This window comes from Ramlibacter pallidus, from assembly GCF_015070875.1.
Lineage (GTDB): Bacteria > Pseudomonadota > Gammaproteobacteria > Burkholderiales > Burkholderiaceae_C > Ramlibacter > Ramlibacter pallidus.
On sequence record NZ_JADDIV010000002.1, the window covers coordinates 723,500 to 891,610 of the forward strand.

Sequence of the window (168,111 nt, forward strand, 5' to 3'; positions counted from 1 at the left end):
CGTGCTGGAGCTCGGGGGCAAGGCGCCGCTGGTGATCCTGGACGACGCCGACCTCGACGACGCGGTGAACGCGGCGGCCTTCGGCTGCTTCGCCAACAGCGGCCAGATCTGCATGAGCACCGAGCGCATCATCGTCGACGAAAAGGTGGCCGACGAGTTCGCGCGCAAGTTCGCGGCCAAGGCGAAGTCGCTGCCGGTGGGCGATCCGCGCAAGCCGGACCCCGTGGTCCTGGGCAGCGTGATCGGCATGCCGACCGTGGAGCACTGCAATGCACTGCTGGAGGATGCGTTGTCCAAGGGCGCCAAGCTGCTGTGCGGCGGCAAGTCGGAGAACACGCTGATGCCGGCCACCGTGCTGGACCACGTGACGCCCGCCATGCGCATCTACCACGAGGAGAGCTTCGGCCCGGTGAAGGGCATCGTCCGCGTGCGCGGGGTGGAGGAGGCGATCGCCTGTGCGAACGACAACGAGTACGGGTTGTCGTCGGCCGTGTTCGGGCGCGACATCGCGCGCGCCTTCAACGTCGCCCGCAAGATCGACTCGGGCATCTGCCACGTCAATGCGCCGACCGTGCACGACGAAGCGCAGATGCCCTTCGGCGGCGTCAAGGGTTCCGGCATCGGCCGCTTCGGGGGCCGCGCCGGCATCGCGGAGTTCACCGAGCTGCGCTGGATCACCGTGCAGACGACGCCGCGCCACTATCCCTTCTGAGCGGGGCGGCCGTCAGGCTCATCCGACGCCGCAAGCGCCGCCTGTCCTGCGCCGCTGGCGCGGCGGCGGTGCGAGCCTGAGCTTCCACACCAGCCAGGGGAGCAACATGGCATCCAGACGCAAGCCCGCGGGCACCGCCGATCCGTCCCGCGAGGGTGACGAGGCGCTGCGCGCGCGCCGGGCGGAAGAGGATTCGCAGATGTTCGCCAGCCCGACGTCGAACGGGCAGGCGGACAGCACGGTGAGCGACAAGGCCTCGCCGGAGCCGGCGGATGCGCCGCCCACCGTGGGCAAGACCAGCGGCCGCGGCGCGCGGGCCGAGCGGCCGTCGCCGGTGAGCGAGCGCCGCCAGGCCAGGGTGTCGCCGGTGGAGAGTTCGCGCACCGCCAAGCCGCCGGCCGAAACGCCCAAGGCGGCGGCCGGGCGGGGCAAGCCTAAGGCGTCGGGGTCGTAAGCCGTTCCAGCCGGTCGAGCCATTGCATGGCGTGTCCGGTGTCTGCTCCGCACATTTCCCTCGACGGTTGCAAGCCGCCGCAGAACGCGGGCCGCTCCGGCCGGCCGAACAGCCTGCAGCGGTTCCCGGCGTCGAGCTGCACGCAGCGGACGCCTGCGGGTTTGCCGTCCGGCATGCCGGGAATGGGCGAAGTGATCGAAGGCGCGATGCAGCAGACACCGCAGTTCGGGCGACAGTCCACGCTTACTTCGTCGCAAGGATCAGGGGGTGTGCAGGCGCGCGGCAGCGTGCAGCACCTGGTCGATCACGCCCTGGACCCGTGCGCGGGCCCGGTCGTCGACGAGCTTCCCGGCGGGATCGAAAGCGTCGCCTGCGCGGCCCAAGGCATAGGTCTGCGGCGCGACCCAGCAGTGCAGGTTGAAGAGCAGTGGGATCAAGTGGCTCTGCGAGCGAAGGCCGCCCAGTGCTCCCGGCGACGCGCTCAGCACGCCGACCACCTTGCCGCGGCTGAAGCGGAAGTCGTCGCTCCAGACCGGGTCGCCCCGCACCGGGCTGGACAGCCAGTCGAGCAGGTTCTTCAGCAGGGCGGGGTAGCTGGCGTTGTATTCGGGCGTGCAGACGATCCAGGCCGGGTGGTCGTGGAACACCTGCTTGAGCTTCATGACGTCCGGCGGCGTGGCGATCGCCTCGGCATCGGCGTTGTACATCGGCACGTCGAAGTCGCCGAGTTCGATGTGCGTGACTTCGGCGCCGGCAGCCCGTGCCATGGCCGCCGCCTCGCGGGCGAGCCGGCGGTTGAACGAGCCGGACCGCGTGCTGCCGGCGAAGACGAGGAGCTTCATGGGGACGGATTGCACCACAGGCGACAGCGCGGCGCCCCGCCCGTAAAATCGACCCCTTCCTGCGACACGGCCCTTCCGGCCCCCGCGCCCGGTTCGGCGCTTCCCCATGCTCTATCCAGAAGAATTCGACGTCATCGTCGTCGGCGGCGGCCACGCCGGCACCGAAGCAGCCCTCGCCGCGGCGCGGATGGGTTGCCGCACGCTGCTGCTCACCCACAACATCGAGACGCTGGGCCAGATGTCGTGCAACCCGTCGATCGGCGGGATCGGCAAGGGCCACCTGGTCAAGGAGGTCGATGCGCTGGGCGGCGCCATGGGCATCGCGACGGACGAGGCCGGGATCCAGTTCCGCATCCTCAACTCCAGCAAGGGACCGGCGGTCCGGGCGACGCGGGCGCAGGCGGACCGCATCCTCTACAAGGCGGCGATCCGGCGCCGGCTGGAGAACCAGCCGAACCTCACGCTGTTCCAGCAGGCCGTCGACGACCTGATGGTCGAGGGCGACCGGGTGGTGGGCGCCGTGACGCAGGTCGGCATCCGTTTCCGGGGCAGGGCGGTGGTGCTCACGGCCGGCACGTTCCTGGACGGCAAGATCCACGTCGGCTTGAACAACTATGCCGCCGGCCGCGCGGGCGACCCGCCGGCGGTGTCGCTCTCCGCACGGCTCAAGGAACTGAAGCTGCCGCAAGGCCGGCTGAAGACCGGCACGCCGCCGCGCATCGACGGCCGCACCATCGATTTCTCCAGGTGCGAGGAGCAGCCGGGGGACCTGGACCCGGTGCCCGTGTTCAGCTTCATGGGCGATGCCGCCATGCACCCGCGGCAGGTGCCTTGCTGGATCACGCACACCAACGAACGCACGCACGACATCATCCGCTCCGGTTTCGACCGCAGCCCGATGTTCACCGGCAAGATCGAAGGGGTCGGCCCGCGCTACTGCCCGAGCGTCGAGGACAAGATCAACCGCTTCGCCGACAAGTCCAGCCACCAGGTCTTCCTGGAACCGGAGGGGCTGACCACCAACGAGTTCTATCCCAACGGCATCTCGACCAGCCTGCCGTTCGACGTGCAGCTCGGCCTGGTCCGGACGCTGCCCGGCTTGGAGCGAGCGCACATCCTGCGCCCGGGCTATGCGATCGAGTACGACTACTTCGATCCGCGAGGGCTGAAGTCCAGCTTCGAAACCCGGGCGATCGCCGGGCTGTTCTTCGCCGGCCAGATCAACGGGACCACCGGCTATGAGGAGGCGGCGGCGCAGGGGCTGTTCGCCGGCATCAACGCGGCGCTCCAATGCCGGGGCGAAACCGCATGGCTGGCGGCGCGCGACCAGGCCTACCTGGGCGTGCTGGTCGATGACCTGATCACCAAGGGTGTGACCGAGCCGTACCGCATGTTCACCAGCCGGGCGGAGTTCCGGCTGCAGCTGCGCGAAGACAATGCCGACCTGCGCCTGACCGAAGCGGGCCGCCGGATGGGATTGGTGGACGATGCCCGCTGGGACGCGTTCTGCCGCAAGCGCGATGCTGTTTCACGTGAAACCGAGCGGTTGAAGACCACGTGGGTGAACCCCCGGATCGTGTCCGGCGCGGAGGCGCAGCGTGTCCTCGGCACCAGCATGGAACACGAGTACAACCTGGGTGACCTGCTCCGCCGGCCCGACGTGGGGTACGAGTCCTTGGTCAGCCTGGAGGGTGGGCGGTGGGCCAGCCCGGCTGTTTCACGTGAAACGCTGGGCCAGCTCTATGCGCCCGTGGTGGAGCAGATCGAGATTGCCGCGAAGTACTCCGGCTACATCGAACGGCAAAAGGACGAGGTGGAGCGCGCGGCGCATTACGAGAATCTCCGTCTACCGGCCGAGCTGGACTACATGCAGGTCTCGGCGCTGAGCATCGAAGTCCGCCAAAAGCTCAACAAGCATCGTCCGGAAACGCTGGGCCTCGCGTCGCGGATCTCCGGCGTGACGCCGGCCGCGATCTCGCTGCTGCTGGTGCATTTGCGCAAGAACAAGGTCAAGGGCTTCTCGGAAGCCGCGAACCAGTCCGGCCAAGCAGCGGCATGAGCAGCGAAGGAGACCGGGCGGACCGCCTGCGCGCGGCGGCGGCGGATCTGGGCCTGCAGCTCAGCGGGTCGCAACTGGAGCAGTTGCTGGCCTACCTCGGGCTCATCCAGAAATGGAACAAGGTCTACAACCTGACCGCCGTCCGCGGCGCGGACGAGATGCTGGTCCAGCACTTGTTCGACAGCCTGGCCGTGGTCGGACCGCTGCGGCGGCACACCCAAGGTCGGGCGATCCGGATGCTCGACGTCGGCTCCGGGGCCGGACTGCCGGGGGTCGTCGTGGCGATCTGCCAGCCGGAGATCCAGGTCGACTGCGTCGATACGGTCGGGAAGAAGGCGGCCTTCATCCAACAGTCTGCGGCCCAGCTCCAGCTGCTCAACCTGCGCGGCGTCCACGACCGGGTCGAGAACCTGGCCGGACCGTACGACGTGATCTGCTCCAGGGCCTTCGCCTCCCTCGCGGACTTCGTGAACTGGTCCGGTGGTGCGCTGGCGGAGCAGGGGGCCTGGCTGGCCATGAAGGGGAAGATGCCTGACGGCGAGATCGCCGAGTTGCCGCCGCAAGCCGAAGTGTTCCACGTGGAACAGCTGGCGGTCCCCGAACTGTCGGCGGAACGCTGCATCGTCTGGCTGCGCAAGCGCGCCGCCGAGGGTGCCGGACGCCCCGGACGTTAAACTCGGCCTTCACTTCGGAGGGGCCATGCTTGGCGTTGCTGACTACGGCGCGTTCGTCGCCGCGATCCTGATCTTCCTGGCCATCCCTGGCCCCGGCAACCTGGCCCTCATCACCTCCACCAGCAAAGGCGGCATCCGTGGCGGACTGGCCGCCACCTTCGGCGTGATCGCCGGCGACCAAGTGCTGATGTGGGCGGCGGTGGCCGGCGTCGCGGCGCTGCTGGTCGCCTATCCCGCCGCCTTCCGTGCGGTGCAGTGGCTGGGCGCTGCCTACCTCGCCTGGCTGGGCTTCCGCATGCTGGTCGCCAAGCCCGGTGCCAAGCCCGTCCTGAACATCCAGCCGCGCCACTATTTCCGCCAGGCCAGCCTGATCACCTTGCTGAACCCGAAGGCCATCGTGTTCTACATGGCCTTCTTCCCGCTTTTCGTCGACCCGGCCCGTCATCAAGGTATGGTGACCTTCGGCCTGATGGCCGCGACCATCGCGGCGCTCACCTTCGCCTATGGCTTGGCCGTGGTGCTGCTCACGCACTTCCTGGCCGAGCGCATGCGCGCCAACCCGATCGTCGGGCGCGTGCTGGAGAAGCTCGCGGGCGTGTTCCTCATCGGCTTCGGCGTGAAGCTGGCCGTCAGCAAATAAGAGAGCGGTCGGCAAACGATGGCCAAGATTTTCTGCGTCGCCAACCAGAAAGGTGGGGTTGGCAAGACGACCACGACGGTCAACCTTTCGGCGGGTCTGGCCAAGGTGGGCCAGCGCGTGCTGATGGTGGACCTGGACCCCCAGGGCAACGCCACCATGGGTTCCGGCGTCGACAAGCGCCAGCTGAAGCTGTCGGTCTACGACGTGCTGCTGGAATCGGCGTCGATCGCCGAGGCCCGCGTGCGCAGCGAGCGCCTGGTGGAAGCCGGCTGCAGCTACGACATCCTCGGCGCCAACCGCGACCTGGCCGGTGCCGAAGTGGAACTGGTGGATGTCGAGCGCCGCGAGAAGCGCCTGAAGGAAGCGATCGCCGCCGTCGACGCCGAGTACGACTTCGTGCTGATCGACTGCCCACCCTCCCTGTCGATGCTCACGCTCAACGGCCTGTGCGCCGCGCACGGCGTGATCGTGCCGATGCAGTGCGAGTACTTCGCGCTGGAGGGCCTGTCCGACCTGGTGAACACCATCAAGCAGGTGCACGCCAACCTGAACAAGGACCTCGAGATCATCGGCCTGCTGCGGGTGATGTTCGACCCGCGCATCACACTGCAGCAGCAGGTGAGCGACCAGCTCAAGGCGCACTTCGGCGACAAGGTGTTCAACACCGTGATCCCCCGCAACGTGCGCCTGGCCGAGGCGCCCAGCTACGGCCTGCCTGGTGTCGCCTTCGACCCGGCGGCGCGCGGCAGCCAGGCCTTCGTCGACTTCGCGAAGGAGATGGTCGACCGCCTCGGGACGCTCAAGCCGGCCGCCATGCCTCGCGCCGCCTGACATCCTTGCTCTTGAAACCATAGCAATGAAGCCGCGCAACGTGCTCCTGCTCCCGGGGTGGGAGAACAGCGGCCCGCGCCATTGGCAGTCGCTCTGGGAAGCGCGCTTCGGCTACCGGCGGGTGGAACAGCACGACTGGATGAAGCCGCTGCGCGGCGACTGGGTCGCGCGCCTGGAGGATGTGGTGCTCACCTGCGAGGAGCCCGCGGTGCTGGTGGCCCACAGCCTCGGCTGCATGCTGGTCGCCGCATGGGCCGCGCATTCGAAGAACACGCACCGCGTGAAGGCGGCGCTGCTGGTCGCCCCCGGCGACGTGGAAAAGCCGGAGTTGCGCGAGCAGATCCCCTCGTGGAGCCCGGTCGTGCTGGACGCGTTGCCTTTCCCGGCCGTGCTCGTCGCCAGCCGCAACGACCCCTACTGCGATTTCGGGCGGGCGCGCATGTTCGCCTCGGCGTGGAACGCGCAGTTCATCGACCACGGCGACAGCGGCCACATCAACGCGGATGCGGGGCTGGCGAGCTGGCCCGAAGGACACGTCCTCCTGCAGGACCTGATGAAAGATTGAACGGAAAAGCCATGGTGACGAAGAAACCCAAGGGCCTCGGCCGCGGCCTCGAAGCGCTGCTCGGACCCAAGGTCCACGAGAACGCGGCGGCCGGCAGCGACGGCAACGGCTCCAACGCGGGCACCCCGGCGTCGCTGATGCTCACGGACATGGTGCCCGGCATGTACCAGCCGCGCACGCGGATGGACGAGGGTGCGCTCTACGAGCTGGCCGAGTCGATCAAGGCGCAAGGCATCATGCAGCCGATCCTCGTGCGCAGGCTCGGCGAGGGCGAGCACGCGGGCAAGTACGAGATCATCGCCGGCGAGCGCCGCTTCCGCGCGGCCAGGCTCGCGGGCCTGGACAGCGTGCCGGTGCTGGTGCGGGACGTGCCGAACGAGGCCGCCGCGGCGATGGCGCTGATCGAGAACATCCAGCGCGAGGACCTGAATCCGCTGGAGGAGGCCCAGGGCCTGCAACGGCTGATCAAGGATTTCGGCCTGACGCATGAACAGGCCGCGCAGGCCGTGGGCCGCTCCCGCAGCGCCGCGTCCAATCTGCTGCGCCTGTTGAACCTGGCCGACCCGGTGCAGACCATGCTGATGGCGGGCGACATCGACATGGGGCATGCGCGCGCGCTACTGTCGCTGGAGCGCGCGGCGCAGATCACCGCCGCCAACCAGATCGCGCACAAGAAGCTGTCGGTGCGCGAGGCCGAGAGCCTGGTGAAGAAGATCGGCGCCGAGTTCAGCCTGGTCAGCCCCAAGCCGAAGAAGGAGAAGTCGCGCGACCTGCGGCGCATCGAGGAGGAGCTGTCGGACCTGCTCACCGCCGAAGTCGAAGTGCGCGTGAAGAAGCGCGTGAAGCGCCATGGACGGGTGGAGGAGCTCGGCGAGGTGAGCATCCAGTTCGGCTCGCTCGACGAACTCAATGGCCTGATCGAGCGGCTGCGCGGCGAAGGCTAGCGGCCGGGGCGACCGGAGCAGGGCGCCAGCGGCGCGTCGGTGCCGCCCCTCGTGCGCACGTTCCGTCAGTTCCGAGGTGCAGGAACGGCCGGACCGGCGTGTTCGAGGACGTTTGTCTCCTTTTGCGCTCGCTTAGTAGGCACTCACCCAGGACCGGCGGCGCGCTTCGGGCGATCGATGGTCGCCGTTAACGTCTTGAAGGAACTTGGCGGGAAGCCCGCACCTAGCATGGGCTGCATCGTGCTTGCCGGAGGAATCCGATGAAGATGCAGACGCTGTTCATGGTGCTGGCGCTGGCGCTCACGCCGGCCGCCTGGGCCGAGGAGGGGGACGAAGGACCCAAGCCTTCGCGCCGCAAGCGCGAGGTGCTGGAGATCACGGTGATGCTGGAGCGCTGCCGGGCGGCGCTGCCCGGGTTCGCGGAGCGCAGCGAGGAGGTCTACCGCGCCTGGCACGCGCGCCACGGCGCGACGCTGGCCGAGTTCCAGCGCTCGGTCGGCCCGCGGCTGAAGCAGGCCCGCCGCAGCACGATGCTCTCGCCGCACTGCACGGACGAGTGGCTCCAGGACATCGCGCCGATGGCGCAGGCGCCCGACCCGCGCTTCAGTTCCGTGGAGAAGACCTGGGCGGTGTTCGTCGAGGCGCTGAAGGCCGCCGACCGCGCGACGGCGATGAACTGCCTGACGGGGCGGGCCGAGGCGCAGTGGAAGACGCGGGTGGAGAAGCTTTCCAACGAGGACCTGCGCCGCATCGGCGTGGCGATCCGCAACCTGCGCATCCAGTGGGGCGACGACTACGAGAAGGAAGGCGTCGTCGAAGGCGACGACAAGAAGATGGGAACCATCGCCTTCCGCAATCGCAACGAGGAATGGAAGATCCAGGAGCTGTGAGGCTCCCGGGCGCCCGGATCAGATCGCGAAGATCTTGCCCGGGTTCATGATGTTCTTCGGGTCGAGGGCGCGCTTGATCGTGCGCATCATGTCGACCGCGCCGGCGCCGGCCTCGTCGACCAGGAAGCCCATCTTGTGCAGGCCCACGCCGTGTTCGCCGGTGCAGGTGCCGCCCAGCTGCAGGGCGCGCGAGACCAGCTTGTGGTTCAGGTCCTCGGCGACCGCGCGCTCCTTCGGGTCATCCGGGTCCAGCAGGTAGCCGAAGTGGAAGTTGCCGTCGCCGACGTGGCCGACCAGGAAGTACGGCAACCCGCTCGCGTCGGCTTCCGCCACCGAGTCCAGCAGGCAGTCTGCCAGCCGCGAGATCGGCACGCAGGTGTCGGTGGAGATCGCACGGCAGCCGGGCCGTGACTGCACCGCGGCGAAGTACGCGTTGTGGCGCGCCGTCCAGAGGCGCGTGCGCTCCTCCGGCGTCGCGGCCCATTCGAAGGCGTTGCCGCCGAAGTCCTTGGCGATCTCCTGGACGGTCTCCGCCTGCTCCTTCACGCCGGCCGGCGAGCCGTGGAATTCCATCAGCAGCATCGGCTCTTCGCGCAGCCCGAGCTTGCTGTGCGCGTTCACCATGCGCACGGTGTTGTGGTCGATCAGTTCGACGCGCGCGATCGGCACGCCCAGCTGGATCACCTGGATGGTCGCGCGCACCGCGGCTTCGATGCTGGGGAAGGAGCAGACCGCCGCGGAGATCGCTTCCGGCAGCGGGTACAGGCGCACGGTCACTTCGGTGATGACGCCCAGCGTGCCCTCGCTGCCGACGAACAGGCGCGTGAGGTCGTAGCCGGCGGACGACTTCTTGGCACGGGTGCCGGTGCGGATCACCTCGCCGCTGGCGGTGACCACTTCCAGCGCCAGCACGTTCTCGCGCATGGTGCCGTAGCGCACGGCGTTGGTCCCGGAGGCGCGGGTGGCGCTCATCCCGCCGATCGACGCATCGGCGCCGGGATCGATGGGGAAGAACAGGCCGCTGCTCTTGATCTCTTCGTTGAGCTGCTTGCGGGTGACGCCGGGCTGCACCGTCACCGTCAGGTCCTCCGCGTTGAGCGACAGGACCTTGTTCATGCGCGCGACGTCGATGCTGATGCCGCCCTGCACGGCCAGCAGGTGGCCTTCGAGCGAGGAGCCGACGCCGAACGGGATGACGGGTGTGTCGTGCGCCGCGGCCAGCCGGACGGCCTCGGCGACGTCCTCGGTGCTCTCTGCGAACACCACGGCCGCCGGAGGCGGCACCTGGAAGGAGGATTCGTCGCGGCCATGCTGCTCGCGCACCGCCATGGCGGTGGAGCAGCGGTCGCCGAACCGCGCCTTCAACGCCTGCAGCAACGCCGCGGGCACCTCCCGCTGCTGGACTTCGGGAACGAGGTGGGCAAGGGTGGCGGGTGCGTTCATGGCGTGCTCCGGGACAGGCCGCCAGTGTAGACGGCCTGCCCCCGGCGCACCCCCTGCGAACCCCTATGTCAGCGGGTCGCGTCCTGGTATTCGAAGCGCGTGATCACGCCGTCGAAGTTGCGGTCCATCTCCTCGAACGGCATGGTGCGGATGCTCAGGCGCGCGGCTTCCGCGCGGGTCAGTTCGCCGTCCTGGTTGGCGTCGGCGAAGAAGAACGAGCGGGCCTGGTCGGTGGCGTTGAAGCCGCCGGCGCCGCCGAGGTACTGGCTGGGGCCGGCCACCGTGGCGCCGGCACCCAGGACGTTGGTCGCGGGCGCGGCCGGCGGGCCGAGTTCCGGACGCACGCCCAGGCCGCCGCTGCCGCCGGTCACGGTGCCGTCGCCGGGCACCACGCTGGAGGGCACGGCGGGAGCGGTCGAAGCGGCGACCGGGTCCGTGGAGACCCGCGTGCCGCTGCCGGAACTGACGCCGGCAGGGAAGGGCGAGCTCAGGCCGGCCGGGTTGGGCAGCGCCTGCCGGGCCGGTGCCGAGGTCGTCGGCGCGGGCGATCGGGCGGGACTGAGGCGTTGCTGCTGGGCCTGCGCTGCAGAGGCAGCGGCGGCGGCGCACAGGCCGACGGCGAAAAGGCGGGTGAGGACATGCATGGCGGACTCCTGTTCAGGTCGCCGCCTCGGCACGGGCGGCCTGATCGCATGGTGGAGCCACCCGTGGAAATGGACGAGCCGACTCTGCCGTCAATCGCTGTAGGACCGCTGCCGGGCATGGCCGACAATGGCGGCACACAGGAGCAAAGACATGGGCAAGCGGCTGACCCAGATCGCCACGCGCACGGGCGACGACGGCACCACCGGGCTGGGCGACAACACGCGGGTGTCCAAGGACCACCTGCGGGTGCATGCAATGGGGGACGTCGACGAACTCAACTCCCACATCGGCCTGCTGCTGTGCGAGGACCTGCCGGACGATGCCCGCGTGCTGCTGGTGGAGATCCAGCACGAGCTGTTCAACCTGGGCGGCGAGCTGTCCATCCCCGGCTTCGAGCTGCTCAAGGCCGACGCGGTGGCGGCGCTGGATGCGGGGCTCGCGCACCACAACGCGCAGTTGCCGAAGCTGGAGGAGTTCATCCTGCCGGCCGGCAACCGCGCCGCGGCACAGGCGCACGTCTGCCGCACGGTGGCGCGTCGCGCCGAACGCGCCGTCGTTGCACTCGGTGTGCAGGACGCGCTGCGGGACACACCGCGCCAGTACCTGAACCGTCTCTCCGACCTGATGTTCGTGCTGGCGCGCGTCTTCAACCGCATGAACGGCGGTGACGACGTGTACTGGAAGAGCGAGAAGCTGCGGCGCGGCGCGGCGGTTTAGCGCGGCGCCAGCACCGCCATCGTCAGCCGCGAGACGCAGGTCAGTTCGCCGGCGTCGTTGCGCATCTCGATGTGCCACACCTGCGTGCTGCGACCGATGTGCACGGGCGTCGTCCTGCCCGTGACCCACCCCGCGGTCGCGCCGCGCAGGTGGTTGGCGTTGATGTCCAGGCCCACCACGCGATGGCCGGGCGGCGCGCAGTAGATCGCGCCGCAGGAGCCCAGCGTCTCGGCCAGCACCACGCTGATGCCGCCGTGCAGCAGGCCATAGGGCTGCCGCGTGCGGTGGTCCACCGGAACCCGCCCGACGATGAAGTCGTCACCGACCTCGAGGAACTCGAGGCCGATGTGCGCGGGCGCGGTGTCCTTGTGGATGGCGGCGAGGTCCTCGACGCTGATGGGGCGGGTCCAGATCGGCATGCCGCCAATGTTAGCGCGGGGTGCGCGGCGTCGACGCGGTCGGCGTCTCGACCATCGGCGCGTCGGCCACCGACACGCCGGGCGACGTGTCGCGGTTCAGCAGCGCGTACAGCAGGATGGCGCCGAAGGTCGCGGTGCCGATGCCGCCGAGGGCGAAGCCACCGAAGTTGAGCGTGAAGTCGCCGGTGCCCAGCACCAGGGTGATGGCGGCGACGATCAGGTTCTTGTTCAGCGAGAAGTCGACGCGGTTGTCGACCCAGATCTTGGCGCCGGCCACGGCGATGAGGCCGAACACCACGATGCTCACGCCGCCCATCACGGGCAGCGGGATCGCCTGGATCACGGCGCCGAACTTGGGCGAGAAGCCGAGCACGATCGCGATCGCGGCGGCGAACAGGAAGATCGCAGTGGAATAGATCTTGGTGGCGGCCATCACGCCGATGTTCTCCGCGTACGTCGTCACGCCGGTGCCGCCGGCGGCGCCGCTGACCACCGTCGCCACGCCGTCGCCGATGAAGGCGCGGCCCATGTACTGGTCGAGGTTGCGGCCGGTCATGGCGGTCACCGCCTTGATGTGGCCCAGGTTCTCGGCGACCAGGATGATGGCCACGGGTGCGATCAGCAGCATGGCGCGCCCGTCGAACACCGGCGCGGCGAAGCCGGGGGCGCCGAACCAGGCGGCGTTGGCGATGCCGGAGAAGTCCAGCGGCTTGCCGAGCCCGAGGCCATTGGCGAGGACGGCGTACACGATGCTGGCGACGATCAGGCCCACCAGGATCAGCAGGCGCTGCACCATGCCGCGCGTGAACACCGCGACCAAGCCGACGCTGACGAAGGTGACGACCTGCATCCACTTGTCGAAGTCGGTCGGCGCCATGTTCTTGATCGGGATGCCGGCCAGGTTGAGGCCGATCACCGCGACGACGGCGCCGGTCACCACCGGCGGCATGAAGCGCTCGATCCAGCCGGTGCCGACCGCGTGCACGACGGCGCCGATGATGGCGTACACCACGCCGCAGGCGATGATGCCGCCCAGCGCGACGCCGATGTTCGCGTTGGGCCCCTTGCCCGCGTAGGCGGTGGCGGCGATCACCACGCCGATGAAGGCGAAGCTGGAGCCGAGGTAGCTGGGCACCTTGCCGCCGGTCACCAGGAAGAAGATGAGCGTGCCGATGCCGCTCATGAGGATCGCGATGTTGGGGTCGAAGCCCATGAGGATGGGCGCCAGCACCGTGGCCCCGAACATCGCGATCACGTGCTGCACGCCCATGACCGCGGTCTGCGGCCAGGGCAGGCGCTCGTCGGGCGCGATCACGCCCCCTTGCTGCAGCACTGCGGCGGGCCGCTCCGTCCAGTCGAACATTCCCATTTCCTCGCTCCTTGTCTGTGGTGGCGGAGCGATGCTAGGTGCAATGTCCGTGCCGCGCAAGGCGACGGGACTCAGGCCGCGAAGAGCGTCAGCTTACCGATCACTTCGGCGTCCTTCAGCAGCTTGCGATGGCCGAGGCCTTCGGTGGCGACCAGCTGGGCGCCGGTGATGGCGTGGGCGAAGGCCTGGCCGTCGGCGAAGCGGTTCACGCCGTCGCCGCGGTCGTGCACCACCAGCGTCGGCACGCGGATGCGCGGTGCCACCGCGGGCGGTTCGAAGTGCTGCATCAGCATGCCTTCGCGCGACTCGATGTGCTTCTGCATGGCGGCGCGCGTGCCCTCGGTCAGGCCGAAGACCTCGGCGAAGTAGCGCGTGTAGCCTCGCGGGGATGCCGCCGGCGCCACGAGCACCAGCCGCTCGGCCGCGACGCCCCGGCTGGCCGCGTGGGCCGCCGCCGTGGCGCCCAGCGAATGGCCGACCAGCACGCCGATGCGGTGGCCCTCCTGCTGCAGGCGGCCGGCGACGTAGTCGATCGCGCGGGTGAATTGCGGCAGGCTGCTGCGGGTGCCCGCGCTGCGGCCATGCGCCGGGAGCTCCAGCAGCACCGGGCGGAAGCCGTGTTGCGCCAGCGCGGCGGCCAGCGGCAGCAGCTGTCCGGCGTGGCCGCCCCAGCCGTGCACCAGCAGGGCGACCGGGCCATGCGGCGCAGCCGGCTGGTCGTACACGGTGAGGCTGGCGTCCTCGAACCGCCAGGCCGCGATGCGCCAGCCGGCGTCCCAGCGGGTGCGCCGCTGCAGCCACTTGGGCGGCAGCGGCGTCATGAACAGGCGGGCCGCCGCGCGCACCGCGAAGGCGGGCCACAGTTTCTGGGCGGTGCCCAGCGACCAGCGGAACAGGCGCAGGCCGGCGCCCGGCTGGTAGTACCCGGGGCTGGCGGCGGCGGTGGGAGGCGTGCTCATGGCAGGGTCCTTCAGATGAACACGAGGTCGTTGTTGTTGCGGGGCAGCCCGCGCAGGCTGTCGTAGGCGGCGCGGCCGACGCGCCAGGTGCCGTAGAGGGCGGCGATGGAGAGGAGGGCGAACATGATCGGTTCCTTTCTCGCACGGTCGTGCGAAACATGGGCAAGCCAAACTGCGGCGGGTTGTCTCCGGCTTGTTCTCAGCTCAGGTAGGTGGAGCGCAGCCGTTCCCAGGTGCGCTGGGCACGCTCGGCGGCGCGCGGGTCGCGCAGGAAACGGGCGTCGTGCACGAGGCCCATGGCCAGGGCATAGACCTCGGCCACGAGCTGCTCGGGGTCGGTGTCGGCCTTCAGGTGGCCGGTGTCGATCGCCTGCAGCACGGTCCGGCGCAGCGCGGCGCGCCACCGGGTGACCTCGCCGTGCAGGTGTTCGCGCAAGGGGCCGTCGCGGTCATCGAGTTCGAAGGCGCCGGCCGTGAAGATGCAGCCCTGCTCGGCCTCGACGTCGCGCACGCGGATGATCCAGCGGCGCATGATCTCGTCCAGCCGCGGCAGGCCCTTGGGCTTCTGCATGGACGGCACGAACACGTCGGCGATGAAGCGGCGGCCGAACTCCTCGATCACCGCCATCTGCAGCGCCTCGCGCGAGCCCACCCGCGAGAAGACGCCGCTCTTGGACAAGCCGACGCGGTCGGCCACCGCCTGCAGGCTGATCGCCTCCAGGCCGTCGGCCGCGGCGAGGTCCAGCGCGGCGCCGACGATGGCGGCGCGCGTGAGCTCGGCTTTCTCGGTTTTGGCGTCCATGGCGCGAGATTAGCACGCGCGTGCGAAAAGGCAAAACCGTTCGTCGCCGCGCGGGGTCAGCCGCGGGCAGGCAGGACGGTGCCCCGGCATTCGCCGAAGCCGATGCACTCGCGGCCGGGTGCCTCGCACCAGCCGCGCAGGATCACCGTGTCGCCGTCTTCCAGGAAGGTGCGCGGCTCGCCGGTGCCCTGGAGCACGATCGGCTCGCGTCCCCCCTTGCTCAATTCCACGATCGCGCCGGCCTCCTGCGGCGTCGGCCCCGAGACGGTGCCGGTGCCCAGCAGGTCACCGGGCTGCAGGTTGCAGCCGCCGACCGTGTGCTGCGCCAGCATCTGGGCCGGCGTCCAGTACTGGTGGCGGAAGCTCGTGGCGGCGATGCGGCTGGGTTCCAGGCCGCGCGCATGGTGCCGCGGCGTGTCCAGCCGCACTTCCAGTTGCACGTCGACGCCACCATGTTCGCGGTTGGCGCGGCCATCCAGGTATGCGAGAGGCTGCGGGTCGGCCGCGGGTCGCGTGAACGGCACGCGGAACGGCGCCAGCGCCTCCATGCCCACCAGCCAGGGCGACACGGTGGTGCAGAAGTTCTTGCCGAGGAACGGGCCGAGCGGGTTCATCTCCCAGAACTGGTGGTCGCGCGCCGACCAGTCGTTCAGCAGCACCATGCCCACGATGTGGTCTTCCGCTGCGTCGAGGGGCACCGGCTCCCCGAGCCCGTTGCCCGGACCGATGTAGAAGCCCATCTCGAGTTCGAAGTCCAGCCGCGCGCACGGCCCGTAGGCAGGCTGCCTCGCGCCGGGCGGCATCGCCTGTCCCATGGGGCGCCGGAAGCCGAAGCCGGCCTGACCGACCCGCACGCTGGACGCCCGCCCGTGGTACGCGATCGGCAGCCACTGGAAGTTGGGCGTGAGCGGGTTGTCCGGGAAGATCAGGCGGCCGACGTTCAGCGCGTGGTGGATCGAGGTGTAGAAGTCGGTGTAGTCGCCGATGCGCGCGTGCAGGCCGTACTCCACCTCGGCCTGCGGGACGAGGCAGGACCGCACCTGCTGCTGCACGGCGGCTGCGGCGTCGCCGTGCAGCAAGGCGAACAAGCCGTGGCGCAGCGCGCGCCAGGCACCCGAGCCCATCGCCATGTAGTCGTTCAGCGCCGGTTGCGCGCAGGCAAGGCAAGCGGCCTGGGCATCGCCCTGCAGCAATCCCGAGGCGGCGAGCGCGGCGAGGTCCAGCACCTGGTCCCCGATGGCGGCACCGCCGCGGAAAGCCTCGTCGGCGGTCTGGCGCCGGAACACCGCCAGCGGCAGGTTCTGCAGCGGGAAGTCCGTGCCGTCGGTGTTGGCGGACGGCACCCAGCTGCGCGCGGCCGGGTCGTGCGTGGCGTTGAGCGCGATCGCCATCTCAGCGGGCCGACGCCATCAGCGCGTCGTCGAAGATCGCCACGGCGCGGGTCCAGCCGGCGGAGGCGCCGCGGATCTTGTGCGGGAAGCAGCTGATGTAGAAACCGTCGGCGGGCAGCGCTTCGAGGTTGTGCAGCTTCTCCAGGTGGCAGTAGCCGATGTCGCGGCCGGCCTTGTGGCCCTCCCAGATCAGGCCCGCATCGTGCGACTCCGCGTACTTCTTGGCGGTGTGCACGAAGGGCGCGTCCCAGCTCCAGGCGTCGGTGCCGGTCAGGCGCACCCCGCGCTCCAGCAGGTACATGGTGGCTTCGTAGCCCATGCCGGCGCCGGCGGCGACGTAATCGGGATGGCCGTAGCGCGAGCCCGCCCGCGTGTTCACCACCACGATCTCCAGCGGCTGCAGCGTGTGGCCGATGCGCTTGAGCTCCTCCTCCACGTCCCGCGCCTGCACGACGTAGCCGTCGGGCCGGTCGCGGAAGTCCAGCTTCACGCCGGGCTGGAAGCACCACTCCAGCGGCACCTCGTCGATGGCGATGGCGCGCTCCTTCTCCCCCAGCTTCTGGTTCATCGTGGAGTGGAAGTGGTAGGGCGCATCGAGGTGCGTGCCGTTGTGCGTGTTCAGCTGCACGAACTCCACCGCCCAGCCCTCGCCGTCGGGCAGGTCTTCCTTCTTCAGGCCGGGGAAGAAACCGGCGATCTGTTCGGTGGTGGTGTCGTGGCGCAGGTACTCGATCTTCGGCCCGAAGCCGGGCGGGTCGGACTGCACGTCGTTTTCGAGGTAGATCGAGAGGTCGACGAACTTGCGGGGCATGGCGGACTCCTGTGGGTGGGCCGGTTCACCAGTGAACCATGGGCAGGCCGGGGACCGGCGAGCGGAAGAACGGGATGCGGGTGCCGAGCAGGCTGCCCAGGTAGACGGTGCGCAGGTCGGGGCCGCCGAAGGTGACGCTCGCCATCCACGGCGCGATGGCGCCGTGCGCGCGCTGCATGTCTTCGGGGCGGACGGTGCCGGCGTCCATGCGCTGCAGCAGGTTGGCGCTGGCGGCGGGTTCGCCGTCGTCCAGCAGCAGGCGCTTGTCTCCCTGGGGCGTGAGCGCGATGAGCTGGTCGGTCATCACCAGCGTGCACCACAGGTTGCCATGGGCGTCGAAGGCGATGCCGTCCGGATAACCGCCCAGGTGCGAGGGGCCGAACACCTCGCGGTCGACCAGGCGCACGCGCCCGCCGGTTTCGTCCAGCCGCATGCGCGTGATGCAGGGCCCGGTGGTCTCCACGATGTAGAGCCACTCCTCGCGCGCGTCGAGGCGGACCTCGTTGGTGAAGTGGAAGCCGTCGGCCACCACGCGCAGCCCCTCCCCGTCGACGACCGCGATGAAGCCGTCGCGCACGCGGCTGGCGGCGGCAGTGGTCCACGGGTTCACGCGGGTGGAGACCGTCACCCAGATCCGGTCGCGCGTATCGCGCAGCACGAAGTTCACCTTGCCGATCGGCAGGCCGTCGATGCGGTCAACCAGCGTGCGCGTGGCGCCGTCGCGCGTCATCACCTCCAGCAGGTCGGTGCCGAAGTTCGAGATCAGGATGTCGCCGTTGGCGGCGAAGGCCAGGCCGTTCGGCAGCGTGCCCTGCGTGTACTTGGATTCGAAATCCTGCGCGCTCGCCGTGTCCGCCTTCGCGAAGCGGTCGTCGGCCCGCTGGCCGATGAAGCGCTGCGTGCCGTCCGGCGCGATGCGCGTCACGCCGCCGCGCGCGTCGGCGGCCCAGAGCGTCCCATCGCGTTCGGCCAGGATGCATTCGGGCCGTTGCAGGTCCGTGCCGACGTAGCCGATCGCCGCGCGGTCGACGGCGAAGCCGTCCAGGGGGTTGGGGTCGGTCATTTGAGCAGCACCAGGCTGAGCTGCGGGAACACCAGCAGCAGGCCGAGCACCACCAGCATGGTGAGCGTGAAGGGCGCCGTGCCGCGGAAGATGTCGCCCAGCGAGATGTCGACCGTCTTCCCGAGCGTGCTCTTGATCACGTACACGCTCAAGCCGAACGGTGGCGTCAGCAACCCTACCTCCACGGCCACCACGGTGATCACGCCGAACCAGATCAGGTTCAACCCGAACTGCTGCGCGATCGGCAACATCAGCGGCAGCACGATCAGCATGATGGAGCTGGAGTCAATGATGGTCCCCAGCAGCAGGATCAGCAGCACGTAGAGCAGCAGGAAGGCGGCGACGCCCAGTCCGGCGGCGGCCATCCACTCGACCAGCGCCTGCGGCGTGCCGCTCATGGCCAGCATGCGGGTGTAGATGCTGGCGCAGATGATCAGGAAGCTGACCGCCACGGTGACGTGGCCGGTTTCGGTGAGCACCTCCCAGAAGCTGCGCCACGTCAGCTTGCGCCGCAGCACCGCGATGACCAGTGCCAGCAGCGCACCGACCGCGCCGGCCTCGGTGGCGGTGAAGAAGCCGGCGTAGATGCCGCCCAGCACCATGCCGATCAACAGGACGATGGGGACCATCTTCCGCAGCATCTCGCCCACGGGCATCAGCGCCTCGTCGGCGATCGGCTGCACCTCGCCGTTGCGGTACACGAGCGACGGCCTGCCCCACGCCATCAGCACGATGGCGACCGAGAACGCGAAAGCCAGCAGCAGGCCGGGAACGATCCCCGCGGTGAACAGGTCGCCCACCGATTGCTCCGAGAGGAAGCCGTACAGGATCATCAGCAGGCTGGGCGGGATCAGCATGCCCAGCACCGACGACCCCGCCACCACGCCGACCGCGAACTTCGGCTGGTAGCCGAAGCGCAGCATCTGCGGCACGGCGACCCGGCTGAACACCGCGGCCGAGGCGATGGAGATGCCGGTGATCGCGGCGAACACCGCGTTGGCGGCCACGGTGGCGACGCCGAGCCCGCCGCGGATGCGGCGGAACGCCTGGTTGGCGACCTCGAATGCGTCCTTGCCGACGTCGGCCCGTGCCACCAGGAAGCCGGTGAGCACGAACAGCGGCACCACGCCGAAGATGTGGCTGGCGATGGCATCGCTGACCGCCTGCGCCAGCAGGTTGGCGGCGACGCCCGCATCGCCGCGGATCAACCAGACCCCGATGAAGCTCAGGAGCCCCAGCGTGATCGCCACGTGCAGGCCGGCGTAGATCAGCACCAGCATCAGCACCAGCGAGCCGAGCGCGATGGTGACGCTGCTCATGCCGCGGCCTCCCGGCGGCGCAGCATGCGGCGGATGTCCATGCCGGCCAGCAGTGCGAAGCACAGTGCCGTGGCGCACAGGCCCGCCAGCGTGATCAGGCGTACGGGCCACACCGGCGCCTGGAAATCGCCGACCGCGCCGACGTATTCGCGGATGCGCACGGCTTCCGCCAGGGGCGCCCAGCTGGCCAGCAGGATGACCACCATCAGCGCCAGCCCGACCAGGTGGAACAGCGCCTGCAGCGCATCACCCAGCGCGGGACGGGTGCGCTTCAGGCGGTCCAGCAGGATGTCGGCGCGGGTGAAGCGGCCGGTGCGCAGCGTGTCGGCCAGTTGCAGGAAGACGATGCCGACGATCGACAGCGACACCATCTCGGTGACGCCGCGCACCGGCGCCGCCAGCAGGTTGCGGCCGAACACGTCCAGGTTGATCAGCACCATCAGCGCCAGGATCCACAGCGTGCCCAGCACGTTCATCGCGCCGAACACGCGGTGCATCCCGAACGGGAGCGCGCGGTCGTACGAGTCGTGCACCGCCGCCGCTTCGCGGGGGGCTTCCCCCATCACTTCGTCCAGTCCCGCGGCATCTTGGTGCCGGCCTTGACCAGCGCGGCGCTGTAGGCATTGAGCACTTCGGAGCCGGGCAGGCCCTTGCCCTGCGCGTCGGCCGCCCAGGTCTTGCCGACCGGCGAGAGCGCGTCGGCCCAGCGCTTGCGTTCGGGCTCGCTCAGCTCGCTCACCTTGGCGCCGGCCTGCAGCATGTTCTGCATCAGCGTGGCGGCGGCCGCGGCCTGCGCCTTCGCGTACTGCGCGGTCCAGGCGTCGGCGGCGCCGCGGATGGCCGCCTGCACTTCCGGCGGCAGGCGGTCGAAGCGCGTCTTGTTCATCGCGATGCCGCCGGCGAACTGCGAGCCGATGTTCACCTTGGTGATGTAGGGCGCCACTTCGTGCAGCTTGGCGCCCCAGGCGCCCGTGACGAAGGTCAGCGCGCCGTCGGACACGCCGGACTTGATGTCCTCGTAGTAGGTGTTCAGGTTGCCCGCGACGGCGACCGCGCCGGTGCCGCGGATCCAGTTGGCGGAGGGACCGGGCGCGCTGATCTTCTTGCCCTGCAGGTCCTCCAGCTTCGTGAGCGGGAACTTGGTCCAGATGTGGTACGTGTCCAGCGACATGCCGCCCAGGTACACCAGGTTGTTCTTGGTCCAGGCGTCGGCCATCGCCGGCATGGTCCTCTGCAGGTCGGCCACGGTGCGCGACACCAGCTCCATGTCCTCGGTGCCGAAGGGCGTGTAGTACGAGACGTTCTGCAGCGGAAACTTGGGCGCCTCGAAGATCGTGCTGACGATGCCCATGTCGGCCACGCCGTCGGCGATGCCCTTCGACTCGCTGCCCAGCTTCACGAGCGTGCCGCCCCAGGCGCGCGTCCACTCTACCTTGTACTTGTTGCCGCCTGCGGCCAGGCGCTTGTCCAGCTCGGGGATGAAGGTGTCCTCGATGGTCTTGACCCAGAGGAAGGTCGGCGGGTGGCCGGCGGCGGCCGTGAGCTTGATCACCTGCTGCGCCTGCGCGCTGCCGCCGGCGAAGGCGAGGCCCAGGGCCGCGAGCAGCAGCGATTGGCGGAAAGTGCGACGGTTCATGCTTGTCTCCTCTTGGGGGTTCGGGTGGCAGTGGATGGGGCCGGCACCAGCACGGCGGCGGTGCCGGCGCTGATGAAGTCGACCAGCAGCGGGCCGGCGCCGGCATCGGCCGTGCGGTTCTGCCGGCGCGAAAGGCGTTCGACGCGGTCGTCGCTGATGTGGTGGAGCAGGGCGCCGACGGCGAACTGGTAGGCCCAGGCGGCGGCGGCGCGCGTGCTGCCGGGGCAGGCGGCATGCAGCGCGTCGATGAAGGCGTGCGCCATCGGGTCGAAGTGCTCCTCGAGCACCTGCGCCGCTTCGGGCGTGCGGTAGAACAGTTCGCGCGCCACCAGCTGGGCGTAGTACTCGCCCTCCTCGCTGGCGCGCAGGCGCAGCACCGGCGCGACGAAGGCTTCGACCACGCGCTTGAGCATCCGCGGCCCGGGCGTGCCTTCGCGCGCCACGGCCAGCAGGGCCAGGCGCTCGTCGACGGTGCTGCGCCAGTGGTCGAAGATGGCCTGGAAGAGTTCGTGCTTCTGGCCGTGGTAGTAGCTCACCAGCGCCAGCGGCACGCCCGCTTCCTCGGCGATCTGCCGGATCGACACCGCGCGGTAGCCGTGCTGCGCGAACAGCTTCTCGGCCGCCAGCAGGATGGCCTGCTGCCGGTCGGGCCGCTCGGAACGGTCGACGGCGCGGCGGGCGGTGCGGGGGCCGGGGTCCATGGCGCCGGATTGAACGCCTGTTCAAGAAAGTTGGACATGCATGCAAACCCTGAGACGCCCAGCCGGCCGCTGCAATAACCTCCGCGCATGACCCCGCCCTACGTCCCCCGGATCCGCCTGTACCAGGACTGGCTGCGCGACCATCGCGGCCTGCGGTTCGACAGCTACGAGGCGCTGCGGCAATGGTCCATCGACGACCTGCCGGGCTTCTGGCAGAGCATCTGGGATCACTTCGACCTGCAATCGCCGACGCCGCACACGGCCGTGCTGGCCGAGGAGAAGATGCCCGGCGCCCGCTGGTTCGAAGGCGCGCAGGTGAATTACGCGCAGCAGGTGCTGCGCCACGTGCAGCCGGCGCACGCCGCCGGCTTCCCGGCGATCATCAGTCGCAACGAGCTGGGGGAACACCGCGAGCTGTCCTGGCCCGAGCTGCGGCGGCAGGTCGCGTCGCTGGCGCTGCACCTGCAGGCGCAGGGCCTGCAGCCCGGCGACCGCGTGGCGGCCTACCTGCCGAACATCCCGGAGGCGATGGTTGCCTTCCTGGCCGTGGTCAGCCTCGGTGGCGTCTGGAGCATCTGCGCGCCGGACATGGGGACGCACGCGGTGCTCGATCGCTTCAAGCAGATCGCACCGAAGATGCTGATCGCCTGCGACGGCGTGCGCTACGGCGGCAAGGCGTTCGACCGCACTGCTGTGGTGGCGGAGCTGAAGGCGGCGTTGCCCAGCGTCCAGCACGTGCTGGTGCATCGCATCCTCGGCACCGACACGGCCGGGCTCCCGGCCTTCACGGACTGGAAGGACACGGTCACGCGCAGCGGCGCGGAGGTCGATGCCTTCGAGCCGCTGTGGCTGCCCTTCGACCACCCGCTGTGGATCGTCTATTCCAGCGGCACGACGGGCCTGCCGAAGCCGATCGTGCACGGGCATGGCGGCATCGTGCTGGTGATGATCGCCGACGGCGCCTTGCACAACGACGTGGGCTGCAGCTACGACGCCAACAGCTGGGGCGAGCGCTACCACTGGTACAGCTCCACCGGCTGGGTGATGTGGAACGCGCAGATGGCGGGACTGCTCAGCGGCACGACGTGCTGCATCTACGACGGCAACCCGGGCGGAAGCAAGGAGAAGCCGGACTGGGGCGTGCTCTGGCGCTTCGCATCGGACCTGGGGGTCACCTTCTTCGGCGCGGGCGCGGCGTTCTTCTCCAACTGCATGAAGGCCGGCGTCGACCTGTCGCAGTTCGCGAACCTGCGCCAGGTGCGTGCGCTGGGCACCACCGGCTCGCCCTTGTCCGAGGAGGTGCAGCGCTGGGGCACGCAGCAGTTCGAGCGCATCGGCGTGCGCGACATCTGGTGGTGCAACATCTCCGGCGGCACCGACTTCGCCGGCGCTTTCATCGGCGGCAACCGCGAACTGCCGCAGGTGCCGGGGCAGATGCAGTGCCGCGAACTCGGTTGTGCGGTGGAAGCCTGGAACGAGCAGGGCCAGCCGGTCAACGGCGAGGTCGGCGAGCTGGTGTGCACCAAGCCGATCCCGTCCATGCCGCTGTACTTCTGGAACGACGAGGGTGACAAGCGCTACCTCTCCAGCTACTTCGACATGTACCCCGGTGTCTGGCGGCACGGCGACTGGCTGAAGGTCACGCCGGAAGGCGGCTGCATCATCTACGGCCGCAGCGACGCCACGATCAACCGGCACGGGCTGCGCATGGGCACCAGCGAGCTGTACAGCGCCGTGGAGGCGTTGCCGGAGGTGCTCGACTCGATGGTCGTCGACCTCGAGTTCCTGGGGCGCGAGAGCTACATGCCGCTGTTCGTCGTGCTGCGGCCGGGCGTCGCTCTCGACGATGCGCTGAAGGCGAAGTTGAGCGGCGCGATCCGGCAGGCGCTCAGCCCGCGCTTCGTCCCCGACGCCATCGTGCAGGTGCCCGAGATCCCGCGCACGCTGTCGGGCAAGAAGCAGGAGCTGCCGATCAAGAAGCTGCTGCTCGGCCAGCCGCTGGAGAAGGTGGTCAACCGGGACGCGATGGCCAATCCGGGCTGCCTGGACTGGTACGTGCAGTTCGCCCGTTCGCGGCAGGCCTAGGCAGCGCTTGCTTGCTCTTCCAGGGCGTCGAGGAACGCGCGGGCCTTGGCGGGCACGTGGCGCCCCGGCAGCAGCGCGTGGATGCGCAGCGGCGAACAGCGCCACTGCGGCAGCACTTGCACCAGCTCGCCGCGCGCAACCGCTTCGGCACAGAACGTCGCGGTGATGCGCGCCACGCCCAGGCCGGTGATCGCGGCGAGGCGCCGAACCTCCGCGTTGCCGCTGCGCAGCCGCGGGTTGCGCATCTCCAGCTCCACCGGCTCCGTGGCGGCCTGCGTGAACGACCACGCCAGGTCCTCGGCACCAGCCAGCATCGGGAGGCCGGCGAGTTCTTGGGGATGCTGCAGCGGTGGACGGCCGGCCAGCAGCCGCGGCGCCGCGAACAGGCCGCGCTCCAGCGAGTAGACGCGCCGCGTGACCATCGTCGAGGGCGCGAGGCTGTGCTCGATCGCCGTGAACACGATGTCGTACTGCCGCTCGAACAGGCCCACGCGCGCGTGCTCCACGTCGAGCTGCACTTTCAGCTGCGCATGCTCGCGCATCAGCCGGCAGGCCACCGAGGCGAGGTGGTGGGCGCCGAATTCGTAGGGCGCCGCGATGCGCAGCGTGCCCTGGACCGTGCTGCCCTGCGCCAGGGCCTCGCCGGCCCGTTCGCGCAGTTGCGCCAGCGGCTTGGAGATGTCGCGATAGAGCGACTCGCCGGCTTCGGTGAGCCGCAGCGAGCGTGTCGTGCGCTCCAGCAGGCGGGAGCCCAGCCGCGCGACCGAGGCACTCAGGCTGGACTTCGGCGGTCGAGCGCCCGCGCGGCGGCGGTGAAGCCGCCGTGGTCCACCACCTGGCAGAAGGCGTCGAAATCATCCCAGTTCATCGTTCAGGATCCGGAACACAGCGGACAGCGCCGCCGGTTGATCGCAGCATGCCCTGTTCCTAGGATGGACGATGCACTGGAGAACCCCATGTTCCTGAAGAACTGCTGGTACGTCGCCGCCTGGGACCACGAACTGCTGGATGGCAGGATGCTCCCGCGGACGATCCTCGAGGAGGCCGTGCTCCTGTACAAGTCCGAGTCCGGCAAGGTCGTGGCGCTGCGCGACCGCTGCTGCCACCGCGGCGTGCCGCTGCACCTGGGCCGGCGCGAAGGCGATTGCGTGCGCTGCATGTACCACGGGCTCAAGTTCGATCCGACCGGCAAGTGCATCCAGATCCCGGGACAGGACGTGATCCCGCCGAAGCTGGGCGTCAGGAGCTACCCGGTGGTGGAGAAGGACCACCTGGTGTGGATCTGGATGGGCGACCCGGACAAGGCCGATCCGGGCCTGATCATCGACTTCCCCTACCTGCGGGACCCGCAGTGGAAGGGAATCCCCGACTACATGCATTACGACGCCAACTGGCTGCTGATCGTCGACAACCTCTCCGATTTCGCGCACCTCGCCTTCGTGCACACGAAGACGCTGGGCGGCTCGGAGGAGTACGCGTACGTCACGAAGCCGGTGGCGGTCGAAAGGCTGCCGCGCGGTTTCCGCGTGGAGCGCTGGCACATGAACGCGGCCCCGCCGCCGTTCCACCGCAAGGTGCTGCCCGCGGCGGAGAAGGACGTCAACGTGGACCGCCGCAACATCGGGCACATGCACATCCCGGGCATCTTCTTCCTCGAGTCGATGTTCTCGCCGGCCGGCAGCGGTTCGGAGCACGGCAATCGTGAAGGCACGCGCGAATACCGCAACTGCCAGTTCATGACGCCGGAGACGCGGCGACCTACCTGAACAACTGGGAAGGCGAGGACCACAACGTCTCGCGCTCGCTGCGGCAAAGCCTGGTCGAGGGCTTCCTGGAAGACAAGCATCTCATCGAAGCGCAGCAGAAGGTGATCGACGCCGACCCGGGCTTCGAACTGCAGGCGGTCGCGGCGGATGCGGCCTTGTCGCACTTCCGCTCGACCTTCGGGAAGCTCGTGGCGCAGGAGCAGGCCGGGCCAGGGGCGCAGCCGGCAGCGCCTGTGGCGGCGCGCAAGCCGCACCAGGTCGGCCTGGCCTGAGCGGAGCTCAGTGGTCGCGCAGGACGCCGTCCGCGCGCAGCCGGGCGAGCACGTGCCCCACCATGTCGTCGCAGCGCTGGCCGTCGAACCCGTGCAGCGCCGGCGCGAGCTCCGACCAGTCCGCCCGCAGGGCCGCCCGCAACATGGCGCGTGCGCGCAGGAAGCGGGTCTTCACCACGTCCTCGCTGACCTGCAGCGCGGCGGCGGTCTCGTCCACGGGCAGCCCTTCGACGGCCCGCAGCATGAACACGCTGCGGTAGATGGGGGGCAGGGTGTCGATCGCCTCGGAGAGCTGCCGGCGCAACTCGGCCCGCGCGGCTTCCTGTTCCGGCGAGGCGGCGGTCTCCTGCGGCACGGTGCTGCGGATGCGCATGTTGCTGTCCTCCGTGGCGGCGTCCTCGTTCCACGGCACGAGGCGCCCGAGCTTGCGCTGCTGCGCCAGCGCCTGGTGGATGGCGATGCGCGTGAGCCAGGTGGCCAGCGAGGACTCGCCGCGGAAGGCCTCCAGGCCCGTGAAGGCGCGCAGCCAGGTGTCCTGCACCACGTCCTGTGCCTCGGCGTCGTCCGCCACGATGCCGCGGGCGGCGCGGAACAGCTGCCGGTTGTGGCGCCGCATGAGCCGGGCGAAGGCCGCCGCATCCCGGCGGCGCAGCGCCGCCAGCAGTTCGGCGGCGTCCTCGGCCGGCGCGGAGGGGGAGGGGCTGGGCACCTGCATGTCGCGTTGGATGCGCCAGGACGCGGAAAGTGACGGCCGGCGCGACGGACGGCGGCGTCAGGCGCGTGCGGGGGCCTTCTTGCGGTTCACCAGCACAATGCCGATCGCCACGGCCGTGAGGGCCGCCACCAGCTGCACCGTGAGCTTCTCGTCGAGCAGCGCCACGCCGAACAGCAGCGCGAACAGCGGGGCCAGGAAGGTGAAGGAGGACAGCTGCGTGGCAGGATAGTGCCGCAGCATCCACATCCAGGCGAGGTAGCTCGCGAAGGCGCCGATCACCGTCTGCAGCCCCAGCGACAGCCAGGCGTAGCCCGAATAGTCCAGCGACCAGCGCTCGCCCATGCCCAGCGAGAGCAGCGGGGCGACGGCGGCCGTCACGGCCACCTGGTAGAAGAGGGTCTTCTCGGCGCTGGAGCTCGCCATCTTCGAGCTGCGGATCACCAGCGTGGTCAGGCCCCACAGGACGCCGGCCGCGAGGCCCAGCGCGTCCCCGCGCAGCTGGCGCGGCGTGCTCTGGCCGGTGAAGCCCTCGCTGAAGGCGACCGCCACGGCCGCGAATGCGATCACCAGGCCGACCCATTGCACCGTGCGCAACTTCTCGGAGGGCACCAGCCGCGGCAGCAGCAAGGCCACCACGAACGGCGAGGTGTAGAGGAACACGGTCAGCCGCGAGGCCGCGGTGTCGCGCAGCCCCAGGTAGATGCACGCGAACTCGCCCGCGAACAGCGCGCCCGCCAGCAGCCCCGGCCGCAGGGTGTCGTCGCGCTCGAACAGCTTGATCCCGCGCACGGCGCACCATATCCACAGCAGCACCGTCGCGCCCAGGAAGCGCAGCGCGGCCTGCCACAAGGGCGGCACCTCGGAGACGGTCGTCTTGATCAGGATCTGCTGGAAGCCCCAGAACAGGCAACAGGCCAGGAGCAGCGTGACGGCCAGTCCGTCGAGGTGTTCTTTTCTCTCGCGCATCGCGCGATGGTAGCCGTCAGGCGCGGCCGGCGAGCTTGGCCAGCAGCTTCTTCAGGCGCGCCTGCTCCGAGGCGGCCAGCGAGCTGAGCATTTCGTTCTCATGCGCGCGCGCCTTCTCCAGCAGCGGCCGCACCAGCCGCTTGCCGGCGGCGGTGACGCCGACCAGCGTGCGGCGCTGGTCGCTGGCATCGGCGAGCAGTTCCACCCAGCCCTGCTCCGTCATGCGCTGGACCAGCTTGGTCACCGTGGGTTGCTTGGCGAGCACCTCGTGCGCCAGCTGGCTCACCGTGACGGGTTCGCTGTCGTGCAGGGTGGCGAGCACGCGCCATTCGATCGAACTCAGGCCCGCGGCGCGCACATGGCTGTCGAAGTCCTTGTACAAGGCGTGGTTCGCCTGTCCCAGCAAGTAGCCGAGGTACCCGTCGACGAACCTTTCCGGGCTGCTCACAGCGGCAGCTCCGTGAAGTAGCGGCCGCCGTGGAACAGCAGCGGCATGGCGCCGGCCCGGTGCGTGCAGCGCTCCACCTCGCCGACGAAGATCACGTGGTCGCCTTCCTCGTAGCGGCTGCGGTTGAAGCACTCGAAAGTGGCCGCCGCCCCATGCAGCAGCGGCGCGCCACCCGCGCCCTCGTCGAAGGTGACGCCCCCCCAGCGGTCGGCGCCCTTCAGGGCGAAACGTTCGGCCAGCGACTTCTGGTCCGCCGCGAGCACGTTGATGGCGTAATGCGACCCCGCGCTGAACACCGGCATGGAAGCAGCTGCCCGCGACAGGCTCCACAGGACGAGCGGCGGGGAGAGCGACACCGAATTGAAGGAGTTCGCCGTCAGGCCGATCACCTGGCCGTCGCCGCTGCGCGCGGTGACGATGGTCACGCCGGTGGCGAACATGCCCAGCGCGGCCCGGAACTCCTGGGCGGAAAAGCTTGGCGGCTGGGCTTGGCGCGACGGGGTCATGGCGGGACCGATTGCATGAAATTTCATGTATTATGGACCACATCCCTTCAAGGCGCGTGAACGGCATGCTGCAGGAAACCATGGAGCCCGCGTGGCTGGACGCGTTCGAAGCGGTGCTGGGCCGCTGCGGCTTGCAGGCCGGCGACACCGTGGCGGTGCTGAGCGAAAGCCAGACGCGGCCCATCCTCCCGGAACTCGCGCGCCTGGCTGCCGCCCGCCGCGGCGCCCAGGTGTTCAGCCTGGTGCTGCCCTCCACCTTCGCGAAAGACACGCCCGTCGCGCGTTCGACGGGCGCTTCTCCCGTGTTGCGCCGGATCGCCCCGGTCGTCGCCGCGCTGGCCGGCAGCACGCTGGTGGTGGACTGCACGGTCGAAGGCCTGATGCACGCACCGGAGCTGCCGGCCATCCTGAAGGGCGGCGCTCGCGTGCTCTACGTCAGCAACGAGCATCCGGAAGCGCTCGCCCGCCTGGTGCCGGACGACCGCCTGGAACCCCTGGTCAAGGACCACGTGAAGCGCCTGCGCGGCGCGCGCGAGATGCGCGTCAGCTCGCCGGCCGGCACCGAACTCACGGTGTCCCTGCAGGGCGCGGTGTGCGGCGGCAACTGGGGCTACACCACCCGCCCGGGCACGATGACGCACTGGCCCGGCGGGTTGGCACTGGCCTTCCCGGCGGCGGGTAGCGTGAATGGCACCCTGGTGTTGGCCGAGGGCGACGTCAACCTGACCTTCAAGCGCTACCTCGAACGCGCGGTCACGCTGCGCATCGAGAACGACCACGTCACGCGCATCGACGGGACCGGCGTCGACGCCGACCTGATGCGCAGCTACATCGCCGCCTGGGGCGACCGGGAGGCGTATGCCGTCAGCCACGTCGGCTACGGGCTCAACGCCGCGGCCCGCTGGGACAGCATGGCGCTGTACGACAAGCGCGACTTCAACGGGACCGAGCTGCGCGCCTTCGCCGGCAACTTCCTCTACAGCACGGGCGCCAACGAGGTCGCCGGCCGCCACACGCTGGGCCACTTCGACCTGCCGCTGCGCCACTGCACCATCCGCCTCGACGGCGCGACCGTCGTCGAAGGCGGGCGACTGACCGCATGACTTCCATCCCCACGTTCACCACCCTGGGCGGCGGCCCCACCGTGCTGATGCTGCACGGCATCGGCGGCGGCCACCTGGCCTTCGCGCCGCAGGTGGAGACGCTCGCCAGCTCCGGCTACCGCGCCGTCGCCTGGGACATGCCGGGCTACGGCCACAGCGCGCCCATCGAGCCCTACACCTTCAAGGGGCTGGCGCAAAGCTGCATCCACCTGATCGAGGCGCTCCAGTGCGACAGCGTCGTGCTGCTCGGGCACAGCATGGGCGGCATGGTGGCGCAGGAGGTGGTGGCGCGGCGGCCCGAGCTGGTGAGCCGCCTGATCCTGTGCGGCACCTCGCCTTCCTTCGGCAAGCCGGACGGCGACTGGCAGCGCGCGTTCATCGCGCAACGCACGGCGCCGCTCGACGCGGGCCGCAGCATGGCCGAGCTCGCCGAGACGCTGGTCCCGCAGATGGTGGGCCCCGGTTCGCTGCCGGAAGGCGTGCGGCTGGCGACGCACTGCATGGCCGGCGTGCCGGCAGCGACGTACCGGCGCGCGCTGGAATGCATCCTCACCTTCGACCGGCGCGCCAACCTGCCCAACATCCTCGTGCCGACGCTGCTGGTCGCGGGCGAGCATGACCGCAATGCGCCGCCCGCCGTGATGAAGAAGATGGCCGGGGCGATCGCGGACAGCACCTACATCGAGATGAAGGGCATAGGCCACCTCCAGAACCTGGAGGCGCCGGAGGAGTTCGACGCCCTGGTGCTCAATTTCCTGTCCCTGCCGCAGCCGCTGCTGCACTGAACGCGCTTCGAGGAGCCCCGATGGACGCGCTGCCCCCGCTTTCCTTCACCCCCGCCGTCGGCGAGCACGCCTTCACGGCGAAGCAGAAGGCGTTGCTGGCCACCGCGCACGAACTCGGTCGCGACAAGTTCGCCGCGCGCGCGGCGCACTGGGACGAGGAGGCGAGCTTTCCTTTCGCCAACTACGACGACCTGCGCGCGGCCGGCCTGCTGAAGATCTGCGTGCCCGAAGCCGACGGCGGCCTCGGCGCGGACTACCCGACCTACATGATGGTGGCGGCGGAGATCGGCCGCTTCTGCGGCGCCACCGCGCTGACGTGGAACATGCACGTGTCGTCCACGATGTGGACGGGCGTGCTGGCCGACGGCATCCCGATGACCGAGTCGCAGCGCGCCGAGCACCTGCGCCGGCGCCAGCTGCACTTCCGGCGGGTGGTGCAGGACGGGGCGATCTACGCGCAACCCTTCTCCGAAGGCAGCGCCGCGGCCGCCGGCCGGGCACCTTTCGGCACCACCGCGCGCAAGGTGGACGGCGGCTGGCTGGTGAACGGCCGCAAGATCTTCGCTTCGCTGTCCGGCGCGGCCGACTACTATGGCGTGCTGTGCACCGAGGACAAGGGCGACGAGAAGCCCGACGCGAAGGACACGCTGTACCTGGCGGTGCCGGGCCGCAGCGCCGGCTTCTCCATCAGCGGCGACTGGAACCCGCTCGGCATGCGCGGCACCGTCAGCCGCAACCTCACCTTCAAGGACGTGTTCGTCAGCGACGACGAGCAGCTGATGCCGCGCGGCATCTACTACAAGGGCGCGCAGACCTGGCCGGCGATGTTCTTCACGCTGGCGCCCACCTACCTGGGCCTGGCGAACGCGGCCTACGACTTCACGGTGCAGTACCTGCGCGGCGAGGTGCCGGGCGAGCCGCCGGTCAAGCGCCGCATGTACCCGACCAAGCAGATCGCGGTGGCGCAGATGCGCATCCAGCTGGAGCAGATGCGCAGCCTGTTCCTGCGCGCCGTGCTGGAAGCGCGGCCCCACCCCAGCAAGGATGAGCGCATGCGCCTGTATGCTGCGCAGTATTCCGTGATGGAGGGCGCCAACGACATCGCCCGCCTGGCCATCCGCACCTGCGGCGGCCAGGGGATGATGAAGCACCTGCCGCTGGAGCGGATCTACCGCGACAGCCGCTGCGGCTCGTTGATGCTGCCGTGGACGGCCGAACTGGTGCTGGACCGGATGGGCCGCGAAACCTTGTACGAGGCAGGAGAGAAGGACGAGTGAAGAACCGGAGCGTCTGGGCGGGCGTGGCGCTGCTGGCGCTGGCGATGGGGGCGCAGGCGGCCGTGCAGGGCGCCTGCGACCGGTTCGTCGGCAAGCTGCCGAACGTGACACGCGCGTTGTGCGAGGACGCACGGCTCTCCGAAGGCGGCGCGCAATCGCTGCGCGGCACGCCCATCTACCTGCGCGACGTCGGCGCCGACACAGGCAAGCTGCGCGTGCTGGTGATCGGCGGCATCCACGGCGATGAACTCTCCTCCACCGCGGTCGCGCTGCACTGGATCCGGCTGGCGGCGAACGAACGGGTCGACATGCCGCAGCCGGTGCACTGGCGCTTCCTGCCGCTGGTGAACCCCGACGGCATGCTGGCGCGGCCGCCGCGGCGCACCAACGCCAGTGGCGTGGACCTCAACCGCAACTTCCCGACGCCGAACTGGGAGCGTGACGCCGCCGTGTACTGGCAGAAGCGCACCGGCAAGGACCCGCGCCGCTGGCCCGGCCCCAAGCCGCTGTCCGAGCCCGAGACGCGCTTCGTCCACCAGCAGATGCAGTCCTTCAAGCCGCACCTGATCGTCTCCATCCACGCGCCCTACGGCGTGCTGGACTTCGACGGCCCCTCGGTGCCGCCGTCCCGGCTGGGCCGGCTCTACCTCGACCAGGTCGGCATCTTCCCGGGCTCGCTGGGCAACTACGGCGGCGTCCACAAGGGCGTGCCGGTCGTCACCATCGAGCTGCCGAACTCCATCCGCACCCCGCTGGACGCCGAAACGCGGCAGATGTGGATGGACCTGCTGCGCTGGACGGCCGCCAAGATCACCGTCGACGGGCCCACCGCGCGCTAGCCGAAAAAAGGGCAGACTGCGGCCCATGACCACCGACACCGCAGACATCGTCACCCGCTTCGGCAGCGGCCGGGCCGTGCAACGCATCGAGGACGACGGCCTGCTCAAGGGCACCGGCCAGTACACCGACGACGTCGTGCCGCAAGGGCAGTTGCGGGTGGTGTTCGTCCGGTCGCCGTACCCGCACGCCCGGATCGCCGCCATCGACACCGCCAACGCGGCAGCCATCCCCGGGGTCGTGAAAGTGGTGACCGGCGCGGATCTTGTGGCCGCCGGCGTCAAGCCGATCCCGACGCTGCCGGCGCTGCCGGACGGCTCGAAGGTGCACACGGCCGCACGGCCGGTGCTGGCGCACGAACGTGTGCGCTACGTCGGCGAAGCGGTGGCGATGGTCATCGCCGAGACCCTGCAGCAGGCGCGCGATGCGGCCGAGGCGGTCTGGGTGGACTACGAGGAGTTGCCGCACGTCGTCGACCTGCTGGATGCGACCACGGAAGGCGGCGCCCGGGTGTTCGACGGTGCGGAACGGAACGTCGCGGCGCAGCTGCGCCATGGCGATGCGGCCAGGGCGGCGCAGGCCTTCGCGGAGGCCGCGCACGTGGTGCGGCTGGAGGTGGTCAACCAGCGCGTCGCCGCACTGTCGATCGAGCCGCGCTCCGTGCTCGCCTGGGTGGCGGACGACGGCCGCCTCACGCTGCGCATGAGCAGCCAGATGCCGTCCGGCGTGAAGAACTCGCTCTGCAACGACGTGCTGGGCCTGCCGCGGGACCAGGTGCGCGTGACGGTGGGCGACGTCGGCGGCGGCTTCGGCATGAAGACCGGCATCTATCCCGAAGACGCCGCGACGGCTTGGGCGGCGTGGACCTTGAAGCGCCCGGTGAAGTGGGTGCCGGACCGGAGCGAGGAATTCCTGTCGTCCACGCACGGCCGCGACCAGCGCGCGCACGCCGAGATGGCGCTCTCGGCCGAAGGCCGGATCCTCGGCCTGCGCCTGCGCACGCTGGCCAACGTCGGCGCGTACGCGACGGCGACCGGCATGCTGATCCCGCTGCTGATCGGGCCGTGGGTCTCCACCAGCGTCTACGACGTGCCGGTGATCGACTACCACTTCCAGGCCGTGCTCACGAACACCATGTGCACCGCGGCTTACCGCGGCGCCGGCCGGCCGGAGGCGATCTTCATCATGGAGCGCCTGATGGACGAGGCGGCGCGCCAGACCGGCATCGACCGCATCGCGCTGCGCCGCCGCAACTTCATCCGTCCCGGGCAGATGCCGTACCGCAACCCGATGGGCCAGGTCTACGACGTCGGCGCGTTCGAGAAGATCATGGACGAAGGCCTGGCCCTCGCCGACTGGAGCGGCTTCGAGGCGCGCGCGGCGCAGAGCCGGGCCGAGGGCAAGCTGCGCGGGCTCGGCATCGCCACCTTCCTCGAGTGGACCGGCGGCAACGTGTTGGAAGAACGCGTCACGGTCGAAGTGCAGGCCGACGGTGTCATCGAGGTGTTCTCGGCCGTCAACCAGATGGGGCAGGGCATCGCGACCACGCTGGCGCAACTGGTCGTCGACGTGTTCAAGGTGCCGCTGGAGAAGGTGCGCGTGGTGCTGGGCGACACCGACCGCGGCGACGGCTTCGGCAGCGCCGGGTCGCGGTCGCTGTTCACCGGCGGTTCGTCGCTGCACCTCGGTGCCGAGAAGACGCTGGACCAGGCGCGCGCGCTGGCCGGGCAGGCACTCGAAGCCTCGCCGCAGGACCTGGCGTACGAGGCGGCGCGCTTCACGGTGAAGGGCACCGACGTCGGCATCGACCTGTTCGAGCTGGCCGGCCGGCAACCGGAGCGCCGCATCTTCATCGACCACACCAGCACGGTCACCGGCCCCAGCTGGCCGAACGGCTGCCACATCAGCGAGGTGGAAATCGATCCGGCCACCGGGGTGGTGCAGGTGGTTCGCTATGCGAGCGTCAACGACATCGGCCGCGTGGTGAACCCGATGATCGTGCGCGGGCAGCTCGATGGCGGCGCCGTGCAGGGCATCGGCCAGGCCTTGTGCGAGCACATGGTCTACGACCGCGAAAGCGGCCAGCCGCTGACCGGCAGCCTGATGGACTATGCGGCGCCGCGCGCCGACGTCATCGCCTGCGACTTCGTCACCGAGATGAACGAGACGGTGCCCAGCACGAACAACCCACTGGGCGTCAAGGGCGTGGGCGAGCTCGGCACCATCGGTGCCGCGCCCACCGTGGTGAACGCGGTCGCCGATGCGCTCGCCCGCGCGGGCAAGGCCGAAGCGGCGCGCACGCTGCAGATGCCGCTGACGGCGCCAAAGGTCTGGGAGATCCTGAACGCTTGACGCGTCAGGTGTTCAGCGACAGGTCCGCTTCGGCATCGAAGGCCCGCTCGCGCCCTTCGTAGCCGTGGAAGTTGAAGGCCAGGCGCGGCATGCGGCCGGCGATCAGTTCCGCCATCGCCTTGCCGGAGCCGGCGCCGTGGGTCCAACCCAGCGTGCCGTGGCCCGCATTGACCCACAGCCCCTGCACGCGCGTGCGCCCGATGTACGGGATGTTGGTCGGGGTCGCCGGCCGCAGGCCGGTCCAGAACTTGGGGTCGCCGCCTTCTTCCGGCAGGCGCGTGTCGCACACGCCCGGCAGCACCTTCTCGATGCGCTGGGCCAGCATGCGGCAGCGCGCCTGGGCCAGGTCCGACGCCAGGGTCGCGTCGTAGCCCGACACCTCGATGGTGCCCGCCACGCGCAGTTCGTCGCCGAGCCGGCTCATCGCCACCTTCACTTCATCATCGATGCTGCTGACGTAGGGCGCCAGCTCCGGCTTCTTCAGCTTGAACGTGGCGCTGTAGCCCTTGCCCGGGTAGATCGGCAGGTCCTCGCCGACCTGGCGCAGCAGCGGCGCGGTGTACGACCCGCAGGCCACGACCACGTCGTCGGCGACCAGGCGCTGCACGACGCCGGTGTCCCGGTCGCGCACGCGCACCGCGGCGATGGCACCGCCGGCGGTTTCCAGCCGCTCGACGTCGCGCCCGAACAGGAATTGCACGCCACGCGCCGCGCACAGCTGGGCCAGCTTCTGCGTGAACACCCGTGCGTCGCCGCTCTCGTCGGTCGACGTGTAGGTGCCGCCCACGATCCGGTCGAAGTTGCGGAAGGCCGGTTCGATGGCGAGCAGCTCGCCGCGGCTCACCACCCGGCGGTCGACGCCGTAGCGCTGCATCAGCTCGGCGGCGACGGCGGCATCCTCGAAGGCCTTCTCGTCCGTGTAGAAGTGCGCGATGCCGCGTTCCAGCCGGTGGTAGTCGATGCCGGTCGCGCGCACCACGTCCTTCAGGGCCGCATGGCTGTACGCGCCCAGTGCCACCAGCTGCTGCACGTTGCGCTCGAACGCCGCATCGTTGCACTGCGAAAGGAACTGCAGGCCCCAGCGCCATTGCTGCCAATCCAGCCGCGGGCGGAACAGCAGCGGCGCGTCGTTGCGGAACATCCACTTGACGAGCTTGGCGGGCGCGTGCCGGTTGGCCCAGGGCTCGCAGTAGCTCACCGAGATCTGCGCGGCGTTGGCGAAGCTGGTCTCCAGCGCGGCGTCGCGCTGGCGGTCCACGACGATCACTTCATGGCCGCGTTCGACGAGATGCCAGGCGGTGCTGATGCCGATGATGCCGGCGCCGAGGACGAGCGTTTTCATCCGTCGAAGTTTGCGGCAGCAGCCCGGATTTCAAAAGCCAAATTAAACTTGCAGCGCCCGCATCAGAACTGCTTATGAACACCTTCGACCCGGCCGCCCTCGAATGCCTTGCAGCCATCGTGGAAGAAGGGGGCTTCGACCGCGCCGCGCAGCGGCTCCACATCACGCAGTCGGCCGTCTCGCAGCGGCTGCGCGCGCTTGAGGCCCAGGTGGGGACGGTCCTGATCGTGCGCAGCCGCCCGATCAAGCCGACCTCCGCCGGCAACCTGCTGCTCAAGCACACCCGCCAGATGCGGCTGCTGCGCGCGGACGTGGAGCGCGAGCTGCGTGAGCTGGCGCCGAACTCGACGCGCGGCGCCCGCGACGAGGAGCGCATCTCGCTGGCCGTCAACGCCGACAGCATCGCCACCTGGGCGCTGCCCGCGCTGGACGCGCTCGCGCGGCAGGGCGCGCCGCTGGAGCTGATCACCGACGACCAGGACTTCACCCAGGAATGGCTGCGCGAAGGCCAGGTGCTCGGTTGCGTCACCACCATGAAGCAGGCGCTGCGCGGCTGCAAGGTGGTGGGGCTCGGGGCGATGCGCTACGTGGCCGTGGCGCGCGCGGCGTACGCGCAGGAGCGCCTGCCCGGCGGGCTGACGGCGCACAACTTCCGCGACGTGGACTTCGTGGCCTTCAACCGCAAGGACGACCTGCAGGCGGAGTTCGTCGCCCGGGCCGCGGGCCTCAGGCACGTGGCGCTGCACCAGCTGTTCGTGCCGAGTTCCGAAGGCCAGGTGCGCGCGGTGCTGGCGGGTTGGGGCGTGAGCGTGGTGCCCGAACTGCTCGTGCGCGGGCTGGTCGCGCAGGGCGAGCTGGTGAACGTCGCGCCGGACACCAGCGTGCACGTGCAGCTGTACTGGCATTGCTGGAACCTGGAGTCGGCCGTGCTCGACCAGCTCACGGCCGCCCTGACGCAGGCGGCCTCGGAGGCGCTCAGCGCGGGCTGAGCGCCGCGCGCATCAGCGCGGGGCCGCGGAGCCGTGCGGGACGGAGTCGAGGTCGACGAGTGCGTCCGGGCCCGCGAGCGCGAACAGCACCGCCACCAGGATGGCCACGATCCAGGCGAGGGTCTGCGTCCACAGCGGCTTCATGTCGATCACTCCTGGGTCATCCATCCGTGCTGACGCGAGTGTGCGCGCGGAAAGCGCAAGACGCGCGTAGGGGATGTAAAGCCCCTGTCGCAGTTGTTCCCAAGCGAACGCTTTGGTAGCACCGCGCGCGTCACGCGCGCGCCGCAAGGTCGAGCACGAGCTGCGGCCGGAAGCCTTCCTGCTCGCCCTTGCTGCGATAGCCCAGCGTGTTCGCCACCACGCGGCATCCCGCTTCGACGTAGTCGTGCGGACAGTGCAGGTGGCCGTGCAGCCAGAACTGCGCTCTCTCCATCAGGGCTTGCAATGAATTGCAGAATCCGGCAGTGGCCGGCGTCACGCCGTAGCGCGGGTCCGCGCTGCGCAGGCTCGGCGCGAAATGCGTGACGACGACCGTCGTGCCGTCGAACGGCGTGTGCAGCGCCTCGCGCAGCCACTGCTGGCACACCAGCGACTGCTCGCGCCACCCTTCCGCCAGCATCGGCTCGCCATGGCGCATGGCGGCGGCCTTGCGCAGGTAGAAGTTGGCGGCGCGGAAGGCCTTCTCCCGCTGCTTCAACTGGTCCTGCAGCGTGGGCTCCGGCGCGCCGGGCTGCAGGACCAGAGCATCGAAGTCGGCCCACAGCGTGGTGCCGACGAAGCGCACGCCGCCGTACGTGACGGTCTCGCGTTCCAGCCAGGTGATGCCCAGGCGCTCGCAGGTCTCGCGCAGGCGCGCGTGCGTCGCGTCGAAATCCAGGGCGTCGTACTCGTGGTTGCCGGGCACGTACAGCACCGGCACCGGCCAGCCGGCGCGCGGCGAAAAGCGCGCCAGGCCGAAGTCGGCGTCGGCCAGGCGCGAGTTCGCCTGGTACGAGCCGACGTCGCCGGCCAGCACGAGGAGTTCCGCGCCCGGGGCGGGGTGCGGTTCGAAACCCGGAAAATTCTCCAGGTGCAGGTCGGACATCAGCTGGATCTTCACCCCGCCATTCTGGCCGGGCTCAGGAGGCGGCGGGTTGCGCCTCGCCTTGCTGCATCACGTCGGACAGCAGCCCGTAGGCGGCGGCCCAGGCGTCGCGCACTTCGGCGGTGAAGCCTTCGCCCAGCCCCTGCTCCAGCGTCCAGAGCAGCGCTGCGCCCACCGTCTCGTAGTGCTCGGGCTGCACACCATAGCCGGTGTGCCGGGCGCCGAGCTGCCGCACCACGGGGGTGAGGCGCGCCAGGTTGTCCAGGCCGGCGACGGCGGCGCCGATCATGGACATCAGCATCTGGCCCTGGCGGCTCATCTCGTCGCTGCGGAACAGGCTGCGCAGCGACGGGTCCATCGCGAAGAGGCGGTTGTAGAACAGCGTGGCGGCGAGGCTGGCGATGGGCTTCACCTGGGCGAAGCTTTGCTGGACGAGGTCGATCTGGCGCGGGGTCATCGGGGGCTCCGTTGGGAAAGGGATGCGGTGGCGGTGGCTTCGGTGTCGGGCACGTCGGCCGCGCAGGCGGTCAGTGCCAGGGCGGCCAGCAGCGGGATCGCGGCGATGGCGAGCTCGCGCAGGCAGTCGGCCAGCGAGAAGCGGTGTTCGGAAGCGGGTTGCATGGGGTCCTCCAGTGCCTCTGGAGGATCAATTCGCGTGCCAGGGCGCGCGCCCCATCAAATCAAGGACTTGCGCGCGGCGCCGGCGTGGAGGGTGTCTGTGTCCGCCGACAGGCGCGGCCGGCGCGGCCGGTCTTTCCCCGTGCGGACCAGGGCTGCAGCCTGTCGGTGGATCCCGACAGGTGCCGCCGTGCGGAAGTCACGAACCGGGCTTGAAGGCGCCGGGCTCGAGCTGGTGCCGCCCGAGCAGTGCGTAGAAGTCCGTGCGGTTGCGGCGCGCCAGCCGCGCCGCCTGGCTCACGTTGCCGGACGTCATCTTCAGCAGCTGCACGAGGTAGTCGCGCTCGAACTGCCGGCGTGCGTTGTCGAGGGGCTGCATGTCCGTCGCCTCGTTGGCCAGGGCGCGTTGCACCAGCGGCGCCGGGACGAGCGGCGTCGTCCCCAGCACCACGCACTTCTCCACCACGTTCTGCAGCTGGCGCACGTTGCCGGGCCAGGCGGCGGAAACCAGCAGCTCCAGCGCGCCCGGTGCGAAGCCCGTCGTGCGCTTGGCGTAGCGCTGCGCGAGGCTGGCCAGGAAGTGCTGCGCCAGCAGCGGGATGTCTTCCCGCCTTTGCGACAGCGCCGGCAGCTCGAGACCGACGACGTGCAGCCGGTAGAACAGGTCCTCGCGGAAGCGGCCCGCGGCCACTTCGTCCTGCAGGCGCCGGTGCGAGGCGGAGACCACGCGCACGTCGACGCGGACCGGCCGTTCGGCGCCCACGGCGCGGACCTCGCGCTCCTGCAGCACCCGCAGCAGCTTCACCTGCGCGGGCAGCGGCAGTTCCGCCACCTCGTCGAGGAACAGCGTGCCGCCGCGGGCTTCGACGAACAGGCCGGGACGGTCGCGGACCGCGCCGGTGAAGGCGCCCTTGACGTGTCCGAACAGCTCGGACTCCACCAGGTTCTCCGGGATCGCCCCGCAGTTCACCGCCACCAGCGGATGGCGCGAGCGCGGGCTGGCCGCGTGGAGGGCGCGGGCGAGCAGCTCCTTGCCGGAGCCGCTCGGTCCCTGGATCACGACGGAAGCTTCGCTGCCGGCGACGAGCCGCGCCTCCGCCAGCACCTGCTCCATGCGCGGGCTGCGCGTGAGGATGGCCTCGCGCCAGCTGTCGCCCGGCTCGTCGCCGGGGATGTCGGCGCCGAGCGCCTGCGACGCCGCCAGCGCGCGCCCGACCTCCTGCATCAGCTCGTGCGCCTCGAAGGGTTTGGGCAGGTAGCCGAACACGCCCTGGCGCAGCGCGCGCACGGCGTCCGGGATGGTGCCGTGCGCGGTGAGGATCAGCACCGGCAGCAGCGGGTGGCGCCGGTGCACGGCGTCGAACAGCTGCAGGCCGTCCATGCCGCCCATGCGCAGGTCGGTGATGACGAGCTGCGGCAGCGCCTGGTCCAGGCGGGCGAGCGCCGCCTCGCCGCTGGGCGCCTCGATCGGCTCGTGGCCTTCCTCGCGCAGCCGCAGCGACAGCAGCCGCAGCAGCGCGGGGTCGTCGTCGACGATGAGGATGCGCGCCATGTCAGGCCACCCGCGGCGCGTGCAGGTCGACGCGGAAGGTGGTGCCGCCGCCGGGCGTGCTCTCGACGGCGATGGCGCCCTGGTGCAGGTCGACGCACTGCTTCACCACGTGCAGGCCGATGCCGGTGCCCGGCACGTTGCCGACGTTGCCGCCGCGGTGGAAGCTCTGGAACAGGCGCGGCATGTCGTCCGCCGGGATGCCGATGCCCTGGTCGCGCACGTGCAGGTGCAGCCGGGTGCCGTCGCCCGTCGCCACGCAGTGCACCGGCCGGTCCTCCGGCGAATACTTCAACGCATTGCCCAGCAGGTTCACCAGGATGTGGCGCACCAGCGGCGCGTCGAGCAGGCGGGCGTCGTCGACGCCCTGGCAGTCGATGGCGATGCGCTGCGCCTGGCGGCTGGCCTGGTCCATCTCGGCGGCGACTTGCGCCAGCAGCTGCGGCACGGCCGTCGGCTGCGGCTGGAACACGAACTTGCCCGAGTCCAGCTTGCTGGTCATCAGCACCTGCTCGATCATGCCGTTCATGCGCAGCACCGAGGTCTTGATCAGGCCCAGGATCTCGCGCTGCTCCGCCGGCGGCAGCCGGTCGCCGTAGTCCTCGATCAGTTCCACCGAGGACAGGATCGCCGACAGCGGCGTGCGGAACTCGTGCGACGCGACCGCCACGAAGCGCGACTTCATCTCCGACAGCTCGCGTTCGCGCTGCAGCGCATGGCGCATGTCTTCCTCGGCCTGGCGGCGCTGCGTCACGTCGACGAGGAAGTTGAGGGTGGAGGGCGCGCCCTGCCAGTCGAACTGCACGGCGGAGATCTCCAGCCAGCGCGTGCTGCCGTCGCGGTGCACCACGCGGAACTGGTAGTGGTTCTCCACCGGCTCGCCGCGCATGCGCCGCAGGTGGTTGGCCAGCACGCGCTCGCGGTCCTCGGGGTGGATGAACTCGATGAAGGGCCGCGCCATCGCGGAGGCCTCGTCCTGCCCGGTCAGGGCCAGGGCGCGCGGGTTCGCGTAGAGGATGCGGCCGGCGGCGGTGACGAGGATGCCCTCGTTCACGTTCTCCACCACCTTGCGGTACTTCGCTTCCGAGGCGGCCAGCGCGGCGGCGGCGGCCTTGCGCTGCGAGATGTCGCGCACGAAGGAGCTGAAGGTCAGGCCGCCCGCGGTGTGCACGGGCCACACCGAGAGCTCCACGTCGAAGATCTCGCCGCTGCGGCGCTGCGCCTGCATCTCGACGCGGCGGTTCAGGATGCGCGGCTCGCCGCCGGCCAGGTAGCGCGCCATCCCGGCCGCATGCCGCTCGCGGTGCGAAGGCGGGACGATCAGTTCGGTCAGGCTGCGTCCCAGGGCCTCCTGGCGCGTGTAGCCGAACGCGCGTTCCGCCGCATGGTTCCAGTCGATCACCGCGCCGACGCTCGTGACGGTGACGACCGGATCGCTCGCCGTGGCCAGCAGCGCATGCAGGCGCGCATTGGCGTCGGCGAGGTTGCGTTCCGCGTCGGTGCGGCGGGCGATCTCCGCGCGCAGCTGTGCGTCGGCGGCGCCGGCCGGGTCGTTGGGGGGCAGCGCGCGCGCCATGCGCGAATGCTACAGGCTACGGCCGAGTTGGAGCGTTCAGGTTTGCGCGAAGGCCTTGCGTGCCGCCGCCGCCAGCGCGAGCCGCAGCCAGGCATGGTCGCTGCGCTGTCCCTGCCGCCGGTGCCAGAGCGCGTCGACGTGCACCGGCGGCACGTCGAACGGCAGCTCCCGCTGCACCAGTTCGTCGGCCCGCCCGGTCACGTCGATGAAGTGCCGCGGCAGCACGGTGAGCAGGTCCGAGCCGGCGACGACCCGGCCGGCGGTGAAGAACTGGTTGACCGTCAGGACGACGCGGCGCTTGCGCCCGAGCGAGGCCAGCGCCTCGTCGATGAAGCCGAAGGGCCGGCCGGAAAAGCTCACCAGCATGTGGCGTGCCTTGCAGAAGCGGTCCAGCGTCATCGGTCCGCGCGACAGGGGATGGTCCTTGCGCATCACGCACACGTACTGGCCGTCGTACAGGCGCTGGTGGTCGAAGGCCGCCATGCCGCCGGCTTGCGCCTGCGCCGTCAGGTCGGCCAGCACGGCGGGAAAGAAGCCGACGGCCACGTCCATCTGGCCCTCGTCCAGCAGGCGGCGGGGGTCGCGCGTGGTGAGCGGCACGCAACGCATCGACACGCCCGGCGCATCGCTTTCCATGATCTCCACCAGCCCGAGCATCAGTTCGGCGGCCGTCGCGTCCGCCATCGCCAGCGTGAACGAGGTCGTCGATTCGGAGGCCACGAAATCGCCCGGCGTGATGGAGGCTTCCAGCTGCCGCAGGGCATCGCTGATGGCCGGCCACAGGGCCAGCGCCCGCGGCGTGGGTTCCACGCCATACCCGCTGCGGCCGACCAGCCGGTCGCCGAGCGCGTCGCGCAAGCGGTTCAGCGCGTTGCTCACGGCCGGCTGGGTCATGTTGAGGTTGCGCGCGGCCCGGGTCAGGTTGCGCTCGGCCATGACCTGGTCGAAAACGCGCAGCAGGTTCAGGTCGAGGGTGCGGAAGTTTGGGGCAGCCATACGTTGTGTGAATGATATGCATCACTAATCAAAAGTGGCGGAATATCAGGGTTGACCCTAGGATTCGTCCCACGCACCCGGCAATCTCGCCACAAGCGTTTCGAAGGGGAAGTCCACATGGCACGATTCATCCAAGCCCAATATCCGGTCCAGCATGCCGGCCTCAACCGCGTCACCCGCGGCCTCGAGGTGCTCGGCAGCTTCAGTGCCGCCCGGACCGTCCTGAACGCCCTGTCGGTGATCGGTGCTCCCGTGACGCGCCTCTCCGCGAAGGTGAGCACCGGCTTCGCCGGCATGGCCGCCGCTCGCCGCCAGCGCCGCGAGGACGACAAGCTGTGGAACGTCGCCCTGTCCGACGCGCGCGTCATGGCCGACCTCAGCCGCGCCATGAGCCGTGACGCGCTGCGCGACACGCGCGGCTACTACTGAGACCGGGGCCTCCCATGGCTGCCGCCGCGCAACACTCGCTGATCAGCCAGGCCGTGCGCGCGCTTCCCGGGCCGCTGCTGTCGCTGCTGGACCACTGGTCCCATCGCGTGGCACAGCGCCGGGCCGCACAGCGCCAACGCCTCTGGCTGCAGGAAAAGGCGGGACCGCAGACCCCGGCGGCCACCCCGCCCTACCGCCTGCAGCCCTGGCGCGACTGACTCCCCTCGCGACGAACAAGAGCCACCTTGCGGTGGCTTTTTTCATGGTCCGTCCGACGGAGCGGTGGCGGGCGCGTTCCATTGCAGCCAGTGGCCCAAGCACTGTGCTTAATCACAGTATCATGGCCGGGTGAGAGCGCAGGTGTACCGGCAGTTCCAGCAAGGCCATGCGCTCGACCGGGACACCATCCTGCGCCGGGGGCCGGCGACCGGGGATCTCGCCTTGCGGATCCGCCTCATCGGCCGCAACGGCCCGAAATGGAACGTCTACCTCGCGACCCTGAGCCGGACGGCGGGCGGCGACTACGTCATCCCGTGCATGGACCGCGCGGTCCTCACCGAGATCAAGGGGCGCTGGCTGCATTTCGAGGGCTCGGAAGTCATCCCGCGCAGCACCAGCCAGAAGCGGCCCAATCCGGACTATTACCCGCAGGCTTGGTGGTGCCGGCTGGGCTGATCGCCGCGACCTGAAAAAAAGGCGGCCGCGGCCGCCTTTTTCCGTCCCGCCTGGCGCTCAGGCCGCCAGGCGCTTCTCGATCTTCGCCTTGGTCGTCTTCAGCTCCTGCGGCAGGCGGTGCTCCAGCTGCTGGAACAGCTCGTGGTGCAGCTCCAGTTCCTTTTCCCAGGCCGGCAGGTCGATGCTGGTGACCTGCTCGAACTGCTGCTGCGTGAAGGGCAGGCCTTCCCAGTTCAGTTCCTGGTAGGTCGGGCTGATGCCGAAGGCGTGGGTCTCGCCGGCCACCTTGCCCTCGATGCGGTCGATCATCCACTTGAGCACGCGCATGTTCTCGCCGTAGCCCGGCCAGATGAACTTGCCGTCCTCGCCCTTGCGGAACCAGTTGGTCGTGAAGATCTTGGGCAGCTTCGCGCCGGAGCCCTCCAGCTTCCGGCCCAGGTTCAGCCAGTGCTGGAAGTAGTCGCTCATGTTGTAGCCGGTGAAGGGCAGCATGGCGAAGGGGTCGCGGCGGACCACGCCCTGCGCGCCGATGATGGCGGCGGTCGTCTCCGAGCCCATGGTGGCGGCCATGTAGACGCCTTCCACCCAGTCGTTGGCTTCGGTCACCAGCGGCACGGTGGTCGAGCGGCGGCCGCCGAAGATGAACGCATCGATCGGCACGCCGGCCGGGTCGTCCCAGGCCGGGTCGAGGGCCGGGTTGTTGATTGCCGCCACGGTGAAGCGCGCGTTGGGGTGCGCGGCCTTGGCGCCGGTCTCCTTGGCGAGCTGCGGCGTCCAGTCCTTGCCCTGCCAGTCGATGGCGTGCGCCGGCGGCTCGCTCATGCCTTCCCACCACACGTCGCCGTCGTCGGTCAGCGCGACGTTGGTGAAGATGACGTTCTTGTCCAGGCTGGCCATGCAGTTCGGGTTGGTCAGCGTGTTGGTGCCGGGGGCGACGCCGAAGTAACCCGCTTCCGGGTTGATGGCGTACAGGCGGCCGTCGGCGCCCGGCTTGATCCAGGCGATGTCGTCGCCGATGGTGGTGACCCGCCAGCCCTCGAAGCCCTTGGGCGGGATCAGCATGGCGAAGTTGGTCTTGCCGCAGGCCGACGGGAAGGCCGCCGCCACGTGGTACTTCTTCCCCTCGGGCGAGGTCACGCCCAGGATCAGCATGTGCTCGGCCAGCCAGCCCTGGTCGCGGCCCATGGTGGACGCGATGCGCAGCGCGAAGCACTTCTTGCCCAGCAGCGCGTTGCCGCCGTAGCCGGAACCGTACGACCAGATCTCGCGCGTCTCGGGGTAGTGCACGATGTACTTGGTCTTGTTGCACGGCCAGGCGCTGTCCTTCTGGCCCGGCTCCAGCGGCGCGCCGACGGTGTGCAGGCAGGGCACGAAATCGCCGTTGACGCCCAGCACGTCGTACACCGCCTTGCCCATGCGCGTCATGATGCGCATGTTCACCGCCACGTACGGGCTGTCGGACAGCTCGATGCCGATGTGCGCGATGGGCGAGCCCAGCGGGCCCATGGAGAACGGCACCACGTACATCGTGCGGCCGCGCATGCAGCCGTCGAACAGGGGCTGCAGCGTCCTGCGCATCTCGTCGGGCGCCACCCAGTTGTTGGTGGGGCCGGCGTCTTCCTTCTTCTGCGAGCAGATGAAGGTGCGGTCCTCGACACGCGCGACGTCGCTCGGGTCCGAGCAGGCCAGGAAGGAGTTCGGGCGCTTGACGGGGTCGAGCTTCCTGAAGGTGCCGGCGTCCACCAGCTGCTGGCAGAGGCGGTCGTATTCCTCCTGGCTGCCGTCGCACCAGTAGACCTGGTCGGGCTTGCACAGCGCCACCATGTCGGCCACCCACGCCACCAGCCGGGCGTTCTTCACGTAGGCCGGGGTCTGCAGGTTCAGGCCCTGCATCACGGGAGAGTTCATCCTCGAAGCTCCTAAGTTGAAAACCGGTTTTCGCAAAGGAGGCAGCTGCGTCGCGCGCCCTTGTGAAAACAGGCTTGGCACACAGTCGGCTGCAGAGGGGGGATGAACCACCGCCGGGTCGGCTGGAGGGGCCATTTTAGGGAGCTGAGCCGCTCGCCATCGCCTCTCCAGCCGGCATTCCATGCAAAACATGCATGGCCTTATGTCGGTTCACATGAGCATCCAGCCCAGCAAGGCCGTCGCGCCCAGGCAGAGCAGCGACAGCGCCACCCAGAGAACCGCGAGGCTGCCGGGGTCGAGCATGGGCTTCACCGTCGGATCTCGAGCACGAGGTTGAACGGTGTCTCGGCGGCCCGGCGGACGTGGGTGAAGCCGGCCTTGCGGAAGACGGTCTCCAGCCGCGCCTGCCCCGCTTGTGCCCCCAGCACCATCTTGCCGCCCTCGCTGATGGCGTGCGCGCAGCAGATCAGGGCGGACCCCGCGTAATAGAGCTGGCCGACGGTGCCGAGGTTGTCCTCGATCCGGTCGTTCGCGAACGGCTCCACCAGCAGCACGGTCCCGCCGGGCGCCAGGGTGTCGGCCGCCCGACGCGCCGCCGCGACCGGGTCGCCCAGGTCGTGCAGCACGTCGAAGAAGCAGATCAGTCCGTAGCGGTGGTCCGGGTAGTCGACCGCGTTCGCCAGGGAGAACTGCACGCGGTCGGCCAGGCCCGCTTCCTCGGCGTTCCGGCGCGCCTGCACGATCGAAGCCGCATGCGTGTCGAAGCCGTGGAAGCGCGAGTTCGGGAAGGCCTGCGCCATGAGCAGGGTGGAATGGCCGTGGCCGCAACCGACGTCCGCCACCGCGATGCCCGCTTCCAGCTGCGCGACGACGCCGTCCAGCGCCGGCAGCCATTGGGGCACCAGGCTGGCCTTGTAGCCGTTGCGGTAGAAGGCCGCGACGCCGCAGGCCATGCCCTCGTGGTGCTCGCCCCAGGCCACGCCGCGGCCGGTGCGGAAGGCCTCGATCGCCTTCGGTTCGTCGAACCACATCGACGCGGGGACCTTCCAGGCGTGCGGGATGTACAGCGGGCTGTCCTCGTCGGCCAGCACGGCCACCTGTTCCGGCGCCATCTCGTAGGTGTCGCTGGCGGCGTGGTAGCCGATGTAGCCGGCGGCGGCCTGCGCGTTCAGCCACTCGCGCACGTAGCGCTCGGCGCAGCCGGCGAGGCGGGCGAGTTCGCAGGCGCTGGTGGGGCCGGCGTCGGCCAGCGCGCGGTACAGGCCCAGCCTGGCGCCCAGGCTGACCATCACGCCGATGTACCCGGCGGAGATGTCGGTGATGGTGCGCATGGCGAAGGCCATGAGCTTGTCCTGCTCGGAAGGGGTGGATGCGTCCATGGGAGTCCTCGAAGGTTGGAAGTGAGGACATGGATCGTCGTTTCGGCGGGCCGCGGCGCACAGAGCCGGATTCGCCCGGGACCGGTCCATTCGTGCCATGACCGGCGCGGCCGACGGCGCTAGAGTGGCGGCATGCGCGGCACCCTTGCGTCGACTCCCCCGCACGTCAGCCTCGTGGCCCTGCCCGAGGCTTCGGTGTCGACGCTCGCGGGCATCTTCGACGTGCTGAATGCGACCGCCTTGCTGGGGCTGGGCGACCGGCCGGGCCAGTCCGTGTTCCAGGTGGAGGTCGTCGGCGAGCGCAGCGGCCTGATGACGCTGGCCAGCGGCGTGCCCTTCCAGGTCAAGCGCGCGATCAGCGAGATCGAGGCCACCGACATCGTGATCGTGCCTTCGGTGGTGCTGCGGGAGGAGGGCTGGGTGCGCGACCGCTACCCGCGCCTGCTGCAGTGGCTGCAGCGCATGCACGCCGGCGGCGCGATGCTGTGCTCCGCGTGCTCCGGCATCTTCTTGCTGGCCGAGACGGGGCTGTTCGACGGCCGCGACGCGACGGTGCACTTCTGGTACCACCGAGAGTTCCAGGCGCTGTACCCGAAGGTGACGGTGCACCCCGAGCGCGTGCTGGTCATCTCCGGCCGGCGCGAGGAACTGGTGTGCTCCGGGGCCTCCACCACCTGGCACGACCTGGTGCTGTACCTCACCGCGCGGCACGCCGGCGCCACGGTGGCCCAGGAAGTCGCCCGCATGTTCGCGCTGCAATGGCACCAGGACAGCCTGGCGCCCTACATCGTGTTCGAGGGCCGCAACGACCATGGCGACGGCGAGATCCTGAGCGCGCAGCAGTGGCTGGACGCGCACTTCTCGGTGGCCAACCCGGTGGAGGAGATGATCCGGCGCTCCAAGCTGGCGGAGCGCACCTTCAAGCGCCGCTTCGCCGCGGCGACGGGGCTGACGCCGATCTCCTACGTGCAGCGGCTGCGCGTGGAGGACGCCAAGCGAAGGCTGGAGCGCACCGATGCGCCGGTGGACGAGGTCAGCTGGCGGGTGGGCTACGAGGATCCGGCGTTCTTCCGCCGGCTGTTCCGGCGGACCACCGGCATGGCGCCGGGGGCGTATCGCAAGCGGTTCCGGATCCCGGACTTCGCGCGCTAGCGCGTCAGGCCATGTAGATGGCGATGAAGGCGAGCAGGAACATCAGCGCGGCACCGACGATGGGCAGCACGATCGGGATCGCGGGAATGACGGCTTCCACCGGATCGTGCGGATCGATCGGGGCGTCGTTCTCGAGGGCGTTCTGGACGGGGTGCTGCGACGCGGACATGGTTGGCTCTGCTCCTTGACGGCCCGATTCTACCGCCCCCCTCCCGGGCGGCCGTCAGAGGAGGGCGTAGGTGGTCGTCGCCCGGCAGGCGCTCTTGCCGTCCTCGGCGCCGCGGATGTCGATCTCGCCGAAGGCCAGGGTCTTGCCCGCGCGCACGATCCGGGCCTGCACCAGCGCGTCCTGGCCCGACAGGGGCTTGAGGAAGTTGGTGTTCGTCTGCACCGTGGTGCAGGGGCGGAAGGCGCCGGACTGGTTGATGAGCGCCAGCACCATCGCCGTGTCGGCGGCGGCCATCATGGCCTGGCCGCACAGCATGTTGCCCACGCGGGAGAGCTGGTCGCTCTGCGGCAGGCGCAGCGTCACGCTGTCGGCATCGAAGGCCTCCACTTGGAGGCCCAGCGCCTGCACCCAGGGGGCGAAATAGTCGGGCAGCGCGCGCTGCAGGGTTTCCTTGTCCATCATTGCTCCTCGGCTTCGAATCCGGCGCCGCGCAGCGCCTGCAGCAGTGCCTGCACGTGGTCGCGCCCGCGGGTCTGGACGACCAGCTCGATCTCGACGTTCTGCGCGGCCAGCATCGTGAAGGTCCGCTGGTGGTGGACCTCGTCGATGTTGCCGCCGGCTTCGCTGACGATGGCCGTGATGCGGGCCAGCGAACCCGGCACGTCGCGGGCGCACACCCGCATCCGCGCCAGCCGTCCGGCGCGCACCATGCCGCGGTGGATGATGGCCGCCAGCAGCATCGGGTCGATGTTGCCGCCGCCCAGCACCATGCCGACCCGGCGGCCGGCGAACTGGCCGGGTTCCTTCAGCAGGGCGGCCAGCGGCGCCGCCCCGGCGCCTTCGACCAGCGTCTTCTCGATGTCCAGCAGCATGACGATGGCCTGCTCGACATCCCCCTCGTCGACCAGCACGATGTCGTCGACGTGGCGGCGCACCAGCGCCTCGGTGAAGGTGCCCGGCCGCCCGACCGCGATGCCCTCGGCGATGGTCGAGCCGCCCTGCGGCAGCGCGGCCTGCTTGACGGCGTTGTACATGTTGGGAAAACGCAGCGTCTGCACGCCGACCACGCGGATGGAGGGCTTGAGCGCCTTGGCCGCCGCCGCCATCCCGCCGATCAGGCCGCCGCCGCCGATGGCCACGACCAGGGTGTCCAGCTCCGGCACCGCTTCCAGCATCTCGAGGGCGACGGTGCCCTGGCCGGCGATGATGGCCTCGTCGTCGTAGGGATGCACGAACACCAGGTGCTGCTGCCGGGCGAGCTCCTGCGCGTGGTTGCGCGCCTCTTCCAGCGTGTCGCCGTGCAGCACGATCTCGGCGCCGAATCCGCTGGTGCGCTCCACCTTCACCATGGGGGTGAAGCGCGGCATCACGATCACGGCGCGGATCCCCAGCCGTTCCGCGTGGTAGGCCACGCCCTGGGCGTGGTTGCCGGCGCTCATCGCGATCACGCCGCGGGCCCGTTCCTCGCTGCTCAGCTGGGCCAGCTTGTTGCAGGCGCCCCGCTCCTTGAAGGAGGCGGTGAACTGCAGGTTCTCGAACTTCAGGAAGGTCTGGCAGCCGGTGACCTGGCCCAGCATGCGGGACTCCACGCAGGGCGTGTCGAGCACGTGCCCTTGCAGGCGGGCGGCGGCTTGGCGGATGTCTGGGAGGCCGATCATGGGCTGGATTGTGAAGGCCTGCACGTCGCGGCCGCGAAACGGCCCAACGTCATGATCCTTCCATGTAGCATGAAGTCGCGCTATCGTAAGCCGCCACTGTCCACGGAGGTCGATTGGCCAAGCGTTCGCTGGATCTGCAAGTGCTGCCCTCGCCGGGTCTCAAGGATGCCCCCGTCCTGGACCTGATGTGCTCGCACTTCGTGCTGACGCTGGCGGCCAAGCAGGGCGCCAAGTTCAACGTGCGGCGCGACCTGAACGGGCTTCTCTCGTTGGCCGGGCGCCACCTGGTGTGGCCGGCCCCCTCGCTCGACCGCCTGCGCGAATTCCTGGGCCGCCGCTGCAAGGACAACGAGTTCTGGCGCGGCCACGAACAGCTCGCTGCGCGCGAATTCCTCGACCGCCACGGCGTCTGGCGCGGTCCCTACGAAGAAGGCACGCTTTTCTTCTACCTCGACGAATACGCCAAGGACCAGCCCAAGGACCTGCTGTCGGTGCTGGCCGTCACCGGCGACTGGCTGACGCACGCGCTGAAGAAGCACTCCACGCTGGTCGAGAAGAACATCGACGCGCTGGCCAGCCTGTTGCAACTGAACAAGGCCGAGCGCGCCCTGCTGCTGTACGGCACCCTGGCGCGCTACCAGCGCGACCTGCGCAGCCTGCTGGTGGAATTCAAGGTGAACAACGCGCCGGAGGCCTACGCCGCCATCGCCGAAGTGGCGGGCGTGAACGCCGCCGAGGTCGGCGAGGCCCTGCGCGCGGGCTCGCGGCTGGAACGCATCGGCCTGGTCGAGAACCTGATCTCCGAGCACAACATCACGGACCTGGCCGACCTGATGAAGGTCAGCGAAAAGCTGCCGCCGGTGCTCATGCGCGAATACCGCGACCAGAGCGAGCTGATGGCGGTGTTCACCCGGCCGTCCGCCAAGAGCGAACTGTCGCTGGACGATTTCGACTTCGTGGCGGAGGACGCGCGCGTGCTCAAGGCATTGCTGCGCAACGCGGTGGAGCGCAAGGAAGCCGGCGTCAACGTGCTGCTGTACGGCCCGCCCGGCACCGGCAAGACCGAACTGGCCAAGGTGGTGGCGCAGGCCGCGGGGCTGGAACTGTTCGAGGTCGAGTATGCCGACCGCGACGGCAACTCGCTGTCGGGGCGCGACCGCTACCGGTCGCTGCAGATCGCGCAGGTCTTCCTCAAGGGCAGTTCGCAGGCGGCCCTGCTGTTCGACGAGGTCGAGGACGTGTTCCCGCCGATCTCCAGCGAGGCGGCACAGCTCATGGCGCGCGCCGAGCAGGTGGTGGCGCCGCCCTCTGGCAGCGTCAGCGGCAAGGCCTGGGTCAACCAGATCCTCGAATCCAACCCGGTGCCGACGATCTGGGTGACCAACCGCATCGAGCAGATCGATCCCGCGTTCCGGCGGCGCTTCGCCTACCACCTGGAACTCAAGTCGCCGCCGCCCGGCGCCCGCGAGGGCCTGGTGCGCAAGACGCTCGAAGGTGTCGAGGTGTCCGCCGCGTTCGTGGCAAAGCTGACCGAACGCAAGGGGCTCACGCCGGCGCAGATCCGCACCGCGGTGCGCTTCGCGGGCCTGGCGACGGAACAGGGCGTGCCGGTGGAAGACCTGATCGAGCGGCAGCTGCGCAATGCCGACCGCGCGCTCGGCACCCGCAGCGCCGGCGCCGGCGAGCGCCGCAGCGTCACCACGTACGACCTCGAGATGCTGAACGTGGAGTCGCGCTTCGAAGTGCCGCGCATCGTCGACGCGCTGAAGGCGCGTGGCCATGGCACGCTGTGCTTCTACGGCGCGCCCGGCACCGGCAAGACGGCGCTCGCCGAACACATCGCGCGCAGCCTCGACCGCCCCTTGCTGGTCAAGCAGGCCAGCGACCTCATGAGCAAGTTCGTCGGCGAGACCGAGCAGAACATGGCGGCGATGTTCCGGGAGGCCGAGAACGAAAAGGCCGTGCTGTTGCTGGACGAGGCCGACAGCTTCCTGCAGGACCGCCGCGGCGCGCAGCGCACCTACGAAGTGACCGAGGTCAACGAGATGCTGCAGGGCATGGAACGCTTTGCCGGCATCTTCATCTGCACGACCAACCTGATGGACCGCATCGACCAGGCGGCGCTGCGGCGCTTCGCCTTCAAGATCCGGTTCAAGCCGCTGACGGCGGCGCAGCGCGAACGCATGTTCGTCACCGAAGCGCTCGCCGGCGACGCCACGGCGCTGGGCGACGCGGCGGCGGCACGGCTGGCGAAACTCGACCAGCTCTGTCCCGGCGACTTCGCCGCCGTGAAACGGCAGGTCGAGATCCTCGCGGCGCAGCTCTCGCCCGAGGAGTTCCTCGAGCAGCTGGAGGCCGAGCACCGCATCAAGCCCGAGGTGCGCGAGGCGCGCGGCATCGGCTTCGTGCAGTAGCGCGCTTCAGTCCGGACCGATCAGCCCCTCCACCGTCTCCAGCAGCGTATCCAGCGTGAAGGGCTTGGGCAGCACCTTGTCCCAGCTGCCCTCCGGATGCTGCGACGGGTCGATCGCGCTCATGAGGACGGTCGGGATGTCCTTGCCATCGGGCAGCTTGCGGATCTCGCTGACCAGGTCGTAGCCCGACATGTACGGCATCATCACGTCGGTCAGCACCAGGTCGGGCCGCTCGGCCTCGATCATCTGCAGCGCGGCGCGACCGTTGCCGGCGGGCACCGGCTGGTAGCCGCCCAGCTCCAGCGTCGCGCAGATCGTCTGCAGCAGGTCGTATTCGTCGTCCACCACCAGGATCGTCTTCACGGCGGGCCTCCGCGCGTGCGGGGGAAGCCGGAGAGGATGGCTTCGGCGCTCTCGAACGATCCGCTCACCTCCACGCCGTGCTCGTTCATGGTGAACTCGCGGATCGAGGTGTCGTACACGCTTTCGCGCATCTTCATGATGGACAGCAGCCGGTGCAGCTGCGACTTGAGTTCCACGTAGCGCAGCAGGATCACCGTCTCGACCACGTGCGCGAGTTCGGGGTTGGGCAGTTCGACCTGCGTGCCGAACAGGGGCTGCTCCTCGGACATCACGGTGGTCACGTCCCAGGTGCGCAGCTGGTTGGTCAGCGCCGACAGGAAGCGCGGCATGCGGTCCTCGTACACGGCGGCGGCATTGAAGCCCTGCACGCCGTCGATGAACAGGCGCCGGCGTCCGTGCTGCTCGCTGCGCACCTTCTCCAGCAGCGACTCCGCCAGCGAATCCATGTAGTGTTCCAGCGGCGGCTGCCAGATCAGTTCGATCAGGCCGTCCTCGACGTAGCGCCGCAGGGGGATGCCCATGGCGCCCACGCGCTCCAGCAGCCGCGGCGGCGGCTCGTAGAAGCCGAAGTAGATGCCTTTCTGCCCGTGGCGCGCGCCTTCCACCAGGAAGCTCAGGCCCAGCGTCGTCTTGCCCGAGCCCGGGGCCCCCAGCAGGGCGAGGGTGGAACCGGAAAGCACGCCGCCGTTCATCATGCGATCGAGTTCGGGGATGCCGAAGGCCATGCGCTGGCGTTGCTCGGTGGCTTGCTGCGGCGGCTGGTCGAACTGGATCTCCGTGCGGGGGTGGATCTGCATCCCCTGGCTGGTGATTTCCACCTCGTGGCGGCCGCGCAGGTAGCCGCAGCCGCGGAACTTGTGCACCGTCAGTTCGCGCACGGCGCGGGGGCCGATCATCTGGTCCGACAGCTCGATCACGCCGTCGACCATCGCGTTCTCGTCGCGCCGCGACTGCTCGGGCTGCTCCACGGCGCACAACAGGGTCGTGGTGCCGGTGAGCGCGGTGGAGGCCTGCAGCTGGTTCAGGAACTCCTTGGCCTGCGCGCGCGGCCCGGCCGCCTGCTCGATCGACTCGAGGCCGTCGATCACGAAGATGCTCGGCTTCTCCTGCATCAGCGTCGTGCGGATCAGGGCGAGCAGGCCTTCGAGGCCTTCGTTCTTCAGCGTCTGGTAGCCGGCGATGTACTTCAGCTGCCGCCCCACCACGGTGGCGTCGAAGAAGCTCAGGCTGCCCAGGTGGCGCAGCATCTTGCCGTGCGATTCGGCCAGCACCGTCAGGTACACGCAGTGGCGCCCCGTCATCGCGATGTGGTTGAAGCACAGCTGGTTGGCGACGATCGTCTTGCCGGCGCCCGGCGGGCCGTACAGCGTGTAGGTGCCCCCTTCGAAGAAGCCGCCCTTGAGGATGAAGTCCAGCCGCGGGATGCCGCTTTCGATGCGGGCCGGGCCGGTGGGGGCCGACGACGGGCTCCGGGCGGCGATGCGCCCGGGGTCCTGGTGCCTGCTAGCCAAGTTGCGTTCCTCCCGGCGCTTTCATGGGCAGCGTGACGACGAAGGTCGCGCCACGGCCCGCCTGGCTGTCCACGGCGATCTGCCCGCCGTGCGCGCGCACGATCTCGCGCACGATGTAGAGGCCGAGGCCCGCGCCCTCCTCGGTGCCGCCGGAGTGCACGCGTTCGTAGGGCTCGAAGATGCGCTCGTGGTCCTCGGTGGCGATGCCGCGGCCGTTGTCGCGCACGACGATGCGCGCCTCTCCGGTTTCGTAGGTGTGCACTTCCACCTTGCCGCCGCCGTACTTGATGGCGTTGGTCAGGAGGTTGTGCACCACCTGCTCCAGGCGCAGGCGGTCCCAGACGCCCTTGACCGGATGGCAGTCGCTCAGGTCCAGTTCGGCGCCGGCCGCACGCGCCAGTTCGGACAGCCGGCCGGCGACGTCGTGCACCACGTCGCACAGGTCCATCGGTTGCGGGTTCAGCACCAGCCGGTCGTTCTCCACCTGGGCGCTGGTGAGCAGCAGGTCGACCATGCTGATCAGGCGGCGGAGTTGCCGCGAGGGCACTGCCAGCAGCTTCATCACCGTGCCGCTGTCCAGCGTGCCGCGCGAGCGCGCGGTGCGCTCCAGCAATTGCAGGTTCAGGAGGATGGACGAGATGGGGGTGCGCAGCTCGTGCGTGGCGACGGAGAGCTGGTGGTCGCGCGCCGCCAGCGCCTGCTGGACGCTCGGGCCCGGCTCAGAACGGCTGGCGAGTTCGGCCCGCGCTTCCGAGAAGATGGAGTGGACCGAACCCAGTGCGTCGCGCGTGAGGAGTCCCTGGTCCTGCAGGGCGGCCAGCGCCTCGAACTCCATGGCGTCCAGCGCGGGCACCATTTCCGAAGGCGGCGAATCCGCCGGCGGCAGCGCCTCCGTGACGCCGTCCCCGCCGCTCGTGCCGCGCTCCAGCCGGGCGCGCAGCTTGCGCAGCAGCCACTCGGGCAGCGGCGCGGGCAAGGCCGTGTCGGCGCGGTGCCGCCAGTGGTCGGCGAGCGCCTCCAGCAAGGGCTCCAGCCTGTCCTCGCGGGAGGGCAGGTCCTGGTTCGGCAGGGAAAAGGCTTCGTGGTTCAAGGTTTCTGGCGGAAAAGGCCGTCCCGCACGCACCCCGTGGCGCGTGGGTCGGATCCGTCCAGGCATCCGCAGGCATGGCAGGGAAGATAAGCCGGGCACCGTGGCTCATCTTGTAGGCTTGCGCCGATCGTCCTTGCCCGAGCCCGTCAACACGCCCGGTCCGGCGGGGGACGGTCCGCCCGTCGGTCAGTCGGCGACCGCCTGCAGTACGTCCAGCACGGCCGGCCCGTGGGTTTCCAGCTTCTTCGCGCCGATGCCGCTGACGCCTTCCAGCTCCCGCAGCGAGCGCGGGTCCAGCGCCGCGATGGCGGCGAGCGTCGCGTCGTGGAAGATCACGTAGGCCGGCAGGTTGTGGGCCTTGGCGACCTCCGCCCGCCAGGACTTGAGGGCGGCGAAGCGCTGTTGCCCGCCGGCATCCAGCGCCTGCGCCACCGCCGGTGTGGCGCGCGCCCCGCGCTCCCGGGTCCGGCTGCGCCCGGCCGGCTGCGACACCGACTCGCGCAGCAGCACCTGGCGTTCGCCCTTGAGCACGGCACGGGATTCGGCCGTGAGGTGCAGCGTGCTGTACGCCGAGGCGTCGACGGCCAGCGCGCCGGTGGCGATCAGCTGGCGCAGCACGCCGCGCAGCTGCTGCTCCGAGAAGTGCGCCCCGATGCCGAAGGTGGAGAGCCGCTCGTGGCCGAACTGCTTCACCTTGTCGGTCGCCTTGCCGCGCAGGATGTCCATCAGGTGGCCGGCGCCGAAGTGCAGGCCGTTGGCCTGCTGCACGCGGTAGATGGTGGACAGCAGCATGCGGGCCGCCTCGGTGCCGTCCCAGATCGGCGGCGGCGACAGGCAGTTGTCGCAGTTCCCGCAAGGTTGCGAGGCTTCGCCGAAGTAGGCCAGCAACCGCACGCGCCGGCAGTCCGTCGCCTCGGCCAGCGCCAGCAGCGCGTCGAGCTTGCCGCGCAGCACCTGCTTGAACTCTTCCGCGGCGGGGCTCTCATCGATCATGCGCCGCTGGTTCACCACGTCCTGCAGGCCGTAGGCCATCCAGGCGTCCGAGGGCAGGCCGTCGCGGCCGGCGCGGCCCGTCTCCTGGTAGTAGCCCTCGATGTTCTTCGGCAGGTCGAGGTGGGCGACGAAGCGCACATCGGGCTTGTCGATGCCCATGCCGAAGGCGATGGTGGCCGTCATCACCACGCCGTCCTCGCGCAGGAAGCGGTCCTGGTGGCGCTGGCGCACTTCCGCATCCAGCCCGGCGTGGTACGGCAGGGCGTCCATGCCTTCCTTGCACAGGAGCTCGGCGATCTCCTCCACCCGCTTGCGCGACTGGCAGTAGACGATGCCGGCCTCGCCGGCGTGCTCGCGCTCGATGAAGCGCAGCAGCTGCAGCGTGGCGTCCTTCTTCTCGGCGATCGTGTAGCGGATGTTCGGGCGGTCGAAGCTGCTGACGAACTGGCGTGCCTCTTCCAGCTGCAGGTGCTGCACGATGTCGGCCCGCGTCGTGTCGTCCGCCGTTGCCGTCAGCGCGATCCGCGGCACGCCCGGGAAGCGCTCGTGGAAGACGGCGAGGGCGCGGTACTCCGGGCGGAAGTCGTGGCCCCACTGGCTGACGCAATGCGCCTCGTCGATGGCGAACAGGCTCAGCTTGCGTTCGCGGTGCAGCGTGTCCAGCAGCGACAGGAAGCGGGGCGTGCTCACGCGCTCCGGCGCCGCGTACAGCAGGCTCAGCTCGCCCCGCAGCAGGCGCCGCTCGACGTCGTTGGCCTCCTCCATGCTCAGGGTGGAGTTCAGGAAAGCGGCCTGCACGCCCAGTTCGTGCAGCGCGCCGACCTGGTCGTGCATCAGCGCGATGAGGGGCGACACCACGATGGCGGTGCCGTGGCCGGCCTGCTGGCGCGCCAAGGCCGGCACCTGGTAGCACAGCGACTTGCCGCCGCCGGTGGGCATGAGCACCAGCGCGTCGCCGCCGGCGATGACGTGGTCGATGATCTCCGACTGCGCGCCGCGGAAGGCGTCGTAGCCGAAGGTTTCCTTGAGGATGGCGAGGGCGGAAGTCAAGATGGACCGATTGTCCCCGAGGCGCCTTCCCAACGCCGGGCGGACGTCCCGCGCCGACCGCGAAAGCTGTGAACTCTGCGCAGTGCGGCGCCGCTCAGGCCTGTCCCTGCATCTGGCCGGCGGCGGCGACGGCGGCCGTGCGCGTCTCCACCCCCAGCTTCTCGTAGATGTGTTCCAGGTGCTTGTTCACCGTGCGCGGGCTCAGGCCGAGGATGTCGCCGATGTCCCGGTTGGTCTTGCCCTTGGCCAGCCAGGACAGCACCTCGGCCTCGCGCGGCGTCAGCGAGGCGTTCAGGCCGCGCGGCGCCGGCGCCCCCGCCGCACCCACCCGCAGCAGCAGCATGGTCTCCGAGAACGAGCCGGCGCCCATGTGGCGCGCCACCAGGCGCTCGCCCACCGCGAGGGGCCGGGCCGCTTCGCTGCCGGTGCCGATCGACGCCAGCCACTCGGAAGCCTCGGCCAGCCCGCGTGCGCCGAACGCGGCCTCCAGCCAGCGGGTGGCCTGCGGCGAGCGCCAGGCGATGCGGCCCTGCACGTCCAGCACGACGGCGCCCATGCCGGCCACGTCCACGGCCTCGCGCGCCAGGCGGGCGGCGCGGGCGTTGCGCACGTGGGTCGCCACTCGCGCCAGCACCTCGGGGATGCGCAGCGGCTTCACGACGTAGTCGACCCCGCCGCTGGCGAAGCCTTCGAGGATCTGCGCCGTCTCCGACAGGCCCGTCATGAACACGATCGGCACGTGCGCCCAGGGCGGGGTGGCCTTGATCTCCCGGCACAGCGCGAAGCCATCGGTGCCCGGCATCACCGCGTCCAGCAGCACGGCATCGGGCACGGTGATCTCCAGCCGCTCGCGTGCCTCGCCGGCGTCGCGCGCCACCATGACCGTGTAGCCCTCGGCGTCCAGCGCGTCGCACAGCATGCGCAGCGTGTCGACGGCGTCGTCGACCACCAGCACCGTGCGGCCCGCGCCGCCCCCAACGTCGTTCTCAGGAGCGGGCGACATCCTCGTCCTCCTTCAGGCGGCCGGTGAGCGCGGCGAAGTCGAAGCGGTCGGCGGCGGCCTGCAGCCAGAGCAGCGCCTGGGCGTGTTCCGGCAGGGCGGCCTGCGCCGCCCGCAAGCGCTGCCTCAGCGCGGAAGCGTTGGCCTGGCGCGCCAGCCGCAGCAGGTCCTCGCGCAGGTCCGCCGGCAGGGCGTCGACCCCGGCCGCGGGCGAGGCGTCCAGCGTCGGGTAGAGCGGCGCCAGCGGCGTGTTGGAGCGCACCCATTCCAGCTGCAGCGCGCGCTCCAGCGCATCGAGCAGCTCGGACTCCAGCACCGGCTTGGCGACGAAGCCCTGGCATTGCAGTGCCTCGATGCGGTCCGGCCGGTGGTCGAACAGGTTGCCGGAGACGAACACGATCGGCAGTTCCTCCGGTGTCTTCATGCCGCGCAGCAGCGCCGCCGTCTGCCAGCCGTCGAGGTCGTCCATGGTGATGTCCAGCAGCACCGCGTCGACCGGCTGGCGCTCCACCACTTCCGCGCATTCGCGCCCGCTGGCGGCTTCCAGCACCGTGAAGCCGAGCGGAACCAGCAGCGCCGCGAGCAGTTGCCGCTGCAGCGCCTGGTCGTCGACCACCAGCAGCGTGCGGTGCGGCGCCAGGTAGCCGATCGCCGGCTTCAGGTTCTGCGCGGGCGGCAGCGGACGGGCCGGGTCGCTGGTGATCTCCGGCAGGTAGAGGCGCACGCTGAAGGTGCTGCCGCAATCGGGCGTGCTGGCCAGCGTGAGTTCGCCGCCCATCAGCTCGGTCAGCAGGTGCGTGATGGTCAGCCCCAGCCCCGTGCCGGTGTCGCTGACGCGGCGGCCCGCGCTGCCGCGCTCGAAGGGCAGGAAGATGCGCTCCTGGTCCTGCGGCGCGATGCCGATGCCGGTGTCCACGACGTCCAGCTGGGCCACGTGCCGGCGGAAGTCCAGCCGCAGGCGCACTTCGCCGCGGGTGGTGAAGCGCACCGCGTTGGCCAGCAGGTTGATGAGGATCTGCCGCAGGCGCTTGGCGTCGGCGCGGATCCACGCCGGCATGCGCCCGTACACCTCCACCGCGAAGTGCAGGCCCTTCGCGTTGGCCTGCTGCCGCATCATCCGGGCTACGTCGTCGACCAGCTCGCGCAGCGGCACCGGCGCAACGTCGAGCCGCAAGCGCCCGGCCTCGATGCGGGCCAGCTCCAGCGACCCGTCGATCAGCGCGTGCATGTGCTGGCCGCTGTGCTGCATGGTCGCCAGCGTCTCGCGCAGCCACCCCTCCACCTGCGGGTGCTTCAGCAGGATCTGCGTGTAGCCCAGGATGCTGTTCAGCGGCGAGCGCAGTTCGTGCGTCATTCCGGCGACGTAGCGCGTCTTGGCGAGGCTGGCGGATTCGGCCTGGTCCTTGGCCGCCTGCAGCGCCGCGTCGGTGCGGCGGTGCGCATCGATCTCCTGCAGCAGCAGCTGCGTCTGCCGCTCCGATTCGTCCTGCGCCAGCCGCCGGCTGTCGGTGGACAGCACGACCCACCAGGCGCACACCGCCGCCAGCAGCGCCAGCAGGGCGAAGGCCTTCAGGAAGGGCATGCGCAGCAACTCGGCGGGCGTGCCCAGGCTTTCCTGCACGTAGACCACCCCGAGCAGGAAGGCCGTCAGCCCGCACAGCGTGCACAGCACCATCAGGTAGTGGCCCACGCGGAAGTTGACGTGCGCGGCCCAGCCGCGCGGCAGCAGCGCCGCCGCCACGGCACGGATCTGGTCGGTGGCGCGGGAGTTCGTCTTGCAGCGGTCGTGGCAGCGCGTCTCCAGCGAGCAGCACAGCGAACAGATCGCGCCACCGTACGCCGGGCAACGCGCCATGTCTTCCGACTCGAACTGGTTCTCGCAGACCACGCAGCGCACCAGCTCCCCCGGTGCCCATTCGGTGCTGGGCGAGCGCGCGAGGTAGAAGCGGCCGCGCGTGGCCCACGCCAGCAGGGGCGCCAGCGCCATCGACAGCGCCAGCGCGATGAAGGGCGAGAAGGCCGCCGCCTCCTCGCCGAGCAGGCCTGCATAGGCGACGCAGGCCACCGTCGCCGCCAGCACCATCGCCCCCAGGCCGACCGGGTTGAAGTCGTAGAGGTGCGCGCGGCGGAACTCGATGTGCGGCGGGCTCAGGCCCAGCGGCTTGTTGATCACCAGGTCCGCCACCAGCGCCCCGACCCAGGCGATGGCCACGTTGCTGTAGATGGCGAGCACCTTCTCCAGCGCGCCGAACACGCCCAGCGTCATCAGCAGCGTGGCGATGCCGACGTTGAACACCAGCCACACGACGCGGCCTGGATGGCTGCGCGTGACGCGGGCGAAGAAGTTGGACCAGGCGAGCGAGCCGGCGTAGGCATTCGTGAGGTTGATCTTGATCTGCGACACGACGACGAACACCACCGTCATCGCCACGGCGAGTCCGGGCAGCCCGACCGCCTGCGTGAAGCCGGCCAGGAACATTTGCGTCGGCTCCGCGGCGCGGGCGACGTCGACTTCGAACTGCAGCGCGGCGAAGGCGAGGAAGGCGCCCCCCGCCATCTTCAGCATGCCCATGCCGATCCATCCGGGGCCCGCGACGAGCACGGCCGCCCACCAGCGGAAGCGGTTCTCCGCCGTGCGTTCGGGCAGGAAGCGCAGGAAGTCGACCTGCTCGCCGATCTGCACCACCAGCGAGAAGATCACCGCCGCGGCGGCGCCGAACAACAGGGGATCGAAGCCGCTGCTGCCGCTGGCCAGGCCGGACAGGGTGGTGAAGTCGCGGTACAGCTGCGGCTGCGCCAGCGCGATCCAGACGAAGGGCAGCACCAGCAGGAACAGCCACAGCGGCTGCGTCCAGGCCTGCAGCCGCGAGATGAGCGTGATGCCGCGCATGGCCAGCGGCAGGATCACCAGCGACGACACCACGTAGCACCACTCCAGCGGCCAGTCGACCACCATCTGCAGCGCCAGCGCCATGATGGCCGCCTCCAGCGCGAAGAAGATGAAGGTGAAGACGGCGTAGATCAGGGACGTGATCGTCGAGCCCAGGTAGCCGAAACCGGCGCCGCGGGTGAGCAGGTCCATGTCCAGGCCGTAGCGCGCGGCGTAGTACGCGATCGGCAGCCCGGTCAGGAAGATCACGAGGCCGACCACGAGGATCGCCCACATCGCGTTGCTGAAGCCGTAGTTCAGCGCGATCGCCCCGCCGATCGCCTCCAGCGCCAGGAAGGACAGCGAGCCGAAGGCGGTGTTCGCCACGCGGAACTCGCTCCAGCGCCGGAAGCTCTTGGGCGTGTAGCGCAGCGCGTAGTCCTCCATGCTCTCGTCGGCGACCCACGAGTTGTAGTCGCGCCGGAAGCGGAAGATCGTCTGGGGGGCGGCCGCGAGCTCGCCGCGCGTCGCATGCGATGCCATGCGCCTGTCCATGCAAGAACCAGTCCCGCACTCTGCGCGGCGTGTGCGCAGGCGCCACTACGTTATTTAACGTATGGGCGGGTTTTCCCTCGCTCCCTAGTCTTGGCACCAGCCCGGCGCAAACCCTGTCCCACGCCGGCTCCCAAGTTCAACCCGAAGCGAGGACCCGCCCCATGAAGAAACCTGCCACGCACCAAGACCAGTCCGTGCCCAGCACCGATATCGCCCGTCGGCGCCTGCTCCAGGCGATGGGGGCGGCCTCGGTCGCCGGCCTGCCGGCCTGGGCCGGCGCCCAGCCCACCGCGCAGGTCAACACGACCAAGCTCGCGGTGACCGACACCGAAGTCACGGTCGGCCAGCTGCATTCGTCCACCGGCACGATGGCCATCTCGGAGACCGGCTCCATCCAGGCGGAGCAGCTGGCCATCGACCAGATCAACGCCATGGGCGGCATCCTGGGGCGCAAGATCAAGGTGATCAAGGAGGACGGCGCGTCTGACTGGCCGACCTTCGCCGAGAAGTCGAAGAAGCTGCTGATCAACGACCGCTGCGCCGCGGTGTTCGGCTGCTGGACCTCCGCCTCGCGCAAGGCGGTGCTGCCGGTGTTCGAGAAGGAGAACGGCCTGCTGTACTACCCGACCTTCTACGAAGGCCTGGAGCAGTCCAAGAACGTGATCTACACCGGCCAGGAAGCGACGCAGCAGATCCTCTACAGCCTGGACTGGGCGCAGAAGGAGAAGAAGGCCAAGACCTTCTTCCTGATCGGCTCCGACTACATCTGGCCGCGCACCTCGATGAAGATCGCGCGCAAGCACATCGAGAACTTCCAGAAGGGCAAGGTCGTCGGCGAGGAGTACTACCCGCTGGGCAGCACGAACTTCGGGTCCCTGATGAACAAGATCAAGGTGCAGAAGCCCGACTGCATCTTCACCGCGGTGGTGGGCGGCTCCAACGTGGCCTTCTACAAGGCGCTCAAGGCGGCCGGCATCACCGGCGACAAGCAGCTGCTGGTGACGCTGTCGGTCACCGAGGACGAGATGACCGGCGTGGGCGGCGAGAACTTCGCCGGCTTCTACTCCTCCATGAAGTACTTCCAGTCGCTGGAGAACGAGAACAACAAGAAGTTCGTGACGGCTTTCAAGGCCAAGTACGGCAAGGACGCCGTCATCGGCGACGTCACCCAGGCCGGCTACCTCGGCCCGTGGCTGTGGAAGGCGGCGGTGGAGAAGGCCAAGAGCTTCGACGTCGACAAGGTGGTCGCGGCCTCGCGCACCGGCATCGAGCTGACCACGGCGCCGGAAGGCTACGTGAAGCTGGACCCGAACCACCACCTGTGGAGCAAGTCGCGCATCGCGATGGGCATGCCGGACGCCACCTTCAAGGTCGTCTCCGAGTCGCCCAACCTGATCAAGCCCGATCCGTTCCCCAAGGGCTACCAGTAACCCTGCCTTCCTCCCTCCCCCTCCGGGGGAGGGCCGGGGTGGGGGCTCTCCCCCGCCTTCCTTCTTCACTCCCCGGAGCACCCGCATGACGCTTTCGGAAATGATGAACATCGGCCTGATGCAGGGCTTCGCGGGCCTGAGCCTGTTCTCGGTGCTGCTGCTCATGGGCCTGGGCCTGGCCATCATCTTCGGCCAGATGGGCGTGATCAACATGGCGCATGGCGAGTTCATGACCATCGGCGCCTACACGATCTACCTCGGCTCCACGCTCGCTTCCTCCCTCTCGCCCGGCTGGGTGGCCTACTACTTCCCGCTGGCGATCGTCGCGGCCTTCCTCTTCGCCTTCATCGCCGGCTGGCTGGTGGAGTGGGCGCTGATCCGCCACCTGTACAAGCGCCCGCTCGACACGCTGCTGGCCACCTGGGGCATCAGCCTGGCCATCCAGCAGATGTTCCGCACCTTCATCGGCCCGAAGGAAGTCAGTCCCACGCTGCCCGACTGGCTGCTCGGGTCCTGGGCACCGTCGCCCGGCCTGGACATCCCGATCAACGGCTTGTTCGTGCTGGCGCTCACCACCGTCGTCACCGCCGGCGTGCTGGTCGCCCTGCACAAGAGCCGCTGGGGCCTGCGGGTGCGCGCCACCGTGAGCAACCGCGTGATGGCCAACGCGACCGGCATCGACACGAAGAAGACCGACCGCCTCACCTTCGCCATCGGCTGCGGCATCGCAGGGGTCGCCGGCGCGGCGTTCACCACCATCGGCTCCACCGGCCCGACGTCAGGCTCGCTCTACATCGTCGACGCCTTCCTGGTCGTCACCTTCGGCGGCGCGGCCAGCCTCCTGGGCACCGTGGTCTCCGCCTTCGGCATCGCCCAGACGCAGTCGATCACCGAGTTCTTCCTGGCCGGCTCGATGGCCAAGGTGATCACCCTGTCGCTGATCGTCCTGATCCTGATGGTGCGGCCGCAGGGCCTGTTCGCGATGAAGGTCCGGCGCTGAGCCGGCGCAGAAGGAGTCCCGATGAACGCAATCAAGACCTTCATCCACCGCTACCAGCTGGCCAGCCTGCTGCTGCTGGTGCTGCTGCTGGCGGTGGTGCTGCCGCTCACGCTCGACATCTTCCGGCTGAACCTGGTGGGCAAGTACCTCACCTACGCCTTCGTCGCCATCGGGCTGGTGATGGTGTGGGGCTACGGCGGCGTGCTGAGCCTCGGCCAGGGCGTGTTCTTCGGGCTGGGCGGCTATGCGATGGCGATGTTCCTGAAGCTGGAAGCATCCGACCCCGTCAGCACCAAGATCCAGAGCACGCCGGGCATCCCCGACTTCATGGACTGGAACCAGATCACCGCGCTGCCGGCCTTCTGGGTGCCGTTCAAGAGCTTCGGCTTCACGCTGTTCGCCGTCATCGCGGTGCCGACGCTGCTCGCCTGGATCATCAGCTTCGCGATGTTCAAGCGCCGCGTGGGCGGCGTGTACTTCGCCATCATCACGCAGGCGGTGGCGCTGATCCTCACGGTGCTGATCATCGGCCAGCAGGGCTACACCGGCGGCGTCAACGGCATGACCGACCTGAAGACGCTGATGGGGTGGGACACCCGCACGGACAGCGCCAAGGTGATCCTGTACTACGTGTGCGTCGCGTTGCTGGTGGCCACCATCCTCCTGTGCCGCTGGATCCAGACCAGCAAGTTCGGCACCCTGCTGCTGGCGATGCGCGACAAGGAGGACCGCGTGCGCTTCTCCGGCTACGACGTCGCCAACTTCAAGGTCTTCACCTTCTGCCTGGCGGCGGCGCTGTCCGGCATCGGCGGCGCGCTGTTCTCGCTGCAGGTCGGTTTCATGTCGCCCAGCTTCGTCGGCATCGTGCCTTCGATCGAGATGGTGATCTTCGCCGCGGTGGGCGGCCGCATGAGCCTGGTCGGCGCGGTCTACGGCGCGCTGCTGGTGAACGCGGGCAAGACCTTCTTCTCGGAGAGTTTCCCCGAGGCCTGGCTGTTCCTGATGGCGGCCCTCTTCATCGGCGTGACCATGGCCTTCCCGATGGGCCTGGCCGGCCTGTGGGAGAGCCACATCCGCCCCTGGTGGAACGGCCGGCGCGAGGCGCTGCGCGCGGCGCGGCCCAAGACCCCGCCGCCCGCCTTCGTCGCGCGCGCGCCGCAAGCGCCGGCGGCGCAGCCCGAAACGCCGGCGGCGCCCGACGGCATCCGCGGCCAGCACGCCTGAAGGAGCGGCCATGAGCAACACCGATTTCGCGCTGGCGGTCGAGGACCTGACCGTTTCCTTCGACGGCTTCAAGGCGATCGACAACCTGACGCTCTACATCGACCGCAACGAGCTGCGCGTGATCATCGGCCCGAACGGCGCCGGCAAGACCACGCTGCTGGACCTGATCTGCGGCAAGACGCGCGCCAGCGCCGGCAGCATCAAGTTCCGCAACACGGAGCTGACGCGGATGGCGGAGCACAAGCGCGTGCGCCTGGGCATCGGCAGGAAGTTCCAGACGCCTTCGATCTACGAGAACCTGAGCGTCTTCCAGAACCTGGAGGTCTCCTTCCCGCGCGGGCGCAACGTCTTCGGCGCGCTCGCCTTCCGGTGCGACGCCGAGGTGCGCGAACGCGTGCAGGCGGTGGCCGCGGACATCGGCCTGGCCGACAAGCTGGAACTCGAGGCCGGGCTCCTGAGCCACGGGCAGAAGCAGTGGCTGGAGATCGGGATGCTGCTGATGCAGGAGCCGGAGCTGCTGATGCTGGACGAGCCGATCGCCGGCATGAGCGCGCGCGAACGCGAGCTCACCGCCGAACTCCTGCAGCGCATCTGCCGCAACCGCGCCGTGATCGTGATCGAGCACGACATGGAATTCGTCAAGCAGATCGCCCACAAGGTGACGGTCATGCACCAGGGAAAGATCCTGGCCGAAGGGCCGATGGAGAAGGTGCAGGCCGACCCGAAGGTGATCGATGTCTACCTCGGCCACTGAAAGGACCCCTCCCATGCTGCAGGTCAAGGACCTCCACGTCGCCTACGGCCAGAGCGAGGCGCTGCACGGCATCTCCTTCGAGGGCCGCGAGAACGAAACCGTCGCCATCATGGGCCGCAACGGCATGGGCAAGACCACGCTGTTCAAGAGCCTGATGGGCGTGCTGCCGGTCAAGAGCGGGACCATCACCGTCGGCGGACAGGATGTGTCGAAGGAAGAGAGCTTCCGCCGCGTCGCCAAGGGCATCGCCTACGTGCCGCAGGGCCGCATGATCTTCCCGACGCTGAGCGTCGAGGAGAACATCCAGACCGGCATGGAGCACGCGCCCAGCCGCCGTGTGCCCGACGAGATCTACGCGCTGTTCCCCGTGTTGTGGGACATGCGCCGGCGCAAGGGGGGCAACCTCTCGGGCGGCCAGCAGCAGCAGCTGGCGATCGCCCGCGCGCTGGTGACCGACCCCAAGGTGCTGCTGCTCGACGAGCCGACCGAGGGCATCCAGCCTTCGATCATCAAGGACATCGCCAAGGCGCTGAACGAGATCCGCAAGCTGCGCCGCATCACCATCGTCGTGTCCGAGCAGGTGCTGTCCTTCGCGATGGACGTCGCCGACCGCCTGTTCGTCATCGAGGGCGGCCGCCTGGTCCACGAGACCACGCGCGCCGGCACCGACACGCAACGCATCAAGTCCTACCTCTCCGTCTGACCACAACCCAGGAGCACGCATGCCCGAAACCCTCATCAAGGTCGACCTCCAGCAGTCGCCGCTCGAGAACGAGAACATCCACAACCGGTGGCACCCGGACATCCCGATGGCCTGCTGGGTCAACCCGGGCGACGACTTCGTGCTCGAGACCTACGACTGGACGGGCGGCTTCATCAAGAACAACGACAGCGCGGACGACGTGCGCGACATCGACCTCACCACGGTGCACTACCTGTCCGGGCCGGTCGGGGTGAAGGGGGCCAAGCCGGGTGACCTGCTGGTGGTGGAACTGCTGGACATCGGCGCGAAGCAGGACAGCCTCTGGGGCTTCAACGGCTTCTTCAGCAAGAAGAACGGCGGCGGCTTCCTGACCGAGCACTTCCCGCTGGCGCAGAAGTCGATCTGGGACATCGAAGGCATGTTCACCCGTTCGCGCCACGTGCCGGGCGTGCGGTACGCCGGCCTGATCCACCCGGGCCTGATCGGCTGCCTGCCCGACCCGAAGATGCTGCAGACGTGGAACGCGCGCGAGCAGGAACTCATCGCGACCAACCCCACCGGCGGACTGGCGAACCCGCCCTTTGCCGGCACGGCCCACATGGGCAGGCTGACCGGGGATGCCAAGGCCAAGGCCGCGGCCGAAGGCGCGCGCACCGTGCCCGGCCGCGAGCACGGCGGCAACTGCGACATCAAGGACCTGTCGCGCGGTGCCAAGGTGTTCTTCCCGGTGTACGTCGACGGCGCCGGCCTGAGCGTGGGCGACCTGCACTTCAGCCAGGGCGACGGCGAGATCACGTTCTGCGGCGCCATCGAGATGGCGGGCTGGGTCCACATGCGCGTGACCGTCATCAAGGGCGGCATGGCGATGTACGGCATCAAGAACCCGATCTTCAAGCCGAGCCCGGTCGTGCCGACCTACAACGACTACCTGATCTTCGAGGGCGTCTCCGTCGACGAGGGCGGCAAGCAGCACTACCTGGACATCAACGTCGCCTACCGCCAGGCGTGCCTGAACGCCATCGAGTACCTCAAGAAGTTCGGCTATTCGGGCGCGCAGGCCTACTCGATCCTCGGCACGGCACCGGTCCAGGGCCACATCAGCGGGGTGGTGGACGTGCCGAACGCCTGCGCCACGCTGTGGGTGCCGACGCAGATCTTCGACTTCGACATCAACCCCAGCGCCGCGGGGCCGGTGAAGCACCTCGACGGCTCGGTGGCCATGCCGCTCTCGCAGGACAAGTAGCCCATGCCGACCTACGACTACGGCTGCGCGGGCTGCGGCGGCTTCGAGGCGATCCGCAGCATCTCCCGGCGCGACGAGCCCGCGGATTGCCCCGGGTGCGGCGCGGCGTCGCCGCGCGTGATGAGCGCGCCACCGCAACTGGCCTGCATGGACGCGGGCACGCGCAGCGCCCACGCCACCAACGAACGGGCCCAGCACGCGCCGCGCACGTCGCGCGACGGCAGCTACGGCCGCCTGCGCCATCCCTCGGGCTGCGGCTGCTGCAGCGGCGCCAGGCGCACCAGCACGGTCCGCGCACCCGACGGCAGCAAGGCCTTCCCGAGCAAGCGCCCCTGGATGATCAGCCACTGACGGCAAGGAGGAAGCAGCCATGATCCACGGAGACATCTCCAGCAGCAAGGACACCGTGGGCGTCGCGGTCGTCAACTACAAGATGCCGCGCCTGCACACCAAGGCGGAGGTCCTCGAGAACGCGCGCAGGATCGCCGACATGCTGGTCGGCATGAAGGCCGGCCTGCCGGGCATGGACCTGGTGATCTTCCCGGAGTACAGCACGCACGGGATCATGTACGACGCCAGGGAGATGTACGACACGGCCGCGGCCGTGCCGGGCGAGGAGACCGAGATCTTCGCCGCGGCCTGCCGCAAGGCCAAGGTGTGGGGCGTGTTCTCGCTGACCGGCGAACGCCACGAGGAGCACCCGTACAAGGCGCCGTACAACACGCTGATCCTGATGAACGACCAGGGCGAGATCGTCCAGAAGTACCGCAAGATCATGCCGTGGGTGCCGGTGGAAGGCTGGTACCCGGGCAACTGCACGTACGTGAGCGAAGGCCCCAAGGGCCTGAAGATCAGCCTGATCATCTGCGACGACGGCAACTACCCGGAGATCTGGCGCGACTGCGCCATGAACGGCGCCGAGCTGATCGTCCGCTGCCAGGGCTACATGTACCCCGCGAAAGAGCAGCAGATCCTGATCAGCAAGGCGATGGCCTTCGCCAACAACACCTACGTCGCGGTGGCGAATGCGTCGGGTTTCGACGGCGTCTACGGCTACTTCGGCCACTCCGCGATCATCGGCTTCGACGGACGCACGCTCGGCGAATGCGGCGAGGAGGAGTACGGCGTGCAGTACGCCGCGCTCTCCACCAGCCTGATCCGCGACTTCCGCAAGAACGGCCAGTCGGAGAACCACCTGTTCAAGCTGCTGCACCGCGGCTACACCGGCCTGATCAACTCGCGCGAGGGCGACAAGGGCGTGGCGGCCTGCCCCTACGGTTTCTATTCGCGCTGGATCAACGACCCCGAAGGCACGCGCAAGGCGGTCGAGGCCATCACGCGCCCGATGGTGGGCACCGAGGAGTGCCCGATCGAGGGCATCCCGAACCCGGCGGATGCCCTCCACCGTTGAAGGGGATCCGCTCGCCGGCTGGCGGCTCGCGCAGGCACCGTTCTACCGTCCCGTGGCGGGGGAGGTGCGGGCCTTCGAGGCCGCGGCGGCGGCGCGGCTGCCGGTCCTGCTGACGGGCCCGACGGGCTGCGGCAAGACGCGCTTCGTCGAACACATGGCGTGGCGGCTCGGGCGGCCGCTGGTCACGCTGGCCTGCCACGAGGACCTCACGGCCGGCGACCTTGCCGGCCGCTGGCTGCTGGATGCCGACGGCACGCGCTGGCAGGACGGCCCGTTGGCGCTGGCCGCTCGGCACGGCGCCATCTGCTACCTCGACGAGCTGGTGGAAGCGCGCAGCGATGCGCTGGTCGTGATCCATCCGCTGGCCGACAGCCGTCGCGTGCTGCCGCTGGAGCGGCGCGGCGAACTGCTGCAGGCGCACCCGGACTTCCTGCTGGTGGCGAGCTACAACCCCGGGTACCGCGGCCTGCACAAGGCGCTGAAGCCGTCGACGCGGCAGCGTTTCACGACACTCGCGTTCGGCTACCCCGATCCCGATACCGAGACGGCGATCGTCGCGGGCGAGAGTGGCGTCGACCCGCTGCTGGCCGGCCGCCTCGTCGCGCTCGGCCTGCGCACGCGCCGGCTGCAGGCCGACGGGCTGGAGGAGGGCGCGTCGACGCGCCTGCTGGTGCACGCCGCCCGCCTCGTGCAGGCCGGGCTGCCGGCACGCGCGGCGTGCCTCCAGGCGGTGGCCGCCCCGCTGGCCGACGACCCGGACCTGCAGGCCGTGCTGGCGGACCTGGTCCATGCCGCTTTCGAGTGAGCCGGGCGCGGCGTGGCTGCACGCGCTGTGGGGGCAGCGGGCGGCACTGGTGCCGCTGGAGAATGGGCCCCGCGCGATCCTTTCGGGACGCGATGGCGCGGACCGTGTCCTGCACCTGCCGCCGGCGATGACCGGGCGCGCCACGGTGCATGCGGCCGCCGCACATGCCGCCGCGCACTGGCGCTTCGGCGGGGGGCCGCAGGCGCGCGCCACGCTCAAGCCCGTGCAGCAAGCCTTGTTCGGCGTGCTGGAGGACGCGCGCATCGAAGCCCACGCCATGGCGGATCTGCCCGGCTTGCGTGCGTTGTGGCTGCCCTTTCACGCCGGACCGGACGCGCCCGCCGGCAATGGCTTCGACGCCCTGCTGGCGCGGCTGGCGCGCAGCCTGCTGGATCCCTCGCATGCCGATCCGCATCCCTGGGTCGTTCGCGCGCAGACGGCGTTCGGCAGGGCGGCGAGCGATTCCGCGGCGATACGGGAACTCGCTTCCCGCCTGGGCAACGAGATCGGCCAGATGCGCTTGCCGTTCAACCCCCGCACTTACGTCACGCACGCCGCGTACCGCGACGATGGCTCCTGGCTGTGGGAGCCCGATGCGGAGCTGCCCGCATCCGACACCCCGCTCGCGGCCGCCGGCGAGCCCCAGGGCGGCGCCGGCACCGAAGCGGTGGATGCGCCGCCGGAAGCCCCGCCCACGAACTACGCGGAATGGGACGCTCGCATCGGGCGCTACCGCGCGGACTGGTGCAGCGTCTACCTGGCTGCGCGGCCAGCGGCCGCCGTCACCCGTCGCTTGCCGACCGCGGCTCCAGCGCAGGTCGCGCGGGTCCTGCACAGCCTCCCGGCGGACGCACCGCGGCATGGCGGCCGCGCCGCCTGGGGCGACGAGTTCCACGCGATGGCGCTGGTCGATGCGCAGGTGCAAAGGCGCGCGCGGCAGGTGCCGGAGACGCGGGTGTACCGGCGCCGCGAAGCGCTGCCCGCGCGCTGGGCCGTGCAGGTGCTGCTGGACACTTCGGCCTCCACCGCCCAACGCACCGCCAGCGGCGGCGCCTGGCTGGACCACGCCGCGGCCCTGGCGCTGGCATGCGCCGACCAGCTGGAGGCGACCGGCCACGACTGTGCGCTGCTCGCCTTCCGTTCGCGCACGCGGCAGCGGGTCGAGCTGCAGCCCCTGAAGCATTGGGACGAGCCGGCGCGCCGCGGCGACATCGCACGTCGCGTGGCCGCGCTGCGCGGCGAAGGCTCCACCCGCACCGGCGGCGCCTTGCGCCACGCGGCGGCGCTGGCGCTGGACCGGGCGCGGAGCGCCGGCCGCCGCCCGGCCATCCTCCTTTTCAGCGACGGCGAGCCGCACGACCTGGACGTGCCGGATCCGGCTTACCTGCGGGCCGACCTGCGCCGGGCCATCGCCGAGGCGGAGGCGGCCGGCATCGCCGTACGGTGCGTAGGGGCAGCGCCCTTCCTACAATGGGGCGCATGAAACCTCCGGCCTACACCCGTGGCCAGGCCCTGCCGGGCCTACTGGCGCAGCGCATCCTGGTCCTCGACGGCGCGATGGGCACGATGATCCAGCGCTTCAGGCTGACGGAGGCCGACTACCGCGGCGAGCGCTTCCGCGACCACCCCAAGGACCTGAAGAACAACAGCGACCTGCTGGTGCTGACGCGGCCGGACGTGGTGCGCGACATCCACGAGGGCTACCTCGCCGCGGGCGCCGACATCATCGAGACCAACACCTTCGGCGCCAACGCGCCGGCGCAGGACGACTATGGCCTGGGCCACCTGGCCAGGGAGATGAACCTGGCGGCGGCGAAGCTCGCGCGCGAGGCGGCCGACAAGTTCTCCACGCCGGACAAGCCGCGCTTCGTCGCCGGCGCGCTCGGCCCGACGCCGCGTACCGCCAGCATCAGCCCCGACGTCAACGACCCGGGTGCGCGCAATGTGGACTTCGAAACGCTGCGCGCCGCGTACCACGAGCAGGTCGAGGGCCTGCTCGAAGGCGGCGTCGACCTGATCCTGGTCGAAACCATCTTCGACACGCTCAATGCGAAGGCGGCGCTGTTCGCCATCGACGAGGTGTTCGTGGAACGAGGCGAGCGCCTGCCCGTCATCATCAGCGGCACCGTGACGGACGCTTCCGGCCGCATCCTCAGCGGCCAGACCGTCACCGCCTTCTGGTACAGCGTGCGCCACGCGCAGCCGCTGGCCGTAGGCCTGAACTGTGCGCTGGGCGCGGCGCTGATGCGTCCGTACATCCAGGAGCTGGCGCGCGTCGCGCCGGACACCTTCATCAGCTGCTACCCGAACGCCGGCCTGCCCAACCCGATGGCCGAAACGGGCTTCGACGAGAAGCCGGAGGACACCTCGCGGCTGCTGCGCGAGTTCGCCGCCGACGGCCTGGTGAACATCGTGGGCGGCTGCTGCGGCACCACGCCCGAACACATCGCGGCGATCGGGCAGGCGGTGCACCCGCTGGCGGCGCGCAGTGTGCAGCGCGAGTTCTTCTACAAGGACGCCGCGTAAGCCGGGCACGACCGCTCAGGTGCCGGCCCGCTCCAGCATCACCTGCAGCAGCACGTTGCAGCCGGCCTCCAGGTGCGCCGGCTGGGCGTCTTCCACTTCGTTGTGGCTGATGCCGTCCTTGCACGGGATGAAGATCATGCCGGTCGGGGCCAGGCGCGCCGCGTAGACTGCGTCGTGGCCGGCGCCGGACACCGCCGGCATGTGCGGGTAGCCCAGGCGTTCCGCGGCGGCGGCGACCGACTGCACGCAGGCGGCGTCGAAACGCTGTGCCGGGTAGTTCGAGACCTCCTCGATGCGGATCGCCATGCCGTACTCCACGGCGAGGCGTTCGGCCAGCGCCTTCACCTCCGCGGCTTGCGCCTCCACCAGCGCGTCGGACGCATTGCGCAAGTCGATGGAGAACCTCACCCGGCCCGGGATCACGTTGCGGCTGTTGGGATGCACCTGCACCATGCCGACCGTGCCCCGGCCGTGCGGGCCGTGCCGCAGCGCCGAGGCCACCACCTCCTGCATCAGGCGGGTGGCCGGTTGCAGCGCGTCGCGGCGCAGTGCCATCGGCGTGGGTCCGGCGTGCGCCTCCATGCCTTCGACGGTGCAGTCGAACCAGCGGATTGCCAGCACGCCCTCGACGACGCCGATCGTCACGCCCGCATCCTCCAGCACGGGGCCCTGTTCGATGTGCGCCTCGAAGTACGCGCCGATGGGGTGCGCGCCCGGGACCTCTTCGCCGAGGTAGCCGATGCGCGCCAGTTCGTCGCGCACGCTCTTGCCGTCGGCGTCGCGCGCGGCGTAGGCGTGCTCCAGCGTGAAGGCGCCGGCGAAGACGCCCGACCCCATCATCACGGGCACGAAGCGCGAGCCCTCCTCGTTGGTCCAGAACGCGACTTCGATCGGCGCCTCCGTCTCGATGCCGTGGTCGTCGAGCGTGCGCACGACTTCCAGCGCCGCCAGCACGCCGTAGTTGCCGTCGAACTTGCCGCCGGTGGGCTGCGTGTCGATGTGGCTGCCGGCCATCACCGGCGGCAGCGCCGGGTTGCGCCCGGCACGCCGCATGAAGACGTTGCCGATGCGGTCGACCGTCACCGCGAGACCGGCTGCGCGGCCCCATTCCGTGACGAGGTCGCGGCCCTGGCGATCGAGGTCCGACAGGGCCAGCCGGCAGACGCCGCCCCTGGCCGTGGCACCCACCTGCGCCAGCGCCATGAGCGAATCCCACAGGCGGCGGCCATCGATGCGCAGCGATGTGACGGAGGGGGAAGACATCGTTCGTTGGCTCATGGTTCAATGCGATGCATGGCTCCCACCGTCCTGTCGCTGCGTCCGCTCACCGCGAACGACTTCGCGCCGTACGGCGAGGTGCTGGAGCTGGGGGAGGGACCGGCCCGCGCGATCAACGCCGGCACCAGCGCGCGGCGCGACCTGGCCGCGGCGCTCGACCTCACGCGCGAAGGCGGTGCGCCGGTGCTCGCGACCTTCGACGTGCAGGGCCAGGCCGTCGAGGGACCGTGGACGATGCTGGAGCGGCACCGCCTGGGCAGCCAGACCTTCGTGCCGCTCGCGGCCGCGGACTGGGTGGTGCTGGTCGGCCTGGGCCAGGCGGCGCCCGAACGGCGAACCTTCGCGGCCTTCGCGGCCACCGGCGCGCAGGGCATCACGCTGCATGCCGGCACCTGGCACCACCCGCTGATCGCGCTGGCGCCCGGCCGCTTCCTGGTGATCGAGCGCGGGGTGCCGGGCCAGAAAGACTGCGACGTGGTCACGCTGTCGCCGCCGGTGCGACTGGCGCCCTGAAAGCCGCGGCATCGCCTCAGGCCCAGGCCTGCGCGATGCGCTCGGCCAGCCGCACCAGGCTGCGGTCGCTGCCCGCCGGGCCCAGCAGGGAGATGCCGAGCGGGGCACCGTCGCGGCGCGCGAGCGGCAGCGTCAATTGTGGAAAGCCGGACAAGCCGGCGCTGCACAACAGGCGGATCGCCCGGTTGCGGTAGTCCTCGAGCCCAGCCTCCGATTCGTTCGCCAGCGGCGCGATGTCCGGCATGGTGGGCATCAGCAGCACGCCATCCGCCTCCAGCAGGTCCGCGAGCTGCGCGCGGAAACGTTCGCGGTAGGCGCGTGCTTCCAGCACCTGCGCGTCGGTGACTTCCGCGCTCCAGGCGAAACGTTGCGCCACGCCGGGCCCGAGCGGCGGCGCGAAGCGGCGCAGGAAGGGGCCGTCCGTCTGCCAGGACTCGTGCCCCTGCAGGTGGCGGAAGCGCCAGTACAGCGTGTCCAGGTCCTGCAGCACCACCTGCACCGGCCGCGCGGGGCCGAGGATGTCCTCGATCCGCCGGCGCACCGGCGCCAGCGCATCCGTCGCCGCCGGCGTCGCCAGCGGCCACAGGTCGGTGGGCGCCAGCAGGCGCACGTTGGCGGGCAGCGGTGCGGCGTCGTCCCCCAGCAGCACGTCGGCCACGCGCGCGAAGGTGGCGACATCCCGCGCGAACCAGCCGCACGTGTCGAGGCTCGGCGCGAGGTCCAGCACGTCGTGCAGGCTGATGCGGCCATGCGTGGGACGCAGTCCGACCAGGCCGCAATGGCTGGCCGGCGCGCGCACCGAACCGCCGGTGTCGGTGCCGAGCGCGAAGTCGCACAGGCGGTTCGACACCGCGGAGGCCGAGCCGGACGAGGAGCCGCCGCAGATGCGGTCCGGCGCGGCGCCGTTGACGGGAGAGCCGAAGTGCGCGTTCTGCCCGTTCATGGAAAAGGCGAGTTCGTCGGTGACGGTCTTGCCGGCAAAGCGGGCGCCCGCGTCCAGCAGCCTGCGCACGGTGGGCGCGGTCCGGTCCTGCACGCCCAGCAGCGCCAGCAGCAGCGGCTGCCCGCCGCTGGTGGGATAGCCGGCCACGTGGAACAGATCCTTCACGCCGAAGTCCAGCCCGGCCAGCGGCCCCGTGGCAGCGTGCGGCACCGGCGCCTTGGGGTAGGGCATGAAGGCGTGGGCGGGATCGTGCAGCACGTCGGTGTGCAGGTTCATGGGGCGACTCCTTGCAGCGCGGGCGCGGTGGTGTCGGTGCGCAGGCAGCGCACCGCGTGACCGGCGGTGGGCCAGTGGATGTCCGGCTGCGCTTCGCGGCACCCCGCGAACGCCAGCCCGCAGCGGTCGGCGAAGGCGCAGCCCGCCGGCAGTGCGGACAGGTCGGGCGGCGCCCCCGGAATGGTCTGCAGCCGCGTACCCTTGGCCAGCGCGCCGTCCGCGCGGCTTCGCAGCAGGGCCAGGGTGTACGGATGGCGCGGTGCCCGGATCAGCGTCGCGGCCGGTCCTTCCTCGACGATGCGGCCGGCGTACATCACCGCGATGCGGTCCGCCACCTCCACCGCCGCGCCGATGTCGTGCGTGACGAAGACCACGGACAGGCCCAGTTCGCGCTGCAGCTCGCGCAGCAGCAGCAGGATCTGGATCTGCACCGTGGCGTCGAGGGCCGTCGTGGGCTCGTCGGCCAGCAGCAGCTGCGGCCGGCAGGCCAGGGCCAGGGCGATCATCGCGCGCTGCCGCATGCCGCCGGACATCTCGTGCGGATAGGCCTGCAGCCGCCGTTCGGGGCTGGGGATGCGCACGCGCTCGAACAGCTGCAGCGCGCGCGCGTGGGCCTGCGCCTGGGTCACCGGCTCGTGGCGGCGGATGGCCTCCACGATCTGCGCACCGACGGAGTAGACCGGGTCCATCGCCAGCAGCGGCTCCTGGAAGATCATCGCGGCCACCTTGCCGCGGAAGTCCGAGAGCGCGCCCGGCGACAGCCCCAGCACGTCGACGCCCGCCACGCGGATCTCGCCCTCGATGCGGGTGCGTTTCGGCGGATGCAGGCGCAGCAGGCTGCGCAGCGTGACACTCTTGCCCGAGCCGGACTCGCCGATCAGCGCCACGGCCTCGCCGCGGCGGACCTGCAGGTCGACGCCGTTGACCGCGCGCACCTGCTTGCGGGCGTCGCCGAAGGTCACGCGCAGGCTGCGGATGTCGACGAAGGGCGCTTCGCTGGCGTTCATGCGGCCTCCCGCCAGGCCGTGGGCGCTTCGCTGTGGCCACTGGCCGGCACGTGCATCCAGCAGGCGACCGATTGCCCCGCGGTGGCCGGGCCGAGCTGGGGCTCGCGCGCGGAGCAGACCGCCTGTGCGTGGACGCAGCGCGTGTGGAAGCGGCAGCCCGGCGGCGGGTCGATGGGGTTGGGCGGGTCGCCCGCGAGCGGGGGCTGTTCGGTGCGGCGGTCCGGGTCCATCGAGGGGATGGACGACAGCAGCGCGCGCGTGTACGGATGCGCGGGGGCGTCGAACAGCGTCTCGCTGGCGCCGAGCTCGGCCACCTGCCCGAGGTACATCACCATCACGCGGTCGCTCATGTAGCGCACCACGTTCAGGTCGTGGCTGATGAAGATGTAGGTCAGGCCGAACTCCTCCTTCAGGTCCAGCAGCAGGTTCAGCACCTGCGCCTCCACCGACTTGTCCAGCGCGGAGACGGCCTCGTCGAGGATGACCAGGCGCGGCTGCAGCGCCAGCGCGCGCGCGATGTTCACGCGCTGCCGCTGGCCGCCGGAGAGCTCGTGCGGGTAACGCTCGGCGAAGCGCCGCGGCTCCAGCCCGACGCGCGCCAGCAGGTCGCGCGCCCGGGCGACCGCCTCCTTGCGCGGCAATCCGTGCACCTGCGGCGCGAAGGCGATGGAGTCCTCCATCGTCAGCCGCGGGTTGAGCGAGGCATAGCTGTCCTGGAACACCATCTGCGCCTGCCGGCGGAAGGCCTTCAGCGGCAGCGCGCGGCTGCCCACCGCCTCGCCGTCGAACACGACCTCGCCGCGGTCCGGCGCGATCAGCTGCATCAGCAGGCGCGCAGTGGTCGACTTGCCGCAGCCCGATTCGCCCACCACGCCCAGCGTCTCGCCCTTGCGCACGTCGAAGGCGATGCCGTCCACCGCGCGCACCACGCCGCCGCCGCGCCCGAGCACGTCCTTCTTCAGCGGGAAGTGCTTGACCAGCCCGCGCACGGACAGCAGCGGCTGCGCCGGACCGCCGACGTCGATGGCGTTCATTGCTTGATCTCCATGGCGCCGCGCAGGCCGTCCGCCAGCAGGTTGAAGGCGATCGAGGTCGCGAAGATCATCGCGCCGGGCAGCGCCGCGATCCACGGCTGCACGTAGATGGCCGTGCGCAGCGTGTTGAGCATCAGGCCCCACTCGGGCTCCGGCGGCTTGACGCCGAGGCCAAGGAAGCTCAGGCCCGAGGCCAGGATCATGGAGACGGCCACCAGGCTGGTGGCGTAGACGAAGATCGGCCCCAGCACGTTGCCCAGCACGTGCACGCGCACGATGGTGAAGGCGTTGGCCCCCGAGGCGCGGGCCGCCTCGACGAAATCCCGCGTGCGGATCTGCGTCGTCACGCTCTCGGCGACGCGCGCCAGCGGCGGGATGAAGACGATCGTGAGGGAGATCAGCGAGTTGGTCATGCCCGCACCCAGCGCGCCCGACAGGGCGATGGCGAGCAGCACCGACGGGAAGGCGTAGAAGACGTCGATCGTGCGCATGATGACGCTGTTGACGCGCCCGCCCGCGTAGCCGGCCGTGATGCCGATGACCGCGCCGAACACGAAGGCCAGCAGCACGGGCGTGATGCCCATGAACAGCGACAGGCGCGCACCGACCATCAGCCGCGACAGCATGTCGCGCCCGAGTTCGTCCGTGCCCAGGGGATGCCCTTCGAAGCCGATCGGCTTCAGCCGCTTGAGCATGGAGGACTGGTAGGGATCGGCCGGCACGATCCACGGCGCCAGCAGCGCCAGCAGCAGGAGCACCAGGATGACGAGCGCCGCGCCCACGGCGACGCGGTCGCGCAGGAAGCGTCGCGTGACGGTCTGCCAGTAGCCCGCGGAGCGCTGCGGCGCGGCGGGCAGCAGTTCGACCGGGGGTTCGACGGTGGCTTGCAGCATGGACTTTCCTCAGGCGCGCGCGATGCGCGGGTCCAGCAGCGTCTGCACGACGTCCACCAGCAGGTTGAGCACGACGAAGAAGGTGGCCAGCACCAGGATCGTGCCCTGCAGCAGCGGCAGGTCGCGCTGGAAGATCGCGGAGTTCAGCAGGAAACCGGTACCCGGCCACGAGAACACGGTCTCGATCAGGATCGAGCCGCCCAGCAGGTAGCCGAGCTGCAGGCCCATGACCGCCAGCGCGGTGGGCGCCGCGTTCTTGACCACGTGCAGGAAGATGCCGGTGTCGGTCAGGCCCTTCGCGCGCAGGCCCACGATGAATTCCTGGTTGAGGATCTCGGCGACCAGCGCCCGCACCGTGCGCGCGATGATGCCCATCGGGATCACGCTCATGGTCAGTGCGGGCAGCAGCATGTGCTTGAAGTGCTCCCAGTCCCAGGTCCAGTCCGCGGAGCCGCCGGGACCGGCGCCGCCCGGCGGCAGCCAGTTGAGGGTGGCGGAGAACACGATCACCATCACCATGCCCAGCCAGTAGTGCGGCACGCTCACGCCCAACACCGAGGTGAGCGACGCGGCCTTGTCGACCCACGAGCCCTGGAAGTAGCCCGCCACGAAGCCGAACAGGCTGCCCAGGAAGAAGCCGATCAGCGTGGCGAGCATCGCGATGCGCAGCGTGTTGCCCACGGCGCGCATCACTTCCTGGGCGACGGGCCGGCCGGACGCGATGGAGGTGCCGAGGTCGCCGTTGAGCGCGCGCCAGGTCCAGCTGGCGAACTGCTCCGGCAGCGTGCGGTTGAAGCCGTACAGCTCGCGCAGGCGCTGCTGCAGTTCCACCGACGCATCGGGCGGCAGGATGGAGACCAGCGGATCGCCCGGGGCGAGGTGCACGAGGGCGAAGCAGACCAGCGCCACGCCCACCATGATCGGCAGCGTGTAGGCCAGGCGGCGCATCAGATAACCGAGCATGGGCGGCCCCGGTGAAAGGCGAGGGGCACGGCCCGCGGGCGGGCCGTGCGGCGGACTTCAGTCCATCGTCATCGGCGCGATGTCGATGAACCAGCTGCGCGGCTGCACCACGCCCTTGACCTTGGCGCTGATCGCGCGCGGGCCGACGTCGTGGGCGATCCAGAGGAAGGGCGCCTCCTCCACGATGCGGGCGTGCAGCTTGGCCAGCGCGCCGTCGCGCGCCTTGTCGTCGAAGCTGTTGCGGGCGTCGGCAATCAGCTTGTCGAACTCGTCGTTGCCGAAGTAGCCCCAGTTGTTGGAAACCGGCGGGAAGGTCTTGGTGCTGGTGAAGCGCACCATGGCGAAGAACGGGTCCATCGCCGCGAAGCTGACGTTGATCGCATGCGCGCCGTTGGCAGAGGCGTGCTTGGCGCCCTGGCGCCAGTTGGTGAACAGCGTGTTCCACTCGATCACGTCGAACTGCACGTCGAAGAAGCACTGCTTGAGCGACTGCTGCACGAACTCGTTCATCGGCAGCGGCTGCATCTGGCCGGAGCCCGAGGCGGAGATCTGCACCTTGACCTTGACGGGCTTGGCGGCGGAGAAGCCGGCCTGCTGCATCAGGGCCTGCGCGCCCTTCACGTCGTACTTGATGTCGAACTTCGGGCTGCCCCACCAGGGGTGGCCGGGCGGCACGGTGCCCTTGGGCGGCGCCATCATCCCGTTCAGCATGGACTTCATGCCCTCGCGGTCCACGCACAGGTTGGCGGCCTGGCGCACGCGCTTGTCGAGGAAGGGCGAGCCCTCGGCGAAGGAGAACTGCCACGGCCACACGTGCGGCTGGGCGTTGCTGTAGATCTTGAAGCCGCGCTGCTGGATCTGCGGCATGGCGTCGGGCGCTGGCGCCTCGATCCAGTCCACCTGGCCGGAGAGCAGGGCCGCGGTGCGCGCGTTGGCCTCCGGCATGGGGATCATCACGACCTTGTCGATCTTCGGCGTGCGCTTGGGGTCCCAGTAGGCCTTGTTCGCGGCCAGCTCCAGGCGCTCGCGCGGCACGAAGCGGGTCATCCGGAAGGGGCCGGTGCCCGAGGCGTCGCCGGCGAAGGCGACCCACGCCTGCTTGGAGCGCTCGGCGGCGTCGGTGACGGAGGCGGGCACGGCCTTGAGCTTGGCTTCCCAGTGCGCGGGCGACGCCATAAACAGGTTGGTTAGGTTCAGCGGCAGGAAGGCATCCGGCTCGCTGGTGGTCAGCTCCACCGTCAGGTTGTCGATCTTGCGGGCGCTGCGCAGCGTGGGCATGCGCGAGGCGGTCACGCCGACCTGGCTGGCGTCGAAGTGCGGCGCCTCCTTGTCGAGGACCTTGCGCACGTTCCACACCACGGCGTCGGCGTTGAAGTCGGAGCCGTCGTGGAACTTGACGCCCGGGCGCAGCTTGAACACCCACTTGGTCTTGTCCTTCGCGTCGGCGGCCCAGGAGGTGGCGAGGCCCTGCACCAGCACGCTGGGCGCGTCGGCCTTCGACAGGTCCCAGTGCGTGAGCGCGTCGTACATCGGGATGCCGGTGAAGCGGTTGCCCTCGAAACCCTGGTCCGGCTGGCCGAGCGTGCGCGGGATGTCCGCGGCGGTCATGGCGATGCGCAGCACCTTCTCCTGCGCCAGCGCGGGAGCGGCGAAGGCGGAGAGCACGAGGGCGGCGGCCAGGCCGGCGGCCTGCGGCTTGCGGAAAGGGGAGGGGAACCGATGCATGGGGACTCCGGCAAGTGGAAGAAAGGGTGGCAGGGTTCGTGCGTGCAATCGCCGTGCCAAGCGCGGCGCATCGCCACGCACCAAAACCGGCCGCGTTCCGGCGGCCGCATGCACCATGAAGATCCTGCTGCTCAACCCGAACACCACCGCGTCGATGACGCAGGCCATCGCCGCCGCGGCCCGCGCGGTGGCCGCGCCGGGCACCGAGGTGCGCGCCACCCAACCAAGCTTCGGGCCGGTCTCGATCGAAAGCCACTACGACGAAGCGTTCGCCGCCGCGGGCGTCGCCGAACAGGTGCGGCTCGCGGCCGAGGATCCACCCGACGCCACGGTCATCGCCTGCTTCGGCGACCCCGGGCTGGACGCCGCGCGCGAGGTGCTGGACGGGCCGGTGCTCGGCATCGCGGAAGCGGCCTTCCACGTGGCGTCGATGCTGGCGACCGGCTTCTCGGTGGTCACGACGATGACTCGCACCTGCGTGATGGCCGAACGGCTGGTGCAGCGCTACGGCTTCGAGCGCAGTTGCCGCGGCATCCACGGCACGGACATCCCGGTGCTGGCCCTGGAGCAGGCGGGCGAGCCGATGCTGCGGCAGATCGAGGAAGCGGCGCGGACGGCGCTGGCGCGGGACGGCAGCGGCGCCATCGTGCTCGGCTGCGCGGGCATGGCGCCGCTCTGTGCGACGCTTTCCGACCGGCTCGGGGTGCCGGTGGTCGACGGCGTGGCCGCCGCGGTGAAGCTGGCCGAAGCGCTGGTGGGGCTCGGATTGCGCACGTCCAGGCGGGGCGACTACGCGCAACCCCTTGCCAAGCCCTTCACCGGGTGGGCACAGGGCCTGGCGTGGGAGGCAACCAGGGCGGCCGGCGGGCGGTAACCCGCCGGCTCCTCGTCCGGGGCGCTGGCGGGTAAGCCCCCGCCCCATGTCCCTGACTTTGCGCGCCGGCAGCCGGAAAGTCTTGCTGAACTTCTGCGGATCCCGGGCTTTCGCAGCAAATCCTTCTGTAGATCGGCCAATAGGTCGATAATCCGGCGACATGGATGCCATCGACCGGAAAATCCTCAAGGTCCTGCAGCAGGACGCCCGGGCCAGCCTGCAGCAGGTGGGCCAGGCGGTGGGGCTGAGCCCGTCGCCCTGTTGGGAGCGCATCAAGAAGATGGAACTCGCCGGCGTGATCGAGGGCTACACGGTCCGGCTGAACCCGCAGGCGCTGGACTTCAACGACACGGTGCTGGTGCACATCACGCTGGACAGCCACTCGGACAACACGCTGGAGAAGTTCGGCGAGACGCTGGCCGCCATCCCCGAGGTGATCGAGGCCTACCTGGTGTCCGGCGACTACGACTACCTGCTGCGGGTGGCGGTGAAGGACACGCGCGACTACGAACGGCTGCTGCGCGAGCGGCTCTACAAGATCAAGGGCATCCGGCACAGCAAATCCTCGTTCGTGCTGAGGACGCTGAAGAAGGCGGACCTGCCGCTGTAAAATCGCCGCAGCTCAAGGAGCGCTGCAGCCGTGCCGCCACGGTCAGGCTTGAGATGGATCCAACCGCGCTCACCTCTGTTCGACCACAGGTGAGTGCATGCAGCAGCAACCCGACGTTCCCCCCATGAAGCTCGCCGGCCTGGAGCCCGTCTCCATCGGCCGCGGCAGCCTGTTCGTCAACATCGGCGAACGCACCAACGTGACCGGCTCGAAGGCGTTCGCCCGCATGATCCTCGCCGGCGAGTTCGAGCAGGCCCTGGCGGTCGCGCGGCAGCAGGTCGAGAACGGCGCCCAGGTGATCGACGTCAACATGGACGAAGCCATGCTGGACAGCAAGGCGGCCATGGTGCGCTTCCTCAACCTGATCGCCAGCGAGCCGGACATCGCGCGCGTGCCGATCATGGTGGACTCGTCCAAGTGGGAGGTGATCGAGGCCGGCCTGCGCTGTATCCAGGGCAAGGGCATCGTCAACTCGATCTCCATGAAGGAAGGCGAGGCGGAGTTCAAGCGGCAGGCCACGCTGGTCAAGCGCTACGGCGCCGCCGCCGTCGTGATGGCCTTCGACGAGAAGGGCCAGGCCGACACCTACCAGCGCAAGATCGAGATCTGCGAGCGCGCCTACCGCATCCTGGTCGACGAGGTCGGCTTCCCGCCCGAGGACATCATCTTCGACCCGAACATCTTCGCGATCGCGACCGGCATCGAGGAACACAACAACTACGCGGTCGACTTCATCGAGGCGGTGAAGTGGATCAAGCAGAACCTGCCCGGCTCCAAGGTGAGCGGCGGCGTCTCCAACGTCAGCTTCTCCTTCCGCGGCAACGACCCGGTGCGCGAGGCCATCCACACCGTCTTCCTGTTCCACGCGATCCGCGCCGGCATGGACATGGGCATCGTCAACGCCGGCATGGTCGGCGTCTACGACGAGGTCGAGCCCGAACTGCGCGAGCGCGTGGAGGACGTGGTGCTGAACCGCCGTCCCGATGCCGGCGAGCGCCTCGTCGAGATCGCCGAGAGCGCCAAGGGCGCCGCCAAGGACGAGGGCAAGAAGAACGAGTGGCGCGCGCTGCCCGTGGAGCAGCGCCTGGCGCACGCGCTGGTGCACGGCATCACCGACCACATCGTCACCGACACGGAGGAGATGTACCGGCAGGTGCTGGCCAAGGGCGGCCGTCCGCTGCACGTCATCGAAGGGCCGCTCATGGACGGCATGAACATCGTCGGCGACCTGTTCGGCGCCGGCAAGATGTTCCTGCCGCAGGTGGTGAAGTCGGCGCGCGTGATGAAGCAGGCCGTCGCCCACCTCATCCCGTACATCGAGGAAGAGAAGAAGCAGCAGGAAGCCGCGGGCGAGGACGTGCGGGCCAAGGGCAAGATCGTCATCGCCACCGTCAAGGGCGACGTGCACGACATCGGCAAGAACATCGTGACGGTCGTGCTCCAGTGCAACAACTTCGAGGTGGTGAACATGGGCGTGATGGTCCCGTGCCACGAGATCCTGGCGCGCGCCAAGGTCGAGGGCGCGGACATCGTCGGCCTGTCGGGCCTGATCACGCCTTCGCTGGAGGAGATGCAGTACGTCGCCGGCGAGATGCAGAAGGACGAGCACTTCCGCATGAAGAAGATCCCGCTGCTGATCGGCGGCGCCACCTGCAGCCGCGTGCACACGGCGGTGAAGATCGCACCGCACTACGAAGGCCCCGTCGTCTACGTGCCGGATGCCTCGCGCAGCGTGAGCGTCGCGCAGAGCCTACTGTCCGACCAGGCGGCGAAGTACATCGCCGAGGTCAACGCCGACTACGAGAAGGTGCGGCAGCTGCACGCCAGCAAGAAGCAGGTGCCGCTGTGGCCGCTGGCCAAGGCGCGCGCCAACAAGACGCCGGTGGACTGGGCGAACTACTTGCCGCCGAAGCCCAAGTTCATCGGCCGGCGCGTCTTCAGGAACCACGACCTGGCGGAGCTGGCGCGCTACATCGACTGGGGCCCGTTCTTCCAGACCTGGGACCTGGCGGGCGCCTTCCCGGCCATCCTGAAGGACGAGATCGTGGGCGCCGAGGCCGTGCGCGTCATGTCCGACGGGCAGCGGATGCTCAAGCGCCTGATCGAGGGCCGCTGGCTCACCGCCAACGCCGTCATGGGCTTCTGGCCGGCGAACACCGTGAACGACGACGACATCCAGCTCTATGCCGACGAGGCCCGCACGCAACCGGTGCTGACCTGGTACGGCCTGCGGCAGCAGACGGAGAAGCAGGCGATCGACGGCGTGATGCGCCCGAGCCGCTGCCTGGCCGACTTCGTCGCGCCCAAGGGGGTGGCCGACGACTACGTCGGCGTGTTCGCGGTCACCGCCGGCCTCGGCGTCGACAAGAAGGAGCAGTACTTCCTGGCCGACCACGACGACTACTCCGCGATCATGCTCAAGGCCCTGGCCGACCGGCTGGCGGAAGCGCTGGCCGAGGCGCTGCACGAGCGCGTGCGCAAGGACCTCTGGGGGTATGCGTCGGACGAAACGCTGTCGAACGAAGACCTCATCGCCGAGAAGTACCGCGGCATCCGCCCGGCGCCCGGGTACCCGGCTTGCCCGGACCACAGCGTCAAGCGCGACATGTTCGCGCTGCTGCAGCCGCAGGAGATCGGGATGGAGCTGACCGAGAGCATGGCCATGGCGCCGGCGGCCAGCGTGAGCGGCTTCTACCTCGCGCATCCCGACAGCACGTACTTCAACGTGGGCCGCATCGGCGACGACCAGCTGCAGGACCAGGCCCGCCGGCGCGGCGCCGCGGTGGAGGAGCTGCAGCGCTTGCTGGCGCCCAACCTTTGAACCTGCGGCGGCGCCCGGCGGCCGTCTCGGCGTAATCGGCCTCCTACCCCAGCCGCAAAGGGGCGCCGATAGCGGCCGGGCTGCGCATCGGCCATGCTGCGGCATGCCCCTGACCGACCGCATCCCCGCCCGCCTGCAGCGCGCAGTGCGCCCGCTGCGCCCTTTCGCCCGGGCGCTGGACCTCTGGAGCGAGGCCGGCGGCATGCGCATGAGCGCGGCGATGTCCTTCTACGGCATCCTGAGCCTGGCGCCGCTGCTGCTGGCGATCGTCGGCATGCTGGGTTGGTGGCTGGACCGCGGCGCGCTGGAGAAGGGCCTGCTCGCCCAGCTCGGCGCGGTGATCGGCGAACAGGGCACGGCCGTCATCGCGCAGGCGCTGCAAAGCGCGCAGGAGCCGTCGGAAGGCATCACGGCCAGCGTGATCGGCTTCTCGGTGCTGCTGTTCGGCGCCACCGGCGTGTTCGGCGAACTGCAGAACGCATTCGAGCGCGTCTGGTCGCAGGGCCGCGGGCCGCAGCCCAAGCAGTCTTGGATGCACACGGCCAGCCTGCGGCTGCGCGGCATCGGCTACATCCTGGTGTTCGGCTTCCTGCTGCTGGTGTCGCTGGTGGTCTCCACCTTGCTGTCGATGTTCTCCGGCTGGGCGGGCAGCTGGGTGCCGATGGAGCTCGCCGTGCGCGTCCTCAACGAGGTCATCGGGCTCGGCGTCGGCACCCTGCTGTTCGTGGGGCTGATGCGGCTGTCGGGCGGCCCCAAGCCGCGCATGCGCTTCCTGCTGTTCGGCGCGGCCGCGGGTGCGCTGCTCTTCACCATCGGGCGCCAGCTGATGGCGCTGTACCTGGCGAACGCCGCGGTCGTTTCCGCCTACGGTGCCGCCGGTTCGCTGATCGTGCTGCTGATGTGGATCTACTTCTCGTCCGCCGTGCTGCTGCTCGGCGCCGCCACGGCGCGCGCAGTGGAGGAGCACGTTTCCGAACGGCATGGGGCGAAGGTGCAGGGCGCGCCCGGCACCGAACGGCGCAAGGGCGAGCGCCGTCGTTCCCCGCGCGGCGTGCCCGCGCACTGAGGCATCAGCGCGGCAGCAGGGAGCGCCGCTGCGCGAGCGCCAGGGCCAGCGCGGACAGCACGCCGACGACGAGCAGCACGCCGAGTCCCCAGCGGTAACCCGCGTCCTGCGTCCACAGCACGCCCAGCAGCGCCGGTGCGACCGCCCGCGCCACCGCCTGCGGCAGGCCGAGCGCGCCATTGAGCGAAGCCACGTGCTCGCGGCTGACGTACTGCGCGACGGCGGTGCCCTTGACGATGGTGAGCATGCCGTTGCCGATGCCGTAGAGGGCCACGAAGAGGATGCCGGCGGCCGGCGAGTGCGCGCCTGTGATGAGGGCGGCGAGCGCCAGCGGCAGCAGGAAAGGGATGACGCGGTTCGCCACGTGCAGGTCGAAGCGGTGCTCGAAGAAGTAGAGCAGGGCGCGCCCCACCACCTGCACGACACCGATGGTCGCGGGGATCGCGATGACCCAGGCTTCGCGCAGCCCGGCCTCCCGCAACAGGCTGATCAGGTGCGGCGGGATCGCCGCCGTGATCGCCATCATCCCGACCACGAACACGCCGATCAGCAGGAAGGGCGCGCTGCGCAGCAATGCACCCGACGACTGCGGCCCGGGTGCGGCGGCAGGCGTCGGCGGCGGGGCGTGGCGCAGGCACGCCGCATGGATCGGCACGCACACCAGCAGGTGGATGGCCGCGAGCACCAGCAGCGCCGTGCGCCAGCCCCAGGTGGCGATCAGCCACGCCGACAAGGGGATGAAGACGCTGCTGGCCAGCCCGCCGAGGAAGGTAAGGGTGATGATGGCCCTGCGGAAGTCCTGCGGGTGGCGCCGCGTGACGACGGCGAACACCGGCGAATAGAGCGTGGCCGCGAGCGCCGCGCCCAGCACCAGCCAGGTCGCATAGAACGCCTCGACCGAGCGCACCTGCGCATGGAAGGCCAATGCCGCCGCCACCAGCAGCGACCCTCCCGTCATCACGGCGCGCTCGTGGCCGCGGTCGATCCAGCGTCCCACGGGATAGGCGCACAGGCCCTCGGCGAGCAACGCCAGGCTGAACGCCAGCGACGACTGGGCGCGCGTCAGCCCCAGTTCGCGCTCCACGGGCTCCAGCAGCAGCGCGAAGGTATAGAAGACGCTGCCCCACGTGACCAGCTGGGCGAGGGAGAGCCAGACGACGCGCCGGCGGTCCGGACCGGGGTTCAACGGCGGCTGCCCGGTTGCACCGGAATGCGTCCTTTCGTGCGCTTTCCGCGCTGGAAAGCCTGGCCAGGAGTGCAGTTCTGCACAGCTTCTGACGTAATGGCGCGACGGGACGCACCAGCGACGTGCGAAAGCGCAGGCATGGGTGTCACAATTTATTGCAAGTGCGGGCCCGCAGATTCTGCCCTGCCGCCTGCAGAAGGAGAAGTCCCATGGGTCCTCAGGCCCTTCCGGTCACCGAGGTGATCGACGTCGCGGGCTCCGGGGTGCGGTCCCGCGAAACAAGCCACACGCTTGGAGCGCGGCTTGCCGTCGCGCTGGCTTGCATCATGGCGCTGCTGGTGGCGCTCACCGTCCTCGCGGCCGTTGCGACCACCGGCGTCATGCAGCTGGCCGCCCTGGCCCTCGGGGGTGCGGCTGCGGCCGCCACCCTGGTCACGGGCGCCTGGCTCGCGCGCAGCGTCGTGCGGCCCGGCGTGCGCGCGGCGACCGCGGCCCGCAGGCTGAGTGCCGGCGACCTCACGCGCCCGGTGGAAGTGGCCGGCGGCGGAGAGCTCGGCGTGCTGCTGGCGGCGCTGGAAGACGTGCGGCAGCGCATGTTCGGCGTCGTCGGGCAGGTCCGCACCGGCACCACCCACGTGGCGATGAACTCCTCGCAGATCACGCGCGACAACGAGGCGCTGGCGGGCCGCACCGCGCACCAGGCCGAGTCGCTGCAGCAGACGGCCGCGACCATGGAGGAACTGACCGCCGCCGTGCGCCAGAACGCCGACAGCGCGCAGCAGGCGAACATCGTCGTGCGCTCGGCCGCCGAGCGCGCGGAGCAGGGCGGCGTGGTGATGAACGAGGTGGTGGAGACCATGGGCTCCATCCGCGCCAGCTCGCAGAGCATCCGCGACATCATCGGCGTGATCGACGGCATCGCCTTCCAGACCAACATCCTGGCGCTGAATGCCGCGGTGGAAGCGGCGCGCGCCGGCGAGCAGGGCCGCGGCTTCGCCGTGGTGGCCGCCGAGGTGCGCACACTGGCGCAGCGCTGCGCCGCCGCGGCGCGCGAGATCCGGGGGCTGATCGGCACCTCGGTGGAGAAGGTGGAGATGGGCGGCAAGCGGGTCGACGAAGCGGGCCGGGCGATGGCGGAGCTCGTCGGTGCCGTCCGGCAGGTGGCGGACCTGATCGCGCAGATCGACGTGGCCAGCCGCGAGCAGAGCAGCGGCATCGAATCGATGAACGACGCCATCGCCAACATCGACCGCACCACGCAGGCCAACGCCCTGCTGGTGAAGGACGCCGCCCGGACGGCCTCCGCGCTGCAGGAGCGCGCCGTCTCGCTGATGAAGGGCGTGGCGGGGTTCCAGCTGGGCGACCGCGAGCACGGCAACGCCGACGAGGCGGTGCAGATGGTGCGCGACGGGGTCGCCTTCTGCCAGGCGCATGGCCGCGAGGCGCTGATCGCCGAGGTGAACAAGCTGGCGCAAGGCCGCTTCATCGACCGCGACCTGTACCTGATGGTGATCCGCGCCGACGACAGCGTCTTCCTGGCCCACGGCAACAACCCGCGCACGCTCGGCATGGGCCCGCAAAGCAAGGACGCCGACGGCAAGCGCTTCGTGCAGGAGATGACCGAGACCGCGCGCCGCCGCGGCGAAGGCTGGATCGACTACAAGTGGGCGCACCCGGTGACCAACGAGATCCTCACGAAGTCGACGTACGTGCACCGCGTGGGAGATCTCGTGGTGGCTTGCGGCATCTATCGCTGAGCCGAAACCGATTCTCATTCTGGACAAAGCGAGAGTTTTGTACATAATGAGAATCAAATGCCGGCTGCCGCCCCTGCCATTCCACCCGCCGACCGGGACCGCCTGATCCGGCTCGGGGCGCGGCTGCGACTGCGGCGCAAGGCCCAGAAAGTCAGCGCTGTGGCCGCTGCCGAGGCAGCCGGCATCTCCCGCGTGACCTTGCACCGCATCGAAAGCGGTGAGCCCGGCGTGGCGATCGGCCTCTGGGTCGCCGTCGCCGGCGCGCTCGGCCTGGCGCTGGAGCTCGGGGATCCTGCGTCTCCCGCCGCTGCGGCCCCGCTCCCCGAACGCATCGTGCTGGAGGAATATCCGCAGCTGCGTGCGCTCGCATGGCAGCTGGAAGGCGTCCAGGCGCTGACGCCGGCCGAGGCGCTCGCCCTTTACGAGCGCAACTGGAAGCACGTGGACCGCGCCGCCCTGTCGGCGAAGGAGGCTGCACTGGTGGAGGCGCTCTCGCAGGCCTTGGGCGCGGGGAGGTTGCTTGTTTGAACGGGCGCACCATCGCGACATCGCACTCGTGCTGCAGTCGCTCGACCCCGACGTCCTGGCGGCGCGACGCTGCTTCTTCGGCGGCGGGACGGCCATGGCACTCCTGTACGGCGAATACCGCGAGTCCGTCGACATCGACTTCCTGGTGTCGGATCGTGCCGGCTATCGCGAGTTGCGGGAGATGCTGGGTGGCGTGCACGGGTTGACCCCGCTCCTGCGCAGCGGCATGCGGCTGGAGTTGGCCCGCGAGGTGCGCACCGACCAGTACGGCATCCGGACGCACGTGCGGGCCGGTGCGTCCCTCATCAAGTTCGAGATCGTCTTCGAGGGCCGCATCGAACTGGCACCGCCTGAGGACGCCGACCGGGTCTGCGGAGTGACCTCCCTGTCGGCCGTGGACCTGTGTTGCGAGAAGCTCCTGGCCAACGCCGATCGCTGGCCGGACGACGCCGTGTTCAGCCGCGACCTGATCGACCTGGCCATGCAGCACGCGGACCGCGACGTACGGCTGGCGGCCTCCGACAAGGCCGAGGCCGCCTATGGCCAGTCGGTGCGACGCGCGCTGGCGGATGCGGTGCAGGCCTTGCGGAACCGGCCGCACCGGCTGGACGAATGCATGCAAGCCCTGCGCATGACGACCGTGAGCAGGGCGCAGTTGTGGCAAAGGATCCGCGCGCTGGCCGCAGCCCTGCCGGTGCGCGACCCTTGAGCATCACGCCGTTCCGCGAGAGATGATCTGGACGTCTGGCCGACCCAGGCCCTCCATCAACTCCACCAACCAATCGATGAACACCCGCAGCTTGGCACTCACGCGCCGGTTCTGCGGGTAGGCGACGTACATCGGCATCGGGGCGACCTGCCATCCGCCGAACAGCCGGACCAGCTCGCCGTTCGCCACATGCGGCTGCGCCATGTATTCCGGCAGCCAGAGCGCGCCCAGTCCTGCGAGCCCCGCGGCCAGGCTCGCATTGCCGTCATCGACAGCGACGATGTAGCGGGCGTGGACCTCGCATTCGACGCCGTCGCGAGTCAGGGCGAGCGGGATCATCCTGCCGGTGCGGGACGAGGTGAAGCCGACCACCGAGTGCTGCGCGGCTTCCAGGTCCGTCGGGTGCTCCGGCACGCCGGCGCGTGCGAGATAGGCCGGCGAGGCGAACACGCCCAGCGGCAAATCGCCGACGCGGCGCGCGATCAGGGACTCATGGGTGACCGCGCCACCGCGCAGCACGCAGTCGACGTTGTCGCGGATCAGGTCCACCATCCGGTCGCTCACGCCCAGGTCGATCTGGATGCCAGGGTACCGTGCATGGAAGGCCGGCAAGGCGGGGATCAGGACGGTCCGCGCGAACGAGCTGGGCACGTCGACCCGCAAGCGCCCGCGCGGCGAGCGGGCGGCGCTGGACAGGCTGGTCTCGGCGTCGTCGATCTCGGCCAGCACGCGGGCCGCATGTTCGTAGTAGACCGCGCCGTCCGCCGTGACGTTGACCTGCCGTGTCGTCCGGTTGAGCAACTTCACCTGCAGGCGCGCTTCGAGCTGCTGCACGAGCTGAGTGACGGTGGCATTGCCCAGGCCGAGCGACCGGGCGGCCTTCGTGAAGCTCCTCGCCTCGACCACCCGGACGAAAGCCTGCATCGCATCGAATCGGTCCACGGATTTCCTGCCAACGATTGTTCGGATTTGCCGAAAAGTGATTGTCGATCCTGGCTCTTTCTTCCCGCGGCCCGCATGCATAGAGTCCGGAACACGCGAGAGGACAACGCCTTCGCGATCCACCACCGAAGCACGAACCGATCCGAAAGACCCCGACATGCCGCAGCGCCAAGCCATCTTTCCCGCCAGCCGCCAGGACCTCTACGAGAAGCACCGCTACTCCGCCGCCATCCGATCGGGTGACCTGCTGTTCGTCTCCGGCCACGTCGGCAGCCGCGAGGACGGGACGCCGGAGCCCGACTTCGAGCGGCAGGTCCGGCGCGCATTCGACAACCTGCGTGCCACGTTGCGCGCGGCCGGGTGCGGGCTGGACGACCTCGTCGACGTCACGACCTTCCATACCGACCCCGAGCGCCAGTTCGAAACCATCCTTGCGGTCAAGGACGAGATCTTTCCGCAAGCTCCTTACCCCAACTGGACGGCGGTGGGCGTGAACTGGCTCGCCGGCTTCGACTTCGAGATCAAGGTCATCGCGCGGATACCGGGCTGACCGCGGAAGTCCGGTCGAAGCGGGACAAGGACGTCCGCGAGCAGAATGGCAGGCATCTTTAGCGGAGGAACCCGCCATGCCCGATGCGAACCGTCCGGAACTGCCGTGGGAAGGCGGCTGCCGATGCGGCCGCGTCCGTCTGCGGATCTCCCGTCCGCCGCTGCTGACGATGGCGTGTCACTGCCTCGGCTGCCAGCGCATGAGCGCCAGCGCGTTCTCGCTCAGCATGGCGGTCCCGTCCGGCGGCTTCGAGGTGCTCCAGGGCGAGCCGGCGATCGGGGGCCTGCATGGTGACCAGTCGCGGCACCACCATTGCGAGTGGTGCAAGGCGTGGCTGTTCACGCGCATCGAGCCCGACCCCGGGTTCGTGAACGTGCGACCCTCGGTGCTCGACGACCACCACTGGTTCGAGCCCTTCATCGAGACCCAGACCGCGGAGGGGCTGCCCTGGGCGCGGACGCCGGCCAGGCACAGTTTCGAACGTTTCCCGCCGATGGAGGAATACGCGCGTCTCGTGGAGGAGTTCGCGCGCGTCGCGAAGGAGAACACACGTCCTGCAAGCTGACCGTGCCAGCAGCTTGCAGGATGCGTCAAGGCCGGTCCAGGTCTCCACGCAGCACATGCGCGACCTCGCTGCGGCCGATGCCGAGGTCTTTCAGGTCGCGGTCGCTCATCGCGCGCAGTTCGTCGGCACCGGGCCCTTGGGGGCCGGCCGGGCGGGCCAGCCATCGGGCGCCATTCGCCGTGGCCGCAACGAGGGAGCGCACGACCCGACCCCATCCGGGCGGGGCCAGGGCGGCGGGGTGCAGGGTGGCGTTCGCGAGAGTGTCCATGCCGGCATGGTCGCCACTACACTCGCATCTGAAAAGTTGAGATTCCTGAAGCCTTCCATCAGGAACCCTGATGCGTGAACTGAACCTGGATCAACTGCGCACCCTGGTCACGGCGGTCGACCTGGGCACGCTGTCGGCGGCTTCGCAGGCGCTGCACCTCGCGCAGCCCACCGTCAGCCTGCACGTGAGCGAACTCGAATCGCGCTTGGGTGCGCAACTGCTGCTGCGCGGGCCGCGCCGCGTGCAGCCCACCCCCGCGGGGGAGACCCTGCTCGCGCACGCGCGCCGGCTGCTGCGGGAGGCGGACGACGCCGTGCAGGCGGTCCAGCGCCAGCAGCAGGGCGTGACCGGGCGCGTCCGCCTGGGCACGTCCACGGGCATGCTGGTCTACCTTCTGCCCGAACTGCTGCGCGAGATGGCCGCCGCGCACCCCGATGTCGACGCGGAGGTCAGCATCGTCGGCACCAACGACGGCCTGGCCCGGCTGCAGGCGGGCACGCTGGACGTGGTGCTCATCGCACCGCCGCAGGCGGCGGGCGACCTCGTGGTGAGCCGCTGGCGGCGCGACCCCATGATGGCTTTCCTGCCGCGGGACTGGAAGGCGCCCCGGCATGCGACGCCGCAGTGGCTCGCGGCGCGCCCGCTGATCGCCAACGACGCCAGCACGCGCCTCTACCGGCAGACCGTGGAGTGGTTCGCCACCGCCGGCATCGTGCCGCGCGCGCGCATCGAGCTGAACTACAACGAGGCGATGAAGAGCCTCGTGGCCGCGGGGTACGGCGCAGCCATCCTGCCGATGGAAGGCCCGGCCGAACGGCACACGGTGCTCGGCGTGCAGGTGGTGCCCCTGAAGCCCAGGCTCACCCGCGAGACAGTGATCGTGCACCGCGCCCTGCCGCTCCTGAGCGGCGCCGCGCGCGGGCTGCTGTCGATCCTGAAGGAACACGCCGGAGGCACCGCATGACCCGCTACGTCATCGGCCCCGACACGGCGCTGGAACTCGCGCGGCGGCGGGCGCGCATCCCAGTCCGGCATCGCCTGCTGGCGCCGACCCTCCTTCGCTCGCAGGTGATTGCGCGCTCGGCGACCGCGTCCTGCAGCTGCGATGGCGGTCCTGGGCCACATCTACACCGTCGGCAGGATGTGGCAGGACCACCTCACGGATGACCGCGCTCGCCAAGGAGTGACATGGACCGAAGAAGATTCCTGCAGGCCGGACCCGCGATCGGAGCGCTCTGCCTCGCCGAACGTCCGGGCGCGCGGGCCGTTACCCCGCCGCCGCCCAACCTCCTCGTGAGGCTGGACATCGGACCTGCGCCAGTGCTCATGGTCGCAACCCGGGGCATGCTCTACCTGAGCCGGGACGACGGTGCCACGTGGTCGACATGGCAGGTTCCCTTTGCGTGGGAAACGAGGGGGAGCGACGTTCCCGACACGTTCACGGCGACACCGGTATCCGGAAGCCGCGATGCCGATGTGCTGGCCTGGTGGGTGCCTGCGCCCGGCCCGTTGGCCTTCGATGCGTCCTCCAGGAAGCACTTCTCCTGCGTCTCGGATGCCGTGTATGTCAGCGACGACCGTGGCCGCCGCTGGACGCGCGCCGGTGTGCTGCCGCAGCGCAGCGACGGCTTGCGGGCAGACTGCCGGTCGCTGCAAGCAGCGCCGGGCGAGTTGCTCCATGCCGGGACCAGCACGGGCGTCCGCGTGAGCGCAGATGCCGGAAAGACATGGTCGTCCATTGACCACGCCGCGCTTCGTGGTGCCGCGGTGGACTTCATGGCCGGCGACGACAGCGGCGCGGTTTACCTCAATGCGAGGGCTACGCGCTGACGGCGCAGCAGGTCTACAAGTTCGATGCAGCTTCGGGGGCCTGGTCCGCGCTCGGCAGGAAGGGCATTCCCGAGCGTTGAGGCGCAACGGCTGCGCCAGACGCCGCGTTCCCGAGCCTGCAACTGCCGCTCACTGGAGCGCCGGCAACACCCGCCGGTATTGCACCGCCTCCGCCACGTGCAGCACTTCGACGTCCGCGGATGCCGCCAGGTCCGCAATCGTGCGCGCCACCTTCAGCACGCGGTGCGTCGAGCGTGCGCTCCATCCAAGCCGTCCCGCCGCCTGCCGCAGGAACGTGGCCGCTTCGGCCGACAGCGCTGCATGCCGGTCGATCTCCTCGCCTTGCAGCGCATGGTTGCACGCGCCCTGCCTTCGCAGGGCGACGGAGCGCGCAGCGACACAACGCGCCTGCACGCTGGCGGTGGCCTCGCCGGCCGGCGTATCCAGCAGTTCCGCCGGGCTGAGCGCAGGCACCTCCACGTGCAGGTCGATGCGGTCCAGCAGCGGGCCGCTCAAGCGGCCCTGGTAGCGCGCCACCTGGTCGGGCGAGCAGCGGCAGGCGCGCCCCGAGCCGAGCCAGCCGCAAGGGCAGGGGTTCATCGCCGCCACCAGCTGGAAGCGCGCCGGGAACTCGCTGCGCCGCGCCGCGCGCGCGATGGTGATGCGCCCGGTCTCCAGCGGTTCGCGCAAGGCCTCCAGCGCGGCCCGCGGGAACTCCGGCAGCTCGTCGAGGAACAGCACGCCGTGGTGCGCCAGCGAAATCTCGCCGGGCCGCGGGGGCGAACCGCCGCCCACGAGGGCCACCGCGCTGGCCGAATGGTGCGGCGCGCAGGTCGGACGCTGGGCCCACTGCCGCAACGCGAACCGTCCCGACAGGCTGGCGATGGCGGCGCTCTCCAGGGCTTCGCCGGTTTCCATCGGCGGCAGCAGCCCGGCAAAACGCTGCGCCAGCATCGACTTGCCCGAGCCGGGAGGACCGACCAGCAGCAAGGTAGGGCAAAATACACCCAATGGAAAAGCTCGCCTACTCATACATCAGATTTAGCAGTGCAGAGCAGGCTCAGGGTGACTCCGAGCGTCGTCAACTCGCCAAGTTCCAGGCGTACTGCAAGGCAGCGCAGCTGACCCCCGCAGAAGACAGCTTTGCGGACAAGGGGCGAAGTGGGTTCAAGGCCGAGCACTTGAACGACACCGGCGAGTTGCGGCGCTTCCTTGACTTGGCACGGGACGGGGAGATTCCGAAGCACTCGACGCTCGTTGTCGAGAACTTGGACCGGCTTGGGCGGCAGGAGGTCGAGGATGCCTTCGGCGTGTTTACCGGCATCCTTGGCGCCGGCATTCGGATCGTCACGCTACCTGACGGTCAAGCGCCCCAGGAATTTGTCAAGGGCAAGCTTGACCTTGTGAAGCTGGTCATGGTTCTTATGGACATGTCGCGTGCTCATGAGGAGAGTCGCCGAAAACAGGAGCTTGTGAGTGCGGCTTTTGCCAACAAGCAGGCGCTGGCGCGAGCGAGCTACAAGCCAATGGGCAACACTGCGCCGCTCTGGCTGCGTCGAAAGACCGGCTGGCGTAACTACGAGCAGGACGGTAGCGCTTACGAAGAGATTCCAGAACGCGCGGAGGTCGTGAGGCGAATATTCCAGCGGGCGATTGAAGGCTACGGCAAGGGAGTGATTGCTAAGAGGCTGAACGCGGAGGGTGTCAAAAGCTTCAAAGCCGAAAATCAGAAGCTGAAGGCGAGGGGCTTTGACGGCCAGTGGGGACCTTCCTCCGTGGACAAGGTTTTGAAGAGCCGGGCAGTTTTCGGTGAGTACCAGCCGACGACCAGAAGAGGAGGCAACGGCGGCAAGCCTACCAACGCAGGCGATCCGATCCCGGGGTACTTCCCAACGGTGGTGGATGTGGATACGTTTTACGCGGCTCAGGCAGCCGTTGATGGCAGGCGCACATCGAAAGCAACGAAGCAGAGCAAGAGCTTCAACGTCTTTCAGGGCATCGCCAAGTGTGAGAAGTGCTCCGCGAACCTTCACATGGTCAACAAGGGAACACCCCCGAAGGGAGGAACATATCTTCGATGCGCCAAGATCGGGAAGGGTGGTTGCAAGTGCAAATCTGTGCGCATCGAGCAAGCCGAAGCTGTGTTCAGAGGCATGCTGGTCCGACTCGATGCTCTTTCTTTGGTGCAGGATTCCAGCGCCAGCATCGAGAGGGAGATTCAGATCATCGACGGCCAGCTGGCTGAGGCCAAGCGAAGGCAAGCCATGTTCAGGAAGGCTCTGGACAAGGACAGCGAATCGGAGACCTTCCAAGATGCAGTGATCCGAGTCGATAGCGACATTCGGGCTTTGAACAAGAAGCGGCAGGCATTGAAGACGGACCTTGCTGCTGAGAGCGGTCTTGGGTGGGACGAGTTCTTGGAGCGGTTGGACCTCGTTTCGTATGAAGGCAGGGCCAAAGCAAATGCGTTGGTCAAACGGCTTGGCGTCATTGTCACAATCGGACCTTCGGGGTACTCCATCAGCCAGGACGGCGAGGAGCTCTTTGGGATGGACTATCGTGAAGGCGAGGCCGGGTACTTCATGCCCAGCTTCGGGAGGAAGCTGCCGCAGTTCTTCCCGGTAAGCAGCGTCCCGGGACTTGCGATAGCTGAAGAGGCCTACGACGCGCTGGAAGATGAAGGACACCCGGTCGGAGAATACTGAGTTGGTGCTTATCTTCGGGAGTACCCATGTCCCTTCTTCCTACTGATTGGTCCAGTTTCCTTTGGGGAGCAGCAGTGGGCCTATTCGCCGCATTTTTTACCGGCTTCTTCAAGAAGGCGGGTGAACATGCCTACGAAGCTTTCCGCGCGAAAGCTTTCCCTCCTTCGCCAGAGCCACTGGAGGTTGATAGGCGCTTTGCACCAGCGATCTTCAAGACAGGTGGCTGCTCGTGGGTAGACGAAGTTCGGGTCGCGGAGTTCGAGGACAAAGGCTTCACGCACTACCCGCACCAGAGCGGCGCTCCTAAGTGCTTTCGCACATCGTATGACGGGCGACGGTCCTTCAAGGAATTTCTGATGGTGTCGCCGGGCGCAGAGCTGGCGGAGTAATCCAGCTTTCTATTCGCAGGAGCCGGTGGACGGAAGCGCCCACGACCCGATTCGGAACTCTTGTGGGTCGAGCACGGTGCGGGTACGTCTCTCGGCCTCGAAAGGCTTCAAGGGTGCGTCGTCGTTCATGAACTTTCCCACTTGAGCGTAGAACGACTGCCAATCCTTCCAGATGCCTACATTCACGAAGTGGCGACATGTGCCCTGACTGTGCCCGGCACTCAGGTCGTCTACTGCAAACGGAAATCGGGGTGCGTCGGGCGGCTGACGAAGCGGGGCGCTCAGAAATTCTCCAGCCAATCCTTCCTTGACTTCGACCTTTGCAGTCTCGGTCCAAAAGCGGAAGAACTCAGACTCCGCCTCGTCGGTCGGTTTGATGCGCCAATGGATCAACACGATGATCAAAGTTGTCTCCGTTGGAAGGGAATGTTAAGACCAGGCGTATATTCCGCCCCCGCCAGTGGAGAACGGGGCGTCGGTATAGCCAAGGGCCGCATGCAGTTGCTCGATTAGCGCGACTGCGTCCGCGAAGTGGCTCTCGGCGTTCTCCAGAGTGATGAACTGCTGCCATTCTGCGCCAGGGAGTGCGCTCGCTATCGACTCCCCATGCGCTACTTCGACCTCGACCTGCTCTGTGACGGTTCGCCCGTGAGCCATCGAATCGCGAAAGTCAAAGAGACGGACCAAAGAACTGTAAGGGCGCTCTTCCATCGTTGGAGACAGTCGCGCCGCCTCCGCGAAGAGCATGTACTTTCGGCGCTTGGAATAGCGCCGCTCAATCCGTTCCCAGTTCTCATGCCGCAGTCGCCCCAAATGATTTAGGTACGCCTCCAGCATGAAGGCCGAGTAAATCAGCGCGGACATGCAGGTATACAACTGGCCATCCCGCGACTCCCTGGCAAGGCGCAGCATGTGGCCTGCGCCAATCCACATGTACACGAACGTCTTTGTAGTGGACCTGCCTCTGATCGACGACGACGCCATGGAACCCCCGGGAGTGGAGGAGTCATTATCCGCAGGGAGGGCAGCATGCCCGTAGGTTGCATTGCTGCAGGCCACGCGATGTTCAAAAAAAAATTTAGCCGTGCCGCCACCTGTGCGCCCAAGGTCGGACGACGCGCGAGTGCATGGCTTAGCCAGTGCAGAGACAGGGCCTTCGCGCTCGTTCAGCCGCTGAAATATCTACAAGGCCCGGGACGCACAATCGGGCAGTCGCCAGCTACCCGCCTTGCTCAGGCCGCTGTAGCGGCTTCCTTCAGACGCTGGGACAGGCGGGACAGCGTGGAGCGTGAACAGCCAGTCGCGTCCACGATGCTGTTCCAGCTTTGGCCCTTCTCCAGCATGCCCATGATGGCCTCGTTCCTCTTCGTGTCTTCCTTCCGGCCCTTGTAGCCGCCCTCTGCCTTCAGCTTCTGAATGCCTTGCTGCTGGCGACGGCGGCGGTCGGTGTAGTCCTTCCGGGCGATGGCAGCCAGCATGTCCAGCATCATCGCGTTCAGGGCGTCCATCATGCGGCCCGTCATCTCGTCGGCGGCAGTGACCATCATCCACGAGGTAGGCAGGTCCAATGCAACCACGCGCACCTTGCGGGACTGGAGTTCTGTCTTGAGCTTGCTCCAGTCCTCAGCACTGAGGCGGGAGAGTCGGTCCACCTGTTCGCACAGGAGCACATCGCCCTCTTGGCAGTCGGCCAGCAGGCGGAACAACTCGGGGCGCTGGAGGGATGCACCAGACTCGTTCTCCACGTAATACGCAGCAACCTTCAGACCGCGATCCTTTGCGAAGGCCGCGAGGTCTGCCTTGGCGCGGGTAGCGTCTTGCTCCTTGGTGCTGGCGCGGAGGTAGGCCCGGACAAACATGTTCTTCGCTTTGCAGTTCGTTTTGGATGGTTCGTATTATGAGGGTTCGATTTGGGTCGTGCAAGGGTTTTTATCGAACCAACAAAACGAACACCTTGGAAGGTTCGGCTGAGGCATACCTAAATCGAACTCGGTTGGAGGCTCAGCTTGCTCGGGTAAAGTCTTGGAATGACGTGCTTTCCAACGACGATGAACGTTAACGTGGCTACGTTGATCGTTTTGATGCTTGCGGCAGTTGGTGTTGGCGCTGGAGCTGCAATCCTTCGTCCTTGGCGCAAATGGCTAAACAACCCGGCAGTAGTTCATTGGCTCCAGGAGATTGCGGTGCATGGGGTCTTCTACGGCTTCGCAGCAGCGTTGCTCTTGGGGCTGGACAAGTGCGAACCAAGCTGGGCCTACCCGGTCTATATAGTGGTGTACATCCTCGTGCTGGGCGGAATGTCCCTGTGGTTGGCCATCCATCATCAACGACTCGCCAAACCAGGTCATCTTTAGGAGACCCCAATGCTGGCGCTCTTTCTATTTAGCCTGACTCTCCTGGGATTTTTCGCGGTGCTTGGGGTGAGGATGGCCATGTCGTCCACTGTCCCCGAGCAGCTTAGAGAACCTGAGATGCATGGCACAGGCTCTCAAGCGGCGGCAGACGTAGTCAACAAGCTGCGCGGCGGCGCAGTAGCAGACATAAAGGCTGAACTCGATAAGATCGACGAAGTCATGCGGTTGATGAAGGACCTGGAAAGGTCGGGGCAGACAGTCGAGGGGAAGCCGCTGGTTCTGCATAGTCCCCAATTCGCCGGTGGAGGTGAGCTATTCGAACGGACCCCGTGGATGCGTATGCTTTGGGGCCGGAGCGGAGATGAGTTGGCCGAGCTTAGATCGTTGGAAGAGAAAGCTAAGGGAACCCTGGCAGCAGCATCCGAAGCGAACTTTTTCCTCGCGGGCCGTGCCGAGAGTGTGGCTGATGGTTTGAAAGACCTCTCAGCCAAAATCAAGGAGATCGAGGCGAAGCTGGCCAGCGTAGAGAAAGAAAGAAAGGTCTAACGTCGCAGAGCAACCTCATGGCTCGCGCTTAGGTGACGCAGACACGTTGCCGGTGCACACCAGTTGGTGCTGGCGTCGCCGCCACCTCAGTTGGCTCTCGCGAAACAGAAACGCTACTTGCTGAACGCCTCTCCAAGCGAGGCGCTCTGGTCTGCGAGGCCGCGGAGTTCCACCGCACGGCAAGGTCATGCGGGAGCATCACTCGTTTTCGCGGACCACGCATTCATCAGATCACACCGCAAAGGTGTGTCTCATTACCAGTGCTTTACTGCACTGGAGTAAGCGACAAGCCTACGCGCCTCTTGCTTGCAGCGTAGAAGGTCCGCACACCATTGCGGAGACGGAACATCAGAATTCGAAGGTTGTTCTCTGTCCACTCGCGTCCACGGATGGTCTTGTATCCCTCCCTATTCAGGATGTGGCAAATTTCGGCATAGCGGAGGCTCTCCGACAGCAGCCCCTTGATTCGCCACAGGGCGAGGTCGGCTTCGGTATAGGTGAGTGCGGTGAGTTCGTGACGAGTCATTGTTGTTGTCTCCTTTGTGTCGTTGTTGTTGGGGCTATGGTCCCGAAATAGCGATGCACCAACCGCCTGCGCAGTTAGCGGGCTGCTGGAGAAGCTGTGAAGTGATTAGGTGGCTCGACTTGAGCCGATGAAGAGCGCGTCTATGCGCCAGCTTGTCTTAGGGCGTCTATGCCTGTATGTCTGCGCGATTGACCATGCAGCAGCTTCAGCCCAGTCCCCATAGATAACCGTTAAGTGCCTCCGTGCATCGGTGAAATGCATCTGTGCAACAGCTATCGTGGACTGGACTTGACTGATTCACATGCTCTGCATGTCACTACCATTCAGGGCGAAGATTCGTTCCACAGTGGATTTTGAAGCCCCGTAAAGCTCGGGGTCCACCGACAGGCTGCATTAGGGGACAAGCCACCCGGCCCGTGCATCCACACGTTTTTAAGGCCGTCCTGCACTCTCTGAGTTCTTCTATCTGTAGGCGTAGTGAAATTTGAGGACGTGTAGTCACCGGAACCACCGGCGCTTGCCTCAAATCTGAACTACCGGGCCGAACCGCGCTTTGCCCGGACGCGCTGCTGTACTTCCCCGCGCTTGTCAGACACATACGAAAACGGCAATGCCGCCTCCGCCCCACCGGGTTAAGGTCCTACTCTCTGGGAAGGCGTCCTGATGTTCCAACCGCCGTCCCTGCTGGGGGATTGGCCATCAAAAAAGGAGCCGCTGGCTCCCTTCACGTCGGAATGCGTAATTCCAGCGTATATGTCCCATTATACCGGAAAGCTCGTAAGTGAGCAACAACTAACGTAGCTTTCCGGGGGTTAACGACAGGGCGAATTTGATTCTCCGCGCGAGATTGCTTAGTCCATGAGCCGAATTCTATCGCCTTGTATAGGAACGGCAGCCCCTTTGAGGCTGGGCCTCCCAATTCCGGCGATCCGGCTTAAACCTCCGCCAAGTCGGTGAGGTGCCGCTGGGAATGATTCGCATAGGTGTCCCACGTGGGCCTGTAATCCTCGTTGGCCTGATTTCCCCAGATCGCCCAACCTTCGCGCTCTCCACGGGCGAACATCTCAAGGAACGGACCAGGACTGCAGGACGTGATTAGCGGGTATTGCTCGTCGGGCTTTCGCGAATGCTCACGCTTGCGCGTGCACATGATGTTCACTTGGCTCCGCCCTGGCTTTAGCGTCCGGGCGTTCTTGCCCCGGGTGCCAAACAGAAGAATCTCGGTCACATTGCGGAAGTAGAAGCCGACGCCTCGCCCGTCAGGTCCGCCATCTTTCCGAATCTTTTGCCAAACGACGTTGGCTTTGTATTTGAAGCCCCAAGCCTCCATGACCTGCAGACCTTCCGGCAGGAGAGCGTTGGGGACCCACAGGTACAGGTGTGAAGTGTCTGCAGCCGCATTGGCGACGGGCAGTGCCTTGATATCGTCCAAGGTCATAGTCCCATAGCGATTCAGGCGCTTGTGCTCGGGAGCAACCTTCCCGGTCCGGTTTTGGAACTGCCACGGGGGATCAGCAAGAATCGTCTTGAACTTCCGGCCTGCGATGAAGTTTTCGAAGTCTGCCGATGCTTGGTTGGCGGCTTCATCAGTGCGGGTTTTCATGTTTCCTTAGAACTTCTGCCCACGGCGTGCAAACTCGTTCTCAAGCGCCGTGATGATGATTGATTGAACGGTCAGCCTCTCCTCGATGGAGAGCCGCTGTAGCTTCGTCCACCGGCTCCGAGGAAGACGGAAGCTCGTTTGAATGACCTCCTCCTGAGCAGCCAGGTCAGCGCCTGCTCTTGAGGAGGTTGCACCTTTCCGGCGCTTTGTGGTGGCCTCGGCTGATTGCATGAAGGTAGATAGCATGCCACCAAGGTAGGTTGGTAGCAAGTGGTGAAACTACCCAGGTAGGTCGGTAGCAGGGTAGTGTGGTAGCATTCTACCGTGGAGGTGCGGCTGCGACCAGTTGTTGCGTGCCTATGCGTCCACGAATTGCTCGTAGTAGAGCGGCAGCTTGAAATCGTCCCGCAGCTTCTGCAAGTAGGTCTCCGATTGCTTGTCGAGCTTGTGTACTGCCACGATTACAAGCCTGTCAACCTTGACCGGCTCCGCCGACCAGTACGCATATTCCAGCAGTTGGGGGATGGCCTGTCGGATGCACGCCTTGAGGGTCTTGCCGACTTTGATCTCATAGAACCAACGGAGCTTCGCTGTCTCGACGACTACGTCGATTGAAGTACCAAGGCCCGTGGCGACTTCGCAGCCGACGCAGTCCCGCCCGTGGATAGCGACCAGTTGTTCATCGAACTTGTTCTGGATGTAGTTGTGCAGGAGTTGGGCAGTTTTCTTCGTGAGGGGCGACTTCACGCTCACTGAACCGGTCTGCTTCGTCTTGTGACCGGCCTTGAACTTGTACTTGCCAGCAGGTGCGGAGTCCTTTGCGGCGTCGAGAAAGTAATCGGCATCTTCAAAGGACGGGGCGGTCAGCTTTCCGCTGGAGAGCCAAGCTTCGAACTGGTCCTCGTCGGTCGCGAAAACCTCATGGAAACCGTTATCAATCAAAAGCTGCTTCAAGTCGCCGGTGCCATCCCATCCCGCCGTCTTCATCTTCAGCGCCAGCAGGGTCAAGGCGAGACTGTTTAAGTCGGGAATCTTGAATAGGCGTTGAAGGTCGAAGTCCACGTATTGCTGCGTGTGCTTGGTGCTGTATCCAAGCTCCTCCAGCGTGTGCGCGAAGTTCGTGTACGCCTTGCCATCAAGTTCCACATCCCTCGTGATGCGTCCGGTGAAGTCGGACTTCGCCCCCTGCCGCATCGCCGCAATCAGCGTGTGATGGCTGAAGATGATCGCGATCAGGACCAGTGCGTTGATGGTCTCAGAGCCCCGCGCTTTCGCTTCCTTCCACACTGAGGGAACTGTAAGACCGGTCGTGCCAGCCGACAGGTTCTTTCGCGCTTGGACCTCTTCGATGTTGATGCCCGGCACCTTTCCCCATAACAGGGAAAGAACCTTGTCTGGATCGTGATCCCGGATGAGCAAAGCGATCTTGTGCGCACCGTGCTTGGTGAGCGACGTGCTGAGGCGGCTCAGATTGAGCATTGAAATCCCCTACCGTTGTTGTTGGACAGGCACCCCTCCCGCGCCCGGGCAAGCTGACGCCCAACTGCCGTTGAGAAGCCCTATCGGATCATGCCAACAGCCTGCAGCACGGTCACAACCGTCTCGGGTGTATTCGTTTACACCCTCAGCAAGCTGTGCCCGCCGGCCGCACCGATCTCCAGCGCGCGGCGCGCCGCGGCCTGTCCCTTCACGTCGGCGAGGTCCGGATAGAGCGCCGCCACCCGCGGCGCCATCGCGTGCAGCACGCACCAGCCGTCACCGTCCGGCTCCATCGCCTCTCCCGCCGGCGCGAAGTGCCGCACCACGTCCAGCAGGTGCCGCGCCCGCGCCACGCGCGCACCCGGCACCAGCGCGGCCTCCTCCGCGCTGCCGGGCGGCAGCACCAGGCAGGTCTGCACGCCGGCCGCCTGCAGGGCCACGCTGGTGGCGAGCGCGCCGCGCACCGGCCGCAATTCGCCGGACAGCGAGAGCTCGCCCGCGAACTCGTGGCCGGCCAGCCGGGCGCCGTCGACCTGTCCGCTGGCCGCCAGGATGCCGAGCGCGATCGGAAGGTCGAAGCGGCCGGAGTCCTTGGGCAGGTCCGCCGGCGCCAGGTTCACCGTGATCCTCTTGTTGTGCGGGAACTCCAGGCCGCAGGTGAGGAAGGCGGCGCGAACCCGCTCGCGCGCCTCCTTCACTTCGGTGTCGGCCAGGCCCACCAGCATGAAGTTGGGCAGGCCGTTGGCCAGGTGCACCTCGACCGTGACGGCGGCGGCCTCCAGCCCGACCAGCGTGCGGCTTTGCACCAAACACAGGCTCATGGCGTCCTTCCTCCCTGTTCGGGTGCATCGGCGGGGGGCATGCGCGCGAACGGCGCAGTGCGGCACCGCCATGGTGCGGCGAAATGGCCGCGCAGGCCTCCTCCGGCTTAACGGGGCGGCCTGGGCCGTCGCGGACGCCCTCTCCCATCCGGCAGACGGCTGGCACACGTCCTGCTAACGGGTGTGCAGGACCACCCCAAACAGACGGAGATCACTTCATGCAACGGAAACTTGTCGCCCTGGCCGCCATCGCCCTCCTTTCTTCCGGGGGCGTGATGGCGCAGGCCCGCACCTCGGCGCCGGAGCCGGAGTACACCTACTCCTTCAACGTGGGCGCGGTCACCGACTACCGCTACCGCGGCATCTCGCAGTCGCGCCTGCGCCCGGCCATCCAGGGCGGCGCCGACTTCAGCCACAAGAGCGGCTTCTACATCGGCACCTGGGCCTCCAGCATCCGCTGGATCGAGGACGCGGGCGGCGACGCCAGCGTGGAAGTGGACGTCTACGGCGGCTACAAGACGACCTTCGGCGACTTCGGCATGGACGTCGGCGTCCTGCGCTACCTGTATCCCAACTCCAGCCTGCCGGTGAACCCGAACACCACCGAGGTCTACATCGCCGGCACCTGGGGCCCCGCGACGCTGAAGTACTCGCACTCCACCACCAACCTGTTCGGCTTCGCCGACAGCAAGAACAGCGGCTACCTGGACCTCAGCGCCACGTTCGACACCGGCTTCTGGGGCCTGACGGTCACGCCGCACGTCGGCCACCAGCGCGTGCGCAACAACTCCGCCGCCTCCTATACCGACTGGTCCATCGGCCTGGGCAAGGACTTCGGCAACGGCCTGACCGCCTCGCTGGCCTATGTCGACACCGACACCGACGTGTACCTGGCACCCAGCGGCCGCAACCTCGGCCGCTCCGGCGTGGTGCTGGGCGTGAAGTACGGGTTCTGAGACCGGAGCCGCGTTCCAAAGGAGCCACCAATGAAACTCGTCACCGCCATCATCAAACCCTTCAAGCTCGACGAAGTGCGCGAAGCGCTCTCGGGCATGGGGGTGCAGGGCATCACCGTCACCGAGGTCAAGGGCTTCGGTCGCCAGAAGGGCCACACCGAGCTGTACCGCGGCGCGGAATACGTCGTCGACTTCCTGCCGAAGGTCAAGATCGAAGCGGCGGTGTCCGACGACCTCGTGGAACGCGTCATCGAAGCCGTGGAGGGCGCCGCCCGCACCGGCAAGATCGGCGACGGGAAGATCTTCGTGTACGACCTGGAGCAAGTCGTCCGCATCCGCACCGGCGAGACCGGCAAAGAAGCGCTCTGAGCATTTCAATATCCACCAAGAGAGCACCGACATGAGGAAACTTCTCGCGTCCCTGGGCCTGGCCCTCGGCCTGCTGGCCGGCGGCGCCGCCGTCGCCCAGGCCCCCGCCACGCCCGCGGCACCCGCTGCCGCCACCACCGCCGCGCCGGCGGAAGCCGCACCCGCGGCGCCCGCCGCACCGGCGGCTGCCGCTGCACCCGCGGCGGCTGCTGCCGCCACCGCAGCGCCCGCGGCCCCGGCTCCTGCTGCCGCCGCTCCCGCGCCCGTCCCGAACAAGGGCGACACCGCCTGGATGACCACCTCCACCGTGCTGGTCTTCCTGATGATCCTGCCCGGCCTGGCGCTGTTCTACGGCGGCTTGGTCCGCAGCAAGAACATGCTGTCGGTGCTGATGCAGGTCTTCGTGGTCGCCTCCATGATCCTGGTGCTGTGGGTGATCTACGGCTACAGCCTGGCCTTCACCAGCGGCAATGCCTTCATCGGCGGCTTCGGCAAGCTGTTCCTGTCCGGCATCACGCCCGACTCCATCGCCGCCACCTTCAGCAAGGGCGTGGTGATCCCGGAACTGACCTTCGTCGGCTTCCAGTCCACCTTCGCCGCCATCACCTGCGCGCTGATCGTCGGCGCCTTCGCCGAGCGCATCAAGTTCTCCGCGGTGCTGCTGTTCTGCGCGATCTGGTTCACGTTCGCCTATCTGCCGGTCGCCCACATGGTGTGGTACTGGGACGGCCCGGACGCGATCACCGACGCTGCCTCGCTGGAGACCGTGACGGCTGCCGCCGGCTGGCTCTGGGCCAAGGGCGCGCTCGACTTCGCGGGCGGCACCGTGGTGCACATCAACGCCGGTGTGGCCGGCCTGGTCGGCGCCTACGTGATCGGCAAGCGCCTGGGCTACGGCAAGGAATCGCTCACGCCCCACAGCCTGACGCTCACGATGGTCGGTGCCTCGCTGCTGTGGGTGGGCTGGTTCGGCTTCAACGCCGGCTCCAACCTGGAAGTCAACGGCGTCGCGGCCCTGGCCTTCGTCAACACCATCGTCGCCACCGCCGCCGCCACGCTGTCGTGGATCGCGGGTGAAGCGCTCTCCAAGGGCAAGGCCTCGATGCTGGGCGCCGCCTCCGGTGCCGTCTCCGGCCTGGTCGCCATCACCCCGGCCTGCGGCTTCGTCGGCCCGATGGGCGCGCTGGTCATCGGCCTGGCGGCCGGCGTGATCTGCCTGTGGGGCGTCAACGGCCTCAAGCGCATGCTCGGCGCGGACGACTCGCTGGACGTGTTCGGCGTCCACGGCGTCGGCGGCATCCTGGGTGCGCTGCTGACCGGCGTGTTCGCCTCGCCGTCCCTCGGCGGCACCGGCGTGTACGACTACGTGGCCAACAAGGTCAACCCCGACTACTCCATCGGCGGCCAGGTCTGGATCCAGTTCCAGGGCGTGCTGACCACGGTGGTGTGGTCCGCGGTGGTCGCCTTCATCGCCTACAAGATCGTCGACCTCCTGGTGGGCCTGCGCGTCACCGAGGAAGAGGAGCGCGAAGGCCTCGACATCAGCAGCCACGGCGAAACCGCCTACAACCGCTGACCCATGCAGCGCGGCGCGCGGTGGCACGCCGCGCGCAGTGAACGAGCAAGCAAGGATCTCCTTTGGATGTTGGGCCCGCCTCGGCGGGCCCCTTTTTTTGTCTCCGGCCCATGCACAATGGGACGCAAGGAGACAAGCGCATGATCGAACTGCAAGCCGGCCGGCTGCGCTGCGAGCTGCATCCCGGCCTGGGCGGCTCCATCGCGGGCCTGTGGATGGATGGGCAGCCGGTGCTGCGGTCGACGCCCGCGGCCCAGCTCACGAACGCACGGCTGTCGGGCTGCTATCCGCTCGTGCCTTTCTCGAACCGCATCGCCCACGCCCAGCTCGTCTGGCAAGGCACGCAGCACCCGCTGGTGCGCAACAACGGCGACGAGCCGCACGCCATCCACGGCGTCGGCTGGCAGCGGCCCTGGAGCGTGCTGGACCAGGACGCCACCACCGCGATGCTGGCGTACGAGCACCGGCCCGACAGCGGCTGGCCCTTCGCCTTCGACTGTTCCGACACCTTCCGCCTCACGCCTGGGGGGCTGGAGCTCACGCTGGCCATCACCAACCAGGCGCCGCTGCCCGCACCGGCCGGCCTGGGCTGGCATCCCTACTTCACCAAGCGGCCCGGCAGCCGCATCGCCTTCCGCGCCGGCGGCCGCTGGGAGATGGGGCCCGACAAGCTGCCGACCGGCCGCGTGCCTACCGGGGGCCTGGACGCGGAATGCGAAACGCTCGACGTCGACCACTGCTTCGACGGCTGGGACGGCGTGGTGCAGCTGCGCGACGCGGTGATGCAGGTGCGCGTGCGGTCGGACCTCACCCGCCTGGTGGTGTTCACCAATGCCACGCGGCCCTTCGTCGCGATCGAGCCGGTCAGCCACGTGAACAACGCCATGCAGCTGCAGGCTGGCGGCGCGGCGGGCGAGGACCTCGGCATCCGCGTGCTGCAGCCGGGCGAGACGATGGTCGCGCAGATGGCCATCGAGGTGGAACCCGCGCGATGAAGTGGGAGGTGGCGGTCGCCACGCCGGACCAGGTGGGCGAATCGCCTTTCTGGCACCCGCGCGAGCAGTGCCTGTACTGGGTCGACATCCCGGCGTGCCGGGTGCGCCGCTGGAATCCGTCCACTGGCGCCGGGGAGCACTGGGACTTGCCGCAGGAGCCGGGCTGCATCGCGCCGGCGGCGAGCGGCGGGCTGGTGCTGGCGCTGCGCGACGGCCTCTACCGCGCCCGCAGGTGGGGCGGGCCGCTGGAGCCGCTGGTGCGCTTCCAGCACGGGACGCACACGCGCTTCAACGACGGCAAGGCCGACCCCGCCGGCCGCTTCTGGGCCGGCACCTACTATGAGCCGAAGGACGCGCGCAAGGCCGACCTCTACGCCATGGACTGCCGTCCGGACAACGGCAACGGCGGCCGTCCGATCGTGCAATTGAAGGCGCACAACGCCACCAGCGCGAACGGCCTGGCGTGGTCGCCCGACGGGCGCACGGTCTACTGGAGCGACACTGCGCAGCACGCGATCCACGCATGGGACTGGGAAGCGGGCGCCAACGTGATGCGCCGGCACCGCATCTTCCGGGCGTTCCCCGCGAAGCCCGCCGGCTGGAAGCCCGGCCAGGCCGGCTACGGAGGCCGTCCGGATGGCGCGGCGGTGGACGCCGAAGGCCACTACTGGGTGGCGATGTTCGAAGGCGGGCGGCTGTTGCGGATCGCGCCGGACGGCCGGGTCGCCGCGGAGTCCGCCGTTCCGGCGCGCTGTCCGACGATGCCGTGTTTCGGCGGCGGGGACCTGCGCACGCTGTACCTCACCACCGCGCGCCATGGCCGTGCGCCGGAGGAACTGGAAGCGTTCCCGCACTCCGGCTGCGTGTTCGCGGTCCGCGTGGACGTCCCCGGCCTGCCCACCAATTTCTTCATCGACTGAGCCGCGAAAATTTCAGCGCGCCCCGGCCGGGCATCTCCCCGCGCTGCACGTAACATCCACCGCCATGGAGCCCGCCCTCGCCAACCTCATCGCCCGCGTCCGCACCGCCGCGCAAGAGCGGCGGCCGCTGCGCATCCGCGGTGGCGGCAGCAAGGACTTTTACGGCGAGCGGCTCGAGGGTGAGCTGCTGGACACGCGCGAACTGCGCGGTGTCGTGAATTACGAACCCAGCGAGCTGGTGGTGACGGTGCGCGCCGGCACGCCGCTGGCGGAACTGGAGCAGGTGCTCGCCGGCGCCGGCCAGTCGCTGCCCTTCGAGCCCCCGCACTTCGGCCCCGGCGCCACGGTGGGCGGCATGGTCGCGGCGGGGCTCTCGGGCCCGGCCCGCGCCAGCGTCGGCGCGGTGCGCGACTACGTGCTGGGGCTGAACCTCGTCAACGGCCGCGGCGAGCACCTGGTGTTCGGCGGCCAGGTGATGAAGAACGTGGCCGGCTACGACGTCTCGCGCCTGATGGCCGGTGCGATGGGCACGCTGGGCCTGCTGACGGAACTCAGCCTGAAGGTGCTGCCGGTCCCGCCCGGCGAAGCGACGCTGCGCTTCGAGCTGTCGCAAGCGCAGGCGCTGGAGCGCCTGAACGCCTGGGGCGGCCAGCCGCTGCCGCTGAACGCGAGCCGCTGGAGCGCCGAGGGTGGCGCCGGCACCTTGTTCCTGCGCCTGCGCGGCGCGGTCGCCGCCGTCGACGCCGCCTGCCGCACGCTGGGCGGCGAGCGCGTGGATGCCGCGCAAGCCACGCCGGATTGGCTCGCCTGCCGCGAGCAGCGGCTGCCCTGGTTCACCACGCTGGAAGGTCGCGACCTCTGGCGCCTGTCCGTGCCCCAGACCGCGCCCGTGCTCGACCTGCCCGAAGCGCCCTGTGTCGAATGGCACGGCGCGCAGCGCTGGGTCCGCGTCACGCCGGAGCAGGGCGCGCAGGTGCGCGAAGCCGCGCTCGCCGTCGGCGGCCATGCGACCCTGTTCCGCACGTCGCGCGCGGATGCGACCCACCGGCTGACGCCGCTCGCGCCCGCGCTCGCCACGCTGCACGAGCGGCTCAAGCGGCAGTTCGACCCCGCCGGTATCTTCAACCGTGGCCGCCTCTACGCGCAGCTCTGATGCAGACCCACCTGTCCCCCGAATTCCAGGGCACGCCCGAAGGCACGGAGGCCGAAGCCATCCTGCGCAAGTGCGTGCACTGCGGCTTCTGCACGGCGACCTGCCCGACCTACCAGGTGCTCGGCGACGAGCTCGATGGCCCGCGCGGACGCATCTACCTGATCAAGCAGGTGCTGGAGGGCCACGAGCCCACGCGCAAGACGCAGCTGCACCTGGACCGCTGCCTGACCTGCCGCAACTGCGAGAGCACCTGCCCGAGCGGCGTCGACTACGGCCACCTGGTGGACATCGGCCGCGGCATCGTGGAGCGCAAGGTGGCGCGTGGCGCGCCGTCGCGGGCGCTGCGCTGGTCGCTCAAGGAGGGCCTGACCTCACCGCTGTTCGGCCCCGCGATGGCGGTCGGCAAGGCGGTGCGCGGGCTGCTCCCCGCGCGCCTGCGCGAGAAGGTCCCCGCCCGCCAGGACGCCGGCGCCTGGCCCACGCGCACGCATGCGCGCAAGGTGCTGATGCTGGCCGGCTGCGTGCAGCCTTCGATGATGCCCAACATCAACACCGCCACCGCGCGCGTGCTCGACGCCGCGGGCGTGCAGGTGGTCGTCGCGAAGGAGGCCGGCTGCTGCGGCGCGGTGCGCTTCCACCTGAACGACCAGGAGGGCGGCCGCGCGCAGATGCGCGCCAACATCGACGCCTGGTGGCCGCACGTCGAGCGCGGTGAAGTCGAGGCGATCGTGATGAACGCCTCGGGCTGCGGCGTGACCGTGCGCGAGTACGGACACTTCCTCAAGGAGGACGCGGCTTATGCCGGGAAGGCCGCGCGCATCTCGGCGCTGACGCGCGACCTGAGCGAGCTGCTGGTGGACCTGGTGCCCGTGCTGAAGGACAAGGTGCGGGCGCGGCCGGGCGTGTTCGCCTACCACCCGCCCTGCACGCTGCAGCACGGGCAGAAGCTGCGCGGCGGCGTCGAGCAGGGGATGCGCGCGCTCGGCTTCGACGTGCGGATCGCGCTGAACGAATCGCACCTGTGCTGCGGTTCGGCCGGCACCTACTCCGTGCTGCACCCGGACATCGCCCACACGCTGCGCGACCGCAAGCTCGGCCACCTGCAGGCGCTGGAGCCCGAGGCGATCCTCTCGGCCAACATCGGCTGCATCACGCACTTGCAAGGCGGCACCGGCAAGCCGGTGCGGCACTGGGTCGAGGTGCTGGACGCCGCGCTGCGGCCCCCTGCCTGACGGGCGCTACCATGCGCGCATGACGAGCAAGCCGCGCATCCTGGTGGTGGAGGACGAACCGGCGATCGCCGACACGATCGTCTATGCGCTGGCGAACGACGGCTTCGCGCCCGCGTGGTGCGCCACCGGCGCCGATGCGGTCCGCGCCTTCCAGCAGGAACGGCCGGCACTGGTGGTGCTGGACGTCGGCTTGCCGGACCTGAACGGCTTCCAGCTGTTCAAGGAGCTGCAGGCGCTGGAAGGCGGAAGCGAGGTGCCGATGCTGTTCCTCACCGCGCGCAGCGACGAGATCGACCGCGTCGTGGGCCTGGAGCTCGGTGCCGACGACTACGTGGCCAAGCCGTTCTCGCCGCGTGAGCTGGCCGCCCGCGTGCGGGCGATCCTGCGCCGCAGCACGCGCGCACCCGCCGGCACCGAGACGCCGGCCGTCCCCTTCGCGCTGGACGAGGAGCGCCACCGCATCCGCTACTACGGCGCGCTGCTGGAGCTCTCGCGCTACGAGTACGGCATCCTGCGCCTGCTGCTGCGCAAGCCGGGGCGCGTCTACACGCGCGAGGAACTGCTGGCCCAGGTGTGGGACGAGGCCAGCGACAGCTTCGACCGCACGGTGGACGCGCACATCAAGACGCTGCGCGCCAAGCTGAAGGCGGTGGCGCCGGAGGTGGAGCCGATCCGCACCGTGCGCGGCACGGGCTATGCGTTGCAGGAAGAACTGCCGCCGCGCGCATGAGCAAGCGCAGCCGCATCTTCATCGCGATCCTGCTGATCTACACGGCCGGCACGGCCTTCCTGCTGTACCGGGTGCTGGCCGACCTGGACCCGCGCTACCGCGAGTCGGCCGAGGAATCGCTGGTGGAGACCTCGCAGCTGCTCGCCAGCCTGGTGGAGCAGGACGTGCGGGACGGCGTCATCGACGCCGGCCGCCTCGGGCCCCTCTTCGCGTCCGTCTATGCCCGCCGCTTCGAGGCCCGCATCTTCAGCGTGACCAAGGACAAGGTGGAGCTGCGGCTGCTGGTGACGGACCGCAACGGCATCGTGGTGTTCGATTCGCTGAGCCGGGCGGTGGGCGCCGACCATTCCCGCTGGAACGAGGTGCTGCTGGCCCTGCGCGGGCAGTACGGCGCGCGCACGACGGCCGACGTGCCGGACCGGCTGAACACTTCCGTGATGTACGTGGGCGCGCCCGTGCGGTGGAACGGCACCATCGTCGGCGCCGTCTCGGTGGGCAAGCCGACCCAGAGCTTCGGCCGGTTCGTGGAGGAGGCGCGGCGCAAGACGCTGTACGTGGGCGTGCTGTCCGCCGTCGGCGTGGCACTGCTGGCCTTGCTGATGTCGATCTGGGTGGCGCGGCCCTTCGGGCTGCTCACCGACTTCCTGCGCTACGTGCGCTCCCAGCGGCGGCTGCAACCGGCGGCGCTGGCGCGCGAGGCGGTTCGCATCGTGCGCGAAGGTTTCGGCGAGATGCGCGACGCACTGGCGGGCCGCAACTACGTCGCCGACTACGTGCAGACGCTCACGCACGAACTCAAGAGCCCGCTGTCGGCGATCCGCGGCGCGGCCGAGCTGCTGCAGGACGGTGACATGCCGGCGCAGCAGCGGCAGAAGTTCCTGGGCAACATCAGCCGCGAGACCGGTCGCATCCAGGAAGTGGTGGACCGCATGATGGAGCTGACGCTGCTGGAGACGCGCCGTTCGCTGGCGCGCGTCGAAGCGGTGGCGCTCGGCCCGCTGCTCGACGAAGTGCTGGCCGCGGCCGCCGGTGCGGCGGCGCCGCGCCAGGTGCGCATCGTGCGCGAAGGCGAAGGCGACGCGCTGGCCGAAGGCGACCGCTTCCTGCTGCGCCTCGCACTCGGCAACCTGGTCGACAACGCGATCGACTTCTCGCCCGACGGCGGGGTGGTGCGGGTGCGGCTTGCCGTCGAGGGCGACGCGGCGCGCATCGACGTGCGCGACCAGGGCCCGGGCATCCCCTCGTATGCGCGCGACAAGGTGTTCGAGAAGTTCTACTCGCTGGCGCGGCCCGCGACGGGCAAGAAGAGCACGGGGCTCGGCCTGAGCTTCGTGCGCCACATCGCGAGCCTGCACCACGGCACGGTGGCCCTCGACAACGGCGCGGAAGGCGGCGCGCGCGCCGCCTTCACGCTGCCGCGCCTGGCCTCAGGCTGAAGCCGCCGCCGGCGGCGTGCGCGAGGACAGGGCGTACCAGTCGACGCGTCGGGTGCCCAGCATCAGCAGTCCCAGCAGGCCGAACAGCAGCAGCGAGCCGAGCAGCAGGGCGTTGTCCTCGGAGGAGAGCAGGCCGTACAGCGCGGCGTACAGGACGCCCACGTACACACCCAGGCCGAGGCCGCGCTTCCATCCGCGCAGCACGGCGCTGAAGTAGACCGTGAGCAGCAGCGTGCTGGCGCCGGCGGCGCTCGCGTAGGCCAGGCTGAAGGCGATCTTCTCCGACAGCGCCAGCAGCAGCAGGAAGAAGAGCGTGATCGAGAGGCCCACCAGCCCGTACTGCACCGGGTGCAGGCGCAGCCGCGCGAACAGTTCGAACATGAAGGCCGCCATCAGCACCAGCCCCACGAACAGCAGGCCGTACTTCACGGCGCGCTCCGTCATCGCATAGACGTTCAGCGGCTCGATCAGGCTGATGTCGAAGCTGTCCAGCGCCATGGCGGCGCTCGCCGGTGCGCCGCGTTCCGGCTTCGCGGCCTGCAGCAGCTGCGTGCGTGCGGAGCTCACCAGCGACGACACCGACCACTGGGCTTCGAAGCCCTTGTCGGTGACGCTCCGCCGCGAAGCCAGGAACTCGCCGCCAAAGCTGGGATGCGGCCAGTTGGAACTGAGCTGCGCGGTGTTCTCGTCGGCCAGCGGCACGATGGACAGGCGCTCCTGGCCGACCACCACCATCTGCACGTCGAAGGCCAGCGGCTGCCTGGCGTCGAAGGCCTTCTGCGCGCCCGCCGGCAAGGGCGCGTGGATGCCGCCGGCGAGCCAGCTGTCCTGCGGCAGGCCCGGCACGCGCGGCTGCCAGCGGCCGCCCTCGCCGGCGACGCGCAGCACCGGCGCGCCCTGCAGGCCGCGCAGGTCGCTCAGCGCCATGGCCAGCACCGGCGGCTGCGCCTCGAGCGTGGACGCCTTTTCCGTCCGCGGCAACGACGCCGGGTCGAACGCGGGGAAGCGTCCGGTCAGCGTGCCGTGCAGGTCGTAGAACAGGATGTTGAAGATGCCGAGATAACGCTCCTGGGCGTCGAGCTTGCCGCGCAGGTCGGCGCGTTCCGGGAACACGATGTGCGCGCGCTGCTTGCTGCGGGGGACGTGGGCCTTGGGTTGTCCCTTGTCGTCCAGCTGCTCCTCGACCCAGCGCTCGGTGTAGGGGATCACGAGGAACGGCCCGGCGAGCACCTGCGGCCCCGCATGCCGGACGGCCAGTTCCTGCGCGGCGTGCTGCCGGCTCTGGCCGCGTTCGTCGATGAGGCCGGCGATGCGCGCGAGCGGCAGGCCGGCAAAGAGGATCAGCAGCACCAGCACGACGACTTTCGTGAGGGCGGACTGGGCGAACAGCGTCTTCATGGTTCTCCTTCGTTCGTTCGGAGAGCCGATGCTCGGACGCGCCCGCGCGCGCCGGATGAAGCCTGCGTGAACGCGGGCTTCACGCAGGCTTCGCGCGCGCCAGCTGGCGCGTTCCGATCGCCCGCCGCCCGCTCAGCCGCGTCCCAGCGCGTCGCGGTAGCGCCGGCTGCACGGCACCGGGCTGCCGTCCTTCATCCGCAGCCGGGCGTCGCCGGCGTCGAGGGGCTCGATCTCGGCGACGTGGTCCAGGTTGACGGCGTAGCTGCGGTGCACCCGGGCGAACCGCGTCGGGTCGAGCTGGTCCAGGAATTCGGTCAGCGTCGAACGCAGCAGGTAATCGTGGCCGCGCACGTGCAGCCCGACGTAGTTGCCCTGCGCCTGCAGCCATTCGATGTCGTTCGCCGCGACGAGGAACTCCTTGCGCAGCTTCCGGACCAGGAAGCGTTCGGGCCGTGGCGCCGGGCCGGGGGGCGGGGACGGCGCTGCCCCGGCCGCCGGCTCGGGGGGATCCAGCAGCCGGGCTTCGCCCCGCACCCGCATCAGGAGCAGCCGGTACGACCAGACCGCGACCAGGACCAGGGCATAGGTCCGCACGTCCTTCAGGTATTCGTAGGCGAACACCCGGGCCAGGTCGCTGACCGGGTAGCTGTCGCCGATCGCCGCATGCACGGCCTTGCGCAGGGCGATCATCAGGACCACGTGGACGGCGCAGAACACCACCGTCGCGGCCAGGTGCCACGGCAGGTGGCGCCGCAGCGTGCCCCAATGCAAGGGGAACCGGCGCTCGAAGGCCACCACGGCCGGGATCAGCAGGCCGATCACCAGCGTGCTCGTCACCTCCCAGACCGCCGGGCGCCACAGGGGGAAGTCGGCGCCGCCCCGGCGCAGGTCGATCCAGGACGTGAAGGTGTTGAAGACCACCTCGGCCGCCAGGATGACCACCCAGAAGCCGATCTCCGCCTGGCGGCGCCAGGGCTGGTAGCGGACGAACCAGTCCGGGGACGTGCTGGACATGGCCGGAGTCTAAGTGGACGGTCCCTGCCCGCCGGAATTCGTCCCCGCGCGCCACCGTCCGTCCCACGGTGCCCGCGAACCGTCACGCCGCCGCCCGCGAGCCACGGCCCCGAAGCCAGACTGCGCCGCTTCGCGACTCCCGGAACCGCCATGCAACGCCGCCACGACATCGACGCCCTGCGCGCGCTCGCCTTCGCCCTGGTCATCCTGTACCACGTGGCCATGTACTACGTGGCCGGGTGGCACTGGCACTTGAAAAGCCCGGACGCCGCCACCTGGCTGCAGTGGCCGATGCGGGCGCTGAACCTGTGGAGGATGGACCTGGTGTTCCTCGTCTCCGGGCTGGCGTTCGGCTTCCTGCAGCGCGGCGGCACGGGCCGGCCGGGCCTGCTGCGGCAGCGTTCCTGGCGCCTGCTGCTGCCGCTCGCGTTCGGCATGCTGGTGGTGGTGCCGTTCCAGCCTTATGCCCAGGCGCTCGCCAACGGCAGCACCGGACCCGGCTTCGTCGACTTCCTGCGACGCTACTTCGGCGGCGGACCCTGGCCGCGCGGCGCCTTCGACGGATCCGACTTCGGCATCACCTGGAACCACCTCTGGTACCTGCCTTACCTCTGGCTCTACACCGCGGCGCTGCTGCTGGTGCTGCCCTGGCTGCGGCAGGGCGCGGGGGCGCGGCTGCACGCGGCCTTCCTGCGGCTGCGCGGCTGGCGGCTGGTGGCGTGGCCCCTCGCGCCGCTCGCCCTGTGGTCGCTGCTGCTGTGGCCGCACTTCCCGCCGACGCACGACCTGGTCGGCGACGCCTGGCTGCACGCCGTGTACTTCACGCTGTTCCTTTACGGCTGGTGGATCGGCGTGGACGCTGGCTGGTGGGCCGAGGTGCTGCGGCTGCGCTGGAACCTGCTCGCGCTGTCCGGCGCCGCCTTCGTCGCGTACCTCACGCTGCGCGCGCTGGCGTCAGGGCCGACGCTCGCCGCGCGGCTGGCGGCCGACCTGTACCTGTGGACGACGGTCCTGGCGCTGCTCGGGTGGGCGCACCGGCTGCTGAACCGCCCGTGGCGCTGGCTGCCGTGGGCGAACGAATCGGTGTACCCCTGGTACGTCCTGCACCAGACCGTGATCATCGTGCTGGTGTTCTGGCTCGCGCCGCTGCGCTGGCCGGCGGTGCTGGAAGCGCCCGTGGTGGTGGCGGGGACGATCCTCGGCTGCTGGGGGCTGACCGCGGTGATCCGCCGCAGCCGCTGGCTGCGGCCGCTGTTCGGGTTGCCCGCGGTCAGGCCGCCAGCGCCGCCTCGATGTCCTTCGCCAGCTTGGCCGGCGCCTCCTGCGGCGCATAGCGGCGGATCACCTGGCCGTCCTTGCCCACCAGGAACTTCGTGAAGTTCCACTTGATGGCCTTGGACCCCAGCAGGCCGGGCGCTTCGGCGGTCAGCCACCGGTACAGCGGGTGCGCCTCGGGCCCGTTCACGTTCGTCTTGGCCATCATCGGGAAGCTCACGCCGTAGTTCACCTGGCAGAAGCTGGCGATCTCGTCGTTGCTGCCGGGGTCCTGGCTGCCGAACTGGTTGCAGGGAAAGCCCAGGACCACCAGTCCGCGCGGGCCGTAGGTCTTGTGCAGTTCCTCCAGGCCGCCGAACTGCGGCGTGAAGCCGCAGGCGCTTGCCGTGTTGACGATCAGCAGCGGCTTGCCGCGGAACTGCGACAGGGCGACGGTCTGTCCGCCGATCTGCTGCGCCTCGAAGTCGTAGATGGTGGCCATGGGCCTATTCTGCGCCCGCCGTCCGGCGCGGCCAAGCGGACCAGGCCGCGGCGGCGAGGATCAGCGCGCCGCCGGCCAGGGTGCGCGCCGTGAGTTCCCCGGCACCGAGAGCGACGGCCGAGAGGCTCGCGAACACGACTTCGGACAGCATGACCAGCGCCGTCGTGTGCGCGGGCAGCCGGGAGGCGCCGTACTGGAGGGCCAGGTTGCCGCACAGGAAGCCGAGGGAGAGCAGGGCGGCGACCCCTCCCCAGGGCAACGTGAGCGCGGGCAGCGCGGGCACCGCTCCCTGGACGAGACCGACGGCCGCCACGCTGCCGGCGAGCGCGGCGCCCCCGCCGAACATCGCCAGCACGCGCGAAGGCGCCGGCACGGTGTTCAGCCGCAGCAGGAGCACGTTGGTCAGGGCGAAGCTGAAGCCGCCCGCGAGCGCGAGTCCATCGGCGAGCGTGCGGGGCCAGGGCAGGCCGGCGCCGGGCGTGTGCAGCACGGTCGCCACGCCGGCCAGCGCCAGCACCAGCCGGACCAGCGCGGCGGCGTCCGGCTTGTCGCGCAACACGAGCCAGGCGAGCAGCACCGACCAGGCGGGCATCAGGTAGAACAGGAGCACCACCCGGACCACGTCGCCGATGGTCACCGCCCAATTGAAGCCGACGTTGGTCATTCCGGAGGCGAGCGCCAGCAGCCACAGCAGCCGGTGGTCCCGGAAGGCGGCCAGCGCCCGCGGCCGGAAGGCCAGGAAGATCGCGAAGGAAACGAGGTAGACCAGCGCGGTGGACCAGAGCGGGTGCACGCCGTGGTCCTGCAGCAGGCGGAAGGGCCACCAGGACAGGCCCCAGACGAACGCGTTCAGGACCAGCGCGGCGACGGGCGCCGCGCGGGCCCCGCCGGTGTCAGCCATGCACGTTGTCGTGCCGGGCGATCTCCAGCAGGTGGTCGACTTCGTCCTTGTGCTTCACCAGGTTGCGCTTGTGCCAGCGCTGGATGATCCACATCACCCCGGCCACCACCACGCCGAAGGCGGTGATCGCGCCGAAGGCCGACATGCCGAGTCCGGCGGACAGGCTGTAGAACGCGCCCAGGCCGAGGATGCAGGCCTGCTCGTTGAAGTTCTGCACGGCGATCGAGCGGCCGGCGCCCATCAGGTTGTGGCCGCGGTGCTGCAGTAGGGCGTTCATGGGGACGACGAGATAGCCCACCAGCCCGCCCATCAGGATCAGGAAGGGGATCGCCACCCAGACGTTGTCGATGAAGTTCATGGCGATGATCAGGAGCCCGGAGGCGATGCCGAGCGGGATCACGCCGGTCGCGCGGTCCAGCCGGGTGCGCATCGATGCGACGACGGCCCCGACCGCCGTGCCCAGCGCCACGACACCGCTCAGCGCGGAAGCCTGGGTCGTGCTGTAGCCGAGCGCCGCGGCACTCCACGCCAGCATGATGTAGCGGAGGTTGCCCGTGACGCCCCAGATGAGGGTGGTCGTCGCCAGCGAGATCTGCCCCAGCTTGTCCTGCCAGAGGCGGTTGTTGCAGCTCCAGAAGTCCGGCACCAGTTCCAGCGGGTTCTTGGGGATCGGCCGCATCTCCACCCCGGTGTGCGGGATGCGCGTGTTGAACCACGCCGCCAGCATGTAGAGGAAGATCAGGATGAAGATGGCCGCCTCGGGCGCCGTGTCCATGCCGGTGTCGATCACCGGGAAGTCCAGGGCGAGCAGCTTGGACGACACCGCCAGTCCCACGAGCTGGCCGCCCATCAGGATGCCGAGGATGATCGACGCGATCGTGAGGCCCTCGATCCAGCCGTTGGCCTTGACCAGCTGCGAAGGCGGCAGGAGCTCGGTGAGGATGCCGTACTTGGCCGGCGAATAGGCGGCCGCGCCGAGGCCCACGATGGCATAGGCGAGCAGGGGATGCAGGCCGAACAGCATCGCCAGGCAGCCCACCACCTTGATGGCGTTGCTGACGAACATGACCTGGCCCTTGGGCCGCGAATCGGCGAACGCCCCCACGAAAGGCGCCAGCACGACGTAGAAGAGTGCGAACATCGGCACCAGTGCAGCGGCCTGCCACCCGGGCGCCCGGGAGGTCCTGAGCAATTCGACGGCGGCAATGAACAGCGCGTTGTCGGCGAGCGACGAGAAGAACTGCGCCGCCATGATGGTGTAGAAACCGCGCTTCATCCGGTGCTTATGGGTGGACGGGCCAGGCGCGCCAACGCCCGTCGGGATTCTGCTGTCTCCAAGCGACACGGGGTTATATCACGCTGGGTAATGACAGAATGGGCGCGAAGAGCCATCTGCCATGCCGCGCCCCATCCTCGCCACCGTCCATCCCCTGGCCCTGCGCCACAACCTCGCCCGCATGCGCCAGGCCGCGCCGGACGCGCGCGTCTGGGCCGTCGTCAAGGCCAACGCCTATGGCCACGGCATCGAGCGCGCGTTCGACGGGCTGCGCGGCGCCGACGGCTTCGCGTTGCTGGACCTGCAGGAAGCCGAGCGCGTGCGCGCCCTCGGCTGGCGCGGGCCGATCCTGCTGCTGGAAGGCGTGTTCGAGGCGCGCGACCTGGAGCTGTGCTCGCGCCTGGGCCTTTGGCACACCGTCCATTGCGACGAGCAGATCGACTGGCTGGCGGCCCACAAGACGCAGGTGCCGCACCGCGTGTTCCTCAAGCTGAACTCCGGCATGAACCGCCTGGGCTTCACGCCCCAGCGCTTCCGCGCCGCCTGGGCCCGCCTCGACGCGCTGCCGCAGGTCGAGGAGATCTCGCTGATGACGCACTTCAGCGACGCCGACGGCGCCCGGGGCATCGCGCACCAGGTGCGGGCCTTCGAAGACGCCACGCGCGACCTGTCCGGCGAACGCTCCCTCTCGAACAGCGCCGCCTCCCTGCGGCACGCGCAGGACGCGCGCGTGCGCGGCGACTGGATCCGCCCCGGCATCGCGGTGTACGGCAGCGCGCCGGACTTCCCCGAGCACACCAGCGCCCACTGGGACCTGCAGCCGACAATGACGCTGTCCACGCGCGTCCTGGCCGTGCAGGAGCTGCAGGCCGGCGACACCGTGGGCTATGGCTCCAGCTTCACCGCGGACGCGCCGCTGCGCATCGGCGTCGTGGCCTGCGGCTACGCCGACGGCTATCCGCGCCACTGCACCACCGGAACGCCGGTGCTGGTGGACGGCGTGCGCACCCGGCTGGTGGGACGCGTCAGCATGGACATGCTCTCGGTCGACCTCACGCCGGTGCCCCAGGCGGGCTTCGGCAGCGAGGTCACGCTCTGGGGCCGCGCGGCGAGCGGCGCGGTGCTGCCCATCGACGAGGTCGCCGCGAGCGCCGGCACCCTCAGCTACGAGCTGATGTGCGCCGTCGCGCCGCGGGTGCCGTTCTCGGTGGAGGCGTAGCGGCCGCGATGCGCCGGCGCGGACCGGACCTGAGCAACTGGCGCTCGGTGCGGCGCTGGGAGAGCGCGACCCGCCAGCACCTGCGGCACCGGCATCCGCTGCGGCTGCACGGCGTGCTGATCGGCCTGCTGGTGTCCTTCCTGATGTGGGCCGCCGCGCACCTGCAGATGGTGCTCGGCTCGGATTCGCTGGCGCTGCGCTACTTGGTGACGATCGGCGTGGGCTATCTCGGCTTCCTGCTCCTCCTGCGCTGGTGGGCGCGCTCGCTGCTGCGCGACGAGGATCCGCTGCCCGCGGATGCGGCGCTCGACCTTCCGGACGTGCCGGGGAACTGGCGGCTGGGCGACGCCGTGCGTGCACCAGAGGCGGGCTGGAAGTCCGGGGGCGGCGGCGATTTCGGCGGCGGCGGCGCCGAGGCCAGCTTCGCGGACGCGGCGGAAGGAAGCTCCGCCCTCGGCGAGGTGGCCAGCGGCGCGCTGGAGGCGGCGGGCAGCGCGGACGAGGGCGCCGTGGTGATCCCCGTGGCGGTGGTCTTCCTCGTCGCCTTCCTCGTGATCGCGGGCGCCGGTTCGCTGGTGCTGCTGTACTTCGGCTCCGAGGTGTTGCTGGCCGTGGCGCTGGAGCTCGCCTTCGGCTACGCCTCGGCGCGCACGGCGGTCAGGGTGGCCCGCCAGGGCTGGCTGGCCGCCGCCGTGCGGCTCACCTGGAAGCCTTTGCTGGGCACGGTCGTGGCCGCCGTGCTGCTGGGTGCGGCGCTGGACTTGTGGGTGCCGCAGGCGCGATCGCTGCCGCATGCGGTGCAGGTGCTGCGCGCGGGCCGCTAGCCGGCCTCAGTACAGGTACACCGCGCCCGCGCTGTGGACCGTCTGGTTCGCCGGGTCGCCCTGCACGCCGGGCGATCCACCGGCTTCATAGATGGCGCCCACGGCCACCGTCCGTCCGTCACCGGACACCGCCACCGAGGTGCCGAACTGGAATTCGTCGCCGTTGTTGTTCGATGCCTTGAGGTAGGCCTGCTGCGTCCAGTTGCCGCCCGAACGGCGGAAGACATACGCGGCGCCCGTGGTGTCGGTGGGGTCGTCGTCGTTGAAGCTGGTCCCGGCGAAGATCCCGGACAGCACCCCCGCGCGCCAGTGGGCGCCGACGATCACCGTGTTGCCGTCGCCCGAGACCGCCACCTGGTTGCCGAAGTGGTCCCCGGGCGCCGTGTTGGAGGCCTTGATGAAGGCCTGCTGCGACCAGGCGCCGGCGGTGCTGGTGAACACGTACACGGCGCCTGACTGGTGGGCGCCGGAGGAGAGCGGCGTCCCGGGCGCGAACACGCCCTTCAGGTCGCTGCTTTCGTTGTGCGCGCCGGCGATGAGCGTCGTGCCGTCGTCGGAGAGCGCGACGGCGCTGCCCAGCGCCTGGATCGTGGCGACCGCGTGGCCCTTGATGTAGGCCTGCTGCGACCAGGTGCCGCCGGCCCGGTTGAACAGGTACACCGCTCCCGCATCCAGCGTGAGGTTGTTGTCCGCGAAGGCGGTGGTGTGCACGCCGGTCAGGTTGCTGTCCTCGTTCGGCGCGCCCACGGCGAGGACGTCGCCGTTGGCGGAGAGGGCGAGGCTGGTGCCCACGAAGTCGTTCTCGCCCGCGTTGGAGGCCTTCGCGTAGGCCTGCTGCGTCCAGGTGCCGCTGGCGCGCGTGAACAGGTAGATGGCACCCGACCCGGGCCGCAGGTTGTTGTCGGCGACCGGACCGTGCACGACGCCGGTGACGTCGCTGTCTTCCCCGGGCGCGCTGACCGCCAGCGTGTTCCCGTCGGCGGAGAGCGCCACCGCGCTGCCGAATTGGTCCAGCGTCTCGGGATTGGACGCCTTGATGTAGGCCTGCTGCGTCCAGGTGCCGGCGGAGCGGCTGAAGACGTAGGCGGCGCCGGCCATGTTCGCGCTGTTGTCGTGCGCGGGCTGGGTGGCGTGGACGCCCGCTTGCGCGCTGGATTCGACGCGCGACCCGACCACGATGGTGTTGCCGTCCGCCGAGATCGCGAGCGCGTCGCCGAAATGGTCGCTGCTGTCCGCGTTGGCCGCCTTCAGGAAGGCCTGCTGCACCCAGCCTGCATCGCCGAGGCTGAAGACGTAGACGGCGCCCGAATACGGCCGCAGGTCGTTGTCGGTGAAGTCGCCCTGCAGCACGCCCCGGTGGTCGCTGGCCTCGTTGCGCGCGCTCACCGCCAGGGTCCTGCCGTCCGCGGACAGCACGACGTTGGTGCCGAACTCGTCGCTGCCCACGTTGGACGCCTTGAAGTAGCCGATGGCCTTGTTGATCTCGGGCAGGACCACGGGCGAGTAGCCGCCGCAAGCCTGCGCGTTGCAGGCCTGCACCGCGTAGCGCGCGTTCACGCGCTCGTGCAGCGGTCCGAGGTCGATGCTGAGGCTGGTGCCCGTGAGGCCGCTGGCGACTTCCACGAAGCCGGAGTTGCCAGCCGCATCCTCAAACAGCTTGTAGCTGGTGGCACCCTCCGACGGCGACCAGGTGAAGCTGAAGGTGCGCACGCCGTAGCCCATGGTGAGGCTCGCGGGCGCGGCGGGCCCCCGTGCGCCCGGCGGAGGATTGCCGCCCGAAGGCAGGGCGTCGTCGTTGCCGCCGCAGGCGGAAAGGACCAGGGCCGCCGCGGCGAGGGCCAGGGCGGATGCCGCGCGGCGCGAGGGAAGCAGGGTCGGCAGGTTCATGGGCTGGGCACCGGGTGGGTCGTGGGCACATCCCCGGCCTCGGCCGGGACGACGCGATGCGCGCCCGGCGGGCGCAGCAAGTGCCGGGACATGATCCGCCGCACCGCCGACCCGCGTAAGTGACCCCGGTCACGTGCCGCGGGTCACCGTGCGCAGGGCTACGGTTCGCGGGGCGTGGCCCCTGGCGTGAGTTCGGTGCCCGACTGCCGCTCCACCCACCGCACCAGCTCGCTGACGCTCGCCCCAGGCCCGGCCGCGTGGTCCGCCATGCGCCACAGCTGTTCGCCCAGGCCCCACAACGGCGCCGGCGAGCCGGTCTCGCGCGCGAGCGCCATGGCGATGCCCATGTCCTTGAGCATCAGTTCCAGCTTGAACGGGTCGTCGAAGGCGCGGTTGAACACGCGCTGGTTGAAGTGCGTCTGCGTGATCCACGAGCCGCCCGTGGAGGCGTTCAGCACGTCGACCATGGCCTGCGGGTCCAGCCCGTAGCGCTTGCCCGCCACCAGGCCTTCGGCCGTGTTCGCCAGGGTGACCGCCGTGATGCAGTTGTTGATGCACTTCATCGCGTGGCCGGCACCCAGTCCGCCCAGGTGGAACACGGCGCGTCCCATCACGTCCAGCAGCGGGCGCACGCGCGCGAGATCTTCGGCGGCACCGCCCACCATGAACACGAGTTGCGCATCGACGGCGCCCCACTGCGCGCCGGAGACCGGCGCGTCGACCATGCGGCCGCCGCGCCCGGCGATGGCGGCCCCGGTCCGTTCCGTGAGCCAGGGTTCGCACGACGAGGTGTCCAGCAGGATGGAACCCGCGCGCCAGCCCTGCACCAGGCCGTCGTCGTCCAGCGCGACCTGCTGCACCACCTGCCCGTTGGGCAGCATCGTGATCACCACCTCGCTGGCGGCCGCCACCTCGCGCGGCGTCGCGGCCACGCGGGAGGGCGCACCGAGCGTCGCCGCCAGCCGCTGCGCTGCGTCGACGTCGCGGTCCAGCAGCGTCAGCCGGTGGCCGGCCTTCGCGAGGTGCGTGGCCATGGGCGCGCCCATGACGCCGAGACCGATGAAGCCGATGTCCATGCCGCCCCTTTCACTTCCTGCGCAGGCCGAGTGCCATCACGGCGCCGACGACCAGCAGCGCGCCGGCCACCTGCACCGGCGCGATCGCCTGGCCGAGGATCAGCCAGGCGAGCACCAGCGCGAAGACCGGCTCCACGTTCATGATCGCCGAGTTGCCGACCACGCCCAGGCGCGGCAGCACGGTGAACATGATGGTGAACGCCGTGCCGTACAGGAAGGTCAACGCCACCAGGCCGCCCCAGCCGGCGGGCGCGGTCGGCAGGTGGAAGCCGCCCTGCGCGGCGACGGTCGCCAGCGCGATCAGGCCGGCGATGGCCATCGTGGTCGCCGTGCGCACGCGGCCGTCGACGTCGCCGGCTTCGTGCTGCGTGAACACCAGCGCCAGCCCGAAGGTGCCCGCGGCCGCCAGCGCGAAGGCGACCCCGGCGCCGATGCGCGCCCATTGCCCGCCCGCACCCAGCCCCGACGCCGCGCCGAAGACGTCGAGCGCCAGCGCCAGCCCGACCAGGATCACCGGCATGGCCACGACCATCGCCTTCTCGGGCCGCTTGCGGTAGACGACGAAGGACCAGAACGCCGTCCACAGCGGGTAGGTGTTGAACGCCAGCAGGGCCAGCGCCACCGGCAGCCGTGCCACCGCGGAATAGAGGCACAGGCTCTGGATGCCGATCAGCAGGCCGATGACCGGCAGGTATCTGCGATGCCGCGCGCTGAAGCGCACCTTGACGCGCTGCGACGCCAGGATGGCGACGATGACCAACGCCGTCACCGTGCTGCGGAACACGACCGCGGTCGCGACGTCGACGCCGTGGTTGAAGGCCAGCCGCGCGGCGACGTGGTTGGCGCCCATCATCAGGGCGATCAGCAGCAGGGTGGCGAAGGCCGCGCCGCTGATCGCGCGGGCCGGGGCGGGGATCGCCGACATCTAGTACAGGCCGTGCACGCGCGCGTGCAGCCGGCTGAGGCCCAGGAGCGCGTCCGTGAAAGGCGTGGGCACGCCGGTCATCCGGCCCATCTCGCGCACGACCGTGACCAGGGCGTCGATCTCCACCGGCTTGCCGGCTTCGACGTCCTGCAGCATCGAGGTCTTGAACGCGCCCAGCTTGCGCGTGACCTGGTGGCGGTCCTCGGGCTGCTGCGCGATCGGGATGCCGACGCGTGCGCCGATCTCGCGCGCCTCCAGCATCACCGCGGAGATGAAGCCGCGCACCAGCTCGTCGTCCATGATGCGGTCGGTGGTGGCGCCCGTCATCGCGCTCACCGGGTTGACGGTCATGTTCCCCCACAGCTTGTACCAGGCGTCCTTCTGGATCTGCTCGGAAAGCACGGCTTCGAAGCCTGCCTTCTCCAGCAGCGCCGCGAGGTGCTGCACGCGCGGCGTCTTCTCGCCGGACGGCTCGCCGATGATCAGCTTCTGCCCCATGTGGTGCTGCACCCAGCCCGGTTCGCGCAGCGAGCAGCTCGCATGCACGACGCAGCCGATGATGTGCCGCGCGGGGATGGCTTCGGCGATCGCGCCGTCCGGGTCCACGGCCTCCAGCCGCCGGCCCGCGTGCGCCCCGCCGAAGCCCTGGAAAAACCACCACGGCACGCCGTTCATGGCGGTGAGCACCATCGTGTCCGGGCCGAGCAGCGGCCCGATGTTCTTCGCGACGTCCGCCATCGCCGGCGCCTTCACGGCGACGACGACGAGGTCCTGCACGCCGAGTTCGGCCGGCGAGGCGGTGGCGCGCACCGGCGCCGACAGCGTTTCGCTGCCCTGCTGCAGCCGCAGGCCGTGGGACCGCAGCGCCTGCAGCGTCGCGCCGCGCGCGACGACGCCCACTTCGCAGCCCGCCTGCGCGAGCTTCACCCCGATCCAGCCGCCGATGGCGCCGGCGCCGTAGATGCAGACTTTCATCGTCAGTTCTTGTAGCCGTCGCCGAAGCGCTGTTCCACCAGCCGCGTCATCGCATCGAACACGTCCTGCCCGGCGCCGAAGCGCTGGTCGAACTGGAAGGAATCGTGCGTGGTCCTGATCGCCACCGCTTCCGGGATCGGGATCGCGCGGCCCAGCGCCGCCTGCGTGACCTGGATGTCGCAGGCCCGCTGCAGCGTCCACAGGTGCACGAAGGCCAGCGGCAGCGTGGCGGCGGCGGCGAGCAGCCCGTGGTTGCGCAGGATCATCAGCGGCTTGTCGCCCATGCTGGCCAGCAGGCGCGGCGCCTCGTCGGCATGGACCGTGATGCCCTCGAAGTCGTGGTACGCCACCATGCCGTGCAGCTGCGCGGAATAGAAGTTGTTCTGCGCCAGGCCGCCTTCGGTGCAGGCCACGGCCAGGCCGTTGGTGGTGTGCGTGTGCATCACGCAGTGCGCCGCGGGCACGGCTTCGTGGATGGCGGCATGGATGGTGAAGCCCGCCGGGTTCACCGGCCAGGGGTTGTCCACGTCCAGCTTGTTGCCGTGCACGTCGATCTTCAGCAGGTTGCTGGCGGTGACTTCGGAATAGTGCAGCCCGAACGGGTTGATCAGGAACTGCTTCTCGCTGCCGGAGACGCTCTCGGGCACGCGCACGGTGATGTGGTTGTAGATCATCTCGGCCCAGCCGAGCATGTCGAAGATGCGGTAGGCCGCGGCAAGCTCGACGCGGGCCTTCCACTCGTCGGGATGCATCGCGCGGGCGCGGGGCTGCAGGACGGCGTTCATGTCGGATTCCTCAGTAGTTGCCCTTGGGCGCCGCCGCGGCGGCCTTCGAGGGCTCGCCCTTGAACTTCGCGACCAGCGCGTTGGTCGACTTGACCATCAGGTTGGTGTCGGTGCCCACGGCGATGAAGGTCGCGCCCATGTCGATGTGCTTGCGCGCCAGCGTCTCGTCCAATGTCAGGATGCCGACCGCCTTGCCGGCGGCCTGGATGCGGCGGAACAGGTCGGCGTGCAGCTTCTCCATCTCCGGGTGCCAGGGGTCGCCGACGTGGCCGAAGGTCGCCGACAGGTCGGCCGGGCCGATGAAGACGCCGTCGACGCCGTCGACGGCCGCGATCGCATCGACGTTGCGCACGCCTTCCTGCGTCTCCACCTGCACCAGCAGGCAGACCTGGTCGTTGGCCTCCTTGGCGTACGCGGTGTTGCGGCCCCAGCCGGAGGCGCGCGTCGCCGCCATGCCGCGGATGCCGCCGGGCGGGTAGCGCATGCAGCGCACCAGTTCTTTCGCCTGCTCCGCCGTCTCCACCATGGGCACCAGCAGCGTCTGCACGCCGGCGTCGAGGTATTGCTTGATCAGCGCCTGGCCGACGTTGCCGTGGCCCATCGGCACGCGCGCGATGGCGGTCGTGCCGGGGTAGGCGGCGATCACCTGCGATTGCTGCAGCACGTTCATCGGGTCGTTGGGCGTGTGCTCGGCGTCCAGCAGCAGCCAGTCGAAGCCCGCGGCGGCGCAGATCTCGGTGTTGAGCGGGCCCATCAGGCTGACCCAGAGGCCGACCTGCGTCCGCTTCTGCGCGATGGCCTGCTTGAACAGGTTGACCGGTGTCTTCATGGTGTCTCCTCAGGTGAATCGGAAGGCGAAGCGGCCGAGCGGCCCGTAGTCGGCGTCGAAAGCGTCCCCGCGCTTCGCGGCCACCGGCCGGGTGAAGGAGCCGGCCAGCACGACTTGGCCCGCCTCCAGGCCCTCGCCCCAGGGCGCGAGCTTGTGCGCCAGCCAGGCGATGCCGACGGCGGGATGGCCCTGGACGCCGGCGGCGAGGCCGGTCTCCTCGACCACGCCGTTCTGCCGCAGGATGGCGCCGCACCAGGGCAGGTCGACCTCGCGCGGGTGCACCTGCCGGCCGCCGAGGAGGATGCCGGCGTTGGCCGCGTTGTCGCTGATGGTGTCGAACACCTTGCGCGGCGCCTTGGTGTGGCGGTCGAACTGTTCGATGCGGGCGTCGATGATCTCGATGGCCGGTTGGACGTACCCGGTCGCCTCCAGCACGTCGTCCACCGTCACCTGCTCGCCGCGCAGCGGTCGCTCAAGGATGAAGGCCAGCTCCACTTCCACCCGGGGCGCAATGAAGCGGTCCGTGGGGATGTCGCCGGGCGCGAAGAACATGTCGTCCAGCAGCGTGCCGTAGTCGGGCTCGTCGATCTGGCTGGACTGCTGCATGGCACGCGAGGTGAGCCCGATCTTGTGGCCGCGCACCTGCCGGCCTTCGGCGACCTTCATCGCGACCCACGCACGCGACACGGCATAGCCGTCGGCGATGGTCATCCCCGGGTGGCGCTTGGAGAAGTGCTCCACCTGCAGTCGCGACTGCTCGCTGGCGTGCAGTTCCGCGGCCAGGCGCTGGATGGTGGCGTCGTCGAACATGCTACTTGTTGAACAGCGGGTGCAGCGTGCTGTGCTTGGCGTCGTACACCTGGCCCGGGCTCTCGTCGATCTGCACCGTGATGCCGATCAGCTCGTCGGCGAAGATGGGCGCGAAGTGCGCCTTCACCACCTGCAGCAGGCTGTCGCCCGCGCGCTGGTGCACGTCGGTGCTGCGCCCGGCGCCCATGCGCACGTTGATGTAGACGAAGGCGTAGTCCTCGTCGTCCTTGTCGGCCACGGCGTAGTGCGCGGCGGGATAGGCCAGCACGCGCGTGCCGCCGGTGGGGAACACCTGCCGGCCTTCCTCGTCGCGGAGGGTCAGCATGTGGTCCGCCAGCGCGCGGCAGAGGCGGCCCATCTGCGTCTTGGTCTCGAGGTTCGGCGTGTAGAGGATGACGCAGTGCGGCATGTCAGAGGCGTTGCTGGATGTTGGTGTAGCCGGCGGCGCTGGAAGCCTGCGCGGGCGGGATGGCGTCACCGTGCACCGGCGTCACCGGGAACACGGCGTTGATCTGCCCGGTGCCCGAGGCGCCGAAGTAGGGCGTGACGACGTCCACCTTCCCGTCATATTCCGACCAGCCCAGCGCGCCGAGCAGCATGGCCGTGTCGTGCATGAAGCCTTCACCGTGGCCCTTGGCCGCGTACTCGGGCAGCATGCCGCAGAAGCGCTTCCAGTCGCCGGCCTGCCACATGCGCACCACGTCCTCGTCGAGCGCTTCGAGGAAGGGGCTCCAGATGCGGAAGGCGTATTCCGGCGCCAGGCCGTTCTGCGCGAAGCGATGCGACAGCGAGCCGCTGGCGAAGAACGCGACCGTGCCGTCGTAGTGGTCCTCCACCGCGCGCCGCATCGCCCAGCCGAGGCGGGCACTGTCGTTCAGGTAATGCGCCTGGCACAGGGCCGACACCGAGACCACCCGGAAGTGGCGGTCGGCGTTCATGTAGCGCATGGGCACCAGCGTGCCGTACTCGGGCGCCAGCGTGGTTTGCGCATGCGCCAGCGTCTCCACGCCCCAGTCGTTGCAGACTTCCGCCAGCAGCTGGCCCAGGCGCGGGTTGCCGGGGAAGGCATAGGGCATGTTGCTGATGAAGTGCGGCAGCTCGTTGCTGGTGTAGACGCCTTCGAACTGGGCGCCGCAGTTGATGTGGTAGTTGGCGTTGACCAGCCAGTGCGTGTCGAACACCACGATGGTGTCCACGCCCAGTGCCCGGCAGCGCCGGCCGATCTCGACGTGGCCGTCGATCGCGTCCTGCCGCGACCCGTGGCGGTCGCCCGGCAGCTCGCTCAGGTACATCGAGGGCACGTGCGTGATCTTGGCGGCGAGAGCGAGCTGGCCCATGGTCAGGTCCCCCAGTGCGGGATGTGGTGCGAACCCAGGGACACGGCGATGTTCTTGGGCTCCAGGAACACCTCGTAGCTCCAGGTACCGCCCTCGCGTCCGGTGCCCGAGGCCTTGGTTCCGCCGAAGGGCTGGCGCAGGTCGCGCACGTTCTGGCTGTTGACGAAGCACATGCCGGCCTCGATGCTGGCGGCGACACGGTGCGCCCGGCCGATGTTCTCGGTGAACACGTAGCTCGAGAGGCCGTAGGGGATGTCGTTGGCGATGCGGATCGCATCGGCCTCGTCCTCGAACGGGATCAGGCACGCGACGGGGCCGAAGATCTCGTCCTGCGCGATCTTCATGGCGTTGTCGACGTCGGCGAAGACCGTGGGCAGCACGTAGTTGCCCTTCTTCACGCGGTCGGGCAGCAACGGCGCCTCCAGGCCGCCGCACAGCAGCGTCGCGCCTTCCTTCTGCCCGAGTTCGATGTAGCCGCGCACCTTGGCGAGGTGGCCCTGCGAGATCATGGGACCGATGATGCTCTTCTCGTCGAGCGGGTCGCCCACGGCGATCTTCTTCGCGCGCGCGACGAACCTGTCGACGAAACCCGCGTAGATGGACTTCTGCACCAGGATGCGGCTGCCGGCCGTGCAGCGCTCGCCGTTGTTGGAGAAGATCATGAACACGGCGGCGTCGAGCGCGCGCTCCAGGTTCGCGTCCTCGAACACCACAAAGGGCGACTTGCCGCCCAGCTCCATGCTGAACTTCTTCAGGCCGGCTGCCTTGACGATGCGGTGGCCGGTGGCCGTGGAGCCGGTGAAAGAGATGGCGCGCACGTCCGGATGGCGCACCAGCGGTTCGCCGGCCTGCTGGCCGTAGCCGTGCACGACGTTCAGCACGCCGGCCGGGATGCCGGCTTCCAGCGCGAGTTGGCCCAGCCGCGCGGCCGTCATCGGCGACAGCTCGCTCATCTTCAGCACCGCGGTGTTGCCGAAAGCGAGGCAGGGCGCGACCTTCCAGGTGGCCGTCATGAACGGCACGTTCCAGGGCGAGACCAGCGCACAGACCCCGACCGGATGGAACAGCGTGTAGTTCAGGTGCGTGGGCGTCGGGTACGTGTGGCCGTCCACCCGCGTGCACATCTCGGCGAAGTAGTGGAAGTTGTCGGCGGCGCGCGGCACCAGCTGCTTGCCGGTCTGCGCGATCACCTGGCCGCTGTCGTCGGTTTCCGTGCGCGCGATCTCCGGCACGTGCTGCGCGATCAGGTCGCCGAGCTTGCGGATCAGTTTCGCGCGCTCGGGCGCCGGCAGGCCGGCCCACTTCGGGAAAGCGGCCTTGGCCGCGGCGACCGCCTGGTCCACTTCCGCTTCGCCGCCCGAGGCGACCTCGGCCAGCACTTCCTGCGTGGCGGGATTGACGGTCTGGAAGTAGTCGGCCGATGCGACGCTCTTCCCGGCGATGAGGTGCTCGATGCGCATGTCAGGGACTGCCGATGGTGTTCATGAGGGCGCCGATGCCTTCGATCTCGGTGACGACGATGTCGCCCGGCTGGCAATCGACCACGCCGTCCGGCGTGCCGGTCAGGATCACGTCGCCGGGGTTCAGCGTCATGAAGCCGGAAAGGTATTCGACGAGGAAAGGCACGTCGAACACCATGTCCTTCGTGCTGCCCTTCTGCGTGACGGCGCCGTTCACGGTGGTCTGCAAGGCCAGGGCCATCGGGTCGGCGATGTCCGCCGCGTCGACCAGCCAGGGGCCGATGGGCGTGGCGCCGTCGCGGTTCTTCACGCGCAGGTTGGGCCGGTACCAGTTCTCGAGGTGGTCGCGGATCGCGTAGTCGTTGGCGACCGTGTAGCCGGCGATGAAGCCGTACGCGTCCTCGCGCCGGACCTTCTTCGCCTGGCGGCCGATCACGACCGCGAGCTCGCATTCGTAGTGCATGAACTGCACGCCGGCCGGACGGACCGTGACCTGCCGGTGGCCTGCCAGCGCGCGCTCGCCCTTCAGGAACACGAGCGGCTCGTCCGGTGCCTTGAACGCCAGTTCCTTCGCGTGGTCGGCGTAGTTCAGCCCCAGCGCCACGACCGTACGCGGCCGGTCCGTGGGCGGCAGCGGCGGCAGCCAGGTGACCTGGTCGGGCCACAGGCGACGGGCATCTTCCAGCACGACCTGGCCGTCGCGCTCGGTGGCGTTGTGGACGATGCCGTCGACGATGACGCGGGCGCGCTTCATGCGGACTCCGCCACCAGCAGGTTGCTCAGGGTGCCCAGCGCGGGCATGGAGATGTCGATGCGGTCGCCCGCCTTCGCGCGCGGCCGGGGCACGTCGCAGCCCAGCATGAGCATGTCGCCCTCGCCGAGCGTCATGAACTCGCTGACGTCGGCCAGCAGCTTGTCGGCCGGCCGCACCAGTTGCGAGAAGCGCACCGTCTGCTTCAGCTCGCCGTTGATGCGCACTTCCAGCTTGAACACGGCCGGGTCGCCGGCTTCGTTGCGGGCGCGGATGCGGTCGCCGATGCCGAGGAAGCCGTCGAGGGCGTTGAACCGGACGGGCGGCCGGAAGAAGCTGTCCTGCGGCAGGCGCAGGTCGTTCATCAGCACGTAGCCCTCCACCTCGCGCGGCGACTTCATCACCATGGCCACGGTGGCGCCCACTTCGACTTCGGTACCCGCCGGCACGCGGATGGTGCCGCCGTTCTCGGTCCACGTGTTCGCCGGCTTGACGTAGAGGACGGGGGCCTGTGGGGGCGCCTTGTAGGGTGGCTCGTTGACCTGGGTGCCGAGCGCGTCGAGCTCCCCGCGGAAGTTCATCAGCGTGCCGTACACCGTGCCTCGCTTGACCAGGCTCATGGATGCTCCAGTGCGATCAGTTCGTCGAGCAGCTCGTAGAGCTGCGCCAGTTTCTGCTTGCCCAGCGACCGTTCGAGCCACTGGTAGTGGTCTTCGATGGTGCAGGAAAGCCGCTGCACCATCTTCCGGCCGCGCGGCGTGGCCTCGACCACCGTCCGTCGCTGGTCGGCCGGGTCGCGCTCGCGCCGGATCAGCCCGTCGCGCTCCATGCGCGCCAGCACGCCGGTGAGGCTGGGCCCCAGGATGTAGGCCTCGCGCGCGACGCGGCCGGTCTCCACCGTGCCGTGTTCGCCCAGCACGCGCAGCACGCGCCATTGCTGGTCCGACAGCCCATGCTCGCGCAGGCTCGGCCGTGTGTGCGTCATCACCGATTCGCGGGCCTGCAGCAACAGGCGAGGGAGGTTGCGGTGGACGAAAGTCGTACTCATGGGCGGCCGTTATTTAACATGTTAAATGAAGCGCGGCGCCGGTCAAGCGGGACGTCCCCACATCGTGCCGATGAGTTGGCGGCGGCCGCCCTACACTCCAGCCATGGCGAAGGACAAGACGGTCTACAGCTGCACCGAATGCGGCGGCAGCAGCCCCAAGTGGCAAGGCAAGTGCCCGCACTGCGGCGCCTGGAACACGCTCATCGAAGGGGTGGCCGAGGCGCCGGCGGCCACGCGCAACCGCTTCGCGTCGCTGGCACCGGCTTCCGAAGTCGCGGTGCTGGCCGACATCGAGGCGGCCGAGGTGCCGCGCACGCCCACGGGCATCGGCGAACTCGACCGCGTGCTGGGCGGCGGCATCGTCGAGGGCGGCGTGGTGCTGATCGGCGGCGACCCCGGCATCGGCAAGTCCACGCTGCTGCTGCAGGCGCTCGACGGCCTGCAGCGCTCGGCACTTCCGACGCTGTATGTCACGGGCGAAGAGAGCGGAGCCCAGGTGGCGCTGCGTTCGCGCCGGCTCGGGCTGGAGCAGTCGCAGGTGAAGGTGCTGGCGGAGATCCAGCTGGAGAAGATCCTGGCGACGATTGCGGCGCAGCAGCCGGCCGTCGCGGTGATCGACTCGATCCAGACGGTGTATTCGGACCAGCTCACCTCCGCGCCCGGCTCCGTGGCGCAGGTGCGTGAATGCGCGGCGCACCTCACGCGCGCCGCCAAGTCCGGCGGCACCACCATCGTGCTGGTCGGCCATGTCACCAAGGAAGGCGCGCTGGCCGGGCCGCGCGTGCTGGAGCACATGGTGGACACGGTGCTCTATTTCGAGGGCGACACGCATTCCAGCTTCCGCCTGGTGCGGGCGATCAAGAACCGCTTCGGCGCGGTCAACGAGATCGGCGTCTTCGCGATGACGGAGAAGGGCCTCAAGGGCGTCGCCAACCCGAGCGCGATCTTCCTGTCGCAGCACAGCGAGCCGGTGCCCGGCAGCTGCGTGCTGGTCACCCTGGAAGGCACGCGGCCGATGCTGGTGGAGATCCAGGCGCTGGTGGACAGCGGCGGCCCCAGCCCGAGGCGGCTGTCCGTCGGGCTGGACCGCGACCGGCTTGCGATGCTGCTGGCGGTGCTGCACCGGCACGCCGGCGTGGCCTGCATGGACCAGGACGTCTTCGTCAATGCGGTGGGCGGCGTGCGCATCAGCGAACCGGCGGCCGACCTGGCGGTGATGCTGGCGATCGCGTCGTCGCTGCGCGGCCGGGCCTTGCCCAAGGGCTTCCTCGCCTTCGGCGAGGTCGGCCTGGCCGGCGAGGTGCGGCCGGCGCCGCGGGGCCAGGAACGCCTGCGCGAAGCGGCCAAGCTCGGCTTCTCGGTGGCGATCGTGCCGAAGGCCAACGCGCCCAAGCCGGGCGCGCGCGGCGCGGCCAGGGAAATGGAAGGCCTCACGATCCACCCGGTGGAGCGGATCGAGGAAGCGTTGGAAGTGGTGAGGGGACTCGCATGAAACTGGCCGTGCTGTCGGACATCCATGGCAACCTGCCCGCGCTGCGGGCGGTGCTGGAAGACGTGGAACGCGAACGCGTGGACACCATCGTCAACCTCGGCGACATCCTCAGCGGCCCGCTGCTGCCGCGCGAGACGGCGGACTTCCTGATGGCGCGCGACCTCATCACCATCGCCGGCAACCACGAGCGCCAAGTGCTGCAGATGAAGGACGCCGGCGGCGCGCCGGACCTGCGCAGCAGCGACGGCTACGCCGTGTCGCAGCTGCAGGCGCCGCACTACGACTGGCTGCGCACGCTGCCCGCGACGCACTGGCTCGCCGACGACGTGCTGCTGGTGCACGGCACGCCGTCGACCGACCTGGTGTACTGGCTGGAGACCATCACGCGCGATTTCGGCAACGAGGGTTCGCGCGGCATCCGTGCGGCATCGGCGGGGGAAATCGCCACGCGCATGGCGGCCGGCGGCGGCGCCGAGCGTGCCTCGCTGGTGCTGTGCGGCCACAGCCACGTGCCCCGCGTGGTCCAGAGCGCCAGCACGCTGGTCGTCAACCCGGGCAGTGTCGGCCTGCAGGCTTACGAGGACGACCACGTGGCGCGCCACTGCACCGAAAACGGCAGCCCGCATGCGCGCTACGCGATCGTCGAGCGGCGGCCCGCGGGCTGGACGGCGAGGCTTTGCAGCGTGGCCTACGACTGGCACGCGATGGAGCGCCTTGCCGCGGCGAACGGCCGCCCGGACTGGGCGCATGCGCTCGCCACGGGCCGCATGCCCGCGCTGGGACAATGGCGCCCATGAACTTCCAGAAGATCGCCCTGCCGATCCTCGGCGTGGCCGTGGTCGCCATCGCCTACCGCGCCTATGGCTGGGGCGGGGTGGCGCTGGCCGCCGGCGGCATCGTGATGTGGATGCTGCTGCACTTCACCCGCATGATGAAGGTGCTGCAGGGCGCCGCCAACCGGCCGGTCGGCTGGGTGGACAGCGCGGTGATGCTCCACGCGAAGCTGCGCCCCGGCGTCAACCTGCTGCACGTGATGGCGCTGACCAAGGCCATCGGCGAGCTGCTCAGCGAGAAGGACGCGCAGCCGGAGGTCTTCCGCTGGACCGACGGCTCCGGCTCGCACGTCACCTGCGAGTTCGTGCAGGGCAAGCTGGTGAAGTGGACGCTGTTCCGCCCGCCCGTCCCGGAAGAAGGCGCGGCGGCGCCTGCCCCGTAAAATGGCCGGTTTCCGCGATTCCACGTAGAAGGACACTTTCATGAGCCCGCAAGCAGCCTCGATGGCCGACCGTGACGGCAAGATCTGGATGGACGGCGAGCTGGTCGAGTGGCGCGACGCCAAGATCCACGTGCTCACCCACACGCTGCACTACGGCTGCGGCGCGTTCGAAGGCGTCCGCGCGTACAACACCGTCAACGGCACGGCGATCTTCCGCCTGCAGGAACACACCGACCGCCTGTTCAACAGCGCCAAGATCCTGCGCATGCAGCTGCCCTTCTCCAAGGAGCAGTTCAACGAGGCGCAGAAGCAGGTCGTCAAGGCCAACAAGCTGGAGTCCTGCTACATCCGCCCGCTGGTGTGGATCGGCTCGCAGAAGCTGGGCGTCAGCCCGAAAGGCAACACCATCCACGGGATGATCGCGGCCTGGGCCTGGGGCGCCTACCTGGGCGAGGAAGGCATGCAGCGCGGCATCCGTGTCAAGACCTCCAGCTACACGCGCCACCACGTCAACATCACGATGACGCAGGCCAAGGCGGTCAGCAACTACAGCAACTCCATCCTGGCCAACATGGAAGCGGTGGACGACGGCTACGACGAGGCCCTGCTGCTCGACGCCTCCGGCTTCGTCTCCGAAGGCGCGGGCGAGAACATCTTCGTCATCAAGGACGGCGTGATCTACACGCCCGACCTGTCCGCCGGCGCCCTGAACGGCATCACGCGCAACACCGTCTTCCACATCGCCAAGGACCTGGGCCTGGAGATCGTGCAGAAGCGCATCACGCGCGACGAGGTCTACATCTCGGACGAGGCCTTCTTCACCGGCACGGCCGCGGAAGTGACGCCCATCCGCGAACTCGACCGCGTGCAGATCGGCGCCGGCAAGCGCGGCCCGCTCACCGAGAAGATCCAGACGGCGTTCTTCGACATCGTCAACGGCCGCAATCCCAAGTACGCCCACTGGCTCACCCGGGTCTGACCATGAGCACGCCCATCCGCAAGGAAGCCGTCGTCGAACTGGCGGCCCAGGATCTCAACGCCAACGGCGGCATCTTCTGTCCCAGCCCCAAGGCGGACATGAAGCTGTGGAACAGCCACCCGCGCATCTACCTCGATGTCGCGGGCAGCGGCGCGGCCAAGTGCCCGTACTGCGGCACCGTGTACAAGCTGCGCGAGGGCGAGCATTTCGGGGCCCACCACTAAGGGTGCATCGCTCGTCATCGCTCCGCAATGGATCGGTGACGCGGTGATGACCGAGCCGCTGCTGCGCCGCCTGCACGCGCGCGGCGAGCGGCTGACGGTGGGCGCGTTGCCCTGGGTGGCGCCGGTCTACCGTGCCATGCCCCAGGTCGAAGAGGTCATCGAGTTCCCCTTCCGCCACGGCGGCTTGCAGTGGAAGGCGCGGCGCGCGTTCGGCCGCGAACTGCAGGGCCGCTTCGACACGGCTTACGTCCTGCCCAACTCCCTCAAGAGTGCGCTGCTGCCGCTGCTGGCCGGCGTGCCGCGGCGGGTCGGCTACCTGGGGGAGGCGCGCGTGGGCCTGCTCACGCACCGGCTGAAGAACCCCAAGGACAAGCCGCCGATGGTCGCGTTCTATTCCGCGCTGAGCGGCGACACCGACGTCTCGCAGGACCGCCCGCGGCTCGCCTTGCCGGACGATGCGGTGGCCGACGCGCTGGCGCGGCATGGCCTGCCGCGCGGCGGCTACGTCGTGATGGCGCCGGGCGCGGAGTTCGGCCCGGCCAAGCGCTGGCCCCATTTCGGCGGCCTCGCGCAGATGCTGCAGCAGCCGGTGGTGCTGCTCGGCTCGGGCAAGGAGGCGGAGCTCTGCGAGGCGATCCGCGCCGAGGCGCCGGAGCGTTGCCGCAACCTGGCCGGCCAGACGTCGCTGGCCGAGGCTTTCGCGCTGATCGCCGGCGCCGGGCACGTGGTGAGCAACGACTCGGGCCTGATGCACGTGGCCGCGGCTTTCGGCGTGCCGCAGGTGGCGCTGTTCGGTTCGTCGAGTCCGCTGCACACCCCGCCCCTGAACGGACGCGCGCAGGTGGTGTGGCTGAAGCAGGACCCCGGCTATGCGCCGCCGCTGGACTGCTCACCCTGCTTCCAGCGCGAATGCCCGCTCGGGCACTTCCGCTGCCTCAACGACGTGGCGCCGCAGCGGGTGCTGTCGCTGCTGCTCCAGGCTTCCACCCCCACCCGCCCCGAGGAGATGCCCCGTGCCTGAACCGACGACTTCCCAAGGCTTCGCGCAACCCGGCGGCGAGCGCCTGCCGATGCCGCGCAGCGAAGCCATGAACGACGCGCAGCGCGCCGCGGCGCAGGCGCTCATCGACGGCCCGCGCAAGGGCGTGTACGGGCCGTTCCTGCCCTTGCTGCGCAGCCCGGACCTGATGGAGCGCGTCGCCCGCATCGGCGAGTACCTGCGCTTCGAAAGCACGCTGGACGCCAGGGTGCGCGAGCTGTCGATCTGCGCCGTGGCGCGGCACGTTGGCAACCAGTTCGAGTGGGTGATGCACGCCCCGCTGGCGCGCAAGGCCGGCGTCGCCGCCGCCGCCGTCGAGGCGCTGCGCGTCGGCGCGCGGCCGCAACCGCTGGCGGCCGACGAGCAGGCGGCCCTCGACTTCACGCAGGAGCTGCTGCGCACGAACGGCGTCAGCGACCCCACCTATGCCGCCGCGCGGGAGGCGCTGGGCGAACAGGGCGTGGTGGAACTCGCCAGCCTGGCCGGCTACTTCGCGATGGTGTGCTGGGTGATGAACGTGGCGCGGACGCCGGCGCAGGCCGGCGCCACCGAACCCGGCCTGGACGCCTTTCCCGCCTGACCCAAAAAAACAGCCACCCGGAGGTGGCTGTATCAAGTCCTTGGAAGGACGTCGTTGGGAGACTTGGATTCGGTGTGTCCGCCGATGCGTGACAGTGATCGTGACTCTAGCGGTCCCGCCGGGAGCGTCCATCCTCCTCTTGGGGGATGCCTGGGACGCCGCACCGGGTGGGGCAACGGGGCGATCTTCCCGAGTTTTCCGGGTTTTGGCGAGAGACCGCGACAGGTTTCGCCGGGCAATTACATTTGCTGACACGGCAGGCGCAGGACGAAGCAGGCGCCGCCGCCCGGGTTCTCCTCGCACGACGCACTGCCGTGGTGCCGCTGGGCGATGGACCGGACCAGCGCCAGCCCCAGCCCGACCCCGCCTTCGCGCTCGCTCGCGCCCTTCAGGCGGTAGAACGGCTCGAAGATGCGTTCGCGTTCCGCCGGCGGGACGCCGGGGCCGCGGTCGCACACGCTGACGACCGCCAGCCCGCCTTCCTGGGCGATCCGGGTGGTCACCGGGCCGCTCGAATAGCGGTGCGCGTTCTCCAGCAGGTTGCGGATGGCGCGCCGCAGCAGCTTGGACACGCCTTGCACCAGCACCGTCTGCTCCGCGGTGCCGGTGTCCAGGTCCGCGCCGGCCCGGGCGGCTTCTTCCGCGGCCAGCCCGGTCAGGTCCACCGTCTCGAAGCTGCCGATGTCGGTCTCGCGCGCATCCAGGCGGCTGGCCAGCAGGATCTCCTCGATCAGCTGGTCCAGCTCGGCGATGTTGCGGGTGATCTCGTCGCGCGTGCGCGGCGAGGGTTCCGGGTCCATCAGCTCCAGGCCCATGCGGATGCGGGCCAGCGGCGAGCGCAGCTCGTGCGAGGCATTGGCCAGCAGCGACTTGTGCGACTTCACCAGCGTCTCGATGCGCTCCGCGGCATGGTTGAACCGCCGCGCCAGGAAGGCGATCTCGTCGGTGCCGGTCTCGTCGACGCGCACGCTCAGGTCGCCTTCGCCCCAGCGCTCGACGCCGCGCCGCAGGTGCTCCACCCGCCGCGTGACCCGGCGCACCACGGGATAGCTGCCCACGGCCACCGCCAGGCCGACGAGCCCCAGCAGCCAGATGTAGCCCGAGGTGCTGCGCGGCAGCCAGGGGCGCGCCGGCGGCCGCTCGCCGGGAGCCCGGGCGCGGGGCGGCACTTCCAGCGTGAGGCTGGTGCCGTCCTTCATCTCGATGTCGACTTCGATGCCCTGGCCGCGCTCGCCGCGCCGGTTGGGCCGCAGCACGCTCTGGCCGACGATCTCGCCGGCCTCGTTGCGGATGATGATCTCGCGCGCGGGCCGCTCCTGCTGTTCCGCGTTGATGCGCCACAGCCAGCCGAAGGCGACGGTGAGCAGGCCGACCGTCACGACGACGGCCAGCCAGATGCGGACGTAGAGGGGGAAGCGCCAGCGCGCGTTCCAGGCGGTCATCCGTGGGCGATCAGTCCTGCTGCTTGGCGAACACGTAGCCTACACCGCGCACCGTGAGGATGCGCTTGGGCTGCTTCGGGTCGGCTTCGATGGCCGCGCGGATGCGCCCCATGTGCACGTCGATCGAGCGGTCGAAGGCTTCGAGTTCGCGCCCGCGCACGGCTTCCATGATCTGGTCGCGCGTGAGCACGCGGCCGGCGCGTTCGGCCAGCACCACCAGCAGGTCGAACTGGTAGGACGTCAGTTCGGCCGGCTTGCCCGCCACCGTCACCGTGCGCGCGTCGCGGTCGATCTCCATCGAGCCGAAGCGCATCACCTTGGCGGGCGCCGGGGTGCCGTCGGTGCGGCGGCGCAGGATGGCGCGGATGCGCGCCAGCAGTTCGCGCGGCTCGAACGGCTTGGGCAGGTAGTCGTCGGCGCCGAGTTCGAGGCCGACGATGCGGTCCATCGGGTCGCCCTTGGCGGTGAGCATCAGCACCGGGATCTTGCCGGTCTCGCCCGGCATGGCGCGCACGCGGCGGCACACTTCCAGTCCGTCGATGTCCGGCAGCATCAGGTCCAGCACCAGCATGTCCGGCGCGGTGCCGGAAGGCGGGTCCTCCAGCAGGTTCAGGCCCGCCTTGGCGTCGAGGGCGTGCATCACCCCGAACCCGGATCGCTCCAGGTATTCGCTGACCATCTGGGCCAGCCGGGCGTCGTCTTCGATCATCAGGAGTTGCTGCATGGATGTCCGATGTTACTGTTGAGGCCCGTTGCCAGGGCCGATGTAAAGATGGTCGGACGCCCCCAACGCGCCCTCTTGAACCGCCCGTAAAGTTAGGTAAACGGAGGCTCTCCTGTCCGCGAAACATTCCACGCTGTCGGCGTTATTCGCCCATCCGGAGCCTGCGACGCCCGCGTTGTGGTGGGGTGAGCGCTGGCTGACATGGGGTGATCTCGAGGCCGCGGCGCAGCGTGCCGCAGGCGTCGCATGGCACGCATGGGGCGTGCGGCCCGGGGACCGCGTGGCCTGGCTCGGGGCGAGCCATCCTGCGCAGCTGGCACTGCTCGTGGGGCTGGCGCGCATCGGCGCGATCCTGCTGCCGCTGAACTTCCGGCTGGCCCTGCCGGAGTGGCAGCGGCTCGTGGCCGATTGCACGCCGGCGCACCTGGTGCACGACGAGGAATGGGCGCGCCCGGCGCGCGAGCTGGCCGCCGCGTGCGGGCTGCACGCGCATGCGGCCGGCGAACTCGATGCCGCCGCGCCCGCCGCGCCGGTGCACGAGGACCCCGAAGCGCCGGCCTTGCTGGTCTACACCTCGGGCACCACCGGCGGTCCCAAGGCGGCGGTCCACACGCCCGCCAACCTGCTGGCCAATATGCGCATCGCCGCGCAGGTGCAGCGGATCACGCCGGCCGACACGGTGCTGACGGTGCTGCCGCTGTTCCACGTGGGCGGGCTGTGCATCCAGACCTTGCCCGCGCTGTGGGCCGGCGCGCGCGTCATCCTGCATCCCCGTTTCCATCCGGGAGACACGCTCGCGTGCGTCGCGGCGCAACGGCCGACGCTGACGCTGCAGGTACCGGCCACGATGAAGGCCCTGGTCGAACATCCGCAATGGCAGGCCACCGATGTCCGCAGCCTGCGCGCCGTGTGGGCCGGCTCCAGCCTGCTGCCGGACGCGCTGGTGCAGGCCTTCCATGCGCGCGGGCTGCCCGTGTGCAATGTCTATGGCGCGACGGAAACCGGCCCCTTCTCGATCGCGCTGCCGCCGGAACACGCGCTGGACCACGTCGGCTCCTGCGGCTGGCCGGCACCGGACGTCGAAGCGCGCCTGGGCCCTTTCCATGGCGATGCCGGCGAACTGCAGCTGCGTGGGCCGAATGTCGTCCGGCGCTACTGGCCGGACCTGCCGGCGTGCGACCCCGACGGCTGGTTCGCCACCGGCGACCTGGCACGGCAGGATGCCGACGGCAGCTGGCGCATCGTCGGCCGCGCGAAGGACCTCGTGATCTCCGGCGGCGAGAACATCCATCCGGCCGAGATCGAGCAGGCGCTGTCGCAGCATGCCGCCGTTGCCGAGTGCGCCGCCTTCGGCTTGCCGGATGCCCGCTGGGGCGAGGTCGTCGCCGTGGCCGTGGTGCTGCTGCCGGGTGCGCAGGCGACGGAGGAAGAACTCGCCGCCCACCTGCAGCAGCGGCTGGCGCGCTTCAAGCAGCCGCGCCGCTGGTTCTGGCCGCAGCATTTGCCCAAGACGGCGCTGGGCAAGGTGCAGCGCAGCCTGCTTGCGCGGCAGGTCGCGGGGGCCGTCCGCTAGTCGTCGTCGGCCAGCACCCCGGGCCTTTCGGTCGGCGCGGTGGTGAGGTTGCGGGTGGCCAGCCACACCAGCACGAGCACCGGCAGGCCGAGGATCGCGGTGCCGACGAAGAAGTTGCCGTAGCCGTAGGCGTCGACGAACTTGCCGGAGAAGCCGGCCAGCCATTTCGGCAGCAGCAGCATCAGGGAGCTGAAGAGCGCGTACTGCGTCGCCGAGTACTGGATGTTGGTGAGGCTGGAGAGATAGGCGACGAAGGCGGCGGACGCGATGCCGCTGGACAGGTTGTCCGCGGAGACCACGAAGACCAGCATGCGCACGTCGTGGCCGATGCCCGAGAGCCAGGCGAACAGCAGGTTGCTCGCCGCGCTGAGGATGGCGCCCAGCATCAGCGTGCGCATCACGCCGATGCGCAGCGCCAGCACGCCGCCGAGGAAGGCGCCGACCAGGGTCATGATGACGCCGAAGACCTTGCTGACGGCCGCCACTTCGTCCTTGGTGAAGCCCATGTCCACGTAGAACGGGTTGGCCATGATCCCCATCACGACGTCGCTGATGCGGTAGACGGCGATCAGCGCCAGGATCAGCGCGGCGTGCCAGCCGTAGCGGCGGAAGAAGTCAGCGAAGGGTTCGACGATGACGACGTCGAGCCATGCCACGAAGGGCGCCGCGGCCGGCGCGATGCGCAGGTGCATGGGGCGGGCCGCCCCCCAGCCGCCGCGCAGGCCGAGCACCGCGACCACGCCCAGCAGCAGGTAGATCGCCGTTTCCCACAGCGTGATCGCGCCGAAGGACGCGCGGACCATCGCCGTGAGCAGCGCCAGCAGGACCGCGAACAGCAGCGCCTGCGGCCAGGCGAAGCGCAGGCCGTCGCGCGCGAAGGCCGCAGCCACGCCGGCGCGGTGCTGCCGGTCGGCCTGCGCGTCCCGCGGCTTGGGCTCGCGCGACAGCAGCACGGTGAGCACGCCGACCAGCATCGACGCGGCCATCACCAGGTACGCGGTCTGCCACGCGCCATGCTCGTAGACCGCCGCCGCGCTGGTTTCCGAGCGGGCCGCGATCCAGAGCACGCCGGCGCCGGCCCAGATCATGGCCAGGCGGTAGCCGGTCTGGTACGCGGCCGCCAGCGCGCCCTGCTTCTCGGTGCCCGCCGACTCGATCCGGAACGCGTCCAGCGCGATGTCCTGCGTGGCCGACGCGAAGGCGACCAGCACGGCGCACCAGATGACGGGGCCGAGCGCGGAGGCGGGGTCGGCGCCCGGCGCGGCCTTCGGGTCCGAGATCGCCATGCCCACCAGTCCGGCCATGATGCAAAGCTGCGCCAGCAGGAGCCAGCTGCGCCGCTGCCCGAGCCAGGCCGTCATGAGCGGCAGCCGCACCCGGTCCACCAGCGGCGCCCAGATCCATTTCACGCCGTACGCCAGCCCGACCCACGACAGGAAGCCGATGGTCGTGCGGTCGATGCCCGCTTCGCGCAGGCGGAAGCTGAGGGTGCCCAGTACCAGCAGCAGCGGCAGCCCGGCGGAGAAGCCGAGGAACAGCATCCGCAGCGTCGCCGGTTCGGTGTAGACCCGGAGCGTCTCGGCCCACGAGGGTTTGGCGGATGCCGGCTGAGCCGTGGTCGCGGTGGGGTCTGACATGGTGCCTTTGGTTCGTCCGTATTATTTGCGCATGTGCCAACTCTGTGCTGCCAAGTCGCCGTGGATGCCCCGGCGTGCCTTCATGCTCGCCGGTGCCGCGCTCGCCGCCGGTCCGGCGCTGGCGCAGGTGAATGTCGGCCAATCCTCGCGGCTGCGCGGCCTGGTCCCGGCCGATGAACTCGAACTCGCCGCCACCAAGCAGTACGGCGAGCTGTTGCAGGAGGCGCGCGCCAAGCGAGCACTGGCTCCGGAAAGCCATCCCCAACTGCAGCGGCTGCGCCGGATCTCCACCCGCCTGATCGCGGATGCGCCGCGCTGGAACGACCGCGCCCGGCAGTGGAAGTGGGAGGTCAACCTCATCGGCAGCAACTCGATCAATGCGTTCTGCATGCCGGGCGGCAAGATCGCGCTGTTCACGGGCATCCTGGACAAGCTGCAGCTCACCGACGACGAGGTGGCGATGGTGGTCGGCCACGAGATGGCGCACGCGCTGCGCGAACACGCGCGCGAGCGCATCGCCAAGAGCCAGGGTACCGGGGCGCTGCTGTCGCTGGGCGCGCAGCTGTTCGGGCTGGGCCAGCTCGGCGACGTCGCGGCCAACGTCGGCACGCAGCTGCTGACGCTGAAGTTCAGCCGCGACGACGAGACCGAGGCGGACCTCGTCGGCCTGGAGATGGGCGCGCGCACCGGCTTCGACCCGAAGGCTTCCGTCACGCTGTGGGACAAGATGGGCCGCGCTTCCAACAGCGCCGGCGCGCCGGGCTTCCTGTCGACGCACCCGAGCGGGCCGGAACGCATGCGCCGCCTGCAGGAGAACATCCCCCGCGTCGAGGGTCTCTACCGCCAGGCGATCGCCAGGCGCTAATGCGCCGCTGAATCCAGCACGTCCGACGCGAACCGGCCGAGGTTCTCGACGAAGCGCACCTCGGCGTCGGTGAAGGATTTGCGCTCGTCGTGCGCGGCCACCCAGACCGTGCCAACCGACCGCCCTTCGCGGCGGAACGGCACCAGCAGCACCGTGCGCACCGGCGTGTGCAGCTGGCTGATGTACGCGTAGTAGCGCACCGGGTCCCGCATGATCAGCGGTCGTCCGCCGTCGACCGTGGCACCGCAGGGACTGAAGTCGCGCGGCATCGTGCCGTTGACGTAGCGGGAGAATTCCCCGGCCGTGGCCACCCAGCGGAAGAAGGGCCCCGCCTCGTCGCGCTCCTCGAGGCTGATGCCGGCGGAACCCGCGTCCGTGCCGGCCATCGCGAGGTCCACGAATGCCTGCAGCGTGCTCCCCCGCTTTTCCGCCAGGCTGCGGGACAAGGCCAGGAAGGCGTCCGCCTCGGCGACCTGCGTGGCGGTGGCTTGCCGCAGCGTGGCCGCGGCGGGCCGAACGAGCAGTTCGTCCAGGGAGCAGAAGTCGGGTGGAGTGCGGGACATGGCGCGAGCGGATGCATTCTAAGCACGCGCCGTGGACTCGCACACCCCGGCGGGGGACGGGTACTGCCGAGGAAGCCGGGGCGGCCGCGGGGAGGCGCTGGCTCAGCGCTGGCCCGACAGCCGGGTGCTGCGGGCCTGTGCCTCGTTGAGCAGCTTGACGAGCAGCTCCAGCTCCACGGGCTTGGTCAGGTGGGCGTCGAAGCCCGCCTCGCGCGTGCGGCGCTTGTCGTCGGCGTTGCCGAAGCCGGTCATCGCGACGAAGTAGCAGTGCTGCAGGCCGGCGGCGGTGAAGCGCTTGCGGGTCTCGTAGCCGTCGAGCCCCGGCATCGCCAGGTCGAGGAACACCATGTCGGGGCGGAAGCGCGCTGCGGCCTCCACGCCGGACGGGCCGTCATACGCCGTCTCGACCGCGTTGCCCAGCAGCCGCAACACGTCGCTGGCGCTGTCGGCGGCATCGCGGTTGTCGTCTACCACCAGCACGCGGAGGGCGCCCGGCGCAACCTCGGCTTCGGCCGGCTCGTCCACCTCGGCGGCACCGGCCGCCACCGGCAGCCGGACCGTGAACGTGCTGCCCTGGCCCAGGCCGGGGCTCGTGGCATCCAGGCTGCCGCCATGCATCTCGGCCAGGCTGCGCGCCAGCGTGAGGCCGATGCCCAGGCCGCTTTCGGCGCCGGCGGCGCTCGGGCTTTCCGCCTGGACGAACAGCTGGAACACGTTCTGCAGTTGTTCCGGCGTGAGGCCGCGCCCGTTGTCCTCCACCGCGACGTAGGCGAAGCCGTCGTTCTGCGCCACGCGCACCTGGATGCGGCCGTCCTCGGCGGTGAACTTGGCGGCGTTCACCAGCAGGTTCTGCAGCACCTGCGCCAGCCGGGTCGGATCGCCCTGCACGAAGACGGGATCGGCCGGCTGGTGCAGCTCGAGCCCGTGGCGGCGTGCCGCGACCAGCGGCCGGACCGTTTCGATCGCGCGCGCCACCACTTCGGACAGGCGCAGCAATTCCTTGCGCAGCTTGATCTTCCCGGTCGTCAGCCGGCCGACGTCCAGCAGGTCGTCGACCAGCCGGGTGACGTGCGTGAGCTGCCGGTCGATGACGTCGCGGCAGTTGCGCAGCACCGGGCTGGCGAGGTTCTCCAGCTGCATGATCGTGACGGCGTTGCGGATCGGCGCCAGCGGGTTGCGCAGCTCGTGGGCCAGCATGGCGAGGAACTCGTTCATGCGGCGGCTGGAGCGTTCCAGTTCCTCCAGCCGGCGCCGCTCGCTCATGTCGCGCGTGACCTTCGCGTACCCGCGCAGCTCGCCCTTCGGGTCGCGCACGGCGGTGATCACCACGTTGGCCCAGAACAGGGAACCGTCCTTGCGCACGCGCCAGGCTTCGTCCTCGAAGTGGCCCCGGTCGCGGGCGGTCGCGAGCGCGCGTGCCGGCTTGCCGGACTGCTGGTCTTCCGGGGTGTAGAAGGCGCTGAAGTGCCGGCCGATGATCTCGGAAGCCTCGTAGCCCTTGATCGACGCCGCGCCCACGTTCCAGCTCCCGACGATGCCCTCCGGCGACAGCATGAAGATCGCGTAGTCGCGCACGCTGTTCACAAGGAGCCGCAAGCGCTCCTCGCTGATGCGCAGTTCCTCCTCGTGCTCTCGCCGCTCGGTCAGGTCGCGCGTGATCTTGGCGAAGCCGGTGAGCTCGCCCATCGGGCCGTAGAGGGCGGTGATCACCACGTTGGCCCAGAACCGCGTGCCGTCCTTGCGCACGCGCCAGCCTTCGTCCTCGAACCGGCCGCGCTGGCGGGCCAGGCGCAGCTCCTCTTCCGGCCAGCCGGTGGCGACAGCGGCCTCGGGATAGAAGATGGAGAAGTGCTGGCCCAGGATCTCCTCACGCGTGTAGCCCTTGAGCTTCTGCGCGCCGGTGTTCCAGGACTGGATGCGCCCGGCCGGGTCCAGCATGAAGATGCCGTAGTCGCTGACGGCCTCGATCAGCAGCTGCATGCGCTGCTCGAGGGTGTTCTCCGGACGGTCGGCCAGGCTGGATGTCATCGAATCGCGGATTATGGAAACGGGCCTGCCCCCTTGAGGGCGTGGCTTACCGCGAACGCGGCAATGTCCTACAGCCGCACACATCGAATGTGCATCTTCGGCCTATTCGTCCGACGCCGACGCGGGTTTTGTAGATGCTACAAACCGGCGCGCCGGCCACAGCACCGACGCGATCGCCACCATCATCAGCGCCACGGCGGCCCCATCTTGCCAGTGCACCGGTTCGCGCAGCCAGACCGCGCCGCTGAAGACGCCCAGCACCGGGATCATCATCACGCTCAGCGTCGAGGCCACCGGCGGCAGGCCCTTGGCCAGGAAGGTCCAGGCGGCGTGCGCGAAGCCGAAGATCAGGATCGCGTTGAACAGGATGGCCGCGGTGCTCGTGCGATCCGGCAGCCGCCACTGGCGCGCCTCGAACATCAGCGCAAGGACCGCCATCACGACGGCCGTGAGCACCGTCATCCAGAACGAGATCGCCAGCGCAGGCGCGGCCAGGCGCGTGCGGCGCAACTGCTGCGTGCCGAGCGCCCAGCAGGCGGCCGCCACCAGGGCGAGCACCACGCCGTCCGGGCGCCCGGCCAGGTGCGTGAGTTCGTGCCAGAGGAGCAGGATCACGCCGAGGGCTGCGGCGCTGACGCCGGTCCAGGCGCGGCGCCCCAGTGGGGAGGCGAAGAACAGCGCGCCGATCACCGCCGAGAAGATCGGCATGGTGTAGCCCAGGATCGCCGCGCGCCCGCTGGAGAGCGTCTGCACCGCGAGGATGATGCAGACGTGCCAGACGAACATGTTGGTGGCGGCCAGCCAGAGCAGCTCCCGCCAGTCCTTGCGCGGGATGCGGAAGGGCACCTTGAGCACCAGCAGGCCGAGGGCCAGCACCGGAAGGCCCAGCCACATCGACAGCGCGCGGAAGGTGAGCGGCGGGTAGTGGGTCACGCCCAGCTTCATGACCGGCCAGTTGACGCCCCACACGAGGGTCAGGAGCACGAGGATGGTCAGCTGCTGGCGCGACAGGGCATGCATGGGCGGATTGTGGCGCCTCCTAAAATGGGGGATGACCTTCCTCCAGATGCTGCAGGGCGCGCAGGAGCGCAACGCTTCCATGCTGTGCGTGGGGCTCGATCCCGAGCCCACCCGCTTCCCCGCCGGCCTGAAGAACGATGCGCAGCGCATCTTCGACTTCTGCGCGAAGGTCGTCGACGCGACCGGCGACCTGGCGATCGCCTTCAAGCCGCAGATCGCCTATTTCGCCGCGCACCGCGCCGAGGGGCAGCTGGAGCAGCTGATGCGGCACCTGCGCGCCAGCTTCCCGCACGTGCCGGTGATCCTCGACGCCAAGCGGGGCGACATCGGTTCGACCGCGGAGCAGTACGCGCGCGAGGCCTTCGAGCGCTACGGCGCCGATGCGGTGACCCTGTCGCCGTTCATGGGCTTCGATTCCGTGCAGCCCTACCTGAGGTACGAGGGCAAGGGCGCGTTCCTCCTGTGCCGCACGTCCAATCCCGGCGGCGACGACCTCCAGAACCAGCGCCTCGCCACGGTCGAGGGCCAGCCGCTGCTGTACGAGCACGTGGCGAAGCTCGCACAGGGCCCCTGGAACCTGAACGGACAGCTGGGGCTGGTGGTGGGGGCCACCTACCCGGCGGAGATCGAGCGGGTGCGCGCAATCGCGCCCAACCTGCCGCTGCTGATCCCGGGCGTCGGGGCGCAGGGCGGGGACGCGGTGGCGACGGTGCGCGCGGGCTGGCGCGCCGGCGCGCCCATCATCGTGAACTCCTCGCGGGCGATCCTCTATGCATCGCCGGGCGAGGACTTCGCGGCAGCCGCGCGGCGCGAGGCGATGCGCACGCGCGAGCTGCTGGAAGCGGCCAAGGCCGCTTAACGCACGCGGGTGTGCGAGCGGCCGCGCACCATGCTGACGATGAACAGCAGCACGATCGCGCCGATCACCGAGGCGATCCAGCCGGCCGGCTCGCCCGCGGTGTAGAGGCCCATCGCCTGGCCCGCGAAGCCGGCCAGGAAGGCGCCGGCGATACCCACCAGCGTCGTCAGGATGATGCCCATGCGGTCGTTGCCCGGCTTCAGCGCGCGGGCGATCAGGCCCACGATGAAGCCTACGATGATCATGGTGATGATTTCCATGCAGTTTCTCCCTTTGGTTTGTGGTTGACCTGGGAGGGATCGTAGGGAAACCGCCGGGGGCGGCCTTGTAGGCTGCGATGGCGTCCGCGCGCAGGCGGGCGCCCATCGCTTCACAGGAGGCGTTTCAGGTAGTGACCGGTGTGGCTTTGCGGATGGGCTGCCACGTCCTCCGGCGTGCCGGCCAGGACCACGCTGCCGCCGCCGTCGCCGCCCTCGGGCCCCATGTCGATCACCCAGTCGGCCGTCTTGATGACGTCCAGGTTGTGCTCGATGACCACGATGGTGTTGCCGGCGTCGCGCAGCTGGTGCAGCACCTTCAGCAGCAGGTCGATGTCGGCGAAGTGCAGGCCGGTGGTCGGCTCGTCCAGGATGTACAGCGTGCGGCCGGTGTCGCGCTTGGACAGCTCCAGCGCCAGCTTGACCCGCTGCGCCTCGCCGCCGGACAGCGTGGTGGCGGCCTGCCCCAGCTTGACGTACGAGAGCCCGACGTCCAGCAGCGTCTGCAGCTTGCGCGCGATGGCCGGCACCGGCTTCAGGAACTCGTGCGCGTCCTCGACCGTCATGTCGAGGATCTGCGCGATGTTGCGGCCCTTCCACTGCACTTCCAGCGTCTCGCGGTTGTAGCGCTGGCCGCGGCAGACGTCGCAGGGCACGTAGACGTCGGGGAGGAAGTGCATCTCCACCTTGACCACGCCGTCGCCCTGGCAGGCCTCGCAGCGGCCGCCGGCCACGTTGAACGAGAAGCGGCCAGGGCCGTAGCCGCGTTCCTTCGCCGTCGCGGTCTCGGCCATCAGCTCGCGGATCGGCGTGAACAGGCCGGTGTAAGTGGCCGGGTTGCTGCGCGGCGTGCGGCCGATCGGCGACTGGTCGACGTTGATCACCTTGTCGAAGTGCTCGATGCCCTCGATCGCCTCGTGCGCCGCCGGCTCTTCGTGCGCGCGGTACAGCTCGCGCGCGACCGCCGCGTACAGCGTGTCGTTGACGAGGGTCGACTTGCCCGAGCCGGAGACACCCGTCACGCAAGTGAGCAGGCCCACGGGAATCTCGACGGTCACGTTCTTCAGGTTGTTGCCGCGTGCGCCGACGATGCGGATCACCTGCGGGTCCGGCTGTTCGCCCAGCCGGTTGCGCCGGGCCGGTACCGGGATCTTCAGGTTGCCGGACATGTAGCGGCCGGTCAGCGACGCCGGATTCGCCAGCACTTCATCGGGCGTGCCCTGCGCCACCACCTGCCCACCATGGATGCCGGCGCCGGGTCCCATGTCCACGACATGGTCGGCGGCGCGGATCATGTCCTCGTCGTGCTCCACCACCAGCACGCTGTTGCCCAGGTCGCGCAGGTGCTGCAGCGTGCCGATCAGGCGGTCGTTGTCGCGCTGGTGCAGGCCGATGCTCGGCTCGTCCAGCACGTACATCACGCCGGTCAGGCCGGAGCCGATCTGCGAAGCCAGGCGGATGCGCTGCGCCTCGCCGCCGGACAGCGTCTCGGCGCTGCGGTCCAGGCTGAGGTAGTTCAGGCCGACGTCGTTCAGGAAGCGCAGCCGGTTGCCGATCTCGCGCACCACCTTGTCCGCGATCTCCGCCTTGGCGCCTCGCAGCTGCAGGGCCTCGAACCAGGCCTGGCTGTCGCGCAGCGTCATGTGGCCGATCTCGAAGATGGCGCGCGACTGCTCGCCTTCGCCCAGGCGCACGTGGCGGGCCTCGGTGCGCAGGCGCGTGCCGTTGCAGGTGGGGCAGGGCTGCAGGCTGCGGTAGCGGGCCAGTTCCTCGCGCACCGCGGGCGAATCGGTCTCGCGGTAGCGGCGCTCCATGTTCGGCAGGATGCCTTCGAAGGGATGCTTCTTGGTCACCTTGCGGCCGGCGGAAGCGCCCGACTCCATGGTGTACGAGAAGCGGATCTCCTCCTGGCCCGAACCGTGCAGCAGCACCTTGCGGATGGCCGGCGGCAGCTCCTGCACCGGCGCGTCGACGCTGAACTTGTAGTGCCGCGCCAGGCTGTCGATCATGGCGAAGTAGTACGGGTTGCGGCGGTCCCAGCCCTTGATCGCGCCGCCGGCGAGCGACAGCTCCGGGAAGGCCACGACCCGCGCGGGATCGAAGAACTCCATGGTGCCGATGCCGTCGCAGCCGGGGCAGGCGCCCACCGGGGAGTTGAAGGAGAACAGGCGCGGCTCGAGTTCGCTGATCGAGTAGTGGCACACCGGGCAGGCGAACTTGGCGTTGAACATGTGTTCGCGGCCGCTTTCCATCTCCACCGCGACGGCCCGGCCCTCGGCGAGGCGCAGCGCGGCCTCGAAGCTCTCGGCCAGCCGCTGCTGCATGTCGGCTTTCACCTTGAGCCGGTCGACCACCACGTCGATGTCGTGCTTCTCCGCCTTCTTCAGCTTGGGCAGCGCGTCGAATTCGAACACCTCGCCGCCGACGCGGAAGCGCACGTAGCCCTGGCCCTGCATTTCCGCGAACAGTTCGGTGAACTCGCCCTTGCGCTCGCGCGCCACCGGCGCCAGCACCATCAGCCGCGTGTCCTCGGGCAGCGCCAGCACGGCGTCGACCATCTGCGAGACCGTCTGCGCCTGCAGCGGGATGTCGTGGATCGGGCAGTACGGCGTGCCGGCGCGCGCGAACAGCAGCCGCAGGTAGTCGTGGATCTCGGTGACCGTGCCGACGGTGGAGCGCGGGTTGTGGCTGGTGGCCTTCTGCTCGATCGAGATGGCCGGCGACAGGCCTTCGATCACGTCGACGTCCGGCTTGTCCATCAGCTGCAGGAACTGGCGGGCGTACGCGGACAGGCTCTCGACGTAGCGCCGCTGTCCCTCCGCGTAGAGCGTGTCGAACGCGAGCGAGGACTTGCCGGAGCCGGACAGGCCGGTGATCACCACCAGCCGGTACCGCGGCAGGTCCAGGTCGATGTTCTTGAGGTTGTGCGTGCGTGCGCCGCGGATGGTGATCCGCTGGCCCAGGGCCTCGTGCAGGTACTTGCCTTCGTTGCTCGTGTTCAAGGTCGGGGTCGCGCGCGGGAAACCCGACATGATAGGCCGACACGGCCATCGGGGCGAGCACCCCGCCGGCAAAGCCTCGGCCGGGCCCCTATTCGAAGCGGTTGCCGAGCCGCCCGATGCCCGGGATCTCCACTTCGACCGTGCTCCCCGGCTTCATCGAGCCGACGCCGACCGACGTGCCGCACAGGATGACGTCGCCCGGCAGCAGGGTCATGTCCCGCGAGATCAGGCTCACCAGCTGCGCGACGGAAAAGCGCATGTCCGAGATCGGATAGTCCTGCCGCACCTGGCCGTCGAGCAGGGTGCGCACCTGCAGCGTCGCCGGGTCCAGGCCGCTCGCCACGCACGGCCCGAAAGGGCAGAACGTGTCGAAGCTCTTGGCGCGCACCCACTGCGGGAAGGAGGGGTCGCGGTGCAGGATGTCGGCCACGGTGACGTCGTTGGCGCAGGTGTAGCCGAACACGTGGGCCATCGCGGCATCCTCCCGGACGTCCTTCGCCGTGCGGCCGATCACGATGCCCAGCTCGCCTTCGAACACCACCTTCACGCCGCCGCCGGGATGACGGATGGTGCCGCCCGGTGCCAGGTAGGAATTCGGTGTCTTCACCAGGTACAGCGGTTCCGCCGGCGCGTCGAGCTTCAGCTTGTCGCCCAGTGCCTGGAAGTTGTTCCAGAGGGCGATGACCTTGGAGGGCTGGACCGGCGTCAGCAAGCGCACGTCCGCCAGGCTGGCGGTGCGGTCGCCCCGCTCCGGATAGTCGAACAGGTTGCCGTGCCAGAAGCGCACGCGGCTGCCTTCGAGCGTGCCGAAGCGTTCGGTGCCGTCGTGCACGAAGCGCATCCAGTGCTGTTGCAAGCGGTTCTCCTGGCGCCGGGTGGGCAGTGCACGCAATCTATGCGGGCCGGTCGCCGGGCGGAAGTCAAAGTTATTGATGGTTTGCCCAAGCGATGCTGATGCGCGGTGTCAGGCGAGCAGCCCCGCGAGCTCCAGCCCGGCGCGGCCGTCCGGGTGGCGGCAGTCGATCTCCTCGAACTCCACGACCTGGTCGATCTCGGTGCCCATCGCCACGTTGGTCACCTTCTCCAGGATCACCTCCACCACCACCGGCACGCGGCAGCGCCGGGCGAGCGCCTGCGCTTCCGCCAGCGCGGGCCGGATCTTCTCCGGGTCGGTCACCCGCAAGGCCTGGCAGCCGAGTCCGCGCACGACGGTCTGGTGGTCCACGCCGTAGCCGCGCACGTCCGCCTCGTCGGCGGGCATGTTCTGGTTCTCGAACGCCAGCTGCACGCAGTAGTCCATCGCGAAGTTGCGCTGCGCCTGGCGGATCAGCCCGAGGTAGCTGTTGTTCACCAGGACGTGCACGTAAGGCAGCCGGAACTGCGCGCCGACGGCGAGTTCCTCGATGAGGAACTGGAAGTCGTAGTCCCCGGAGAGGCCGACCACGGTGCGCGTCGGGTCCGCGGCCACCACGCCCAGCGCCGCGGGGATCGTCCAACCGAGCGGGCCGGCCTGGCCGCAGTTGATCCAGCGGCGCGGCCCGTACACGTGGAGGAACTGCGCCGCGCCGATCTGCGACAGGCCGATGCTCGCCACGTACGTCGTGTCGCGCGGGAAGACGGCGTTCATCTCCTCGTACACGCGCATAGGCTTGACCGGCACCTGCTCGAAGTGCGACTTGCGCAGCATCAGCCGCTTGCGTTCGGCGCAGCGACGCGCCCAGTCGCCGAAGTCCGGCCAGCGGCCGGCTGCGCGGCGCTCGCGCGCCACCTGCACGAACAGGGCCAGGGCCGCATGCGCATCGCTCACGATGCCGAAGTCGGGCATGAAGACGCGCCCGATCTGCGTCGGCTCGATGTCCACGTGCACGAACCTGCGGTCCTTGCAGTAGACCTCCAGCGAACCGGTGTGCCGGTTCGCCCAGCGGTTGCCGATGCCCAGCACGAAATCGCTGGCGAGCATCGTGGCGTTGCCGTAGCGGTGGCTGGTCTGCAGGCCGCACATGCCGGCCATGAGGGCGTGGTCGTCGGGGATGCTGCCCCACCCCATGAGCGTCGGGATGACGGGCACGCCCGTCAGCTCGGCAAACTCCACCAGCAGGTCGCCGGCATCGGCATTGATGACGCCGCCGCCGGCCACGATCAGCGGCCGTTCGGCAGCGGCCAGCATGTCCAGCGCCTTCTCCACCTGCTTGCGGCTCGCCGCGGGCTTGTAGACGGGCAGCGGCTCGTAGGCGTCGATGTCGAATTCGATCTCCGCCATCTGCACGTCGAACGGCAGGTCGACCAGCACCGGGCCGGGCCGTCCCGAGCGCATCAGGTGGAAGGCCTGCTGGAACACCTGCGGCACCTGCGCCGGTTCGCGCACGGTCACCGCCCACTTCGTCACCGGCCGGGCGATCGACTCGATGTCCACCGCCTGGAAGTCCTCCTTGTACAGGCGGGCACGCGGCGCCTGCCCGGTGATGCACAGGATCGGCGTGCTGTCGGCGCCGGCGGAGTAGAGGCCCGTGATCATGTCGGTGCCGGCCGGGCCGGAGGTCCCGATGCACACGCCGATGTTGCCGGCGCGGGCGCGGGTGTAGCCCTCGGCCATGTGCGAGGCCGCCTCGACGTGGCGCGCCAGGATGTGCGCGATGGTCTGGCGCTCGCGCAGCGCCGAATACAGCGGGTTGATCGCCGCGCCGGGGACGCCGAAGGCCTGCGACACGCCCTCCTTCTCCAGCACCAGCACGGCCGCCATGCATGCCTTCATCCTTGCCATCCGATCGCTCCTTCAGTGGGGAAGGCGGCCATGATTGAGCCGGGCGCCGCTTCGTGGAAGACTGCGCCTGCGCATTTGCCTTATTCCGCGCCGGAATGGCGCGCACCGGGCCGTCGTGGCCTGATGGAGTTCCATGGACCGCCTGCAAGCCATCCGGCTCTTCGTTCGCGTCGTCGACCTCGGGTCGTTCAGCAAGGCCGCGGCCGACCTCGGCATCGGCCAGCCGTCGGCCACCAAGCAGGTCGCGCAGATGGAGAAGGAGCTCGGCGCCCGGCTGCTGCACCGGTCCACCCATGGCGTGAGCCCCACCGAGATCGGCGGGCTGTACTACGAGAAGTGCAAGCTGATCGTGCACCACGCCGACGAGGCGGACAACCTGGCGGCGCTGCTGCAGTCGCGCGTGCAGGGCGGGCTGCGCATCAACACCTCGGTGGCCTTCGGCCGCCGCGTGCTCGCGCCGCTGGTGATGCAGTTCATGGAGCTGCATCCGCAACTGCAGGTGGACCTGACGGTGGACGACCGCTACGTCAACCTGGTGGAGCAGGGCATCGACGTCGCGATCCGCATGGGGCGGCTCGCCGATTCCACCCTGGGCGCCCGCTACCTGGGCACCAACCCCTGGGTGCTAGTCGCCGCGCCGGAGTACCTGGCCCGGCGCGGCCGGCCGGCGGAGCCGGCCGCACTGGCAAGCCACGACGCGCTGGTCTACACCACGGTGCAGGGCGATGCGCGCTGGCATTTCACCGGCCCGCAGGGCCGCGTGGAGGTCGTGCCGGTGAAGGGCTTCCTGCGCTCCAACAACCTGTCGACGCTGCTGGCCGCCGTCCGCAAGGGCATGGGCGTCGCCGTGCTGCCCCGGTACGTGGCGCACAAGTCCGTCGCGACGGGGGCGTTGCAGCCGCTGCTGCCGGACTGGTCGCTGCCCGCCCAGGAGATCCACGCCGTCTTCCCCTCGCCGAGCCTGGTGCCGGCCAAGGTCAGCCGTTTCGTGGACTGGCTGCAGGGACGCTTCGGCCCCTCGTGGTGGGCCACGCTGGACTGAGCGCTGCAGAGCCTCGCGGGACGGCCCGCCGCAGCCCCGCCCCGGATGCCGGAGAATGCGGGGTTTGCCGGCACCGCCCGGCCTGCCGTTTGCTTCCGCCGCCTCCGTGACCCCTTCCCCCTCCGTTCCGTCCAGCCGCATGACGCCGGCCGAGCGCCGCTCCAGCGCCTCGCTGGCGACGATCTTCGCCGCGCGCATGCTCGGCCTGTTCCTGGTGCTGCCGGTGTTCGCGCTCGAGGCCGCCCGCTACCCCGGCGGCGGCGATCCCGCGCTGGTGGGCCTCGCCATGGGCATCTACGGCCTGACGCAGGGCCTGCTGCAGATCCCCTTCGGCATGGCGTCCGACCGGTTCGGCCGCAAGAAGGTGATCGTGATCGGCCTGGTGGTGTTCGCCGCCGGCAGCTTCATCGCCGCGGCCGCGCCGTCGCTGGGCTGGCTGATCGCCGGCCGCTCGCTGCAGGGCGCGGGCGCCGTGTCGGCGGCGGTCACGGCGCTGCTGGCGGACCAGACGCGGGACAGCGTCCGGACCAAGGCCATGGCGCTGGTGGGCGCCAGCATCGGCCTGATGTTCGCGCTGTCGCTGGTGCTGGCGCCCGTGCTCGCGGCCGCCGTCGGCCTGGCGGGGCTGTTCGCCATGACGGGCGTGCTGGCGCTGGCGTGCATCGCCGTCATCCTGTGGTGGACGCCGCCGGCTCCGCAGCAGCACGCCGACGTGCCGCGCGGCCGCCTGGCGGACGTGCTGCGCCACGGCCCGCTGCTGCGCCTGGACGTGGGCGTGTTCGTGCTGCACGCCGTGCAGCTGGCGATGTGGGTGGCGGTGCCGGCGCTGCTGGTGCAGGCCGGCCTCGACAAGGCGTCCCACTGGATGGTGTACCTGCCCGGCGTGCTCGCTTCCTTCGTGGTCATGGGGGCGGTGGTGTTCCCGCTGGAGCGGCGCGGCTACCTTCGTGCCGTGTTCCTAGCCGCGATCGGCCTCGTGCTGCTGGTGCAGCTGGGCCTGCTGGCCACGTCCTGGCGGCCGGGCGTGGCGGCCCTGGCCTTGTGGCTGTTCCTGTTCTTCTGCGGCTTCAACATCCTGGAGGCCACCCAGCCGAGCCTGGCCTCGCGCGTGGCGCCGCCCGGCGCCCGGGGCGCGGCCCTCGGTGTGTACAACACCCTCCAATCGCTGGGATTTTTTGCCGGCGGCGCGGTCGGCGGCTGGCTGGCGCGGGACGTTGGCCATGCGGGCCTGTTCGGCGCCTGCGCGGTCCTGATGCTGGTGTGGCTGGTGGTCGCCTGGCCCATGCGCGCGCCGCAGGCCCGCCAGTCGGCCGAGGAAGTGCTGGCCGACGAGGCCCAGGCGACATAATCTGCCCAAACCGGAAGAGGACCCCCCATGGCATCCGTCAACAAAGTCATCATCGTCGGCAACCTCGGGCGCGACCCGGAGATGCGCACCTTCCCCAGCGGCGACCGCGTCGCCAACGTCACCATCGCCACCACCGACCGCTGGAAGGACAAGACGAGCGGCGAGATGAAGGAAGCCACCGAGTGGCACCGCGTCGTGTTCAACGGCCGGCTGGCCGAGATCGCCGGCGAATACCTGCGCAAGGGCTCGCAGGTCTACGTCGAAGGCAGCCTGCGCACGCGCAAGTGGACCGACAAGGACGGCATCGAGAAGTACACGACCGAGATCCGCGCCGACCAGATGCAGATGCTGGGCAGCCGCCAGGGCATGGGTGCCCCCGCGGGCGGCGGCGACGACGATGGCGGCTACGGCGACAGCGCGCCCCGCCGCTCCGCCCCGCCGAGCCGGGCCCCGGCGCCCGCTGCCGGCGCGCGCGCGCCCGCGTCGAAGCCCGCTTCCGGCTTCGACGACATGGACGACGACATCCCCTTCTGAGCTTCCTGGGCCCGGGCCCCGCCGGGCCGCCGATGCCGGGTTTCTTCCGCAACACGCTGCGCCGCGCGCGCGAGGAAAGGCTGCCCCAGGCCGCGGGCAGCCTGACCTTCACCACCCTGCTGTCGGTGGTGCCGCTGCTGGCGGTGAGCTTCGCCTTCTTCACGCGCTTCGAGCCGTTCCGCGCCGCCGGCTTGGCGATCCGGCAGCACCTGCTGCAGGGCGTGCTGCCGCCGGACATCGCGCGCACCGTACTGCGCCACCTGTCCCAGTTCACCGCCAACACGGGCGGGCTGACATGGGTCGGCGCGCTGTTCGTGGTTGCCTCCGCTTTCGTCATGCTGCTGAGCGTGGAGAACGTGCTCAACCGCATCTGGCAGGTGAAGAAGCAACGCCCGCTGCACAAGCGGCTCGGCCTCTACGTGGTCATGCTGGCGCTCGGGCCGCCGCTGGTGGGCGCCAGCCTCTGGGCGACTTCCTATGTGCTGGCGGCGTCGGCCGGCCTGGTCGGCGATCCCTCGTCGCACGCGCGGCTGCTGCTCCATGCCGTGCCCGTGCTGCTGGGCACCATCGGCCTGGCCAGCCTGTTCCGCTTCGTGCCGAACACCAGCGTGCGCTGGCGGGATGCGCTGGTGGGCGGCATGCTCGGCAGCCTGGCGTTCGAACTCGGCAAGCGCGGCTTCGCGCTGTACCTCGCGCAGGTGCCGACCTACCGCACGGTCTACGGCGCCTTCGCGCCGGCCCTGCTGTTCCTGGTGTGGGTGTACTTCTCCTGGCTCGTCACGCTGGCCGCCGCGCTGGTGACGGCCAACCTCGGCCGCAGCGGCCGCCAGCCGGCGCGCGGGCGGGTGGCGCGCGCCTGAAGACCCCGCGCGTTACGGTTTGTCGTACCCGCCGCAGGCCCGCTGCGCCATGCTGGCGGCTTCGCCCGCCGCAAGGAAACCCCCATGAAGAAGACCATGCGCTTTTCCACCTTCATCCAGGCCCCGCGCGACCGCGTCTGGCAGCTGATGCTGGCGCCGGACACCTACCGCCGGTGGACCGCCGCGTTCATGGAAGGCTCCACCTACGAAGGCAGCTGGGAGCAGGGGCAGCGCATCCGCTTCGTCGGCCCGGGAGGCGACGGGATGGTGGCGGAGGTCGCCGAGAACCGGCGCGGCGAGTTCATCTCGCTCAGGCATCTGGGTGAAGTCCGCAAGGACGGGAGCGAGGACCTGGACAGCGACGCCGTGAAGGCCTGGGCGCCCGCCTACGAGAACTACCGTTTCGTGGAACGGGACGGCGGCACCGAGGTGCAGGTGGAGATGGACGTGCTGCCGGCCTACGAACAGTTCATGCAGGAGGCCTGGCCCAAGGCGCTGGCCGCGCTGAAGGACGTCTGCGAGCAGCGCGTGTCGGCCTGAGCACACCCCGCGCGCGGGCCCTGCGACCTATCATCGGGCTCCACCACCGGAGACCCCGATGCGCATCCTCCTCGCGGCCGCTGCCTGCCTGTGGCTCGCGTCCTGCGGTACCCCGCCGCCCGTCTCCATCGCCAGCGGCGCGGTGCCTTCGCAGGTGCCGCCACCGGTCGAGGCGCAGCTGCGCCAGATCGGGCGCGTCGTGGCGCCGCCGCCGACCGCCGCGCTCTACGCCCCCTTGCAGCAGCGCGAGCCCTACGCCGGCGTGCGGGTGCTGCGCGACCAGCGCTTCGGCGCCGACGCGCGCCACCTGCTGGACGTGTTCACGCCCGAGGCGGCCACGGGTGCGCGCCGGCCGGTGCTGGTGTTCGTCCACGGCGGCGCCTTCACCGGCGGCGCGCGGCGCGCCGGCGACAGCCCTTTCTACGACAACGTGATGCTGTGGGCGGTGAAGAACGGCATGGTCGGCGTCAACACGACCTACCGGCTCGCCCCGCAGCATCCCTGGCCGGCGGCGCAGGAGGACCTGCGCGACGCCGTCGCCTGGATCCGCCAGAACATCGCGGCGCACGGCGGCGACCCGGGCCGCATCTACCTGATGGGCCACTCGGCCGGTGCCGCGCACGTGGCGCAGTACATCGGGCACGCGCAGTTCCACGCCGCGCCGGGCGGCGGCGTGGCGGGTGCGATCATGCTCTCGGGCATCTTCGATCCGGCGACCGCGCAGGTGAACCCGCCGCTGCAGGCGTACTTCGGGACGGATGCGGGGCGCTACCCGGCCATGTCGGCGCTGCCCGGCATGGTGCGCTCGCGCGTTCCGATGCTGCTCGCCTTCGCCGAACTCGACCCGAGCGACTTCCACGAGCAGACGGAGCAGGCGCGCGGCCTGCTCTGCGAGGCGCGCCGCTGCCCGCCGCTGCTGCAGCTGCAGGGACACAGCCACATGTCCGAGGTCTACGCGATCAACACGCCGGACACCGCGCTCACCGACGCGATCCGCGCCTTCGTGCAGCGCTGAGGCCGGGCCGCGTCAGCCGGCGGCGCGTGCCACCGGCAGCCAGAGGCGGAACTCGCCGCCGCCCTCCCAGGCCGTCCAGTCGCAGCGCGCGCGCAAGGCCTCGGCGCGCTGCCGGATGTTCGCCAGCCCCTTGCCCGTGCCGGGCGCGGCCGCGCCGTCCGGTGCGAAGGGCGCACCGTTGTCGCGGATGCGGACCAGCACCTCCGCGCCCGCGTCGTCCGTGGCGACGTCGATCACGCTGGCCCGGCTGTGCTTGAGGATGTTGGCCAGCACCTCCTGCAGGATGCGCAGCACGTGCAGTGCGGTCTGCGGGTCCAGCCAGGCCAGGGCCGGCAGGTCGCGCACGCTCCAGCGCAGCTCGATGCCCGCCGCGTGCAGGCGCGGTCCGAGGCGGAAGCGGATGGCGGCCAGCAGTCCCAGCAGGTCGGTGTCGGCGGTCTCGAGCGAGTCGATCGCCAGCTTGAGGTCGTCGATGCACTGCTGCAGCACCTGCGCGGTGGCGCCCGGACTGGCTTCGCCGCGCTCCACCATGCGCAGGGCCGACACCAGCGAGGAGCCGATCCCGTCGTGCATGTCCTGCATCAGGCGCTGCCGTTCCGCGGTCAGCGTCTGCTGCCGCTCCAGCTCGCGCAACTGTTCGTGGGTGGCCGTCAGCGCCGCCTCGCGCTGGGCCAGGCGCGACTCGAGCGAGGCATTGGCCGCTTCCATCCCCCGCAACGCGCCGATGTAGCGCCGCCACATCATCACGACGAAGATGAGGAACAGGCCGGTGGAGGTGTAGGGCGCGAGGTACACGCGCTCGATGTCCAGCCGGTAGTTCTGCAGCAGCAGGTCGTGGATGCCGGCGGGCAGGTTGAGCGAGAACCAGCCGAACAGCAGCAGGCCTTCGCGCGACCGCGCGCGGTAGGACGCCCACAGGCCGGAGGCCGCGATGGCCGTGGTGAGCACCGCGATCACGATGTACACCGACGGCAGGATCGCGTGCAGGTGCGGCAGCAGCAGCGGCACGGGCAGTGTCAGCAGCGAGCACAGCCCCACGAGACCGGCGGTGGCCCGGGCCGCGCGGGTCATGCGCCGTCCGTGCGCATGGAAGGCGAAGGCGAACACGCAGACCATCACCCAGCCCACGGAGTTCACCGTCATCCAGCCGAACCAGTCGTCGGGCAGCAGCGGCGGGTGGTCGCCCACCACGTAATGCAGCATGCGCCCCAGGTGCGCCGCCGAGGCGGCGAAGAACAGCGCATAGAGGGTCTCGCGGCGGCGCACGCACCACACGGCCAGGGAGAACAGGCCCAGCACCAGGAAGGCGGCGCTGGACTGCGCGATCAGGTCCGCCTGCAGGAAGGTGCGCAGGCGGTGCCGCCAGAGCAGGTCGCGCTCGCTGCCGAAGCGCACGGTGGACAGGGCGCCGCCCACGCCCTGCTGGCTCGCCATGCGCACGTGCACCGTCCGCGGCGGGGTGCGCGACGCGTCCGCCAGCGGCAGCAGCAGCGGCCGGTTGAAGCTGTTCCACACGCGGCTGCCGCGCGTGCGGTGCACCAGCCGGCCATCGACGTAGACCGCGACCACGCCGATCGTCTGCCAGCGCGGGAGGTACAGGAACGGGTCGTGCGCGGCGACCTGCGGCGGCACCTCGAGCCGGTACCAGACCACGTCCGGCGCGGCGGTCAGCGAATCGTTGCCCTCGGCGATGCTGCGGGCGCGCACGTGGGGCAGGGCGACGCGGGCCCAGGCCGAGCCGGCGGCCACCTCCTCGGGAACGGCCGGCGGCGGCTCCCATTCCGTGGACGACGCGCGCAGGTGGTCGGCCTGCAAGGCATGCAAGGACGGCTCCTGCGCGCCCGCGCACGCCGCGAGCAGCGGCAGCAGCACCGCCGCCAGCCTAGTTCGCCAGCAGGCCGTGGCGATGGGCGGCATGGACGGCTTCGGCGCGCGAGTTGACCTGCAGCTTGGCGTAGATGCGGCGCACGAAGGTGAGGACCGTGCTGCGCGACACGCCCATCGCGTCGGCGGTTTCCTCCGTGGTGAACCCCTTGCTGACGAACTGGAGCACCTCGCGCTCGCGGGCTGAGAGGCCGCCCGTCTCGATGGGGGGCTTCGGCGCCGCGGACGCATCGCCCGCCGGCGCGGCCGCGCCGGGCGCGGGCAGGCTGGCCGCGGCGCGGGCCAGGATCTTGCGCGCGACGTTGGGGCTGATCGGGCTGCCGCCGGCATGCAGGTTGCGGATCTCGGCGGCGAGTTCCGCCGGGCCGCTGTCCTTCAGCAGGTAACCCATCGCGCCCGCCTCGATCGACCGCAGCACGTGCGCCTCGTCGCCGAACATGGTGCTCACCATCACGCTGCAGCCGGACCACAGCGCGCGGGCCGACCGGATGACGTCCAGGCCGCTGCCATCGGGCAGGCCGAGGTCGACGAGCAGCACGTCGAGCGGGCATTGCCGCAGCAGCGCGAGCGCCTCCTGCTGGCCGGCGGCGCACAGCACGACCGCCATGTCCGCCTGGGCGTTGATCATGGCCAGCATGCTTTCGCGGGTGGCGGCATCGTCTTCCACGACGCCGACGCGCAGCGCCAGCGGACGTCGCGGCCCCGGGGACTCGATGTGCATGGGCCGCGATTATTCGGGAAAGCGGGCCGGACCGCATGTCCCCAGTCCTGGGGACAGGGGCTCCGGCGAAACAACTTGTCGCCGTTGCGCGGCGCCGGCGCGCGGCGTTGCGGGCAGAATCGCGGCCGCCATGACACCCTGCCGCCTGCGCGCCGATCCCCACGCCCTTCGCCACAGGCCGCAAGCCCTGGTGGTCGCACGACCTGCCACGCCCCCCGGCTGGACGCGCAAGACCTGCGCGATGGTCCTGCACCTCGCCTGTCTCGGCCTCTTCGGGCTGTCGGTGGTCTGGCCCGTGGTCGGGCCCCTGGCAAGCGGCCAGGTCGCCCGCGACTTCGCGCTGCTGCACCAGGCGGGTACGGCGTGGGCGAAGGAAGTGGGCCTCAGCCCCTGAGGGCTTCGGCCCCGGCGGCGCACGCGATCACGCCGCCGCCCAGGCAGATCTCCCCGTCGTAGAGCACGGCCGATTGTCCCGGCGTCACGGCCCATTGCGGGTCGGTGAATTCCAGCCGGAGGCCCTGCGGCGTCGCCGACAGCGTGCAGGGCGCGTCGGCTTGCCGGTAGCGGGTCTTCGCCGAGTAGCGGCCCGGCGGCGGGGCATGGCCCGACGTCCAGCTCAAGTCGTCGGCTTCCAGGGCGGGTGACAGCAGCCAGGGATGGTCGTGCCCCTGCACCACCCACAGCGTGTTCTTCGCCATGTCCTTGCGCGCGACGAACCAGGGCGCGTGCTCGCCGCCGCCGCGCTGCGCACCCTTCTCCTTCACGCCGCCGATGCCGAGGCCCTGGCGCTGGCCGAGCGTGTAGAACGAGAGGCCCTCGTGCCGGCCGACCACGCGGCCTTTCGGGTCCTTGATCGGCCCCGGTTCCTTGCTGATGTAGCGGTTCAGGAACTCGCGGAACGGCCGCTCGCCGATGAAGCAGATGCCGGTGGAGTCCTTCTTCCTCGCGTTCGGCAGGCCGATCTCCTCCGCCAGCCGGCGCACCTCGGTCTTGCGCAGCTCGCCGACCGGGAACAGCGTCCTGGACAGCTGCGCCTGGTTCAGGCGGTGCAGGAAATAGCTCTGGTCCTTGCTGTCGTCCAGCCCCTTGAGCAGCTCGAAGCGGCCGGCGCGTTCGCGCACGCGCGCGTAGTGGCCGGTGGCGATCTTCTCGGCACCGACGCGCATCGCGTGGTCGAGGAAGGACTTGAACTTGATCTCGGCATTGCACAGCACGTCGGGGTTCGGCGTGCGGCCGGCCTGGTACTCGCGCAGGAACTCGGCGAAGACGCGGTCCTTGTATTCGGCCGCGAAATTGACGTGCTCGATCTCGATGCCGATCACGTCGGCAACCGCGGCCGCATCCACGAAGTCCTCGTTCGACGAGCAGTACTCGCTGCCGTCGTCGTCTTCCCAGTTCTTCATGAAGATGCCGACCACCTCGTGGCCCTGCTGCTTGAGCAGGTACGCACTGACGGCGGAGTCCACGCCTCCGCTCAGACCGACAACGACGCGCGGCTTGGCACCCATGTGTGCGATTATCCCAGCCGCACCGAAACCCCATGCTGCACCGGCCCAACCCCGCGTCCCTGCCGCGCCAGCGCATGTCGCCCGCGGCGCTGGCGGGCAGCGGCCTGCTGCACATCGGGCTGGTGTGGCTGCTGCTGCAGTACACGCCGGTGCAGGAAGCGGTGCGGTACGTCGTCTACCAGGCGACACGGCCCTCGCCAACCGCCCCTTCCGCCACCGCCACGGCGCCTCCCCCGTCGGCGGCCAGCCCGTCCAGCCGCGCGATCACGCCCCCGTCCGCGCTGGGCGAGCCGGCCGATCCGCCGGCGGTCTTTTCGATGCGGCCCGACTCCAGCGTGCCGCTGCAGACCACCGACGTCCTGCCGGAGGTGGACCCGCCGCGGCAGCCCCGCCCGCGGCGGCAGCGGCGCGAGTCGCCCGTGCCCGACGCGGCCCCGGCGCCGCGGCTGCGCACCGAGACCGAGCTGCCGCTGCCGGCGCAGCCCGCGCCCGCGCCGCCGCTGGTGCCGCCGCCGCTTCCGGCGCCGGTGCCC

The 168,111-nt window shown here is 69.6% G+C and carries 165 protein-coding genes, 3 pseudogenes and 1 riboswitch (1 of these 169 running past the window's edge); of the genes and pseudogenes, 81 read left to right on the forward strand and 87 right to left on the reverse strand.

Going from position 1 to position 168,111, the window contains the following annotated elements; all coding sequences use genetic code 11:
* On the forward strand, window positions 1–712 hold the 3' portion of the coding sequence (locus IM787_RS08380) for an aldehyde dehydrogenase (RefSeq protein ID WP_193676167.1). It extends 743 nt beyond the left edge of the window; only the last 712 of its 1,455 coding nucleotides appear in the window; its start codon lies off the left edge, out of view; its stop codon occupies window positions 710–712.
* Window positions 713–818: 106 nt separating this feature from the next.
* Entirely contained in the window at window positions 819–1,166 is a 348-nt protein-coding gene (locus IM787_RS08385) for a hypothetical protein (RefSeq protein WP_193676168.1), read from the forward strand.
* On the opposite strand, the gene IM787_RS08390 is transcribed toward IM787_RS08385, so the two are convergent.
* Both IM787_RS08390 and IM787_RS08395 read right to left on the reverse strand, forming a co-directional pair.
* Window positions 1,147–1,407, reverse strand: coding sequence for a YkgJ family cysteine cluster protein (locus tag IM787_RS08390; protein WP_193676169.1), 261 nt, complete (start codon window positions 1,405–1,407; stop codon window positions 1,147–1,149). The two genes, IM787_RS08385 and IM787_RS08390, sit on opposite strands and share 20 nt — an antisense overlap.
* Window positions 1,408–1,426: 19 nt before the next feature.
* On the reverse strand, window positions 1,427–2,008 hold the full coding sequence (locus IM787_RS08395) for an NADPH-dependent FMN reductase (protein WP_193676170.1): 582 nt from the start codon (window positions 2,006–2,008) through the stop codon (window positions 1,427–1,429).
* A 106-nt stretch (window positions 2,009–2,114) separates the two neighbouring features.
* Between IM787_RS08395 and mnmG the strand changes: the two genes are divergently transcribed.
* The 7 genes from mnmG (at window position 2,115) to IM787_RS08430 (ending at window position 8,611) form a co-directional block, all read left to right on the forward strand.
* Window positions 2,115–4,067, forward strand: a complete 1,953-nt coding sequence (mnmG, locus tag IM787_RS08400; RefSeq protein ID WP_193676171.1) for a tRNA uridine-5-carboxymethylaminomethyl(34) synthesis enzyme MnmG — start codon at window positions 2,115–2,117, stop codon at window positions 4,065–4,067.
* A complete protein-coding gene (rsmG, locus tag IM787_RS08405; protein ID WP_193676172.1) occupies window positions 4,064–4,741 on the forward strand; it encodes a 16S rRNA (guanine(527)-N(7))-methyltransferase RsmG in 678 nt (225 codons plus the stop codon). Before mnmG ends, rsmG begins: the two co-directional genes overlap by 4 nt.
* A gap of 25 nt (window positions 4,742–4,766) precedes the next feature.
* The gene (locus IM787_RS08410; RefSeq protein WP_193676173.1) at window positions 4,767–5,381 is read left to right on the forward strand and encodes a LysE family transporter; all 615 of its coding nucleotides are present in this window, start codon (window positions 4,767–4,769) and stop codon (window positions 5,379–5,381) included.
* A gap of 18 nt (window positions 5,382–5,399) precedes the next feature.
* Window positions 5,400–6,212, forward strand: a complete 813-nt coding sequence (locus IM787_RS08415) for a ParA family protein (protein WP_193676174.1) — start codon at window positions 5,400–5,402, stop codon at window positions 6,210–6,212.
* A gap of 25 nt (window positions 6,213–6,237) precedes the next feature.
* Window positions 6,238–6,777 (forward strand): RBBP9/YdeN family alpha/beta hydrolase, encoded by a 540-nt coding sequence (locus tag IM787_RS08420; protein ID WP_193676175.1) that lies wholly within the window; start codon window positions 6,238–6,240, stop codon window positions 6,775–6,777.
* Window positions 6,778–6,788: 11 nt separating this feature from the next.
* Entirely contained in the window at window positions 6,789–7,721 is a 933-nt protein-coding gene (locus IM787_RS08425) for a ParB/RepB/Spo0J family partition protein (RefSeq protein ID WP_193676176.1), read from the forward strand.
* A 260-nt stretch (window positions 7,722–7,981) separates the two neighbouring features.
* Entirely contained in the window at window positions 7,982–8,611 is a 630-nt protein-coding gene (locus IM787_RS08430) for a hypothetical protein (protein ID WP_193676177.1), read from the forward strand.
* A gap of 18 nt (window positions 8,612–8,629) precedes the next feature.
* On the opposite strand, the gene IM787_RS08435 is transcribed toward IM787_RS08430, so the two are convergent.
* Both IM787_RS08435 and IM787_RS08440 read right to left on the reverse strand, forming a co-directional pair.
* Entirely contained in the window at window positions 8,630–10,054 is a 1,425-nt protein-coding gene (locus IM787_RS08435) for an FAD-binding oxidoreductase (RefSeq protein ID WP_193676178.1), read from the reverse strand.
* Window positions 10,055–10,122: 68 nt separating this feature from the next.
* The gene (locus IM787_RS08440; protein ID WP_193676179.1) at window positions 10,123–10,698 is read right to left on the reverse strand and encodes an EF-hand domain-containing protein; all 576 of its coding nucleotides are present in this window, start codon (window positions 10,696–10,698) and stop codon (window positions 10,123–10,125) included.
* Window positions 10,699–10,849: 151 nt separating this feature from the next.
* On the opposite strand from IM787_RS08440, the gene IM787_RS08445 reads away from it, so the two are divergent.
* A complete protein-coding gene (locus tag IM787_RS08445; protein ID WP_193676180.1) occupies window positions 10,850–11,416 on the forward strand; it encodes a cob(I)yrinic acid a,c-diamide adenosyltransferase in 567 nt (188 codons plus the stop codon).
* On the opposite strand, the gene IM787_RS08450 is transcribed toward IM787_RS08445, so the two are convergent.
* The 11 genes from IM787_RS08450 to IM787_RS08500 form a co-directional block, all read right to left on the reverse strand.
* Window positions 11,413–11,835 carry a hotdog fold thioesterase gene (locus IM787_RS08450; protein WP_193676181.1) on the reverse strand — a complete coding sequence of 141 codons (423 nt, stop codon included), beginning with the start codon at window positions 11,833–11,835 and terminating at the stop codon, window positions 11,413–11,415. The two genes, IM787_RS08445 and IM787_RS08450, sit on opposite strands and share 4 nt — an antisense overlap.
* A 10-nt stretch (window positions 11,836–11,845) precedes the next feature.
* A complete protein-coding gene (locus IM787_RS08455; protein WP_193676182.1) occupies window positions 11,846–13,204 on the reverse strand; it encodes a solute carrier family 23 protein in 1,359 nt (452 codons plus the stop codon).
* A 71-nt stretch (window positions 13,205–13,275) separates the two neighbouring features.
* Window positions 13,276–14,163 carry an alpha/beta hydrolase gene (locus IM787_RS08460; RefSeq protein WP_193676183.1) on the reverse strand — a complete coding sequence of 296 codons (888 nt, stop codon included), beginning with the start codon at window positions 14,161–14,163 and terminating at the stop codon, window positions 13,276–13,278.
* A gap of 199 nt (window positions 14,164–14,362) precedes the next feature.
* A complete protein-coding gene (locus IM787_RS08465) occupies window positions 14,363–14,965 on the reverse strand; it encodes a TetR/AcrR family transcriptional regulator (RefSeq protein WP_193676184.1) in 603 nt (200 codons plus the stop codon).
* 56 nt (window positions 14,966–15,021) lie between these two features.
* Window positions 15,022–16,356: a fumarylacetoacetase gene (gene fahA, locus IM787_RS08470; protein WP_193676185.1), complete on the reverse strand. Its 1,335-nt coding sequence runs from the start codon at window positions 16,354–16,356 to the stop codon at window positions 15,022–15,024.
* 1 nt (window position 16,357) lies between these two features.
* Window positions 16,358–17,167 (reverse strand): cyclase family protein, encoded by an 810-nt coding sequence (locus IM787_RS08475; protein WP_193676186.1) that lies wholly within the window; start codon window positions 17,165–17,167, stop codon window positions 16,358–16,360.
* Between the two features lie 25 nt (window positions 17,168–17,192).
* Complete coding sequence (locus IM787_RS08480; RefSeq protein ID WP_193676187.1) at window positions 17,193–18,230, reverse strand: SMP-30/gluconolactonase/LRE family protein; 1,038 nt, start codon at window positions 18,228–18,230, stop codon at window positions 17,193–17,195.
* On the reverse strand, window positions 18,227–19,549 hold the full coding sequence (locus IM787_RS08485) for a TRAP transporter large permease (protein WP_193676188.1): 1,323 nt from the start codon (window positions 19,547–19,549) through the stop codon (window positions 18,227–18,229). The genes IM787_RS08480 and IM787_RS08485 overlap by 4 nt, the downstream gene beginning before the upstream one ends.
* Window positions 19,546–20,112, reverse strand: coding sequence for a TRAP transporter small permease subunit (locus tag IM787_RS08490; protein ID WP_193676189.1), 567 nt, complete (start codon window positions 20,110–20,112; stop codon window positions 19,546–19,548). Before IM787_RS08490 ends, IM787_RS08485 begins: the two co-directional genes overlap by 4 nt.
* Window positions 20,112–21,185 (reverse strand): C4-dicarboxylate TRAP transporter substrate-binding protein, encoded by a 1,074-nt coding sequence (locus IM787_RS08495; RefSeq protein ID WP_193676190.1) that lies wholly within the window; start codon window positions 21,183–21,185, stop codon window positions 20,112–20,114. The genes IM787_RS08490 and IM787_RS08495 overlap by 1 nt, the downstream gene beginning before the upstream one ends.
* The gene (locus IM787_RS08500; protein WP_193676191.1) at window positions 21,182–21,886 is read right to left on the reverse strand and encodes a TetR/AcrR family transcriptional regulator; all 705 of its coding nucleotides are present in this window, start codon (window positions 21,884–21,886) and stop codon (window positions 21,182–21,184) included. Before IM787_RS08500 ends, IM787_RS08495 begins: the two co-directional genes overlap by 4 nt.
* An 87-nt stretch (window positions 21,887–21,973) precedes the next feature.
* Here IM787_RS08500 and IM787_RS08505 point away from each other — a divergent pair, with 87 nt between their 5' ends.
* Complete coding sequence (locus tag IM787_RS08505; protein WP_193676192.1) at window positions 21,974–23,971, forward strand: acetoacetate--CoA ligase; 1,998 nt, start codon at window positions 21,974–21,976, stop codon at window positions 23,969–23,971.
* Here the strand turns inward: IM787_RS08505 and IM787_RS08510 are convergent.
* A complete protein-coding gene (locus tag IM787_RS08510; protein ID WP_494338045.1) occupies window positions 23,968–24,528 on the reverse strand; it encodes a substrate binding domain-containing protein in 561 nt (186 codons plus the stop codon). The two genes, IM787_RS08505 and IM787_RS08510, sit on opposite strands and share 4 nt — an antisense overlap.
* A gap of 375 nt (window positions 24,529–24,903) precedes the next feature.
* Between IM787_RS08510 and IM787_RS08515 the strand changes: the two genes are divergently transcribed.
* Complete coding sequence (locus IM787_RS08515; RefSeq protein ID WP_255528527.1) at window positions 24,904–25,737, forward strand: Rieske 2Fe-2S domain-containing protein; 834 nt, start codon at window positions 24,904–24,906, stop codon at window positions 25,735–25,737.
* A gap of 101 nt (window positions 25,738–25,838) precedes the next feature.
* Complete coding sequence (locus IM787_RS21655) at window positions 25,839–26,009, forward strand: hypothetical protein (protein ID WP_435531148.1); 171 nt, start codon at window positions 25,839–25,841, stop codon at window positions 26,007–26,009.
* A gap of 7 nt (window positions 26,010–26,016) precedes the next feature.
* Here the strand turns inward: IM787_RS21655 and IM787_RS08520 are convergent, their stop codons facing one another.
* From IM787_RS08520 to IM787_RS08535, 4 genes are read right to left on the reverse strand one after another with little or no spacing between them, the layout of a single operon-like run.
* Complete coding sequence (locus tag IM787_RS08520; RefSeq protein WP_193676193.1) at window positions 26,017–26,724, reverse strand: RNA polymerase sigma factor; 708 nt, start codon at window positions 26,722–26,724, stop codon at window positions 26,017–26,019.
* A gap of 57 nt (window positions 26,725–26,781) precedes the next feature.
* Window positions 26,782–27,690, reverse strand: coding sequence for a DMT family transporter (locus IM787_RS08525; RefSeq protein ID WP_193676194.1), 909 nt, complete (start codon window positions 27,688–27,690; stop codon window positions 26,782–26,784).
* Window positions 27,691–27,706: 16 nt separating this feature from the next.
* Window positions 27,707–28,138, reverse strand: a complete 432-nt coding sequence (locus IM787_RS08530) for a MarR family winged helix-turn-helix transcriptional regulator (protein WP_193676195.1) — start codon at window positions 28,136–28,138, stop codon at window positions 27,707–27,709.
* Window positions 28,135–28,644: a flavin reductase family protein gene (locus IM787_RS08535; protein WP_193676196.1), complete on the reverse strand. Its 510-nt coding sequence runs from the start codon at window positions 28,642–28,644 to the stop codon at window positions 28,135–28,137. Before IM787_RS08535 ends, IM787_RS08530 begins: the two co-directional genes overlap by 4 nt.
* A gap of 65 nt (window positions 28,645–28,709) precedes the next feature.
* On the opposite strand from IM787_RS08535, the gene IM787_RS08540 reads away from it, so the two are divergent.
* The 5 genes from IM787_RS08540 to IM787_RS08560 are packed head-to-tail and all read left to right on the forward strand — an operon-like array spanning window position 28,710 to window position 34,998.
* A complete protein-coding gene (locus IM787_RS08540) occupies window positions 28,710–29,747 on the forward strand; it encodes a 2,5-dihydroxypyridine 5,6-dioxygenase NicX family protein (protein WP_193676379.1) in 1,038 nt (345 codons plus the stop codon).
* Window positions 29,744–30,532, forward strand: a complete 789-nt coding sequence (locus tag IM787_RS08545) for an alpha/beta fold hydrolase (RefSeq protein ID WP_193676197.1) — start codon at window positions 29,744–29,746, stop codon at window positions 30,530–30,532. The genes IM787_RS08540 and IM787_RS08545 overlap by 4 nt, the downstream gene beginning before the upstream one ends.
* A 20-nt stretch (window positions 30,533–30,552) precedes the next feature.
* Window positions 30,553–31,809 (forward strand): acyl-CoA dehydrogenase family protein, encoded by a 1,257-nt coding sequence (locus IM787_RS08550; protein ID WP_193676198.1) that lies wholly within the window; start codon window positions 30,553–30,555, stop codon window positions 31,807–31,809.
* Window positions 31,806–32,648 carry a M14 family murein peptide amidase A gene (locus IM787_RS08555; RefSeq protein ID WP_354004378.1) on the forward strand — a complete coding sequence of 281 codons (843 nt, stop codon included), beginning with the start codon at window positions 31,806–31,808 and terminating at the stop codon, window positions 32,646–32,648. The genes IM787_RS08550 and IM787_RS08555 overlap by 4 nt, the downstream gene beginning before the upstream one ends.
* A gap of 25 nt (window positions 32,649–32,673) precedes the next feature.
* Complete coding sequence (locus IM787_RS08560) at window positions 32,674–34,998, forward strand: xanthine dehydrogenase family protein molybdopterin-binding subunit (RefSeq protein ID WP_193676199.1); 2,325 nt, start codon at window positions 32,674–32,676, stop codon at window positions 34,996–34,998.
* Between the two features lie 4 nt (window positions 34,999–35,002).
* On the opposite strand, the gene IM787_RS08565 is transcribed toward IM787_RS08560, so the two are convergent.
* On the reverse strand, window positions 35,003–36,340 hold the full coding sequence (locus IM787_RS08565) for a D-amino acid dehydrogenase (RefSeq protein WP_193676200.1): 1,338 nt from the start codon (window positions 36,338–36,340) through the stop codon (window positions 35,003–35,005).
* 74 nt (window positions 36,341–36,414) lie between these two features.
* On the opposite strand from IM787_RS08565, the gene IM787_RS08570 reads away from it, so the two are divergent.
* Window positions 36,415–37,329 carry a LysR family transcriptional regulator ArgP gene (locus IM787_RS08570; protein WP_193676201.1) on the forward strand — a complete coding sequence of 305 codons (915 nt, stop codon included), beginning with the start codon at window positions 36,415–36,417 and terminating at the stop codon, window positions 37,327–37,329.
* Window positions 37,330–37,341: 12 nt separating this feature from the next.
* On the opposite strand, the gene IM787_RS21660 is transcribed toward IM787_RS08570, so the two are convergent.
* The 7 genes from IM787_RS21660 to IM787_RS08600 all read right to left on the reverse strand — a co-directional run bounded on the left by IM787_RS21660 (window position 37,342) and on the right by IM787_RS08600 (window position 43,155).
* Complete coding sequence (locus IM787_RS21660) at window positions 37,342–37,473, reverse strand: hypothetical protein (protein WP_255528528.1); 132 nt, start codon at window positions 37,471–37,473, stop codon at window positions 37,342–37,344.
* A 130-nt stretch (window positions 37,474–37,603) separates the two neighbouring features.
* Window positions 37,604–38,431: a metallophosphoesterase gene (locus tag IM787_RS08575; RefSeq protein WP_193676202.1), complete on the reverse strand. Its 828-nt coding sequence runs from the start codon at window positions 38,429–38,431 to the stop codon at window positions 37,604–37,606.
* Window positions 38,432–38,450: 19 nt separating this feature from the next.
* The gene (locus IM787_RS08580) at window positions 38,451–38,873 is read right to left on the reverse strand and encodes a globin family protein (protein WP_193676203.1); all 423 of its coding nucleotides are present in this window, start codon (window positions 38,871–38,873) and stop codon (window positions 38,451–38,453) included.
* The gene (locus tag IM787_RS08585; protein WP_193676204.1) at window positions 38,870–39,037 is read right to left on the reverse strand and encodes a hypothetical protein; all 168 of its coding nucleotides are present in this window, start codon (window positions 39,035–39,037) and stop codon (window positions 38,870–38,872) included. The genes IM787_RS08580 and IM787_RS08585 overlap by 4 nt, the downstream gene beginning before the upstream one ends.
* Before the next feature lie 196 nt (window positions 39,038–39,233).
* A complete protein-coding gene (locus IM787_RS08590; RefSeq protein ID WP_193676205.1) occupies window positions 39,234–40,586 on the reverse strand; it encodes a sigma 54-interacting transcriptional regulator in 1,353 nt (450 codons plus the stop codon).
* A gap of 1 nt (window position 40,587) precedes the next feature.
* Window positions 40,588–42,159: a sensor histidine kinase gene (locus IM787_RS08595; protein WP_193676206.1), complete on the reverse strand. Its 1,572-nt coding sequence runs from the start codon at window positions 42,157–42,159 to the stop codon at window positions 40,588–40,590.
* Window positions 42,160–42,195: 36 nt separating this feature from the next.
* The gene (locus IM787_RS08600; protein WP_193676207.1) at window positions 42,196–43,155 is read right to left on the reverse strand and encodes a LysR family transcriptional regulator; all 960 of its coding nucleotides are present in this window, start codon (window positions 43,153–43,155) and stop codon (window positions 42,196–42,198) included.
* A gap of 117 nt (window positions 43,156–43,272) precedes the next feature.
* Between IM787_RS08600 and IM787_RS08605 the strand changes: the two genes are divergently transcribed.
* The 3 genes from IM787_RS08605 (at window position 43,273) to IM787_RS08615 (ending at window position 44,259) form a co-directional block, all read left to right on the forward strand.
* Window positions 43,273–43,584, forward strand: a complete 312-nt coding sequence (locus tag IM787_RS08605) for a hypothetical protein (protein WP_193676208.1) — start codon at window positions 43,273–43,275, stop codon at window positions 43,582–43,584.
* Window positions 43,585–43,598: 14 nt separating this feature from the next.
* Window positions 43,599–43,802: a hypothetical protein gene (locus IM787_RS08610; protein WP_193676209.1), complete on the forward strand. Its 204-nt coding sequence runs from the start codon at window positions 43,599–43,601 to the stop codon at window positions 43,800–43,802.
* A gap of 130 nt (window positions 43,803–43,932) precedes the next feature.
* Entirely contained in the window at window positions 43,933–44,259 is a 327-nt protein-coding gene (locus tag IM787_RS08615) for a hypothetical protein (protein WP_193676210.1), read from the forward strand.
* 57 nt (window positions 44,260–44,316) lie between these two features.
* On the opposite strand, the gene IM787_RS08620 is transcribed toward IM787_RS08615, so the two are convergent.
* Both IM787_RS08620 and IM787_RS08625 read right to left on the reverse strand, forming a co-directional pair.
* On the reverse strand, window positions 44,317–46,167 hold the full coding sequence (locus IM787_RS08620) for a phosphoenolpyruvate carboxykinase (GTP) (protein ID WP_193676211.1): 1,851 nt from the start codon (window positions 46,165–46,167) through the stop codon (window positions 44,317–44,319).
* A 308-nt stretch (window positions 46,168–46,475) separates the two neighbouring features.
* Entirely contained in the window at window positions 46,476–47,546 is a 1,071-nt protein-coding gene (locus IM787_RS08625) for a class I SAM-dependent methyltransferase (protein ID WP_193676212.1), read from the reverse strand.
* A 132-nt stretch (window positions 47,547–47,678) separates the two neighbouring features.
* On the opposite strand from IM787_RS08625, the gene IM787_RS08630 reads away from it, so the two are divergent.
* Entirely contained in the window at window positions 47,679–48,698 is a 1,020-nt protein-coding gene (locus tag IM787_RS08630) for a GlxA family transcriptional regulator (RefSeq protein WP_193676213.1), read from the forward strand.
* 4 nt (window positions 48,699–48,702) lie between these two features.
* Here the strand turns inward: IM787_RS08630 and IM787_RS08635 are convergent, their stop codons facing one another.
* The 3 genes from IM787_RS08635 to IM787_RS08645 are packed head-to-tail and all read right to left on the reverse strand — an operon-like array spanning window position 48,703 to window position 50,525.
* Entirely contained in the window at window positions 48,703–48,867 is a 165-nt protein-coding gene (locus IM787_RS08635) for a hypothetical protein (RefSeq protein ID WP_193676386.1), read from the reverse strand.
* A 54-nt stretch (window positions 48,868–48,921) separates the two neighbouring features.
* Window positions 48,922–49,326 (reverse strand): PaaI family thioesterase, encoded by a 405-nt coding sequence (locus tag IM787_RS08640; protein WP_193676214.1) that lies wholly within the window; start codon window positions 49,324–49,326, stop codon window positions 48,922–48,924.
* The gene (locus IM787_RS08645) at window positions 49,326–50,525 is read right to left on the reverse strand and encodes a threonine ammonia-lyase (protein WP_193676215.1); all 1,200 of its coding nucleotides are present in this window, start codon (window positions 50,523–50,525) and stop codon (window positions 49,326–49,328) included. The genes IM787_RS08640 and IM787_RS08645 overlap by 1 nt, the downstream gene beginning before the upstream one ends.
* 113 nt (window positions 50,526–50,638) lie before the next feature.
* On the opposite strand from IM787_RS08645, the gene IM787_RS08650 reads away from it, so the two are divergent.
* Window positions 50,639–52,939 (forward strand): ATP-binding protein, encoded by a 2,301-nt coding sequence (locus IM787_RS08650; RefSeq protein WP_193676216.1) that lies wholly within the window; start codon window positions 50,639–50,641, stop codon window positions 52,937–52,939.
* 6 nt (window positions 52,940–52,945) lie between these two features.
* On the opposite strand, the gene IM787_RS08655 is transcribed toward IM787_RS08650, so the two are convergent.
* The 6 genes from IM787_RS08655 to IM787_RS08680 all read right to left on the reverse strand — a co-directional run bounded on the left by IM787_RS08655 (window position 52,946) and on the right by IM787_RS08680 (window position 62,358).
* On the reverse strand, window positions 52,946–53,302 hold the full coding sequence (locus IM787_RS08655) for a response regulator (RefSeq protein ID WP_193676217.1): 357 nt from the start codon (window positions 53,300–53,302) through the stop codon (window positions 52,946–52,948).
* Window positions 53,299–54,813, reverse strand: a complete 1,515-nt coding sequence (locus IM787_RS08660; RefSeq protein WP_227494171.1) for a DUF7125 family protein — start codon at window positions 54,811–54,813, stop codon at window positions 53,299–53,301. The genes IM787_RS08655 and IM787_RS08660 overlap by 4 nt, the downstream gene beginning before the upstream one ends.
* Window positions 54,806–55,903, reverse strand: a complete 1,098-nt coding sequence (locus IM787_RS08665; protein ID WP_193676218.1) for a sensor histidine kinase — start codon at window positions 55,901–55,903, stop codon at window positions 54,806–54,808. The genes IM787_RS08660 and IM787_RS08665 overlap by 8 nt, the downstream gene beginning before the upstream one ends.
* Window positions 55,904–56,089: 186 nt before the next feature.
* Window positions 56,090–57,979, reverse strand: coding sequence for a DNA helicase RecQ (gene recQ / locus IM787_RS08670; RefSeq protein WP_435531149.1), 1,890 nt, complete (start codon window positions 57,977–57,979; stop codon window positions 56,090–56,092).
* A 61-nt stretch (window positions 57,980–58,040) separates the two neighbouring features.
* Window positions 58,041–58,949, reverse strand: a complete 909-nt coding sequence (locus IM787_RS08675) for a response regulator transcription factor (protein ID WP_193676220.1) — start codon at window positions 58,947–58,949, stop codon at window positions 58,041–58,043.
* Window positions 58,933–62,358, reverse strand: coding sequence for a hybrid sensor histidine kinase/response regulator (locus IM787_RS08680; protein ID WP_193676221.1), 3,426 nt, complete (start codon window positions 62,356–62,358; stop codon window positions 58,933–58,935). Before IM787_RS08680 ends, IM787_RS08675 begins: the two co-directional genes overlap by 17 nt.
* A 173-nt stretch (window positions 62,359–62,531) precedes the next feature.
* Here IM787_RS08680 and urtA point away from each other — a divergent pair, with 173 nt between their 5' ends.
* The 11 genes from urtA (at window position 62,532) to IM787_RS08735 (ending at window position 73,466) form a co-directional block, all read left to right on the forward strand.
* Window positions 62,532–63,800, forward strand: coding sequence for an urea ABC transporter substrate-binding protein (urtA, locus tag IM787_RS08685; RefSeq protein WP_193676222.1), 1,269 nt, complete (start codon window positions 62,532–62,534; stop codon window positions 63,798–63,800).
* Between the two features lie 85 nt (window positions 63,801–63,885).
* On the forward strand, window positions 63,886–64,800 hold the full coding sequence (gene urtB / locus IM787_RS08690; protein WP_193676223.1) for an urea ABC transporter permease subunit UrtB: 915 nt from the start codon (window positions 63,886–63,888) through the stop codon (window positions 64,798–64,800).
* 21 nt (window positions 64,801–64,821) lie between these two features.
* The gene (urtC, locus tag IM787_RS08695; RefSeq protein WP_193676224.1) at window positions 64,822–66,024 is read left to right on the forward strand and encodes an urea ABC transporter permease subunit UrtC; all 1,203 of its coding nucleotides are present in this window, start codon (window positions 64,822–64,824) and stop codon (window positions 66,022–66,024) included.
* A gap of 10 nt (window positions 66,025–66,034) precedes the next feature.
* Window positions 66,035–66,778 (forward strand): urea ABC transporter ATP-binding protein UrtD, encoded by a 744-nt coding sequence (urtD, locus tag IM787_RS08700; RefSeq protein ID WP_193676225.1) that lies wholly within the window; start codon window positions 66,035–66,037, stop codon window positions 66,776–66,778.
* Window positions 66,779–66,791: 13 nt separating this feature from the next.
* Window positions 66,792–67,481, forward strand: a complete 690-nt coding sequence (gene urtE / locus IM787_RS08705; RefSeq protein WP_193676226.1) for an urea ABC transporter ATP-binding subunit UrtE — start codon at window positions 66,792–66,794, stop codon at window positions 67,479–67,481.
* 19 nt (window positions 67,482–67,500) lie between these two features.
* The gene (gene fmdA / locus IM787_RS08710; protein WP_193676227.1) at window positions 67,501–68,724 is read left to right on the forward strand and encodes a formamidase; all 1,224 of its coding nucleotides are present in this window, start codon (window positions 67,501–67,503) and stop codon (window positions 68,722–68,724) included.
* 3 nt (window positions 68,725–68,727) lie between these two features.
* A complete protein-coding gene (locus IM787_RS08715) occupies window positions 68,728–69,075 on the forward strand; it encodes a zinc ribbon domain-containing protein (protein ID WP_193676228.1) in 348 nt (115 codons plus the stop codon).
* Between the two features lie 19 nt (window positions 69,076–69,094).
* Window positions 69,095–70,135 (forward strand): aliphatic amidase, encoded by a 1,041-nt coding sequence (locus IM787_RS08720; protein WP_193676229.1) that lies wholly within the window; start codon window positions 69,095–69,097, stop codon window positions 70,133–70,135.
* The gene (locus IM787_RS08725) at window positions 70,119–70,940 is read left to right on the forward strand and encodes a CbbQ/NirQ/NorQ/GpvN family protein (RefSeq protein WP_193676230.1); all 822 of its coding nucleotides are present in this window, start codon (window positions 70,119–70,121) and stop codon (window positions 70,938–70,940) included. The genes IM787_RS08720 and IM787_RS08725 overlap by 17 nt, the downstream gene beginning before the upstream one ends.
* Complete coding sequence (locus IM787_RS08730) at window positions 70,924–72,423, forward strand: VWA domain-containing protein (protein ID WP_193676231.1); 1,500 nt, start codon at window positions 70,924–70,926, stop codon at window positions 72,421–72,423. Before IM787_RS08725 ends, IM787_RS08730 begins: the two co-directional genes overlap by 17 nt.
* Window positions 72,420–73,466 carry a homocysteine S-methyltransferase family protein gene (locus tag IM787_RS08735; protein ID WP_193676232.1) on the forward strand — a complete coding sequence of 349 codons (1,047 nt, stop codon included), beginning with the start codon at window positions 72,420–72,422 and terminating at the stop codon, window positions 73,464–73,466. Before IM787_RS08730 ends, IM787_RS08735 begins: the two co-directional genes overlap by 4 nt.
* A gap of 15 nt (window positions 73,467–73,481) precedes the next feature.
* Here IM787_RS08735 and IM787_RS08740 read toward each other — a convergent pair whose 3' ends face one another.
* Window positions 73,482–74,744, reverse strand: a complete 1,263-nt coding sequence (locus IM787_RS08740) for a Zn-dependent hydrolase (protein WP_193676233.1) — start codon at window positions 74,742–74,744, stop codon at window positions 73,482–73,484.
* A 15-nt stretch (window positions 74,745–74,759) separates the two neighbouring features.
* Here IM787_RS08740 and IM787_RS08745 point away from each other — a divergent pair, with 15 nt between their 5' ends.
* Window positions 74,760–75,257 carry an ureidoglycolate lyase gene (locus tag IM787_RS08745; protein ID WP_193676234.1) on the forward strand — a complete coding sequence of 166 codons (498 nt, stop codon included), beginning with the start codon at window positions 74,760–74,762 and terminating at the stop codon, window positions 75,255–75,257.
* Between the two features lie 16 nt (window positions 75,258–75,273).
* Here the strand turns inward: IM787_RS08745 and IM787_RS08750 are convergent, their stop codons facing one another.
* From IM787_RS08750 to IM787_RS08775, 6 genes are read right to left on the reverse strand one after another with little or no spacing between them, the layout of a single operon-like run.
* Window positions 75,274–76,476 (reverse strand): amidase, encoded by a 1,203-nt coding sequence (locus IM787_RS08750; protein ID WP_193676235.1) that lies wholly within the window; start codon window positions 76,474–76,476, stop codon window positions 75,274–75,276.
* A complete protein-coding gene (locus IM787_RS08755) occupies window positions 76,473–77,483 on the reverse strand; it encodes an ABC transporter ATP-binding protein (protein ID WP_193676236.1) in 1,011 nt (336 codons plus the stop codon). The genes IM787_RS08750 and IM787_RS08755 overlap by 4 nt, the downstream gene beginning before the upstream one ends.
* Window positions 77,480–78,517, reverse strand: a complete 1,038-nt coding sequence (locus IM787_RS08760) for an ABC transporter ATP-binding protein (RefSeq protein WP_193676237.1) — start codon at window positions 78,515–78,517, stop codon at window positions 77,480–77,482. The genes IM787_RS08755 and IM787_RS08760 overlap by 4 nt, the downstream gene beginning before the upstream one ends.
* A complete protein-coding gene (locus IM787_RS08765) occupies window positions 78,514–79,410 on the reverse strand; it encodes an ABC transporter permease (protein ID WP_193676238.1) in 897 nt (298 codons plus the stop codon). The genes IM787_RS08760 and IM787_RS08765 overlap by 4 nt, the downstream gene beginning before the upstream one ends.
* 9 nt (window positions 79,411–79,419) lie before the next feature.
* Window positions 79,420–80,373 (reverse strand): ABC transporter permease, encoded by a 954-nt coding sequence (locus tag IM787_RS08770; protein ID WP_193676239.1) that lies wholly within the window; start codon window positions 80,371–80,373, stop codon window positions 79,420–79,422.
* A 57-nt stretch (window positions 80,374–80,430) separates the two neighbouring features.
* The gene (locus IM787_RS08775; protein WP_193676240.1) at window positions 80,431–82,098 is read right to left on the reverse strand and encodes an ABC transporter substrate-binding protein; all 1,668 of its coding nucleotides are present in this window, start codon (window positions 82,096–82,098) and stop codon (window positions 80,431–80,433) included.
* Between the two features lie 115 nt (window positions 82,099–82,213).
* Between IM787_RS08775 and IM787_RS08780 the strand changes: the two genes are divergently transcribed.
* From IM787_RS08780 to IM787_RS08795, 4 genes are all read left to right on the forward strand, one after another.
* A complete protein-coding gene (locus tag IM787_RS08780) occupies window positions 82,214–82,972 on the forward strand; it encodes an aspartate/glutamate racemase family protein (RefSeq protein WP_193676241.1) in 759 nt (252 codons plus the stop codon).
* A gap of 160 nt (window positions 82,973–83,132) precedes the next feature.
* A complete protein-coding gene (locus IM787_RS08785) occupies window positions 83,133–83,582 on the forward strand; it encodes an Lrp/AsnC family transcriptional regulator (RefSeq protein ID WP_193676242.1) in 450 nt (149 codons plus the stop codon).
* Window positions 83,583–83,590: 8 nt separating this feature from the next.
* A riboswitch (S-adenosyl-L-homocysteine riboswitch) is annotated at window positions 83,591–83,660 on the forward strand.
* A gap of 46 nt (window positions 83,661–83,706) precedes the next feature.
* Window positions 83,707–86,403: a methionine synthase gene (gene metH, locus IM787_RS08790; RefSeq protein ID WP_435531151.1), complete on the forward strand. Its 2,697-nt coding sequence runs from the start codon at window positions 83,707–83,709 to the stop codon at window positions 86,401–86,403.
* Between the two features lie 103 nt (window positions 86,404–86,506).
* Window positions 86,507–87,469: a YihY/virulence factor BrkB family protein gene (locus IM787_RS08795; RefSeq protein ID WP_193676244.1), complete on the forward strand. Its 963-nt coding sequence runs from the start codon at window positions 86,507–86,509 to the stop codon at window positions 87,467–87,469.
* Between the two features lie 4 nt (window positions 87,470–87,473).
* Here IM787_RS08795 and IM787_RS08800 read toward each other — a convergent pair whose 3' ends face one another.
* Window positions 87,474–88,655, reverse strand: a complete 1,182-nt coding sequence (locus IM787_RS08800) for an MFS transporter (RefSeq protein WP_193676245.1) — start codon at window positions 88,653–88,655, stop codon at window positions 87,474–87,476.
* A gap of 209 nt (window positions 88,656–88,864) precedes the next feature.
* Here IM787_RS08800 and IM787_RS08805 point away from each other — a divergent pair, with 209 nt between their 5' ends.
* The 3 genes from IM787_RS08805 to IM787_RS08815 are packed head-to-tail and all read left to right on the forward strand — an operon-like array spanning window position 88,865 to window position 91,649.
* A complete protein-coding gene (locus tag IM787_RS08805) occupies window positions 88,865–90,412 on the forward strand; it encodes a methyl-accepting chemotaxis protein (protein ID WP_193676246.1) in 1,548 nt (515 codons plus the stop codon).
* Between the two features lie 57 nt (window positions 90,413–90,469).
* Window positions 90,470–90,940 carry a helix-turn-helix domain-containing protein gene (locus tag IM787_RS08810; RefSeq protein ID WP_193676247.1) on the forward strand — a complete coding sequence of 157 codons (471 nt, stop codon included), beginning with the start codon at window positions 90,470–90,472 and terminating at the stop codon, window positions 90,938–90,940.
* Complete coding sequence (locus IM787_RS08815; protein ID WP_193676248.1) at window positions 90,933–91,649, forward strand: nucleotidyl transferase AbiEii/AbiGii toxin family protein; 717 nt, start codon at window positions 90,933–90,935, stop codon at window positions 91,647–91,649. Before IM787_RS08810 ends, IM787_RS08815 begins: the two co-directional genes overlap by 8 nt.
* Window positions 91,650–91,652: 3 nt before the next feature.
* Here the strand turns inward: IM787_RS08815 and IM787_RS08820 are convergent, their stop codons facing one another.
* A complete protein-coding gene (locus tag IM787_RS08820; protein WP_193676249.1) occupies window positions 91,653–92,591 on the reverse strand; it encodes a LysR family transcriptional regulator in 939 nt (312 codons plus the stop codon).
* Window positions 92,592–92,748: 157 nt separating this feature from the next.
* On the opposite strand from IM787_RS08820, the gene IM787_RS08825 reads away from it, so the two are divergent.
* Window positions 92,749–93,141: a RidA family protein gene (locus IM787_RS08825; RefSeq protein WP_193676250.1), complete on the forward strand. Its 393-nt coding sequence runs from the start codon at window positions 92,749–92,751 to the stop codon at window positions 93,139–93,141.
* 76 nt (window positions 93,142–93,217) lie between these two features.
* Window positions 93,218–93,706 carry a GFA family protein gene (locus tag IM787_RS08830; RefSeq protein WP_193676251.1) on the forward strand — a complete coding sequence of 163 codons (489 nt, stop codon included), beginning with the start codon at window positions 93,218–93,220 and terminating at the stop codon, window positions 93,704–93,706.
* Window positions 93,707–93,731: 25 nt separating this feature from the next.
* On the opposite strand, the gene IM787_RS08835 is transcribed toward IM787_RS08830, so the two are convergent.
* Entirely contained in the window at window positions 93,732–93,974 is a 243-nt protein-coding gene (locus tag IM787_RS08835; protein ID WP_193676252.1) for a YjiS-like domain-containing protein, read from the reverse strand.
* Window positions 93,975–94,044: 70 nt separating this feature from the next.
* On the opposite strand from IM787_RS08835, the gene IM787_RS08840 reads away from it, so the two are divergent.
* Both IM787_RS08840 and IM787_RS08845 read left to right on the forward strand, forming a co-directional pair.
* A complete protein-coding gene (locus IM787_RS08840; protein ID WP_193676253.1) occupies window positions 94,045–94,938 on the forward strand; it encodes a LysR family transcriptional regulator in 894 nt (297 codons plus the stop codon).
* 380 nt (window positions 94,939–95,318) lie between these two features.
* Window positions 95,319–95,804: a sialidase family protein gene (locus IM787_RS08845; RefSeq protein WP_193676254.1), complete on the forward strand. Its 486-nt coding sequence runs from the start codon at window positions 95,319–95,321 to the stop codon at window positions 95,802–95,804.
* Window positions 95,805–95,933: 129 nt separating this feature from the next.
* On the opposite strand, the pseudogene IM787_RS08850 reads toward IM787_RS08845, so the two are convergent.
* A pseudogene (locus tag IM787_RS08850) lies at window positions 95,934–96,794 on the reverse strand (YifB family Mg chelatase-like AAA ATPase); the annotation flags it as partial.
* 20 nt (window positions 96,795–96,814) lie between these two features.
* On the opposite strand from IM787_RS08850, the gene IM787_RS08855 reads away from it, so the two are divergent.
* Window positions 96,815–98,509, forward strand: a complete 1,695-nt coding sequence (locus tag IM787_RS08855; RefSeq protein WP_193676256.1) for a recombinase family protein — start codon at window positions 96,815–96,817, stop codon at window positions 98,507–98,509.
* 26 nt (window positions 98,510–98,535) lie between these two features.
* On the forward strand, window positions 98,536–98,898 hold the full coding sequence (locus tag IM787_RS08860; RefSeq protein ID WP_193676257.1) for a hypothetical protein: 363 nt from the start codon (window positions 98,536–98,538) through the stop codon (window positions 98,896–98,898).
* Window positions 98,899–98,907: 9 nt separating this feature from the next.
* Here the strand turns inward: IM787_RS08860 and IM787_RS08865 are convergent, their stop codons facing one another.
* The 3 genes from IM787_RS08865 to IM787_RS08875 form a co-directional block, all read right to left on the reverse strand.
* The gene (locus IM787_RS08865) at window positions 98,908–99,303 is read right to left on the reverse strand and encodes a hypothetical protein (RefSeq protein ID WP_193676258.1); all 396 of its coding nucleotides are present in this window, start codon (window positions 99,301–99,303) and stop codon (window positions 98,908–98,910) included.
* Between the two features lie 24 nt (window positions 99,304–99,327).
* A complete protein-coding gene (locus tag IM787_RS08870) occupies window positions 99,328–99,837 on the reverse strand; it encodes a hypothetical protein (protein WP_193676259.1) in 510 nt (169 codons plus the stop codon).
* A 293-nt stretch (window positions 99,838–100,130) separates the two neighbouring features.
* Window positions 100,131–100,757 carry a recombinase family protein gene (locus tag IM787_RS08875; protein ID WP_193676260.1) on the reverse strand — a complete coding sequence of 209 codons (627 nt, stop codon included), beginning with the start codon at window positions 100,755–100,757 and terminating at the stop codon, window positions 100,131–100,133.
* Window positions 100,758–100,958: 201 nt separating this feature from the next.
* Between IM787_RS08875 and IM787_RS08880 the strand changes: the two genes are divergently transcribed.
* Together IM787_RS08880 and IM787_RS08885 are read left to right on the forward strand one after the other, a co-directional pair.
* Window positions 100,959–101,252: a hypothetical protein gene (locus IM787_RS08880; RefSeq protein ID WP_193676261.1), complete on the forward strand. Its 294-nt coding sequence runs from the start codon at window positions 100,959–100,961 to the stop codon at window positions 101,250–101,252.
* Window positions 101,253–101,261: 9 nt separating this feature from the next.
* Entirely contained in the window at window positions 101,262–101,798 is a 537-nt protein-coding gene (locus IM787_RS08885) for a hypothetical protein (RefSeq protein ID WP_193676262.1), read from the forward strand.
* A 1,460-nt stretch (window positions 101,799–103,258) separates the two neighbouring features.
* Here the strand turns inward: IM787_RS08885 and IM787_RS08890 are convergent.
* The 3 genes and pseudogenes from IM787_RS08890 to IM787_RS08900 form a co-directional block, all read right to left on the reverse strand.
* Window positions 103,259–103,927 carry an MT-A70 family methyltransferase gene (locus tag IM787_RS08890; protein ID WP_193676263.1) on the reverse strand — a complete coding sequence of 223 codons (669 nt, stop codon included), beginning with the start codon at window positions 103,925–103,927 and terminating at the stop codon, window positions 103,259–103,261.
* A 357-nt stretch (window positions 103,928–104,284) separates the two neighbouring features.
* Entirely contained in the window at window positions 104,285–105,406 is a 1,122-nt protein-coding gene (locus IM787_RS08895; RefSeq protein WP_193676264.1) for a hypothetical protein, read from the reverse strand.
* Between the two features lie 140 nt (window positions 105,407–105,546).
* Window positions 105,547–106,227: pseudogene (locus IM787_RS08900) on the reverse strand (magnesium chelatase domain-containing protein); the annotation flags it as partial.
* 218 nt (window positions 106,228–106,445) lie between these two features.
* Here IM787_RS08900 and IM787_RS08905 point away from each other — a divergent pair.
* From IM787_RS08905 to creC, 9 genes are all read left to right on the forward strand, one after another.
* Window positions 106,446–107,183: a TorF family putative porin gene (locus tag IM787_RS08905; protein WP_193676266.1), complete on the forward strand. Its 738-nt coding sequence runs from the start codon at window positions 106,446–106,448 to the stop codon at window positions 107,181–107,183.
* Window positions 107,184–107,213: 30 nt separating this feature from the next.
* Window positions 107,214–107,552: a P-II family nitrogen regulator gene (glnK, locus tag IM787_RS08910; protein ID WP_193676267.1), complete on the forward strand. Its 339-nt coding sequence runs from the start codon at window positions 107,214–107,216 to the stop codon at window positions 107,550–107,552.
* Window positions 107,553–107,583: 31 nt separating this feature from the next.
* The gene (locus IM787_RS08915) at window positions 107,584–109,128 is read left to right on the forward strand and encodes an ammonium transporter (RefSeq protein ID WP_193676268.1); all 1,545 of its coding nucleotides are present in this window, start codon (window positions 107,584–107,586) and stop codon (window positions 109,126–109,128) included.
* 140 nt (window positions 109,129–109,268) lie between these two features.
* Entirely contained in the window at window positions 109,269–110,123 is an 855-nt protein-coding gene (locus tag IM787_RS08920; protein ID WP_193676269.1) for an aldose 1-epimerase, read from the forward strand.
* Complete coding sequence (locus IM787_RS08925) at window positions 110,120–111,043, forward strand: SMP-30/gluconolactonase/LRE family protein (RefSeq protein ID WP_193676270.1); 924 nt, start codon at window positions 110,120–110,122, stop codon at window positions 111,041–111,043. The genes IM787_RS08920 and IM787_RS08925 overlap by 4 nt, the downstream gene beginning before the upstream one ends.
* A 64-nt stretch (window positions 111,044–111,107) precedes the next feature.
* Window positions 111,108–112,196 carry a glycolate oxidase subunit GlcE gene (glcE, locus tag IM787_RS08930; RefSeq protein WP_193676271.1) on the forward strand — a complete coding sequence of 363 codons (1,089 nt, stop codon included), beginning with the start codon at window positions 111,108–111,110 and terminating at the stop codon, window positions 112,194–112,196.
* Window positions 112,196–113,428, forward strand: coding sequence for a glycolate oxidase subunit GlcF (gene glcF, locus IM787_RS08935; RefSeq protein WP_193676272.1), 1,233 nt, complete (start codon window positions 112,196–112,198; stop codon window positions 113,426–113,428). The genes glcE and glcF overlap by 1 nt, the downstream gene beginning before the upstream one ends.
* A gap of 19 nt (window positions 113,429–113,447) precedes the next feature.
* The gene (gene creB / locus IM787_RS08940; protein ID WP_193676273.1) at window positions 113,448–114,158 is read left to right on the forward strand and encodes a two-component system response regulator CreB; all 711 of its coding nucleotides are present in this window, start codon (window positions 113,448–113,450) and stop codon (window positions 114,156–114,158) included.
* Window positions 114,155–115,594, forward strand: coding sequence for a two-component system sensor histidine kinase CreC (creC, locus tag IM787_RS08945; RefSeq protein ID WP_193676274.1), 1,440 nt, complete (start codon window positions 114,155–114,157; stop codon window positions 115,592–115,594). The genes creB and creC overlap by 4 nt, the downstream gene beginning before the upstream one ends.
* On the opposite strand, the gene creD is transcribed toward creC, so the two are convergent.
* Together creD and IM787_RS08955 are read right to left on the reverse strand one after the other, a co-directional pair.
* Window positions 115,586–116,992, reverse strand: a complete 1,407-nt coding sequence (creD, locus tag IM787_RS08950; RefSeq protein ID WP_193676275.1) for a cell envelope integrity protein CreD — start codon at window positions 116,990–116,992, stop codon at window positions 115,586–115,588. The genes creC and creD overlap by 9 nt on opposite strands.
* A 132-nt stretch (window positions 116,993–117,124) precedes the next feature.
* Complete coding sequence (locus IM787_RS08955; protein WP_193676276.1) at window positions 117,125–118,006, reverse strand: LytTR family DNA-binding domain-containing protein; 882 nt, start codon at window positions 118,004–118,006, stop codon at window positions 117,125–117,127.
* 150 nt (window positions 118,007–118,156) lie between these two features.
* On the opposite strand from IM787_RS08955, the gene IM787_RS08960 reads away from it, so the two are divergent.
* Entirely contained in the window at window positions 118,157–119,383 is a 1,227-nt protein-coding gene (locus IM787_RS08960; protein ID WP_193676277.1) for an acyltransferase family protein, read from the forward strand.
* Here the strand turns inward: IM787_RS08960 and IM787_RS08965 are convergent.
* From IM787_RS08965 to lplT, 3 genes are read right to left on the reverse strand one after another with little or no spacing between them, the layout of a single operon-like run.
* Complete coding sequence (locus IM787_RS08965; protein ID WP_193676278.1) at window positions 119,277–119,762, reverse strand: glutathione peroxidase; 486 nt, start codon at window positions 119,760–119,762, stop codon at window positions 119,277–119,279. The genes IM787_RS08960 and IM787_RS08965 overlap by 107 nt on opposite strands.
* Before the next feature lie 4 nt (window positions 119,763–119,766).
* On the reverse strand, window positions 119,767–120,663 hold the full coding sequence (locus IM787_RS08970) for a DMT family transporter (protein ID WP_193676279.1): 897 nt from the start codon (window positions 120,661–120,663) through the stop codon (window positions 119,767–119,769).
* Window positions 120,656–121,939: a lysophospholipid transporter LplT gene (gene lplT / locus IM787_RS08975; protein ID WP_193676280.1), complete on the reverse strand. Its 1,284-nt coding sequence runs from the start codon at window positions 121,937–121,939 to the stop codon at window positions 120,656–120,658. The genes IM787_RS08970 and lplT overlap by 8 nt, the downstream gene beginning before the upstream one ends.
* Window positions 121,940–122,060: 121 nt before the next feature.
* Between lplT and alr the strand changes: the two genes are divergently transcribed.
* On the forward strand, window positions 122,061–123,158 hold the full coding sequence (gene alr, locus IM787_RS08980) for an alanine racemase (RefSeq protein WP_193676281.1): 1,098 nt from the start codon (window positions 122,061–122,063) through the stop codon (window positions 123,156–123,158).
* Window positions 123,159–123,166: 8 nt separating this feature from the next.
* Window positions 123,167–123,982, forward strand: a complete 816-nt coding sequence (locus tag IM787_RS08985) for a hypothetical protein (protein ID WP_193676282.1) — start codon at window positions 123,167–123,169, stop codon at window positions 123,980–123,982.
* 6 nt (window positions 123,983–123,988) lie between these two features.
* On the opposite strand, the gene IM787_RS08990 is transcribed toward IM787_RS08985, so the two are convergent.
* The 13 genes from IM787_RS08990 to hpaR all read right to left on the reverse strand — a co-directional run bounded on the left by IM787_RS08990 (window position 123,989) and on the right by hpaR (window position 135,865).
* On the reverse strand, window positions 123,989–125,869 hold the full coding sequence (locus IM787_RS08990) for an integrin (protein ID WP_193676283.1): 1,881 nt from the start codon (window positions 125,867–125,869) through the stop codon (window positions 123,989–123,991).
* Window positions 125,870–126,027: 158 nt separating this feature from the next.
* Window positions 126,028–126,945, reverse strand: a complete 918-nt coding sequence (locus IM787_RS08995) for an NAD(P)-dependent oxidoreductase (protein WP_193676284.1) — start codon at window positions 126,943–126,945, stop codon at window positions 126,028–126,030.
* A 10-nt stretch (window positions 126,946–126,955) separates the two neighbouring features.
* Window positions 126,956–127,870, reverse strand: coding sequence for a DMT family transporter (locus tag IM787_RS09000; RefSeq protein ID WP_193676285.1), 915 nt, complete (start codon window positions 127,868–127,870; stop codon window positions 126,956–126,958).
* On the reverse strand, window positions 127,871–128,845 hold the full coding sequence (locus IM787_RS09005) for a 2-dehydropantoate 2-reductase (RefSeq protein ID WP_193676286.1): 975 nt from the start codon (window positions 128,843–128,845) through the stop codon (window positions 127,871–127,873).
* 2 nt (window positions 128,846–128,847) lie between these two features.
* Window positions 128,848–129,630 (reverse strand): class II aldolase/adducin family protein, encoded by a 783-nt coding sequence (locus IM787_RS09010; protein ID WP_193676287.1) that lies wholly within the window; start codon window positions 129,628–129,630, stop codon window positions 128,848–128,850.
* 10 nt (window positions 129,631–129,640) lie between these two features.
* On the reverse strand, window positions 129,641–130,459 hold the full coding sequence (locus IM787_RS09015; protein WP_193676288.1) for an HpcH/HpaI aldolase family protein: 819 nt from the start codon (window positions 130,457–130,459) through the stop codon (window positions 129,641–129,643).
* A 9-nt stretch (window positions 130,460–130,468) separates the two neighbouring features.
* The gene (hpaH, locus tag IM787_RS09020; protein WP_193676289.1) at window positions 130,469–131,269 is read right to left on the reverse strand and encodes a 2-oxo-hept-4-ene-1,7-dioate hydratase; all 801 of its coding nucleotides are present in this window, start codon (window positions 131,267–131,269) and stop codon (window positions 130,469–130,471) included.
* 1 nt (window position 131,270) lies between these two features.
* Window positions 131,271–131,678 (reverse strand): 5-carboxymethyl-2-hydroxymuconate isomerase, encoded by a 408-nt coding sequence (locus tag IM787_RS09025; RefSeq protein ID WP_193676290.1) that lies wholly within the window; start codon window positions 131,676–131,678, stop codon window positions 131,271–131,273.
* A 1-nt stretch (window position 131,679) separates the two neighbouring features.
* Complete coding sequence (gene hpaD, locus IM787_RS09030; RefSeq protein WP_193676291.1) at window positions 131,680–132,606, reverse strand: 3,4-dihydroxyphenylacetate 2,3-dioxygenase; 927 nt, start codon at window positions 132,604–132,606, stop codon at window positions 131,680–131,682.
* Window positions 132,607–132,608: 2 nt separating this feature from the next.
* The gene (gene hpaE / locus IM787_RS09035) at window positions 132,609–134,066 is read right to left on the reverse strand and encodes a 5-carboxymethyl-2-hydroxymuconate semialdehyde dehydrogenase (RefSeq protein WP_193676292.1); all 1,458 of its coding nucleotides are present in this window, start codon (window positions 134,064–134,066) and stop codon (window positions 132,609–132,611) included.
* A gap of 1 nt (window position 134,067) precedes the next feature.
* Complete coding sequence (locus tag IM787_RS09040; RefSeq protein WP_193676293.1) at window positions 134,068–134,820, reverse strand: fumarylacetoacetate hydrolase family protein; 753 nt, start codon at window positions 134,818–134,820, stop codon at window positions 134,068–134,070.
* Window positions 134,817–135,437, reverse strand: coding sequence for a fumarylacetoacetate hydrolase family protein (locus tag IM787_RS09045; protein WP_193676294.1), 621 nt, complete (start codon window positions 135,435–135,437; stop codon window positions 134,817–134,819). The genes IM787_RS09040 and IM787_RS09045 overlap by 4 nt, the downstream gene beginning before the upstream one ends.
* Window positions 135,434–135,865, reverse strand: coding sequence for a homoprotocatechuate degradation operon regulator HpaR (gene hpaR, locus IM787_RS09050; RefSeq protein WP_193676295.1), 432 nt, complete (start codon window positions 135,863–135,865; stop codon window positions 135,434–135,436). Before hpaR ends, IM787_RS09045 begins: the two co-directional genes overlap by 4 nt.
* A 103-nt stretch (window positions 135,866–135,968) precedes the next feature.
* Here hpaR and radA point away from each other — a divergent pair, with 103 nt between their 5' ends.
* Genes radA through IM787_RS09085 form a run of 7 tightly spaced genes read left to right on the forward strand, consistent with a single transcriptional unit; the run spans window position 135,969 to window position 141,395 of the window.
* The gene (gene radA, locus IM787_RS09055) at window positions 135,969–137,357 is read left to right on the forward strand and encodes a DNA repair protein RadA (protein ID WP_193676296.1); all 1,389 of its coding nucleotides are present in this window, start codon (window positions 135,969–135,971) and stop codon (window positions 137,355–137,357) included.
* Window positions 137,354–138,154 carry a metallophosphoesterase family protein gene (locus IM787_RS09060; protein WP_193676297.1) on the forward strand — a complete coding sequence of 267 codons (801 nt, stop codon included), beginning with the start codon at window positions 137,354–137,356 and terminating at the stop codon, window positions 138,152–138,154. Before radA ends, IM787_RS09060 begins: the two co-directional genes overlap by 4 nt.
* Window positions 138,151–138,573 carry a glycerate kinase gene (locus IM787_RS09065; protein ID WP_193676298.1) on the forward strand — a complete coding sequence of 141 codons (423 nt, stop codon included), beginning with the start codon at window positions 138,151–138,153 and terminating at the stop codon, window positions 138,571–138,573. The genes IM787_RS09060 and IM787_RS09065 overlap by 4 nt, the downstream gene beginning before the upstream one ends.
* A gap of 40 nt (window positions 138,574–138,613) precedes the next feature.
* A complete protein-coding gene (locus IM787_RS09070) occupies window positions 138,614–139,552 on the forward strand; it encodes a branched-chain amino acid transaminase (protein ID WP_193676299.1) in 939 nt (312 codons plus the stop codon).
* A gap of 2 nt (window positions 139,553–139,554) precedes the next feature.
* A complete protein-coding gene (locus IM787_RS09075) occupies window positions 139,555–139,776 on the forward strand; it encodes a zinc-finger domain-containing protein (protein WP_193676300.1) in 222 nt (73 codons plus the stop codon).
* Window positions 139,688–140,797: a lipopolysaccharide heptosyltransferase II gene (gene waaF, locus IM787_RS09080; protein WP_193676301.1), complete on the forward strand. Its 1,110-nt coding sequence runs from the start codon at window positions 139,688–139,690 to the stop codon at window positions 140,795–140,797. The genes IM787_RS09075 and waaF overlap by 89 nt, the downstream gene beginning before the upstream one ends.
* Window positions 140,790–141,395, forward strand: coding sequence for a carboxymuconolactone decarboxylase family protein (locus IM787_RS09085; RefSeq protein ID WP_354004379.1), 606 nt, complete (start codon window positions 140,790–140,792; stop codon window positions 141,393–141,395). Before waaF ends, IM787_RS09085 begins: the two co-directional genes overlap by 8 nt.
* A 239-nt stretch (window positions 141,396–141,634) precedes the next feature.
* On the opposite strand, the gene IM787_RS09090 is transcribed toward IM787_RS09085, so the two are convergent.
* Both IM787_RS09090 and IM787_RS09095 read right to left on the reverse strand, forming a co-directional pair.
* Entirely contained in the window at window positions 141,635–142,837 is a 1,203-nt protein-coding gene (locus IM787_RS09090) for a sensor histidine kinase (RefSeq protein WP_193676302.1), read from the reverse strand.
* A 10-nt stretch (window positions 142,838–142,847) separates the two neighbouring features.
* Entirely contained in the window at window positions 142,848–143,561 is a 714-nt protein-coding gene (locus IM787_RS09095; RefSeq protein WP_227494173.1) for a winged helix-turn-helix domain-containing protein, read from the reverse strand.
* Between the two features lie 133 nt (window positions 143,562–143,694).
* Between IM787_RS09095 and IM787_RS09100 the strand changes: the two genes are divergently transcribed.
* Window positions 143,695–145,134, forward strand: a complete 1,440-nt coding sequence (locus IM787_RS09100; RefSeq protein ID WP_227494247.1) for a class I adenylate-forming enzyme family protein — start codon at window positions 143,695–143,697, stop codon at window positions 145,132–145,134.
* On the opposite strand, the gene IM787_RS09105 is transcribed toward IM787_RS09100, so the two are convergent.
* Window positions 145,131–146,771, reverse strand: a complete 1,641-nt coding sequence (locus IM787_RS09105; RefSeq protein WP_193676304.1) for an AmpG family muropeptide MFS transporter — start codon at window positions 146,769–146,771, stop codon at window positions 145,131–145,133. The genes IM787_RS09100 and IM787_RS09105 overlap by 4 nt on opposite strands.
* Window positions 146,772–146,802: 31 nt before the next feature.
* Between IM787_RS09105 and IM787_RS09110 the strand changes: the two genes are divergently transcribed.
* Window positions 146,803–147,636 carry a M48 family metallopeptidase gene (locus tag IM787_RS09110; RefSeq protein ID WP_193676305.1) on the forward strand — a complete coding sequence of 278 codons (834 nt, stop codon included), beginning with the start codon at window positions 146,803–146,805 and terminating at the stop codon, window positions 147,634–147,636.
* On the opposite strand, the gene IM787_RS09115 is transcribed toward IM787_RS09110, so the two are convergent.
* From IM787_RS09115 to IM787_RS09125, 3 genes are all read right to left on the reverse strand, one after another.
* The gene (locus tag IM787_RS09115; protein ID WP_193676306.1) at window positions 147,633–148,199 is read right to left on the reverse strand and encodes a GAF domain-containing protein; all 567 of its coding nucleotides are present in this window, start codon (window positions 148,197–148,199) and stop codon (window positions 147,633–147,635) included. The genes IM787_RS09110 and IM787_RS09115 overlap by 4 nt on opposite strands.
* 102 nt (window positions 148,200–148,301) lie before the next feature.
* A complete protein-coding gene (locus tag IM787_RS09120; RefSeq protein ID WP_193676307.1) occupies window positions 148,302–150,227 on the reverse strand; it encodes a PAS domain-containing hybrid sensor histidine kinase/response regulator in 1,926 nt (641 codons plus the stop codon).
* Between the two features lie 102 nt (window positions 150,228–150,329).
* Window positions 150,330–151,247 carry a DMT family transporter gene (locus tag IM787_RS09125; RefSeq protein WP_193676308.1) on the reverse strand — a complete coding sequence of 306 codons (918 nt, stop codon included), beginning with the start codon at window positions 151,245–151,247 and terminating at the stop codon, window positions 150,330–150,332.
* A gap of 31 nt (window positions 151,248–151,278) precedes the next feature.
* Between IM787_RS09125 and pyrF the strand changes: the two genes are divergently transcribed.
* Complete coding sequence (pyrF, locus tag IM787_RS09130; protein ID WP_193676309.1) at window positions 151,279–152,106, forward strand: orotidine-5'-phosphate decarboxylase; 828 nt, start codon at window positions 151,279–151,281, stop codon at window positions 152,104–152,106.
* Here pyrF and IM787_RS09135 read toward each other — a convergent pair.
* The 4 genes from IM787_RS09135 to gcl form a co-directional block, all read right to left on the reverse strand.
* On the reverse strand, window positions 152,103–152,366 hold the full coding sequence (locus IM787_RS09135) for a GlsB/YeaQ/YmgE family stress response membrane protein (protein WP_193676310.1): 264 nt from the start codon (window positions 152,364–152,366) through the stop codon (window positions 152,103–152,105). The genes pyrF and IM787_RS09135 overlap by 4 nt on opposite strands.
* 110 nt (window positions 152,367–152,476) lie before the next feature.
* The gene (uvrA, locus tag IM787_RS09140) at window positions 152,477–155,395 is read right to left on the reverse strand and encodes an excinuclease ABC subunit UvrA (protein ID WP_193676311.1); all 2,919 of its coding nucleotides are present in this window, start codon (window positions 155,393–155,395) and stop codon (window positions 152,477–152,479) included.
* Window positions 155,396–155,453: 58 nt separating this feature from the next.
* Entirely contained in the window at window positions 155,454–156,206 is a 753-nt protein-coding gene (locus IM787_RS09145) for a fumarylacetoacetate hydrolase family protein (protein ID WP_193676384.1), read from the reverse strand.
* Window positions 156,207–156,329: 123 nt separating this feature from the next.
* Window positions 156,330–158,126, reverse strand: a complete 1,797-nt coding sequence (gene gcl / locus IM787_RS09150; RefSeq protein ID WP_193676312.1) for a glyoxylate carboligase — start codon at window positions 158,124–158,126, stop codon at window positions 156,330–156,332.
* A 133-nt stretch (window positions 158,127–158,259) separates the two neighbouring features.
* Here gcl and IM787_RS09155 point away from each other — a divergent pair, with 133 nt between their 5' ends.
* From IM787_RS09155 to IM787_RS09180, 6 genes are all read left to right on the forward strand, one after another.
* Entirely contained in the window at window positions 158,260–159,168 is a 909-nt protein-coding gene (locus IM787_RS09155; protein WP_193676313.1) for a LysR family transcriptional regulator, read from the forward strand.
* A gap of 139 nt (window positions 159,169–159,307) precedes the next feature.
* A complete protein-coding gene (locus IM787_RS09160) occupies window positions 159,308–160,516 on the forward strand; it encodes an MFS transporter (protein WP_193676314.1) in 1,209 nt (402 codons plus the stop codon).
* 27 nt (window positions 160,517–160,543) lie between these two features.
* Window positions 160,544–161,050 carry a single-stranded DNA-binding protein gene (gene ssb, locus IM787_RS09165; RefSeq protein ID WP_193676315.1) on the forward strand — a complete coding sequence of 169 codons (507 nt, stop codon included), beginning with the start codon at window positions 160,544–160,546 and terminating at the stop codon, window positions 161,048–161,050.
* Between the two features lie 32 nt (window positions 161,051–161,082).
* The gene (locus IM787_RS09170) at window positions 161,083–161,910 is read left to right on the forward strand and encodes a YihY family inner membrane protein (protein ID WP_193676316.1); all 828 of its coding nucleotides are present in this window, start codon (window positions 161,083–161,085) and stop codon (window positions 161,908–161,910) included.
* Window positions 161,911–161,994: 84 nt separating this feature from the next.
* Window positions 161,995–162,450, forward strand: coding sequence for an SRPBCC family protein (locus IM787_RS09175; protein ID WP_193676317.1), 456 nt, complete (start codon window positions 161,995–161,997; stop codon window positions 162,448–162,450).
* 58 nt (window positions 162,451–162,508) lie between these two features.
* Complete coding sequence (locus IM787_RS09180; protein WP_193676318.1) at window positions 162,509–163,465, forward strand: alpha/beta hydrolase; 957 nt, start codon at window positions 162,509–162,511, stop codon at window positions 163,463–163,465.
* Between the two features lie 12 nt (window positions 163,466–163,477).
* Here IM787_RS09180 and IM787_RS09185 read toward each other — a convergent pair whose 3' ends face one another.
* Together IM787_RS09185 and IM787_RS09190 are read right to left on the reverse strand one after the other, a co-directional pair.
* Complete coding sequence (locus IM787_RS09185; RefSeq protein ID WP_193676319.1) at window positions 163,478–165,382, reverse strand: sensor histidine kinase; 1,905 nt, start codon at window positions 165,380–165,382, stop codon at window positions 163,478–163,480.
* Window positions 165,348–166,070, reverse strand: a complete 723-nt coding sequence (locus IM787_RS09190; RefSeq protein ID WP_193676320.1) for a response regulator — start codon at window positions 166,068–166,070, stop codon at window positions 165,348–165,350. The genes IM787_RS09185 and IM787_RS09190 overlap by 35 nt, the downstream gene beginning before the upstream one ends.
* 130 nt (window positions 166,071–166,200) lie before the next feature.
* On the opposite strand from IM787_RS09190, the gene IM787_RS09195 reads away from it, so the two are divergent.
* A complete protein-coding gene (locus tag IM787_RS09195) occupies window positions 166,201–166,464 on the forward strand; it encodes a hypothetical protein (protein ID WP_193676321.1) in 264 nt (87 codons plus the stop codon).
* Here IM787_RS09195 and mnmA read toward each other — a convergent pair.
* The gene (gene mnmA, locus IM787_RS09200; protein ID WP_193676322.1) at window positions 166,454–167,578 is read right to left on the reverse strand and encodes a tRNA 2-thiouridine(34) synthase MnmA; all 1,125 of its coding nucleotides are present in this window, start codon (window positions 167,576–167,578) and stop codon (window positions 166,454–166,456) included. The two genes, IM787_RS09195 and mnmA, sit on opposite strands and share 11 nt — an antisense overlap.
* A 32-nt stretch (window positions 167,579–167,610) precedes the next feature.
* On the opposite strand from mnmA, the pseudogene IM787_RS09205 reads away from it, so the two are divergent.
* Window positions 167,611–168,111: pseudogene (locus IM787_RS09205) on the forward strand (hypothetical protein); the annotation flags it as partial.

Bases quoted from the DNA above. Each gene is read 5' to 3' on its own strand.
- IM787_RS08385 (WP_193676168.1), top strand. From the start codon at position 819: ATGGCATCCAGACGCAAGCCCGCGGGCACCGCCGATCCGTCCCGCGAG.
- IM787_RS08395 (WP_193676170.1), bottom strand. From the start codon at position 2,008: ATGAAGCTCCTCGTCTTCGCCGGCAGCACGCGGTCCGGCTCGTTCAAC.
- mnmG (WP_193676171.1), top strand. From the start codon at position 2,115: ATGCTCTATCCAGAAGAATTCGACGTCATCGTCGTCGGCGGCGGCCAC.
- rsmG (WP_193676172.1), top strand. From the start codon at position 4,064: ATGAGCAGCGAAGGAGACCGGGCGGACCGCCTGCGCGCGGCGGCGGCG.
- IM787_RS08410 (WP_193676173.1), top strand. From the start codon at position 4,767: ATGCTTGGCGTTGCTGACTACGGCGCGTTCGTCGCCGCGATCCTGATC.
- IM787_RS08415 (WP_193676174.1), top strand. From the start codon at position 5,400: ATGGCCAAGATTTTCTGCGTCGCCAACCAGAAAGGTGGGGTTGGCAAG.
- IM787_RS08420 (WP_193676175.1), top strand. From the start codon at position 6,238: ATGAAGCCGCGCAACGTGCTCCTGCTCCCGGGGTGGGAGAACAGCGGC.
- IM787_RS08425 (WP_193676176.1), top strand. From the start codon at position 6,789: ATGGTGACGAAGAAACCCAAGGGCCTCGGCCGCGGCCTCGAAGCGCTG.
- IM787_RS08430 (WP_193676177.1), top strand. From the start codon at position 7,982: ATGAAGATGCAGACGCTGTTCATGGTGCTGGCGCTGGCGCTCACGCCG.
- IM787_RS08435 (WP_193676178.1), bottom strand. From the start codon at position 10,054: ATGAACGCACCCGCCACCCTTGCCCACCTCGTTCCCGAAGTCCAGCAG.
- IM787_RS08440 (WP_193676179.1), bottom strand. From the start codon at position 10,698: ATGCATGTCCTCACCCGCCTTTTCGCCGTCGGCCTGTGCGCCGCCGCC.
- IM787_RS08445 (WP_193676180.1), top strand. From the start codon at position 10,850: ATGGGCAAGCGGCTGACCCAGATCGCCACGCGCACGGGCGACGACGGC.
- IM787_RS08450 (WP_193676181.1), bottom strand. From the start codon at position 11,835: ATGCCGATCTGGACCCGCCCCATCAGCGTCGAGGACCTCGCCGCCATC.
- IM787_RS08455 (WP_193676182.1), bottom strand. From the start codon at position 13,204: ATGGGAATGTTCGACTGGACGGAGCGGCCCGCCGCAGTGCTGCAGCAA.
- IM787_RS08460 (WP_193676183.1), bottom strand. From the start codon at position 14,163: ATGAGCACGCCTCCCACCGCCGCCGCCAGCCCCGGGTACTACCAGCCG.
- IM787_RS08465 (WP_193676184.1), bottom strand. From the start codon at position 14,965: ATGGACGCCAAAACCGAGAAAGCCGAGCTCACGCGCGCCGCCATCGTC.
- fahA (WP_193676185.1), bottom strand. From the start codon at position 16,356: ATGGCGATCGCGCTCAACGCCACGCACGACCCGGCCGCGCGCAGCTGG.
- IM787_RS08475 (WP_193676186.1), bottom strand. From the start codon at position 17,167: ATGCCCCGCAAGTTCGTCGACCTCTCGATCTACCTCGAAAACGACGTG.
- IM787_RS08480 (WP_193676187.1), bottom strand. From the start codon at position 18,230: ATGACCGACCCCAACCCCCTGGACGGCTTCGCCGTCGACCGCGCGGCG.
- IM787_RS08485 (WP_193676188.1), bottom strand. From the start codon at position 19,549: ATGAGCAGCGTCACCATCGCGCTCGGCTCGCTGGTGCTGATGCTGGTG.
- IM787_RS08490 (WP_193676189.1), bottom strand. From the start codon at position 20,112: ATGGGGGAAGCCCCCCGCGAAGCGGCGGCGGTGCACGACTCGTACGAC.
- IM787_RS08495 (WP_193676190.1), bottom strand. From the start codon at position 21,185: ATGAACCGTCGCACTTTCCGCCAATCGCTGCTGCTCGCGGCCCTGGGC.
- IM787_RS08500 (WP_193676191.1), bottom strand. From the start codon at position 21,886: ATGGACCCCGGCCCCCGCACCGCCCGCCGCGCCGTCGACCGTTCCGAG.
- IM787_RS08505 (WP_193676192.1), top strand. From the start codon at position 21,974: ATGACCCCGCCCTACGTCCCCCGGATCCGCCTGTACCAGGACTGGCTG.
- IM787_RS08515 (WP_255528527.1), top strand. From the start codon at position 24,904: ATGGACGATGCACTGGAGAACCCCATGTTCCTGAAGAACTGCTGGTAC.
- IM787_RS08520 (WP_193676193.1), bottom strand. From the start codon at position 26,724: ATGCAGGTGCCCAGCCCCTCCCCCTCCGCGCCGGCCGAGGACGCCGCC.
- IM787_RS08525 (WP_193676194.1), bottom strand. From the start codon at position 27,690: ATGCGCGAGAGAAAAGAACACCTCGACGGACTGGCCGTCACGCTGCTC.
- IM787_RS08535 (WP_193676196.1), bottom strand. From the start codon at position 28,644: ATGACCCCGTCGCGCCAAGCCCAGCCGCCAAGCTTTTCCGCCCAGGAG.
- IM787_RS08540 (WP_193676379.1), top strand. From the start codon at position 28,710: ATGCTGCAGGAAACCATGGAGCCCGCGTGGCTGGACGCGTTCGAAGCG.
- IM787_RS08545 (WP_193676197.1), top strand. From the start codon at position 29,744: ATGACTTCCATCCCCACGTTCACCACCCTGGGCGGCGGCCCCACCGTG.
- IM787_RS08550 (WP_193676198.1), top strand. From the start codon at position 30,553: ATGGACGCGCTGCCCCCGCTTTCCTTCACCCCCGCCGTCGGCGAGCAC.
- IM787_RS08560 (WP_193676199.1), top strand. From the start codon at position 32,674: ATGACCACCGACACCGCAGACATCGTCACCCGCTTCGGCAGCGGCCGG.
- IM787_RS08565 (WP_193676200.1), bottom strand. From the start codon at position 36,340: ATGAAAACGCTCGTCCTCGGCGCCGGCATCATCGGCATCAGCACCGCC.
- IM787_RS08570 (WP_193676201.1), top strand. From the start codon at position 36,415: ATGAACACCTTCGACCCGGCCGCCCTCGAATGCCTTGCAGCCATCGTG.
- IM787_RS21660 (WP_255528528.1), bottom strand. From the start codon at position 37,473: ATGAAGCCGCTGTGGACGCAGACCCTCGCCTGGATCGTGGCCATCCTG.
- IM787_RS08580 (WP_193676203.1), bottom strand. From the start codon at position 38,873: ATGACCCCGCGCCAGATCGACCTCGTCCAGCAAAGCTTCGCCCAGGTG.
- IM787_RS08585 (WP_193676204.1), bottom strand. From the start codon at position 39,037: ATGCAACCCGCTTCCGAACACCGCTTCTCGCTGGCCGACTGCCTGCGC.
- IM787_RS08590 (WP_193676205.1), bottom strand. From the start codon at position 40,586: ATGGCGCGCATCCTCATCGTCGACGACGACCCCGCGCTGCTGCGGCTG.
- IM787_RS08595 (WP_193676206.1), bottom strand. From the start codon at position 42,159: ATGGCGCGCGCGCTGCCCCCCAACGACCCGGCCGGCGCCGCCGACGCA.
- IM787_RS08600 (WP_193676207.1), bottom strand. From the start codon at position 43,155: ATGGCTGCCCCAAACTTCCGCACCCTCGACCTGAACCTGCTGCGCGTT.
- IM787_RS08605 (WP_193676208.1), top strand. From the start codon at position 43,273: ATGGCACGATTCATCCAAGCCCAATATCCGGTCCAGCATGCCGGCCTC.
- IM787_RS08610 (WP_193676209.1), top strand. From the start codon at position 43,599: ATGGCTGCCGCCGCGCAACACTCGCTGATCAGCCAGGCCGTGCGCGCG.
- IM787_RS08620 (WP_193676211.1), bottom strand. From the start codon at position 46,167: ATGAACTCTCCCGTGATGCAGGGCCTGAACCTGCAGACCCCGGCCTAC.
- IM787_RS08625 (WP_193676212.1), bottom strand. From the start codon at position 47,546: ATGGACGCATCCACCCCTTCCGAGCAGGACAAGCTCATGGCCTTCGCC.
- IM787_RS08630 (WP_193676213.1), top strand. From the start codon at position 47,679: ATGCGCGGCACCCTTGCGTCGACTCCCCCGCACGTCAGCCTCGTGGCC.
- IM787_RS08635 (WP_193676386.1), bottom strand. From the start codon at position 48,867: ATGTCCGCGTCGCAGCACCCCGTCCAGAACGCCCTCGAGAACGACGCC.
- IM787_RS08640 (WP_193676214.1), bottom strand. From the start codon at position 49,326: ATGGACAAGGAAACCCTGCAGCGCGCGCTGCCCGACTATTTCGCCCCC.
- IM787_RS08645 (WP_193676215.1), bottom strand. From the start codon at position 50,525: ATGATCGGCCTCCCAGACATCCGCCAAGCCGCCGCCCGCCTGCAAGGG.
- IM787_RS08675 (WP_193676220.1), bottom strand. From the start codon at position 58,949: ATGTCGCCCGCTCCTGAGAACGACGTTGGGGGCGGCGCGGGCCGCACG.
- IM787_RS08680 (WP_193676221.1), bottom strand. From the start codon at position 62,358: ATGGCATCGCATGCGACGCGCGGCGAGCTCGCGGCCGCCCCCCAGACG.
- urtA (WP_193676222.1), top strand. From the start codon at position 62,532: ATGAAGAAACCTGCCACGCACCAAGACCAGTCCGTGCCCAGCACCGAT.
- urtB (WP_193676223.1), top strand. From the start codon at position 63,886: ATGACGCTTTCGGAAATGATGAACATCGGCCTGATGCAGGGCTTCGCG.
- urtC (WP_193676224.1), top strand. From the start codon at position 64,822: ATGAACGCAATCAAGACCTTCATCCACCGCTACCAGCTGGCCAGCCTG.
- urtD (WP_193676225.1), top strand. From the start codon at position 66,035: ATGAGCAACACCGATTTCGCGCTGGCGGTCGAGGACCTGACCGTTTCC.
- urtE (WP_193676226.1), top strand. From the start codon at position 66,792: ATGCTGCAGGTCAAGGACCTCCACGTCGCCTACGGCCAGAGCGAGGCG.
- fmdA (WP_193676227.1), top strand. From the start codon at position 67,501: ATGCCCGAAACCCTCATCAAGGTCGACCTCCAGCAGTCGCCGCTCGAG.
- IM787_RS08715 (WP_193676228.1), top strand. From the start codon at position 68,728: ATGCCGACCTACGACTACGGCTGCGCGGGCTGCGGCGGCTTCGAGGCG.
- IM787_RS08720 (WP_193676229.1), top strand. From the start codon at position 69,095: ATGATCCACGGAGACATCTCCAGCAGCAAGGACACCGTGGGCGTCGCG.
- IM787_RS08725 (WP_193676230.1), top strand. From the start codon at position 70,119: ATGCCCTCCACCGTTGAAGGGGATCCGCTCGCCGGCTGGCGGCTCGCG.
- IM787_RS08730 (WP_193676231.1), top strand. From the start codon at position 70,924: ATGCCGCTTTCGAGTGAGCCGGGCGCGGCGTGGCTGCACGCGCTGTGG.
- IM787_RS08735 (WP_193676232.1), top strand. From the start codon at position 72,420: ATGAAACCTCCGGCCTACACCCGTGGCCAGGCCCTGCCGGGCCTACTG.
- IM787_RS08740 (WP_193676233.1), bottom strand. From the start codon at position 74,744: ATGAGCCAACGAACGATGTCTTCCCCCTCCGTCACATCGCTGCGCATC.
- IM787_RS08745 (WP_193676234.1), top strand. From the start codon at position 74,760: ATGGCTCCCACCGTCCTGTCGCTGCGTCCGCTCACCGCGAACGACTTC.
- IM787_RS08750 (WP_193676235.1), bottom strand. From the start codon at position 76,476: ATGAACCTGCACACCGACGTGCTGCACGATCCCGCCCACGCCTTCATG.
- IM787_RS08755 (WP_193676236.1), bottom strand. From the start codon at position 77,483: ATGAACGCCAGCGAAGCGCCCTTCGTCGACATCCGCAGCCTGCGCGTG.
- IM787_RS08760 (WP_193676237.1), bottom strand. From the start codon at position 78,517: ATGAACGCCATCGACGTCGGCGGTCCGGCGCAGCCGCTGCTGTCCGTG.
- IM787_RS08765 (WP_193676238.1), bottom strand. From the start codon at position 79,410: ATGCTGCAAGCCACCGTCGAACCCCCGGTCGAACTGCTGCCCGCCGCG.
- IM787_RS08770 (WP_193676239.1), bottom strand. From the start codon at position 80,373: ATGCTCGGTTATCTGATGCGCCGCCTGGCCTACACGCTGCCGATCATG.
- IM787_RS08775 (WP_193676240.1), bottom strand. From the start codon at position 82,098: ATGCATCGGTTCCCCTCCCCTTTCCGCAAGCCGCAGGCCGCCGGCCTG.
- IM787_RS08780 (WP_193676241.1), top strand. From the start codon at position 82,214: ATGAAGATCCTGCTGCTCAACCCGAACACCACCGCGTCGATGACGCAG.
- IM787_RS08785 (WP_193676242.1), top strand. From the start codon at position 83,133: ATGGATGCCATCGACCGGAAAATCCTCAAGGTCCTGCAGCAGGACGCC.
- metH (WP_435531151.1), top strand. From the start codon at position 83,707: ATGAAGCTCGCCGGCCTGGAGCCCGTCTCCATCGGCCGCGGCAGCCTG.
- IM787_RS08795 (WP_193676244.1), top strand. From the start codon at position 86,507: ATGCCCCTGACCGACCGCATCCCCGCCCGCCTGCAGCGCGCAGTGCGC.
- IM787_RS08805 (WP_193676246.1), top strand. From the start codon at position 88,865: ATGGGTCCTCAGGCCCTTCCGGTCACCGAGGTGATCGACGTCGCGGGC.
- IM787_RS08810 (WP_193676247.1), top strand. From the start codon at position 90,470: ATGCCGGCTGCCGCCCCTGCCATTCCACCCGCCGACCGGGACCGCCTG.
- IM787_RS08825 (WP_193676250.1), top strand. From the start codon at position 92,749: ATGCCGCAGCGCCAAGCCATCTTTCCCGCCAGCCGCCAGGACCTCTAC.
- IM787_RS08830 (WP_193676251.1), top strand. From the start codon at position 93,218: ATGCCCGATGCGAACCGTCCGGAACTGCCGTGGGAAGGCGGCTGCCGA.
- IM787_RS08835 (WP_193676252.1), bottom strand. From the start codon at position 93,974: ATGGACACTCTCGCGAACGCCACCCTGCACCCCGCCGCCCTGGCCCCG.
- IM787_RS08840 (WP_193676253.1), top strand. From the start codon at position 94,045: ATGCGTGAACTGAACCTGGATCAACTGCGCACCCTGGTCACGGCGGTC.
- IM787_RS08845 (WP_193676254.1), top strand. From the start codon at position 95,319: ATGCTCTACCTGAGCCGGGACGACGGTGCCACGTGGTCGACATGGCAG.
- IM787_RS08855 (WP_193676256.1), top strand. From the start codon at position 96,815: ATGGAAAAGCTCGCCTACTCATACATCAGATTTAGCAGTGCAGAGCAG.
- IM787_RS08860 (WP_193676257.1), top strand. From the start codon at position 98,536: ATGTCCCTTCTTCCTACTGATTGGTCCAGTTTCCTTTGGGGAGCAGCA.
- IM787_RS08875 (WP_193676260.1), bottom strand. From the start codon at position 100,757: ATGTTTGTCCGGGCCTACCTCCGCGCCAGCACCAAGGAGCAAGACGCT.
- IM787_RS08885 (WP_193676262.1), top strand. From the start codon at position 101,262: ATGCTGGCGCTCTTTCTATTTAGCCTGACTCTCCTGGGATTTTTCGCG.
- IM787_RS08890 (WP_193676263.1), bottom strand. From the start codon at position 103,927: ATGAAAACCCGCACTGATGAAGCCGCCAACCAAGCATCGGCAGACTTC.
- IM787_RS08895 (WP_193676264.1), bottom strand. From the start codon at position 105,406: ATGCTCAATCTGAGCCGCCTCAGCACGTCGCTCACCAAGCACGGTGCG.
- IM787_RS08905 (WP_193676266.1), top strand. From the start codon at position 106,446: ATGCAACGGAAACTTGTCGCCCTGGCCGCCATCGCCCTCCTTTCTTCC.
- glnK (WP_193676267.1), top strand. From the start codon at position 107,214: ATGAAACTCGTCACCGCCATCATCAAACCCTTCAAGCTCGACGAAGTG.
- IM787_RS08915 (WP_193676268.1), top strand. From the start codon at position 107,584: ATGAGGAAACTTCTCGCGTCCCTGGGCCTGGCCCTCGGCCTGCTGGCC.
- IM787_RS08920 (WP_193676269.1), top strand. From the start codon at position 109,269: ATGATCGAACTGCAAGCCGGCCGGCTGCGCTGCGAGCTGCATCCCGGC.
- IM787_RS08925 (WP_193676270.1), top strand. From the start codon at position 110,120: ATGAAGTGGGAGGTGGCGGTCGCCACGCCGGACCAGGTGGGCGAATCG.
- glcE (WP_193676271.1), top strand. From the start codon at position 111,108: ATGGAGCCCGCCCTCGCCAACCTCATCGCCCGCGTCCGCACCGCCGCG.
- glcF (WP_193676272.1), top strand. From the start codon at position 112,196: ATGCAGACCCACCTGTCCCCCGAATTCCAGGGCACGCCCGAAGGCACG.
- creB (WP_193676273.1), top strand. From the start codon at position 113,448: ATGACGAGCAAGCCGCGCATCCTGGTGGTGGAGGACGAACCGGCGATC.
- creC (WP_193676274.1), top strand. From the start codon at position 114,155: ATGAGCAAGCGCAGCCGCATCTTCATCGCGATCCTGCTGATCTACACG.
- creD (WP_193676275.1), bottom strand. From the start codon at position 116,992: ATGAAGACGCTGTTCGCCCAGTCCGCCCTCACGAAAGTCGTCGTGCTG.
- IM787_RS08955 (WP_193676276.1), bottom strand. From the start codon at position 118,006: ATGTCCAGCACGTCCCCGGACTGGTTCGTCCGCTACCAGCCCTGGCGC.
- IM787_RS08960 (WP_193676277.1), top strand. From the start codon at position 118,157: ATGCAACGCCGCCACGACATCGACGCCCTGCGCGCGCTCGCCTTCGCC.
- IM787_RS08965 (WP_193676278.1), bottom strand. From the start codon at position 119,762: ATGGCCACCATCTACGACTTCGAGGCGCAGCAGATCGGCGGACAGACC.
- IM787_RS08970 (WP_193676279.1), bottom strand. From the start codon at position 120,663: ATGGCTGACACCGGCGGGGCCCGCGCGGCGCCCGTCGCCGCGCTGGTC.
- lplT (WP_193676280.1), bottom strand. From the start codon at position 121,939: ATGAAGCGCGGTTTCTACACCATCATGGCGGCGCAGTTCTTCTCGTCG.
- alr (WP_193676281.1), top strand. From the start codon at position 122,061: ATGCCGCGCCCCATCCTCGCCACCGTCCATCCCCTGGCCCTGCGCCAC.
- IM787_RS08985 (WP_193676282.1), top strand. From the start codon at position 123,167: ATGCGCCGGCGCGGACCGGACCTGAGCAACTGGCGCTCGGTGCGGCGC.
- IM787_RS08990 (WP_193676283.1), bottom strand. From the start codon at position 125,869: ATGAACCTGCCGACCCTGCTTCCCTCGCGCCGCGCGGCATCCGCCCTG.
- IM787_RS08995 (WP_193676284.1), bottom strand. From the start codon at position 126,945: ATGGACATCGGCTTCATCGGTCTCGGCGTCATGGGCGCGCCCATGGCC.
- IM787_RS09000 (WP_193676285.1), bottom strand. From the start codon at position 127,870: ATGTCGGCGATCCCCGCCCCGGCCCGCGCGATCAGCGGCGCGGCCTTC.
- IM787_RS09005 (WP_193676286.1), bottom strand. From the start codon at position 128,845: ATGAAAGTCTGCATCTACGGCGCCGGCGCCATCGGCGGCTGGATCGGG.
- IM787_RS09010 (WP_193676287.1), bottom strand. From the start codon at position 129,630: ATGAACGCCGTCCTGCAGCCCCGCGCCCGCGCGATGCATCCCGACGAG.
- IM787_RS09015 (WP_193676288.1), bottom strand. From the start codon at position 130,459: ATGAAGACACCGGTCAACCTGTTCAAGCAGGCCATCGCGCAGAAGCGG.
- hpaH (WP_193676289.1), bottom strand. From the start codon at position 131,269: ATGTTCGACGACGCCACCATCCAGCGCCTGGCCGCGGAACTGCACGCC.
- IM787_RS09025 (WP_193676290.1), bottom strand. From the start codon at position 131,678: ATGCCGCACTGCGTCATCCTCTACACGCCGAACCTCGAGACCAAGACG.
- hpaD (WP_193676291.1), bottom strand. From the start codon at position 132,606: ATGGGCCAGCTCGCTCTCGCCGCCAAGATCACGCACGTGCCCTCGATG.
- hpaE (WP_193676292.1), bottom strand. From the start codon at position 134,066: ATGCGCATCGAGCACCTCATCGCCGGGAAGAGCGTCGCATCGGCCGAC.
- IM787_RS09040 (WP_193676293.1), bottom strand. From the start codon at position 134,820: ATGAAGCGCGCCCGCGTCATCGTCGACGGCATCGTCCACAACGCCACC.
- IM787_RS09045 (WP_193676294.1), bottom strand. From the start codon at position 135,437: ATGAGCCTGGTCAAGCGAGGCACGGTGTACGGCACGCTGATGAACTTC.
- hpaR (WP_193676295.1), bottom strand. From the start codon at position 135,865: ATGAGTACGACTTTCGTCCACCGCAACCTCCCTCGCCTGTTGCTGCAG.
- radA (WP_193676296.1), top strand. From the start codon at position 135,969: ATGGCGAAGGACAAGACGGTCTACAGCTGCACCGAATGCGGCGGCAGC.
- IM787_RS09060 (WP_193676297.1), top strand. From the start codon at position 137,354: ATGAAACTGGCCGTGCTGTCGGACATCCATGGCAACCTGCCCGCGCTG.
- IM787_RS09065 (WP_193676298.1), top strand. From the start codon at position 138,151: ATGAACTTCCAGAAGATCGCCCTGCCGATCCTCGGCGTGGCCGTGGTC.
- IM787_RS09070 (WP_193676299.1), top strand. From the start codon at position 138,614: ATGAGCCCGCAAGCAGCCTCGATGGCCGACCGTGACGGCAAGATCTGG.
- IM787_RS09075 (WP_193676300.1), top strand. From the start codon at position 139,555: ATGAGCACGCCCATCCGCAAGGAAGCCGTCGTCGAACTGGCGGCCCAG.
- waaF (WP_193676301.1), top strand. From the start codon at position 139,688: ATGTCGCGGGCAGCGGCGCGGCCAAGTGCCCGTACTGCGGCACCGTGT.
- IM787_RS09090 (WP_193676302.1), bottom strand. From the start codon at position 142,837: ATGACCGCCTGGAACGCGCGCTGGCGCTTCCCCCTCTACGTCCGCATC.
- IM787_RS09095 (WP_227494173.1), bottom strand. From the start codon at position 143,561: ATGCAGCAACTCCTGATGATCGAAGACGACGCCCGGCTGGCCCAGATG.
- IM787_RS09105 (WP_193676304.1), bottom strand. From the start codon at position 146,771: ATGTCAGACCCCACCGCGACCACGGCTCAGCCGGCATCCGCCAAACCC.
- IM787_RS09110 (WP_193676305.1), top strand. From the start codon at position 146,803: ATGTGCCAACTCTGTGCTGCCAAGTCGCCGTGGATGCCCCGGCGTGCC.
- IM787_RS09115 (WP_193676306.1), bottom strand. From the start codon at position 148,199: ATGTCCCGCACTCCACCCGACTTCTGCTCCCTGGACGAACTGCTCGTT.
- IM787_RS09120 (WP_193676307.1), bottom strand. From the start codon at position 150,227: ATGACATCCAGCCTGGCCGACCGTCCGGAGAACACCCTCGAGCAGCGC.
- IM787_RS09125 (WP_193676308.1), bottom strand. From the start codon at position 151,247: ATGCATGCCCTGTCGCGCCAGCAGCTGACCATCCTCGTGCTCCTGACC.
- pyrF (WP_193676309.1), top strand. From the start codon at position 151,279: ATGACCTTCCTCCAGATGCTGCAGGGCGCGCAGGAGCGCAACGCTTCC.
- IM787_RS09135 (WP_193676310.1), bottom strand. From the start codon at position 152,366: ATGGAAATCATCACCATGATCATCGTAGGCTTCATCGTGGGCCTGATC.
- uvrA (WP_193676311.1), bottom strand. From the start codon at position 155,395: ATGTCGGGTTTCCCGCGCGCGACCCCGACCTTGAACACGAGCAACGAA.
- IM787_RS09145 (WP_193676384.1), bottom strand. From the start codon at position 156,206: ATGCGCTTCGTGCACGACGGCACCGAACGCTTCGGCACGCTCGAAGGC.
- gcl (WP_193676312.1), bottom strand. From the start codon at position 158,126: ATGGCAAGGATGAAGGCATGCATGGCGGCCGTGCTGGTGCTGGAGAAG.
- IM787_RS09155 (WP_193676313.1), top strand. From the start codon at position 158,260: ATGGACCGCCTGCAAGCCATCCGGCTCTTCGTTCGCGTCGTCGACCTC.
- IM787_RS09160 (WP_193676314.1), top strand. From the start codon at position 159,308: ATGACGCCGGCCGAGCGCCGCTCCAGCGCCTCGCTGGCGACGATCTTC.
- ssb (WP_193676315.1), top strand. From the start codon at position 160,544: ATGGCATCCGTCAACAAAGTCATCATCGTCGGCAACCTCGGGCGCGAC.
- IM787_RS09170 (WP_193676316.1), top strand. From the start codon at position 161,083: ATGCCGGGTTTCTTCCGCAACACGCTGCGCCGCGCGCGCGAGGAAAGG.
- IM787_RS09175 (WP_193676317.1), top strand. From the start codon at position 161,995: ATGAAGAAGACCATGCGCTTTTCCACCTTCATCCAGGCCCCGCGCGAC.
- IM787_RS09180 (WP_193676318.1), top strand. From the start codon at position 162,509: ATGCGCATCCTCCTCGCGGCCGCTGCCTGCCTGTGGCTCGCGTCCTGC.
- IM787_RS09185 (WP_193676319.1), bottom strand. From the start codon at position 165,382: ATGCCGCCCATCGCCACGGCCTGCTGGCGAACTAGGCTGGCGGCGGTG.
- IM787_RS09190 (WP_193676320.1), bottom strand. From the start codon at position 166,070: ATGCACATCGAGTCCCCGGGGCCGCGACGTCCGCTGGCGCTGCGCGTC.
- IM787_RS09195 (WP_193676321.1), top strand. From the start codon at position 166,201: ATGACACCCTGCCGCCTGCGCGCCGATCCCCACGCCCTTCGCCACAGG.
- mnmA (WP_193676322.1), bottom strand. From the start codon at position 167,578: ATGGGTGCCAAGCCGCGCGTCGTTGTCGGTCTGAGCGGAGGCGTGGAC.